A 173,303-nucleotide genomic window follows, 5' to 3' on the forward strand; every position below is an offset into this window, starting at 1 on the left:
TCGGATCGCCGAAGATGTCCTGCGCCAGCTCGGAGGCGCTGCGGCCCTCCCGGTGCACCGCCAGCGCGTACAGCAGCTCCGCGTGGCGCGGCGAGAGCCGCTGCGTCGAGGTGCCCAGCGGCCCCACCAGATGCACGGCGAGCGCCCGCGGCCGGCTCAGGTCCAGCACCGCCCGGCGCGGCGTCCCGTCCGCCGTACCGTCCGACACCTGCACCAGCCACCCGCCCGGCAGCGGCTCCACCCGGCACATCCCGAGCGAGGGCAGCCACACGCGGCCGGCCACCAGCGACTTCGGCAGCGGCAGCCGGTCCACCGGCGGCATCCCGGTCACCGCCGCCAGCCAGCCGTGGTGGTCCACCACCAGTGCCCGGCCGCCGAGCCGGCACAGGATCGGCGCCGCCACCGCGCGCAGCCGTTCGATCGCCACCAGGTGCCGGGTGCGGATCTCGGCCTCCGCGAGCCGGGCCACCGAGTCCACCAGGGCCAGCGTCGCCGGATGGAAGGTGGCGGCAGGACCGCTGATGTCGACGATCCCCACCAGCCGCCCGTCGCGCGGGTCGCGGACCGGGGCCGCCGCGCAGGTCCAGTTGTGCAGGGCCCGGATGAAGTGCTCGGCCGAGTGGACCTGGATCGGCGCGCGGGCGGCCAGCGCCGTACCGATCGCGTTCGTCCCCGTCGCCGCCTCCGCCCAGGCCGCGCCCTCCTCCAGACAGATGTCATGGGCCCGGTGCATGACCCCGGAATGGCCCTGGCGCCACAGCACCCGGCCCTCCGCGTCGGTGACCACCATGATCTGCTGCGCGGCGTCCGCGATGGAGGCGAGACCGGCCCGCAGCACCGGCATCACCTCGCCGAGCGCCGTGCTGTGCCGCCGGTGCTCGATCTCCTCCGCCCGCAGCAGCTCGCTCTCCGGCGACTGCTCGGGGTCGATGCCGCTGCGTACGACACGCTCCCACGAGGCGTCGATCTCCGCCCGTGGCGCGGCGGCGGACCGCTCACCCGCCAGCCGCGCCTCCCGGGCCCGGTGGAGCAGCCGGGTCGCCCGCTCCGCCTCCTGGCCGATCACGCGCACCGCTCCGGCAGAACTCGTCCGACTCATGGTCCCCACCCGTTCCCCCCGAACACTGCGAGCTCTCCGGCTCCATCCTGCCGCTGCCCGGACGCACCCGCCGCGCAGTCCACACAATGGTTGCAACCCTTTGCAACTCTGGCGATGCGGCACCGAACCGTACGAGAGTGGGAGCGTGCCGTACGCCGGGCCCGTGCCCGGCGAGCGGCACGGTTCAAGCATGGAGGGTGGTGCCGTGTCGGCGCAGCACCACCCTCCGTCGCTTACCTCTGCTCCGCGACCGGCCGGGCCCGCGTCACCACCGAGGCCAGATCCAGGCTGTGCGGCAGCGTCCCGAACGCCGTGCCCCAGTCCCCGCCGAGCCGCGAGGCGCAGAACGCGTCGGAGACCTCCGGCGGCGCCCACCGCACCAGCAGCGAACCCTGGAGCACCAGCGCCATCCGCTCCACCAGCCTCCGCGCCCGCGCCTCGATCCCCTCCAGGTCCGCCAGCTCGGTCAGCAGGTCCTTGATCGCCGCGTCCAGCCGGTGATCGGCCCCGCGCGCCTTCCCGACCTCCCGCAGGAACGCGTCCAGCGCCTGCGGCTCCCGCTGGAGCGCCCGCAGCACATCCAGCGCCTGCACGTTGCCCGACCCCTCCCAGATCGAGTTCAGCGGCGCCTCGCGCAGCAGCCGCGGCATCCCGGACTCCTCCACGTATCCGTTGCCGCCGAGGCACTCCAGCGCCTCGCCGACGACCGGCGTGCACCGCTTGGTGACCCAGTACTTGGCGGCCGGCACCGCGATCCGCAGGAACGCCCGCTCCTCCTCGGTGTCCGTGTCGTACGCCGAGGCCAGCCGCATCGCCAGGACGGTCGCCGCCTCCGACTCCAGCGCCAGATCGGCCAGCACGTTGCGCATCAGCGGCTTGTCGATCAGCAGCCCGCCGAACGCGGAGCGGTAGGTGGCGTGGTGGATCGCCTGCGCCACCGCCTGCCGCATCAGCGCCGCCGAACCCACCACGCAGTCCAGCCGGGTGGCCGCCACCATCTCGATGATCGTGCGCACCCCGCGTCCCTCCTCGCCGACCCGACGGGCCCAGGTCCCGTCGAACTCGACCTCGCTGGAGGCGTTGGACTTGTTGCCGAGCTTGTCCTTGAGCCGCTGGATCGCGAACACGTTGCGCGAACCGTCCGGCAGGACGCGCGGTACCAGGAAGCAGGTCAGCCCGCCCGGCGCCTGCGCCAGCACCAGGAACCCGTCCGACATCGGCGCCGAACAGAACCACTTGTGCCCGGTGAGCAGGTACTCGCCCTCACCGGACACCGGCTCGGCCCGGGTCGTGTTGGACCGTACGTCGGTGCCGCCCTGCTTCTCCGTCATGCCCATCCCGAAGAGCACTCCGGCCTTCCCCGTCGGCGTGCGCAGCCCTTCCTCGTACACGTACGAGGTCAGCAGCGGCTCCCACTCGGCGGCCAGCACCGGATCGGTCCGCAGCGCGGGCACGGCGGCGTGCGTCATCGAGAGCGGGCAGCCGTGGCCCGCCTCGGCCTGCGTCCAGACCAGGAACCCGGCCGCACGCCGCACATGGCCGGCCGGACGGCCCCAGGCATCGGTCAGCCCGGCGGCGACCGCGTGGCCCAGGAGCCGGTGCCAGGCCGGATGGAACTGCACTTCATCGATCCGATTTCCATACCGGTCATGCGTACGCAGAACGGGCGGGTGTTCGTTGGCCTGTGCTCCCCACTCCTGGGCCTGAGCCGAACCCGCCGACTGCCCGAGCGTGCCGAGTTCCTCCCGTGCCACGGGCAGGACGCCCGGCTCGATGTGCCGCTCGACGGCCTCGGACAGGGCCCGGTCGGCGGCGAAGACGTCATAGCCGACCAGCGGCGGAACCTGATTGGTCACTGTGTGGGTGGTGGCTGCCATGCCGATACGGTAAGGAGGTGCAGGCAGCAAATGAAACACCCGAGCGGCCACCGGGCCGGCTCCACCGGGCCCGAGTGCTCTACCGCAACGTCTCCAAGCGGCGGATGGCGTGGCAGTTGCTCAAGGACACCGTCAACTCGTGCATCGAGTACCGGATCCTCGGGCTGGCGGCCGAGGCGGCCTTCTTCACCCTGCTGTCCCTGCCGCCGCTGCTGCTCGGCATGATCGGGCTGCTCGGTTACGTCGACGAGTGGACGACCACCGAGACGGTCGCCTCCATCGAACGCAACATCCTCTCGGCCTCGCAGACCGTGCTCTCCGAGCGCGGGGTCAACGACTTCGCCAAACCGCTGCTGGCCGACGTCACCACCGGCGCCCGGCCCGACGTGATCTCCATCGGCTTCGCCATCGCCCTGTGGTCCGGCTCCCGCGCGGTGAACGTCTTCATCGACACCATCACCGTCATGTACGGCCTCGACGGCCACCGCGGCATCGTCAAGACCCGCCTGCTCGCCTTCCTGCTGTACGTCGTCGCCCTGCTGCTGGGCGCGGTGGTGCTGCCGCTGCTCGTCGTCGGACCCGACCGGGTGGTCGAGTTCGTGCCGTGGGGCACGGAGGTCATCGCCGTCCTGTACTGGCCGCTGGTGATACTGCTGACCATCGCGTTCCTCACGACGCTCTACCACGTCTCCGTCCCGGTCCGTTCACCGTGGATCGAGGACGTCCCCGGCGCGCTCGTGGCGCTCGGGATGTGGGTGCTCGGCAGCTTCCTGCTCCGGATCTACCTCACGAACACGGTCGAAGGCCCCACGATCTACGGCTCCTTGGCGGCACCGATCGCCGTGCTGCTCTGGATCGGCATCTCCGCCTTCGCCGTCCTGGTCGGCGCCGCGGTCAACGCCGCCATCGACCACGTCTGGCCCTCGCTCGCCACCGCCGCCGCCCGCGAGGCCACCGAACGCGTCCGCGCCGCCCAGGCCGCCGAGTTCGTCGCCCGCACCCGCCCGGCCGCCTACGACGGCGCCGATGACGACGAGGACGAGGACGACGGCCCGGCGTACATGCCCTCGGAGTTCCCCGAGCGCTGGTCCCGCTTCCTGCCGCCCGACGACGTCAGGTCACGGCTCCAGTCGACCTGGGAGAAGGAGCCGAAGGAAGGCAAGGCCAAGGAGACCGGCCAGCACCGCGACAACTCCGGACCCCCGTCGGCCTGACCTCGCGCGCTAGCGTGGAAACATGCCCCAGGAGCAGCAGCATCGGTACCGGGAACGGCCCTCCCGCCTGCCCGGTGCCGTCATCTGGACCTGGGACGCTCCGGACCGTCCGCTGCGGAAGGCCCGCTCGGTCCTGCCCGACGGCTGCATGGACCTGATCTGGACCGGCGGCCGCATCGTCGTCGCCGGCCCGGACACCCGCGCCTTCACGGTGGACCCACGCGACCGCGCCTCCTGCGCCGCGATCCGGTTCGGCCCCGGCACCGCGCCCGTACTCCTCGGCGTACCGGCGTACGAGCTGCGCGACCACCGGGTCGCGCTGGCCGACCTCTGGCCCTCCGCGAGCGCGCGCCGCCTCACCGAGCGGATCGACGAGGCCCAGGACTCCGCCGGGACCCTGGAGCGGTTCGCGCTGGACCGGATCGCCGAGACCGGGCCGCCGGATCCGCGTACGGTCGCCGTCGCCGAAGGCCTGCGCCGAGGCAGGTCCGTCGCGGCGACGGCGGCGGAGGCCGGACTCGGCGCCCGCCAGCTCCACCGCCGCTCCCTGGCCGCCTTCGGCTACGGCCCCAAAATGCTGGCCCGGATCCTCCGCCTCCAGCGTGCTCTGGAGCTCATCCGCACCGGCCTCCCGTACGCCGAAGCTGCCTGCGCGGCCGGCTGCACCGACCAGGCGCACCTCGCCCGCGAGATGCGCGACCTGGCCGGCACGACGCTAGGGACCTACTTCTCCTCGTGAGACGCGAACAGCGAGACACCCGACCCGTCCGGATCCAGCACCACCGCGTAGCGCTGTCCCCACTCCGCGTCCCACGGCGCCAGATGCCCGGCGTACCCGGCACCGGTCAGCTCCGCGTACAGAGCGTCCACCTCCGCCGGGCTGTCGCACACGAACGCCAGCCCCAGCCGCTCCCCGCCCGCCGGCCGCTCCCAGCTCGGGTCGAACGAGAGGATCACGTCCTCCGTGTCCCAGAGCAGCCGCTGCCCGCCCGGCAGGACCACCTCCACATGCGGAGCGGCCTCCGCTCCGGCCGGGATGTCGAGGCCGAGCCTGCGGTAGAAGGCGAGCGAGGCCGCCAGGTCGGCCGTGATGATGCTGATCGCGTCGAATCGTGGAGTCATGGAACGACGGTAGGCGCAGGACGTCCGCACCGTCTTGTACGAATCGGACGCCGGACGGCTTCGCTAGCCCCAGCAGTCACCCACCGAAGTCCCCGCATCCGTCAGCGCCAGCCCCAGATCCGCCCGCTCGGTCACCCACCGCGTGGGCCGGTGCCGCGGGTCGCCCGTACTCGCGTGCAGCGACCGCTGGAGCTCCAGCAGCCGCGCGGCCCCGATCCGCTCGCCCCAGGCCAGCGGTCCGGCCGGATAGCCGAGGCCGGTCGTCACCGCCAGGTCGATGTCGGCCGGAGTGGCGAGCGAGCGCTCCGCGATCGAGGCGCCGACCGCGACGATCGAGGAGAGCAGCCGCTGCGCGACCGAGCCCGCCGTGTCCCGTACCACCGTCACGGCGTGCGGCTCGTCCGCCGCCGCCCGCGCCAGCACAGCCCGCGCGTCCCGGGCCGCCGCCGGACCGGTGGCGGCCGTCACCGCCAGGACCCGCCGCCGCCCGGCCGCCGGCAGCACCTCCACTCCGACCGTCCGCTCGGCCGGCAGTCCGCCCGCCCGGATCGCACCGGACACCGTCGTGCCCCACACCGGCACCAGCACCAACGCCTCGGCGGACGGCCCTGCGCCTCGCTCGACCCGGACCCCGGCCGCCTCCAGCGCACCGGCGAGCGCGTCCACGTACGCCGTCGTCTCCACGGACCCGGTCGCGGCCAGGAACACCGGCCGGTGGCCGTCACCGTTCACCGCCGGCTCCGGAGCCGGTCCCTTCGCGCCTTCGCCGTACGCGTACCAGCCCTGCCCGGTCTTGCGGCCGTGCAGCCCCGCCACCACCCGGTTCGGCGTGAGGTACGAGGGCCGGAGCCGGTCCTCGTACCGGAAGCCCTGCCAGATCGAGTCGATCACCGCGGCCGTCACGTCCAGGCCGGTCAGGTCCATCAGCTCGAACGGGCCCATCCGCAGGCCCAGCACGTCCCGCGCGATCCGGTCGATGTCGGCAGGACCCGCGACCGACTCCTCCAGCAACGCCAGCGCCTCCGTCACCAGACCGCGACCCGCGTGGTTGACCAGGAATCCGGGGGTGTCGGCCACGGTCACCGCCCGGTGCCCGCACCCCTCCACCAGCTCGGTCAGCGCGGCCGGGATCTCCGGGCGGGTCGCCGCGCCCGGCACCACCTCCACGATCCGCATCAGCGGCACCGGGTTGAAGAAGTGCAGCCCGGCCAGGCGCGACGGGTCCTGGAGGGTCGCCGCGATCCGGGTCACCGACAGGGACGAGGTGTTGGTCGCGAAGACGGCGGAGGACGGCAGCGCCCGCTCCAGCTTCCCGAACACCTCGGCCTTGGTCTCCAGATCCTCCCGTACGGCCTCGATGACCAGCTCCACGTCCGGCCCGAAGGCCCACGGATCGGCCAGCGGCACCAGCCGCGCCACGGACGCGTCCCGGTCGGCGGCGGACATCCGGCCCTTGGCCACCGCCCGGTCCAGCATCGAGACGACGAACTCCACGGCGTCCTTCACCGCCGCCGCCCGTACGTCGCCCAGCTCCACGGTGTGGCCCGCGCTCGCGGCCCACTGGGCGATGCCGCGGCCCATGGCCCCGGCTCCGACGATCCTGATACGCATGGCAGTTGAAGCCTTTCCGACGGAGATGGTCAGGAGGAGGAGGTCAGCGGAGGTAGTCGCGGTGCGGGTCGACATCGTCGCGCAGCACGACGTAGGTCTGCTCGGCGGTCCCGTCGGCGGCCGGATACGGCGAAGTGATCTTACGGATACCGGGGTTGACCGACGGCAGATCGCTGCCCGCGTATGAGCGCAGCGGATAGAACGGCAGCCGCTGCGCACCGGCGAGGTAGCGGCAGACCATCCCGTAGTGGCTGTACTCCTCGTACGCCGGCGGCTCGGGATCGGCGTGCTCGACGCGCCGCCGCAGCTCACCGAGCGAACCGGCCGAGGAGTTGCCCACGAACGAGGAGGCCGGCCGCGTCACGCACCCGGCGGCCGGCATCTGGTCCACCACGATGTCCGCCGTCATCCGGACGACCGTGAGATCGCGGCGTCCCTGCCGGATGATCTCGTGCCCGGCGGCGGTCGGGATGAGGTGCGTGAACCCTTCGAGACTCACGGTGTCCCCGTCGTGGACGAAGGCGGCGACGGCCTCCCTCATCGACATGACCTTGCCGGCCGTCCGGTCCACGGTGCTCCTCGTCGTCCGCCTACGCGGCCCCACGGTGTCAGCGCCATTGATGGCTGTCCAATACCGAATTAAGGTCGGATCGAGACGCCGGGAGTATCACCGACAGGAGGGAGGCGTCGCCATGGAGCTACGCCACCTCGACGCCTTCCTCGCCGTGGCCGAGGAACTGCACTTCGGCCGGGCCGCCAAGCGGCTCCAGATGGCCCAGCCACCGCTGAGCCAGCGGATCCGCCAGCTGGAGAAGGAGCTCGGCGTCCAGCTCTTCCACCGCAACACCCGCTCGGTCCGGCTCACCAGCGCGGGCGAGTCCTTCCTCGAACCCGTACGGACCGTCCTGGACGACCTGGACACCGCCGTACGGGCCGCCAGATCGGCGGGAAAGGGCGAGTTCGGGCGGGTCACCATCGGCTTCGCCGGCGCCTCCAGCCACGAGACGCTGCCGCAGCTCACCCGGGCCGTCCGCGCCGCGCACCCGGGACTCGAACTCGTCATGACCGGCCAGACGTACGCCAACACCGCCCTCGCCCGGGTCGCGGACGGCTCGCTCGACCTCGGCTTCGTCCGGCTGCCGGTGACCCGGCCCGGCGTCGCCCACCGGGTGATCGACGAGGAGGAGCTGGCCTGTGCCCTGCCCTCCGACCACCCGCTCGCCCGACGCGAGGCCGTACCTCTCGCCGTACTCGCCGGTGAACCGTTCGTCTCCTTTCCCGCCAACTCCGGCTCCACCGTCCGCGACGCCATGACCGAGGCATGCGAGAGCGCCGGGTTCACTCCGCGCGTCGTCCAGGAGGCGCCGGACTCGTACACGATCCACGCCTTGGTCGCGGCCGGCGTCGGCGTCACCCTCACGGTCACCTCCGTGCAGCACATCCAGCAGAACGGCCTGGTCTACCGCCCGCTCGCCGGACCGCCGATCCGCCTGAGCGCCGCGCTGGCCTGGCGCTCCGACAACCCCTCCGCCGCGCTGCGCGCGGTGCTCGCCGTGGCGGAGGAAGCGCTGCCGACACCCGTACGCACTCTCGATTGAGACGTACGGCCTCTCAACGCGGCGCGCATTCGATATTGGACCGACTCAGTGGAGCGATGCGAAGGTCACTGGACCCGCGTGTACCGCCACCGCCCTCAGGAAAGGCCCCTCCGTGCCGCTCGAAGTCGTCATCTGCGAACCGCTGCGCACCCCCATCGGCCGCTTCGGCGGAGCGTTCGCGCAGCAGACACCGGCCGGGCTGGCCGCACGCGTCATCGCGGAGATCGTCGACCGTACGGGCATCGACCCCGACCGGGTCGACGAGGTGATCCTCGGCCACGCCTACCCGACCAGCGAGGCTCCCGCCATCGGCCGGATCGCCGCCATGGACGCCGGCCTGCCCACCACCGTCACCGGCACCCAGATCGACCGCCGCTGCGGCTCGGGGCTCCAGGCGGTCCTGGACGCGGCGATGCAGATCAGGACCGGGTTCAGCGAGGTGGTGATCGCCGGCGGCGTCGACGTCATGAGCGCCGCGCCGTACTACACACACGACGGCCGCTGGGGCATCAAGGGCCCCGGCCTTCAGCTCCACGACTCCCTGGCCCGGGGCCGGGTCACCGCCGGAGGCATCCACCACCCGGTGCCCGGCGGCATGATCGAGACGGCCGAGAACCTGCGCCGGGAGTACGCCATCAGCCGCGCCGACCAGGACGCCCTGGCCCTGCGCTCACAGCAGCGGGCGGCCACCGCCGTCGCCGAGGGCCGGTACGCGGCGGAGACCGTCCCCGTCACCGTACGCACCCGCAAGGGCGAGACGACCGTCACCGCCGACGAGCACCCGCGCCCCGACACCACCGCCGAGCAACTCGCCGCGCTCCGCCCGGTGATGGCCACAACCGACCCGGAGGCCACCGTCACGGCCGGCAACGCCAGCGGCCAGAACGACGCGGCCGCCGCCTGCCTGGTCACCAGCGCCGAGACGGCGGAGCGCCTCGGCCTGATCCCGCTCGTCCGCCTCGTCTCCTGCGCCCGCGCCGGCGTCCCCGCCGCCACGATGGGCATCGCCCCGGTCGCCGCCACCCGTACGGCACTGGACCGCGCCGGCCTCAGCCTCGCCGAGCTCGACCTGATCGAGCTGAACGAGGCGTTCGCCGCTCAGGTTCTCGCCTGCACCCGGGAGTTGGGCCTCGGCGAGACCGACCATGAACAGCGGATCAACGTCAACGGATCGGGCATCTCGCTCGGCCACCCGGTCGGCGCCACCGGAGCCCGCATCCTCGCCACGCTCACCCGCGAACTCCACCGCCGCGAGGGCCGCTACGGCCTGGAGACGATGTGCATCGGCGGCGGCCAGGCACTCGCGGCGGTCTTCGAGCGCGTCACGCCCTGACACCGGCCCTCTCCCGGAGTTCCCAGGCATGCAGAAGGTCCGGCCGGACAGTCCCCGCTGTCCGGCCGGACCTCGTTCCTGCGGCGGGTGGCTGTCAGTCCCGCGCGTTACGGGTGCGGCGCATCAGCACCGTCCCGCCCAGCAGCATCGCGGCGCTGGCGCCTGCCGCCAGGCCGAGACCGGCCGCACCGGTGTCGGCCAGACCCGGCGTGTCGGAGCCGGGGGTGTGCGTGCCGGGGGTGTTGGGGCCGGGGTTGTTGGATCCGGGGGTGTCGGTGGGCGGCTGCTCGGCCGGCGGCTCGTCGACCGGCGGCTCGTCGACGGGGGGCTGCTCGGTCGGGGGCTCGTCGACCGGCGGCTCGTCGACCGGCGGCTCCTCCGTGGGCGGCTCGTCCACCGGAGGCTCCTCGGTCGGGGGCTCCTCCGTGGGCGGCTCTTCGGTGGGCGGCTCCTCCGTGGGGGGCTCCTCGGTCGGCGGCTCTTCGGTGGGCGGCTCCTCGACCGGCGGCTCCTCGGTGGGCGGCTCGGTCGGCGGGTAGTCGTCCTTCGGGCCGCTCACGTTCGCGCAGGAGTTGCCGAACGCGGGGTTCAACAGGGCGATCACATTGACGGTGTTGCCGCACACGTTGACCGGGACGTGCACCGGCACCTGCACGGCGTTGCCCGAACCGACCCCCGGCGAACCGACGGCGGCGCCTTCGGCCGACGCGTCGGCGTATGCGGCGCCGCCGGCCGAGGCCAGGAGGCCCGACGCGGCCGCCATGACGATCATGCTTTTGTTCAAGGCCTGTCGCATTACTTGCCCTTCCTTAGGACATTCGCGAGGACATTCGCGTGGGTGCTTCGCGCGCGGAACCGTCGGGTGGTGCCCTTGTCGTGACGGACCCCCCGGGCCACCCCCGCGCGAAGTCATGGTGAAAGTCGTTACACATGCGCGCTGGACGACTGCCCTAACGAGCGGCGGGCGCGCGGGAAACTCGGGGGCGGGTGGAAATTGTGTAATCACCCGAACGGATGGATGAGATGAACCGTGTCCTGGCCCGGCTACCGTTGAAGGGAAACGATTCAGCCTCAACTTTGCCGTTGAGCAACGGTGTTGACCGTCATGCGGGCCGGGTGGCGACAGATGCGCGACGGGAGAGCGGTCCGCGCAGGTCGACCCGTTCGGACGAACACGCCGGTCTCCGCTTCCGCAATTCCCTCACGAACAGATGGTCGTGCGAACAGAGGCGGTGTCAGAGGCGCGGACCGGTCGCACTCCCGCGCAGTGCGCCCCCGTGCCCGGCATTCGGGTGAATGCACGGAACCAAACGCCGGGCCCCGAGTTGATCAGGGGGCCCCGCTACGGGGTGACCGGTACGAGAAGGGTTAATCGTGATCAAGAAGGTTCTTGCTACGGGCGCTGTCGCCGCCTCCATCCTCGGGCTCGGCTCGACGCAGGCCATGGCGATCGCCAACGACGGCGGTACCACGACGGTCAACGGCAACGGCGCTTCGCAGTCGTACGGCAACTCCGAGACCCACGGTGACTGGAGCCCGCAGTTCGCGCTGATCCAGGGCTCGCTCAACAAGCCCTGCATCGCGCTGCCGGCCAAGGCCAACCTCGGCTCGCTCGTCGGCCTGGTGCCGATCACGGTCCAGGACATCAACGTCCTGTCCTCGCCGCAGAACCAGCAGTGCACCGAGAACTCCACCCAGGCGAAGGGCGACGAGGCTCTGTCGCACATCCTGGAGGACATCCCGATCCTCTCGGGCAACGGTGCCGGCAACGGCTGATCCACAGCCGCTCGACTCGGGTCCGGGCCATCGGAGTTCCTCCACCGAGCGGCCCGGACCCGTCTTTTCACCGGGAATGCGGTACGGGCTCTCCGACCGTGTTCCCGCCGCACGGTCCGACGGCCGTTGCGGCATTCGGGCGGATATCCGGGAATCCGCCCGTGGAACAGTTTCGAACCCGGATGTTCATCGTTACGTAGGACAGCGCCGGAGTCGCGAGCGATGCAGGACCGGCTCGGGCGGACACGACAGTCGTGACCGCACCGGACTCCGCCGAGGAAAGGGATAAATAAAGTGAAGTACACCAAGGTTGCCGCAGTCGCCGCCGGTACGCTCATGGCGATGGGTGCCGCCGCGCCGGCCATGGCCGACTCGGGCGCCGAGGCCATCGCCGCGGGCTCGCCGGGCGTGCTGTCCGGCAACATCGTGCAGGTGCCGGTGCACATCCCGGTCAACATCTGCGGTAACACCGTCAACGTGATCGGCCTGCTGAACCCGGCCTTCGGTAACACCTGCGTCAACGCGTGAGCCACTGACCGGCCGGGCCTATTGTCCGGAACCGGTCGGCCCCGGGACGGCATCGGCCGCCCGGGGCCTTTGCTCTGCCCGCCGCGATTCCTCGCACTCTCGGCCGGAGAAAGTCGGACGGGCACAGTTTCTCCCACCCCACCTGATCGTTATCCCTGAGGAAAGCGGCAGAAGTCACAGGTAAAGAAAGCTTGTGTGCGGCACGGAGACGTGACCGAAGCAGACGCCGCGCAGAAGGGAACCAGAAAAGTGAAGTACGCGAAGACCGCCGCGCTCGTTGTCGGTTCCGTGGCTGCCCTCGGAACGGCCGCTCCCGCGTTCGCCGCTACTGTCCCCACGGCCCCCAGCTTCAGCCTCGACAGCGGTCTCAACCAGGTGATGGCCAGCGCGCCGCAGGTCGTGGACCCGCTGGTGGACACCGTCGCCGAGACCACCGAAACGGTCTCGAAGGACGGCACGGTCGGCAAGCTGGCGGGTCAGGCAACCGGTGCGGCCGAGAGTGCCGCTCCGCTGCTCGGAGGCATTCCTCTCGGCGGCTGACCGCCGCGGAACGACCGTTCCTCCTGGTTCCTTCACCGATCCGCATCACCGCATCACTCCCCGGAAGGGCTCTCTCATGTTCAAGAAGATCATGGCCTCGGCAGCGGTTGCCGTCTCCGTCGTCGGCGTCTCCGCCGCGGCCGCCCCGTCCGCCATGGCGATCGCCAACGACGGCGGCACCACCACCGTCAACGGCAACGGCGCTTCGCAGGCCTACGGCAACTCCGAGACCCACGGCGACTGGAGCCCGCAGTTCGCGCTGATCCAGGGCTCGCTGAACAAGCCCTGCATCGCGCTGCCGGCCAAGGCGAACCTCGGTTCCCTCGTCGGCCTGGTGCCGATCTCGGTCCAGGACATCAACGTCCTGTCCTCGCCGCAGAACCAGCAGTGCACCGAGAACTCCACCCAGGCCAAGGGTGACGAGGCTCTGTCGCACCTGCTGAACGACATCCCGATCCTGTCGGGCAACGGTGCCGGCAACAACTGAGACCGGGTAGCTCCGGTCCGCATCGCGTGACCCGCGTGGGGCCAGCCCCGTCCGTACGGCGACCGTTCTTCGCCCGACCGGACCCGGCTGGCCCTTCGTCGTGTGCCGGGGCCTCCGGACGGGGCACACGCTTGGGCCGGATGCCGTAGCCCCGGCTGACGATCCGCGCCGGGCCGGGTAGGGCCCCTCCATGGATCCGTACGACAGTCAGACCTCGCAGAGCAGAGAGCCGTGGCCCGCACCGGACGGCACGCCGATCTACGACCGGCTCGTCGCCGAGTGGCAGGCCGCCGGACGCGACCACCCGCTCTCCGAACCGCGGCCGGAACCCGTCCACCGCCACGGCGCCGGTTTCGTACCGGCGGCCCGCACGTCCGGCGAGGCCTCCGGCGGCTGAGGCCCGGGATTGCTGGGCTGTGGCGTCGACCTTGCGCCGGAACGAACCCATTTGAGTGGTACTGCGCAACCGATCCGGCCCTCCGGCAGTTGATCAGTACGTTCCACAACGGGACGCTCCGAAAGGTGAAGTTGATGAAGAAGATGATGGCCGGCGCTGCAGTGGCCGTGTCCCTGCTCGGTCTGTCCGCAGTCGCGGCTCCCACGGCCATGGCGATCGGCAACGACGGTGGCACCACCACCGTCAACGGCAACGGTGCCGAGTCGGAGATCGGCAACGCCGAGACCGAGGGCGACTGGAGCCCGCAGAACCAGCTTGTTCAGGGCACCCTGAACAAGCTCTGCGTCGGCCTGCCCGCCAAGGTCAACGTCGGTTCGCTCGTCGGCCTCGTGCCGATCACGGTCCAGGACATCAACGTCCTGTCCAACCCGCAGAACCAGCAGTGCACCGACAACTCGACCCAGGCGAAGGGCGACGAGCCCCTGTCGCACATCCTGGACGACATCCCGGTTCTCTCGGGCAACGGCGTCGGCAACAACTGACGCACCACAGCCTGACGTTTCGAGCGCGGGCGGTCCGGGGTTCACTCTCCGGGCCGCCCGCCCTCGTTGTCATGGCACCGCGCCTTCTCGCGGCGCCACCGTGACACGACGGTGCCCACCACTCCACGGGGGGTGGTGGGCACCGTCATGCCTGGACAGGGAGGTCAGCCGATCGAACGGACCGGGAGCAGGCAGTGGGCGGCGGTGCGGACGACCTCCTCGTTCGCCGCGAAGGCCCGCAGCTGGTCCTCGCTCACCGGCTGCCCCGGAACGGCCTCCGGCCACGGGGTCGTGGCGAACATCCCGTACACCTGGCCCTGTCCCAGCGCGGCCGCGAGCCACTCCGCGGGGGCCGGGTACTGCGACTTGAGGTGAGGCATCGTCAGGACGGCCTGGCCCGCCTGGACGAGGAGCTTCGCCTGGATGCCCGGTGCCTCGGCCGCGTCCTGGATCGGGCCGCCGACCTGGAGACCGGCCCGCTCCAGCGCGATGCGCAGCGCGTTCCGGCCGGCCTCCGGCCCGTCCTGGCCGTCGCCGAGCGAGTAGGCGAGGAGGTAGGCGGTGTCCTGGTCGGCGCCGGGCTGCCGGCTGCTCCAGCCGATCAGGATCTGGGTACCCAACTGGGCCGGTGTGAACGTGCCGGTGGAGGTCTGAGGTGTCGTCATGACCGGCACCTTAATGGCCTCGGACCGGTCGCTATGCATGCGTATCACCCGATCGGGGGAGATCGGTGAAGATCCGGGAGATCACGGGGTAACTCCGGCGTGGGCACCGGAAAACCTGTTGACGCCGTCGGGAGCGGCGCGGCTATGGTGAGTCGCGTCAGACACCGAGGAACCAGGACCCGAGGAATCAGGAGGTGAGGACATTGATGACTGTCGTTGCGATGGGCACTGCCCACAACCAGAAGAGCATCGTTCTCACCCCCGTGGCCACCGGCTGACCCGCTTCACCGATCTTCCGCGCCGAGCGCGCGGTGCCGGGGCCACCCTGTGAAGGGTTTCCCTTGTCTTTCTCGTTTCTTCCGGTTCCGTCCTCCTCGCACCCGCTGACTCCGTACGGCTGGGACGACGACTGGTCGGCAGCCTTCTCTCCTTACGCCGAGCAGGGCCTCGTGCCGGGGCGCGTCGTGCGCGTGGACCGTGGCCGGTGCGACGTGATCACCCATGACGGCCCGGTCCGGGCCGACACCGCGTTCGTGGTGCCGCGCGACCCGATGCGGATCGTCTGCACCGGTGACTGGGTGGCGCTCGACGCCGACGGTGACCCGCGGTTCGTCCGTACGCTGCTGCCGCGCCGGACCGCCTTCGTTCGCTCCACCTCATCGGAGCGGTCCGAAGGGCAGGTGCTCGCCACCAACATCGACCACATCGTCATCTGCGTCTCGCTCGCCGTCGAGCTGGACCTCGGACGGATCGAGCGCTTCCTCGCGCTCGCGCTGTCCAGCTCCGACGGCGCCGCGCTGCTGAGCGATGGCCACGGTCCCGGCGAGCACCGGCCCGAGCCGATCGTGCTGCTCACCAAGGCCGACCTGGTGCCCGACCCGGTCACCCTGTCCCACCTCGTCCAGGACATCGAGGCCATCGCGCCCGGCGTCCAGGTCTTCCCCGTCAGCTCCACCACCGGCGAAGGGCTCGACGTCTTCGGTGCCGTCGTCTCCGGCGGTACGAGCGTGCTGCTCGGTATCTCCGGCGCCGGCAAGTCCACCCTCGCCAACACCCTGCTCGGCCGGGACGAGATGGAGGTGCAGGCCGCGCGGGAGGCCGACGGCAAGGGCCGGCACACCACCACGACCCGTAACCTCCTCGTCCTGCCGCAAGGCGGTGTCCTCATCGACACTCCCGGGCTGCGCGGGGTCGGCCTCTTCGACGCCGGGACCGGGGTCGGCGAGCTGTTCGCGGAGATCGAGGAGCTGGCGGCCCGCTGCCGGTTCCACGACTGCGCCCACGCGAGCGAGCCCGGATGCGCGGTCCTCGGCGCGGTGGCGGACGGCACTCTGCCGGACCGGCGGCTGGAGAGCTACCGCAAGCTGCTGCGCGAGAACCAGCGGATCGTCGCCAAGACCGATGCCCGGGTCCGTTCGGAGATGCTGAAGGACTGGAAGCGCAAGGGTGCCGAGGGACGTGCGGCCATGCAGGCCAAGCGCGGCGGCCGGGTGCGGTAGCCGTCGTCGTACTCGGCGTCCGAAAACCGCGAGTGCGGCAGCGGCGGCTGCCGCACACTGGACGGTGTGATGGACGACAGGAGCAGGTACGAGGCGGTGAGCAGCCGCGACGCACGGTTCGACGGCGCGTTCTTCTTCGCCGTCGTGACCACCGGCATCTACTGCCGGCCGAGCTGCCCCGCCGTCACGCCACGGCGCGCCAACGTGCGCTTCTACCCGACCGCGGCCGCCGCTCAGGCCGGCGGCTTCCGGGCCTGTCGGCGCTGCCGTCCTGACGCCGTGCCCGGCTCGGCCGAGTGGAACGTCCGCGCCGATGTCGTCGGCCGCGCCATGCGGCTGATCGGCGACGGAGTAGTGGACCGCGAAGGCGTTCCCGGACTCGCCGGACGGCTCGGCTACAGCGCCCGGCAGGTCCAGCGCCAGCTCAACGCCGAGCTCGGCGCCGGACCCGTCGCGCTGGCCCGCGCCCAGCGCTCCCACACCGCCCGGGTGCTGCTGCAGACCACCGGCCTGCCGGTCACCGAGATCGCGTTCGCGGCCGGATTCGCCAGCGTGCGCCAGTTCAACGACACCATCCGCCGGATCTACGCCCGCACTCCGAGCGCTCTGCGCGCGGAGGCCGGGACCGGGCTCGGCGGCGGCCGGGGCGAGGGGCTGCGGGCCGGGATCCCGCTGCGGCTCGCGCATCGGGGCCCGTACGCCACCAGCGCGATGTTCGACCTGCTGGCCGAGCAGGCCGTGGCCCGGGTCGAGGAGATGGGCGGACCGCCGGGCCGCCGCACCTACCGGCGTACGCTGCGACTGCCGTACGGGACCGGGATCGCCGCCGTCGACGAGGCCACGCCCGGACCGTGGCTGGAGGCCCGGATCCACCTCACCGATCTGCGCGACCTGACCACCGCCGTACAGCGGCTGCGGCGCCTGTTCGACCTGGATGCCGATCCCTACGCCGTCGACGAGGCCCTCGCCGCCGACCCCCGGCTCGCCCCGCTGGTCGCCGCCCGGCCCGGAGTGCGCTCGCCGGGAGCGGCGGACCCGGAGGAGGAGGCCGTACGGGCGCTGGTGGGGCGGGAGCGCGCGGAGGAGCTGGTCGAGCGGTACGGGAAGGTGCTGGACCTGCCGTGCGGCGCGCTCAGCCATGTCTTTCCCGAGGTGGGCGTCCTGGCCGGTGCCGTCCCGGAACCGGCTCTGCGGACCCTGGCCACCGCGCTCGCCGACGGTGAGCTGCGGCTGGACGCCGGGGCCGACCGCGAGGAGGCGGAACGGACGCTCGCCACGTTGCCCGGAGTGGACCGGCGGACCGCCGCGCTGATCCGGATGCGGGCGCTCGGTGATCCGGATGTGGATCCGTACGGAACACCGGGTGGCGAACGGTGGCGGCCGTGGCGTTCGTACGCCGTACGCCATCTGGAGACGGCCGTCCGTCAGCCCCAGATCAGCGCGCCCAGCCAGGCGCCCGCCACCAGCAGGCACGCGAACAGCTCCACCAGCACCGCGTAGCCCGTCGCCCGCATCACCGAGCGCACCGACGTCCAACCCGCGCCACGGCTGCCCAGCCGCAGCCGCTCCGCGCCGTAGATCGCTCCCACGAACCCGGCGATGCCGCCGACCACGGGCACCACGAAGAAGCCCACGATCCCCGCGACCCCACCGATCATCACCGTCCGCCGAGGCGCGCCCGACTCGCCCGGGCGGCGCGGTGGCAGCAGCGGCTTGAGGGCCTGGTTCAACAGCATCAGGGCCGTTGCGCCGATCAGGACGCCCCAGGCCGTCGGGCTCATGTCCGTCAGCGCCCACCACAGCACCGCCGCCCAGACGATGGCCTGGCCCGGCACGCCCGGAACCAGGACCCCGATCAGGCCCAGCAGCATGACCAGGCCCACGCCGACGAGCTGCCACACACTCATCCGACCAGCCTGCCGGAGAGTGCACCGCCCCGCGCGGTCAGCGCACCCCCGCGACCTGCACCGATGACGGCCCGGGCGGCGCGGAACGGGCGACCCAGCCCCGCTCGTACGCATGCCAGCCCAGCTGGAGCCGGGTGGAGACCCCGGTCAGTTCCATCAGCCCCTTGACCCGGCGCTGCACGGTCCGCAGCCCCAGCTCCAGCTGCTTGGCCACGCTGGCGTCGGTCAGCCCGGCCAGCAGCAGCGACAGGATCTCCAGATCGGTGGGGTCGGGGCCGACGCCGTCCTCCCGCACCTCGCCTCCGCCTTCGCCCAGCCGCAGCGGCAGCGCCTCGCGCCACACCGCCTCGAAGAGGCCCATGAGCGACTCCAGCAGCCCGCTGGCGTGCACGACCAGCGCGGCGGGCTCGGCGCCGCGTCCGGTCAACGGCACCATCGCCGTCGTTCCGTCGGCGATCACCAGCTTCGTCGGCACCCGGTCGACCACCCGGCACTGCTCGTCCCGGCTCAGCGCGGCCGACAGCTCCAGGATCCCGGACGGCAGTGACAGCACCTCACGCTCGACGACCACCCGGTAGGCGACCCCGCGCGAGGCCGCCCGCTCCTCGGACTCGTTCTCCATGCCGGACACCGCGATCGGCTTGCCGGTGACCAGAGCGCACACCTCGGACGCGGCTCCCAGCTGCAACTGGTGGAAGCGCTGGGCGACCGCCGCCGAGCCGGTCACCACCTCCACCAGATCGTGCACCTCGGGCTCGCTCGCCTCGGCCCGGTACTCGGCGGCCAGCAGCGCGGACGCCAGCTCCGCCTGCTCCAGCTCATGGCGCTGCTGGATGAGCAGAGCCCCCAGCGCCACGCCCGGCGGGGCCGCCACCCAGCGGCCCGGGCGGGCCGAGGACTGCGCGGCCAGACCTTGCTGCTCCAGCCGCCGCAGCACCCGCTCTGCATCCGCCTCCGGGAGGGACAGCCGGTGCGCGAGATCGGAGAGTTCCGCCGCTCCCGCCGCCACCAGTGCGCGATACGCGGCTTCCTGCCTCTCGTCGAGACCCAGTGCCCCCAGCATCTCCCGACCCTCCCCGGATGTGGTGATCGCGCCTCGCGGCGCCCGTTCCGGCCGGTTCGCCGTGGCGGAAAGGGGCCACGGCGTGAACCCGCCGCTCACATCATCCCCTGTACCTCTGGTCCCTTGGCCAGTCTTGCGCCACTCCAGTACCGACGACCTGCACATCCGATGATCACACTGACCGGTCCGCCGGGCGTCCTTCCTGTGGGGGGTGGGGTCGCCCGGCGGACCTCATGCAAGAGCCACTTTTTCGTGATGTCCCGTTTTCGGGCGGGCTCCGCGGTGGACAATAAGGGCATGAGTCAGCAGGGGGAGAAGCCCGCCGCCCATGAGGACGACTGGTGGCGGAAGCTGTACGACGAGACCGCGCCGGACACCGGTCCGAGCAGCGCGCCCGACAGCCTGGACGACCGCTTCGACTCCGTGTCGGACACGGTGAGCGAGGCGGTGGAACCCAAGCCGGAGCAGGAGCCTGAGCCGGTGTGGGACACGAGGCCGGAGCCGGAGGTGAGACCGGAGGCCGGGTCCGAGTCACCGGCGCGGGTGCGGCCCGAGCCGCGGCGGACGGTGGTGAAACCGGACCCGCGCGCAGCCTGGGACCCCTACCGCGGGCAGGCGCCGCCGTCCGAGGAGCCGAAGCCGGAGCCGGCCGCCCCTCAGGCCGCCGCCGTCCCCGGTCCCCGTAACACCGCCTTTCCCGCTCCCTGGGAAGCGCCCGCCGGTCCGCCCGGACCCCGCACCTTCGCCGCGCCGAAGCCGCCCGAGCCTGAGCCGCCGCCCGAGCCGGTGGCCGCCGAACCCGACACCGCGCGCGACCCCGGCGTCCTGGACACGCTCCCGCCGGACTGGGCCGCTAGCGACGCGCCGGCCGATGGCGGCGGTGGGACCCGGCCGCTCGTCGACCACCTGGGCGACCGGCCGCCCACCTACGACGCCGAACCCGCCGCGCTGCCCGCCGCCACCTCGGAGAACCTGGACGAGCTGGTCCCCGACACCGTGCTGGACGGTGCGCGGTACGGGACGTACACGCTGCGGGCCGCCTCCGTACGGGGCGACTCGGCGCGGTTCCGCGGTGAGCCCCGGCGGGACGCGCTGCTCACCGCTCGGTTCGGTGCGGCGGAGAGCGCGCTGGTGCTCGTCGCCGTGGCCGGAGGCGTACGGGCCGGCGAAGGGGCCCATCTGGCGGCGGCCGACGCGTGCCGGTGGATCGGCGGTGCGGTGGCCCGCAGCCACGCCCGGCTCTCCGAGGACATAAGGGCCGGCCGCCGGGCCGACCTGAAGTCGGGTCTGCACCGGCTCACCGACCGTAGTTACGGAAAGCTCCGCGCCCGCGCCGCCGAACTCGGCCTGGAACCGGCGGAGTACACCACCAGCCTGCGGTGCCTGCTGCTCTCCGCCGATCCCGACTGCCGCACCCGGGTCTTCTTCGGCGTCGGCAGCGGCGGCCTCTTCCGGCTCCGCGACGGACTCTGGCAGGACCTGGAGCCGGTGATTCCGGAGGACCACTCCTCGTCCGGCGGCGGCGTGAGCGAGGAGGGGCCGGACGGTGACCGGCTGACCATGGACCTCCAGATCACCACGCCTCCGTCCCCGTACAGCGACGGCCCCGCACCGCCGCCCGCCGAACTCTTCCGCTTCCGGGCCTCCGTGGCCCGTCCGGGCGACGCGCTGCTGCTCTGCAGCAACGGACTGGCCGAGCCGATGCGCGACGAACCCGAGCTCCCGGCCGAGCTCGCCGAGCGCTGGGGCCCGCCAGGCCCGCCCGGGCTGCCGGCCTTCCTCGCCGACACCCAGCTCCGGATCAAGGGGTACGCCGACGACCGGACCTGCGCGGCGGTCTGGGAGGCGTAACCGCGCACGCCATGGGTTGATGGACTCCGGAGGCCGTACGTCCGGCCGATGTTTCGGTCTCCGGAGTCCGGACAGCCGACAGTGCACGGAGCACGGGGCAAGGGAAGGGTGCGCACCCATGGCCAAGCAGAACGTGGCGGAGCAGTTCGTCGACATCCTCGCCAGGGCGGGCGTCAAGCGCCTGTACGGCGTCGTCGGCGACAGCCTGAACCCCGTCGTGGACGCCATTCGGCGTAACTCCGCCATCGACTGGATCCATGTCCGGCACGAGGAGACCGCCGCGTTCGCGGCCGGAGCCGAGGCCCAGATCACCGGGAACCTGGCGGCCTGCGCCGGATCCTGCGGGCCCGGCAACCTGCATCTCATCAACGGCCTGTACGACGCGCACCGCTCGATGGCCCCGGTCCTCGCCCTCGCCTCGCACATCCCCTCCAGCGAGATCGGGCTCGGCTACTTCCAGGAGACCCATCCGGAGCTGCTCTTCCAGGAGTGCAGCCACTACAACGAGATGATCTCCAACCCGGAACAGATGCCGCGCCTCCTCCAGAGCGCCATCCAGCACGCCATCGGCCAGGGCGGCGTCAGCGTCGTGACCATGCCGGGCGACATCGCCTCGAAGGCCGCGCCGGAGAAGACCGCCGGGCACGCTCTCGTCACCTCACGGCCGACCGTCCGGCCCGGCGACGAGGAGATCGACAAGCTCTGCCGGATGGTGGACGAGGCCAAGCGGGTGACGCTGTTCTGCGGCAGCGGCACCGCCGGCGCGCACGCCGAGGTGATGGAGTTCGCCGAGAAGGTCAAGTCCCCGGTCGGCCACGCGCTGCGCGGCAAGGAGTTCATCCAGTACGACAACCCGTACGACGTCGGCATGAGCGGGCTGCTCGGTTACGGCGCCGCCTACGAGGCGACCCACGAGTGCGATCTGCTGATCCTGCTCGGCACGGACTTCCCGTACAACGCGTTCCTCCCGGACGACGTGAAGATCGTCCAGGTCGACGTGCGGCCCGAACGCCTCGGACGGCGCTCCAAGTTGGACCTCGCGGTGTGGGGTGACGTGCGCGAGACGCTGCGCTGTCTGACGCCTCGGATCAAGCCCAAGAGCGACCGCAAGTTCCTCGACCGGATGCTGAAGAAGCACGCCGACGCGCTGGAGGGTGTCGTCAAGGCGTACACCCGCAAGGTCGAGAAGCACACCCCGATCCACCCCGAGTACGTCGCCTCCGTACTGGACGAAATGGCGGACGAGGACGCGGTGTTCACCGTCGACACCGGAATGAACAACGTCTGGGCCGCCCGCTATCTGACGCCCAACGGCCGTCGGCGCGTAATCGGTTCGTTCAGTCATGGCTCGATGGCCAACGCGCTGCCGCAGGCGATCGGCGCGCAGTTCGTCGACCGCGAACGGCAGGTCGTGGCGATGTCGGGTGACGGCGGATTCTCCATGCTGATGGGCGACTTCCTCACCCTCGTCCAGTACGACCTGCCGGTGAAGGTGGTCCTCTTCAACAACTCCTCGCTCGGCATGGTGGAGTTGGAGATGATGGTCGGCGGACTGCCGGCCTACGGCACCACCAACAAGAATCCGGACTTCGCCGCCGTGGCCCGCGCCTGCGGTGCGTACGGAGTGCGGGTCGAGAAGCCCAAGCAGCTGCAGAGCGCGCTGAAGGACGCCTTCAAGCACAAGGGCCCGGCGCTCGTCGATGTGGTGACCGACCCCAACGCGCTCTCCATCCCGCCGAAGATCAAGGCCGACATGGTCACCGGCTTCGCGCTCTCCGCGAGCAAGGTCGTCCTGGACGGCGGTGTGGGCCGGATGCTCCAGATGGCCCGCTCCAACCTCCGCAATGTGCCCCGTCCTTGAGCCGGTGCGCCCCCGGGCGCTGCCCTGAGCTCCGCTGAAGCCGTGCATGGAACGGAGTCTCCCCGTGCGCCCCCCGCTGCCTCCGCCCGCGCTCTTGTCGCTGCCACCGGCAAGCGTGACCGTGTGCGTACAGGGGCATGCATCCCGTGAGGCTGTTCGACGGACGGCCGGGACAGAGGAGGCCGGATCGCTGTGCGGGCGGGGGAAACGGTGAAGCGTCAGAAGAGGGCCCAGGCCGGCGAGGGGCGCGGACCTCGGGGGCGGAGGCCGGGCATGGCGCAGCAGCAGCCGGCTCGGATGCATAGAAGAGTGGGCCATACGGAACGGTCGGCGGTCGGCGAAGTCCGGCGCGAGCTGCGGGAGTTCCTGCGCCACCGCTCCGGACCCGAACAGATCGCGGCGGCGGAGCTGCTGCTGAGCGAGCTGGTGACCAACGCGCTGATCCACACCCGGCACGGTGCCGTGGTCACCGCGACGACGACGCCCGCCGCCCTGCGCGTGGAGGTCCAGGACTTCGAGGCGGATCTGCCCGCGCCGTACGTACCGAACGCCGACGACGGTACGCACGGCCGGGGGCTGATCCTGGTGCGGAGCCTGGCCGACGCCTGGGGGGTCGAGGCGCGGGCGCTGGGGAAGGTGGTCTGGTTCGAGCTGCGTGGCGAAGGGCTCTGAACGTCCCTCCGTCGTACCGCGTGCGGGTCATGAGCCCGTGTACTGCTGCTCCAGATCCTTCAGTTTCTGCTCCAGCGAGTCGAGCCGGGGGAGTGCCTGGGTGTCGTCCTCGGCGGTGAGGTCGACCGCCCGCGCGTCACCTCCCGGGGTCGAAGGGCCAAGGCTCTTCGAGTTCGAACCGTCCGCCGACTGCTTCTGGCCGACGGCTTGCAGGGATGGCCGGGGTCGCAGAGGCAGCTGACCCGGCTCTGCTATGGCAGGCTCCGCGACGGGCGGCGCGGTGCCGCCCGTGCCCGATGCCGCCGGAGCGAGGGCCTGGACGTCCACCTGGTGGCCGAGGCGGCCGCGGCCCCAGGCCCGGTTCTGCCGGTTCAGGGCCTTGATGCGGGCCCGGTCCAGCTTCGCCTGTTCCCTGCGGCGGATCCGGTTCTGCTCCTGCTCCTTGCGGTCCTCCCGGACCTCGTCGACCGCCTCGTCCAGCGTGCGTACGCCTTCGAGGAGCATCAACGACCAGGCGCCGAAGGTCTCCCGGGGTGCCCGCAGCCAGCGGACGATCCGGATCTGCGGCAACGGACGGGGCACCAGGCCCTGTTCGCGCAGCGCGGCCCGGCGGGTCTGCTTCAGCGCGCGGTCGAAGAGCACCGCGGCCGAGAGGGACATCCCCGCGAAGAAGTGCGGCGCGCCCGCGTGGTCCATGCCCCTCGGGGCGTGCACCCAGTTGAACCAGGCGGCGGCCCCGGCGAATGTCCACACCAGCAGCCGGGAGCCGAGCGCCGCGTCTCCGTGGCTCGCCTCCCGTACGGCCAGCACGGAACAGAACATCGCGGCGCCGTCCAGTCCGAACGGGACCAGGTACTCCCAGCCGCCGGTGAGGTTCAGGTTCTGCCGGCCGAAGCCGACGAGCCCGTGGAAGGAGAGCGCGGCGGCGACGGCCGCGCAGCAGAACAGCAGGACGTAACTGGCGGTGGCGTAGAGCGCTTCCTTGCGCCGCCGGCGCTCCTCGCTGCGTTCCCAGGAGTCGTCGGCCGCGGCCTTGCCGGCGGCACGCTTGCCGCGTGCGACCACCGTCACCGCCGCCATGACCCCCACGAGCAGTACGGCGCCCGGAAGCAGCCAGTCAAGCGATATGTCGGTCAGTCTCATGCGCGGTCCCTTGCGTCACGTAGGGCGTTTCGTGCGCCATCGTGACGGAATTCCCGTCCCGCTCCGCGGGTTTCGGGACAAGAGCACGCCATGGGGGTGGGAGAGGCTATCGATGGGTGGAATCTTCTCGAACGACTGCTCGGAGAAACCGGGTTGCGTTCGATTCCACGTCATCCGGACGGGCGGTGTGGACGCGGTGCGGATCAGGAAACGGTGGCGAGCTTCCGCACCCGGTCCGCGTCACAGGTGCGCGGGCAGGTCACGCAGGTGTCCTCGGGACGCAGGGTGTAGAAGAGGCAGCAGCTCGCCCGGTCCCGGGTCGGCAGCGACTGGCCGTCGGGTCCGGTCAGCTCACGGAAGCCGGCGGTGCCGACGTACGGCTTCGTGGTGCCGGGAAGCAGCAGCTCCAGCTCGGCCATCGCTCGGCGCTCCTCGCCGAGCAGGTGCGCGATGTACCAGAGGCCCTCGACGATCTCGTCGGTCGCCATCCCCCACAACGCCCGCTTCCCTCGCCGCATGCGCGGTCCGAACCCCGTCAGCACCGGCTCCAGGTGCTCGGTGAGAGCGGCCAGGACCTCGGCCCGCAGCGCGGTCTCGTCCGGGACCACCCGGGCGCCGGGCAGCTCCGCCGCCGGGTCGTCCGGCAGGCAGGCGAACTCGCGGACCCGGACGGTGAGGTGTCCCAGCGCCCGCTGGAAGGCCACGTCCGCGACCGGGATGCGCGGCACCCGGCGGTGCAGGAACCAGGGCACGGTCACCAGCAGGCAGGCGGGCCAGGCGTACCGGTGGAGGCCGAAACTGGCCACCACGTCCGGGCGGGCCTGCTGCCCGTAGTCCCGGAGCACCTGCGCGTTGTCCCAGGCCAGGAAGGTGTCCACGGCCGGTCCTCCGGCGGCCAGCTCGGCCGCGCCGACCCAGCCGGCGCCCGTCGGAGTGCTCGCGCTCTCGTCGAGCACCTCGGCGCGCAGGCCGGGGAAGACCTCGGTCAGGCGGGCGTACGCGGCGGTCACCGGGGACGTCGCGGCGCCGGCGAGCAGCGGAGTGAGGGTCATCCAGGGACCACCGAATCGGGATCGTTTACAGGTAAGGCTTACCTTACCCGACGCGATCGATGTTTGAACTGCGGCCACCTCCCTCTATCGTGCACGGGGGGCCGGGCGCACGCGACCCGGCCCGCAAGACACTCCCTGGGAGGCCTGGGTGGAGCAGGGCAGCGCGCACGAGGGCGTACGGCCGCCGTACGCGCCCGGCGCGTACGCGGGCACCCCGGTGACCGGGCGGGTGCCCGAACAGGTGGGCGTGGGCCGTTCGCAGGACGCGGGCCGGGCCGGCGGCGTGGACCGCACCCGTGGTGAGCACACCCACAGTGAGCCGTCCGCCCCACGTGTCGTCCGTCACTCCGTCCGGGGCCAGATCCTGGAGGCCCTGCGCGCCGCGCTCGTCGACGGCGAGCTGATCCCCGGCCAGGTCTACTCCGCTCCCGCGCTCGGCGCTCGCTTCGGCGTCTCCGCGACCCCGGTGCGCGAGGCGATGCAGCAGCTGGCGGTGGAGGGCGCCGTCGAGGTGGTGCCGAACCGCGGCTTCCGGGTCAGCGAGCGCGGGCCCCGTGAGCTGGCGGAGCTGGCCGAGGTACGTGCCCTGATCGAGGTACCGGTGATGCTCCGGCTGGCCCGCACCGTCCCGGCCGGCCGGTGGAGCGCGCTGCGTCCGCTGGCCGACGCGACGGTCACGGCGGCGGCGGTGGGCGACCGGGCGAGCTACGCGGAGTGCGACCGGGCCTTCCACCGCGCGGTCCTCGCACTGGCCGGCAACGAGCAGCTGGTGGCCGTCGCCGACGAGCTGCACCGCCGCTCGCAGTGGCCGCCGGTCGCGGGCCCCGCCACCCGCCGCGCCGACCTGCTGGCGGACGCCGCCGAACACACCGCACTGCTCGACGCCCTGATCGCCCAGGACCTGGCGGTCGTCCAGGCCCTCGTACGGGAGCACTTCACGGGAGCGGAGGGCTGAGCCGACCGCGCCTCGGTGCGTCCCGTCCGCCCGCGCGGCCTCCTCAGCTCGCCGCCGCCGGTCGTGGTCCCGGCACTCCTAGGTGCGGCGCCAGCCATGTCGGCACTCCGCCCAGCAGCCGGAACAGCCGCCCCGCCTCCGCACGCAGCCGGGCCGCCACCTCCGGCTCGGGCTCCGCCTCCGCGAGGGAGATCAGCGCCGGGGCCGTACCGACCAGGTAGCCCAGCTCCTCCCGGATCCGCAGCGACTCCGCGAACCCGTGCCGCGCCTCGGCCAGCTCACCCTCCTGGAGCGCGAGCGCGGCGAGGTGGCGCCAGGTGAAGGAGAGCAGCAGCTCGTCGCCGCGCGCGGCCGCTCCGGCGTGCGCCCGGCGGTACGCGGCGCGCGCGGACTGCGGGGAGTCCGCGATGTTCTCGGCGATCAGCCCACGCCGGAAGTCCAGCAGCGGCCGTCCGGGTGCGGCGGGCGCCAGCAGCGCCGCCGCCCGGCTCAGCGCGACGCTCGCCTCGTCGGCCCGGTCCCGTACACCCAGCAGGGTGGAGGCGTAGGCGAGATGGCCCCGTTCGCAGGCGGCCCCGCCGCGCTCGTCGTCGCTGCGGGCCAGCGCCTCGGCGGCGCGCAGAGCGTCCTCGGCGTCGGTCCAGCCCTCGCCGGTGTGGAGACAGCGCTCGGTCAGCAGGGCGGTGCGCTGGATCGCGGCCGCCGGGTCGCTCAGCGCGTGCGGCTCCAGCAGGGCGGCGGCATCCGTCCAGCAGGCGCGGGACCGCAGCCGCCATACCGCTGTCTGGAGCGGCGGATCGCCATCTGCTGTCGTTCCGGAACCAGACATGGCGGTATCCGCCACATTGCCCTCCCCGAGCGCGCCATTGTGCTGTTGAGTACCGCCGAATCTCAGCACGGATCGGCCCGCCGGGCCAAGAGGTCCGACCGATGTCAGGTGAAGGAATTCACAAACGGGGGGAGCTCACCGGCGCCTGATGGGGCGCACGGGTCAGCTCATGCGCAGGGCGAGGAAGAAGTCGAGCTTGTCCTCCAGCCGTGAGAGGTCACGGCCCGTCAACTGCTCGATGCGGCCGACGCGGTAGCGCAGCGTGTTGACGTGGAGGTGCAGCCGGGCCGCGCAGCGCGTCCAGGAGCCGTCGCAGTCCAGGAACGCCTCCAGCGTCTCGATCAGCTCCGCGCGGTGGCGCCGGTCGTAGTCGCGCAGCGGGTCCAGCAGCCGGGCGGTGAAGGCACGGCGGACGTCGTCGGGGACGAACGGCAGCAGCAGGACGTGCGAGGCCAGCTCGTGGTGGCCGGCCGCGCAGACCCGTCCCGGCCGGGCCGCCGCCACCCGGCGGGCGTGCCGGGCCTCCTCCAGCGCGCCGCGCAGCCCTTCGGCCGAGTGCACGGCCGCGCTGACCCCGAGGGTCAGCCGTCCGTCGTCGGCGAGGCCCGCGGAGAGCGGTTCGCGTACGGAGGCGAGCAGCGCGTCGGCGTGCAGCGCGGGGTCCTGGGGCGCGCCGGCTGTGTCGTCGGCGTTGTCGGTGGCGTCGCCTACCGTCTCGGGGAGGGGGGCGGGCACGGCCGGGAGCGGTACGAGGGCGATGGCCTCCTCGCCCGTGTGCGCGACGGCGATGCGGTCGGCGGAGTCCGGGCCGCTGACCGCCGGGTCGACGAGGATCTCCTCCAGCAGGGCCTGAGCGACCGGGCCGCCCGCGATGTCGCCCGGGACGCCGGCAGGGCCCGCCGTGTCACCGGCGGTCCAGTCGACCCGGGCCACCACGACCTGCCACTGCGGTGCCACGCCGAGGCCCGGCAGGAGGACCGGCGCGGCGACGCGGAGCCTGGCGGCGATCTCGGCGGGGGCCGCGCCCGCCTGGACCAGCTCCAGGACCTCCTGGGCGAGCCGGCGGCGTACCGTACGGGCCGCGTCCCGGCGGTCGCGCTCGACCGCGATCAGCTGCGTGACGCCCTGGAGCAGGTCGAGCCGGGCGGCGGGCCAGTCCGAGGCGTCCGCCTCCACCGCGAGCAGCCAGTCGGAGAGCACCGACTCCCGGACGTCCCGGGCGGCCGGCACCGCGCCGCGGCCGGTGTTGCGGATCGGGAAGAGCGAATACGTCGTACCGGCGACGGCCGCCCGGTACGGGCCACGGCGACCGGTGCGGGTCGCGGCCAGGTGGTGGCCGGCCAACGCCGCGCCGAGCGGACCGGCCAGCGGCGCGCCGGCCCCGGCGATCTGGCGGCCGGTGGGGGAGAGGACCCAGGCGCGCAGGTCCAGGTCGGAGGTGAGGAGGTCCAACACCACCTCCGGGCCGCCACCCGCCGGGCCGGAGGTCATCAGCCGGCGGTGCCGGTCCACCACGGCCGCCAGGTCGCCCGCCCGCTCCCCGGAGACCTGGCGTACCACATGCTCGGTGATCGTCGCGAAGGCAACGGTCTCGTTCACGGCGAAGAGCGGGAGGCGGTGTTGGACGCACGCCTCCACCAGGTCGGCCGGGATGTCGCCGAGCTCCGCCTCGCCCGCCGCGAGCCCGGCCACCCCGGCGCCCGCCAGGATCCGGACGAACGGCTCGGAGTCGCTCGCGTCCCGACGCCAGGCCAGGCCGGTCAGCACCAGCTCGCCGCCGGAGAGGTAGCGGCTGGGGTCGCGCAGGTCGGTGGTCATGACGCCCCGGACCGTGCGGTCCAGCTCGTCCTCGCCGCCGAGCAGCCGCAGGCCCAGCGCATCGGTCTCCAGCAGTGCGCGCAGCCGCATCTCGTCGCCGCCGATCTCTGTAGGGGTGGGAGCAGGTGGGTGAAGCCGGGAAGGAGTGGGGGACCACAGGGGTGAAGGGGTATCTGTGAATTGCGGCGAGGTTACTGATCCCCGCCATTCGTTCGAATCTACAAGACGAGGACGGAGACCAGCCAACTCCTTCAGTGTTTCGGTGACTGCACCCGCCGGGTCCTGGCTTGTGTACTGGGCCACACACCACATGAACACCACATGAACGAGCCACACGAGGCAGACGAGGGCCGGCCGTCCCCAGCCCCGGTGTACGACCCGATTGAGAAGAAGAGAGCCACTCATGGACTTCCTTCGCCCCGCCAGCTGGGAGGAGGCGCTCGCCGCCAAGGCCGAGCACCCCACGGCTGTGCCCATCGCGGGCGGCACGGATGTGATGGTCGAGATCAACTTCGACCACCGGCGGCCCGAGTACCTCCTGGACCTGAACCGCGTCGATGAGCTGACCGAGTGGGAGGTGGGCCAGGAGAGCGTACGGCTCGGCGCCTCCGTCCCGTACAGCGCCATCATGGAGCACCTGCGCACCGAGCTGCCGGGCCTGGCGCTCGCCTCGCACACCGTCGCATCGCCGCAGATCCGCAACCGCGGCGGCGTCGGCGGCAACCTGGGCACCGCGTCGCCCGCCGGTGACGCCCACCCGGCGCTGCTCGCGGCCGGGGCCGAGGTGGAGGCCGAATCCGTACGCGGAACGCGGCTGATTCCTATCGACGATTTCTACACAGGCGTCAAGCGCAACGCCCTCGCGCCGGACGAGCTGATCCGCGCCGTGCACATCAAGAAGGCCGACGGGCCCCAGCAGTACTCCAAGGTCGGCACCCGCAACGCGATGGTCATCGCCGTCTGCGCCTTCGGCCTCGCCCTGCACCCCGAGACCCGCACCGTGCGCACCGGCATCGGCTCCGCCGCCCCGACGCCCGTCCGGGCCAAGGAGGCCGAGGCCTTCCTGAACGCCGCGCTGGAAGAGGGCGGGTTCTGGGAGAGCGGCAAGATCATCACCCCCGCCATCGCCAAGCAGTTCGCCGCGCTCGCCTCGGGCGCCTGCAACCCGATCGACGACGTACGAGGCACGGCGAAGTACCGCAGGCACGCGGTCGGCATCATGGCCCGCCGCACGCTCGGCTGGACCTGGGAGCAGTACCGCGGCGCGGGCCGCGCGCTGGAAGGAGCTGCGTAACCATGCGAGTCAATTTCACGGTCAACGGCCGTCCGCAGGAAGCCGACGACGTGTGGGAGGGCGAGTCCCTTCTTTACGTGCTGCGTGAGCGCATGGGGCTGCCCGGTTCCAAGAACGCCTGCGAGCAGGGGGAGTGCGGGTCCTGCACCGTCCGCCTGGACGGCGTCCCCGTCTGTTCCTGCCTCGTCGCCGCCGGCCAGGTCGAAGGCCGCGAGGTCGTCACCGTCGAGGGCCTGGCCGACTACGCCAAGCACCGCGAGGACGCCCACCCCGGCGGCGGCTGCGCCTCCGGCGCCTGCGGCACCACGCTGGACTCCGCCAAGCGCTGGCAGTCCAAGCCGGCCGACGGCCGGGCCGGCGAGGCCGCCGAGCTCTCGCCGATCCAGCAGGCGTTCATCGACGCCGGAGCCGTCCAGTGCGGTTTCTGCACCCCCGGCCTGCTGGTCGCCGCCGACGAACTGCTGGAGAACACGCCCTCGCCGTCCGACCAGGACATCCGCGAGGCGCTCTCCGGCAACCTGTGCCGCTGCACGGGTTACGAGAAGATCCTCGACGCGGTGCGCCTCGCGGCCGCCCGCCAGGAAGAGGCGGTCCAGTCATGACGACGCACCCCGAAGCCACGACGCCCGTCAAGGCCCGGACCGTACCGGCCGGAACCCCCACCAAGATCACTCAGGGTTCCCCCACCAAGGGCGGCATCGGCGAGTCCACGCTCCGCCCTGACGGCACCCTCAAGGTCACCGGCGAGTTCGCGTACTCCTCCGACATGTGGCACGAGGACATGCTGTGGGGCCAGACGCTGCGCTCCACCGTCGCGCACGCCGAGATCGTCTCCATCGACACCTCCGAGGCGCTGGCGACCTCCGGCGTCTACGCGGTGATGACCTACGACGACCTCCCGGCCGAGATGAAGAACTACGGCCTGGAGTTCCAGGACACGCCGGTCCTCGCGAACGGCAAGGTCCGCCACCACGGTGAGCCGGTCGCCATCGTCGCCGCCGATCACCCGGAGACCGCGCGCCGCGCCGCCGCCAAGATCAAGATCGAGTACCGCGAGCTGCCGCTCATCACCGACGAGGCATCCGCGACCGCTCCCGACGCCGTGCTCGTGCACGAGGGCCGCGACGACCACCACAGCGGTCACGTCCCGCACCCCAACATCGTGCACCGTCAGCCGATCATCCGCGGCGACGCCGACGAGGCCGCCAAGCGCGCCGACGTCATCGTCACCGGCGAGTACGTCTTCGGCATGCAGGACCAGGCCTTCCTCGGCCCCGAGTCCGGTCTCGCGGTGCCGTCCGAGGACGGCGGCGTCGAGCTGTACGTCGCCACCCAGTGGCTGCACTCGGACCTCGGCCAGATCGCACCCGTCCTCGGCCTGCCCGAGGACAAGGTCCGGATGACGCTCTCCGGCGTCGGCGGCGCCTTCGGCGGCCGCGAGGACATCTCGATGCAGATCCACGCCTGCCTGCTGGCGCTCCGCACCGGCAAGCCGGTCAAGATCGTCTACAACCGGTTCGAGTCCTTCTTCGGCCACGTCCACCGGCACCCGGCCAAGCTCCACTACGAGCACGGCGCCACCAAGGACGGCAAGCTCACGCACATGAAGTGCCGGATCGTCCTGGACGGCGGCGCCTACGCCTCCGCCTCCCCGGCGGTCGTCGGCAACGCCTCCTCGCTCTCGGTCGGCCCGTACGTCATCGAGGACGTCGACATCGAGGCGGTCGCGCTCTACACCAACAACCCGCCCTGCGGCGCGATGCGCGGCTTCGGCGCGGTCCAGGCCTGCTTCGCCTACGAGGCGCAGATGGACAAGCTCGCCGCGAAGCTGGACATGGACCCGGTGGAGTTCCGCCAGCTCAACGCCATGGAACAAGGCACGCTGCTGCCCACCGGACAGCCCTGCGACTCGCCGGCGCCGGTCGCCGAGCTGCTGCGCCGGGTCAAGTCCCGGCCGCTGCCGCCGGAGCAGCAGTGGCTGGCGGCCGGCAGCGAAGGCACCTCCATCGACGTACGCGCGCTGCCCGGCGGACTCTCCAACACCACCCACGGCGAAGGCGTCGTCCGCGGCGTCGGCTACGCCGTCGGCCTGAAGAACGTCGGTTTCTCCGAGGGCTTCGACGACTACTCCACCGCCCGCGTGCGGATGGAGGTCATCAACGGTGAGGCGGTCGCCACCGTCCACACCGCGATGGCCGAGGTCGGCCAGGGCGGCGTCACGGTCCACGCCCAGATCGCCCGTACCGAACTCGGTGTCAACCAGGTCACCATCCACCCCGCCGACACCCGCGTCGGCTCCGCCGGATCCACCTCCGCCTCCCGCCAGACGTACGTCACCGGCGGCGCGGTCAAGAACTCCTGCGAAGCCGTACGGGAGAAGGTCCTGGAGCTCGGCCGCACCAAGTTCGGCACCTACCACCCGGCCTGGGCCACCGCCGAACTCCTCCTGGAGGGCGGCAAGGTCGTCACCGACGGCGGTGAGGTGCTGGCCGACGTGGCCGACGTCCTGGAGGACGAGGCGGTCGACATCGAGCTGGAGTGGCGCCACCGGCCCACCGAGGCGTTCGACCTCCGTACCGGACAGGGCAACGGCCACGTCCAGTACTCCTTCGCCGCGCACCGCGCCGTCGTCGAGGTCGACACCGAGCTCGGCCTGGTCAAGGTCATCGAACTGGCCTGCGCGCAGGACGTCGGCAAGGCGCTCAACCCGCTCTCCGTGCTCGGCCAGATCCAGGGCGGCACGCTCCAGGGCATGGGCGTCGCGGTGATGGAGGAGATCATCGTCGACCCGAAGACCGCGAAGGTGCGCAACCCCTCCTTCACGGACTACCTCCTCCCCACCATCCTCGACACGCCGACCATCCCCGTCGACGTGCTCGAACTCGCCGACGAGCACGCCCCGTACGGGCTGCGCGGCATCGGTGAGGCCCCCACCCTGTCGTCCACCCCGGCCGTCCTCGCGGCGATCCGGAACGCGACGGGCCTTGAGCTCAACAGGACCCCGGTACGCCCCGAGCACCTCACCGGTACCTGAGAGACCGGGGCCGGGTGATCCCCGGCCCCGCCCCGCCTCCGAGCGGTCCCCCAGGACTCTCCGGGCGGTGTGCTGAGCCGAGAACGTCACACTTCTCCGCATCCCGCACCGCCCGGAGACACCAAGTACCGCACCGCTCGCGGTTCTTCGCCGTGCACGACCAGCACGGCAGCGCCTCACGGATCATCCGTGCCGCCGGCACATCCGTATCTGCTTCAACAGTTCGTCCCGGCCGTCCCCGGGTCGTGCAGCCGACGCAGTCATCCCAAATCCCGCATTCAGGAATCTCCAAGCGGGTGCCCCTGTGAACCTTGGGAGTCAGGCATCATGACCCAGCAGTCAGTGGAACCGAAGACCAGTCCGGAGGCCGCGGGCCCCGGCTCGCGCGTCCCCGCCGGAAGATCATGGCTCGACCGGTACTTCCACATATCCGAACGAGGCTCCACGGTCGCGCGCGAGGTGCGCGGCGGCGTCACGACCTTCATGGCCATGGCGTACATCCTTCTGCTCAACCCGCTGATCCTCGGCGGCGAGGACGTCAACGGGAACCTCCTCGGCCAGAGCGGCCTGATCACCGCGACCGCCTTCGCGGCGGCGGCGACGACCCTGCTCATGGGCTTCGTCGGCAAGGTGCCTCTGGCGCTCGCCGCCGGGCTCAGCGTCTCCGGTGTGCTCGCCTCGCAGGTCGCGCCGAACATGACCTGGCCGCAGGCCATGGGCATGTGTGTGATCTACGGTGTGGTGATCTGCCTCCTGGTGGTCACCGGCCTCCGCGAGATGATCATGAACGCGATCCCGCTCGCGCTCAAACACGGCATCACCATGGGCATCGGCCTCTTCATCGCCCTCATCGGCCTCTACAAGGCCGGCTTCGTCCACCAGGGTGCGGCGACCCCCGTCTCCCTCGGCCCGGCCGGTGAACTGGCCGGCTGGCCCGTCCTGATCTTCTGCGTGACCCTGCTCCTGATCTTCATGCTCCAGGCGCGCAACATCCCCGGCGCGATCCTGATCGGCATCGTCGTCGGCACGCTGGTCGCCATCGTCCTCAACGCGATCGCCGACATCCCCGCGAAGTCCTGGAGCAGCGGCCCGCCGGCCCTGGAAGGCAGCGCGGTCTCGGCACCCGACTTCTCGCTCTTCGGCAACGTCGAGTTCGGCGGCTGGGGCGATGTCGGTGTGATCACCGTCGGCATGATCGTCTTCACCCTGGTGCTGGCCGGCTTCTTCGACGCGATGGCCACCATCATCGGCGTCGGCACCGAAGCCAAGCTCGCCGACGAGAAGGGCCGTATGCCGGGCCTGTCCAAGGCGCTCTTCGTCGACGGCGCCGGCGGTGTCATCGGCGGTGTCGCCTCGGGCTCCGGCCAGACGGTCTTCGTCGAATCGGCCACCGGAGTCGGCGAAGGGGCCCGGACCGGGCTGGCCTCCGCCGTCACCGGCCTCTTCTTCGCCGCCTGCCTCTTCTTCACCCCGCTCACCGCGATCGTCCCGACCGAGGTGGCCTCCGCCGCCCTCGTCGTCATCGGCGCGATGATGATGCAGAACGCCCGGCACGTGGACTGGAGCGACCGTTCCGTCGCCATCCCGGTCTTCCTGACCGTGGTCCTGATGCCCTTCACGTACACCATCACCACCGGTGTCGCCGCGGGTGTCATCGCGTACTCCGCCATCAAGCTCGCGCAGGGCCGGGCCCGCGAGGTCGGAGCCTTCATGTGGGGGCTGACGGTGATCTTCATCGTCTTCTTCGCCCTCAACCCGATCGAGAGCTGGCTCGGCGTCCACTGACGCCGGCCGGCCATCCCCTCCCTCACCTAAGGAGAGACGCCATGCTGGACATCGCCGAAGAGCTTCACCGGTGGGTCTCGCAGGGACGCGAGTTCGCCGTCGCCACCGTGGTGGCGGTCGGCGGCAGCGCGCCCCGGCAGCCCGGTGCCGCGCTCGCCGTCGACCGCGACGGCACGGCGATCGGCTCGGTCTCCGGCGGATGTGTGGAGGGGGCGGTGTACGAGCTGTGCCAACAGGCCCTGGAGGACGGCCATTCCGTCCGCGAGCGCTTCGGCTACAGCGACGAGGACGCCTTCGCGGTCGGCCTGACCTGCGGCGGCGTCATCGACATCCTGGTCACACCGGTCCGGGCGGACGACCCCGCCCGCCCGGTGTTCGCCGCGGCGCTCGCGGCCGCCGCCGAAGGCACGGCGGCCGCGCTGGCCCGCGTCACGGAGGGCCCCGAGGAACTGCTCGGCCTCCCGCTCCTGGTCCGTCCCGACGGGAGTCACGAAGGCGGGCTCGGCGGCCACCCGGCGCTCGACCGGACCGCCGCGGCCGAGACCCGCGCCCTCCTGGACGCCGGCCGCACCGGCCCGCTCGCCATCGGCGCGGAAGGCTCCCGCTGCGGCCGGCCGATCCAGCTCCTGGTCGAGTCCAGCGTCCCGCCGCCGCGCATGATCGTCTTCGGCGCCATCGACTTCGCCGCCGCGCTGGTGAGGGCCGGGAAGTTCCTCGGCTACCGGGTCACCGTCTGCGACGCCCGACCGGTCTTCGCCACCGCCGCCCGCTTCCCCGAGGCCGACGAGATCGTCGTCGACTGGCCCCACCGCTACCTCGCGGACACGGACACCGACGCCCGTACGGTGCTCTGCGTCCTGACCCACGACGCCAAGTTCGACGTACCGCTGCTGGAGGCCGCACTGCGCCTCCCGGTGGCCTACGTCGGCGCGATGGGCTCGCGCCGCACCCACCTGGAGCGCAACGACCGGTTGCGCGAGGTCGGCCTCACCGACCGCGAACTGGCCCGCCTCCGCTCACCGATCGGCCTCGACCTCGGAGCCCGTACGCCGGAGGAGACGGCCCTCTCCATCGCCGCCGAGATCGTCGCGGTCCGGCGCGGCGGCAGCGGCGTACCGCTCACCGGTGCGCATACCCCCATCCACCACGACAGCAGCGGACAGCCACTGGCGTCGGTGGCCTGAAACACCTGGTCCACGCCGGGCGGTTAGCCGCCACGGCGGTTTCCCGCCCACGCCGAACGCAGCGGACACCCCGGATCAACCGGTAGATCAACTGCATGACTTCTTCCCCCTCCTCCGTTCCCGGCCGCGCGAGAACCGCACGCCCAGGACGCCGGGCCCTCCTCCTGGCCACCTCGGCGGCGCTCATGGGCGGCCTGCTGGTCCCGTTCGCGGGCCCGGCCGCCGCCGCTCCCGCACCTGAGGCGCCCGGCCCCGAGGCCCCGCGCTCCGAGATACGTACGGTCACTCTCATCACCGGGGACGTCGTCCGGTACGTGGACGGGCCCGGCGGCCAGGACACCGTCACCGTGGACCGTCCCGACGGCGCGAGCGGCGGGGTCCGGGTCCAGCAGGCGGGCGGCGACCTCCACGTCCTGCCCGACGAGGCCACCGCGCTGCTCGCGGCGGGCACGCTGGACCGGCGGCTCTTCAACGTGTCGGCCCTGGTGCGGATGGGGTACGACGACGAGGGCACCGGCACCGTGCCGCTGATCGCGACCTATCCGACGGCGAAGGGCCGGGCGCTGCCCGCCGTTCCGCGCGGCGCGAAGAAGACCCGTACGCTCGCCTCCATCCAGGGAGCCGCGCTCCAGGCGGACAAGGCCGCCGGCGCGCGGACGTTCTGGGACGCCATCACCCGTACACCTGGAGCCCGTTCACTCGACGGCGGGATCGCGAAGCTCTGGCTGGACGGCCGCTCCGAGGCCCTGCTGGCCGACTCCGTGCCGCAGGTGAACGCGCCGCAGGCGTGGGCCGCCGGGTTCGACGGGAAGGGCACCAAGGTCGCCGTCCTGGACACGGGTATCGACGCCGGCCACCCGGACGTCAAGGACCGGATCGTCGCCTCCTGCAGCTTCATCCCCGGCGAGGAGGTGGAGGACCGGAACGGCCACGGTACGCATGTGGCCTCCACCATCGCCGGTTCGGGCGCCGCGTCCGACGGTGCCGACAAGGGTGTCGCTCCGGCGGCGGACCTCCTCGTCGGCAAGGTGCTCAGCGACGAAGGGTCCGGCGCGGACTCCGGGATCATCGCGGCCATGGAGTGGGCGAAGGCCGAAGGCGCCGACGTCGTCTCCATGAGCCTGGGATCGCCGGTACCGGACGACGGCGGCGACCCGATGTCCCAGGCGGTCGACTCCCTCTCGGCGGACGGTGGTCCGCTCTTCGTGATCGCCGCCGGCAACGCGTACGGCGCGGGCACCATCGGCTCGCCCGGATCGGCGGAGAAGGCGCTCACCATCGCCGCCGTCGACAAGCGGGACGGCCGCGCCGACTTCTCCTCCATGGGCCCGCTGGTCCGCTCGCACGGCCTGAAGCCGGACCTGTCGGCGCCCGGCGTCGACATCAACGCGGCCGCCTCGCAGTCGGTCCCGGGCGCCGAAGGCCCGTACCGGTCGATGTCCGGTACGTCGATGGCCACGCCTCATGTCGCGGGCGCGGCAGCCGTTCTGAAACAGCGTCATCCGGACTGGACCGGTCAGCGCATCAAGGACGCGCTGATGGCCTCCTCCAAGAAGCTCGACGCCTACACCCCGTACGAGCAAGGCGTGGGCCGGCTCGATGTGAAGGCGGCGATCGACACGACGGTCGAGGCCACGGGCTCGGTCCAGGTGGCCTCGTACGACTGGCCGCACAGCCCGTCCGACCCGGTCGCCGAACGCACCATCACCTACCGCAACACCGGCGAGAAGGACATCACCCTCCACCTGGCCACGGACACCGACGAGACGGCCTACACGCTGTCCCCGTCCACGCTGACGGTCCCGGCGGGCTCCACGGCCGAGGCGGTCCTGTCGCTGGACCCGGCGCAGGTCGCGAACGACACCACGTTCTCCGGCCAGGTCACCGCCACCGACGCGTCGGGCACCACCGTCGCGCACACCGGCTTCGCACTCACCAAGGAGAAGGAGCTGCACGACCTGACGCTGAGGCTCCGCGACCGCGCCGGCAAGCCGATGGACGGCCTGGTCGTCCTCGCCGAACTCGGCGATCCGCAGCTGGGCCTCGTCCAGGTCAGCGGCGGTGAGACCACGCTGCGCCTACCGCCCGGCAACTACACCGCCTGGGCCTCGGTCGACATCGACGGCGACCGCCCGGACTCCAAGGCCGTCGCCTTCCTCGCGGCACCTGAGACGATCCTCACCAAGTCCGCCACCGTCACTCTCGACGCGTCCAAGGCCCGCAAGGTGAGCGTGCGCACGCCGAAGGAGACCGAGACCCGCCAGCTCCGCTACGACATGGCCCGCACGGCTCCGGACGGCACGGTCCAGCGTGACGCGTACCAAATACCGTTGACGTACGACCAGTTGTGGGCGAGCCCGACCAAGAAGGTCACGCACGGCGACTTCAGCTTCCTGACCCGCCGGCGCCAGGGCGAGGAGCTGATCGACCTCACCGCCGACGGCCACGACGTGCCGGTCACCGTTCAGAGCGGCTCGGTCGTCGCCGAGGACAGCGAGCAGAAGCTGACGGCGGTGTACGCGGGCCAGGGCGCGGCCGCCGACTACCGGGGCCTGAACGCGCGCGGCAAGGCCGTCGTGGTGAACCGCAGCGACACCGTCGCTCCCGCCGACCGGCTGGCCGCCGCCGTGGCCGCCGGAGCCAAGGCGCTCTTCGTCGTCCACGACGGCCGGGGCCGCGCCATGGAGTCCTACGCTCCGTACGGCGAGGAGTCCACGATCCCGGTCGCCTCCGTGCAGCGACTCGCCGGCGACACGCTGATCCGAGCGGCTCAGCGCGGCAAGAAGGTGAGCGTCGACCAGAAGAAGTTCGCGTCCTACGTCTACGACCTGGTCGACCGCCACCACGGCACGATCCCGGACCGCTCGCTCGCCTTCACGCCGTCCACCCGCGACCTGGCGAAGGTGACGAACACCTTCTACGGCCACCGCGCCACACTCGGCGCGGGCTACCGCTACGACATCCCGGACTACGGCCCCGGCCTCGGCTTCGAGGAGTACGAGAAGTTCCCCGGCACCCGCACCGAGTGGGTCAATCCGCTGCCCGGTGACTCCTTCTGGTACGAGAACCACTCGGTGCTCAACGCCGAACAGTCCGACCGGGGCCACGAGATGCGCAGCGCCGAGCTGGACTACCGACCGGGCAAGGAGTACCGGGCCGAGTGGTTCGCTCCGGTCACCCGGCCGCGCCTCGGCACCGGCTACTGGGGCCCGTTCCGCACGGCCGCCAACGACGTGCAGTTCAACATCACGCCGTGGACGGACGCGGGCGCGGGCCACTCCGGCTCGATGCCCGAGGACGAGTACGACACCACCTCGTACGCCTTCCACCAAGGTGACACGTTGATCAAGAAGGGTGCGGGCCGGGCGGGCCACGCCTGGGACCTGTCGCCGCAGAAGCTCCCGTACCGCCTGGTCATCGACTCTTCCCGGGACGCGAAGACCTGGAAGAGTTCCACGCGTACGCACACCGAATGGGGTTTCGTCTCGGGCGCGCTCGACCCGGACGGCCCGTCCCAGATGGACATCCCGCTGCTCCAGCTGGACTACGCCATCGCCACCGACCTGGCCGGCGACGTCCGGTCCGGCCGCTGGACCGAGATCGGCCTCTCCTCCGCCACGCAGGAGTGGCTGCCGGGCACGGTGAAGGCGAACAAGTCCTCGCTGTCGGTGAGTTACGACGACGGCAAGCACTGGACGAAGGTGGACCTGCGCAAGAAGAGGACCGGCGAGTGGACCGCCGCGTTCCGCACGCCCGCCAAGGGCGCCACCTCGGTCTCGCTCAAGGCCCACGCGGAGGGCCCCGGCGGCCTCGTCGTGGACCAGGAGATCATCAGGGCCTTCGGCCTGAAGTGACGACCGGCTGACACGTGGTCCCGCACCTCCGCGTTCCGGAGGTGCGGGACCACGCGCGTAGAGCTGTACGCGATCTGGCTCAGCGTCCCGCCTGCAGCGCCCCCCACGTCGCCGGGCCGACCTTGCCGTCGACGCTCAGGCCGCGGCTCGACTGGTAGGTGCGCACCTTGCTCTCCGTCGTCGGGCCGAAGCTGCCGTCGGCGTTCACCGTGGTGCCGAGCGCCGCCGTCAGCGAGCGCTGGAGGCGCTTCACCGCGTCGCCGGAGCTGCCCGGGGCCAGAGCGGGAGTCGTGCCGGCGGAGAGGAGGGCCGTCCAGGTCTTCGGACCGACCGCGCCGTCGGCGGTGAGGGAGCGGGCGCGCTGGAACGCCTGGGTGGCGCTCTTGGTGGCGGAGCCGAACAGGCCGTCCACCGAGCCCGCCGCGTACCCCTGTGCGTTGAGCAGCTGCTGGACCGCCTTCACCTGCGGGCCCGACGAGCCCGACTGCTGGAGCGCGTACGAAGGGAAGGTCAGGCTGTCACCGGGGGTGCCGGAGCTGCCGCCGACCAGCTGCATGTAGTAGTTCCAGTCCCAGTTGGGGCCCGGGTCGGTGTGGGTGGCGCCGGGCGCCTCGCTGTGGCCGATGATGTGCGACCGGTTCTTCGGGATGCTGTACCGCGCGGCGAGGTGCTTGGTGAGCGCGGCGGAGGAACGATACATCGCCTCCGTGTACCAGGCCGGGTTGTCGACGTAGCCCTCGTGCTCGATCCCCACGGACGAGGAGTTGACGCTGCCGGCGTGCCAGGCGGTGTCCTTCTCCAGCACCGACTGGGTGACCTCGCCGTCGGAGGAGCGGATCGTGTAGTGCGCGCTGACCTTCGAGGCCGGGTTCTGGTACCAGCTGATGGAGCCGGCGTACGAGCCCTGGGTGGTGTGGATGATCACCTTGTCGACGGTCGCCTTGCGGCCGACGACGAAGTTGCCCGAGTACGCGGGCACCCAGAGGCCCGACGGGTAGTCGGGGCTCTGCGCGTAGACCCCGGCGGCGGCGACCTCGTCCTTGTCCGGTGCGACCGGGCGGGAGGGGACGCGGACCGTCTCGCCGCCGGGGGCCGTCGCGGTCAGGCCCTGGGCGAGGAAGGTGAAGACGGTGTCCGCGTAGAGCGCGGCCGCCGGGCCCTCGGCCTCGCTGTACCGGGCGACCGCCGGGTACCAGGTGTTCACGTCGCGCCGCTCCGCGCGGTCCAGGCCGAGGCGGTCGGCGTGGTCGCGCAGGACGGCGGCGCCGCCGAGGATGTTGGCCGCGGTGTCCCGGCGCAGCCGGTCGGCCGGCTCACCGGTGAGCGCGGCGGCCTTCTCCAGGGACCGGTTCTCGGGGTTGCTGGCCAGGTGCATCACGCCGTAGCCGTTCGCCTGGCTGGGCTTGCCCGCGTGGCCGTCGAGGCGGCTCTCGCCGTAGCCGACGGCGGCCAGCAGATCGCGCGGTACGCCGTACTCCTGCGCGGCTCGCTCGAAGGCGCGGTTCAGCGGGTCGGCGGCGGCCGGAGCGGGGGCGGCGGTCGCGGGCTGGCCGGTGGCGACCAGGGCCGTGACGGTGAGGGCCGCCAGGACGGACGCGCGGGCCCGGGTGCGGGCCACGACGGGACTTCTGGGCATGGGTGCTCCTGCTCTGTGGGGAACCTGTGGGGAAATCCGCGGGAGGAGGGAGAGGCCCCCGGCCCGGGGTGCTGGAACGGGCGAACAGGACCGAGGGGCTGCGAGCGCACCCAGGCTAGCGAGGTGAGAAGGGCATGACAACGGTGGCCAGGCTGCGGTGTGTCACGCAACTGGGCTGCAGAGTAATGAAGTTGACGGGCAATTAGGGCCTGTCGGGTGACGGGCGGAATCACCCGACAGGGGAGGCGATGGGCCGATCGGCCCCGCCTGCGCTACCAGCGGTTCCGGTGGATGACGTCCGCCACCGGGCGGCGCCGGACCGGTCCGAAGTTGCCCTGCGGCCACCCGACCGGAATGGCGGCGAACGTCGCCATGTCCTCCGGGATGCCCAGCTCCTGCTTCCACTCCTGCTCCAGGAACAGGTGCCAGATGGTGATGTTCGCCGCGAGGCCGAGGCCCCGGGCGGCGAGCAGCAGGTTCTGGACGCCCGGGTAGACGCAGGAACCTTCCGCCAGCGCCTGGAACCGCGTCCGAGAGGCCATCATCCGCTCGCTCGCCTCCGGGCCGAGCGCCTGCGCCGAAGCGATCAGGCCCTCCTCGTCGAGCCGCGGCTCCGGGAAGCGGTAGCACGGCACGATCAGCGCGGGCGTGGCGGCGAAGTGGTCGCGCTGGTACTCGATCGCCGCCACCATCCGCCCGTACGCCGCGTCGTCCATGCCCTTCGGCGCGTACTTCCCGGTCGTCGCCAGGTACGAGTCCACGCACCGCTTCCACAGCGGGGCGAGCCGGACCATCACCGCGCGGTCGGTCACCACGACGTACTCGTAACACTGCATGTTGCCGCCGCTGGGACCCCAGACGGCGGCCTGGATGAGCTGCTCGATCGTCTCGTCCGGAACGGCGTCCGGCTTGAGGCGGCGCATGGCGCGCATGGTGGACATGGTGTCGAAGAGAGCAGGGCCGCCGAGGGCGGACGGGTCGGCCTGAACCGTTTCGATGGTCATGATCGCGGAGTCTAGGCAGAACTCCCCGTTGACGGCAGGGGAGTGTCCGCCCGTCAGGGGCCGCGCCAGATGTTGGCGAACGCCGTGTTCTCGATCGTCCGCCGCTGTCGTACCGCCTCCAGCTCCATCACCGCGTCGTGCACCGCCGTGACCACCGCAGTCACCGCCTCGTCGTCGAAGCCGGGTTCGCCGGCGCCGGCCTCGTCCTCGGACCGTCCGGTCCGGTGCTCGGACCCTCCGGCCTCGTCGTCCGGCCGTCCGCTCCCGACGCCCACCGCCGAGGCGAGTGCCGTCAGCACGGGCTCTCCCCGCTCCCGGCGCTCGGCCGCCGCGCGGCGGGCCGGGGTGTCGACCGGCTCCACGCGCTCAGGGCCGAAGGAGAGCCGGCCGCTCCGCCTGCGGGTCAGCTCACCGTCCTCCTCCAGCGCGGCCTGATAGGCGGCCGCGAGGTCCCGGCCCCGGCGCCACAGCCAGTCCTCGATCCGCTCGTGAGGCGGCTGCCGGGTGAGGAGCGCCGAGGCTTCGCCGAGGAGCCGGTCCTCGTACGTGGAAGGCTCGCCCGGCACGATGGCGTCGTCGTCCACGGTGATGGCACCCGCGTCGACCAGATCGATCAGCTCGGCTCCCGCGAGTGCGAGCGAGAGGTCGCCCTGCCCCACGGAATGCTCCGGCCTCGGATCCATGGCGATGATGAACAGGTCTTTCGCCGTGGTCATGAACGGCTCCTCTCGGAACGTCGTGCAGGAAACGTCGTACGGCAAATGTCGTACGGATAACGTCGTACAGGGAATCGCAACGTCGTGCACGGAATCGGCGGGATCGGGTCGACCGGCATCACGCCGCCCGCGCGGCGGCCGGGCCCCGGTCAGCGCCTGGTCAGCCGGACCACCGGGATGTCCCGCGCGGTGCCCGCCTGGTACTGCGCATAGCGCGGGAACAGCTCCACCAGGTCCGGCCAGACCCGGGCCTTCTCCTCGGCCGGGAGCGTCGCCGCGACAGCCGTGAAGCGCTCGGTCCCGACCCGGAGCCCGACCTCGGGGTTGGCCTGAAGGTTCAGGTACCAGAGCGGCGGGCGGTCCGAGCCGCCGTTGGAGGCCACGATCAGGTAGTCCTCGCCGTCCCGTCCGTACATCAGCACCGTCCGCCGCACGACCCCGCTGCGCCGCCCCACGTAGTCCAGCAGCAGGCAGGGGACGCCGAGCTGTGTCGTGCCCTTCGTGCCGCCGGACGACTCGTACAGCTCGGCCTGCCGGGCCACCCAGCCGGTGGGGCTGACCTCGGCCTCCGCTTCCTCCGCCATGGGCCTTTCCTTCCGCTCGTACGGTCCGTCCGTCCATCCTGCACCCCCGCCCGGCCGTACCGGCGGATTCGTACACCTGGACAGGGCTCCCTCCGTACGGGGGAACGCGGGCCGGGAACTCGTCGGTGAAGGCGTATAAAGGGTCCTTCCGGAGCAGCCGGCGTCCCCCGATGGCCCCTCCCCACCTCATCCCCAACCGCGCGGCCGGCGTCACCGCGTCACTGAGCCCAGGAGCGCCAATGACCACCTCGGAAGAGATCAGCGCCCTGCTGGTGGCGAAGTTCGGAACCGACCCCGAGGCCCTCCGGCCCGATGTTCCGCTCCACCGGCTGCGGCTGGACTCCCTTGCCCTGGAGGAGCTGCGCCTACTCATCGAGGACCGGCTGGACGTCGACCTGGAGGACGTGGCGCTCACCTCGCGCGACACCCTCGGCCGGCTGATCGAGGTCGTCCATGTGAAGGCCACCGCATGAGCGCCCAGGCGGCCTCCGCGACCGGGCCCTACCGCCGTACGCCGCTCGCGCCGTTCACCGCCGCCGTCACCGGGGTCGGCCTGGTCACCGCGGCCGGTACGGGCGTGGACGCCACCTGGCGCGGTGTCACCGAGAGCCTCACGCCGTCCGTCGGCCCGCGTCCCGAACTCGACGGCCTGCCCTGCGACTTCTTCTACTCCGTCACCGACTGCGACCCGCGCGGGCTGCTCGGAGTGGCGGCCCAGCGGCTGATGGACCGCTTCGCCCAGCTCGCCGTCATCGCCGCCCGCGAGGCGATCGCGGACGCCGGGCTCGACCCGGCCCTCTGGGACAGCGGACGTGTCGGCATCGTCATCGGCTCGGCCCACGGCGGGCTCGCCTTCTACGACGAGCAGCACGCCGTCCTCGCCGAGCGCGGCGCCCGCCGGGTCTCGCCGAAGCTCGCGCCCCTCAGCGTCGTCAACGGCGCGGCCAGCAGCGTCAGTCTGGACCTCGGCGTGCAGGGCCCGAGCCAGGCCGTCTCCACCGCCTGCTCCTCCGGCACCGTCGCCATCGGCACCGCCCACCAGATGCTCCGCTCCGGCGCCTGCGACATCGTCATCGCGGGCGGCGCCGAATCCACCTGCACCCGGCTCCTGATCGCCAGCGCCTGCAGCCTGAAGGCCGTCTCCACCCGCCGCGAGGATCCCACGGCCGCCTGCCGCCCGTTCGACACCCACCGCGACGGCTTCGTCGTCGGCGAGGGCGCGGGCCTCCTCGTCCTGGAACACCCCGACCACGCCCGCGCCCGCGGCGCCACCGTCCGCGCCAACGTCAGCGGTTACGGAGCCTCCAGCGACGCCCACTCCGCCGTCGCCCCGGACCCCGAAGGCCTCGGCATCGAGCGCGCCCTGCGCACCGCCCTCGCCGACGCCGGCCTCTCCCCGGCCGACGTCGGACACGTCAACGCGCACGGCACCTCCACGCTCTCCAACGACCTCATCGAGGCGACCATGCTCCGCCGCGTCCTCGGCGAGAGCCCGCTGGTCACCTCCACCAAGGCGATGACCGGCCACACCCTCGGCGCGGCCGGCGGCATCGAGGCCGCGCTGACCGTGCTGGCGCTCCAGCACCAACTGGTCCCGCCCACCGTCAACTTGGACGTGCCCGACCCGCAGATCCCGATGGAGGTCGTCGCCAAGGAGGCCCGCGCCGCCTTCTTCGACTGCGCGGTCAAGACCTCGCTCGGCTTCGGCGGCCACAACGCGGCGCTCGTCCTCACCAGAGCCTGACCGGAAGGGAGTTGGGCGACCACCATGCCCGAGGAGATCATCCGTACGCTGTCGGTGGACGGAGTGCGTTACGGCTACCGCGTCCTGCGTCACGACCGCAGCGGTGGCGCCGCACCCGTCACCGAACCGGCGCTCGTCCTCGGCGGCGCCCTCCAAGGCATGTACGGCTGGCCGCAGATGGACGACCACCTCGGCCCGGCCACCGACGTGGTCACCGCCGATCTGCCCGGCATGGGCTCCGCCGACCCGCTGCCGCCCGGCCCCAGCGCCGACATCCTGCGCCGCGCGGTCCTGGCGATCGCCGACGACCTCGGCGCGCCTCGTCTGAACCTCTTCGGCTTCTCCTACGGCACCGCCATCGCCTTCGGCTTCGCGCAGAGGCACCCCGAGCGGGTCGCCCGGCTCGCTCTCGGCGGCGTACCGGTCCATATCGACGAGGCCCAGGTGGACTGCTGGGAGCGGGCGCGCGAGCTGCTGACGGACGGCGACCTGGACGGGTTCGCCGCGCTGGCCGCCGACGCGTTGATGTGCCTGGATCCCGAACAGGTCGTACACCGACGGGAGTTGGCTCGGCGCTATGTGCGCCGCTCGTTCCTGCACGCGCTGACCCACTCGCCGCACGCGGCGGACTCGCTCTACCGTGCGCTGGCGGACCGGCCGGACTTCTCCGGTGGGCTGAGCGGTGTACCGGCGCTGGTCTTCGCCGGTGAGCACGACACGGTCACCTCGCCCGCGCGGCAGCGGGCGTTCGCGGCGACGATCGAAGGCAGCCGGTTCCTGACGGTGCCGGAGTCCGACCACTGGGTCGTTCTGGAACGGGCCTTCGAGGTGGCGGAGTTGGTGGCGCGGTTCTTCACGGAGCGGGAGCCGGAAGCCGGTCCGGTCGTGCTGCCCCGGCAGGCGGGTGCGCCGGTGGGACGGAGCTGAGCGTCCGTCCCACCGGCGCCCGGCCTCAGAACCAGAAGCCGTCGACCTTCACCCGCACCACCTGCGGGTCGTGGTCGCTCGCCTGGTCGGCGAACTCCGCGTTGATGTGCACCACGTCGTAGTCGAAGCGCCGGACGGCCGGGCTCGTCAGGATGTGGTCCAGCGTCTGCGAGTTGCCGTCGAAGACATAGCTGTACCGCTCGGACGCGGGCAGCGTCGTGATCAGCGGCTTGAGCACCTTGCCCTTGGTCAGCGCCGTGAACGTCGGCGAGAACTCAAAGTCGTTGAAGTCCCCGAGCGCCACCACCCGCGCCGACCTGTCCGCCTTCAGCAGCGAGGTGACGAAGGCGTTCACCTCGGCGGCCTGCTGGATCCGCTTCGTCTCCGACGATCGGTTCGGCTCCTGGTAGCGGCCGTGCAGCGGCTGGTCGCCGCCCTTGGAGCCGAAGTGGTTGCCGATGACGAAGACCGGCTTGCCGCGGAAGGTGAACTCACCCACCAGCGGCTTGCGGCTGGCCTCCCACGCCGGGCTCGCCGGGTTGATCCGGCCGGGCGATGCGGAGAGCTTCACGCCCTTCCAGGTCTTCACCGCCGTCACCGGTGTGGAGGCGTCGCCGCCGGGCCGGTCGGCGAAGGAGACCCGCTGGGCGTTGTAGAGGAAGACGTTGCGGATGTTGCCGCCGGGCTCACCGCCGTCCCTGTTGTTCTCGGGGGCGATGTAGCGCCAGGCGTAGCGCGGGCCGCCCTTGGCGACGATCGCGTCCGTGAACCGCTTGAGCGTCGTCTCGGAGCCCACCGTGCCGTCGTTGACCGGCCCGTTGTCGTCCTGGATCTCCTCCAGCGACACGATGTCGGGGGAGGAGAGGTTGACCGCGACGCCCTCGGCCAGCGTGTCGAACTTGGCCTGCGGGTCGGCCGCGTCCAGGTTCTCCACGTTGTACGTGGCGACCGCCAGCTCGTCCTTCTTCTGCTTGCGGGTCACCTCGCGCCGCAGCTTCTTGTCGACGAGCGTGCCCAGCTCGGTGGCCTGCACGTTGTAGCCGCCGAACGAGGCGTAGTCGAGCACGCCGGTGGTGCGGCCCTTCAGCACGTCACCCACGTTCGCCGTCGGGATCGGCTGCGCCGGGTCGAGCGACATCACCTTGAGGCGGCCGGTGTTCTGGTCCGTGTACGAGGCGTAGAGCGTGCCGCCGCGCCGGGTCGGGTTCTCCTTCGGCTTGACCGTCACCCAGATCTCGTCGTACGCCGTCGTCGCACCGGTCACCCGGGTGTCGGCGATCTGGACCCGGACGCCCTCCAGGGCCTCGTACAGGTCCAGGGCGTACCGCTTCGGCTCCAGCGGCAGCGCGTCGATCGCGCCGCCGCCCGCCGAAGGCACGTAACGGCCGGGCACCGAGCGGGCGTCGAGGACGACCGGCGCGGGCAGCGCGTTGCCAAAGGAGAGCACGGTGGTGCGTGGCGCGGTGATCTGCGTGATCGACTGGGTGCCGGTGCCCGGGTAGTACTCGGCCACCTTGCCGCTGACCAGGACCGCGTCGCCGACCTTGACGGCCGGTGCGGCGGATCCGGTGTAGACGAACAGGCCCTCGCTGGTCCGGGCGTCGCCGTCGGGCGCGGTCTCCTGGATCCAGAAGCCACGCGAACCCGTGGCCCGTACGCCGGTGACGGTGCCCGGCACGCCGGTGACCGCCGTGCCGTCCAGCGGCGAGACACGGGTGGTGCCCTGGATGTCGTGGATCCGTACGGGGCCGGGCTCGGTCGGGCCGGGCTCCTCCGGCTCCTGGCCGCCGCCGGACGTCTCGCCCGCCGCGTTGACGGGGGTCGGGACACCGGCGGAGAGGTCGGCGGCGTTGTCGTCGGTGTCGGCGAGCGAGGCGGCCCGGTGGACGGAGGCGGTGGCCGATGCGGTGGGCGCCGGGCCGCTGCCTTCCCGGACGACGGCGGAGCCGTAGCCGACCAGGTCCACGATCCGGGACTCGGCCGCGCACTCCGCCGCCGTCCTGCAGGTGAGCGGCGTGGTGCCGGAGACCAGCGCCACGGTGCCGCTTCCGGCGGCCATGGCGATGGTGCCGGTGGCGTCCGGGGCCGGCAGGGCGACGGTGCCGCCGGTGCCCGCGGCCTGCGCGACCAGGTAGCGGCCGCCGGGCGCGATGGCGCCGGTGAGCGCGGAGACCTGCCACTGCGAACCGGCCGACGGCGCGCCCGGCAGGTACTGGACGCTGAGGCCGCCGACCTCGAACGGTGTGGTGCCGGCGTTGGCCAGCTCGACGAAGTCCCGGGTCAGCGTCGCGCCGGAGTTGCCTCCGCCGCCGTACACCTCGGAGATCACCGCGGTGGTGGACGGGGCCGCCTGGGCGGCGGGCAGGGCGGTCACCGCGAGCGCGACGGCGACGGCGCCGGTCAGCAGGACGGAACCGGATCTGGATATCTGCACGGAGGTGCCCCCAACGTAGGTCTGAGGGCCAAAAGCTATGCGCGTAGATAGGACATGACAAGGCGTTGGAGGTTAATTCCCCGCATCGTGCGAATGAGCGCCCGGTGCGGCGCGGTGGGGGAGTGCACCGCACCGGACGCGCTACAGAGGGCCGCCCCGCCCTAGCGGCGGCGGACGGGGCGGGCCCGGGTCACTGGCGGATGCGCTCGCGGATCCAGGCCCCGGCCTCCTTCAGGACCCCGGTCCCGGTCCAGTTGGAGCCGTTGCAGGTGCCGGTCTTGAAGACGGCACCGGAGCGGTGGTCGTCGGAGTAGTTCCAGTTGGTCCAGGAGATCTTCTTGCGCTTCATCAGGTCGAGGTAGCGCTGCGACATCGCGAAGTCGTCGGCGCCCTCGCCCGCGTAGTTCTGCGTCCCGAACTCCGTGACGAAGACGGGCAGTTTGTCGGAGGCCCGGTCCAGGGCGCTGAGGTACGCCTCGCGGTGCGACGCCGCGTAGAAGTGGAAGGTGTACATGATGTTCGAGGCGCGGACCGGGTTGTTGACGACCTCCGACTCGTTCGAGCCCTCCGACACCCCGAACGAGGACCAGGCGCGCGTCCCGACCAGCACCACCGCGTCCGGGTCCTGCGCCCGGATCACCGGGATGATCTGCTCGGAGTAGGACTTGATGGCCGACCAGCTCACCCCGGAGGGCTCGTTGGCGATCTCGTAGAGCACGCCCGGGTGGTCCTTGTACTTCTTCGCCATCGCGGTGAAGAAGGTCTTGGCCCGCGCGAGGTTGGCGTTCGGGTCGCCCGGCGTGAGCATGTGCCAGTCGATGACCGCGTACATGCCGCGCGCGTGCGCCGCGTCGATGAACTTCTGCGCCCGCGCGGTGAATCCCGCCGGGTCGGTCTCGTACCCGCCCTCCTGTACGTAGGTGGAGACGCGCAGCACGTCGGCGCGCCAGTCGGTGGCCAGCGCGTTGAGCGACCCGTCGGTCACGCACTGGGCGTACCACTGGGTGCCGTGGGTGCTCATGCCGTTGAGGGCGATGGCCTGGCCCGAGGCGTTGCAGAGCTGGCGGCCGCAGACGGAGAGCTGGCCGTTGGCCGCGAGCGGAGTGGCGGCGGTGGGAGCGGCGGGAGCGGGTGCGGCCCCGGCCCGGACGGGGGCCAGGAGTGCGGTGACCACGCCGAGCGCGGAGGCGGCGAGCAGAGCCTTCCGGGCGAATCTGCGCCGGCCGGCCGTGGAGGCGGGCTCGGTGGGGGGAGTGGTGCGCTGGTACATGGTTGTGCTCCCTTCGGACGGGGGGTGGGAGACGCCATGGCGGCAGAACTGAAAGTAAAGCTTCCTTCCAATTGCCGTCAACAGTGTTGGGAAACTTTCCTGTCTATTGCCGCACGCGAGTGAAGGGGCCCCGAAGAGCCCCTGTGCCTCCCGCCGTTGCTCAGCCTTGCGGCAGCGGATACACCGCCAGCGAGAACGAGTGGCCCGCCGGATCCCCGTACACCCGGACATCGCGCGGACCGCTGTTGCTGTCACCGGTGTCGACGGGCCTGGCCCCGAGCGAGATCGCCTCGCGCTCGGCCTCGTCGATGTCGTCGCGGCCCACCAGGATCCGCAGGTGGGCCTGTTGCGAGTCCTCCGGACGGGGCCAGCTCGGCGGTGCGTAGCCGTGGTCCCGGCGGATCGCCAGCCGGACGCCGTCGTTGCCGACGATCTCCACGAAGTCGGGGTCGGAGCCGATCCGTACCTCCGCGTCGAGCAGACCGGCGTAGAACTCGGCCAGCTCCATCGGTTCGGCACAGTCAAGGACGAGGACGCTCGTTTTCTCCACAGTCATGCGGGAACAGGTACCCCCGGCCGTCCCAGACACGCCGTGCCCCGGACGTCCGGATGAGGAAACACCCGGTCCGACCTAAGGTGCGAACCATGGCACAGAGCGCGGCGCGACCCGGCCCGGAGGGACGCGACGCCGCCTCCGACGGTCCCGACCCCCGGCGCTGGAAGGCGCTGGCGGTCTGTCTGGTGGCGGGCTTCATGACCCTGCTGGACGTCTCCATCGTCAACGTGGCCCTCCCGTCCATCCGCGAGGGCCTGAACACGCCCGAGTCCGACCTCCAGTGGGTGGTCTCCGGCTACGCGCTCGCCTTCGGCCTCTTCCTTATCCCGTCCGGCCGCCTCGGCGACGCGCGCGGCCGCCGGGCCGTCTTCATGGCGGGCCTCGCCCTCTTCACCCTGGCCTCCGCCGCCTGCGGAGCCGCCCAGTCCAGCACGTGGCTGGTCATCGCCCGACTGGTCCAGGGCATCGCGGGCGGTCTGATCTCGCCGCAGATCTCCGCGCTGATCCAGCAGATGTTCTCCGGTCGCGAGCGCGGCCGGGCCTTCGGCATGTTCGGCACGGTCGTCGGCATCTCCACCGCCGTCGGCCCGCTGCTCGGCGGTCTGCTCATCCAGGCGGCGGGCGCCGACCACGGCTGGCGCTGGGTCTTCTACGTCAACCTCCCGCTCGGTGCCGTCTGCCTCCTGCTGGCCCACCGCCTCCTCCCGGACACGCCCTCCGCCGGCCGGGTCCGGCCGCGCGACCTGGACCCGTTCGGCGTCCTGCTCCTGGGCACCGGTGTGCTGGCCCTGCTGCTGCCGTTCGTCCAGGCCCAGCAGTGGCCCGGCAACGGCAAGTGGCTGCTGGTCGTGCTCGCCGCAGCCCTGCTCGGCGCCTTCGTCGCCTGGGAGGCGCGGTGCACCGGCGGTCCGACCCATCCGGTCCTGGACCTCTCGCTGTTCCGGCTGCGCTCCTACTGGCTGGGATGCCTGCTGATCCTGCTCTACTTCGCCGGGTTCACCTCGATCTTCTTCGTCACCACCCTCTACCTCCAGTCGGGCCTGAACTACTCCGCGCTCCAGGCCGGACTCGCCATCACCCCCTTCGCCCTCGGTTCCGGGGCCGCCGCTTCGATCGGCGGCCGGCTCGTCGGACGGTTCGGCCGCCCGCTGGTGGTGGCCGGACTCACGATGGTCGCCGTCGGCCTCGCGGGCACCGCGCTCGCCGTCCACTGGGTCCCGGGCAGCGGCGCGGGCTGGGCGATGGCCGGGCCGCTGCTCCTGGCCGGCCTCGGCAGCGGTCTGGTGATCGCGCCGAACCAGACGCTGACCCTCGCCGAAATCCCCGTACACCGGGCCGGAAGCGCCGGCGGCACGCTCCAGACCGGGCAGCGGGTCGGCTCGGCGGTCGGGATCGCGGCCGTCGGCGCGGTGTTCTTCGCGCAGGCCGGGACGGAGGGCTGGGCGGACGCGTACGACCACGGGCTGATCGTCTCCGTCGCCTTCGTGCTGGCCGCACTGATCGTGGCGCTGGCCGATGTCGGAGCCGACCGGCGGGGCAGACGACGAGAACGCAAGGAATCCACCGACCCATCGAGGAGCACGGCATGAGCGACACCGGAACGGACAGCGACACCGGCACGGACAGCGCCGGGAACGACGGCAACACCTCCTACGGCCACAAGCCGTTCAAGCGGTCCCGCAGCCACTTCGCCGACCGCATCACCGCCGACGGCCGCGACGGCTGGCCCGTCGAGCCGGGCCGCTACCGGCTCGTCGTCAGCCGCGCCTGCCCCTGGGCCAGCCGCGCCCTGGTCTCCCGCCGCCTCCTCGGCCTGGAGGACGCGCTCTCCCTCGCCGTCACCGACCCCCTCCAGGACGACCGCAGCTGGCGCTTCACGCTCGACCCGGACGGCAAGGACCCGGTGCTCTCCATCCGCTACCTGAGCGAGGCGTACGACGCCCGGGAGCAGGGCTACCCGGGCGGGGTCAGTGTGCCGGCGATCGTCGACGTACCGAGCGGGCAGCTGGTCACCAACGACTACCAGCAGATCACGCTGGACCTGGCCACCGAGTGGACCGACCTGCACCGTCCCGGCGCCCCCGACCTCTATCCCGAGCCGCTGCGCGCGGAGATCGACGAGGTGATGGAGGGCATCTACCAGGACATCAACAACGGCGTCTACAAGGCCGGTTTCGCCAGCACCCAAGAGGATTACGGGAAAGCCTACAAGGCACTCTTCGCCCGCCTCGACCAGGTCTCCGCCCGCCTCGCGGACCGCCGTTACCTGGTCGGCGACACCATCACCGAGGCCGACATCCGCCTCTTCACCACGCTGGTCCGCTTCGACGCGGTCTACCACGGCCACTTCAAGTGCAACCGTACGAAGATCACCGAGGACCCCGTCCTGTGGGCGTACATCCGCGACCTCTACCAGACCCCCGGGTTCGGCGACACGGTCGACTTCGACCACATCAAGCGCCACTACTACCAGGTGCATACGGGCATCAACCCGACCGGCATCGTCCCGCTCGGCCCGGACCTCTCCGGCTGGACCACTCCGCACCACCGCGAACAACTCGGCGGCCGCCCGTTCGGTGACGGCACTCCGCCGGGGCCCGTACGGCAGGACGAGCGGGTCACGCCGGTCGACCAGGTCTGACCTGCGGCTCTCTCAGCTGACCCGAGGTGGCGACGGCTTGGGTGCGAGCGTGTCGGTGGCCAGGGACGAGCGGGCCAGCGCCACGCATCCCACCGCGATCAGCCCCAGCCCGGCCAGCTCGGGCAGCAGCCACCAGCCGGTGCGCAGCTCCTCCTCGAAGAGCGTCACGCCGTACAGGATGCTGATCAGCGCGTCCCCGAGCGTCAGCATCGGCTGCACGGCCACCAAGGTTCCCGCGTGCAGCGCGTTCTGGAGCAGGAAGAGGGCCCCGACTCCGGCGGCCGCCGTCGCGTACAGCTGCCAGGACGTCAGCAGCGCGACGGCGCCGCCGTCCGGGCCGAGATGCGCCATCGCGTCCTTCATCAGCGCCGCCGTCAGCGCATAGCCGCAGGCGGCGGCCAGCCCGAGCAGAGCGGCCCGCGCGTTGCCGCGCACCCGCAGCGCGGCGACGATCAGCACCGCCTCGAACGCCCCGGTCAGCAGCAGCGCCGGCACCCAGTCCGCACCTCGTACGGAGTCGGTGCCGTCGACCGGCGCGGCCGCTCCGAGCCCGATCGCCAGGCCGACGGTCACCGCGGCGACGCCGTACCAGACCGTACGCGGAGCCCGGACCCGCATCATCCAGCCGGCCAGCAGCAGCGTCGCGGGCAGTTCGATGACGAAGATCGGCTGCACCACCGAGATAGGCCCGGTCGCCAGCGCCACCGCCTGACAGACGGCGGCCACGATCACCAGGACGATCCCGGCCAGCCACACGCGCTGGCGCACCAGATGGCCGATCAGGGAGAGGCGCATCGCCTCGCTGTCGGGCACCCTCATCGCCGCCCGGCGCTGGAGCACCGAGGCGGAACCGTTGCTCAGGGCGGTCAGGACGGCGAAGAGGACACTGATCACCGGTTCATCATGGGACGGCCGGGCCGGTCGCGCGCGGGGCGTGCGGCCGGTGGGCGTAACGCTGGTCCGACGCCGTCGCGGACCGTACCTGTCCGCAAGCACCGTTACCGTGCGGACCATGGCAGCGAAGACGCACCGCACCGCCGCTCACCCCGCCGTCCTCTCCGCCCGGGCGCTGAACCGGGCGACCCTGGACCGCCAGCTCCTGTTGCGCCGGTCCGCGATGTCCGCGAAGGAGGCGGTGGCCCATCTCGTCGGGCTCCAGGCGCAGAACACCAAGCCGCCGTACTTCCAGCTCTACGCACGGCTGGCGGAGTTCGACCCGCGCGAGCTCTCCGCGCTCATGGAGTCCCGTGAGGTGGTCCGGATCGTCACCCTCCGCTCCACGCTCCACACCCATACGGCGGACGACGCGCTGACCCTGCGTCCGCTGGTGCAGGCGGCGCGCGACCGTGAGCTGAAGGCGTTCCGGCACGGTCTGGCCGGCGTGGACCTGGACCGGCTCGCCGCCGTGAGCCGGGAGCTGGTGGAGGAGCGGCCGCGGCCGGTCAAGGAGCTGCGCGCGGAGCTGCTGGACCGCTGGCCGGAGGCCGATCCGCTCGCGCTCACGGTGGCCGCCCGGTGTCTGCTGCCGCTGGTCCAGGTCACCCCGCGCGGGCTGTGGGAGCGCGGCGGACAGGTGGCGCTGACCACGGCGGAACACTGGCTCGGCCGGACCTCTGAGCCCGTACCGGCGCCGGACGCGACGGTTCTGCGCTACCTGAACGCGTTCGGGCCCGCCTCGGTCAAGGACATGCAGCGCTGGGCCGGACTGACCCGGCTGCGCGAGGTCTTCGACCGGCTGCGGCCCCGGCTCCGCACCTTCCGCGACGCGAACGGCACCGAACTCTTCGACCTCCCCGACGCCCCGCGCCCCGACCCGGACACTCCGGCCCCGCCGCGCTTCCTGCCCGAGTTCGACAACGTGCTCCTCGGCCACGACGACCGCTCCCGCGTGATCGCGGAGGTGAACAAGGGCCGCAACGGCGTGGGCAACCAGTCGTACGGGACCGTCCTGGTCGACGGGTTCTTCGAGGCGATCTGGCGGGTCGAGCGGGACGGAGAGGCGGCGGTGCTGACCGTGCAGCCGCTGCGGACCGTGCGGCAGGGCGAGCGGGAGGCGATCGCCGAGGAGGCGGTGCGGATGCTGACGGTGATGACGGACGCGGTCTCGTACGACGTACGGTTCGGGACGTTCCTGGACTTCGGGAAGTGAGGCTCTTGGGCTTACGGCAGGAGCCCGGCCCGGCGCGCCGCCACCACCGCCTCCAGCCGCGTGTGCGCTCCCAGCTTGCGCATCGCCGAGCGCAGATAGCCCTTCACCGTCTCGGGCCGCAGACCGAGTTGACGGGCGGCCGCCGCGTTCGTCGCGCCCGCCGCCACGCAGGCCACGACGTCCACCTCGCGCGGCGCGAGCCGCACCTCCGCCGGGACCCGCGCGGCGGACGCGGAGGCGAGGCGGCCGCAGACGGTCAGCAGCTCGTCGCGGAGCGCCGGGTCGGCCACTCTCGGCGCCAGCGCGCGCAGCTCCCGATGGGCCTCGCGTACGTCCTCCCACGCGCCCGGAGCCGTACCGGGACCGTCCACCTGCTCCCGGGTCAGGGCCAGCAGGCTGCGCACCTCGTCGCGGACCGCGAGCGCCTGCTCCACGTCACGGGCCGCCGCGACCGCCGCGTCGAACGTCCGGTCGCCGAGGCTCACCGGCGTACGCAGCGCCCCGTACAGCACGCCGCGCACCGCCCACCGTACGACGACGGGCACCGCGACCACCGAGCGCAGCCCCTCCGCCGCCACCGCCGTGTCGTACTCGTGGCTGATGTGGCGCGAAGCGGGATAGTCCGTCACCGCATAGGGCCGGGCCAGTGCGATGGCCTTGCCGCCGAGGCCGCTCCCGGCCGAGATGACCAGACCGCGCAACGCGCTGGTCTGCGCCCCGTTCAGCTCGGCGATCCGCGCGTGGCGGGCGTCCGACAGCAGACCGCCGAAGACCACCGGCAGCCCGCTCGTCCGGCGCAGCCCGGCCAGCGCCGTCCGCATCTCGACCGCATCGACCGGTTCCGGCACTCCGACGCCTTCCCGCCCGGTCCGCGCCACCCCCGTCCGGGGGTGGTGAGACCTGAGTCACTGTTTGCATGATGTTAATCGACCGGTCCGGTCCGCAATGAGGAGGGCACATGCCGGCAACGAGTGCGACGGAGACGTTCCGGGCCGCCCGGGACTTCCTGCTGGCCCACCGCGAGGAGTACGAGCGGGCCTACGCCGGATTCCGCTGGCCCCGGGCCGACCACTTCAACTGGGCGCTCGACTGGTTCGACGTCATCGCCGAGGACAACGACCGCACCGCTCTGCACATCGTGGAGGAGGACGGCCGGCGTACCGAGGTCTCCTTCGCGGCCATGTCCGAGCGCTCCGACCGGGCCGCCAACTGGCTGAAAGCGCAAGGCGTCCGCGAAGGTGACCGGATCCTTGTGATGCTCGGCAACCAGGTGGAGCTGTGGGAGACCGCGCTCGCCGCGATGAAGCTGCGCGCCGTCGTCATCCCCGCCACACCGCTGCTCGGCTCAGCCGATCTGCGCGACCGGGTGGAGCGCGGGCGGGTGCGCCATGTGCTGGTGCGGGACGCGGACACCGCCAAGTTCGCCGAGGTGCCAGGAGAGTTCAGCCGGATCGCGGTCGGCGAGGAGGTGGCGGGCTGGCTGTCGTACGCCGAAGTGGCCGACGCTCCGGCCGACTTCACGCCGGACCGGCCGACGGAGGCCGACGAGCCGCTGATGCTGTACTTCACCTCTGGCACGACCGCCCGGCCCAAACTGGTCGAGCACACCCATGTGTCCTACCCCGTCGGCCACTTGGCGACGATGTACTGGATCGGGCTGCGGCCCGGCGATGTCCACCTCAACATCTCCTCGCCCGGATGGGCCAAGCACGCCTGGTCCAACCTCTTCGCGCCGTGGACCGCCGAGGCCACCGTCTTCATCTTCAACTACACCCGCTTCGACGCCTCCCGCCTGATGGCCGAGATGGACCGCTCGGCCATCACCAGCTTCTGCGCTCCGCCCACGGTCTGGCGGATGCTCATCCAGGCGGACCTCTCGCAGCTGAAGGTCCCGCCGCGTGAGGTCGTCGCGGCGGGCGAGCCGCTGAACCCGGAGGTCATCGAGACGGTCCGGCGCGAATGGGGTGTCACCATCCGGGACGGGTTCGGCCAGACGGAGACCGCCGTCCAGGTCGCCAACACGCCCGGCCAGCTCCTCAAGACCGGCTCGATGGGCCGCCCGAGCCCCGGCTTCACCGTGGAGCTCCTCGACCCGGTCACCGGCCGGCCCGGCGTGAGCGAGGGCGAGATCGCGCTCGACCTCTCCGACCACCCCGTCGGCCTGATGACCGGCTACCACGGCGACCCGGAGCGTACGGCCGAGGCGATGGCCGACGGCTACTACCGCACGGGCGACATCGGGTCGCGTGACGAGGACGGTTACCTGACGTACGTGGGCCGGAGCGACGACGTGTTCAAGTCCTCGGACTACAAGATCTCGCCCTTCGAGCTGGAGAGCGCCCTCCTGGAGCACGAGGCCGTCGCCGAGGCCGCCGTCGTGCCCGCTCCCGATCCGCTGCGGCTCTCCGTCCCGAAGGCGTACGTCGTGCTGGCGGAGGGCTGGGAGCCGGGGCCGGAGACCGCGAAGGTCCTCTTCGCACACTCGCGGGCGGTCCTCGCTCCGTACAAACGGCTCCGCAGGCTGGAGTTCGCGGAGCTGCCCAAGACCGTCTCCGGCAAGATCCGCCGCATCGAGCTGCGCGAGCGCACGGCCCGAGGCACCGGCACCGAGTTCGACGAGGGAGATGTCACGTGAGCGGCAGCCTGTCCTACGCACACGGCACCGGCACCACCGCCCTGCTCGGCGACACCATCGGCCGCGACCTGGACCGGACCGTCGCCGCCCACGGAGAGCGTGAGGCGCTGGTCGACGTGGTCTCCGGACGCCGCTGGACGTACTCGGAGTTCGGCGCCGACATCGAGGAGCTGGCCCGTGCGCTGATGGCGTCCGGCGTGGAGAAGGGCGACCGGGTCGGCATCTGGGCGGTCAACTGTCCCGAGTGGGTGCTGCTCCAGTACGCCACCGCCCGCATCGGTGCCGTCATGGTCACCATCAACCCGGCCTACCGAGCCCACGAGTTGGAGTTCGTCCTGAACCAGGCGGGCATCTCGCTGCTCGTCGCCTCCCTCGCCCACCGCACCAGCGACTACCGCGCGCTGGTAGACCAGATCCGCGCCAACTGCCCTTCCCTGCGAGCCGTCCACTACATCGGTGACCCGTCCTGGACCGAGCTGACCGCCACCGCGCCGGCCATCACCTCCGCCCAACTGGCCGCGCGAGAAGCCGAGCTGTCCTGCGACGACCCGATCAACATCCAGTACACCTCAGGCACCACCGGCTTCCCCAAGGGCGCCACCCTCTCCCACCACAACATCCTCAACAACGGTTATTTCGTCGGGGAGATGATCGCCTACACAGAAGCGGACCGGATCTGTCTTCCGGTGCCCTTCTACCACTGCTTCGGCATGGTGATGGGCAACCTCGCCGCCACCTCGCACGGCGCCTGCATGGTGATCCCGGGCCCGTCCTTCGAGCCCGCCGCCGCGCTGGCCGCCGTCCAGCAGGAGCGCTGCACCTCGCTCTACGGCGTCCCGACCATGTTCATCGCCGAGCTGAATCTGCCGGACTTCGCCTCGTACGACCTCTCCTCGCTTCGCACCGGCATCATGGCCGGATCGCCGTGCCCGGTCGAGGTGATGAAACGTGTGGTCGCCGAGATGCACATGGACGAGGTGTCCATCTGTTACGGCATGACGGAGACTTCGCCCGTCTCCACCCAGACCCGCCGCGACGACGACCTGGAGCGCCGCAGCGGCACGGTGGGCCGGGTGCTGCCGCACATCGAGGTCAAGATCGTCGACCCGGCGACCGGTGTGACCGTGGAGCGCGGCGGCGCGGGCGAACTCCGCACCCGTGGGTACAGCGTGATGCTCGGCTACTGGGACCAGCCCGACCGCACCGCCGAGGTGATCGACGCGGGCCGCTGGATGCACACCGGCGACCTCGCGGTGATGCGCGAGGACGGATACGTCCAGGTCGTCGGCCGGATCAAGGACATGATCATCCGCGGCGGCGAGAACGTGTATCCGAGGGAGATCGAGGAGTTCCTGCACGGCCACCCGAAGATCGCCGACGTCCAGGTGGTCGGTGTGCCGGACGAGCGGTACGGAGAGGAGATCCTGGCCTGCGTCATCCCTCGCGACCCGGCCGATCCGCCGGTCCTGGAGGAGATCAACGCGTACTGCCGCGAGCGGCTGGCCCACTACAAGATCCCGCGCAGGCTGCGGGTGCTCGACTCCTTCCCGATGACGGTGAGCGGGAAGGTCCGCAAGATCGAGCTACGGGAGACGTACGCCGACTGAGGCCGGACCGGGCGGCCGGTCAGGCGGCTTCGATGATGTCGGAGCCGCCCGACCGGGTCGCCGTCGCCCACTCGATGAGCAGCACCTCGTACGTCGCGGACGCGTGGGCGGACCATTCCTGGCCCGCACGGGAGTCGACGAGCGCACGGATGGCTTCGTTCGCCTGGGCGGCGGACGCGACGGCGGGCTGCACGGTATGACGTGGAGTTAAATCCATGCCCTCAGCTTACGGGGCGCCACTGACAGCGACCGACGGCGAGGCCGACGGTGGCGCTGCCGGCGCGGGCAGCTGAGGCCGTGCGAGCAGCAGGTCGCGGCGCATGCAGACCCGTGGCCAGCGGTCCAGACCGTGCTGCGCCTCCTCACCGCGGATCGTGCGCAGCCCGCCGGTGAGTTCGCTCTCGTGCAGCACCCGGAAGCCGATGCGCGTGTAGTACGGAGCGTTCCACGGGACATCGCTGAAGGTGGTCAAGGTGAGCGCGGTGAGGCCCTGCCCGGGAGCGAGTGCGGCGAGGCGGTCGATCAGGGTGCGGCCGATGCCCCGGCGGGCGGAGGCGGGGTCCACCGAGATCTGCTCGATGTGCAGGGCCCCGTCGACGGGGTCGGCAATCACATAGCCGAGCGGCCGGTCGCCGGTGGCGGAGAGGGGATCGGTGGCCACCCAGCACCGTCCGGCCCGCCGGTAGCTCTCCAGCAGGTCGAGCGGGGGCGGATCGTCGTCGGCCACGGAGTGCATGCCGAGGGTGCGGAAGGGTTCCCCTGCGGCGCGCTCGATGTCCTGGAGAAGGCGGAGATCGGAGCGTCTGGCGGAGCGGATACGCATGTACTCAGTGTGCCGCGCCGGGCCGTGCGCCGGTACGAGGTGGCCCGAAAACACCCCTCGGAAGCGTCCCCTGAAACGGGCCCCGGCACCCCTAGGCTCCCGTGCTCACCAGCTCGTCCGCCGGGCTGTTCACCGGCTGGGGCGCACCCGTGAGGTCCATGACGAAGAGCGGCAGGCCGACACCGTCCGCCCGGGCCCGCGCCTCGGCCGTATATCCCGCCAGCGAGAAGAAGACCCCGGCCGCCGACGCGCCCAAGGCGTTCAGCCAGAGGCACTCCACCGCACGCAGCTCCACCGGCCGGGTCGTGGCGTCGACCTGGGCGACCAGTCCGGTGGCCCGCAGATCGATGCCGCCCGCGGTGCGCGCCCGCTCCCGGGCCACCTCGCGGTAGCCGAGCCAGGCGAGATACAAGGCGGCCGCGCTGACCGCGTCGTGGCCGGTACGGATCGTCCGCGGCCGGAACGAGGGGCGCGGGTGCGCGGCGGTGCGCGGCAGCGGGATGTGCGCCGGAACGACGGGCTCGGCCGGTGGCTCCGGCTCGTCCACCGGCCGTACCGGTATCCGCAGCAGCACTCCGCACGGGCAGCAGAGCTCCGGCTGCGGCCACTGGTCGCGGCGGTCGCAGGCGGTGCAGCGGACGGTGACCCAGTCCTCGTCCCAGGTGCGCCGCGTGACCTGCACGGCCGGGGCGCCGGAGAGCAGCGGCGGGGCGGTGGGCGCTCCGCACGGGCACGGGTAGGCCGGTGCGACATAGGCGTGGTCCCGGCCGCAGACCGGACACCGTACCGGCACGGATCTCACGATCGTCTCCCTCCGGCACGCCGCGCGGACCACGACCGCGCTCCGTGCCTCCCTCGTCACCCCATCGTCCACCAGGAGCGAGGTTCTGGGGAGGGAATCGGCGTACCCATCGCCGGTGGACCGCCGCGTCCGCTCTTGACGGCGACCGCGCCGCGTTTTAGATTGCTTCCGTATAGCAGAACTGAATTTCCGCAATACGGAATTGGTGCTCTCAGGTGGCGCGACAGAGCCCGACTCCACCAATCCCGAGCAGGAGCACTCAATGCCTCGTATGACCGCTGCCCGTGCGGCAGTTGAGATCCTCAAGCGCGAAGGCGTCAGCAACGCGTTCGGTGTGCCGGGTGCGGCGATCAACCCCTTCTACGCGGCCCTCAAGGCCTCCGGCGGGGTGCAGCACACGCTGGCCCGGCACGTCGAGGGCGCCTCCCACATGGCGGAGGGCTACACCCGGGCCAAGGCCGGCAACATCGGCGTCTGCATCGGTACGTCGGGCCCGGCGGGCACCGACATGATCACCGGTCTGTACTCCGCCATCGCCGACTCCATCCCGATCCTCTGCATCACCGGCCAGGCGCCGACGGCCGTCCTGCACAAGGAGGACTTCCAGGCCGTCGACATCGCCTCGATCGCCAAGCCGGTCACCAAGGCGGCGACCACCGTCCTGGAAGCCGCGCAGGTCCCCGGCGTCTTCCAGCAGGCCTTCCACCTGATGCGCACCGGCCGTCCCGGCCCGGTCCTCATCGACCTGCCGATCGACGTCCAGCTGACGGAGATCGAGTTCGATCCCGAGCTGTACGAGCCCCTCCCGGTGCACAAGCCCGCCGCCTCCCGCAAGCAGATCGAGCGGGCCGTGGAGCTGCTGAACGCCTCGGAGCGTCCGCTGCTCGTCGCGGGCGGCGGCATCATCAACGCCGACGCCTCCGAACTGCTGGTGGAGTTCGCCGAGCTGACCGGCGTCCCGGTCATCCCGACCCTGATGGGCTGGGGCATCCTGCCCGACGACCACGAGCTGAACGCCGGCATGGTCGGCCTGCAGACCTCGCACCGCTACGGCAACGCGACCTTCCTGGAGTCCGACTTCGTCCTCGGCATCGGCAACCGCTGGGCCAACCGTCACACCGGCAAGCTCGACGTCTACACCCAGGGCCGCACCTTCGTCCACGTCGACATCGAGCCGACCCAGCTCGGCAAGATCTTCGCGCCGGACCTCGGCATCGCCTCCGACGCCAAGGCCGCGTTGGAACTCTTCGTCGAGGTGGCGCGCGAGCTGAAGGCCGCCGGCAAGCTCACGGACCGCTCGGCCTGGGCCGCCTCCACACAGGAGCGCAAGGCGACCCTCCAGCGCAAGACCCACTTCGACAACGTGCCGCTCAAGCCGCAGCGGGTGTACGAGGAGATGAACCGGGCGTTCGGTCCCGAGACCCGTTACGTCACCACCATCGGGCTCTCGCAGATCGCCGGCGCGCAGATGCTCCACGTCTACAAGCCGCGCCACTGGATCAACTGCGGCCAGGCGGGCCCGCTCGGCTGGACCATCCCGGCCGCGCTCGGCGTCGCCACCGCCGACCCGGAGGGCACGGTCGTGGCGCTCTCCGGCGACTACGACTTCCAGTTCATGCTGGAGGAGCTGGCCGTCGGCGCGCAGCACCGCATCCCGTACGTCCACGTCCTGGTGAACAACTCCTACCTGGGCCTCATCCGCCAGGCGCAGCGCAACTTCGACATCGACTTCCAGGTCAACCTGGAGTTCGAGAACCTCAACTCCCCGGAGCTGGGCGTCTACGGCGTCGACCACGTCAAGGTCGTCGAGGGCCTCGGCTGCAAGGCCATCCGGGTCACCGAGCCGGACCAGCTGCTGCCCGCCTTCGAGGAGGCGAAGAAGCTCGCCGCCGAGTTCCGGGTCCCGGTCGTCGTCGAAGCGATCCTGGAACGGGTCACCAACATCGCGATGAGCGGCACCGACATCGCCTCGGTCAACGAGTTCGAGGACATCGCCACGGACCCGTCCCACGCCCCGACCGCGATCCGCCCGCTGACGGTGTCCTGACCATCCGTCACCCCGAAACGAGGCCCCCGCGCCGGATTCCTCTCCGGCGCGGGGGCCTCGGTCTCTCCGAAGGCACTGCCGATCGGCGGCTGGGTCAGCGCGCGTTCCGGCGCAGGCCCGCGTCCCGGGCCAGGAGCGCCGCCTGGACGCGGTTCTCGCAGGCCAGCTTGGACAGGATGCGGCTGACGTACGTCTTGATCGTGCCCTCGCTCATGTGCAGACGGCGGCCCGCGTCGGCGTTGGACAGGCCCTCGCCGAGCAGCGCGAGGACGTCCGCCGTCCGTGGGTGCCGCGTGCACCATGCCGCCGACCAGGCGCAGCCGCTCCGTCAGCCCGGTCAGCCCGCGTCCTCCGCTCACCACCGTCCGGTGGCCGCGAGCCGCCGGGTGCGCCGACGACGGGCCGTTGGCCACCTCCACCACCAAGGAGTCCGGTTCGTACCGAAGTTCCACGGTGACCGCCGCGCCGGGCGCGTGCTTGAGCACGTTGGTCAACCCCTCCTGCACCGCCCGGTACGCCGCGTGGTCGGCGGCCGGAGGAAGCGGCCGGGGCTCGCCCGTGCGCAGGAGCCGGACCGCGGTTCCGGCCGCGCGTGAGGCGTCCGTCAAGCGCTCGACGCCCTCCACTCCCCGGCCGCCCTCCGCGTCGGGCAGCCGTGGCGCGCCGTCCCGGGCCTCCTCCGCACCGGCCGTCCCCGAGTCCGGTTCCACCCCGTCCCGGAGCAGGCCGACCACCTCCCGCAGTTCCCGCATCGCCGCGACCGACGCCTCGCGCAGGACGCCCACGGACTCCCGGTGCCGCTCGGTCAGCTCGGCGTCCACCTCCAGGGCGTCGGCCCGCACCGAGATCAGAGCGAGCTGATGGCCGAGACTGTCGTGCATATCGCGCGCGATGCGCTGCCGCTCCCGCAACCGCGCCTCATTGGCGATCATGTGGTTCTCGCGGACGATCTGGGCGCGGTACTCGTGCAGCGTGTCGGCGAGGGTGCGGCGCTGCGCCCAGTAGCGGCCGGCGAAGGCCGGGCCGGCGATGACGATGAACAGGGTCAGGAAGGCGAAGACCGCGTACGAGCCGGAGAAGTGCGGCAGCGAGTCCGCCACCGCCTCGCCGAGCTGGACCGCGAGGGCCAGGGCGACGGTGGCGGCGGCCCGCGCCGGCGAGTCGACACGGCGTCCCACCGACCAGGCGGCGATCGGCAGGAGCACGTCGAATCCGTCCAGCGGCAGCGCGGCGACGGCGGTGATCAGGAGCACCGAGGCGGGCAGCACGCGGCGGAGCAGGCCGAGCGCCGCGACGCCGATCCCGCAGGCCACGGCGGTGACGGCGCCGTGGTGGAACACGGTGAAGGCCCAGCCCGCAAGCGCCAGCGCCAAGGCGAGAAGCGCCTCGCCCGCGATCCGCCGACGGCTCCACAGCGCCGGGTCGCGCAGGGCCCGGCCCACCGGGAGCAGGCGCCGTGGTGCGGCCCTGAGCCGCGCCGTGACGCTCTTGTCGGCCGCCTTCATGGGGTCCCTATGTCGCACACGAGTCACGCCGCCACGCTAGAGGGCGGCCTGGTGGTGTGCTGCACCCGTTCGTCGCCGCCGCGTACGACGAAAGTCAACTCGGCCGCCTCAGCCAACCGAACGCTCAAGGCCGGACCCGTCGCGACGGTGAGGCCGCACATGTCAGCCCGTCCGGCGTTTGAGGACGGAACCATTGCGACGGTGGGGCCGCACCCTGCGTGAAGGGACACCTGGATTCCCTGTCCTGAGGGACGCCGGCCCACCCTCTCCAGGGTTCCGTCCTCAAACGCCGGACGGGCTGAGGTTGGCGCGGCCTCACCACGGCAACGGTTCCGTCCTCAAACGCCGGACGGGCTGAGGCTGGCGGGGTCGCCCGGCCTGGATGGAGGCATGCCAGAGAGGGCGCGCAGTGCGGGACCGTATCCGCACTGCGCGCCCTCGTTCGTGGGTGACAGGGACCGCGGCGGCGGCGATCGGCCCCGGGAGAGGGCGTCTCCTTCAGGTCAGAAGACGGTTCCCGGAACCTTCACCACCGCACTGGCATCGCACAGCCGCCGCGGCCTCGTCGTCCTGCCCGCGCCGCGCGGCACCCCTCATCCGGGTGCGCGGTACGGGCAGGGGCCTGTAATAGGAGGCTCAGTCCTCGCGCAGGGCGCGGACGGCCTCCTCCACGCGCTTGCCGTAATCGGCGTCGGCGGCGTGGAAGTGGGCGAGGTTCCTCTCGATCACATCGTCGCGGGTGACCTGCGAGAGGCCTCCGGCGATGTTGGCGACCAGGCGGCCCTTCTCGTCCTCCGACATCAGCCGGTACAGCTCGCCGGCCTGGAAGAAGTCGTCGTCCTTGACATGGGCCGCCGTCTCGTAGGTGCCCGTCCAGCCGTGGATGGCGAGCGGAGCGCCGAGCGCGGCGCCGGTCTGCGCCGGACCGGCGTACGAGTTGGGCTCGTAGTTCTTGTCGTGGCGCGAGCCGTAGCGCGTGGCGTGCACGCCGTCGCGGCCGTAGTTGTCGGCCTGCGTCGCCTTCGGGGCGTTGACCGGCAGCTGGGTGTGGTTGACGCCCAGGCGGTAGCGGTGCGCGTCCGCGTAGGCGAACAGCCGGCCCTGGAGCATCTTGTCCGGGGACGGACCGATGCCGGGCACGAAGTTGTTCGGCGAGAACGCGGCCTGCTCGACCTCGGCGAAGACGTTGTCCGGGTTCCGGTCCAGGACCAGGCGGCCGACCCGCTGGAGCGGGTAGTCGGCGTGCGGCCACACCTTGGTGAGGTCGAACGGGTTGAACCGGTAGTCGGCGGCGTCGGCGGCCGGCATCACCTGGACGTGCAGCGTCCAGGACGGGTTGACGCCGCGCTCGATGGCCTGGAGCAGGTCCGTCTGGTGCGAGTTGGCGTCCTTGCCGACGAGCTCGGCGGCCTGCTCGCTGGAGAGGGAGCGCACGCCCTGGTTGGTCTTGAAGTGGTACTTGACGAAGAAGGCCTCGCCCTCGGCGTTCGTCCACTGGTAGGTGTGCGAACCGAAGCCGTTCATGTGGCGGTACGAGGCCGGGATGCCGCGGTCGCCCATCAGCCAGGTGACCTGGTGCGTCGCCTCGGGGGAGTGGCCCCAGAAGTCCCAGACGTTGTCCGGCTCCTGCTTGCCCGTGAACGGGTCGCGCTTCTGCGAGTGGATGAAGTCGGGGAACTTGATCGGGTCCTTGATGAAGAACACCGGCGTGTTGTTGCCGACCAGGTCGTAATTGCCCTCGTTCGTATAGAACTTGAGGGCGAAGCCGCGCGGGTCGCGGACCGCGTCCGCGCCGCCGAGCGAGTCGGCCACGGTGGAGAAGCGGATGAACGTCTCGGTGCGCTTGCCGACCTCGGAGAGGAAGTCGGCGCGGGTGAAGCCGGTGACGTCGTCGGTCACCTCGAAGTAGCCGTACGCGCCGGAGCCACGGGCGTGCACCACGCGCTCCGGGATGCGCTCACGGTTGAAGCGGGCGAGCTTCTCCAGGAGGTGCTGGTCCTGGAGGAGGATCGGTCCACCGACACCGGCGGTGGCGGAGTTCTGGTTGTCGGCGACCGGGGCGCCTGACTCGGTCGTGAGCACACGCTTAGCCATGTGGCGGGATGACCTTTCGTACGAGCTGCTGACGGCTTGAGGAGCGTAGGTTCGCCGCAGAGAGAACGTCAACAGTTTGTTGAAAACGAAGTGTGTGGTTCCGGGCCGCGGCAGCGCCTGGGCGCGACAGGACAGGTGTCAGCGCCACCGCGGCCCGGAGATCAGGGGCTCCTTACGGAGCGGAGGAGGTCAGACCTGGGAGCCGGAGAGCCGCTCGACCGAGCGCAGCAGCGCCGAGTGGTCGAGGCCGCCGTCGCCCTGGGCGCGCAGCGAGGCGACCAGCTGGGCGACCACGCCGCCGACGGGCAGAGCCGCGCCGACGTTGCGGGCGGCGTCGGTCACGATGCCCATGTCCTTGTGGTGCAGGTCGATCCGGAAGCCGGGAGCGAAGTCCCGCTTCAGGAAGTTGTCCTTCTTGCGGGTCAGCACGGTCGAGCCGGCCAGACCGCCGTTGAGGACGTCCAGCGCGGCGGCGAGGTCAACCCCGGACTTCTCCAGGAAGACCACGGCTTCGGCGCAGGCCTGGATGTTGACGGCGACGATCAGCTGGTTGGCCGCCTTCACCGTCTGGCCGGAGCCGTGCGGACCGCAGAGCACGATGGTCTTGCCGAGCGCCTCCAGGAGCGGCTTCGCGGCGTCGAAGTCCGCCTGCTCGCCGCCGACCATGATGGAGAGCACCGCCTCGATGGCGCCGGCCTCGCCGCCGGAGACCGGCGCGTCCAGGACCCGGATGCCCTTCTCGGCCGCGTTTTTGGCGAGGTCGACCGAGGTCTGCGGGGTGATGGAGGACATGTCCACCAGCAGCGCGCCGCGCTTCGCGTTCGCCAGGATGCCTTCGGAGCCGTAGGCGATGGCCTCGACCTGCGGCGATGCGGGCACCATCGTGATGACGACATCCGCGTCCCTGACCGCGTCCGCGATCGAGGAGGCGCCGGTGCCGCCGGCCGCGACCAGCCGGTCGATCTTGTCCTGCTCCAGGGTGTATCCGGTGACGGCGTAACCGGCCTTGATCAGGTTCTCCGACATGGGGGAGCCCATGATGCCGAGACCGATCCAGGCGACCTTGGGGAGGTTGTTGCTCATGAGGGTGCCTTCCTGAAAAACGTGTGTACGTAAGGGGGTTGGGCGCGACCGAGGGTCCGCCCGGCCCGTCCGCGGCCGGTCAGCCGGCCGCTCGGGCCGACGCCGGGAGCCAGTCGAAGGACTCGGCGCTCGGCCGGTCGCCCGGCTTGTACTCCAGGCCGACCCAGCCCGCGTAACCGGCGTCCTTCAGCTCGTCCAGGAGCCGCTCCAGCGGGAGCGTGCCGGTGCCCGGCGCGCCGCGGCCCGGGTTGTCGGCGATCTGCACGTGGCCGGTCTTGGCGGCGTGCGCCTTGATGACCTGGCTCAGGTCCTCGCCGTTCATCGACAGGTGGTACAGGTCCAGCAGGAACTTCGCGTTCCCGAGGCCCGTCGCCGCGTTGACCTTGTCGACGACCTCGATCGCGGCCGGTGCGCCGACCAGCGGATAGAGCGGCGACTCCGGCTTGTTGAGGGTCTCGACCAGGAGGATCGCACCGATCCGGTCCGCCGCACGGGCGGCCAGCACCAGGTTCTCCAGCGCGAGCGCGTCCTGCACCTGCGGGTCCGCGCCCTCGACGCGGTTGCCGTACAGCGCGTTGAGCGCCGTGCAGCCGACCGAGGCGGCGAAGTCGGCCGCCACCTCGATGTTGGCGCGGAAGCGGTCCGACTCCGCACCGGGCACGGAGAGCGCGCCGCGGTCGGGGCCGGGCAGCTGTCCGGCGTAGAAGTTCAGCCCCACCAGCTGGGTGCCGGCGTCGTCGAGCGCCTTCTTGAGGGCGTCGAGCTCGGCCTGCGGCGGGGTCGGGGTCTCGATCCAGGGCCACCACAGCTCGACCGCCGTGAAGCCCGCCGCGGCGGCTGCCGCGGGACGCTCCAGGAGCGGGAGTTCCGTGAAGAGGATCGAAAGGTTCACATCGAAGCGCTGGTCCGGGTATCCCATGAGGATTTCGGCGCTCCTTCCGTATTGCGGAAGTTAGTTTCTGCTTAACGGAAGATTGCCCGGAGGGTGGCAGGGCTGTCAAGAGGGTGCGGCGAAATTCGCGCCGGTCGGCGGCGTACGGAATCGGTGGCAGGAGTGCCTTCGCACTCCTCCCGACAGCCCCTCCGGGCATACGAAAGCGGGGCGAGGGCCGCCATCGACCCCCGCCCCGCTCTCACGCCGTACGCATTGCCCCTAGCTACCCGGCACCGTGTCCTCGAAGGTCTTCCCCGCACTGCGGTACGACCCGACCATCGTGTTCACCTGCGCCGGCGTGAGCACCTGGTCCTTCACATGCAGGACGTAGTCCACCTGCTGGTCGTAGGCGCGCGGCGTGGTGCTCGGCTGGCCCTGCAGGTCGATCAGCCACTGGTTGAAGTTGATCGACATCGGCCGCTCCGGCAGGAAGGCCGCGCCGTGCGTCCCGAAGTGCCGGCCGTCGACGTAGTACGTGATCTGGTTGTTGTCGATGGTCACCACCAGGTCGTGCCAGCCCGCGTACGACTGCCGGACCTCGCTGTGCGCGTTGACCGCCTCCCACGGGTCGGGCCGGTAGGTCTCCCACGAGGTGGCGTAGAGGATGTTGGCCGGCTCGCCCCAGCCGCCGTTCGGCAGATACTCGAAGTCGTACTCCGCGTAGTCGTCCGCCATCGGCGCCTTGAGGTCGTTGATCGTGAAGAACGTCTGCACGATCCGGTCGCCGTCCGGACCCGAGCGCGGCGCGTCGCTGAACTTCACCCGCGACGCGTACGTCCCGTTCTTGAACTTCATCGACTTCGTCAGGATCTCGGTGTGCTTGGTCGAGGCGCCGGTACCGGCCGTCGAGGTCTCCAGGTTCATCACCGAGTTCCCGCTCTGCGAGGCGAAGGTGACGTTCTCGGCCGCCCAGGTCGCGCCCGGCACGCCCGGACCGCCGGAGTTGGACCGTACGGACCAGCCGTTGGCGTTGATCTTCGGGTCGGTGTGCGAGCTGTAGTTGAAGTCGTCGAACAGCCGCGCCCCGTCACCCGGCGGGTCGGTGGGCGGGTCGGTGGGGTCCGGCGGGTCGGTCGGCCCGTTGCCGGCGGGAGCCTGGCCCCAGACGAGCGAGCCGTTCACCTGGGCCGTGACCTTGGACCAGTCGCCGTACGTGGTCCGGTCCGGGCCGAAGGAGTAGTCGTCGGACTGGATCAGCCGCGCCCAGGACGCCTGGTGGAAGCGGAGCTGCATGTCCCCGGTGTCCGCGCCCGGCGCCAGCGAGCCCGCGCCCGGGGTGAAGCCGATCTCCAGGTAACGGTCGGCGGTGGCCGTCGGGTTGGCGAGCGTCCCGAAGGTGCCGGTGATGTTCGCGCACCCCTTCACCGCCCAGGAACAGGCGAACCGGTAGGCGGCGGACGCCGAGTCGGCCTTGAAGTAGTAGCGCACCTTGACACCGCTCAGCGGTACGGAGGTGGCGCCGGCGTTCCGCACCTTCAGCCACGGCTCGCTCTGGTCGGCGCTCGCGCCGGACGCGCTCGTACGGTACTGGACGACGATCCCGTCCGCCGCGGCGCTCGCCGAGGACGGCAGCGCGGCGAGCCCGGTGGCGGCCAGGGCCACGGCGGCGGCCGAGGCGGCGGCGGTGCGCAGCCTGGACCTGCTCCTGCGTGGATTGCTGCGTGATGTGTTCACGGGTTGAGTTCCTCTCCGGAACGGTGGTGGGGGAGGGGTTACGAGTGGGGTCGCGCTGTTCCTGAGGACGGGGACGCGCTGGTGGCCGCGAGCGACCGTGCGTCCAGCGGACGGTAGGGGACGCCGAGGGCGTCCAGCCGGGCGGTGTGGTGGCGCAGCCGCTCGACGAACCCCGGCCAGTCGCCGCGCCCGCCGGACCAGGAGCGGTCGGCCAGCGCGCAGAGCCGCGGGTAGCTGAGGTATTCGATCTCCTCGGGCGTGCGGACGTACTCGGTCCACAGCTGGGCCTGGGTCCCGAGCACCCGGGCCCGCTCGGCCTCCGGCCACTCCTCGGGAGCCGGTTCGTAGCCGTGGACCGTCCGCAGGGTGACCGGCGCGCCGGGCTGGGCGACCGGTTCGGACGGGTCGCCGGACTGCGCGTAGTCCAGGTAGGTGGCCCGGTGGTGCGCGGCGACCACCTGGTGGCCGCGGCGGGCGGCGGCCCGCGCGTGGGACGGGTCGCGCCAGGTCATCACCGTGAAGTCCAGCGGCAGTTCGGTGCCGGTCTCGGCCCAGCCGAGCGGAATCCGCCCGCGCTCCACGAGGAACGCGCCGATCCGGCCCATGAACCAGCCGTGCAGCGCCGCCGGATCCGCGAGCCCTTCGGCCGCCGCGCGCTCCCGCGCCGCCGGGCTGTTCTCCCACTCGGTGGTCGGGCACTCCTCACCGCCGATGTGGATGTACGGTGACGGGAAGACGTCCATGACCTCCTCCAGCACCGTCCGGCAGAAGGCGAAGACCTCCTCGTGCACACCGAGCACCGTGTCGCAGACGCCCCACCGGTCCCACACCTCCAGCCGGCGCTCCGGATGGTTGCCCAGCTCCGGATAGGCGGCGAGCGCGGGCCGCACATGGCCGGGCATCTCGATCTCCGGCACGACGGTGACCCCGCGCTCCGCCGCGTACCGCACCAGCCCGCGCAACTCCGCCTTGGTGTAGGCCCCTTCATGCGGAACGGAGTCGAAGTGCACCCCGTCCGGCCCGCTCGGCCCCTGCTGCGACCGGGCCCGCCGCGACCCGACCGAGGTGAGCCGCGGATAGGCGTCGACCGGCATCCGCCAGCCCTGGTCGTCGGTGAGGTGGAGGTGCAGGACGTTCAGCTTGTGCAGTGCCAACAGGTCGACGTACCGCCTGAGATAACCGACCGGACGGAAGTGCCGCGCCACGTCCAGCATCGCTCCGCGCCAGGGCCGGTCCGGTACGTCGGTGAGCTCGACGCACGGCACCTCCCAGGACCCGGTCGCCGTCGAACCGCCCGACAGCGCCTCGGCAGGCAGGAGTTGACGGACCGTCTGGACGCCTCGGAGCAGCCCGGTCGGGTGCGCGGCGCGCAGAAGGAGCGCCTGCGGGCCGACGGTCAGCCCGTACCCCTCCTCACCGAGGCCGCCGAGCTGACCGTCCAGCGCGAGCACGATCCGGCCCTCCGGCGACGGCGCCAGCGGCAGCCCGGCGGCCGGGCCGACCAGCGAACGCAGCAGCTCGGCCGCCGGTTCGGCGCCCGGCAGCGCGCGGACGGTGGTGTCGCGGTCGAGCGTGAGCCGGCCGCCCAGCGAGGAGACCTTGGTGGGCCGGGGGAGGAGGGCGAGGTCGGGGCGCGATGCGGGCACGGGGTCTCCGGATTCGGTTCGCGGGCGTACGGAGGCGGGCGCGGGTGGTCCCGGTCTCTCAGCCCTTGACGGCACCGGCGGCGAAGCCGGAGGTGACATGGCGCTGGAGCAGCAGGAAGATCACCAGAGCGGGCAGCGCGAAGAGGGTGGAGGCGGCCATCGTGGCGCCCCAGTCGGTGCCGAAGGTGTTCTGGAAGGACGACAGCCAGACCGGCAGCGTCCGGTTGTCCTGCTGCTTGATGATCAGGAAGTTGGCGTAGGCGAACTCGTTCCAGGCGGTGATGAAACCGAAGAGCGAGGTGGCCATCAGTCCCGGCGCCAGCAGCGGCATCGCCACCCGCCAGAACGCGCCGGACCGCGTACAGCCGTCGACCTGGGCGGCCTCCTCCAGCTCCGGCGGGATGGTGGCGATGAAACCGCGCAGCACCACGATGGTGAACGGCAGCGTGATCATGAAGTAGATCAACGTCAGCGTCGGCAGCCGGTCGAGCATGTTCGTGTCCCGGGAGATGATGTAGACCGGGATGATCAGTGACTCCCAGGGCGCCATCTGCGCGATGAAGACCATCAGCATGAACTGCCGCCGGCCCTTCCACCGCATCCGCGCCACGGCGAACGCCGCGCCCAGCGCCACCAGCAGCGCGAGGAGCACCGCACCCAGCGTGACGAGGATGCTGTTGCGCCAGAAGAGCGCGAACCCGTCGGCGTCCACGGCCCGTTGGAAGTGGTCCAGCGTCCAGGTGTGCGGGAAGAGCTGCGGGTCGGCCGACTGGATGTCGGCGGACGGCTTGAAGGCCGTCGAGATCATCCAGTACACCGGGAAGAGGCAGACCACGACGGTCACGGCGGCGGCGAGGTTGAGCGGCAGGCGCCGGAGCCGGGCGCGTACGGGCACTTCGGGACGTGCGGTATCGGTGCTCATCGGCTCTCGTCCTCCTGGCGGAACATCTGGCGGAAGTAGAGGACGAGCACCCCGGACATCAGGACCACGGTGATCATCGAGGCGGCCGAACCGAGGTCGTACCGCTGGCTGGAGAGCGCCGTCTGCACCGCGTAGACCGGCAGGATCGTCGTGGCGTCGCCCGGCCCGCCGCGGGTCATCACCCAGATCTGGACGAACGCCTTGAACGTCCAGATCACCTCCAGCGAGAAGACCAGCAGGAAGATCGGCCGGAGCATCGGGAAGGTCACCGACCGGAAGATCCGGCCCGCGCCGGCCCCGTCCAGCCGCGCCGACTCGTACAGTTCCAGCGGCACGGTGGTGAGCGCGGAGTACAGCGTGATCGCGGCGAACGGCACCGACTGCCAGACGATCAGCGTCACCAGGATGGCGAAGGCCGCCGTCCCGTCGGCGAACCACGGATAGCGCTCGAAGGATTCGAGACCGAGCGAGGTGAGCGCCCAGTTGACGATGCCGAACTCCGAGTGGAACAGCCACTGGAACACCGTGGTCGCCGCCACCACCGGCATGGCCCAGGCCAGCACCAGCGAGCAGAGCACCACCGTCCGGCCGGCCCTCCGCAGCCGCTCCACCATCAGCGCGACCAGCGTGGCAATCACCATGATCAGAACGACGTTGATCGCCATGAAGAGGAAGGTGCGGCGGACCACCTCCCAGAACCGCGGATCCGCCAGCAGCGTGCGGTAGTTCCGCAGCCCGACGAACTCCGCGTTCCCGCTGATCAGTTGGCGGAGCCGGAAGTCCTGGAAGGAGATCAGGACGGCCCGCACCAGCGGATAGACCAGCAGATAGAGCATGCCGCCGATGGCGGGAGCGATCAGTGCGTACGGCCAGAGGCCGTGCGCGCGGCCGATCGGCTTTCGGCCTGTGGCGCGGCGCGGGGCCGGTCGCCGCCGGGGTGTGCGGGGTGCTGAGGTCGGTTCGACGGCGACCGGCACGGCACGCCTCCTTCCTGTGGCTGGTGACCGGCTGGGGCCGGGTCAGGAACCGGCGTTCATGGCCCGGGTGATGTCCTGCGAGGCCTTCGCCGCCTCCTTGGCCGGATCGCCTCCGGTGAGGACGGCCGTCATGTAGTCCTTGATCGGGTTCTCCGCCTCGACCGCCGCCCAGCCGGGCGTGTTCGGCGTGGCGTGGCCGTTGGCGGCGCCGACCGCCATCGCGGCGGCTCCCGGGTCGTCGGCCACGGCGGAGGCGAGCGAGGTGCGGTTCGGTACGTAGCTCATGGCGACGGCGAGTTTCTTCTGCCAGGCGTCGCCGGTCAGCTCCTTGATGAAGGTGACGGCCTCCTCGGGATGGGCCGCGGCGGCCGGGACGACGAGGTCGGAGCCGCCGGTGAAGACCGAGCCCGGCGTGTCCGCGGTCTTGCCCGGGATCGGGAAGAAGGCCAGCTTGCCCTTGAGCTCAGGGTTCTTCTCCATGATCACGTTGGCGCCGCCCGGAGTGGAGATGAGCTGAGCCGTCTTTCCCGCCGCCATCACGTCGGCCTGCGGCGGGTCGTCCTCGTCGGAGTCCTTGGGCCCCTTGCCGAGCGCCTGGAGCTCCTCGTAGAACGCCATGCCGCGCAGCGCCTCGGGCGTGTCCAGCGCACCGGACCACGTGCCGCCGGACTCGGTGGCGAGGTCGCCGCCCTCGTCCCAGATGAAGCCGGCGAGCGCGTACCACATCTGGCCGGGCAGGTAGATGCCTTGCGTACCGCCCTGGTTGAGCTCGGTCGTGGCGTCGATCCAGTGCTCGCGGGTCGTGATCTCCTTCGCGTCGATGCCGGCCTTCTCGAAGAGGTCGGTGCGGTAGATGACCACCCGGTTGGCCGCGTAGTACGGGATGCCGTACTGCTTTCCCTCGTACGCCCCCGGCTCCGCCAGACCGCTCAGCCAGTCCGCGCCGTTCAGCTCGTCCTTGCGGTCGCTGAGGTCGAGCAGCCCGCCGCTCTCGGCGAACTGCGCCACCTGCGTGTTGCCCGCCTCGATGACGTCCGGGGCGTCGTTGCTGGCCAGAGCGGCGGTGATCTTCTGGCCGATGCCGTCCCACTCCTGGATCTGGATCTTCACGTCGATCTTCGGGTGGCGCTTGACGAAGTCGGCGGTGAACTCCTTCTGGAACGTGTCCGACACGCTGTCGCGCATCAGCCAGACGTCCACCGTCGTCCGCCCGTCCCCGCTCGCGGAGTCGGACGGCGAACTACAGGAACTGAGCGCGGCGGCCAGGACGAGCACGGACCCACCGGCAAGCAAGCGGTACTTCACGGTTCACCTCGGAAAGCAGAACTGAGTCCGACCTGAGTCCGACCTGACCACCTGACCAGTGATGTCCACTGGACAGCTCACCTCTCGATGGGGGTTGAAGGTGGCATAGACCAATGAGGCCGTCAACCCCCTGCGTACAAAGCCCATTTGGTGATCCGGACGTAACCTGCCTGCTCTGGTGGTCGGAGGTAAGCGCTACACTTCGCCTGACCAGCAAGCCAGTTGGTCCGGCACCTCGGTCAACTGGTAAGGAAAATGGAGCCGTCGGGAGGGGAGCGCATGGACGCGGATGTGCCGGGGACCGTGCTGAAACGGGAGCGGACGCGCGATGCGGTGCTGGAGCTGATCGAGTCACGCAGCCCCGGCGACGCGATCCCCTCGGAGCGGGCCCTGTGCTCGCTGCTCGGTGTGTCGCGGCCCACCGTGCGCGCGGCCGTCGACGAGCTGGTCGCCGCCGGGCTCCTGGTCCGCGAACACGGACGCGGCATGTTCGTCGCGCCCGCCAAGATCACCCAGGAGCTGGTGGCGGGCGACCGGTCGCTGACGGTGCCGCAGGCGGCGGGCGCCTGGTCGAGCCGGCTGCTGGAGTTCACCACGCTCCAGGCGGGGGCCAGGGTCGGCCGCAAGCTGCGGATGTCACCCGCCGCCGAGATCGTCTACGTGGCCCGGCTGCGGCTGGTCGACGGCGCGCCGATGGCCATCGAGCACCTGCACATCCGGGCCGGTCTGGTGCCGGGACTCAGCGCGCAGGAGCTGGAGAGCGGCGACCTGTACGAGCACCTGCGCACCACGCACGGCGTGCACGTCCACGAGGCGGTCCAGGCGATCGAGCCCACCGTCGTCACCCGCGCCGAGGCGAAGCTCCTCGACGTGCCCGAGCTCTCCCCGGCGCTGCTCTTCGAACGGCTGACCTCCGACACGACCGGCCGTCCGGTGGAGTACGTCCACTCGCTCTACCGCGGCGACCGCTACCGCATCGTCTCCCGCCTCGCCCTCGGCCCGGCCGCCGAGGTCGCCCCGGACCGGGAGGGCCACCACCCGGGCATCCCACCGGGCGACTTCGCCCACGGCGACGCGATCACGTCGTCGACCAGGGGGGACATCCAGGCGGGGGCCTGAGCGGTGGTCCTGCGCGTCGTTGCGCAGAATGCAACTCCGGTTGCGCCTCTTGCTGTTCGGGACTCGACGGGCCAGGGTGGCGGACACATCCGAAGCAGCCGAACTCCCCCACGAGGTGCCTCGCATGAACGCCGTACCCAGTCCTGCGCTTGGGCGTCCGAGCCGTCGGAGCCTGCTCGGCGGCCTGCTCGCGGGAGCCGCCGTCCTGGCGACCGCTCCCACCGCCACCGCCCGCCCGGCCCCGAGCACCACCCGCCGCCTCCTCCTCGGCACCTACACCTCCGCCGAAGGCGGCGGCACCGGCATCGGCACCGCCACGTACGACACCGCCACCGGAACGATCGCGCCCGGCCCCGTGATCACCGGCGTCGAGAACCCCTCCTACCTGGCTCTCCACCCCTCCGGCGCCACCGTCTACGCGGTCGCCGAGCAGGACGCGGGCGCGGTCACCGCCGTGGCGCTCGCGCCGGACGGAACGTACGACGTCCTCGGCACCCGCCCCACCGGCGGCTCCGGCCCCACGCACCTCTCCGTCCACCCGTCCGGGCGCTGGCTGCTCAGCGCGAACTACACCTCCGGCAGCGTCGCCGTGCACCCGATCGCGGACGACGGCTCGCTCGGCGAGCGCACCGACCTGGTCACGCACGGCTCGCCGCCGCCCGGACCCGGTCAGAGCGGCCCGCACGCCCACCAGATCGTCACCTCGCCCGACGGCGGCCACGTCCTCGCCGTCGACCTCGGCACCGACACCGTGTACACGTACCGCCTCGACACCTCCGCCGGAACGCTCACCGAGGTCGCCCGTGCGGCCCTGGAGCCCGGATCCGGCCCGCGCCACCTCACCTTCCATCCCGGCGGACGCTTCGCCTACCTGGCCTGCGAGCTGGACAACACCACGGTCGTCTGCGCGTACGACCCCGACTCCGGCACCCTCGCACCGGGCCCCGGCCGGTCCACCGGTTCGGAGACCGGCTATCCGGCCCAGCTGGTCGTCACCGGCGACGGTTCGTACGCGTACCTCGCCAACCGTGGCCCCAACAGCCTCACCCGTTACGCGGTGGAGGACGGCGGAGCGGCCCTGGCCCTCCTCGACACCGTGCCCGCCGGCGGTGACTGGCCGCGCCAGCTGGCCCTCTCGCCGGACAGCTCGCTGCTCTTCGCCGCCAACCAGCGCTCCTCCACCGTCACCGCCTTCCGGATCGGCTCCGACGGCTCGCTGACACCGGCCGGCGAACCGTTCCCGGCGCCGGTCGCGGTCTGTGTCCTGCCGCTGCCGTGACGCCCGGAGCGCGGCCCGTTCCAGCGGTTACAGTCGTGGCCGAGCCGCGCGCCCGCACCCGCGGCGAGGACATCAGGGAGGCACAGTGCGCTTGAGGGTGGAATTCACCACCGAGCCCTTCGATCTCGACGAGGCGCCCGCCCACGCGGTGGTGGCCCGCGAGGTCATCCAGAGCGCCGAACTCGACGCCGTGGACGTCGGACCGTTCGGCAACACGGCGGAAGGAGGCGCGGACGAGGTGCTCACCGCCGTGGACTCCCTGCTGCGCCGGGCCCTGGCCTCGGGCGCCACCCGGGTCTCGCTCCAGGTCAACGTGATCGGGGAGGAGGGCCGGTGACCGAATCCGCCGATCACGTTCCGGTCACCGTCGACCATCCCTTCGTATCGGCCGTCAAGCCGCTGGTCGACGCGATGGGCGCCGAGCTGCTCGGGCCCGAGCAGGCCCAGCCGGACGATGTGGTGCTCGCGTGGGAGGGCCAGGACGTCATAGCCGTACGGCTGCCGCAGCTCTCCGACTCGCTGGACCACATCCTCGCCGCGATGGAGCGACGGCACGGGATGCCGCTCGCCGACCTGGACCGTAAGGCCAAGCAGTCCGTCGTCCGGACGCTGGAGGCACGCGGTGCCTTCTCCGTACGGCACGGAGTGGAGACCGTGGCCGGCGCTCTGGGCGTCTCCCGGTTCACCGTGTACAACTACCTGAACCGGGAACATTCGGCCAAGGGTGAGTAGTTGGCCGAACGCGCCGAACGCACAGGAAAGCCGCTGTCCGCATGCCGGGACGGCGGCTTTCTCCGTTCGCGAGATTTCAACAAAGTGTTGACGTCGTGTTGCGGAGGGCGTTAGCTATCCGCAGCCCGAACAACGCACAGCGAAAAACAGCCACGGAGGCTCCCGTGACTTCGAGCTCCACACCGGGCCTCACCCGGTTCAACACCCTGGCGGACGGCGAGGCCACCCCCGCACTGCACGAGGTCTGTGCCAGTACGGCCTGGGGAGAGACCGTCCTCGCCGGTCGTCCGTACGCCACCGAGGAAGCCCTGCTCTCCGCGAGCGACGCCGCCATGGCCGAGCTCACCGCGGAGGACCTGGCCGAGGCGATGGCGGGCCACCCGCCGATCGGGCGTCCGATCCCCGGCGATCCGACCTCCTCCCGCGAGCAGCGGGGGATGGCCGGCGTCTCCGAGGAGCTCAAGACCGAGATGCTCGAACTGAACCTGGCCTACCAGGAGCGGTTCGGACATGTCTTCCTGATCTGCGCCACCGGCGCCACCGGTGAGCAGATGCGCGACGCGGTGAAGTCCCGGATCGGGAACTCGCCCGAGCAGGAGCAGGAGATCGTGCGCACCGAACTGGGCAAGATCAACCGCATCCGGCTGACCCGTCTCGTACGGGAGACCCTCGCAGAGGAAGCTCCCGCACAGGACTCTTGAGATCTAGGAGAGTGACGGTCTTGAGTACCGACACGACCGCATCGGTGTCCACGCACATCCTGGACACCAGCATCGGCCGCCCGGCCGCGTCCGTCGCCGTCTCGCTCGCCGCCCGCAGCGGCAGCGGCTCGCCGTACGTGACGCTCGGAGCCTCCGCGACCGATGCGGACGGGCGCTGCAAGGACCTGCCGGCGCTGCCGGAGGGAACGACCCATGTGCGTCTCGAATTCGACACCGAGGCGTATTTTTCCAAGAAGCAAGCCGAGGCGCAGCAGGACGCCCCCCGCGTAAGGGACAGCGGCGCGTTCTTCCCGGAAGTGACGATCGCCTTCGCGGTCGTGCCGGGCGAGCACTATCACGTACCGCTGCTGCTCAACCCGTTCGGCTACTCCGTTTACCGAGGGAGCTAGCACCGACATGCCCACGATTCTCGGCCAGAACCAGTACGGCAAAGCAGAGAACCGCGTCGTCAAGATCGTGCGGGACGGCGACACCCACCACATCAAGGACCTGAACGTCTCGGTCGCGCTCTCCGGCGACATGGACGACGTCCACTACTCCGGCTCCAACGCCAACGTCCTGCCGACCGACACCACCAAGAACACGGTGTTCGCGTTCGCCAAGGAGCACGGGATCGAGTCCGCCGAGCAGTTCGGCATCCACCTCGCCCGGCACTTCGTCTCCTCGCAGGAGCCGATCCACCGCGCCCGGATCCGGATCGAGGAGTACGCCTGGGAGCGCATCGCGACCTCGGAGGGCAACTCCAAGTTCATCGGCGCCGACGAGGTCAAGCACTCCTTCGCCCGCAAGGGCATGGAGACCCGCGTCTCCCAGATCACCTACGACGGTGAGAACTGGGAGGTCATCTCGGGCCTCAAGGACCTCACGGTGATGAACTCGACCAACTCCGAGTTCTGGGGCTACGTCAAGGACAAGTACACGACGCTGAAGGAGGCGTACGACCGCATCCTGGCGACCGACGTCTCCGCGCGCTGGCGGTACAACTGGACCAGCGACGAGCAGCGCATGCCGAACTGGGAGAAGTCCTACGAGCAGGCGCGCAAGCACATGCTCCAGGCCTTCGCCGAGACGTACTCGCTCTCTCTCCAGCAGACCCTGTACCAGATGGGTTCGCGGATCATCAACAGCCGCAGCGAGATCGACGAGATCCGCTTCTCGCTGCCGAACAACCACCACTTCCTGGTGGATCTCGAACCGTTCGGCCTCAAGAACGACAATGAGGTCTACTTCGCGGCGGACCGTCCCTACGGTCTGATCGAGGCCACCGTGCTCCGGGACGGCGTCGAGCCGAAGATCCCGGTCGACATGACCAACCTCTGACGCGGCACTGAACCGGCCCCTGCCCGCCCGCAGTCGGGCGGGGCCGGTCATCCCGGAGGAAACACCCATGGCACAGCCTGCAACGGGGCCGGCCGAAGCCCCGAAACCCTTTACCAGCACGGCAGTTCACCCGTGCGACGAGAAGCTCCCTCCCGCGCGGCTCGTCCCCGCGGCTCTCCAGCACATCGCCGCCATGTACGCGGGCGTCGTCACCCCTCCGCTGATCATCGGCCAGGCCGTCGGCCTGGACACCGCCGGAATGACCCGGCTCATCGCCGCGAGCCTCCTGATCGCCGGACTCGCCACCATCGTGCAGACCATCGGCCTCGGCGCGTTCGCCGGGAACCGGCTGCCGTTCGTCAACGCGGCCTCCTCCGCCGGTATCGCGCCGATGCTCGCCATCGCCGAGACCAGCGCGCCCGGACACCAACTCCCGGCGATCTACGGTGCGGTGCTCGTCGCGGGCGTCTTCTGCCTGACGGTCGGGCCGTTCTTCGGCCGGCTGCTGCGCTTCTTCCCGCCGCTCGTCACCGGTGTCGTCATCACGCTCATCGGCGTCACGCTCATGCCCGTGCCGGTCGCCTGGGCGCAGGGCGGCGACGCCACCGCCGCCGACTTCGGCGCGATGAAGTACCTGGCGCTGGCCGCCTTCACGCTCGTCGTCATCCTGCTCATCCAGCGCTTCGGCCGCGGCTTCCTCAAGCAAGTGGCCCTGCTGGTCGGCATGTTCGTCGGTACGCTGGCAGCGATCCCGTTCGGGCTCGCCGACTTCTCCGCGCTGAAGTCCGCGCCACTCGCCGCCCTGCCGACCCCTTTCGCCTTCGGCGCACCGGAGTTCCATCCGGCCGCGATCCTCTCCCTCTGCATCGTCATGCTCGTCCTGATGACGGAGTCCTCGGCCGGCATGCTGGCCCTCGGCGAGATCTGCGACCGCCGCACCGACGGCCGTACGATCACGCGAGGTCTCCGTACGGACGGCATCGCCACCCTCCTCGGCCCCGTCTTCGGCGGTTTCCCGACCAGCGCCTTCGCGCAGAACGTCGGCGTCGTCTCGCTGACCCGGGTACGCAGCCGGTACGTCGTCGCGGCGGCCGGCGGCGCGCTGCTGGTCCTCGGCGCCTTCCCGGTGCTCGGCGCGGTCGTCTCGCTCGTCCCGATGCCCGTCCTCGGCGGCGCCGGGATCGTCCTCTTCGGCTCCATCGCGGTGAGCGGCATCCGTACGCTCTCCGAGGCCGGGCTGGACGACAGCTCCAACATCATCCTGGTCGCGGTGGCGCTCGGCGCGGGCATCATCCCGCTCGCCGCGCCCACCTTCTACGCCGGATTCCCGGCGTGGGCGCAGACCGTCCTCGGCTCCGGGATCAGCGCGGGAGCGCTGGTCGCGGTCGTGCTCAACCTGTTCTTCCACCATCTCGGCACCCACGGCCGCACCGCTGTGGCACTCAAATCCTCCTAGGGTCCTGCCGTGCCCACATCGCCACAGAGAGAAGAAGGAAGCGCCATGGCAGCTTCGGCAGACCCTCAGCGCATCGTCATCGAGAACTGTTCGATCGCCACCGTCGACGCCCACGACACGGAGTACGCCTCCGGGTACATCGTCGTGGCGGACAACCGCATCGAGTCCATCGGCGCCGGCAAGGCTCCGGAGGGCCTGACCGGTGTCGTGCGGCGGATCGACGCCACCGGGCACCTCGCCACGCCGGGCCTGGTCAACACCCACCACCACTTCTACCAGTGGATCACCCGGGGCCTGGCCACCGACCACAACCTCTTCAACTGGCTGGTCGCCCTCTACCCGACCTGGGCGCGCATCGACGAGCCGATGGCCCGCGCCGCCGCGCAGGGCTCGCTCGCCATGATGGCCCGCGGCGGCGTCACCACCGCCATGGACCACCACTACGTCTTCCCGAAGGGCTCCGGCGACCTGTCCGGTGCCATCATCGGGGCCGCGCGTGAGATGGGCGTACGGTTCACTCTCGCCCGTGGCTCCATGGACCGCAGCGAGAAGGACGGCGGACTGCCGCCGGACTTCGCCGTCGAGACCCTGGAAGGCGCGCTAGCCGCCACCGAGGCCACCATCGACGCCCACCACGACGCCTCCTTCGGCTCCATGACACAGGTCGCCGTCGCCCCGTGCTCGCCGTTCTCGGTCTCCACCCAACTGATGCGCCAGGGCGCCGAGTTGGCTCGCCGCAAGAACGTGCGCCTGCACACGCACGGCTCGGAGACCGTCGAGGAGGAGCAGTTCTGCAAGGAGCTGTTCGGGATGGGCCCGACCGACTACTTCGAGTCCACCGGCTGGCTCGGCGACGACGTGTGGATGGCGCACTGCGTCCACATGAACGACTCCGACATCGCCGCCTTCGCCCGTACGGGAACCGGCGTCGCCCACTGCCCGTCCTCCAACGCCCGCCTCGCCGCCGGCATCGCCAGGGTCCCCGACATGCTCGCCGCCGGCGTCCCCGTAGGCCTCGGCGTGGACGGCACCGCCTCCAACGAGTCCGGCGAACTCCACACCGAGCTGCGCAACGCGCTCCTCATCAACCGCCTCGGCGCCCACCGCGAGGCCGCCCTCAACGCCCGCCAGGCCCTGCGCCTCGGGACCTTCGGCGGAGCCCAGGTACTGGGCCGCGCCGACCAGATCGGCTCCCTGGAGGCCGGCAAGCTCGCCGACCTCGTCCTGTGGAAGCTGGACACCCTGGCCCACTCCTCGATCGCCGACCCGGTGACCGCGCTCATCTTCGGCGCGGCCGCCCCGGTGACCCTCTCCCTCGTCGACGGCAAGCCGGTCGTCGAGGGCAGCCACCTCACCACGGTGGACGAGGACGCCATCGCCCGCACCACCCGCGACGAGGCCCGCCGCCTCGCGCAGATCGCCGCCGGGGCCTGACCCCGCGGTATCCCCGAACCGCCGGACAGCCACTGATCCGGCGGTATCCCCGACCGGCCGGTCGAGGGGGACGGCCCGAGACCGGCCGCCGTGGGCCCGAGCGGGGTCCACGGCAGCCGGTCCGGCGGACGCGCACCCCATGGTGGGCGCCGCCGGACCGGTGATGAACGCTGCCCGCACGCACGCCTCCGCACCCCCCCGCTGCACGACCTGCACCACCTGAGAGAGCCGCAAGCACCACCGCACCACTCGACGCTCCACCTCCCTGAACCCCACGTCGCCGACGACGTGTAACCGACCGGAGGAACCGCCGTGGCCGCTGAGCCCAGGTTTCGCAAAGACGCAGATGCAGCCGCCCCCGACGTGACGGACCATGCCGTCACAGAAGCAGAAGCAGGTGACGGCCGGAAACATCCGGTCGACGAGACCCTCCCTCCACTGAAGATGTTCACCAGCGGCCTCCAGCATGTGGCCGCCATGTACGCGGGCGTGGTGGCCCCGCCGCTGATCGTGGGGCCGGCCGTCGGCCTCACCGCCAAGGAGACCGCCTTCCTGATGGGGGCGAGCCTCTTCACCGCGGGCATCGCCACCCTGCTCCAGACCATCGGCTTCTGGAAGGTCGGCGCCCGGCTGCCCTTCGTCAACGGCGTCTCGTTCGCCGGTGTGGCCCCGATGATCGCGATAGGCAAGGACCGGGGACACGACGGCATAGCCGTGATCTTCGGCGCGATCATCGTCGCGAGCGTGCTCGGCTTCCTGCTGGCCCCGTACTTCTGCAAACTGGTCCGCTTCTTCCCACCGGTCGTCACCGGCACGGTCATCACCCTGATCGGTGTCTCGCTCCTGCCGGTCGCTTTCAACTGGTCGCAGGGCGGCAACGCGACGGCGGACGACTACGGTTCGATGACCAACATCACCATGGCCGCCGTGACCCTGGTGATCGTGCTGGCGCTGCGCAAGCTGCTGCGCGGCTTCCTCCAGCAGATCGCGATCCTGCTCGGCCTGGTCATCGGCACGCTGATCGCCATCCCGGCCGGCATCACCGACTTCAGCGCCATCAAGAACGCCGATGTGGTCGGCTTCCCGACACCGTTCGCCTTCGGCGGCCCGCAGTTCGAGATCGCCGCCATCATCTCCATGTGCATCGTGATGCTGGTCTGCATGACCGAGTCCACCGCCGACATGCTGGCCCTCGGCAAGATCGTCGGCCGGCCGGCGGACGAGAAGATCATCGAAGGCGGTCTGCGCGCCGACACCCTCGGCAGCGCCATCAGCCCGATCTTCAACGGCTTCATGTGCAGCGCCTTCGCCCAGAACGTCGGCCTGGTCGCCATGACGAAGATCCGCAGCCGCTTCGTCGTCGCGGCGGGCGGCGGCATCCTCATCGTGCTCGGCCTGGTCCCGGTCGCCGCCTCCGTCATCGCGCTCGTACCGCTGCCGGTGCTCGGCGGCGCGGGCATCGTCCTCTTCGGTACGGTCGCGGCCAGCGGCATCCAGACCCTGGCCACCGCCGCCATGGAGAAGGGCGAGAACGCGCTGATCGTGGCGGCGGCCCTCGGTATCGGCCTGATCCCGATCGCGGCGCCGCAGTTCTACCACGCCTTCCCGGAGAGCCTGCTGGTCGTCCTGGACTCCGGCATCTCGACCGGCTGTGTGGTGGCCATCGTGCTGAACCTCGCCTTCAACCACTTCGGCCGCAAGCCCGATGGGGTGGACGAGGAGGCGGCCAACGGCGAACACGTGGTCCCGGCGGCGGCCGGAGTGGGCGTCCACTGACGTATCCGCTGTACGCAGCCCGGTGAAGCCCCGTGCGCCCGCACGGGGCTTGGGGCGTGTCCGGCGGAGCGGAACCGAGGACGCCGGGGCCCGGGGCCGGGGCCGTGGAGCGGACGGCCGTCCGGCGGCTGTAGCGTCAGGGGTATGGAAGATCAGTCAGTGGTGGATGTCGGCGATGTGCGCCTCGCGTACCGGACCTGGGGCGATTCGTTCGGCTCGCCTGTCGTGCTGCTGCACGGACTCGGCGGTTCCGCCGCGGACTGGGAGGCGGCCGGTGCGCTGCTCGGCCAGGAGTGGCGGGTCTTCGCACTGGACCTGCGCGGCCACGGCGAGAGCGACTGGCCCGACGAGTACGACCTGGAGCTGATGGCCGAGGACGTCGTCGGCTTCCTCGACGAGCTGGAGCTGGACCGGGTGGGCCTGGTCGGCCACGGCATGGGCGGCGCGGTCGCCCGGCTGCTGGCGCACGAGCACGCGGACCGGGTGGAGCGGCTGGTGCTGGTGGAGACCCCGGCGCCGTTCCCGGGCGACCCGGGCCCGGCAGGACGGCCCGAGGGCCCGGTGGACTACGACGAGAACGCGGTGCCCGCCGTACGCGACCAGCTCGCAGACCCCGGTCCGGACGCGGCCGAGGACCTCGGCGAGATCGTCGCACCCACGATGATCATCAGCGGCGGCCCGGAGAGCCGCATGCCGCAGGAGCGCCAGGCCGACATGGCCTCGCTGATCCCGGACTGCCGGCTGATCACCGTCCCCGGCGGCCACCGCATGCACGAGACCCACGCCGACCAGGTGGCCGCGCACATCACGGAGTTCTTCACCAGCTGACCGGCCCTGGCGGCAACGGGAACCGGGGCGTTGTCGGTGGTGGCTGCCATGATCGGTTCCATGGACTTCGACCGTGCCCGGTTCCTCGCCGAGCTGGACGCCCAGCCCTGGGCCTCCCGCACCCACGCCTACGGCAGCGCCGAGGACGTCCCCGACTGCCTGCGCGCTCTCGCCGGGGACGACGACGCGGTGGCCGAGGAGGCGCTGAGCGAGCTGTACGGCTCCATCCTGCACCAGGGTTCGGTGTACGAGGCGTCGGCGAAGGCCGTGCCGTTCCTGGCCCGGATCGCCGCGGCGGGCATCCGCGCGCCGGATGTGCTCCTGCTGATCGGCGGGATTGCGGAGGGCGGGGCGGAGCCGGGCGCGCGTGCGCCTGAGGAGAGCGACGAGGTGGCCTGCCGCCGGGCCGTCGTCGCTCAACTTCCGCTGCTCCTGGCCTCGGTGGTCGACGAGGACCGTGCCGTACGTCAGTCCGCGGCCTGGGCGGTGGGCGCGGCGGGGAGGGCCGCGGCAGACTCCGCCGTGCCCGTGCTGCGCGACCGGTTCGCCGTCGAGAGCGATCCGCTGGTCCGTGCCGAACTCCTCTCCGCCATGGCGCGGTTGGATCCTGAAGGCACCGCCGCGGCGGCGACGGAGGCCGTCGGCCCGGACAGTCCGCCGGAGGTGCGGATGGCGGCCGTGCTGGCCTGCGTGGACATCGGACTGCCGTGGACCCGGGCCCACCAGGAGGCGGCGCTGGCCCTGCTTCCGCTGGACCGCCTGGTCGCCGACCGGTTCGGCCTCGCCCGTAACGAAGCCCTGCACCACATCACCCTGACCCTGCTGACGCGGGACACCGAGGCGGACCGGGAGGCGGTGTTCGCGCTGCTGGACGGAGCGTTGCGCAGCGATGATCCCGAGGCCCGTGCCGAGGCGGTGTGGGCGGCGACGGCGGCGTGCGAGCTCTCGCGGAGTGCGCCCGCGCGGCTGGCTCCCGCGCTGATGGCGGTGGCCGTGGACGGCGGGGCGGGTGCGGGAGAGGTGCCGGGCTCCTTGTCGGCGGTGGCGAAGCTCGGCCCGTACGGGGCTCCCGCCGCCGATGCGCTGGCGGTCCGCGCGGCGGACGAGGGCGATGCGGGGGACCGGGCACTGGAAGCGCTGGTGGCCGTCGACCCGGTACGGGCCGCGCTCCTGCTCGCCCGCGATCCGAAAGGCCGGCCCCGCGCGCTCGGAGCGGCGTGCGGCGGGCCCGTCGGCTCCTCTCCGGTCGTGCCGTACGACTCCGAGCTGCTGGTGGCGGTCCGGCGGCTCCTCGCCACGGCGGACCCCGACGGCCGGACCCTGCTCCGGCTCGCGGCGCTGCTCACGGCCTGGGGCCCGGACGCGGCCGCCGCCCTGCCCGACCTGCTCGCCGCACTGCCGGCGTACCCGCGACTGCTGCCGAAGGTGCTGGTCGCCGTCTGCCCGCCCGAGCACCGGACCGAGGTCGCGGACGCGCTGCGGAAACGTGCCTCGGCCGGCCCCGCCGACGACCGGTTCGAGGCGGCCCGGGCGCTCCACCACCTGACGGGCGACCACGGCCTGTTGCTGCCTCTGCTCGCCGAGCGGCTCGCCCAGGCCGGCGGCGGGACCGGAAACGGGGCCGTTGAAGCGGTACGTGAGGTGGCGGCGGCCGCCGCTGCCGTCGGGCCCGCCGCAGCATCCCTCCTCCCCGCTCTGCGGGCCGCGCTCCAGGCACCTGGCACCGACCGGAACATCCCGCAGATGGACGCCGACACGGCGGTCGCCGCCGCTCTGCACCGGATCACCGGCGAAGCGGCGGAGGCGGCGCCGGTGCTGGCCGGGATCCTGAGCGACAGCGAGCCGCTCTGGCGTCGCTGGACGGTGATACGCGCCACCCGGGCCGCCGCAGCCCTCGGCCCGGTCGCGGCGGCCCGGCCGCTCGTCCCCGTACTCACGGCGCTGCTCACCGACCCTGAGCAGGTGCCGTCGGCGGTCCTCGCGCTGCACGCCATCGCGCCCGGCGAACCGGACATCCGGCAGGCGGCCGGGCTCCTGCTGGACGCGGCGGAAGCGGGCGTCGCACCGGCGGAGGCCGTGGACGCACTGGTGGCGCTCGGCGCGGACGCGCTCTCCGACGAGCACCGGGCGCGGCTCACGGCGCTGGGAGAGCGGGACCGGAGAGTGGTGAGCTCCGGGCTGGACGGCACGATCGCGGCCTCCGACGAGCGGCTGCGTGCCCGGATACGCGCGGCGGTCAGCCGGGGATGATCCCGCGGACCAGGTCGGGCGTCCACTCGACGTACTCGACCTCCGCGCCGTCGGCGTGGCGGGCGTAGAGGAACCGTCCCGTCGGTCCGCCGGTCGCCGGCGTGGTGATGGTGGCGCCGGCTGCGGTCAGCGTGGCCTGGAGAGCGCCGAGGTCGTCGACGACGACGGTGGCGGAGGCGTGGGCGTACCGCGCGCGTTCCTCGGCCGGGCCCGCGATGACCAGGAAGTTGCCGATGGCGGCGAGCGCGATCTCGTGGAACGCCAGCCGCAGGTGCGGCGGTTCGCCGGTCAGCTCCTCCAGCAGCGGCAGCGCCTGGTCGAGGTCGTCGGTCCAGAGGCGTGCGTACGTCTTGAGGATGGTCATGGCGGCGCTCCCGTGGTCTCTTCCGGTGATACGGAGACCGTAGGCGCGTGGGTCCTGACGTGGAAGAACGCACTTTTCGGTGCGGGAGGCAACGGAAAGGAACCGCGCGTGCTCAGTCCTTTGGCCGCCAGTCCGGTCGGCGGCCGCTGAGGCCGATCACCCGGTCCAGCAGCGGCGCGTCGTCCGGCACCGGGACGGGCCGGCCGAAGATGCCGCCGCGGTCCGGGTCGTCGTCCGCCGGGGCGAGCAGGGCCGCGCAGGTACGGAGTTCGGCCTCTCCCGCCTCGTACGGCTGTCCGGTCGACCGGGCCAGGTCCCAGCCGTGGATGACCAGTTCGTCGAGTGCGACGGCCCCGGCCACCTCGCCGGGCAGCTCCACGCCGCCGGCCCGGGTCATGCCCGTCCAGGCGTCGGCGGAGCGCCAGGCCGTCGCCACCTCCGCCAGCCGTCGGGGCAGCACCTCGCGCCAGTCCTCCTCGAGTACGGGCAGCGCGGAGTCCGGCGGGAGGGCCGTGCTCGCTCCGAGATCCTTGCGGGCCGCGTCGCGGAAGGCGGTGGCCAGCCCGGTCAGGTGGCCGAGCAGATGCCGTACGGCGTAGTCCGGACAGGGCGTGGGGCCGTCCAGCCGGCTGTCGTCGATCGCGTCGAGCAGACCGGCGACGCGCCGGGCGGCCGGCCCCAGGTCGAGGACGGGGGCAGCGGTGTCGGTGCTGGTGTCGTCGTTCATACAGGGCAGACCGTCCGACGGCCGAGAACTCATCGGCCGGACGCGACACCAGCTCCGCCCGGCCCGGGAGCGGCGCACACCGTCACATAGCGGAAGGTTCCTCGCCGTCCTCTTGTCGGCAACCCCCACGCCATGGCATACAGGTCTGGACCATTGCTGTCCGGATGGAAGGCACCACCGTGCAACGCCCCCACATATCTGCCACGTTGGCCTGTTCCGCCCTGCTTCTCACCCCCCTCCTCTCCGCCTGTGGCGGCAGCGCCGAAGCCGACACGCAGCCGCCCGCCGTCCCCGCCGGGGTGACCGCACAGGCCAGCAGCTCCACCTCGGTGCACGTCATGTGGGAGCCCGCCTCCGACAACAAGACGGTCGCGGGCTACGAGGTCTACCGCGGCAAGGCCAAGGTCAAGAGCGTCCCGGCGACCAAGACCATGATCGACGTCGACGGACTGACGGCCTCGACGGACTACACCTTCTCCGTCCGGACCAAGGACGCGGCCGGCAACCTCTCCGCGCCCAGCAAGGCCGTCCCCGTCACCACCCAGGCCACCCCGCCCAAGGACGACACGCCTCCCACGGCCCCGACCAGGCTGACGGGCACCGCCGACGGAGGCCGTGCCGCCACGCTCACCTGGGGCGCGGCCAAGGACGACGTCGGCGTCACCTCGTACGACATCTACCAGGAGGACTCCCGGATCCACAGCGTCCCGGCCGCCGAGACGACGGCCAAGCTCACGGGGCTGCGCCCGGGCACCGTCTACACCTTCACCGTCCGGGCCCGGGACGCCTCCGACAAGTCCTCGCCGGACAGCAACGCGCTCGACCTCACCACCGCCTCCGCCCCCGGCGCCCCCGCGAGCACCGCTCCCACCGGGCTGCGCACCGAGATCGGCAAGGAGGGCGCGGAGTTCACGGTCGACCTCTCCTGGGACCAGCCCGACACCGGCGGAGTGATCCCCGCCTACCAGCTCTACCTGAACGGCAAGCTGACCACCACCATCGTCTGGGGCGGTACGCCGCCGAAGGGCCGGGCCACCTACCGGCTGAACCTCGCCGACCCGGCGGGCACCCGCTACTCGGTCAAGCTCAGGGCCAAGCTTCCGGACGGCAAGTGGGGCGACTTCTCGGCCCAGCCCACGATCGTCCTGGCGGACTGACGCGTCCTGCTCCATCCGCCTCCCAGGCGTGCGGCCCCTTGCCCCTCGTGATCCATTGATCCCGGAACGGACCGGAGGGACCGAAGGGGCTGCACCATGGGACCGGGAAACGACCTGAGCGCACGGGCCGACGTGGACGCGGAGCCCCCGCGCGGAAAGAAATTCACCTTCCCCAGCGCCCTCACCATCCTCGCCGTCGTCACCCTCGCGGTCTGGGCCCTGGCCTTCCTGGTCCCGCCCGGCGCCTACGACCGCGACGAGGAAGGCGCCCCGCTCCAGGGCACGTACCACCGCGTCGACTCCGACCAGAGCTTCGTCGACCGCCTGAACGACCTCTTCCTCTCGCCGGTCAACGGCCTCTACGGCGTCCAGGACGCGGAGACGGGCGAGGTCGGGCCGGATCTGGCCGGCGAACTGTACGGCAGCGCGGGCGTGTTCCTCTTCGTGCTCGCCATCGGCGCGTTCATCACGGTGGTGTTCGCCACCGGCGCCCTGGACCGCGGCATCGGCCGCCTGGCCCACCGTCTGCGCGACCGGGGCGCGCTGCTCATCGCCGGGGTGATGCTGGTCTTCGCCCTGCTCGGTACGGTCGAGGGCTTCGCCGAGGAGACGCTCGGCTTCTACGGCCTGATCATCCCGCTGATGCTGGCGCTCGGCTACGACCGGATGGTGGCGACCGGCACGATCATCCTCGGTGCCGGCATCGGCGTGCTCTGCTCCACCGTCAACCCCTTCGCCACCGGAGTGGCCTCCTCCGCGGCCGACATCTCGCTCGGCGACGGCATCGTGCTGCGCGCGATCATGTGGGTGGTGCTGACGGCGGTGACGATCGCCTACGTCGTCCGGTACGCGGGCCGCGTCCGCAGGAACCCCGAGCGCTCGCTCTCCGGCTTCCTCCCCGGCGACCGCGACCACAACGCGGCGGACGCGGAGGAGCCACCGCGGCTGACCGGGCTCCACCAGGTCATCCTCGTCCTGGTCACCCTGGTCTTCGCCTTCATGATCTTCTCGGTCGTCCCGTGGTCCAGCGCCCTCACAGGCGACGCCGACGCCACTCCGTACGACTTCGAACTCGGCTGGTCCTTCCCGCAGCTGGCCGCGCTGTTCCTGGTCGCGGCGGTCCTGGTCGGCGTCTTCGCCCGGTTCGGCGAGCAACGGCTGAGCGCGACGATCATCCAGGGCGCGGCCGACTTCATCCCGCCCGCGCTCGTCATCGTGCTCGCGCGAGGCGTCACCGTCATCATGAACAACGCGCAGATCACGGACACCGTGCTGCACTCCATCGAGGGCGTGGTCTCGGGAACGTCGTCGGCGCTCTTCGCGGTCTTCGTCTTCCTCGTCAATCTGCCGCTCGCCTTCCTCATCCCCTCCACCTCCGGCCACGCCACCCTCGCGATGCCGATCCTGGCCCCCTTGGCCGACTTCGCGGGCGTCTCCCGAGCGGTGGTCGTCACGGCCTGGCAGGCGGCGAGCGGCTGGATGAACCTCTGGGTCCCGACGACCGCCGTCACCATCGGCGGCGTGGCACTGGCGAAGATCGGCTACGACAAGTACCTGCGCTTCGTCTGGCCGCTGCTGGCGATCCTGGCCGTGCTGATCTGCGGATTCGTGGCGCTGGGTGCGGTGTGGACGTGAGCTGCGAGCAGCCTCGATCCGGTGTCGCATGTTTGAACGACGCGTCGCCGGTCAGGCGAAGGGTGACCACAACGTCGAACACAGCAAGGTGTGAGTGACATGGCTGCCGATGAGAAGACCCAGGCCAAGACCGAGCAGGCCAAGGGCAAGGTCAAGGAAGCCGCCGGCCGGGCCGTCGGCAACGAGCGGCTCACCGCCGAAGGCCGGACCGACCAGGCCAAGGGCGACGCCCGCCAGGCCAAGGAGAAGGTCAAGGACGCCCTCACCGACTGACGTTCGATCAGTCTTCCGCACCCGGCCCCGCTGGAGTCCTGCTCCAGCGGGGCCGACTGCGTCCGCCCGTCGCCCCTGCGAACCACCGCCCCCGGCGCTGTGCGGTGCCGGGGGCGGAGGTTCCGTAGGGATCGACGGGTCAGCGCAGCTGCTCGTACGCCGGCAGCGTCAAGAAGTCCGCGTAGTCCTGGTCCAGGGAGACCTGGAGCAGGAGGTCGTGGGCCTGCTGCCACTTGCCGGCGGTGAAGGCCGCCTCGCCGATCTCCTCGCGGATCGCGGCCAGTTCCTCGGCGGCGACCTTGCGGGCCAGGTCCGCCGTGGCGTGCTCGCCGTTCTCGAAGACCACGTCCGCGTTGATCCACTGCCAGATCTGCGAGCGGGAGATCTCGGCGGTGGCCGCGTCCTCCATCAGGTTGAAGATGGCGACCGCCCCCAGGCCGCGCAGCCAGGCCTCGATGTAGCGGATGCCGACCGCGACGGCGTTGCGCAGGCCCTCGTACGTGGGCTTGGCGTCGAGCGTGTCGATGGCGATCAGGTCGCCCGCCGCCACCGAGACGTCCTCGCGCAGCCGGTCCTTCTGGTTCGGCTTCTCGCCGAGGACCGCGTCGAAGGAGGCCAGCGCGATCGGGACCAGGTCCGGGTGGGCGACCCAGGAGCCGTCGAAGCCGTCGTTCGCCTCGCGGTCCTTGTCGGCCTTGACCTTCTCGAAGGCCACCTTGTTGACCTCGGCGTCGCGGCGCGAGGGGATGAAGGCCGCCATGCCGCCGATCGCGTGCGCACCGCGCTTGTGGCAGGTGCGGACCAGGAGTTCGGTGTAGGCGCGCATGAACGGGGCGGTCATCGTCACCGCGTTGCGGTCCGGCAGGACGAACTTGGCGCCGCCGTCACGGAAGTTCTTGACGATGGAGAAGAGGTAGTCCCAGCGGCCCGCGTTCAGTCCGGAGGCGTGGTCGCGCAGCTCGTAGAGGATCTCCTCCATCTCGTACGCGGCGGTGATCGTCTCGATCAGGACCGTCGCGCGGACGGTGCCCTGCGGGATGCCCACGTAGTCCTGGGCGAAGACGAAGATGTCGTTCCAGAGTCGCGCCTCCAGGTGCGACTCCGTCTTCGGCAGGTAGAAGTACGGGCCCTTGCCGAGGTCGATCAGGCGCTGGGCGTTGTGGAAGAAGTAGAGGCCGAAGTCGACCAGCGCGCCGGGCACGGAGACGCCGTCCAGCTGGAGGTGGCGCTCGTCCAGGTGCCAGCCGCGCGGGCGGGTGACGACGGTGGCGAGCTCGTCGGCGGGCTTCAGCGCGTACGACTTGCCGGACTTCGGGTCGGTGAAGTCGATGCGGCGCTCGTAGGCGTCGGTCAGGTTGAGCTGGCCGAGGATCACGTTCTCCCAGGTGGGAGCGGAGGCGTCCTCGAAGTCGGCGAGCCAGACCTTCGCGCCCGAGTTGAGCGCGTTGATCGTCATCTTGCGGTCGGTCGGACCGGTGATCTCCACCCGGCGGTCGTTCAAAGCGGCCGGGGCCGGCGCGACCTTCCAGGAGTCGTCCGCGCGGACCGCCGCCGTCTCGGGCAGGAAGTCCAGCGTGGAGGTACGGGCGATCTCGGCGCGGCGCTCACCGCGCCGGGCGAGCAGCTCATTGCGGCGCGGCGTGAACTGCCGGTGCAGCTCGGCCACGAACGCGAGGGCCGCGTCGGTCAGGACCTCATCCTGCCGGGGCAGGGGCTCGGCATCGACGATGGCCAGCGTGGACGGCGCTGGTGCGGACATGAGCTGTCACTCCTTCAGCGGGCGGCGGCGTCTCATGGCCGCCGGGTCGCCTGAGACGGCACGGCGTGCCATCGGCTCCGAGATACGGCCGTGGGTGCCGTCTGAGGTTCAGAGGGCTTCTGACCAGTGGATAGTAGTTTCCTCATGGTGGAAGTTCAATGGTTTGTTGATGTCGAGATTCTCCGGGTCGACAGAAAAGGGCCGCCGGCGGCGCAGCGTGCCAGGACGGGTACGGAGGGTTCACGCGGGTTTCGTGAGGGGCCGCCGAAGTCACTCCAGATGGCCCAGGTCCTCCGCCGTGTCGATGTCGTACGCCTGTGCCACATCCGAACACTCCACCAGCGTGATCGCATCGCGGTGCTCCCGCAGATACGCCCGCGCCCCCTGGTCACCCACCGCCCCGGCCGAGATGTCCGCCCACCGATCCGCGCCGAACAGCACCGGATGGCCGCGCTCACCGTCGTACGCGGCCGCCACCAGGCTCGTCCGCGACCGGTACGCCACCCGCACCCGTGCCACCGCCTCCGCGCCGATCCCCGGCTGGTCCACCAGCATGACGACCGCCGCGTCCGCGCCCGTACCGGTCAGGGCGGCCAGGCCCAGCCGGAGCGAGGAGCCCATGCCCTCCTCCCATCCCGGGTTCACGGTCACCGCCGAGCCCGTCAGATCGGCGCGGGCCCGCACCTCTTCGGCCGCCGCGCCCAGCACCACGTGGAGCGGCCCGCAGCCGCCGTTGCGCAGCGCGCGCAAGGCGTGCTCGACCAGGGGGCGGCCGCGGTGTCCGAGGAGCGCCTTGGGCCGGCCGCCGAGCCGCCGCCCGCCGCCCGCGGCGAGCAGCACCCCTGCCACCTTGGGATTCTTCGCATGAGAAGCCATAGGCCCTGGATACCACCGAGCCGTTCGCACACGCGACACGCATGTCACTCTCAGGGGTCACCCTGATTTCTTTCCGTGGGCTGGCGCGTACTGCCTGTCATGGCGTTAACTTGCGGACGAACCCGGGTACTTGGCCACCGCCCCGGGTTCGGGGGTCACACCGGCACAAGGACGTGCGAGGGGGAGTGCTGTGTTGCGAAGCGTGGGGCAGAAGCGGGTCACCGGCAGCGGCGAGGACCCGAGGGTGGTGGAGCTGCGCATAGCCGTCTCCCGGCTCCGTCGTGAACTGGCCTCACTCTCCTTCGAATTCCCGGACCGGCCCATCGCCGAGGAAGAGCTCGCGGCACTCGATGCCATGGCGGTCGGCGGCGTCCCGGAGATCCCACGCATGCGCAGCTCGCTGCTCCTGATCGCGGGTTCCATCGGCTCGGTCAGCGCAGTCGCCGCCGCTCTGCGCGACGTACGCAACGCGGTCGACCTCTTCGGAGAGCCGCCGCGCGGGTGAGGCGGGGCTCCTCGTCGGCTCAGCGGCGGATCAGCCTGCGGGCCGTCGCCGCCGCGACCGCCGCCGTACGGGAGTCGACGCCCAGCTTCGCGTAGATGTGCACCAGGTGGGACTTGACCGTGGCCTGGCTCAGGAACAGCTCCTTGCTGATCCGGAGGTTCGACAGGCCCTCTCCGACCAGTCGCAGCACCTCCAGCTCCCGCCGCGTCAGCGCCTGCGCCGGTGTGCGCATCCGGTCCATCAGCCGGTGCGCCACCGACGGCGCGAGCGCCGAGCGGCCGGCGGCGGCCGTCCGTACCGCCGCCGCCAGCTCCTGCGGCGGCGCGTCCTTCAGTAGATAGCCGCTCGCGCCCGCCTCCACCGCCGCCAGGATGTCCGCGTCGGAGTCGTACGTGGTGAGGATCAGGACCCGCGGGCCGTCGGGGACGGCGGTGATCGCCGCCGTGGCCTCGGAGCCGTGCATTCTGGAGCCCGGGCCGAACTGGAGGTCCATCAGGACGACGTCGAATCCGCCCGCCGCCGCCAGCGCCACGGCCTCCTCGGCGGTGGCCGCCTCGCCCGCTACCCGGAAGTCCGGCTCGGTGTCCAGGACCGCGCGCAGCCCGGCCCGTACGACGGGATGGTCGTCGGCGAGCAGCAGCCGGATGGCGCTCACGCGGCACGCTCCTCGGCCGGGGCCGCGACCGGCAGCGTGACCGCCAGCGCCGTGCCCTGGCCCGGTGCCGACTCCACGCTCAGCGTCCCGCCCAGCGTGGCGGCCCGCGACCGCATCGCGGGCAGCCCGAAACCGCCGTCGCCGCGCTCGGCCACCGGCGCGCCCGACGGGTGGAAGCCACGGCCGTCGTCCACCACGTCCAGCGCCACGGAGGTGTCCATGAAGCTCAGCGTGATCTCCGCCCGGCCCGCCCGCGCGTGCCGCACCGTGTTGGCCAGCGCCGACTGGGCGGTCCGCAGCAGCGGCACCTCGTACGGCGTCGGCAGCTCCACCGGCGTACCACTGACCGCGAACCGTACGGTGAGGTCCGGCCCGGTCGTCCGGGCGCAGAGCCGCTCCAGCGCGGCCGCCAGCGATCCGTGCTCCAGATCCGGCGGCGTCAGCGCCCGTACGAAGGAACGCGCCTCGGCCAGGTTGGCCTGCGCGGCCTCCCGGGCGGCGCGGACATGCGCGGCGGCCGGAACGCCCTCGGGAAGCGAGCGCTCGGCGGCGCGCAGCAGCAGCTGGATGCTGGACAGGCCCTGGGCGAGCGTGTCGTGGATCTCCCGGGCGAGGCGTTCGCGCTCGGCGAGGGTGCCGGCCGTACGCTCCGCCTCGGCCAGCTCCGCCCGGGTGGCGACCAGCTCCACGATCAGCTCCCGGCGCCGCTCGCTCTCGCGGAACAGCGCGTCGTACCCGAGGACCGTGGCGATCGCGACGGCCGCACCGATCAGCGGGCCGATGAACGCGCCCGGAGCGATCTCCGGCCGGTGCACGACAAAGCTGGTGATCGCGGCGGCTGCCGTGACGACGACTGCGGGAACGCCCCAGCGGGTCGGCAGCAGGTGCAGCTGGAGGAAGTAGAGCGGAAAGGCGACCCAGAGAGCGTCGGGCGAGACGACGAGCAGCGCGAGCCAGAGAGCGCAGAGAGCGGCGAGCCAGGTGGCGGCGGCCTTGGTGCCGGGACGCAGGGACGAGGCCGGCGCCGGGTGCCGAGGCCGCACGGGCTCCGCTTCCGGCCCGGTCCGGCCTTCCGGCCGTACGGAGGTGGTGCGCGTCCCCGCCACCGCTCCCATCCCGTACACCACCGCCATCACCACCACCAGCGCCACCACCGCTCCCGCGTGCGGCGCGCCCTCGCTCACCGAGCGCACCGCCACCAGCGCCAGCAGGCCCAGCAGCAGCGCGTGCAGGCAGAGCCGCAGGGCAGCGGTGACGGAGGTGTGCGAACGCGAATCCATGGTTCGTCCAGCGTAGCCGCGGGCCTCGCGCGGCCGGTCAATCGAAAGGTTGATCTGCGGACCGCCCCCCGCGCGATGTTTCCGCACCCCGGACAGTCGACGATGGACCCATGTTCGTCGCATGGAGAGACCTCCGGTTCGCCAAGGGCCGGTTCGCGCTCATGGGGTCGGTCGTGGTCCTGATCACGCTGCTCGTGGGCCTGCTGTCCGGCCTGACCGCCGGTCTGGCGCGGGAGAACGTCTCGGCCGTCACCGGTCTGGACGCCGACCACCTCGCGTTCGCCGCGCCGCGCGGGGACCAGTCGGTCTCCTTCACCAACTCGACCGTCCGCGAGGACGACTGGCGGGCCTGGGCCGACCGGCCCGGCATCGAGGCCGCGCAGCCGCTCGGCATCCGGACGCTGAACGCCACCGCGCCCGGCGACCGTACGGCCCCGGTATCGGCCTTCGGCGTTGAGCCCGACGGCACGCTGGCGCCCGGAGGGCCGGAAGGCATCGGCCCCGGTCGTGTCGTGCTCTCCGTGAAGGCCGCCGAGGAGCTCGGCGCCGCGCCCGGCGACAGGACCGCGCTCGGCCGGGCGGAGCGCGAGGTGGCCGCCGTGGCAGGAGACGCCTCGTACAGCCACACGCCCGTCGTCTGGACCACGCTCGACGACTGGCAGCAGATCGGCCACGACGGCGCCGGGCCCGCCGAACAGGCCACCGTCATCGCCCTGACCACCGCGTCCGGCGCCGATCTGGCGGCCGGCGACGAGGCGGCCGAGACCCGTACGCTCTCGCTCGACGACTCGCTCACCGCGATCGGCTCCTACCAGGCCGAGAACGGTTCGCTGCAACTCATGCGCGGCTTCCTCTTCGCCATCTCCGCCCTCGTCATCGGCGCCTTCTTCACCGTCTGGACCATCCAGCGCAGCGGCGACATCGCCGTACTGAAGGCGCTCGGCGCCTCGACTCCGTACCTCCTGCGCGACGCGCTCGGGCAGGCCGTGGTGATGCTCGTGCTCGGTACGGGACTCGGCACCGCGCTCGCGGCAGGCGCCGGGGTCCTGATCGGCGGTAGCCCGGTGCCGTTCGTGCTGGACGCGGCGACCGTCCTGGTCCCGGCCGTGGTCATGATCACCCTGGGTGCTCTCGGAGCCGCGCTGTCCATCCGGCGGATCACCGCCGTCGACCCTCTCACCGCACTCGGGAGTGCCCGATGACGCTCACCCTCACCGACGTGACCCTCACCTATCCGGACGGCGACGGGCGGCTCACCGCTCTGGACCGGGTCTCGCTGGAGGTTCCGGCGGGCACGCTCACCGCGGTCGTCGGACCGTCCGGTTCCGGTAAGTCCAGCCTGCTGGCCGCCGCCGCGACCCTGGTCACTCCGGACTCCGGTGAGGTCGTCGTGGCCGGTACGCGGACGGGCCCGCTCACTCCGGCGGCGCGAGCGGCCCTGCGCCGGGAGCACATAGGCATCGTGTTCCAGCAGCCCAACCTGCTGCCCTCGCTCACCGCCGCCGAGCAGCTCCAAAGTGATGGCCCATCTGTCGGGCGGGCGGAGCCGCGAAGCCCGGCGCCGGGCGCTGGAGCTGCTGGACGCGGTGGGCCTGGCGGAGAAGGCGGACCGGCGGCCGCACCAGCTCTCGGGCGGTCAGCGCCAGCGGATCAACATCGCCCGCGCCCTGATGAACGAGCCCGAGGTGCTCCTCGTCGACGAGCCGACCTCCGCACTCGACCACGAGCGCGGAGCCGCCGTCCTGGACCTGCTGGTCACCCTCACCCGGGAGCGCGCCACCGCCACGGTGCTGGTCACGCACGACCTGGCGCACCTGGACCGGATGGACCGGACCGTGACGATGGACGACGGGCGGCTGACCGTACCGGCGCAGATCTGAACCGCCGAGATCAGCTCGTCCCGTTGCTCGCCAGCGCGTCCGACAGCTCTCCAGCCACCTGCTGAAGGATCGGCACGATCCGCTCGGTCGCGATCTCCGTCACCCGGCCCGCCGGGCCCGAGATGGAGATCGCGGCCGAGGTGGGGGAGTTCGGGACGGAGACCGCCAGGCAGCGGACCCCGATCTCCTGCTCGTTGTCGTCCACCGCGTAACCCGCCCGCCGCACCTGCTCCAGCGCGTCCAGAAAGCCTTCCGGCGTGGTGATCGTCTTCTCGGTCGCGGCCGGCATGCCGGTACGGGCGAGCAGCGCGCGGACCTCGTCGGCCGGGGTGTCGGCCAGGAGCGCCTTGCCGACGCCGGTGGAGTGCGGGAGGACCCGGCGGCCGACCTCGGTGAACATGCGCATGGAGTGCTTGGACGGAACCTGGGCGACGTACACGATCTCGTCGCCGTCCAGCAGCGCCATGTTCGCCGTCTCGCCGGTCTCCTCCACCAGCCGCTGGAGGTACGGGCGGGCCCAGGTCCCGAGCAGCCGGGAGGCGGACTCGCCCAGGCGGATCAGGCGCGGGCCCAGCGCGTAGCGGCGGTTGGGCTGCTGGCGTACGTAACCGCAGACGACCAGCGTGCGCATCAGCCGGTGGATGGTCGGCAGCGGCAGGCCGCTGCTCGCGGACAGCTCGCTCAGCCCGACCTCGCCTCCGGCGTCGGCCATCCGCTCCAGCAGGTCGAAGGCGCGCTCGAGCGACTGCACCCCACCGCTGGCACCGGAGGGCTTGGAGTCGGCTGTGCTGGCGTGGGACGGCGGCACGTCAACGGTCCTTTCGAAGCGGAAGGCAAGGCAGCAGCCTACCGGGCGCTTCCCGATCGGCCCACAGCTGTCCGGGCGGCGTCCGTGCCGGTCAGGGGCGGTTTTGTCCGGGTGCCGACGGTGTGTGGACGGCCCGGGCGGTGGTGGGGCGCTGTCTCTCCTGGCCCATGCTACGTTCCGCACTCCGAAATTCGACTTTTACTTTGTGGAAACCTCCAGTCGGGTCGGCCGGGCTGGCCTGTCGCCCCCGCCTACCGGAAAGTGGGTCTTGACGAGGGCGATTCCCGAGTGAAGACTCCATCGAAGCTTCAACAGTTCGTTGAATTCCTGGAGTGAAGGAGCAACGGGTGTCCGGTCCGGACGTGAACCTGGTACTGCGCTCGTCGCGCGTCGTCACCCCCGAGGGCACCCGCCCGGCGGCGGTCGCCGTCGCGGGCGGCACCATCGACGCGGTCCTGCCGTACGACACCGAGGTGCCGGCGGGCGCCCGCCTGGAGGACTTCGGCGACGACGTCCTGCTGCCCGGCCTGGTCGACACGCATGTTCACGTGAACGACCCCGGCCGCACCGAGTGGGAGGGCTTCTGGACCGCCACCCGCGCGGCGGCGGCCGGCGGCATCACCACGCTCCTGGACATGCCGCTCAACTCCCTTCCGCCGACCACCACCGTCGAGAACCTGCGGATCAAGCAGCAGGTCGCGGCCCCCAAGGCGCACGTCGACACGGGCTTCTGGGGCGGTGCGCTCCCCTCCAACGTGAAGGACCTGCGCCCGCTGTACGAGGCCGGAGTCTTCGGCTTCAAGTGCTTCCTGTCGCCCTCCGGGGTGGAGGAGTTCCCGGAGCTGCACCAGGAGCAGCTGGCCCGCTCCCTGGCGGAGATCGCCGGATTCGGCGGCCTGCTCATCGTCCACGCCGAGGACCCGCACCACCTCGCCCACGCCCCGCAGCGCTCCGGCCCCGCCTACGCCGACTTCCTCGCCTCCCGCCCGCGCGACGCCGAGAACACCGCGATCGAAGGGCTCATCGCCCACGCCAAGCGGCTGAACGCCCGCGTCCACGTACTGCACCTCTCCTCCAGCGACGCCCTGCCGCTGATCGCCGCGGCGAAGCGGGAGGGCGTCCGTGTCACCGTCGAGTCCTGCCCGCACTTCCTCACCCTGACCGCCGAGGAAGTCCCGGACGGCGCCACCGAGTTCAAGTGCTGCCCACCGATCCGCGAGGCCGCCAACCAGGACGCGCTGTGGGCCGGGCTCGCCGACGGCACGATCGACTGCATCGTCTCCGACCACTCGCCGTGCACCACCGACCTCAAGACGCCGGACTTCGCCTCCGCCTGGGGCGGCATCTCCTCGCTCCAGCTCGGCCTGCCCGCCATCTGGACCGAGGCCCGCCGGCGCGGCCACTCGCTCGACGACGTGGTCCGCTGGATGTCCGCCGCCCCCGCCGAGCTGGCCGGGCTGAGCCGCAAGGGCGCGATCGAGGCGGGCCGCGACGCCGACTTCGCGGTCCTCGCTCCCGAGGCGACCTTCACCGTCGACCCGGCCGAGCTCTTCCACCGCAACCAGGTCACGGCGTACGCCGGAAAGACCCTGCACGGCGTGGTCCGCTCCAGCTGGCTGCGCGGCGTCCGCATCGCCGCCGACGGCGTCCTCGTGGAGCCGACCGGCCGCCTCCTGGAACGCGAGCAGTGACCGTGACGGTGAGCAGTGCTCTCGTACGCGGACGCTGGTCGGTCCCACGAGCAGCGCTCTGGTACGCGACCGCTGACCTACCTCGTGAGCAGTGCTCTGGTACGCGACTGCCGACCGGCCCCGTGAGCAGTGCTCCGGCACGCGGCCGCTGGCCGATCCCGTGAGCAGTGCTCTCGTACGTGACCGCTGGCCGGCCCCGTGAGCAGCGCTCTCGTACGTGACCACCGACCGCGCCCCGTGCCCCGTGCCCCGTGCCCGAAAGGAACCCCCGACCATGACGGACGCCGCCATACCCCGCTTCACCGGTGACGCCAGCCCGTACGCGGGCGGCGACCCGTACGCCGACCACCGCACCGCCGACTTCCCCTTCACCCACCTCGTCGACCTGGCCGACCGCCGCCTCGGCGCCGGGGTCATCGCCGCCAACGACGAGTTCTTCGCCGAGCGCGAGAACCTGCTCAAGCCCGGGCCCGCCGTCTTCGACCCGGAGCACTTCGGCCACAAGGGCAAGATCATGGACGGCTGGGAGACCCGCCGCCGACGCGGAGTCAGCGCCGCCGAGCCGCACCCCACCCCCGACGACCACGACTGGGCCCTCGTCCGCCTCGGTGCTCCCGGGGTCATCCGCGGCATCGTCCTGGACACCGCCCACTTCCGCGGCAACTACCCGCAGGCCGTCTCCGTCGAGGCGACGACCCTGCCCGGCTCGCCGTCTCCGGACGACCTCCTCGCCGCGGACGTGAAGTGGACGACCCTCGTCCCACGCACACCGGTCGGCGGCCACGCGGCCAACGGCTTCGCCGTCGACGCCGAACAGCGCTTCACCCACCTGCGGATCAACCAGCACCCGGACGGCGGGATCGCCCGGCTGCGCGTGTACGGAGAGGTCGCACCGGACCCGGCCTGGCTCACCGCGCTCGGTACGTTCGACCTCGCCGCGCTGGAGAACGGCGGCCAGGTCGAGGACGCCTCCGACCGCTTCTACTCACCGGCGACCAACACCATCCAGCCCGGCCGCTCGCGCAAGATGGACGACGGCTGGGAGACCCGCCGCCGGCGCGACCGGGGCAACGACTGGATCCGCTACCGCCTCGCAGCGCGGTCCGAGATCCGGGCCGTCGAGATCGACACCGCCTACCTCAAGGGCAACTCGGCGGGCTGGGCGAGCCTCTCCGTACGCGACGGTGAGGACGGCGACTGGTCGGAGGTCCTGCCCCGGACCCGGCTCCAGCCCGACACCAACCACCGCTTCGTCCTGGACGGGCCGGTCCGCGCCACCCACGTACGCGTCGACATCTTCCCGGACGGCGGGATCTCCCGGCTCCGGCTGTTCGGATCCCTCACGGACGAGGGCGCGACGGTCCTGGCCGCTCGCCACCGTGAGCTGGGCGGCTGACACAAGAGCTGACACAAGACCTGAGACACGACCGGTGCGCCCCCGCGATCGCAGGGGGATCGCGGGGGCGCACCGGTCGTACGGCTCTCTCAGAACTCCTCGTGCGTGTCCGGGTCGCCGCCGAACCGCCGCTGCCGGCCCGACGCGATCGTGGTCAGCTCCTGCGGTGTGAGCTCGAACCCGAACAGGTCCAGGTTCTCCCGCTGCCGCCCCGGATCCGCCGACTTCGGGATCGGCACCGCACCGACCTGCGTATGCCACCGCAGCACCACCTGACCCGGCGTCACTCCGTGGTCCTCGGCGATCGCCACCGTCGACGGGTCCTCCAGCACCTCGCGGCCCCGGGCCAGCGGGCTCCAGGCCTCCGTGACGATGCCCTTCGCCGCGTGCACCGCCCGCAACTCCTCCTGCGGGAGCAGCGGATGCATCTCGATCTGGTTCACCGACGGCAGCACGCCGGTCTCCCGCTCCAGCCGCTCCAGATGCGCGGCGGTGAAGTTGGAGACGCCGATGGAGCGGACGAGACCGTCCTCGCGGAGCCGGATCATCGCCTTCCAGGTGTCGACGTACTTGTCGACATGAGGAAGCGGCCAGTGGATCAGGTACAGGTCGACGTACTCGACGCCGAGGCGGGCCCGCGACTCCTCGAACGAGGCCAGCGTCTCCGCGTACCCCTGATGCCGTCCCGGCACCTTGGTGGTCAGGCGGATCTCCTCGCGCGGGAGGCCGCTGCGGGCGATGCCCCGGCCGGTGCCGGTCTCGTTGCCGTAGTTCAGGGCCGTGTCGACGAGCCGGTAACCGAGCTCCAGGGCTCCCGCGACGGCCTCCTCCGCCTCCGCGTCGTCCAGCGGATAGGTGCCGAGGCCCACCGCCGGCAGGGTGGTGGAGTCGTTGAGCGTATGAACGGGTATGTCGCCCATGGTCCGTGCTGTCCTTCCGCTAGCCCCCCGGATAGCCCCTTGTCGCGTCCTGCCCCGTCCCGGCCAGCCTAGGCGCGCGGCCGGGACGGGGCAGCTCGGAGTGATCGCGGCGACAGCAGGACTCAGGCCGCGTGGCCGCCGTCCACGACGACCTCCGTACCGGTGATGAAGCCCGCCTCCGCGCTCGCCAGATACGCCACCAGGGACGCCACCTCCTCCGCCGTACCGAACCGGCCCAGTGCCGTGGCCGCCCGCTGGCCCTCGGCGAACGGCCCGTCGGCCGGGTTGAGGTCGGTGTCCACCGGGCCGGGCTGGACCAGGTTCACCGTGATGCCGCGCGGCCCCAGCTCCCGGGCCAGCGGCTTGGTCAGCCCGGCGAGGGAGCTCTTGCTCATCGCGTACAGCGTCGATCCGGGCCCGCCCGCGTACCGGCTCAGCGCGGTGCCGACCGAGATGATGCGGCCGCCGTCGGCCAGCCGGTCCGCCGCCGCCCGGCAGGCGAGGAAGACCGCCCGTACGTTCACCGCCAGGACCCGCTCGACCTCGGCGTCCGGCAGCTCCGCGATCGGGCCGAGGACGCCGATGCCCGCGTTGTTGACCAGTACGTCGAGTTGGCCGAGCGCGTCCGCCGCCTCGTGCACCGCCCGGCCCGCCGCACCGGCGTCCGCCGCGTCGCTGCGCAGGGCCACCGCGCGCCGGCCCGTCCCCTCGATCTTCGCGACGACCGTACGGGCCGCCTCCTCGTCCCGTACGTAGGTGATGGCGACGTCCGCGCCCGCCTCGGCGAGCCGCAGCGCGACGGCCGCGCCGATGCCACGGCTGCCTCCGGTGACCAGAGCGGTCCGGGGCGCGGTGGAGGTGATGGTGGTGGTGGACATGGCTGGGTTCCTTGCCTTCGGGAGCGCCGCCGATCCGGCGACAGGAACCAGCAAAGTCGCCCGCGGGCCCGGACACCGGCGGGAATCGGACGGGCAGCCTTCAGAGCACCGGCAGCCGCCCGCTCTCCGTCGCCGCCGCCCGCAGCCGTCCCAGGATCGCCCGCGCCGCCTTCTCGTAGCCGAGGCGGTTGTTCTGCAGCACCGACTCCGCGTTGGCCAGCTCCAGGAAGGCGATCACCTCGAAGGCCAGCTGCCGCACGTCGGTGTCCCCGGCCAGCTCGCCCGCCGCACGCGCCTCCTCGATCGTCTCCTCCACGAAGGTGACCCAGCCGGTCTGCGCGGCGGCCAGCGCGTCGTGCACCTTGCCCCCGCGGGCGTCGAACTCGGCGGTGGCCGCGTAGAAGAAGCAGCCGCCCCGGAAGACCCGGTCCCGGGAGTACGCGATCCACGCCTCGCACATCCGCCAGACTCGGCCGATCCCCGGCGGGACCGAGCGGGCCGGGCGCAGCACATGGTCGACGTAGACGGCGACCGCCGCGCGCACGGTGGAGAGCTGCAGCTCCTCCTTCGACCCGAAGAGCGCGAACACGCCGCTCTTGCTCAGCTTCAGCTCGGTCGCCAGCCGCCCCAGCGAGAGGCCTTCCAGCCCCTCCACCGAGGCGATCTGCACCGCGCGCCCCAGGATCAGCTGCCGCGTCTGGTTGCCCCGCTCGACCCGCCCGTCCAGCCGTACTGTCGCCATGTGACCACTCCGTACCTCAGAGTTACGAGGCGTCATTCTAGGGACGGCCACGGGCGCCGCCGGACCACCGGCCGCCCGGCCCGCCACCGCGTCCACCGGCGCGCCGCGCCTCTGACCACGGGCGATACCGGTACAGGGGCCGGGCGGGATCCGGTCCGTGAGACAGGTGTTCCTTTCCGCCGCGCCCGGCGAGTAGCGTGATCGTTCCGCGTGTGAGCCGGTGAGGTCTCCACCATCTGTCCCGCTGTGGAGAACCAAGGAGCACCAGGTGACCGCCACCGTCGCGCCCGCGCCCGCCCTCGTACCGTCCCGCAGAGCCTGGCTCACCGACCTGCCCGTGCTGGCGGTCGCCGTCGTCTGGGGCGCCAGCTATCTCGCGGCCAAGGGCATCACCACCACCCACACCGTCATCGCCGTCCTCGTCCTGCGCTTCGCGATCGTGCTGCCGGTGCTGGTGGTCACCGGCTGGCGCAAGCTGCGGGCGCTGACCGGCGCGCAGTGGCGGGGCGCCGGGGTGCTGGGGCTGATCCTGAGCGGGATCTTCCTGCTGGAGACGTACGGCGTGGTCCACACCTCGGCCACCAACGCCGGGCTGATCATCAGCCTCACCATGATCTTCACGCCGCTAGCCGAAGCCGCCGTGACCCGCGTCCGGCCTCCGGCCTCCTTCGTCGCGGCCGCCGGACTCTCCGTCGCCGGAGTGATCCTGCTGACCCAGGGCGGCGGCTTCACCAGCCCGTCGGCCGGTGACCTGCTGATGCTGCTCGCCGCCCTCGCCCGTACGGTCCACGTCCTGGCCATGGCCCGGATCAAGGCCGTGCGGTCGGCGGACTCGCTCTCGCTGACCACCGTTCAGCTCGGCAGCGCGGTCGCCGTCTTCGCCGTCCTGGCCGCGCTCCCGGGAACCGGCGCCTCACCGTGGAGCGTGGCTGTCGGCTTCGGGCCGCGGGAGTGGGCGGGGCTGGTCTTCCTCTCCGTGTTCTGCACGCTCTTCGCCTTCTTCGTGCAGATGTGGTCCGTACGCCGCACCTCGCCGTCCCGGGTCAGCCTGCTGCTCGGTACGGAACCGCTCTGGGCCGCCGCCGTCGGTATCAGCCTCGGCGGCGAACGGCTCGGTGCGCTCGGAGTGGTCGGGGCCGTTCTCGTGCTCGCGGGCACGGCGTGGGGGCGGCGCAGCGTGGAGCGGGAGGACCGGCCTGCCGCTGTCAGGACTTCTTCCGGACCGCGTCCGGCGCGATCATGATCGCGAAGCCCGCCACGATCAGCACGATGCTGACGAACAGCGCGCGGTCACCGAAGAAGTCCGTGTGCCGCGCCAGCGTCCACAGCCGCAGCCATCCCGTCCACTCGTAGACCAGCCCTCCGATGCCCTGCAGCATGATGATGAACCCGACCGCCTCGATGAGTTTCTTCATACGCCGAGCCTCGCGGCCGCCGCGCCGCCGCCGCATCGGCCACCGGGCCCGACCGCCGCGACGAAAGTAGCCGGCCGGACGACTTTGGTCGCTCCCTCGCCCAGCAGCCCCCGTCCCGGGCCTCCGGCTGCGTAACTTTGTCGATATGACGCGCACCGAGCACCCCTGGCTGCTCCCCTCGGCGATGGCCGATGCCGAGCTGCCCGGCGACCGGCCCCGGGCGCGGCGGACCGTACGCGACTGGGTCGTCGACATCACGGCCTTCCTCTGCGCGGCGTTCATCGGCATGCTCGCCGTCGCCGCGGTCGACGCCGACGACACCACGTCGGACGTCGTGGTGTTCATCGACTCGGTGGCGGGCGCGGCGGCGTGCTGCGCGCTCTGGCTCCGGAGGCGCTGGCCGGTCGGACTGGCCGTGGCCCTGACCGCCGTGGCCATCGTCGAACCCGTCGCCGTCGGTGCGCTGCTGGTCGCTCTGTTCAGCCTGGCCGTCCACCGCCCCTTCAAGCCCGCGGCGATCGTCGGCGCGGCCGCGCTGATCACGGTGCCTCTCCAGCCGTGGCTGCGTCCCGATCCCGAGACCGGCTTCCTCGCCTCGGTCGTCTTCGGGGCGCTGCTGATCCTGCTCGTGCTCAGTTGGGGCATGGGCGTACGGTCCCGGCGTCAGCTGGTCCTCACGCTCCGCGAACGGGCCCGCCGCGCCGAGGCCGAGGCGGAACTCCGCGCCGAACAGGCCCAGCGGCTGGCCCGGGAGGCCATCGCCCGCGAGATGCACGACGTCCTCGCCCACCGGCTGACCCTGCTCAGCGTCCACGCCGGCGCCCTCGAATTCCGGCCCGACGCCCCCACCGCCGAGATTGCCCGGGCCGCCGGCGTCATCCGGGACAGCGCCCACGAGGCGTTGCAGGATCTACGGGAGATCATCGGCGTGCTGCGCGGCCCCGGCGACACCGGCGACGGCGAGCGGCCCCAGCCCACCCTGACGACCCTGGACGCGCTGATCGACGAGTCCCGCCAGGCGGGCATGAAGGTCACCCTCGACCGGCGCGTCGCCGTCCCGCAGGACGCGCCCGCCGCCACCGGCCGCACGGTGTACCGCATCGCCCAGGAGTGCCTGACCAACGCCCGCAAACACGCTCCCGGCACCGAGGTCACCGTCACGGTCACCGGCGGTCCCGGCGACGGTCTCACCATCGCGGTGGCGAACCGGGCCCCCACCGAACCCTTCGAACGGGTGCCCGGCTCCGGCCAGGGCCTCATCGGCCTCACCGAACGCGCCACGCTCGCCGGCGGCTGCCTGGAGCACGGCCCCACGCCGGACGGCGGCTTCATGGTCCGAGCCCGGCTGCCGTGGCCGGCGTGAGGCTCGCTGAGGTCGCCGTGGCCGGTGGCGTGAGGCTCGCCGGGGTCGATGCGCCCGGTGGCGTGAGGCTTGCTGCGGTCGCCGTGGCCTGGCGTACGAGGGCGGGGCGCCGGTGGCGTACGGGCGGCTGGTTACGGTGACTGTCATGAACACCCCGGTGCCTCCGCCTCCTCCGACCTCCTCACCCGTCCGGCTGCTCATCGTCGACGACGATCCGCTCGTGCGGGCCGGGCTCACGCTGATGCTCGGTGGCGCCGAGGGCATCGACATCGTCGGCGAGGGCGCGGACGGCGGCGAGGTCGCCGCACTGGTCGAACGGCTGGGCCCCGACGTCGTCCTGATGGACATCCGGATGCCCGGCATGGACGGGCTCACCGCGACCGAGCAGCTGCGCCGCCGCCCCGACGCGCCTGAAGTCGTCGTCCTCACCACCTTCCACGCCGACGAACAGGTCCTGCGGGCCATCCGCGCCGGAGCCGCGGGATTCGTCCTGAAAGACACCCCGCCCGCCGAGATCGTGGACTCCGTCCGCCGGGTCGCCGCCGGAGACCCGGTGCTCTCGCCGGCCGTCACCCGGCAGCTCATGGCCCGGGCGGCAGGCGGGGCGCAGGACGACCGCACCAGCCGCACCGAGCGGGCGCGCAGGCGGTTCGCGGAGCTGGCGGACCGCGAGCGAGAGGTCGCGGTCGCCGTCGGACGCGGGCACTCCAACGCGGAGATCGCGAATCATCTGTACCTCAGCGTCGCCACCGTCAAGACCCAGGTCTCGCGCATTCTCGCCAAACTGGACCTGAACAACCGTGTCCAGATCGCCCTGTTGGTCCACGATGCCGGGCTGCTCGACACGGACGGCGAGAAAGGACTGCGGCCTACGCTGACCGGACCGGACCGGCCTACGCTGGGTGGACGGACCGACCTACGCTGAGCGGACCGGCCTATGCCGGGTGGTCCGACCGGCCCACGACAAGTGGTCCGGACCGGAACGAGGGGGCTGACCACGATGGCTGTGCTCGATCTGCGGGATCTGCCGGATTTCACGGCGAACCCCTACCCGTACTACGCGAAGCTGCGCGCCGAGGGGCCGGTGCACACGGTGCGCACCGAGCAGATGGAGCGGATCTGGCTGATCGTCGGATACGAGGAGGCCCGCTGGGCCCTCGCCGACCAGCGGTTCGGCAAGGACTGGCGTACCACCGGACGCTGGGCCGCCGAGGTCAACCCGATCAGCTCCAACATGCTGGAGCTGGACGCCCCGCACCACACCCGGCTGCGCAGGCTCGTCGCGCGCGAGTTCACACCCCGCCGTATCGAGGCGCTCCGCCCCCGGGTCACCGAGATCACCACCGAACTGCTCGACGCGATGGTCCCGGCCGGCTCCGCCGATCTCGTCGACGCGCTCGCCTTCCCACTGCCGATGACCGTCATCTGCGAACTGCTCGGCGTTCCCGACATCGACCGGGACGCCTTCCGGGCGCTGTCCAGCGCCGTCGTCACGCCGACCGCGGCCCAGCGGGAGGCGGGTGACCCGGTCGGCGCGATGAGCGCCTACCTCGTCCAACTCATCGAGGACAAACGGAGTTCGCCCGGCGACGACCTGTTGAGCGCGCTGATCAGGACCCGCGACGAAGGCGGCGACGGGTTGTCGGGCGAGGAACTGGTCGGCATGGCCTTCGTGTTGCTCGTCGCCGGCCATGAGACCACCGTCAACCTGATCTCCAACGGCGTACGGGCCCTGCTCGACCACCCGGACCAACTCGCGCTGCTGCGCGCCGATCCCGGACTGCTGGACGGCGCGGTGGAGGAGATGCTGCGGTACGACGGCCCGGTGGAGACCGCCACCTACCGCTTCAGCCGGGAGGAGATCACGGTCGGCTCCACCGTGATCCCGCACGACGAACCGGTGCTCGTCGCCCTCGCCTCGGGCGGCCGGGACCCGGAGAAGTTCACGGACCCGGACACCTTCGACATCCGCCGCGCGCCTCAGGGCCACCTGGCCTTCGGCCACGGAGCGCACTTCTGCCTCGGCGCCCCGCTCGCCCGCATGGAGGCCCGGATCGCGATCGGGGCACTGCTGGAGCGCTGTCCGGACCTGGCCCGCGATCCGGCGGGCGGTGAGCCGGAGTGGCTGCCCGGACTGCTGATGCGCGGCGTGCGGCGGCTGCCGGTGCGCTGGTAGGGCCGCTCGCCTGGACAACTTCTACGGAAGCTCACCTCGACAACTCCTACGGAAGGGGCACCCGTTGACCGCCGAAGCAACCACCGAGGCCGAGGGCCTGGTCGATCTGGCCGTGCTCGGCGACGACTTCACCCGCGACCCGTATCCGGTCTATGCCGCGTTACGGGCCAAGGGCCCGGTCCACCGGGTCCGCATTCCCGAGGGCACCCACGCCTGGCTCGTCGTCGGGTACGAGGCCGGGCGGACGCTCCTCGCCGACCAGCGGCTCTCCAAACAGTGGGCCAAGGCCTCACCCGCGCTCGGTGTCACCAAGGTCTCGGCGGGCACGTCGATGCTCAGCAGCGACATCCCCGACCACACGCGGCTGCGCAAGCTGGTGGCCCGCGAGTTCACTCCACGCCGGATGGAGCAACTCGCGCCGCGCGTCCAGGAGATGACCGACGAGCTGCTCGACCGGATGCTCGCCGCGCCCGACCGGCGGGCCGACCTCGTCGAATCGCTCTCCTATCCGCTGCCGATGAACGTCATCTGCGAGCTGCTCGGCGTGCCGTTCCTGGACCGGGCGGCCTTCCGCGAGTGGTCGAACCAGGCGGTCTCCTCGGTCGACGCCTCGAAACGCGACTCCTCCACCAAGGCGATGGCCGCCTATCTGACCCAGCTCCTCCAGGACAAGCGGACGCAACCGGGCGACGACCTGATGAGCGCGCTGATCCACACCGCCGACGAGGAAGGCGACCGGCTCTCCGCCGACGAACTGATGGGCATGGCCTGGCTGTTGCTGGTGGCCGGTCATGAGACCACGGTCAACCTCATCACCAACGGCGTGCACAATCTGCTCGCGCATCCGGAGCAACTGGCGCTCCTCCGCGCGGACTTCGGACTGATCGACAACGCGGTGGAGGAGATCCTGCGCTTCGAGGGGCCGGTCGAGACACCGACGTACCGCTTCACGACCGAACCGATCGACATCGACGGCACGGTGATTCCCGGCGGCGGTGAACTGGTCCTCGTCGCGATGTCGGACGCCAACCGTGACCCGGCCCGCTATCCCGACGGCTCCCGCTTCGACATCACCCGGGACGCCCGGGGCCATATCGCCTTCGGGCACGGCATCCACTACTGCCTGGGCGCGCCGTTGGCCCGGATCGAGGCCCGGGTCGCCATCCGGTCGCTGCTGGAGCGCTGCCCGGAGCTACGGCTGACCGCCGACCCGGCCACGCTCGACTGGCGCACCGGCCTCCTGATGCGGGGACCGCTGAGTTTGCCGGTGGCCTGGTAGAGGGCGGACGGGCTTCAACCGCCCGGGCCAGGTCTCACCCGTCCGAGCCACGGTCTCAGCCGCCCGGGATCTCCGTCATCGCCACCGGGCGGCGGTCGCGGCGGGAGATCTCGCAGGCCTCGGCGATCCGCAACGCGTGCAGGGCCTCGCGCCCGTCGCACGGGTTGGCCAGCTCGCCACGGGCGACCCGGAGGAACGCGTCCAGCTCCGCCTCGTACGCCGGAGCGAACCGCTCCAGGAAGCCGGGCCACGGCTTCGGCGGAGTTCCCGGGCCCTCCGGCTCGGCCGAGGTCAGCGGCGTACGGTCGTCCAGGCCGACGGCGAGCTGGTCCAGCTCACCGGCCAGCTCCATGCGGACGTCGTAGCCGGCGCCGTTGCAGCGGGTCGCGGTGGCGGTGGCGAGCGTGCCGTCGTCCAGGGTGAGCAGCGCGGCGGCGGTGTCCACGTCGCCCGCCTCCCGGAACATCACGGGCCCGGCGTCCGACCCGGTGGCGTACACCTCGCTCACCTCGCGGCCCGTCACCCACCGCAGGATGTCGAAGTCGTGGACCAGGCAGTCCCGGTAGAGCCCGCCGGAGAGCGGGAGGTAGTCGGCGGGCGGGGGAGCGGGGTCGGAGGTGAGCGCCCGTACGGTGTGCAGCCGGCCGAGCCTGCCGTCCCGCACCGCCGTCCTGGCCTCGCCGTACCCCGCGTCGAAGCGGCGCATGAACCCCAGCTGGAGGATGCTGCCCGCCGCCTCCACCTCCGCGAGGGCGCCGAGCGTGCCTGGCAGGTCCAAGGCGATCGGTTTCTCGCAGAACGCGGGCAGCCCGGCGCGGGCGGCGCGGGCGATGAGCGGGGCGTGGGCGGCGGTCGCGGAGCAGATCACCAGCGCGTCGAGTGCGCCGGCGCCGGTGAACATCGCGTCCACCGGGACGGCGGTGGCACCGGTCCGGGTGGCCGCCACGGCGGCGCGCTCCGGATCCGCGTCGGCCACCAGCAGGGAGTCCACGGCGGGATGACGGCTCAACACCTCCGCGTGGAAGGTGCCGATACGTCCCGTTCCGATGAGTCCGATGCGCATGGCCCCAAGGTGACGGCGGTCCGGTCATCATGTCAAGCATTTGTCCGGACAAAGGCCGGACCATGGCTTTGTCCGGACAATCGAACTAGGCTCGGCCCGTGACCGCCCAAGGAGCCGATCAGCCGCAGCCGCTGCCGCTGAGTGTGGACCGCACCAGCCCGGTGCCGCTCTACTTCCAGCTGGCGCAGCAACTGGAGGCCGCCGTCGAACAGGGCCGCCTGGCCCCCGGCACTCTGCTCGGCAACGAGATCGAGCTGGCCCACCGCCTCGGCCTCTCCCGGCCCACCGTCCGCCAGGCCATCCAGTCGCTCGTCGACAAAGGGCTGATGGTGCGCCGCCGGGGCGTCGGCACGCAGGTCGTGCACAGCCAGGTCCGCCGCCCGCTGGAGCTCAGCTCGCTCTACGACGACCTGGAGGCGGCCGGTCAGCGCCCGGCCACCAAGGTCCTGCGCACCACGACGGAACCGGCCACCGCCGAGGTCGCCGCCGCGCTCGGTGTCGCCGAGGGCACGGAGGTCCACCTCGTCGAGCGGCTGCGCTACGCCCACGACGAGCCCATGGCCCTCCTCCGTAACCACCTGCCTCCGGACCTGCTCACGCTCCGGACCCCGGAGCTGGAGTCCACCGGCCTCTACCGCCTGATGCGGGCGTCGGGCATCACGCTGCACAGCGCCCGCCAGTCGGTCGGCGCGCGGGCCGCGACGGCGGGGGAGGCGCGGGCCCTGGACGAGGAGCGGGGTGCGCCGCTGCTGACGATGGAGCGCACCACGTACGACGACACGGGCCGCGCGGTCGAGCTCGGCACCCACGTCTACCGAGCCTCGCGCTACCGGTTCGACTTTCAGCTCCTGGTGCGCTGAACCCGGCCCGTCCGGCGTTCGAGGACGGAACCCTTGCGCGCGTGCGCCCGCAGGCAGAGGATTCCTGGGGCACGGGCTCCGCATCGACGGTTCCGTCCTCGAACGCCGGACGGGCTGAAAAGAGGCGCACCGCCCCTGCCGGGCGGCCGTCCGCCCCGCTCGGGGATACTGGGCAGCCGGCCCGGGGCCTCACGCTCCCGGCCAGGTCAAGCGCACAGCGAGCAGCAGCGGAAGAAAAAGAAGAAGGGCACCGCGTCGTGGCAAGGGTTCGGACAGGGGTACGCGCGCTGGGCGCCGTCCTGGCAGTGGTGCTGGCAGCCGCAGGATGCAGCAGCACCGGCGGCAAGCGGGCGGAAGAGCGCGCGGCCGAGGCCGCCGAGGGCCGGGCCGCGGTGAACACACCCCGCTGGACCTTCGCCATGGTCACCCACTCGGGCGACGGCGACACCTTCTGGGACATCGTCCAGAAGGGCGCCGAGCAGGCGGCCGTCAAGGACAACATCAACTTCATCTACTCGCACAACGACGAGGCCAACCAGCAGGCCCAGCTCGTCCAGACCGCGATCGACAAGAAGGTCGACGGGCTGATCGTCTCGCTGGCCAAGCCGGACGCCATGAAGGCCGTGATCGCCAAGGCGGTCAAGGCGGGCATCCCGGTCGTCACGGTGAACTCCGGTTCCGCCGAGTCCAAGGAGTTCGGCGCCCTGACCCACATCGGCCAGGACGAGTCGATCGCCGGTGAGGCCGTCGGCGACGAGCTGAACGAGCGCGGCCGCAAGAAGGCGCTCTGCGTCCTGCACGAGCAGGGCAATGTGGGTCACGAGCAGCGCTGCGCCGGCGCGAAGAAGACCTTCGACGGCACGATGCAGAACCTGTACGTCGACGGCACCAACATGCCCGACGTCACCGCCTCCATCGGGGCCAAGCTCCAGTCCGACAAGAGCATCGACGCGGTCGTCACCCTCGGCGCCCCCTTCGCCGACGCGGCCGTGCAGGCCAAGCAGACGGCGGGCAGCAAGGCCGAGATCGACACCTTCGACCTCAACGCCAAGGTCGCCACCGGCCTCCAGAGCGACAAGCTCGGCTTCGCCGTCGACCAGCAGCCCTACCTCCAGGGGTACGAGGCCGTCGACCTGCTCTGGCTCTACCGCTACAACCGCAACGTCCTCGGCGGCGGCCTGCCCGTCCTCACCGGCCCGCAGATCATCACCAAGGACGACGCCGACGCCCTGGCCGACCACACCAAGCGCGGCACCCGATGAGCGGCACCACCGCCACGCCGGAGCAGGTGGACGAGCGCCTCGTCCGCACCTCACCGCTGCGCAAGCTCCTCGGCCGCCCCGAACTCGGCTCGGTCGTCGGCGCGGCAGCCGTCTTCCTCTTCTTCGCGATCGTCGCCGACAGCTTCCTCCAGGCCTCCAGCTTCGGCACCGTGCTGTACGCGGCCTCCGTCCTCGGCATCATGGCCGCGCCGGTCGCGCTGCTGATGATCGGCGGCGAGTTCGACCTCTCCGCCGGTGTCCTGGTGACCAGCTCCGCGCTGATCTCCTCGATGTTCAGCTACCAGATGACTGCCAACGTCTGGGTCGGCGTCCTCGTGTCGCTGCTGGTCACGCTCGCCATCGGCGCGTTCAACGGGTTCATGCTGACCCGGACCAAACTGCCGAGCTTCATCATCACGCTCGGTACGTTCCTGATGCTCACCGGCCTCAACCTCGGCTTCACCAAGCTGATCAGCGGCACGGTCTCCACCAAGGCCATCGGCGACATGGAGGGCTTCGAGTCCGCCCGCGCGCTGTTCGCCTCGACGCTGACCATCGGCAGCATCGACTTCAAGGTGACCATCCTCTGGTGGATCGCGCTCGTCGCACTCGCCACCTGGATCCTCCTCCGGACCCGCTTCGGCAACTGGATCTTCGCCGTCGGCGGCGAGGCGGACGCCGCACGCGCGGTCGGCGTCCCCGTCATCCGTACCAAGATCGGTCTGTACCTCGGCGTCGCCTTCGCCGCCTGGGTCTCCGGCCAGCACCTGCTCTTCAGCTACGACGTCGTCCAGTCCGGCGAGGGCGTCGGCAACGAACTGACGTACATCATCGCGGCCGTCATCGGCGGCTGCCTGATCACCGGCGGCTACGGCTCCGCGATCGGCTCGGCGGTCGGTGCCTTCATCTTCGGCATGACCAGCAAGGGCATCGTGTACGCCGAGTGGAACCCGGACTGGTTCAAATTCTTCCTGGGAGCGATGCTGCTCCTGGCCACCCTGCTCAACGCGTGGGTGCGCAAGCGCGCGGAGGCGACGACATGACGGCCACTCCCGGGAACAGCGCGGGTCCGCTGGTCGAGCTGGACGACGTATCGAAGTTCTACGGCAACATCAAAGCCCTGGAACACGTCTCGCTGGAGGTCCACGCCGGCGAGATCACCTGCGTCCTCGGCGACAACGGCGCCGGCAAGTCCACCCTTATCAAGATCATCGCGGGGCTGCACCGGCACGACGCCGGACGCTTCCTGATCGACGGCGAGGAGACCACGCTCGCCAACCCGCGCGACGCCCTGGACCGAGGCATCGCCACGGTCTACCAGGACCTCGCCGTCGTCCCGCTGATGCCGGTCTGGCGGAACTTCTTCCTCGGCTCCGAGCCCACCACCGGCGTCGGCCCGTGTCGGCGCCTGGACGTCCGGAAGATGCGCGGGACGACCCGTACGGAACTGCTGCGCATGGGCATCGACCTGCGCGACGTCGACCAGCCGATCGGCACGCTCTCCGGCGGTGAGCGCCAGTGCGTGGCCATCGCCCGCGCCGTCTACTTCGGCGCCAAGGTCCTCGTCCTGGACGAGCCGACCGCCGCGCTCGGCGTCAAGCAGTCCGGCGTGGTCCTCAAGTACGTCGCGGCCGCCCGCGACGCCGGCCTCGGCGTGGTCCTCATCACGCACAACCCGCACCACGCCCACCTCGTCGGCGACCGGTTCGTCCTCCTCAAGCGCGGCGCCATGGCCGGCAGCCACACCAAGGACGACGTCACACTCGACGAGCTGACCCGGCAGATGGCGGGCGGCAGCGAGCTGGAGGAGCTCAGTCACGAGCTGGAACGCACTCCGGCCCCCACCCTCCCCGGCAGCTCCGCGGCGACGGAAGAAGGATCCTGACCGGCGACCCGCCCCGGCGCGGCCGACCCCGGCCGACCGCTCCGGGGACCGGGCAGTGGCAGAATCGGGCGCGGCGGGCGCCGTCCGCCGCCGACCGTGACAGCGGCCCGGCCCCTCAGACCCCGCAGGGACGATGAGCACGTACCGCGACTTCGCCGACCGCGGCTCCGCCCGCGCCACCGTCCTCAAGACCGTCGGCACCAAGGAACGCCGCTCGCACCTCACCGCGCCGCGCGTTCCCACGGTCGGGATCGACATCGGCGGTACGAAGGTGATGGCCGGCGTCGTCGACGCCGACGGCAACATCCTGGAACAGCTGCGCACCGAGACCCCGGACAAGTCCAAGAGCCCGAAGGTCGTCGAGGACACGATCGTCGAGCTGGTCCTGGACCTCTCCGACCGCCACGACGTCCACGCGGTCGGCATCGGCGCGGCGGGCTGGGTCGACGCGGACCGCTCCAAGGTCCTCTTCGCCCCGCACCTCGCCTGGCGCGACGAACCCCTGCGCGACGCCATCGCCTCCCGCCTCGTCGTCCCGGTCATGGTCGACAACGACGCCAACACCGCCGCCTGGGCGGAGTGGCGCTTCGGCGCGGGCCGCGGCGAGGACCACCTCGTCATGATCACGCTCGGTACGGGGATCGGCGGCGCGATCCTGGAGGACGGCCAGGTCAAGCGCGGCAAGTACGGTGTGGCCGGTGAGTTCGGCCACATGCAGGTCGTGCCGTCGGGCCACCGCTGCCCGTGCGGCAACCGGGGCTGCTGGGAGCAGTACAGCTCCGGCAACGCCTTGGTCCGCGAGGCCAGGGAGCTGGCCGCCGCCGACTCACCGGTCGCGCACTTCCTGCTGGACCGGGTCAAGGGCAACATCCCCGACATCACCGGCCCGCTCATCACCGAACTGGCCCGCGAGGGCGATGCGATGTGCATCGAACTCCTCCAGGACATCGGCCAGTGGCTCGGCGTCGGCATCGCCAACCTGGCCGCCGCGCTCGACCCGTCCTGCTTCGTCATCGGAGGCGGTGTCAGCGCCGCCGACGACCTCCTGATCAACCCGGCCCGGGACGCCTTCAAGCGCCACCTCACCGGCCGCGGCTACCGCCCCGAGGCGAGGATCGCCAAGGCCCAGCTGGGCCCCGAGGCCGGTATGGTCGGCGCCGCGGACCTCGCCCGGCTGGTGGCCCGCCGCTTCCGCCGGGCCAACCGGCGCCGCGTCGAGCGGTACGAGCGGTACGCGCAGATCTACGACCAGGCGGCGAGCACCATCCGCAACACGCGCTCGACCCGCACGGTCGACTGAACCGCACGGGCCCGAGCGGCGTCTCAGCTCCGAACCCGACGCCGTTTTCGCCCCCGAACCCCGACCGGCCTCCATGCCTCCGTACTCCGCTCCGCAGCACGAGGGACCACCTGATCATGATCGCAGCCGACCACCCCGTGGTGCCGTCCCAGTCCGAGTCGCCGGGCGACGGCGAGGGCAAGCCGCCCGAGAGCCCCCGGCGGGTCTTCAGGCGGCGGTTCATCACCGCCACGATCATCGTGCTGCTGATCGGCATCCCGGCGGGCTACCTCCTCGTCTCCGCCGGCCAGAGCCGCCGCTCGGGCATGGACAAGGAGGCCGAGGCGGCCGCCGTGGGCCTCCGCGAAGGCTGGCCCTCCAAGATGCAGCGCCGGATCTTCGAGATCCCGATCCCCGGCAACGGCGTCGGGGTCCAGTACTACGAGACGAACAACTGGAAAGCCAGCCGGATGTACGTGAAGTTCCGGACGACCTCCGCCGGCCTGGACCGCTTCCTGAGCGGCGTCGGCACCGGCCGTGCGGCCCTGGAGCCCGGAAAGGTCGACATCAGCGCCCGGGACATCAACATCACCGGCTGGTACTTCGGGGCGAGCGAGGACTGGGCGAGCATCACGCACACCAACAAGAAGCCGCGCCCCACCCGGACCATCACGGTCAACATGACCGACCCGGCCAGCCCTGTCGTCTACGTCGTCTCGGCGGCGACCCCCTGAACCACTCCAGGGCAGTAGCGTGACGGGCATGGACGAGACGGCGGATCCGGCACCGGCGGCCGACGACCCGGGGTTCCCGTCCCTTCACGCGGCCTCGTGCACCGGACTCGGCGAGCTCGACGCCCTCGTCACGCACTGCCGGGCCTGCTCGCGGCTCGTGGCCTGGCGGGAGGAGGTCGGCGAGGTCAAGCGCGCCGCCTTCCGGGACCAGGAGTACTGGGCGCGACCGGTGCCCGGCTTCGGTCCGGCGGACGCGAAGGTGGCCGTGGTGGGTCTGGCACCCGCCGCCCACGGCGGCAACCGGACCGGGCGGATGTTCACCGGGGACGCGACCGGCGACTTCCTCTTCGCCGCCCTGCACACGCTGGGCCTGGCCTCTCAGCCGTCCTCCGTCCACGCCGGGGACGGGCTCCGTCTGCGCGGCGTGCGGCTGACCTCGCCCGTGCACTGCGCGCCCCCGGACAACCGGCCGACGCCCGGAGAACGCGACACCTGCCGGCCCTGGCTCGCGGCCGAGCTGGATCTGCTGAGCCCGGGGCTGCGCTCGGTCGTCGTCCTCGGCGGCTTCGGCTGGCAGGCGCTGCTGCCGGTCCTCGGGCAGGCCGGATGGGAGATTCCGCGTCCGCGTCCCGCCTTCGGCCACGGCACCCGGGTCGTCCTGCCCGCCACCGGGAGCCGGCAGGAACTGCACCTGCTCGGCAGCTACCACCCCAGCCAGCGCAACACGTTCACCGGGCGGCTGACCATGCCCATGCTGGTCGACGTGTTCCGGGAAGCCGCCGCCGTCGCCCAGATCGCCACCTGAGCCCGGCGACGACGTACCTCCTTCAGGACGGGCGGACCGCCGGGAACGGGTTCCCGGCGGTTCCTCACACGTCGGTCACGCGGTCCGGATCGTCCAGGGCGGTGTTCACCCGCAGCCAGCGGTAGCCGTACGGCTCCAGCTCCGTGCGGACGAGACCACCGGCCGCCGACTTCACCGTGTCGCCGGTGAAGACATCGGTCAGCAGGCGGCCGCCTCGCAGCCCGGGGACCGTCGTGGTCGCGGCGACCGCCCGGTCGGAGAAGTTGTGCAACGCCAGCACCGCGCCTTCCGGCAGCGAGCTGATGTGCGCCAGTACGCCCGGGTCGTCGGCGTCGAGGACCTCGTACGAGCCCCAGGCCAGTTCCGGTGCCTCGCGATACCGCTCGATCAGGGTCCGCATCCGTACGAGGAGTGAATCCGCGTCGTGCGTCTGGTCGCGCACATTGACCCGTTTCGGTCCGTACGCGCCCTCGACGACCGGGTTGGGCAGAGCATCGGCGTCCGCGCTGGAGAAGCCACCGGCCTTGTCGGGGGTCCACTGCATCGGGGTCCGTACGGCCTGCCGGCCCTCGGCGGCGAGGTTCTCACCCATCCCTATCTCCTCGCCGTAGAAGAGCACGGGAGTGCCCGGGAGGGTGAAGAGCAGGCTGTAGGCCAGTTCGACCCTGCGCCGGTCGCCCTCCACCATCGGCGGCAGCCTGCGGCGCAGACCACGGCCGTAGAGCTGCATGTCCTCGTCCGGGCCGAAGGCCGCGAACACCTCGGCGCGCTCGTCGTCGTCGAGCTTGTCGAGTGTCAGCTCGTCGTGGTTGCGCACGAAGGTCGCCCAGTGCGCGTCGCGGGGAGCGCCGGGGCGCTCCCGCAGGGCGGAGGCCAGCGGCCCCGCCTCGCCCCGGGCCATCGACAGGTACATCCGCTGCATGCCGATGAAGTCGAAGCACATGGTGAGTTCGTCGCCCCGGCCGGACTCCGGCTCGCCGAAGAACGTGGCGGTGTCGGCGTAGGGCAGATTGACCTCGCCGAGCAGCACCGCCTCACCGTTGCGGCGCCCGAGGAAGGCCCGCAGGTCGGCGAGGTACTCGTGCGGGTCGGGCAGTTTGTCCGCGTCCTCCTGGCCGTCGGTCTCCAGCAGGAACGGAACCGCGTCCACGCGGAAGCCGGACAGCCCCAGCTGCGTCCAGAAACCCATGATGCGGGCTATCTCGTCCCGTACCGCGGGGTTGGCGACATTGAGGTCGGGCTGTTGCTTGAAGAAGCGGTGCAGGTAGTACTGGCCGGTGGTCTCGTCCAGCTCCCACACACTGCGCTCCGCGTCGGGGAAGACCACGCCCTCCGGGCCGTCCTCCGGCGGCGAGTCGACCCAGACGTACCAGTCACGGTGGGCGGACGTGCGGCTGGACCGGGCGTCCTGGAACCACGGGTGGTGGTCGGAGGTGTGGTTGACCACCAGGTCGGCGATGACCCGGATACCCCGGTCGCGGGCGGTCCGTACGAACTCGGTGAAGTCGCCGAGCGTGCCGAGGCGCGGATCGACGCCGTAGAAGTCGGTGATGTCGTAGCCGTCGTCGCGCTCCCGGGTCGGATAGAAGGGCATCAGCCACACACAGGTGACGCCCAGGCGCACCAGGTGGTCGATCCGCTGGGTCAGGCCGGCGAAATCGCCGGTCCCGTCGCCGTTCCCGTCCTGGTACGTCTCCACGTCCAGGCAGTACACGACGGCGTTCTTCCACCACAGGTCGGAGGTCCGGGTCAGCCTCATCGGGCACTCTCCGCGAGGTAGGGCTCGGGGCGGGTCACATCGAGTCGCGGCAGCACATCGGCGCCGAACGCGTCGATGAAGGCGCTCTGTTCCCGGCCGACGTGGTGCAGCATCACCGCGTCGAAGCCGAGGTCGGCGTACTCCTGGAGCCAGGCCGCGTGTTGGCCGAGGTCCGCCGAGATGTTGACGGAGCCGGCGACCTGCTCGGGCGTGACGTGCTCGCTCACGCCGTCGAACAGCTCGGCCGAGTCCAGGTCCCAGCTCACCGGCGGACCGTGGACGTTGGTGCGCCACTGGTCGTGGGCGACGGCGCGGGCGGTCTCCAGGTCGGGGTCCCAGCTGAGGTGGACTTGGAGGTGCAGCCGCCCGGCGCCGCCGGCGGAGCGGTACGCGTCCACGATCCGGCGCAGCTTCTCGTGCGGCGCGTTGACGGTGATCAGACCGTCGGCCCATTCGGCGCACCAGCGGGCGGTGGCCTCACTGCAGGCGGCGCCCACCAGCGGTGGCACGGTCTCGGGGCGGGTCCACAGCCGGGCCCGGTCCACGGTCACCAGCCCGTCGTGACTCACCTCCTCGCCGTTCAGCAGCGCCCGGATGATGTCGACGCACTCGCGCAGCCGTGCGTTGCGGACGTCCTTGCGCGGCCAGCGTGCGCCGGTGATGTGCTCGTTGGAGGCCTCCCCGCTGCCCAGCGCCGCCCAGAAGCGGCCCGGGTACATGGCGGCGAGGCTGCCGATGGCCTGAGCGATGATCGCCGGGTGGTACCGCTGGCCCGGCGCGTTGACGACTCCGAACGGGATGTGGTCGGTGGCCTGGAGCGCGGCGCCGAGCCAGGACCACGCGAAACCGGACTCGCCCTGCCGGACGCTCCAGGGCGAGAAGTGGTCCGAGCACATGGCGGCGGTGAAGCCGGCGCTCTCCGCGCGGACGGCCGCGGCCAACAGGTCGGCGGGAGGCACCTGTTCGTGCGAGGCGTGGAATCCGTAGACGGTCATGGGGTGCGGGTACCCGGTGCCACCGCGAACACCGGTGTGGGATCAGAGCATCTGCCGGTGCACCCTCGCCTCCCACGGCGCGAGCACCAGCCGGCCGGGTGGAGCGGGGACGGACGGGCCGTTGCCCAGGACGAGTTCGGCGCCCTCCCAGCCGTCGGGCAGAGCCACGTCGACCGTCTCACCGGTGAAGTTCCCGGCGACGAGCAGCGTCGTGGAACCGTGGCGGCGGGTGAAGGCGTAGATCCGCTCGTCGTCCGGCAGCAGCATGGTGAAGTCGCCGTGGACGACAGCCGGTTCACTGTGCCGCAGCGCGATCAGCCGCCGGTAGTGGTGGTAGACGGAGTCGGGATCCGTCCGGGCGGCGGCGGCGTTGATCTCGGTGTGGTCGGGGTTGACCGGCAGCCAGGGGGTGCCCGTGGTGAAGCCGGCCTGCGGCGAGGCGTCCCACTGCATGGGGGTACGGGCGTTGTCCCGGCCCATCGCCCGAAGGCCGGGCAGGATGTCCTCGGGCTTCCTTCCGGCACGCAGCTCCTGCGCGTAGTGGTTCAGGGACTCGATGTCCCGGAAGTCCTCGATGGTGCGCAGGGGCGCGTTGGCCATGCCCAGCTCTTCGCCCTGGTAGATGTACGGCGTGCCCCGGTGCAGGTGGAGGACGGTGGCCAGCAGCTTCGCGGACCGTATCCGGTGGCGGGGCCCGTCGTCGCCGAACCGGGAGACCACGCGGGGCTGATCGTGGTTGTTCCAGTACAGACTGTTCCAGCCGACGTCGGAGAGGCCCGTCTGCCAGCGGCCCAGGGACGCCTTCAGATCGGTCAGCCGCAGCGGCCGTGGATCGAACTTGCCGCTGCCGTGGTCGAGTCCGACGTGCTCGAACTGGAACACCATGTCGAGTTCGGCCCGCCGCGGATCCGTGAACAGCCGTGCCTGCTCGACGGTCACCCCGGGCATCTCGCCGACGGTGAGCAGCCGGCCGGGATACCGGGCGAACACCTCTCGGTGCATCTCCTGGAGGTAGTCGTGGATGCGCGGGCCGCAGACGTAGTGGGGCGAGCCGTCACCGTAGGGACCGTCGCCGCGCAGTTCGCCGTCGGGCAGCTCCGGATCCTTGGAGATGAGATTGATGACGTCCATCCGGAAGCCGTCCACGCCGCGCTCCAGCCACCAGCGCATCATGGCGTGGACAGCCTGCCGCAGGTCGGGGTTCTCCCAGTTGAGATCCGGCTGTTTCGGCGAGAAGAGGTGGAGGTAGTACGCGTCGCTCGCGGCGTCGTGCTCCCAGGCCGAGCCGGAGAAGAACGAGCCCCAGTTGTTGGGTTCACCGCCCTCACGCGGCGGACGCCACCAGTACCAGTCACGTTTCGGGCTGTCCGGATCGCGTGACTCCTGGAACCAGGGATGCTCGTCGGACGTGTGGTTGACGACCAGGTCCATGACCAGTTTCATCCCGCGCTCGTGCACGGCGGCCAGCAGCCGGTCGAAGGCCGCCAGGTCACCGAAGACGGGGTCGATGTCCTGGTAGTCGCTGATGTCGTAGCCGTTGTCGTCCTGCGGCGAGGGGTAGACGGGGGACAGCCACAGCACATCGACGCCCAGATCCGCGAGGTGGTCCAGCCGGCTGGTGAGGCCCGCGAGGTCGCCGATGCCGTCACCGTCGGAGTCGGCGAAACTACGGGGGTAGACCTGGTAGACGACCGAGGACTGCCACCACGTGCCGCTGCCCTGCGCTTCGCTGTCGCCCGCCATAGGAGGTCCTTCTTCCGCCTCGGGAATCACACGTCGTGCATCCCCTTCCCCGGACAGGGCCGTTGTAGCGGACAGCCGCTCGTGTCCCGTGCCTGGCGGGCCGTGGCGGCCGTGCTGTCAGTCGTCCGGGTCCAGCGGTCGCATGAAGGTGCGTTCGTAGCGGAGTACGCAGCCGCTCTTGTCCCGGATGCGGTCGGCCACGATGAAATCGGGATGCCGGCCGAACAGGCCCCGGTACTTCTCGTACGCGGCGAGACTGGGGAAGCTGAACAGTGCCAGGGCTTCGTCACTCGCTCCTTCGGCGGGAAGGTAATAGCCGTGATGCGTGCCGCCGTGTGCGTCGACCAGGGTCATCCAGCGTCGGCCGAAGCGCTCGAATGCCTCGGTCTTCGCCGGATCGATGACGTACTTCACTACGCAGGTGATCACGGACTGAGATTAAACGTGCCGGGAGAGGCGTGGGAAGCCGCCCGGTTCGACCCGGCGCAACGGGGACCGATGAGGGATGAGAGGGTCGGGCGGGTGAGTGAGACACCGACGAACACCATGCAATACCGCTTCGACGGCCCCGAGGACGCGCCGGTCCTGGTGATCGGGCCCTCGCTCGGGACGACCTGGCACATGTGGGATCGCCAGGTGCCCGAGCTGACCCAGCACTGGCGGGTCTTCCGATACGACCTGCCGGGCCACGGCGGCGCTCCCGCTCATGCCGCGCCGTCCGTCGCCGAGCTCGCGGACCGGCTGATCGCCACGCTCGACGGGCTCGGGGTCCAGCGGTTCGGTTACGCGGGATGCTCGATCGGCGGCGCCGTCGGCGCGGACCTGGCGCTGCGCCATCCGCACCGGGTGGCCTCGCTGGCGCTGGTCGCCTCCTCGCCGCGGTTCGGCACGGCCGACGAGTTCCGGCAGCGCGGAGTGATCGTGCGCACCAACGGCCTGGAGCCGATGGCCCGTACCGCGCCGGAACGCTGGTTCACCCCCGGCTTCGCCGCCGCGCAGCCCGCCATCGTGGAGTGGGCCGTACAGATGGTCCGCACCACCGACCCCGGCTGCTACATCGCGGCCTGCGAGGCGCTGGCGGCCTTCGACATCCGCGACCACCTGGCCCGGATCGGCGTCCCGACCCTGGTCCTCGTCGGCGCGGAGGACCAGGTCACCGGGCCCGCCGAGGCGCGCACGCTGGTCGCCGGGATACCGGACGCCCGCCTCGCGCTCGTCCCCGGCGCCTCGCACCTGGCCCCGGTCGAGCAGCCCGCCGCCGTCTGCGACCTGCTGCTGACGCACTTCTCCACCGCCTGGCAGGAAGCGCCCGCCGCACCTCCCGCACCGCCGCCCGTCCCCGGCCCGGCCACGCCCGCCGCCTCCTTCGCGCCCATCGCCGAGATCGCCCCGGCGCACGGCCTGCCCGAGGCCACGGGCCCGCGGCGGGAGAGCGGTCACGAGCGCGGTACGAAGGTGCGCCGGGAGGTGCTCGGGGACGCGCACGTGGACGCCGTCAACGCCTCCACCGACCCGTTCACCGAGGATTTCCAGGAGCTGGTCACCCGGTACGCCTGGGGCGAGGTCTGGAGCCGGGAGGGGCTGGACCGCCGCACCCGCAGCTGCATCACGCTCACCGCGCTCGTCGCCTCCGGCCACCTGGAAGGCCTGGCCGCGCACACCCGGGCCGCGCTGCGCAACGGCCTGACGCCCGCCGAGATCAAGGAGGTCCTCCTCCAGAGCGCCGTCTACTGCGGTATCCCGGCGGCAGGCGCGGCCTTCACGATCGCACAATCGGTGATCCAGGAGGAAACGACCCCGCCCGCGTAGCAGGATGGACCCATGAACGCATCGCCTCAGCCACTGACGCTCACCAAGAAGACCCACTCCTGCGTGCGGATCGAGAAGGAGGGGCGCGTCCTGGTCATCGACCCGGGCGGTTTCTCCGAGGACGACGCGGCCCTGGACGCCGACGTCCTCCTGGTCACACACGAGCACCCGGACCACTTCGACGAGGCACGGCTGCGGGCCGGCCTGGAGGCCAACCCGGCAGCGGAGATCTGGACGCTGCGCAGCGTGGCGGACCAGCTGTCGGCCGCGTTCCCCGGGCGCGTGCACACCGTGGGCCACGGTGACGCGTTCTCGGCCGCCGGGTTCGACGTCACCGTGCACGGGGAGCTGCACGCGGTGATCCACCCGGACATCCCGAGGATCACCAACGTCGGCTTCCTGGTGGACGGTTCGGTCTTCCACCCCGGAGACGCGCTGACCGTTCCCGAGCGTCCCGTGGACACGCTGCTGCTGCCGGTGATGGCCCCGTGGAGCAAGATCTCCGAGGTCATCGACTACGTACGCGAGGTGAAGCCGCGCCGCGCGATCGACGTCCACGACGCCCTGCTGACCGACCTCGCGCGGCCGATCTACGACAACCAGATCGGCGCCCTCGGCGGCGCGGACCACGGCCGGCTGGCGCCCGGAGGCGTCACGGAGCTGTGAGGCGGACGGCGGCTGTCAGTGGGAGCGGTTAGGTTGGTGGGCATGCGCATCGCCACCTGGAACGTCAATTCGATCACCGCCCGGCTGCCGAGGCTGCTGGCCTGGCTGGAGAGCAGCGGCACCGACGTGCTGTGCATCCAGGAGACCAAGTGCACGGCCGAGCAGTTCCCCGCCGAGGCCCTGCGCGAGCTGGGTTACGAGTCCGCCGTCAACGCCACCGGCCGGTGGAACGGAGTCGCGCTGCTCTCCCGGGTCGGCCTCACCGACGTCGTCACCGGCCTGCCCGGCGGCCCGGACTACGACGGCGTCCAGGAGCCCCGCGCGATCTCCGCGACCTGCGGCCCGCTGCGCCTCTGGTCGGTCTACGTCCCCAACGGGCGCGAGATCGAGCACGACCACTACACGTACAAGCTGGCCTGGCTGGAGGCCCTCCGCAAGGCCGTCGCGGCGGACGCGGCCGGACCGCTGCCCTTCGCCGTCCTCGGCGACTTCAACGTGGCCCCGACCGACGAGGACGTCTGGGACCCGGCGCTCTTCGAAGGCGCCACGCATGTGACGCCCGCCGAGCGCGCGGCCCTCTCGGCCCTGGAAGGTGAGGGGCTGGGCGAGGTGGTGCCGCGCCCGCTCAAGTACGACCGGGCGTACACCTTCTGGGACTACCGGGAGCTGCGCTTCCCGAAGAACAAGGGCATGCGGATCGACCTGACCTACGGAAACCCCTTGTTCACCGCCGCCGTCAAGGACAGTTACGTGGACCGCGAGGAGCGCAAGGGCAAGGGCGCGTCCGACCACGCGCCGGTGGTGGTCGACCTCGACCTCTGAGGGGCCACCCGAGGCGGAGGCGGCGGGCCGGACACGGTCATGCCCGCAGTCCCGCCGTGTTCGCCCCTGAGCCGCCCCGCCACTCAGTGCGCCGAGAACCCGCCGTCCACGAAGAGCGCCTGCCCGGTGACGTACGCGGACGAAGGCCCGGCCAGGAACACCGCGGCCCCCGCGAAGTCCTCCGCCAGCCCGTTGCGTCCGACGAAGGTCCGGGCGGCGAGCGCGGCGACCTTCTCCGTGTCCGAGGTCAGCCGCTCGTTGAGCGGTGTCAGCACGAAACCCGGGACCAGCGTGTTCGCGGTGACGCCGTACGGAGACCACGCCTCCGCCTGCGACCGCGCCAGCGACTCAAGACCGCCCTTCGACACCCCGTACGCACCGCTGTTCACAAAGGCACGGTGGGCCTGCTGCGAGCTGACATGGATGATCCGCCCGTACCCGCGCTCAGCCATCCCGGGCCCGAACCGCTGCCCCAGCAGGAACGGCGCCTTGAGGTTCACGGCCATGGTGGTGTCCCAGACGTCCTCGCCGAGCTCGCCCAGAGGCGGCCGCAGGTTGATCCCGGCACAGTTGACGAGGATGTCCGGCTCACCGAAGGCAGCAACAACACCCTCGGCCGCCGCACGCACCCCGTCGGCGGTCCCCAGATCAGCACTCACCCACGCGGCCCGGCACCCATCGGCCTCCAACGCGTCGACGGTCGCCTTCAACTCGGCCTCCCGCCGAGCCACCACGGCGACCTCCGCCCCCGCCCGGGCCAGCGCCCCGGCAATGGCCCGGCCGATCCCGGAACTGCCTCCGGTCACCAGGGCGACCCGACCGGCCAGCGAGAACAGGTTCCACACATACGTCTGATCATTCATGTCCGAACCCTAGGACAGTGCGTTTGTGCGTGCCGTCGGCGAACAGTTGACCACCGCGCGCCCTGTGGTGCGGAACCCGGCGAGGATGGGACCCTAGTGGTATGAACATCCCTTTCTTGGACAACTGGCGTAAGCGTCAGGGTGGTACGCAGGGGCACGCGCTCGCGGCCGCCGTCGAAGCTGATCCCGACGGTGTGGCCGAGTTGCTCGCCGAATGCGAACTGCTGCGTGCCCGGGCGGGGCAGCAAGGGCTCGAACTCGATGACTCACCGGCCTCGTTGGCCGCGCTCGACCAGTTGCCGCCGCGCTGGCGCGACGACCCCGAGGAGCTGCCCTGGCTGGGCAACGACGCCGGTCTTTATCTGGGCACCGTCATCGTGCGCAACGTCCCGGGGGCCGCGTGGGACATCTGGCCGAGCGGGCAGCCCGTGGTGCGGCTGGAGTCCGGGCGGGAGATCGATGTGGTGGCCGCCGGGCTGGACTGGGCGATGGCGGGCAGTCCCGAGCTCTCGCAGATGTACGCGGAGTCAGCCGAGAACTGATCTCCCGTAGCGATAAGCAGCCTTATGTTCCATATGGGCGTGTCGGGTGCGAAGTCCCTTTTCGGGATGGATAGTTTGCGCTGACCTCGACACAGCGACAAGTGGGTAGGGCAGCGCATGGCCGTCGATCCGTTGATCGAACTGAGGGACGTCAACAAACACTTCGGAGAGTTGCACGTACTTCAGGACATCAATCTCACCGTCGGCCGCGGGGAGGTGGTGGTGGTCATCGGCCCCTCCGGCTCCGGGAAATCCACGCTCTGCCGGGCGGTCAACCGGCTGGAGACGATCGAGTCCGGCTCCATCCTGATCGACGGCCGACCCCTCCCCGAGGAGGGCAAGGGCCTGGCCCAGCTCCGCGCCGAAGTCGGCATGGTCTTCCAGTCGTTCAACCTCTTCGCCCACAAGACCGTGCTGGCCAACGTGTCCCTGGCCCAGCTCAAGGTCCGCAAGCGGAAGAAGGAGGAGGCCGACCGGCGCTCGCGGGAACTGCTGGACCGGGTCGGCCTCGCCTCCCAGGCCGACAAGTTTCCCGCCCAGCTCTCCGGCGGCCAGCAGCAGCGCGTGGCGATCGCCCGCGCCCTGGCCATGGACCCCAAGGCGCTGCTCTTCGACGAGCCCACCTCGGCGCTCGACCCGGAGATGATCAACGAGGTGCTGGAGGTGATGCAGCAGCTCGCCCGGGACGGCATGACCATGGTCGTGGTCACCCACGAGATGGGCTTCGCCCGGTCCGCCGCCAACCGCGTCGTCTTCATGGCCGACGGCCGCGTCGTCGAGGACCGCACTCCGGAGGACTTCTTCACCGCTCCGGAGAGCGACCGCGCCAAGGACTTCCTGTCCAAGATCCTCAAGCACTGACGGAGGGCTGCTCGTGTCGCGTACCAACAGTGACCGTAGGGGCCACCGCCGTGCGGTCCTCGCGCTCTGTCTCCTGCTCTCCGTCCTCGCAGCGGCCTGCGGCAAGGACGGCAGCCCGCCGGTGAAGGGCCCGAAGCCCGAGGCGCTGCCCGTCTACCGGGTGGACCAGAGCTTCGACCTGCCCGCGTCGCCGACCTGGCGGAAGGCGGAGCGGCGCGGTCATCTGATCGTCGGCGCCAAGGAGGACCAGCCCTACCTCGGCGAGAAGGACCCGGCCAGCGGCGTCTTCTCCGGCTTCGACATCGAGATCGCCCGGATGATGTCGGCCTCGCTCGGCTTCGAACCGAAGACCATCCGCTTCCGGACGATCGCCTCCGCCAACCGTGAGACCGCCCTCCAGAACGGCCAGATCGACTACTACGTCGGCACCTACACCATCAACGACATGCGCAAGAAACTCGTCGGCTTCGCCGGCCCCTACTACATGGCGGGCCAGGGACTGCTCGTGCGCACCGACGAGAACGACATCGACGGGCCGCAGGACCTGGACGGCAAGACGGTCTGTTCGGCCGCCGGCTCCACGCCGTACCAGCGCATCGCCGAGGACTATCCCAAAGCGGTCCTCGTCGCCTACGACACGTACTCGATCTGTGTCGACAACCTGCTGACCTTCCAGGTCGACGCCGTCACCACCGACGACGCCATCCTGCTCGGCTTCGCGGCCAAGGCGCCCGACGAGATGAAGGTCGTCGGCAAACCCTTCTCGGAGGAGCCGTACGGCATCGGCGTACCGCGCGCCGACAGCGCGCTGCGGGTCGCGCTCGACGACGCGCTGGAGGCCAACGAGAAGAACGGCAACTGGAAGAAGGCGTTCGAAGCGACGCTGGGCCTCTCCGGAGTGCCCGCGCCGACCCCGCCGCCGATCGACCGCTACCCGGCGAACTGAGGGGACGGCGCCACCCATGGACGTACTGACAGACAACTTCTCCCTCTACGGCAAGGGATTCCTCGGCACGGTCGAGCTGACCGTCTACTCCTCGGCCCTCGCTCTCGCGCTCGGCTTCGTCATGGCCTCCTTCCGCGTCGCGCCCGTCGGCTCGCTGCGGGTGCTGGGCACGGTCTGGGTGACGGTGCTGCGCAACACGCCGCTGACGCTGCTGTTCTTCGCGGTCCTCCTCGGCCTGCCGCGCTTCGGCCTCGTGCTGCCCTTCCAGCTCTTCGCCGTCCTGGCGCTCGGCTGCTACACCTCAGCCTTCATCTGCGAGGTGCTGCGTTCCGGCATCAACACCGTGCCCACCGGCCAGGGCGAGGCGGCGCGCAGTCTCGGCATGACCTTCGGCCAGACGCTGAGCGAGGTCGTCCTGCCGCAGGCCTTCCGCTCGGTGATCCCGCCCGTCGGCTCGACCCTGATCGCGCTGGCCAAGAACTCCGCGATCGCCGGCGCGTTCAGCGTCACCGAACTCCTCGGCACCTACCGGACGCTCAACGAGCTGGGCTACAGCATCATCTGGACGTTCATCTGGATCGCCGTCGGCTACCTGATCATCACCCTCACCATCAGTGCGCTCTTCAACGTGATGGAGAAGCGCTGGGGAGTCGCACGATGACCCATGTCCCTTCGGCCACCGCGCTCTACGACGTCCCGGGACCGCAGACCCGCAAACGGCATCTGCTTTACGGGATCGCCTCGACGGCCGTGATCCTCGCCCTCGTCGGCTGGATCATCTATCTCCTCTTCGACACCGACCAGTTCACCGCCGAGAAGTGGCGGCCCTTCGCGTACAAGGGCATCCAGGAACTGCTGCTGCGCGGACTCGGCAACACGCTCAAGGCGTTCGCGTACGCCGCCGTCCTCTCCCTCGCCCTCGGCGCGGTCCTGGCGGTCGGCCGGCTCTCCGTGCACCGCCCGGTGCGCTGGATCTCCACCCTGCTGGTCGAGTTCTTCCGGGCCATGCCGGTGCTCGTGATGATCTTCTTCATCTTCGTGGCGCTGAAGGTCCACGCGCTGCCCGCGCTGGTCGCCGGACTGACCCTCTACAACGGCTCGGTCCTCGCGGAGGTCTTCCGGACCGGGATCAACTCCGTGGACCGCGGCCAGCGCGAGGCCGCGTACGCGCTCGGGATGCGCAAGACGCAGGTCACGACGTTCGTCCTGGCTCCGCAGGCGGTACGCGCGATGCTGCCGACCATCATCAGTCAGCTGGTGGTCGCGCTCAAGGACACCTCACTGGGTTACCTGATCACCTACGAGGAATTCCTCCACGCCGGGAAGCTGATCGCGTCGAATCTCGACTACGATCTTCCCTTCATCCCCGTCGTGATGGTGATCTCTCCGATCTACATCGGCCTGTGCATGCTGCTCTCGTGGTTCGCCACCTGGGTGGCGCGGCGGCAGCGGCGCAATCCGAAGACGGAGGCGGTGGGGGTGGCTCCGGCCGAGCCGGGGAAGCTGCTGCCGGGAGGTCAGTAGCCGAGCATGTCCCGCCCGGCAGCAGTCGGTGATCACTTCTCGCGCAGCGGGACCGAGAGATGACTCGGGTCCGAGGCGGGCGAGGAGAAGGTCAGCTGCGCGCCGGTCGGGTTGTGCTCGATGTACAGCGGATCGACGGTGTCGATCACCAGGGCGAGCCGGTGACCGGCCGGGACGTCGTAGGCCGTGGAGAACAGCTCCAGGTCGACGGCGAACGGCCGGCCCGCCGTCCGGTCGTGGAAGGTGTACGGGGCGTTGCTGACCAGCTTGCCCACGCCGAGCGGGCCGACGTCGTAGAGGTACGCGACGAAGGTGCCGCTCGACTTCGTGCTGGTGACCGTGGTGTGCAGCTTCGCCGTACCCCGGACGCGCTGCTCGGAGCCGTACCTCTCCGACTGCCAGACGCTCGCGAAGGTGCGCGGCAGAAGCGGTACGGAGACGGCCGGCGGCAGCTTCAGGAACTGGTCCAGCGCGTTGGAGAGCAGCGTGATGCCCCCGTTGGCGCCCGAATCGACGTTCGTCCACACCTTCTTCGTACCGTTGAGCTGTATCCGGTTCTTCGCCGCGCCGACCGACTTCCAGTCCGCGTAGCCCTCGTACCCCTTGTCGGTACGGGACTTGAGCTGGACCGGCTGCTCGGTGTCGATGCCGTTGCGCTCGCCCTTGAGGTAGCGGTCGAACCAGCGGCGGGTGCTCGTCCAGGTGTCGTTGGGCAGCCCGAACAGGCCGGTCAGCTCGGCGGTCGCGTGGTCGCCGGGACGGAACTCCAGGCGCTTGGGGCCGGTGAGCTTCTCGTAGAACGAGGCGTACTGGTTGGGCGGGAAGATCGTGTCGCCCCAGGCGTTGCCCATCATGATGGCGGCGCCGTTGGCGTTGATCTGGTCCAGGTGCGTCGCGGGTGAGCGCTTGGCGCCCCAGGCGATCATCTCCGGTTCCTTGGCCAGGTTGGAGCCGAGGAAGTCCTCAAGCGTCTGCGAGAGTTCGTCGCTGGGTCGGCCGGTGATCAGACCGGCGCCGCCGAGCAGGGCGGCGGCCTGGAGGTGCTGGGTCCGGCCGCTGTAGATCGAGTCGATCAGGTCGGCCCAGCCGCTGAGCGCGGCCACCGCCTTGATCCGCGGATCGTGTCCGGCGGCCAGCAGGCTGATGCCCGCGCCGTAACTGACGCCGCCCATGCCGATCCGGTCCGGGTCGGCCGAGGTGTTCGCCAGTGCCCAGTCGATGACGGCGGAGGCGTCCGCGATGTCCGGCGGACCGGCCACCTCGATCTTCCCGCCGGAGAGCCAGAAGCCGCGCGAGGTGTAACTCACCACCACGTAACCGGAGTCGGCGAGTTTCTGGGCCTGCGCCAGATACTCGATCTGCGGCATGGCCCAGCTGGTCGGGAAGATGATCAGCGGGTGTTTCGTCCCGGCCGGTGCTCCGGCCGGCTTGAACACATTGCCCTTGAGCGTGATGCCGCCGGAGCCGGGGATGTCGTGGAACGTCAGGCTCGGCGAACTCGCGCTCGCACTCGCCGGGACGGGTGCGGCGCCTGCCGCCGGAGCCGCACCGAGGGCGGCTCCGGTCAGCAGGAAGGCGGCGGTGGTGATCGAAGCGGTGGTGCGCAGTGCCGGTTTCGGACGTACCACGGGTCACTCCTCACGCGTGTCAGTGCAAAGTGACCCGACGGTAACCCCGGTTGTTTACCGCTGGTAACTACCGGGCGTGTTGCGTGAAGGTAACGATTGTTGGACGTCGCGTCAGTAGGGGCCCGAGTGCCGGGGCGTCACTTCAGCGCGCTCTTCGCCTGCCAGTCGGTCCAGGACACGTTCCAGGCGCCGTACCCGTTGCCCTCGGCGACCGTGCCCTTGGCGTCGGCGCCGGTGATCTCGAACGGGTCGCCGACCCGCACCTGCTCGTAGAGCGCGGAGGCATTGGCGTCGCTCATGCCGAGACAGCCCGAGCTGCGGTTGGCGTTGCCGAAGTAGCCGGAGTTCCACGGCGCGGCGTGCGCGTACATCCCGGACCAGGTCAGTCGCATCGAGTAGTCGACCATCTTGTCGTAGGCGTCGCCGAGGCCCACCGTCTCCGAGCGCATGTTGATCGTCCCCTCCTTCGACATCAGGACGGCCGTGCCGCGCCAGGACGCCTTGTCGCCGCCCGGCGTGCCGGCCGACATCGGAGCCTGGAAGACCTGCTCGCCGTCTCGGTGCAGCGAGAGCTGGTGTCCGTCGAGGTCGACCTTGACGACCTGGGCGGCGCCGATGGTGAAGGTGGTGGCGTAGTCGCGGACGAACCAGCCGCCGTCCGCGCCCGTGTCGGTGCCGTTCAGCTCGGCTGCCAGAGTGACCTTCGTACCGGGCTTCCAGTACTCCTCGGGCCGCCAGTCGACGCGGTCCTTGCCCGAGTAGTCCTGCAGCCAGCCCCAGGAGCCCTCGGTACCGTTCGAGGTGGACACCTTCAGGCCCTTCTCCACCGCCGCCTTGTTCTTCACCGGGTGGTCGAAGACGATCGACAGCGGCTGAGCGACGCCGACCGTGGTGTTCTTGCCCGGCGCGAGCGACAGCTTGTTGACCTTCTCCGCCTCGGTGGTCGTGAAGGCGGCCTGGTCGCTGCCGCCGTCCGCGTCCTTCGCCGCGACCGTGTACGCGGTGCCCGGCGCGGCGACCCGCTCGGATGTCCAGGTCCGGCCGTCGGCGGATATCCTCCCGGCCAGCGTGCCGCCCTTGTCCGCCGTCACCGACACCGACTTCAGCTTCCCGTGCGCCAGCGTGACCTTCACCGGCTTGCCCGGAGCCGCCGCCTCACCCTGGTGGTTCACCGAGATCTCGGTCTCCGGTGCCTTGTCGTCGCCGCCGTCCTGGGCGGCGGAACCGGCCGCTCCACCGCCGGAACAGGCCGTGAGCGCGGCAGCGAGCAGCGCCGCCGGAACGGCCAGGACGAGGCGGGCGGTCCGGTCGGACGAGGCGGTACGACGGATGCGGCGCGGGCGTGCGGAACTCAACGGAAAAACCTCCAGGGCTGCAGGGCTCAACAGGGGAGAGGCGATTTCCCCCTTGCCGGGTTCCGTTTCCCCCATGTCGGATTCGGCCCATGCCCCCGCCGGACCGGCGCCCGACCCTGCGGAGTACCCTCCACCGTCGGCCAGTACCTCGGAGCGCGGGAGAGACCAGTGGGCAGAATCGTCGAGCCCGAGGAGGCGGAGGGACCTGGCGGGTCGGCGGAAGCCGGTCGGTCGGAGGAAGCCGGCAAGTCCGAGCGGTCCGGAGGGAAGCCGGATCGGCCCGTCGTGCCCGGCCAGTCCGGCTGGCCCGACCATCCCGAGGAGGCCGGCGGAAAGCCCGCCGGCTCCGTCGTGCCCGAAGAAGCCGGTACGGAGCCCGCGATACCGCCGGCCCGGTCCGCCTCCGTGCTGCGGAGCGGCGCCGTCATGGCGGCCGGTTCCGTCGTCTCCCGTGCCACCGGCTTCGTCCGCTCGGCGGTCGTCGTCGCCGCGCTCGGCACCGGACTGACCGCCGACGGCTACACGGTCGCCAACACCGTCCCCAACATCCTCTACATCCTCCTCATCGGCGGCGCGCTCAACGCCGTCTTCGTCCCCGAACTGGTCCGCGCCGCCAAGGAGCACGCGGACGGAGGCGCCGCTTACACCGACCGGCTGCTCACCGTCTGCACCGTCGGCCTCCTCGCCCTCACCGCGCTCGCCGTGGCGGCGGCGCCGCTGATCGTCGGCCTCTACACCGACTACGACGGCCGTCAGGCCGAGTTGACCGTCGCGCTGGCCCGCTACTGCCTGCCGCAGATCCTCTTCTACGGGCTCTTCACGCTGCTCGGCCAAGTCCTCAACGCCCGTGGCCGGTTCGGCGCGATGATGTGGACGCCGGTCCTCAACAACATCGTGATCATCGGCGTGTTCGGCCTCTACATCGCCGTCGCCGCCACCTCCGACGGCACTCTCTCCGACGCGCACGCGCACCTCCTCGGCTGGGGCACCACCGCCGGGATCGCCGTGCAGACGCTCGCGCTGATCCCCGCGCTGCGGGCCGCGAAGTTCCGCTGGCGGCCCCGGTTCGACTGGCGCGGCAGCGGACTGACCCGGCCGATGCGCTCGGCCGGCTGGCTCGTGCTGCTGGTGCTCACCAACCAGCTCGCGTACTGGGTCGTCACGCGGCTCTCCACCACCGCCGGCCAGCAGGCCTTCGAGCAGGACGTGGCGGGCGGCGCGGGCTACACCGCGTACAGCTACGCCTACCAGCTCTGGGTCGTCCCGCAGGGCATCATCACCGTCTCCCTCGTCACCGCGCTGATGCCGCGCATGAGCCGGGCGGCGGCCGACGGGGACCTCGCCGGAGTGCGGCGCGATGTCGCGTACGCGCTGCGGACCAGCGCCGCCGTCATCGTGCCCGCCGCCACCGCGCTGCTCGTCCTGGCGCCGTGGGTGATGGGCTCGGTCTTCGGGTACGGGCGCACCACCGACGCCGACATCACGGTGATGGCCGGAATCATGATGGCTTTCGCGCCCGGGCTCATCGCCTTCTCCGGGCAGTACGTCCTCTCGCGCGGCTTCTACGCGATGAGCGACACCCGTACGCCCTTCCTGCTCAACCTCGTCGTCGCCGGTGTCAACGCCGCTCTCTCGGCCGCCGCCTTCTGGCTGCTGCCCGTCCGCTGGGCCGTGACCGGGATGGCCGCAGCGAGCACGGTGGCCTTCGCCGTCGGCTTCGCGGTCACCGGGTACGTCCTCTCCCGGCGGGTTTCGGCCACCGGAACCGGCTCCCCGCTGCGTTCGCCCACGCTCGGCGCCCACCTCCGGCTGATCGTCGCCTGCCTGCCCGCCGGGGCGCTCGCCTACGGGGCCGCGCGCATGGCCGAGGGCGCGGGCGACGTGGCGGCCGCCGGGGCCGGGACGCTGGCGCTGCTGCTCACGGTGGTGCTGCTGGCCCGGCCGCTGAGGATCGGCGAGATCACCGCGATGGTGGACAGCGGCCGGGCCCGGCTGCGGCGCTGAGGCCGGACGCGTTCAGCCGCTCGCCCGGTGCGAGGGCGGAGCGGTCGGTACGGGCGCCTGTGCCGTGCGGGTCACATCGCCGACGACCTCCACCACATCGGGGCCGTACGCCTGGGAGTTGACCACCTTCAGCAGCAGCGCGAACGACTTGGTGCCGTGCTTGCGCAGCAGCTTGTCGTAGTGGCGGGAGACATAACGGGTCGCCGCCTGGTTGGTGATGGCCCGCTGTCCGCAGAACAGGAAGACCGGACGCGCCTCCTGGCCACCCGTCAGCCGCGCCAGCAGCACGTACTCCGAGACCCCCGGCTCCAGCCGGTAGCGCTCCGAACCGATCTGGAAGGCGACGCGGTCCGGTCCGGGCTCCGGCTCGGTGTTGATCCGTACACCGGGGAGCAGGGTCCGCAGATGGGCCGCCATCCGCTGGTTGGAGGTCGGACCGCCGACGCAGAACTCCGTACGCTCACCGAAACCCTGCTGCGCCACGTCGTGCGTCACGATCTGCGCGTTCGCCGCACAGTCCTTGATCAGCGCGGAGAGCTCCAGCAGCGCGAACACGTCGTACCGGTGCACGGAGCCTTCGGCGCCCGCGTACCGGTTGACGACCAGCAGGCACTCGGAGTGGGCCGGCAGCCCGAAGAACGCCTGCTTACGGTGCAGCTTCCGCCGCAGGAGGTAGGTACGGGCCAGCCAGCCCAGCGAACCGCTGACTCCGGCGGCTATCACGCCCAGCACGATGTTGCGCACGTCGTCCGTCATGGCCGGGCATGTTATCGGTCATTCGGGTAACCGTTCGAGGCGGTCCTGACGATCCGGGTGCCCGCGGGCTAGCCTGCGCGGAGATCCGTTGACTGGAGGTTCGTATGCACCGTTCCGTCGGCCGGAACATGTCGATAGTGGCCGCTCTCGCCGTGGTCGCCTCCCTCGGGGCCGCCGCCCCGGCAGGCTCCGCGCAGCCCGCCCACAAGCCACCGGCTCCGCCCAAGTCCCCGGTGGCGGTGGGGTACGGGGGAGCGGTGGCCAGTGTCGACCGGGACGCGTCGGCGGCCGGGATCGAGGTGCTGCGCAAGGGCGGGAACGCGGTGGACGCGGCCGTGGCGACCGCCGCCGCGCTCGGTGTGACCGAGCCGTACTCGGCGGGTATCGGCGGCGGGGGCTACTTCGTCCACTACGACGCCAAGAAGCGCACCGTCCGCACGATCGACGGCCGCGAGACCGCGCCGCGCAGCGCCGGCGCCTCGCTCTTCCTGGAGAACGGCAAGCCCATCCCGTTCGAGGAGGGCGTCACCAGCGGCCTCGGCGTCGGCACCCCCGGCACGCCCGCCACCTGGGAGCGCGCGCTCGACGCGTGGGGCTCCAAGTCCCTTCGTACGCTGCTGAAACCGGCCGAACGCCTGGCCCGGGACGGCTTCGTGGTGGACGGCACGTTCCGCTCGCAGACGGCCTCCAACCAGGCCCGGTTCGCCGACTTCCCGGCCTCCGCGAAGCTGTTCCTGCCCGGCGGTGAACTGCCCGTCGTCGGCTCGGTGTTCAAGAACCCCGACCTGGCCCGTACGTACGAGAAGATCGGCCGCAAGGGCGTCGGGGAGCTGTACCGGGGCGAGTTGGCGGACGACATCGTCCGTACGGTCCGCAAGCCGCCGGTCGACCCGAAGGCCACCCGCACCGTCCGGCCCGGCGACCTCACCCGCAAGGACCTCTCCTCCTACCGCACGCTTCAGCAGAACCCGACGAAGGTCGGCTACCGCGGCCTGGACGTGTACGGCATGGCGCCTTCCTCGTCCGGCGGTACGACCGTGGGCCAGGCCCTCAACATGCTGGAGCGCACCGACCTCTCGCGGGCGAGCCAGACCCGCTATCTCCACCGGCTCATCGAGGCGAGCCGCATCGCCTTCGCCGACCGGGGCCGCTGGGTCGGCGACCCGGCCTTCGAGGACGTGCCGACGAAGGAACTGCTGAGCCAGCGGTTCGCCGACGCGCGCTCCTGCCTGATCAGGGACGACGCGGTGCTGACCAGTCCGGTGGCGCCCGGTGACCCGCGGAACCCGGCCCGTTGCGGGAGCGGTGGTACGGCGGCGCCGACGACGTTCGAGGGCGAGAACACCACGCACCTCACGACGGCCGACAAGTGGGGCAACGTCGTCTCCTACACGTTGACGATCGAGTCGACCGGCGGCAGCGGCATCACGGTCCCCGGCCGAGGCTTCCTCCTCAACAACGAGCTGACCGACTTCTCCTTCGCCCCGGCCAACCCGGCCGTCCACGACCCGAACCTGCCGGGCCCGGCCAAGCGGCCCCGCTCGTCCATGTCCCCGACCATCGTGCTGAAGGACGGCAAGCCGCTCCTCGCGCTCGGCTCACCGGGCGGCGCCACGATCATCACCACCGTGCTCCAGTCCCTGACCGGCCACCTGGACCGCGGGCTGCCGCTCGTCGAGGCCATCGCCGCACCGCGCGCCAGCCAGCGCAACGCGGCCACCACCGAGATCGAGCCGGACCTCTGGAACAGCCCGGTCCGCGGCGAGCTCGAAGCGCTCGGCCACGCCTTCCGGCAGAACCCGGAGATCGGCGCCGCCACCGGCGTACAGCGGCTCCCCGACGGCCGCTGGCTGGCAGCCGCGGAGAAGGTGCGGCGCGGCGGTGGCTCGGCCATGGTGGTGCAGCCGGGCGGCAGGAGCTGACCCGGCCTCATGCAGCAGGGACGGCGGGTCCGGTCGCGCGCGGTGTGTCCGCGTTCGACCGGGCCCGCCGCCGGGGGAGGGGAGCGCCGGTGATCTCGTTGCCGGCGCGCAGGGAGGGGCCCGGACGGGTCCCTCCGGTCGACTGGAAGGGCCGTCCCTCACGATGCGCACCCGAACGTTCGCTCTGACCGCCGCCGGCGTCTGTGGCGCGGCTCTGCTCGGCCCGGCGGCCCTGCCTGCCACCGCCGACGTTCCCGTACCTGACACACCGCCGGATATCCGGGTGGGTCCCGCACCGGGAGGTCTCGCGGACGCGCCGGTGAGCGCGGATCTTCAGGCGAGCGCGGATCTTCCGGTGAGCGCGGAGGAACTGCTCGCCGAGGTCCGCTCCTGCCGGCAGATCTCGCGCGGCACGTACCGTACGGACGCCCACCGCGCCAAGGCCACCGTCCCGGTCTGCGCCACCAAGGACGCCGTCTTCTGGAAGGCGGACCTGGACATCGACTGCGACGGCCGCAAGACCAAGGCCTGCAACACGAAGACCGACCCGTACTTCCAGCCGCAGACGGCGTTCCAGACCTCGCGCGGCAAACCGCTGGACTCGGCCCGGCTGCCCTTCGTGGTCGTGCCGGCGCCGGGCCGGATCTGGGACTACCGGAAGTCCGGGCTGACCGGCGGCAGCGTCGTCGCCGTGATCCACCAGGGCCAGGTGCGGTACGCCGTCATCGGTGACACCGGGCCCGCCGGAATCATCGGCGAAGGCTCGTACGCGCTGGCGAAGGAGCTGTCCATCGACCCGCACCCGAGCACCGGAGGCGCCGCTTCCGGTGTCACGTACATCGCGTTCAAGGACTCGCGCATCTCACCGATCGAGAGCCGCGCCACGGCGGAGAGCCGGGGCGAGGAGCTGGCGAGGACGTTCGTCGGACGCTGAGGCCTTTGAGCGCTGCCGGAGAGCCGTCAGAGAGCGGTGAGGACGCGCGGACCGTCCTTCGTGATGGCCACCGTGTGCTCGGCGTGCGCGGCCCGGCTGCCGTCGGTCGTCCGGAGCGTCCAGCCGTCCGGGTCGTGGCGGAACTCGTCGAGGCCGCCGGCGAGCAGCATGGGCTCGATCGCGAGGACCATCCCGTGGCGCAGCGGCATGCCGCGTCCCGGCCGTCCCTCGTTCGGCACGGACGGGTCCTCGTGCATCGAACGGCCGATGCCGTGGCCGCCGTACCCGTCGAGGATGCCGTAGCCCGCCTTGCGGCAGACGGTGCCGATGGCGTGGGCGATGTCGCCGATCCGGTTGCCGACGACCGCCGCCGCGATGCCCGCCTCCAGCGCGGTGGTGGCCGCGTCGATCAGCTCGGTGTCGGCCGGGCGGGCCGTGCCGACGGTGAAGCTGACCGCCGCGTCGCCGGCCCAGCCGCCGAGGAGCGCGCCAGCGTCCACGCTGACCAGGTCGCCGTCGCGCAGCGGTTCGGCGGAAGGGATGCCGTGGACGACCGCGTCGTTGACGGAGACGCAGATGGCGGCCGGGAACGGGGTCGGCGCGAAGTGCGGCTTGTAGTTCAGGAACGGCGAGGAGGCCTCTGCCTCGCGCAGCACCTCGCGCGCCGCATCGTCCAGCTCCCGAGGCGTCACGCCGATGGCCGCGACCTCCTGGGCGCGGGCCAGGATCCGAGCGACGACGCGTCCGGACTCACGCATGGCTTCGATGGATGTGTCTGTCTTGATGTGCACCATGCCCATTACTATACCGGTCGAAGCGGTATAGTAATGACGGTATAAAAATGGTGGACCGTAGTAGAGTGGCCTCATGGTCCGCACCCCTCTCACTCCCGAAGAGCGCCTCCGCGGCGAACGGCTCGGCCGCCTGCTCCGCGAGGCGCGCGGGGAGCGCAGCATGGTCGCCGTCGCGGCGAGTGCCGGAATCTCCGCCGAGACCCTCCGCAAGATCGAGACCGGCCGCGCTCCGACGCCCGCCTTCTTCACCGTCGCCGCGCTCGCCGGAGCACTCGGCCTCTCCATGGACGAGCTGCTCGGCCGCTGTGCCGCTGAACCCGCCGTCGTACCTCTGATCGCGTAGCGGGCGTGCGGTGCGTAGGGTCGCGTCCGTGACTCTCCAGGACTTCGCGCGCAGCGAATACGTCAGCCTGACCACCTACCGCAGGAACGGCACGCCCGTCGCCACGCCCGTGTGGGCCGCGGCCGAGGGTGAGGTGCTGTACGTGTGGACCCGCTCGGACTCGTGGAAGGTCAAGCGGCTCCGGAACGACACCCGGGTCGCCGTCACCGTCTGCGACGTACGCGGCCGGATCGCCGAGGACGCTCCGAGCGCCGAAGGCACCGGACGCCTCCTCGACGCGGACGAGACCCGCACGGTGCGCAAGCTGCTGGCCCGCAAGTACACCTGGAAGTTCTGGCTCGTCGACTGGCCCGCCACCGTCGCCCGCCTCGGCAAGCGCCCGCACACCGGGATCGCCGTCACCTTCTGACGGCAGCTCTGGGGGGCGCACGCCGGCGGGTGCCGTGCATCCGCCGCAGCGCGGACGAAAGCTGCGCGTAGCCGCCCCGTAACACACCTGCGGTCGAATGCCTGCGGACCGGAAGGCTCCGGTCGACGGTAGGCGAGGGCGGCGATGGTGGTGACGGTGCGTCAGCAAGCGGTGGATGTAGGCACGTTCGCGCACTACCTGCGGGAACTGACCGCACGGCTCGACCCCGGACGCGGGTGGTACGGGGTCTTCACCCGGCGTGATCCGCAAGGGATGCAGTCCTGTCTGGAGGGTGTGGAGATACCGCCCTGGGACGTGGTGGAGTCGCTGCTCGCCGACCTGGCCGCGCTCCACGGCGCGTACTTCGCCGAGCAGGCGTCGGTACGGGCCGCAGCGCTGTACTCCGCCGCCGCGGCCGCCCACGACCGCCGGCCCGGCGGACGTCAGGAGCTGGTGCACCGGCTGGAGTTGATGATCCGCGAGCAGGGCCGGGCGGCGGAACGGCTGCGTGCGGCGGAGGCGGGGGAGGCGGGCGTCGGTCCGGCCTATCCGGAGGCGCCGGCCTGGGCCCAGGACGACCATCGGCGCGCTGCGGCCAGGTGCGCGGAGCTGAGGGGGCGGCTGGCGGCGGTGACGGTTCCGCATCCGCGAGTGGAGATGTATGCGGAGCGGGAGGCGGCGCCGGGGGTCGTGGTGGCGGCGCCGGAGGCCGTACGGAACTCTGTGCCGGAGTCCGCGCCCGCGCCGGCGGGCGCTGAAGCGCTTGGGCGGTTCCGGTCCCGCAGACTCGCCGCCGGTTCCGCTCCCGCGCCTCTGCGGAAGAAGCCGCGTGGCGCCCGTTTCGCCGGTCTCGATGTGGACGACGAGGAGGAGACCGGCTACGCGCCCTCGGTCGTTCCCGTCCTGCCCGTGCCCGCGCCGGAAGGCGGCTCCACTCCGCGTGGTGCGCGCTTCGGTGGCGGGCCGGCGGAGGACGAGCGGCAGGCGCCCGCGCCGGCCGAGCTGCCGGATCCGGAGGCGGGACAGGCCGTGGCCGCCGCCGTCGCGCGGCTGGTCCGGCTCCGTACGGAGGGGCGGAGCGGCGAGGCCCATGTCGTGCTCTGCGAGGTGGCGGCCTGGCCCGCGCCCCGGCTGCCGGTGCTGGCGGTCGCCCTGTACCGCGCCGGCCTCGCCGCCGACTGGACGACCCTGCTCTGGGAGGCGTCCTCGCTGCCGCCCGCCGCCTTCGCCGCGGCGGCGGGAGCGCTGGCTGCGGCAGGCCGGGAGGAGGACTGCGGGCTGCTGCTGCGGCAGGGGGTGGCCCGGCCCGCCGCCGAGGTCGCCGATGCCGTCCTGGCCCTGGACGGCGCGGGCCGCGAGGGCGAGGCGCGGGCGCTGCTCGGCGCCTTCGTCCGCGTACGTACGCCGCAGGAGGCGGCCGAACTCGCGGGCGGCGGCGGAGACCGTGTCCTGCCGCACCTGCTGGCGGCGGCCCGCGAGGTGTCGGCGGAGCGGGAGTGGGACCTGATCCACGCGCTACGGGTGGCGGGTGTGCCGGGGGTGTGAGGCGGCGGGAACGTACGGGGCGCGTGCCGGCGACGCCCAGGAGCGCCGTAAGCCGCACGCCGCGCCAGGAACCAACGCGCCCCGGCCGCACGGAGGCCCCCGCGCAACCCGGGACCGCACGCCGCACGGAGGCTCACCGCAACCGCCGGCCGCCCCGCCCGGCCAACCGCTCAGAGCACCCCGGCCGTCGTCCGCCGATACGTCGAGCGCCGTTCCTCGATGTCCGTCCAGCGGTCCCCGTACACCGTCTCGCGTACCGCCTCGTCCCGCAGGAAGTCGTGCGGGAAGCCCAGCGACACCCTGCTCACCGTGTCCAGCCGGTCCACGGCGTCCACGTCCAGCTCCACCTCCAGGCAGCCGAGGGCGTCGGTGAGCTGGTCCGGCGTGGAGGGGCCGAGGATCGGGACGATGTTGCCCGGGCGGCCGCGCAGCCAGGCCAGGGCCACGGCGGCCGGGCTCCAGCCACCGTCCCGGGCGATCTCGACGACGGACCGCACGGTCTCCCGGGCACGCAGCTCCGCCTCGTCGCCCGCGCCCGGCGCGGCCTCCTCCTGGCGGCCGGTGAGGCGGCCCCGCGCGAGCGGGCTCCAGGCGAAGACGGCCTGGTCGAAGGCACGGGCCTGCGGGAGCAGTTCACGCTCCGGGGTCCGCTCCAGCAGGCTGTACCGCAGCTGCGAACCGGTGAACGGCGTCCAGCCGCGGAGCTCGGCGACCGTACTGGCCTGGGCGATCTCCCAGGCGGGCCAGTCGGATACGCCCACGTACAGCACCTTTCCGCTCCGGACCAGGTCGTCGAGCGCGCGCATGACCTCCTCGACCGGCGTGAAGTTGTCCCGAGCGTGCACCCAGAGGACGTCCAGCCGGTCCGTCCGCAGCCGTCGCAGGCTCGCCTCCACGGACTGCACCAGGTTCTTGCGGTGGTTGCCGCCGGAGTTGACGTCGCCCGGCCGGGTCGCACAGGTGTACTTGCTGGCGAGGACGAGCCCGTCGCGGCGGTCGCCCAGCAGCTCGCCCAGGACCGCCTCGGAGGTGCCGCCCGCGTAGATGTCCGCCGTGTCCAGGAAATTGCCACCCGCCTCCAGATAGGCGTCGAGGATCCGGCCGGAGGTCTCCCGTACCGCCGCGTGGCCGGATTCGTGCCGCCCCAGGGTCATGGCTCCGAGCGCGAGCTCGCTGACGCGCAGGCCGGTCCTGCCGAAGAGTGTGCAGCGCATGTAAGGATTCCTTTTCGCTCGACGATCGACGCCAGGTGATGCCCGGAGACGCCAGCAGGCTATGAGCTGGAGCGCACTTCACGGCAACTCCCTCACGGTTCCGTGTGACGCGCCGCGTCTGCGCGGAATGATGCGTACCGTGGCCGGTGTGGACCGCTCGGGTGCGAAACATGATCGACTCAGCCGGTTCACGGCGATGGTCTTGCCCCGCCGGACGGAGGGGCTTACGTTCTCCATCCATGCACCGATCTACGTGCGTAGAAATCGCGTAGAGGCTCTCTGACGCCGCGTCGAAGGAGCAGCTCATGTCCCACGTCGTACGCGCCGCACTCGTCCAGGCGACCTGGACCGGCGACACCGAATCCATGATCGCCAAGCATGAGGACCATGCGCGCGAGGCCGCCCGGCAGGGCGCGAAGATCATCGGGTTCCAGGAGGTGTTCAACGCCCCCTACTTCTGCCAGGTCCAGGAGCCCGAGCACTACCGCTGGGCCGAGCCGGTCCCCGACGGGCCGACCGTCCGCCGGATGCGGGATCTGGCCCGCGAGACCGGCATGGTCGTCGTCGTCCCGGTCTTCGAGGTCGAGCAGTCCGGCTTCTACTACAACACCGCCGCCGTGATCGACGCCGACGGCTCCTACCTCGGCAAGTACCGCAAGCACCACATCCCGCAGGTCAAGGGGTTCTGGGAGAAGTACTACTTCAAGCCCGGGAACGTCGGCTGGCCGGTCTTCGACACTGCCGTCGGCAAGGTCGGCGTCTACATCTGCTACGACCGGCACTTCCCTGAAGGCTGGCGCCAACTGGGACTCAACGGAGCCCAGTTGGTCTACAACCCGTCCGCCACCTCGCGCGGCCTCTCCGGCCACCTCTGGCAACTGGAACAGCCCGCCTCCGCCGTCGCCAACGAGTACTTCGTCGCCGCGATCAACCGCGTCGGCCAGGAGGAGTACGGCGACAACGACTTCTACGGCACCAGCTACTTCGTCGACCCGCGCGGCCAGTTCGTCGGAGACGTCGCCAGCGACAAGGAGGAGGAACTCGTCGTCCGGGACCTGGACTTCGGCCTGATCGAGGAGGTCCGCCAGCAGTGGGCCTTCTACCGCGACCGACGGCCCGACGCCTACGACGGGCTGGTGGAGCCGTGACCGGACTGTACGAACGCCACCTCGCCGTCAGCCCCGAGTGGCTGGCCCTCTACTACCGCCGGCCCATCGAACTCACCCACGGCGAGGGCCGGTACGTCTGGGACGCGGACGGCAACCGCTACCTCGACTTCTTCGGCGGCATCCTCACCACCATGACCGCCCACGCCCTGCCCGAGGTCACCAAGGCCGTCTCCGAACAGGCCGGCCGGATCATCCACTCCTCCACGCTCTACCTCAACCGCCCGATGGTGGAGCTGGCCGAGCGGATCGCCCACCTCTCCGGCATCCCGGACGCCCGGGTCTTCTTCACCACCTCGGGCACCGAGGCGAACGACACCGCGCTCCTGCTCGCCACCGCGTACCGCAGGTCCAACCAGATCCTCGCGATGCGCAACAGCTACCACGGCCGCTCCTTCTCCGCCGTCTCCATCACCGGCAACCACGCCTGGTCGCCCACGACGCTCTCGCCGCTCCAGACGCTCTACGTCCACGGAGGCGTCCGATCCCGTGGCCCGTACGCGGAGTTGAGCGACGAGCGGTTCATCCGGGCGTGCGTCGCCGATCTGGAGGACCTCCTCGGCCACACCCGGGAGGCCGCGGCGCTCATCGCCGAACCGATCCAGGGCGTCGGCGGTTTCACCTCGCCGCCCGACGGGCTGTTCGCCGCGTTCCGCGAAGTCCTGCACCGGCACGGTGTGTTGTGGATCTCGGACGAGGTGCAGACCGGCTGGGGACGGACCGGCGAGCACTTCTGGGGCTGGCAGGCGCACGCCGAGCACGGTCCGCCGGACATCCTCACCTTCGCCAAGGGCATCGGCAACGGCATGTCCATCGGCGGAGTCGTCGCCCGCGCGGAGGTGATGAACTGCCTGGACGCCAACTCCATCTCCACGTTCGGCGGTTCACCCGTCACCATGGCGGCCGGCCTCGCCAACCTCTCGTACCACCTGGAGCACGACCTCCAGGGCAACGCGCGGCGCGTCGGCGGGCTCCTCATCGAGCGGCTGCGAGGGATCGCGGCCGGATCCGACGCCGTACGCGAAGTGCGCGGCCGGGGCCTGATGATCGGTATCGAGCTGGTCAAGCCCGGTACGGACGAGGCCGATCCGGAGGCGGCCACGGCCGTCCTGGAGGCGGCACGCGCGGGCGGTCTGCTCATCGGCAAGGGCGGCGGCCACAACACCAGCGTGCTGCGGATCGCGCCGCCCCTGACCCTGACCGTCGCCGAGGCGGAGGAGGGCGCGTCGGTCCTGGCCGAAGCCCTGCGCGCCGCCGGCTGACCACCGTACGAGCGCCGACCGGCACACCGTGCGCGCCGCCGGCCGACCGCCGTACGACCGCAGTCCGCGCCGAGCACCGCAAGGGCGCCGGCCAGGCACCGTACGAGCGTCAACTGACCGGCGTACGGGGGTCCATGTGCGTGGGCCCCCGTACCGCCCCAGCGAGGAGGTACCCATGAGCCGCACCGTCATCCACGGTGGTCTGGTCATCACCGCGTCCGACGAGATCCACGCCGACGTCCTCGTCGAGGGCGGGCGCATCGCCGCACTCGCGGCCCACGGCACCGACGCCGCGGAGTCCTGGAGCGCCGACCGCAGGATCGACGCCACCGGCAAGTACGTCATTCCGGGCGGCGTCGACGGCCACACCCACATGGAGATGCCGTTCGGCGGGACGTACGCCGCCGACACCTTCGAGACCGGCACCCGCGCCGCCGCCTGGGGCGGGACCACCACCATCGTGGACTTCGCGATCCAGAGCGTGGGCAAGTCGCTGCGCGAAGGGCTCGACGCCTGGTACGCGAAGGCCGACGGCAACTGTGCCATCGACTACGCCTTCCACATGATCCTCGCCGACGTGAACCCGTCCTCGCTCAAGGAGATGGACCGGCTCGTCGCCGAAGGTGTCACGTCCTTCAAGCTGTTCATGGCGTATCCGGGTGTCTTCTACTCCGACGACGGCCAGATCCTGCGGGCCATGCAACAGGCCTCCGGTAACGGCGGGTTGATTATGATGCACGCCGAGAACGGCATCGCCATCGACGTTCTGGTCGAACAGGCCCTCGCCGCCGGCCACACCGACCCGCGCTACCACGGAGACGTCCGCAAGGTCGCCCTGGAGGCCGAGGCCACCCACCGCGCGATCCAGCTCGCCCGCGTTGCCGGATCGCCGCTCTACGTCGTCCACGTCTCCGCCGACGAGGCGGTGGAGGAGATCGCCGCCGCCCGCCACAAGGGCCTCCCGGTCTTCGGCGAGACCTGTCCACAGTACCTGTTCCTCTCCACGGACAACCTCGCCGAGCCGGACTTCGAAGGCGCCAAGTACGTCTGTTCCACGCCGCTGCGCCCCAAAAAGCACCAGGAGACGCTCTGGCGCGGCCTGCGCAACAACGAGCTCCAGGTCGTCTCCACCGACCACTGCCCTTTCTGCTTCTCCGGCCAGAAGGAGATGGGCCGCGGCGACTTCTCCAAGATCCCCAACGGCATGCCCGGCGTCGAGCACCGGATGGACCTGCTGCACCAGGCCGTCGTGGACGGGCACATCACCCGCCGCCGCTGGATCGAGATCGCCTGCGCCTCGCCGGCCCGGATGTTCGGCCTCTACCCGAAGAAGGGCACCATCGCGCCGGGCACCGACGCGGACATCGTCATCTACGACCCGCACGCCGAGCAGACGCTCTCCGCCGAGACGCACCACATGGACGTCGACTACTCGGCGTACGAGGGCAAGCGGATCACCGGCCAGGTCGAGACCGTGCTCTCGCGCGGCGAACTCGTTCTGGAGGGACGGAAGTTCACCGGGCGCGCCGGACACGGCATGTACACCCCGCGTGCCACCTCCCAGTACCTGGACTGACGAGACGTCAGTATCCAGGCCAGCCACCTGTCACCACCTGGACCAGGAGACCCCGCATGGACTTCGGACTCGTCCTCCAGACCGACCCGCCCGCCTCCGCCGTCGTCGGCCTGATGCGCCGCGCGGAACGCAACGGGTTCCGCTACGGCTGGACCTTCGACTCGGCGGTGCTCTGGCAGGAGCCGTTCGTCATCTACAGCCGCATCCTGGAGCACACCGACCGGATGACCGTCGGCCCGATGGTCACCAACCCGGGCACCCGCACCTGGGAGGTCACCGCCTCCACCTTCGCCACCCTCAACGACATGTACGGCAACCGCACGGTGTGCGGGATCGGGCGCGGCGACTCCGCGATGCGCGTCGCGGGCCGCCGGCCCAACACGCTGGCCCGGCTCGGCGAGGCCATCGACGTCATCCGGGACCTGGCGGAGGGCCGGGAGGCGACGGTCGACGGGCAGCCGGTGCAGATCCCGTGGGTGAAGGACGGACGGCTGCCGGTGTGGATGGCGGCGTACGGGCCCAAGGCCCTCGCGCTGGCCGGACAGAAGGCGGACGGCTTCATCCTCCAGCTCGCGGACCCGTTCCTCACCGAGTGGATGATCAAGGCGGTACGGGAGGCCGCGTCCGACGCCGGCCGGGACCCGGACTCCGTCACCATCTGCGTCGCCGCGCCGGCCTACGTCGGCGACGACCTCGATCACGCCCGTGAGCAGTGCCGCTGGTTCGGGGGGATGGTCGGCAACCACGTGGCCGACCTCGTCGCCCGCTACGGCGAGCACTCCGGCCTGGTGCCCGAGGCGCTCACCGCGTACATCGCGGGCCGCTCCGGCTACGACTACAGCCATCACGGCCGCACCGGCAACCCGGACACCGCCTTCGTCCCGGACGAGATCGTCGACCGGTTCTGTCTGCTGGGTCCGGCCGAGGCGCATATCGAGAAGCTCCGGGCGCTGCGGGACATGGGCGTCGACCAGTTCGCGGTCTACAACATGCACGACGCGCGCGAGGCGACCATCGACGCGTACGGCTCCACGATCATCCCCGCACTCACCGCCTGACACCCCTGCGCGCCCCACGGTTCCGTCCCGTCCGCACCGCACCCGCCCGCACCGCCCCGCACGGCACCGCTCCCGAGCGAAGGGGTCGACCACCATGACCGCCACCGTCCCACCCACCCCACCGCCGTCCCCGCAGGACGCGATAGCCGGGGCCACCGCCGCGTCCGGCCGCGTCGAGTTCGCCCACGGATACGTCCCCGACGACACCCGTTTCACCAACGACGACCTGCTGCCCGTCCCCGTGGAGCGGCGCACCTGGACGACGTACAACTTCGCGGCCCTGTGGATCGGGATGGCCCACAACATCCCGTCCTGGCTGCTCGCCTCCGGCCTGGTGGCGCTCGGCATGGACTGGAAACAGGCCGTGTTCACCATCGCGCTCGCCAATGTGATCGTGCTCGCGCCGATGCTGCTCACCGGACACGCCGGACCCAAGTACGGCATCCCCTTCCCGGTCCTGGCCCGCGCCTCGTTCGGGCTGCGCGGCGCCAACCTGCCCGCGCTGATCCGGGCCGCCGTCGCCTGTGCCTGGTTCGGCATCCAGACCTGGATCGGCGGCGTCGGGATCTTCACGCTGCTCGGCAAGGTGTTCGGCGGCTGGGCCGGTGCCGGCGAGATCGGCGGGCAGCCGTGGACGCTCTGGCTCTGCTTCACGCTCTTCTGGGCGCTCGAACTGGCCATCATCTACCGGGGGATGGACGCGCTGCGCCGGTTCGAGAACTGGGCGGCGCCGTTCGTCCTGGTCGGAGCCGTCGCGCTGCTCGTCTGGGTCGCGGTCAAGGCGGGCGGCTTCGGTCCGCTGCTGGACCAGCCGTCCGCGCTCGGCTGGGGCGCCGACTTCTGGCCGGTCTTCTTCCCGTCGCTGATGGGCATGATCGCGTTCTGGGCCACGCTCTCGCTCAACATCCCCGACTTCACCCGCTTCGGCGCGGGCCAACGCGCGCAGATCCGGGGCCAGTCGCTCGGCCTGCCGACCACGATGACGTTCTTCGCGCTGCTCTCGGTCTTCGTCACCTCCGGCTCGCAGGCGGTGTACGCGGTCGCCATCTGGGACCCGGTCGAGCTCGTGGCCCGTACCGACAACGTCTTCGGACTCCTCTTCGGCCTGGTCACCGTGTTGATCGCCACGATCTCCGTGAACATCGCGGCCAACGTGGTCTCACCGGCGTACGACCTGGCGAACCTCGCGCCGAAGTTCATCAGCTTCAAGGGCGGTGCGCTGATCACGGGTGTGGCCGGGGTCGTGATCATGCCGTGGAAGCTGACGGAGACGCCCGAGCTGTACATCTTCACCTGGCTGGGACTGGTCGGCGGGCTGCTCGGTACGGTGGCGGGCATCCTGATCGCGGACTACTGGATCGTCCGCCGTACGGTCCTCGACCTCGCCGACCTCTACCGGCCCGGCGGCCGTTACTGGTACCGGGCCGGCTGGAACTGGCGGGCGGTGGCGGCCTTTGCCGTGGGCGGCGTCCTGGCGGTCGGCGGTTCGCACTCGGCTCCCGGCAAGGGGCCGTTCCCGGCCGACGGGCTGATCCCGTTCCTCGAGCCGCTCGCCGACTACGGCTGGGCGGTCGGGCTGGCCTCGTCGCTGCTGCTGTACGTGGTGTTGACCGGGCGGGAGCGTCGGGAGCGGGTTTGATGCGGCGGGGCCGGTCCTGTGCGGTGTGTGCGGGGCCGGCCTCGTAACCGAGACGTGTGCTCAGACGGGCTTGACGCTGCGGCCCAGCAGAGCCGTCACATCCACCGTCTCGGAGGCGGCCGGGGTCTCGGCGGGCACCGGCCGGTCGAAGCCGGAGAAGTTCACGGTCCCCTCCTCCTCCGCACCCTGCACGGCGATCCGCACCGGATACGGCTCGCCCTCGGTGGCCACGTACACCGTCAGCCGCTCATCGCCCTGGGCGCGGGTCACCGGAATGACGGGCGCGCCGTCCACCTCGGTCTCGCGGCCCTTGGTGAGCGTGCCGCGTTCGGCGGCGTCGCGGTTGTCCGTGATCAGCTCGCGGAAGGTGTCAAGGTCACAGACCTCGGTGACCGTCAGCAGCCGGGCGTCATCGGCCTTCGCCTGCAGGTAACGGCCGTCGAGGATCGCGTCGAACGTGGCGCCGCCGATCGGCACATGGGTCTCCCAGAACGCCCTGTCCGGTTTCAGCCAGACATCGCCGGCGCGCTTCACGATCTCCACGGAACCGTCCTCGCCCATGTCGACGCCGCCCGCGCAGTTGCCGGCCCGGTCCAGCGTCAGATCGACGCTCATCCGGTCGCCGCTCCCGTCGAGACTGCCGCGCGCGCTCAGGTGCAGGGAGGAGACCTGGAGCAGCGCGTCCCGCGAGCGGTCCGCTATCTGCTCGGCGCTGAGCGAGGCGATGTCGTCGTCAGCCCGCGCGACCGCGCCACCCGTCACGGTGAGCGCGACGGCCGCCGCGCCTGCCGCGGTCCGTGCGGCCCAACGGTGTCCGCTCACGTCGCCTCCTCGGAAAGGGCCCGGTCAGGGGCGTACGAACCAGGGTGACCGGCACATTCGAGCGTACGCCGGGAGCGAGGCCGCCGCCCGGCGTGCGCACGGAGAGTGAAGCGCGGCGGTGTTTTCGGCCACGGAGCGTGGGCAGAGCCGCGTACGTGATCCCGCCTGGGTTTCACGTACGCACACACACCACGGAGGAGAACCATGAACCTGTTCACGGGGAAGCGGACCCGGTCCGTCCTGCGGGCGCTGGTCGTCGCGGCGGCGGCCACCGCGTTGGCGAGCCCGGCCACCTCGGCGACCGCCGCGCCGGCGGCGATCCCGCCCGGCCTCTCCTGCCACACCGGCAAGCACGCCGTCGACGAGTACACGGGCTACGCGCTCTGCCGCAACGACGGGAGCCAGACGCAGACGTTCTGGGTCCACCTGGTCTGCGGCTGGGCCCCGGACGTCGACGGCAACCGGGTCACGCTGCGGCCCGGCGAGTCGGGCCAGTCCACCGCCCACTGCGGGAAGATCGGCACCGGTATCGGCGAGATCCATGTCCGGCCGTAACGCCGAACGCGTGCGGCGGCCGTAACGGTTGAGCGTGCCGCCTCCTCTCGTTACCCTCCAGTAAGTACGTGTGGGAAGCGGCCGGGACGACCGGTCGACCCCGCGGCCACGAGGGAGGCGGCACGCCCATGTCCTCAGCGGAGTCCACCGAGCAGACAGACCCGGCCGTACGAGCGCACCTCCAGCACACCCCGCGTCCCGCACCGATGCCCGGCCTCGCCGAGAGCGCACGCCTGCTCACCGACTCCGCCACCACCTCCACCGCGCTCGTCGCCGACGCGCTCGCCCGGATCGAGGCGAGCCAACCCGTCCTCAACGCCTTCCGCCACCTCCGGTCCGAGGCCGCTCTCGCGGAGGCGGCCGAGGCGGACCGCAGGCTGGCTGCGGGGGAGTGGCTACCGCTGCTCGGTGTGCCGGTCGCGGTCAAGGACGACACCGATGTGGCGGGCCTGCCGACACACTTCGGCTGCGACGGCGAGCGGCCGCCGGTCACCACCGACAGCGAGGCGGTCCGGAGGCTGCGCGCCGCCGGAGCCGTGATCGTCGGCAAGACCAACTCCTGCGAGCTGGGCCAGTGGCCGTTCACCGAGGGCCCCGCCTTCGGCGCCACCCGCAACCCCTGGAACACCGCGCACACACCCGGCGGCTCCTCCGGCGGATCGGCCGCCGCCGTCGCGGCGGGCCTGGTCCCCGCCGCCCTCGGCTCGGACGGCGCCGGGTCCGTCCGCATCCCCGCCGCCTGGACCCACCTCGTCGGCATCAAGCCCCAGCGCGGCCGCGTCTCGGTCCACCCGCACCACGACGCCTTCCAGGGCCTCACCGTCAACGGCCCTCTCGCCCGTACGGTGGCGGACGCCGCGCTCCTGCTGGACGCGGCCGCCGGCGCGCACCCCGACGACCTCCACCGCCCGCCCGCCGTCCGCGCCTCCGACGCCGCCCGACGCGATCCGGGCCGCCTCCGCATCGCTCTCGCCTGGCGGCCCCCGCTCACCCTCACCGGCGCCGGACCCGACCCCGAGGTGCGCCGGGCCGTCACCGCGCTCGCCGAGACCCTGGCCCGGCTCGGCCACCACGTCGAGGAGGCCCGCCCCCGCTACGGCCTGATCGGCCTCGCCTTCGTGCCCCGCGCCACCGCCGGCATCGCCGAATTCGCCGCCCGCCACCCCGAACCGGCCCTCCTGGACCCGCGCACCCGCAGCGCCCTGCGGACCGGGACGCGGCTCGGCGGCCGGGTGGTGCGGGCGGCCCGGGCCCGCGAGGTACGCCAGCACCGCCGGATCGGCGCACTCTTCGACACGTACGACGTCCTCCTCACCCCGACGACCGCCGCGCCTCCACCCCTTATCGGCACCTTCGACCGCCTCAGCGCCTGGCGCACCGACGTCACGATGGCGGCCGCCTGCCCCTACGCCTGGCCGTGGAACGTCCTCGGCTGGCCCGGCATCAGCGTCCCGGCCGGCCTCACCCGCTCCGGCCTCCCCGTCGGCGCCCAGCTCCTCGGCCCGTCCCGCAGCGAGGAGCGGCTGATCGCGCTCGCCGCCCAGCTGGAGGACGACCTGCGCTGGTACGAGCACCGGCCGCCGATCGTGTAACGCGGAGTGATCGAGGAATCACCGGACCCCGTACCCGGACTGTGAAGCCGTACGGGGGCCTTGTGGAGCCACGGGCGGTGACGAGATATCTTGATGTCAAGCAATGTTGCAGACGTGGAGCGGAGCACCCGGTGACTGACTCGACCATCATCTATACGCACACCGACGAGGCCCCTGCCCTGGCGACCTATTCCTTCCTGCCCGTGATCGAGGCCTACGCCTCGACCGCAGGCGTCACGGTCGAGCGCCGTGACATCTCCCTCGCGGGCCGGATCATCGCCAGTTTCCCGGAGCGGCTGAAGGCCGAGCAGCGTATCGATGACGCACTCGCCGAGCTCGGCGAGCTGGCCAGGACGCCCGGCGCGAACATCATCAAGCTGCCGAACATCTCGGCGTCGATCCCGCAGCTCAAGGCGGCCATCGCCGAGCTCCAGGAGCAGGGCTACGCGCTCCCGGACTACCCGGACGACCCGAAGAGCGATGAGGACAAGGACGTCCGCGCCCGGTACGACAAGGTCAAGGGCAGCGCCGTGAACCCGGTGCTGCGCGAGGGCAACTCCGACCGCCGCGCCCCCGCGTCCGTCAAGAACTACGCCAAGGCCCACCCGCACCGCATGGGCGCCTGGAGCGCCGACTCGAAGACGAACGTCGCCACCATGGGCGTCGACGACTTCCGCTCCACCGAGAAGTCCGCCGTCATCGCCGAGGACGGCTCGCTCCGCATCGAGCTGCACGGCGACGACGGCGCCACCACCGTGCTGCGCGAGTCCGTACCCGTACTCAAGGGCGAGGTCGTGGACGCGGCCGTCATGCGCGTCGCCGCGCTGCGCGAGTTCTTCACCGCGCAGGTCGCCCGCGCCAAGGCCGAGGGGGTGCTCTTCTCCGTGCACCTCAAGGCCACCATGATGAAGGTCTCCGACCCGATCATCTTCGGCCACGCGGTCCGCGCCTTCTTCCCGAACACCTTCGCCCAGTACGGCGACCAGCTCGCCGCCGCCGGCCTCACCCCCAACGACGGCCTCGGCGGCATCCTCAAGGGCCTCGGCTCGCTGCCCGGCGTCGGTGCCGAGATCCAGGCGTCCTTCGAGGCCGAGCTCGCCGAGGGCCCGGCCCTCGCGATGGTCGACTCCGACAAGGGCATCACCAACCTGCACGTCCCCAGCGACGTCATCGTCGACGCCTCCATGCCGGCCATGATCCGCACCTCCGGCCACATGTGGGGCCCGGACGGCGACGAGGCCGACACCATCGCCGTCCTCCCGGACAGCAGCTACGCCGGTGTCTACCAGGTCGTCATCGACGACTGCCGCGCCAACGGCGCTTTCGATCCGGCGACCATGGGCTCCGTGCCCAACGTCGGTCTGATGGCGCAGAAGGCCGAGGAGTACGGCAGCCACGACAAGACCTTCGAGATCTCCGCCACCGGCACCGTGCGCGTCATCGGCGCGGACGGCACCGTGGTGCTGGAGCAGGCCGTCGGCGCCGGTGACATCTTCCGGATGTGCCAGACCAAGGACGCGCCGATCCAGGACTGGGTCAAGCTCGCCGTCACCCGCGCCCGCGCGACCGGCAACCCGGCGGTGTTCTGGCTGGACGAGACCCGCGCGCACGACGCCAACCTGATCGCCAAGGTGACGACGTACCTCGCCGACCACGACACCGACGGCCTGGACATCTCCGTGAAGTCGCCGGAGGAGGCCACCGCCTTCTCCCTGGAGCGCATCCGCCGCGGTGAGGACACCATCTCCGTCACCGGCAACGTGCTCCGTGACTACCTGACCGACCTCTTCCCGATCCTGGAGCTCGGCACCAGCGCGAAGATGCTCTCCGTCGTCCCGCTGATGAACGGTGGCGGCCTCTTCGAGACCGGTGCCGGCGGCTCGGCGCCCAAGCACGTCCAGCAGCTCGTCAAGGAGAACTACCTCCGCTGGGACAGCCTGGGCGAGTTCCTGGCCCTCGCGGTCAGCTTCGAGCACCTGGCCACCACCACGGACAACGCGCGGGCGCAGGTCCTCGCCGACACCCTGGACCGGGCGACCGGCACGTTCCTCAACGAGGACAAGTCCCCGAGCCGTCGCCTCGGCGGTATCGACAACCGCGGCAGCCACTTCTACCTGGCTCTGTACTGGGCCCAGGAGCTGGCGCAGCAGACCGACGACGCCAAGCTCGCCGAGGCGTTCGCGGCGCTCGCCAAGACACTGGCCGAGCAGGAGGAGACCATCGTCGCCGAGCTGATCGCGGTGCAGGGCTCCCCGGCCGAGATCGGCGGCTACTACCAGCCCGACCCGGCCAAGGCCGAGGCGATCATGCGCCCGTCCGCCACGTTCAACCAGGCGATCGCGTCCCTCGCCTGAGGTTTCGTCCGATGTGAAGGCATCACATCCGCCCCGGCCGGCCTTGTGCCCGGCCGGGGCGGTTCGCTTTGTGCCCTTACGTCGTACGGGCGCCCACCGCAGGCGAACCGGCGAGTTTCACGTGATCGGGTGATCGACCAATCCGGCTGTCCTTCGGCTCCGAATGACGACCGTGAGGATCACCCGGACAGCCCTGACCCGAGGAACGCTGGCAGCCCTGAGCGGACTGCTGGCGGGATTCGCCGCCCTGACCGTCGCCGAACTCGTCTCGGCCGCCGTCAGGCCCGAGGCGAGTCCCGTGACAGCGGTCGGCGGAGCGGCCATCGACCGGACGCCCGCCGGGGTCAAGGACTTCGCCATCCGGAACTTCGGCGAGAACGACAAACTCGTCCTGCAACTCGGCATCGTCCTCACCCTCGCCCTCTTCGCCGTCGCCGTCGGCCTGTTGGCGCTGCGCCACCGCCGTACGGGCTCCGCCGCCGTCCTGGCGTTCGGTGTGGTCGGCGCTGCCTCGGCCGTGAGCCGCCCGGACTCCACCGGCATCACCGACGGACTGCCGTCGCTGGTCGGCGCGGCGGCCGGAGCGGTCCTTCTGTACGTCCTCGCCGACAGGCTCACCAGCCCGCGCCGGATCGCGGGGGAGGAGCAGGAGGAGAACGAGAGCGGCTGGGACCGGCGCGGCTTCCTGATCGCCGCCACCGCCGCGGCCGCCGCCTCCACTGTGGCGGGAGCGGTCGGCCGGACGCTCAACGGCCGCAGCGCCCAGGACGCCGTCGCCTCCCGTGAGGCCGTGACCCTGCCGGCCCCGGCCTCACCCGCCAAGCCGATCCCGGCCGGCGCACAGCTGCGAGTCCCCGGCCTGCCTCCGTTCACCACCCCCAACAACAAGTTCTACCGCGTGGACACCGCCCTGGTCGTCCCCAAGGTCGACGCGAACACCTGGCGGCTGCGCATCCACGGCCAAGGCGTCCGCCGGGACCTGGAGTTCACCTACCAGGACCTCCTCAACCGGCCCCTGATCGAACGCGAGATCACGCTCTGCTGCGTCTCCAACGAGGTCGGCGGCCCATACATCGGCCACGCCAAGTGGATCGGCGTACGCCTCGCCGACCTGCTCAAGGAGGCGGGCGTCAAGCCGCCGTCGCGAGGTGGAAAGGCGGACCAGATCATCGCCCGCTCGGTCGACGGCATGACGCTCGGCACGCCTGTCGAGGACGTCATGGACGGCCGGGACGCCATGCTCGCCGTCGGCATGAACGGCGAACCGCTCCCCTTCGTCCACGGCTTCCCCGTCCGCATGCTCGTGCCCGGACTGTACGGATACGTCTCGGCCTGCAAGTGGATCGAGGACATCGAGCTCACCACCTTCGCCGACTACGACGCGTACTGGGTGAAGCGCAAGTGGGCCCGCAAGGCCCCGATCAAGACCCAGTCCCGGATCGACACCCCCAAGCCCTTCGGGCGCCCCGAGGCCGGCACGGTCATGGTGGCCGGAGTGGCCTGGGCCCAGCACCGCGGGATCGAGAAGGTCGAGATCCGCGTCGACGACGGCCCGTGGCGCCCGGCCCAACTGGCCGAGCAGGACACCGTCGACACCTGGCGCCAGTGGTCCTACCCCTGGAAGGCCACTCCCGGCGGACACACCCTCACCGTCCGCGCCACGGACGGCACGGGCGAGGTCCAGACCGAGAAGCGCACCAAGACCGTCCCGGACGGCGCCAGCGGCTGGCACTCGGTGGTGGTCACCGTGGACTGACCCCTCCCCAACAGGCTTCTTCACAGCACCACTTGATCCGTTTCCGTTTGTGAACGCACCAACCCGTCGACGAACCAGGAGAACTCCATGAACGCCCTTCGCCACCGCCGTGCAGCTGTCGCCGTCGCCGCTGCCGTGATGCTGCCCCTCACGCTCTCCGCGTGCTCCGACTCCGGCTCGGACAGTGCCTCCGACAGCTCCTCCGCCGCAGGCTCCACCCCCGAGGAGTCGAAGCCGGCCGCCGGTGACGACGCCATGATGGACAAGCCGTTCGGCCCGGCCTGTGCCGGCGTTCCGAAGGACGGCGCGGGCAGCTTCGACGGCATGGCCAAGGACCCGGTCGCCACCGCCGCGTCCAACAACCCGGCGCTCTCCACGCTCGTCGCCGCCGTGCAGAAGGCCGGCCTGGTCGACACCCTCAACAGCGCCGAGAACATCACCGTGTTCGCGCCGACCAACGACGCCTTCGCCAAGATCCCGAAGGCCGACCTGGACGCGGTCCTCAACGACAAGGCCAAGCTCACCGAGATCCTGACCTACCACGTCGTGGGTCAGAAGCTCACCCCGCAGCAGTTGGAGAGCGGCACGTTCGACACGCTGCAGAAGAGCTCGCTGACCACGGCCGGCTCCGGTGAGTCGTACAAGGTCAACGACAGCGCCAACGTGGTCTGCGGCAACGTGCCGACCGCCAACGCCACGGTCTACATCATCGACACGGTGCTGATGCCGAAGTAATCGGCAGCCCCGCTGCGGGAGGACGGCCATCACTCCGGCAGCGGGGCTTTTGGCCTCACCGGCCGAAGACCCTTCCCAGCGCCTCCTTCAACTGCCCGACCGTCGGCGGCCGGAGGCAGGCGCTGAGGTAGCCGTCCGGCCGTACGACGAACGCCGCGCCCTCGCCGACCCCGTACTGCCGCGCGAACTCGCCCCGGCTGTCGTGGTGATGAGGAGCCCCCGTCGCCTCGTCCGGCGGCGCGTCGGCAGGCAGGATCCGGCACGTCTCCATCCGGCCGCCGGTCAACTCACCGGCCGCCGCGGCGAGATCGGCGGGTGTGTCACCGGCCGGATGGCTCCCGTACACCACCATGACATGGTCCCGCCCGCGCAACAGGTCGTACAGGCGCACCGGATACGCGGCGATGTCTCCGGTGAGGCCGCCGCAGTCCGGGGCCCGATCGCCCGGCCGGAGCGTCGCCTCGTCGCCCGGAGGCAGCGGTGTCACGATCGGGCTCTCCCGGTAGCCGACCAGGAGTTGGGCCTGTCGGAGCAGGAGCGTCTCCAGGTCCGTCGGGTCCGCCTGCACACCCTCGGCGGCCTGGCGGACCGTCCGGCCCACCACTTCCTCGCCGACCGGGTGCCGTTCGGCGTCGTAGCTCGACGGCAGACGCTGATCCGCCGCGCCCTCGACGGCCAGCGCGAGTTTCCACGCCAGGTTGCAGGCGTCCTGGACACCGGTGTTCATGCCTTGCGCGCCGGTCGGCGGATGGATGTGCGCCGCGTCCCCTGCGACGAACACCCGCCCGTCGCCGTACCGGTCCACCAGCCGGTGGCTGATCCGGAACACCGAGGACCAGCGCAGCGCGGACGCGGTGACCGGCTCCGGCGCCAGCCGGTCCAGCACCTTCTGGATGTCGGCGAGAGCAGGAGCCGTACCGCCTTCCAGGCCGTGCGCGACCCCGTCGCCGGAGTCCGGCCGCTCCGCCGACAGCTCCGGCGGCACCAGCATCGACATCCGGTAGCGGCCCTCGCCCGGCAGCGGGACGCAGACCAGCAGGTCATCGATGGCGCCGTCCTCACCCCGGTGCATCGACCGCACCCCGTACCCCGGCGGCAGCCCCCAGCCCACCTCCACATCCGCGAGCATGTACTCCTCCGGGAACGCTCCGCCCTCGAAGGAGAGCCCGAGCACCTTGCGGACCACGCTGTGCGCGCCGTCGCACCCGACCAGGAAGCGGGACCGCACCTCCTCCTCGGCCCCGGAAGCGGTGGCCAGCCGGCTCGTCACTCCGGCCGGGTCCTGCGCGAACGCCACCAGCTCCGTCGAACGCTCGATCCCGGTGCCGAACCGTCCGAGGTGCTCCTCCAGGAGGCGCTCCGTCTCGTACTGCGGCAGCGCGGCGAAGCCGTACGGCACCTCCGGCGGAAGGGCCAGCTCGATGCGGCCCTGCGCGGCCCCGTTCACGTACGTCAGTTGTCCGCGCATCGGGACCGCCGCGTCCAGCACCGCCCGCACCAGCCCCATCCGGTCGAAGAGCTCCAGCGTGCGCGGCTGGATTCCGACCGCCTTGGCGTACGGCAGCCGGGCCGGAAGGCGGTCCACGATCCGGCAGGAGACACCCGCGCGCCGCAGCTCGGCGGCGAGCATCAGCCCGACCGGGCCCGCGCCCACCACGAGTACGTCGGTCGATTCGCTGCGTGCCACCGGGGCCTCCCGCCGTGGGCCCCCTGCCGTACGGTCGTACGGTCCTCTCCATCGTCCTGCCGCCGGCCGACCTCGGCACCCGGAGGGTCAGGCGGGCGAGGGCGGCGGGGTCATCGCCCACCGGATGGTCCTGGTCAGAGCCTTCCCGGCAGGCCGTACGCAGACCTCCTCGACCCCCGGCACCCGAGGCAGCCGCAGCGGCTCACGGGCCCAGCGCGGGAGGCCGGACACGGCGTTGGCGGCGAGTACGGCGTACGGAGGACGGGCCGGCCACGGCAGCGGCGGGTGGAGGAGGATGAAGCGGGCCGCGTCCAGGGCCTCCTGCGTGGCACGCAGTTCCGGGCGGTAGGCGGCGATCCGGGCGGCCAGCTCCGCCCGGTCGTGCGGCGGGTCGGTGACTCCGAGCGCGTGCGCCACCGTCGCCATGTCGTGGATGTAGCCGTCGCATCCGGCACCGTCCAACGGCCGTTCTCCGTAACGCTGGTGGGCCCGGAGGAAGCTGTCCACCTCGGCCACGTGCACCCAGCACAGCAGATGCGGATCGGCCGCGTGGTACGGCTCGCCGGACGGCGCGATGCCGCGCACCCGCTCGTGCACGGAACGTACGCGCTCGACCGCCTCCTGAGCGTGCTCGGCCGTGCCGAACGTGGTCACCGCGAGGAACGTGCTGGTCCGCTGCAGCCGCCCCCACGGATCGCCCTTGAACCCCGAGTGGCCCGCCACGGCGGCCATGGCGAGCGGGTGCAGCGACTGGAGGAGGAGCGCGCGCAGCCCGCCGATGAACATGGACGCGTCTCCGTGCACCCGGCGCACCGGCCGGTCCGGGCCGAACCAGCGCGGGCCGGGCGTGTCGTGGATCCGGGCCCGGTTCTCCGGCCCGGAGGGCCCCGCCACCCGGGAGAACAGGGCCCGGCCGAGCCGTTCCCGTACCCCGGAGTCTGGCTGCGCTCTGTCCATGCCTCCCAGTATGCGGGGCGGCGGGACACCCCCTACGGCACCCGGGCCGTCCACTCCTCCGTCGCGAACTTCGTCCGTACGAGCTCCTCGGCGCGCGCCAGCTCCGCGTCCGTCACGCGGCCGTCCGTGAGGCCGTGGCGCTTGCGGAAGGAGTCGATCATCCGCTCGATCACGACCTGGCGGGGCAGTCCGGTCTGCCGGCGCAGCGGGTCGACGCGCTTCTTCGCCGACCGGGTGCCCTTGTCCGACATCTTCTCCTTGCCGATGCGTAGCACCTCCAGCATCTTGTCGGCGTCGATGTCGTACGCCATGGTCACGTGGTGCAGCACGGCCCCGGGCCCGCCGTCCGGCCCCACCACCCGCTTCTGCGCCGCGCCGGCGATCTTGCCGACCTCGGTGGCGATGTCGTTGAGCGGCTGGTACCAGGCCTTGATGCCCATGTCCGCGAGCGCTTCGAGGACCCAGTCGTCCAGATAGGCGTAGCTGTCGGCGAAGGAGAGCCCGGAGACCAGCGCCTGCGGGACGGCCAGCGAGTACGTGATGGTGGAGCTCGGCTCGGCGAACATCGCGCCGCCGCCGGAGATGCGCCGTACGACGTCCACACCGTGCCGCTCCACGCCTGCCGGATCGACCTCGTTGCGCAGCGACTGGAAGCTGCCGATGATCACGGCGGGCGAGTCCCACTCCCAGACCCGCAGCGTCGGCGGCCGGACCCCCGCCGCGACCTCGGCGGTGATCACCTCGTCCAGCGCCATGTGCAGCGCCGGCGACTGAGGCGCGTCATGGATCAGCTGCCAGTCGTAGTCGCTCCACTCCGTGGCCTGCGCCAGCGCCCGGCGTACGGCGATGGCGACACCCTCCGCGCTCAGCCCGAGCATCACCGTGGAGTCGGGCAGCGCCGCCTCGATCCGGGCCGCGAGACCCGCCGTGTCCGTGTTGGCCGGAGCGCCCTCCAGCGCAGCGTCGATCGCGCGGATCGCCTCGTCGGGTTCGAGGAAGAAGTCCCCGGCGACGCGGACGTTCCGCAGCGCCCCGCCCTCCACGTCCAGGTCCACCACGACCAGCTTGCCGCCGGGAACCTTGTACTCACCGTGCACAGCGCCGCCTCCAGCTCGGAATTGTTCGGCCCGGCTCGGTGATGAGCCGGACACATCCGGCTATAACGGGCGCGGGCTCGTCGATCATCCCTCGCTCCGCGGAGGCACCGCTCGCCGGCCGATCAGCCCGTAGCGCTCGGCTGCGAGCTGCGCCACGCCCACCGCCTGGTCTACGCCGAGGGCCTGGTGCTGGACGATCCGCGCTCCGCGACACCCATCGGGCTCGGCTGTCGGGGGGACGCGGAGGGCGGAGGCCGTCGGGGGGCGGGGAGAACCGCTCGCCGGGACGGGCCTGCGGGGCCGTGGGTGCGGACCGGTGCCATGCGTGTCTGCTCCATCCTCGTGGAAACACGGAACAATCCCGTGGCCGGTATCCTGACTCCCGGATCAGCGCGCGTCCTCATGCCTTCCCGACGGCTTCTGCACCGTCAGTGGCGTGTCCTGCGAGGACGAACTCCCCGGTCACAGTGGCGGGACCGCGCCGGAATCGCACCGGCTTCCCTGACGCCACGAGCCTAGGGCGTGTCCGGCGGATCTTGGCCGGGTCCACGACGTCTGGCACTTCCCCAAGCTCTCGGCTGCGCTCGAGCAGGGGGCCCATCCCTCGCCGCGTTGCCGAAACGCCCGAATCGCTCCGCGATGAGGACGTTCCAGCGCCTTGCGATGCACCGCACCGGACGCCGCGGCCCATTCGGCCCTGATCCGCCGGACACCCCCTTGAGGGTGCCCGGCTGCACGCCGGCCACCCCGCTGCTCACGAACATGTAGTTGGACGTCCTAGTAAGTCCACCCCGCCTCACCCCGGCCTGCCCTCGGGCCCGGCGCGATCGCGCGCCCCGCTCCTGGCATGATCGGCCGACATGAGCGACGCACCACGCCACATCCTCGTCATCGGCATGGGAGCCGGCGACCCCGACCACCTGACCCTCGCCGCCATCAAGGCCATGCGCCGGGCGCAGGTCTTCTTCGTGCTCGGCAAGGGCCGGGAGAAGGAGTCCCTCACCCGGCTGCGGCGGGACATCCTGGCCGAGCACCTGGACGGCCCCTACCGGGTCGTGGAGGCCGAGGACCCCTGGCGGGACCGCACGCAGGACGACCGGGGCCGCTACACCACGGCGGTCCACGACTGGCGCCACCGCCGCGCCGACATCTGCGAGCGCCTGATCGTCGAGGAGCTGGCACCGGGGGAGTGCGGAGCGTTCCTGGTGTGGGGCGACCCGTCCCTGTACGACAGTACGCTCGCGATCCTGGAGGACATCCTGGCCCGTGGCACGGTGGAATTCGGCCATGAGGTGGTCCCCGGGATCAGCAGCGTCTCCGCGCTCGCCGCCCGCCACCACACCTCGCTGAACCAGGTCGGCCGCCCCATCCACATCACGCCCGGCCGACGGCTCGCCGAGGGGTTCCCGGACGACGACGGCGACATCGTGGTGATGCTCGACGGCCACGAGAGCTTCACCCATCTGACGGGCCGCGGCCTGTGGATCTACTGGGGCGCCTACATCGGCACCCCGGACGAACTCCTGGTCTCCGGACCGCTCGACGAGGTCGCCGAACGGATCAGCCGCGTGCGCGCCGAGGCCCGCGAACGGCACGGCTGGATCATGGACACGTACCTGCTCCGCCGGCGGCCGGAAAGCGCGGAACCCACGGAAAGCGCGGAAGGCACGGAGTCGCCGTAGGCCCCGGGTGGCGTGGATCAGTCGAGGTAATGGGCGCGTCCCTGGTCGTCCATGCCGACCGGCCCCTCAGGGATGACGCAGAACTCATTGCCCTCGGGGTCCGCCATGACCAGGAACCCGCTGTCGGCGTACTCCTCCAGCCGGCGTCCGCCGAGCGCCTCGATGCGCTGCTGTTCGGCGGCCGGATCGGGTGAGCTGATGTCGACGTGCACGCGGTTCTTGCCCGTCTTGAACTCACCCGTCCGCTGGACTCCCAGGGCCTGGCCGTTCTCGCGGCGCAGCCAGACGTACGGGCCGGTGCGGTCCACCACCGGCCTGCCGAGCAGCTCGGACCAGAACGCGGCCAGCAGCTCCGGGTCGGCGGCGTCGATGACGAGGGCGTTGATCTGTACGCGTACATCAGCCATGCCCCGATTCTCCCTCCGGCGGCGGACGGCCGACAACCGCCGACCGGCCCTCAGCTGTCGGGCCCCGGCCCGCGAGCGGGGGCCCGGACCGGTGAGCGGGTCACGTGACACAGGGCCGCGGGTCGCGTCGAGGCGCGGCGGCCGCCCGCGCCTCGTCGTCGGACCCGGTCGGAGGTCAGCTGCGGGACTCGTGCGCCCGGATCACGCCGAGCCCATGACCGAGGCTCGGGCACTCGGCGGTCAGGTCGTTGCCCCGCACCAGATAGTTGTGCACGCGCCCGTCGGTGGGCCGTTCGACGGCCCGGTACAGGGTGCCGTTCACCGTGATCGTCCAGTCGTCGCCGTCCTGGGCCCACCCGACTGTCTTCTTCATATGGCGCTTCCCTCACTCGTCGCCGCCGCGGGTCGGCGGCTGGGTATTGGCAAGAAGAACGGCCTGTGACGCTCTGTGGTTCCGGTTCGCCTACGCCATTCGGTTACATCTGCGTCACCATGCCCGCACGATCTGACCAGAAGTCAGCGAACCGGCGAAGAGGAGCCGAACCCGCCACCACTCGTTCGGAGTCCGTGTCTCATATCGCCGTCCGAAGAGTGAACAACGGTGTGCGCCCGGCGGCCATCCGCTTAGGGTGGCCGGTGCAGCTGGTTCGCCCTGTCCGCCAGACAGGGTGTCGTAAGAGGGAACCCGGTGGGAATCCGGGACTGCCCCGCAGCGGTGAGTGGGAACGACCGCCGTCATACGCACTGGGCCCGGCCGGGTCTGGGAAGCGACGGCCAGTAGGTGTCTGCCTCCGGCAGACGTGCCCGCGAGTCCGAAGACCTGCCCGTTGCCCGCACGCGACCGTTCGCGTGCGGAGTTCCCGGTGACCTCGTGGGCGGGTCGGCGTAACCGTCAGGCGGACGGACACGGGCAACGTGTCGTGCTTCCGCCCGATTTCGTCACCCCTTCGCGTCCGCGTTCCGTCCCGGGAACAGCTGGAGACATGCTCGCGAAGGAGAGTCACGTGACAGCGAAGCCCGCAGCCGCGGCAGCACGGGCCACCGTGTACGGCTACCCCCGCCAGGGTCGGAACCGTGAACTGAAGAAGGCCATCGAGGGCTACTGGAAGGGCCGCGTCGACGCGGACACTCTCCGGCGGACCGCCGCCGAACTGCGCAGGGGAACCTGGCAGCGGCTCGCCGAGGCCGGAGTCCACGAGGTGCCGACCGGTGATTTCTCGCACTACGACCACGTCCTGGACACCAGCGTCATGGTCGGCGCTGTCCCCGCGCGGCACCGCGAGGCGGTCCAGGCGGACGCCCTCGACGGCTACTTCGCCATGGCCCGCGGCACGCAGGACGTGGCGCCGCTGGAGATGACCAAGTGGTTCGACACCAACTACCACTACCTGGTACCCGAGTTGCGCCCGGACACGGTGTTCACCGCCGACTCCGCCAAGCAGGTCGCCGAGTTCAAGGAGGCCCTCGCGCTCGGCCACACCCCGCGCCCGGTCCTCGTCGGACCCGTCACCTACCTCCTGCTCGCCAAGGCGGCCCCCGGTGTCGCCGCCGACTTCGAGCCGCTGACCCTCCTGGACCGGCTGCTTCCCGTGTACGCCGAAGTCCTCGCCGACCTCCGGGCCGCCGGCGCCGAGTGGGTCCAGCTGGACGAGCCCGCGCTCGTCCAGGACCGCACCCCGGCCGAGCTGAACGCCGCCGCCCGCACCTACCGCGAGCTCGGTGGTCTCACCGACCGTTCCAAGCTGCTGGTCGCCTCCTACTTCGGACGGCTCGGCGAAGCGCTGCCGGTGCTCGCCAAGTCGCCGGTGGAGGGGCTCGCGCTGGACTTCACCGAGTCCGGCGCCGCGAACCTCGCCGACCTCGCGGCGGCCGGCGGACTGCCCGGCAAGCGCCTGGTCGCGGGCGTCGTCAACGGCCGCAACATCTGGATCAACGACTACGAGAAGTCGCTCGCCACCCTCGGCACGCTCCTCGGCCTCGCGGACCACGTCGACGTCTCCGCCTCCTCCTCCCTCCTCCACGTCCCGCTGGACGCCCGGGCCGAGCAGGACATCGACCCGGAGATCGCCCGCTGGCTCGCTTTCGCCCGGCAGAAGACCCAGGAGATCGCCGTCCTGGCGCGCGGTCTGTCCGCCGGCACCGAGGCCATCGCCGCCGAACTCGCCGCCAACCGGGCCGACCTGGCCTCCCGCACCGCCGCCGTCATCACCCGCGACCCGGCCGTCCGGGCCCGTACGGCGGCCATCACCGACGCCGACGGCCGCCGCTCCCAGCCGTACGCCGAGCGGACCCTCGCTCAGCGCGCGCACCTCGGTCTTCCGCTGCTGCCGACCACCACGATCGGATCGTTCCCGCAGACCACCGAACTGCGCACCGCCCGCGCCGACTTGCGAGCGGGCCGGATCGACGAGGCCGGCTACGAGGAGCGCATCAAGGACGAGATCCGCGAGGTCCTCTCCTTCCAGGAGAAGGCCGGGATCGATGTCCTGGTCCACGGTGAGCCCGAACGCAACGACATGGTGCAGTACTTCGCCGAGCAGCTCACCGGCTACCTCGCCACGCAGCACGGATGGGTCCAGTCGTACGGCACCCGCTACGTCCGGCCGCCGGTCCTCGCCGGGGACATCACGCGTCCCGAGCCGATGACGGTGCGCTGGACGGCGTACGCGCAGTCGCTGACCCAGCGGCCGGTCAAGGGCATGCTCACCGGGCCGGTCACCATGCTCGCCTGGTCCTTCGTCCGCGACGACCAGCCGCTCGGCGAGACCGCCCGCCAGATGGCGCTCGCACTGCGCGACGAGGTCGACGACCTGGAGGCGAACGGCACTTCGGTGATCCAGGTCGACGAGCCCGCGCTGCGTGAGACGCTGCCGCTGCGGGCCGCCGAGCACGCCGCGTACCTTCGGTGGGCGACGGAGTCCTTCCGGCTCGCCACCTCCGGCGTGCGGCCGGACACGCAGATCCACACGCACATGTGCTACGCGGAGTTCGGCGACATCGTCCAGGCCATCGACGACCTCGACGCCGACGTCATCAGCCTGGAGGCCGCCCGCTCGCACATGCAGGTCGCCCGCGAACTGGCCACCCACGGCTACCCGCGCGAGGCCGGACCCGGCGTCTACGACATCCACTCCCCGCGCATCCCGAGCACCGAAGAGGCAGCGGCCCTGCTGCGCAAGGGACTTGAGGCCATCCCGGCGACACGCCTCTGGGTGAACCCCGACTGCGGCCTGAAGACCCGCGGCTGGCCCGAGACCCGGGCCTCCCTGGAGAACCTGGTCGCCGCCGCGCGGGAGATCCGCGCGGAGCTGCCCACCGAAGCGGCATGATCCGACCCGGTACGGGAGCGGTCACCGCCGCTCCCGTACCGGGTGTGCGACCCCGACTCGGTTCAGGCGCAAGCCGGTTCGGAGGTCCGGCCGGCCGGAGTGCGTTCTTCCTCAACGGGAGAGTTAGGTTAACCTAACCGGCGAATCCCGGTTGTGGATCTTGCACTCCGATCGAAGGGCTTCGCCATGGAGCGTGCTCAGGGCCTGCTGTCCGCCGAACTCCCCGTCGAGCGTGCGGTGTGAGTGCCGGTACGGGAGGCCTCCTCGCGGGCGGAGTCGACGGACCCGGCCACCTGCGTGCCCTGACCTCGGTCGTGCTGGACACGTTGGAGAGCGCCGCCCGCGCCCGAGGCGGGCCGCTGCCCGCCGGAGGCCCGGACGCCGTGGCCCGGCGGACCACCGCTCTGGCCGCTCCGGTGCTGCCCGAGGAAGGCGTCGGTGGAGAGGCCGCGCTCGCAGACCTCGTACGGGCGGTGGCCGAGGGAGCAGCCGACCCGGCCGATCCCGCGTGCGTCGCTCATCTGCACTGCCCGCCGCTGGCCGTGGCGGTCGCGGCGGAGCTGGCCGGGGCGGCGCTCAACCCGTCGATGGACTCCTGGGACCAGGCGCCCGCCGCCGGAGTGATCGAGGAGCTGACCACGGCCGCACTGGCCCGGCTCGTCCACCCGGACGCTCCCGCACCCGACGCGCTCATCACCAGCGGCGGCACCGAGTCCAACCTGGTCGCGCTGCTCCTGGCTCGCGAACGCGCGGCGTCCGGCCTTCTCCGGGTGGTGACCGGCGCCAACGCCCACCACAGCGTCCACCGCGCCGCCTGGATGCTCGGCCTGCCCGCCCCGACCCAGGTCGCCTGCCACGACGGCCGGATCGACCCCGCCGGCCTCGACCGCACCCTGGCCGAGCTCGGCGGCGGCCCGGTCCTGGTCGTCGCCACCGCCGGGACCACGGACGAGGGACGCATCGACCCGCTCCCCGAGATCGCCGACATCGTGGAACGGCACGGCGCCGAACTCCACGTCGACGCCGCGTACGGCGGGCCTCTGCTCTTCAGTGAGCGCCTGGCGCCTCGGCTCGCCGGGCTCGATCGGGCGGTCTCCGTAACGTTCGACCTGCACAAACTCGGCTGGCAGCCGGTCGCCGCCGGAGTGCTGGCCGTCGCGGACACCGCGCTGCTCGCGCCACTCTCACTGCGCACCGACTACCTCAACGCCGACGACGACACCGAGGCCGGCCTCCCGGACCTGCTCGGCCGCTCGATCCGTACGACCCGGCGACCCGACGCACTGAAGATCGCGGTCACCTTCCGCGCGCTCGGACGGCGTGGACTGAGCGAACTGGTCGAGCACTGCGTACGTACGGCGGAGGAGTTCGGCCGGGCCGTCGACGCCCGGCCCGCACTGCGCCGCCGGCCCGGCGCGATCGGGATCAGCACCGTGCTGTTCCGGCCGGCGGTGGCCGACGCTTTGGAGGTGGAGGCCGGGGACGCCGTGGTCGCCGAGGTCCGCCGCACGCTGCTCATGGACGGCCGGGCCGTCCTCGGGCGGGCGGTGGCCGAGGACGGCGACGGCAGGCGCCGGCTCTGGCTGAAGGCCACGCTGCTGCACCCGGCCGCAGCCACAGCCGACCTGCTGCCGCTGCTCGACCTGGTGGAGGCGGCGGCTCAGCGGGCGGCGGCCGAAGAGCGCGGCAGCTGCGGTACCGACGACCCGGCGGCGGAAAGGCTGTCGCCATGACGTTGCCGACGCGCACGAACCACGTGGGAGGAACCCGATGACGCCCGGACCGCGAACCCCGCCTCTCGATCTGCTGGGAGTGGGCGCAGGGCCGTTCAACCTCTCGCTCGCCGCCCTCGCCGACGGCGTACCCGGCCTGCGCACCGCCTTCCACGAACAGCGCACCGCCTTCCACTGGCACCCGGGACTGCTCATCGAAGGAGCGACGCTCCAAGTCCCCTTCCTGGCCGACCTGGTGAGCCTGGTGGAGCCGACAAGCCCTTGGTGCTACCTCAATTACCTCAAGACGCGGCGCAGGCTCTTCCCGTTCTACTTCGCCGAGCGCTTCCACATCCACCGCTCCGACTTCGACAACTACCTGCGCTGGGTGAGCACCGAGCTGCCCTCCACCCACTTCGGCCACCGCGTCGACGCGATCGCCTGGGACGCGGGCGAGAGCGCGTTCGCCGTCGACTTCACCCGGCTCGGCCCGGACGGCGAGAGCCTCGGGAGCGGCCTCACCCACGCCCGTAACCTCGCTCTCGGCGTCGGCACCGCGCCGTACGTCCCGGAGCCGCTACAGGCCCTGGCCGCCGACCCCGTACCGCTCGTCCTGCACTCCGCCGACTACCTGGCCCAGCGGGACCGGCTGCTCGCCGCGCGGCATGTCACGGTCGTCGGCTCGGGCCAGTCGGGCGCCGAAATCCTTCTGGATCTCCTGCGGTTGAGGCCGGAAGGCGCGGAAGGGCTGACCTGGCTCGCCCGTACGCCGGCCTTCGCGCCGATGGAGTACAGCAAGATCGGGCTGGAGCAGTTCACGCCGGACTACACGCGCTACTTCCACGGGCTCCCGCAGGCCACCCGGGACCGGCTGCTGCCCAGCCAGTGGCAGCTGTACAAGGGCGTCAGCGGGGACACGCTCGGGGACATCCACGACGAGCTGTACCGGCGCAGCCTCGGCGGCGACTGGCCCGATGTGACCCTTACTCCCGGCATCGAGGTCACCGGCGCCACCGTCACGGGCGGCGGCCGCATCGAACTGGCCGTGGAGCACGGACAGCAGGAGACCCGGGGTCGGCTCACCACGGACGCGGTGGTCCTCGCCACCGGCTACCGGGAGCGCCCGGTCGACACGCTGCTCGCCGCTCTGGACCCGTACGTCGTCCGCGACGGTGCCGGACGGCCGCAGGTCGACGAGGCCCAACGGCTCGTCCTCGCACCGGAGATCGACGGCTCGGTCTTCGTACAGAACGCGGAGCGGCACACGCACGGCGTCGGAGCGCCGGACCTCGGCCTGGCCGCCTGGCGTTCCGCCGTCATCATCAACGCGCTGACGGACAAGGAGACGTATCCGCTGCCGGACCGGACCGCCTTCACCACGTTCGGACTTGGCGCGGCGGAGGACCGGAGCGGAGTGCCCGGGCGCATAGCGCAGGAGCGGATCTGATACGGCTCCGGGCCGCGCGGTGGGTTCACCGTGCGGCCCGGAGCGGGGGTGTCGCGTCGGGGTGTCAGCCCTTGCGGGTGATGATCTCGTCGGTGAGCTGGGGCACGACGGTGAAGAGGTCGCCGACGACGCCGTAGTCGACGAGGTC

The 173,303-nt window shown here is 71.5% G+C and carries 151 protein-coding genes, 5 pseudogenes and 2 riboswitches (1 of these 158 only partly in view); of the genes and pseudogenes, 92 read left to right on the forward strand and 64 right to left on the reverse strand.

Annotation, left to right across the window (positions count from 1 at the left end):
* Nucleotides 1-1,099, reverse strand: the 5' portion of a protein-coding gene (locus ABZ267_RS20095) for a GAF domain-containing protein (protein ID WP_356749527.1). 194 nt of this gene lie to the left of the window's left edge; 1,099 of the gene's 1,293 nt are visible here — the first part of the coding sequence; it begins with the start codon at nucleotides 1,097-1,099; the stop codon falls past the left edge of the window.
* 233 nt (nucleotides 1,100-1,332) lie between these two features.
* Entirely contained in the window at nucleotides 1,333-2,976 is a 1,644-nt protein-coding gene (locus ABZ267_RS20100) for an acyl-CoA dehydrogenase family protein (protein WP_356749525.1), read from the reverse strand.
* A gap of 74 nt (nucleotides 2,977-3,050) precedes the next feature.
* Between ABZ267_RS20100 and ABZ267_RS20105 the strand changes: the two genes are divergently transcribed.
* Both ABZ267_RS20105 and ABZ267_RS20110 read left to right on the forward strand, forming a co-directional pair.
* Nucleotides 3,051-4,190: a YihY/virulence factor BrkB family protein gene (locus tag ABZ267_RS20105; RefSeq protein WP_356749675.1), complete on the forward strand. Its 1,140-nt coding sequence runs from the start codon at nucleotides 3,051-3,053 to the stop codon at nucleotides 4,188-4,190.
* Nucleotides 4,191-4,212: 22 nt separating this feature from the next.
* Nucleotides 4,213-4,929: a helix-turn-helix domain-containing protein gene (locus ABZ267_RS20110; RefSeq protein WP_356749523.1), complete on the forward strand. Its 717-nt coding sequence runs from the start codon at nucleotides 4,213-4,215 to the stop codon at nucleotides 4,927-4,929.
* On the opposite strand, the gene ABZ267_RS20115 is transcribed toward ABZ267_RS20110, so the two are convergent.
* From ABZ267_RS20115 to ABZ267_RS20125, 3 genes and pseudogenes are all read right to left on the reverse strand, one after another.
* Nucleotides 4,914-5,312, reverse strand: coding sequence for a VOC family protein (locus tag ABZ267_RS20115; protein WP_356749521.1), 399 nt, complete (start codon nucleotides 5,310-5,312; stop codon nucleotides 4,914-4,916). The two genes, ABZ267_RS20110 and ABZ267_RS20115, sit on opposite strands and share 16 nt — an antisense overlap.
* Nucleotides 5,313-5,375: 63 nt before the next feature.
* Nucleotides 5,376-6,923 carry a 3-hydroxyacyl-CoA dehydrogenase gene (locus ABZ267_RS20120; protein ID WP_356749519.1) on the reverse strand — a complete coding sequence of 516 codons (1,548 nt, stop codon included), beginning with the start codon at nucleotides 6,921-6,923 and terminating at the stop codon, nucleotides 5,376-5,378.
* A gap of 85 nt (nucleotides 6,924-7,008) precedes the next feature.
* Nucleotides 7,009-7,494: pseudogene (locus ABZ267_RS20125) on the reverse strand (CoA-transferase); the annotation flags it as partial.
* 121 nt (nucleotides 7,495-7,615) lie between these two features.
* On the opposite strand from ABZ267_RS20125, the gene ABZ267_RS20130 reads away from it, so the two are divergent.
* On the forward strand, nucleotides 7,616-8,521 hold the full coding sequence (locus ABZ267_RS20130; RefSeq protein ID WP_356749517.1) for a LysR family transcriptional regulator: 906 nt from the start codon (nucleotides 7,616-7,618) through the stop codon (nucleotides 8,519-8,521).
* Between the two features lie 112 nt (nucleotides 8,522-8,633).
* Nucleotides 8,634-9,854 (forward strand): acetyl-CoA C-acetyltransferase, encoded by a 1,221-nt coding sequence (locus ABZ267_RS20135; protein ID WP_356749515.1) that lies wholly within the window; start codon nucleotides 8,634-8,636, stop codon nucleotides 9,852-9,854.
* 94 nt (nucleotides 9,855-9,948) lie between these two features.
* On the opposite strand, the gene ABZ267_RS20140 is transcribed toward ABZ267_RS20135, so the two are convergent.
* Nucleotides 9,949-10,650 carry a chaplin family protein gene (locus tag ABZ267_RS20140; RefSeq protein ID WP_356749513.1) on the reverse strand — a complete coding sequence of 234 codons (702 nt, stop codon included), beginning with the start codon at nucleotides 10,648-10,650 and terminating at the stop codon, nucleotides 9,949-9,951.
* A gap of 578 nt (nucleotides 10,651-11,228) precedes the next feature.
* On the opposite strand from ABZ267_RS20140, the gene ABZ267_RS20145 reads away from it, so the two are divergent.
* The 6 genes from ABZ267_RS20145 to ABZ267_RS20170 all read left to right on the forward strand — a co-directional run bounded on the left by ABZ267_RS20145 (nucleotide 11,229) and on the right by ABZ267_RS20170 (nucleotide 14,124).
* Entirely contained in the window at nucleotides 11,229-11,630 is a 402-nt protein-coding gene (locus ABZ267_RS20145) for a rodlin (RefSeq protein WP_073881655.1), read from the forward strand.
* Nucleotides 11,631-11,924: 294 nt separating this feature from the next.
* Nucleotides 11,925-12,158 (forward strand): chaplin, encoded by a 234-nt coding sequence (locus ABZ267_RS20150; RefSeq protein ID WP_109162968.1) that lies wholly within the window; start codon nucleotides 11,925-11,927, stop codon nucleotides 12,156-12,158.
* 249 nt (nucleotides 12,159-12,407) lie between these two features.
* Nucleotides 12,408-12,698 (forward strand): hypothetical protein, encoded by a 291-nt coding sequence (locus tag ABZ267_RS20155; RefSeq protein ID WP_356749673.1) that lies wholly within the window; start codon nucleotides 12,408-12,410, stop codon nucleotides 12,696-12,698.
* 76 nt (nucleotides 12,699-12,774) lie between these two features.
* A complete protein-coding gene (locus ABZ267_RS20160; RefSeq protein WP_015612269.1) occupies nucleotides 12,775-13,185 on the forward strand; it encodes a rodlin in 411 nt (136 codons plus the stop codon).
* A 190-nt stretch (nucleotides 13,186-13,375) separates the two neighbouring features.
* The gene (locus ABZ267_RS20165; protein WP_356749512.1) at nucleotides 13,376-13,582 is read left to right on the forward strand and encodes a hypothetical protein; all 207 of its coding nucleotides are present in this window, start codon (nucleotides 13,376-13,378) and stop codon (nucleotides 13,580-13,582) included.
* Between the two features lie 134 nt (nucleotides 13,583-13,716).
* On the forward strand, nucleotides 13,717-14,124 hold the full coding sequence (locus ABZ267_RS20170) for a rodlin (protein WP_356749510.1): 408 nt from the start codon (nucleotides 13,717-13,719) through the stop codon (nucleotides 14,122-14,124).
* A gap of 164 nt (nucleotides 14,125-14,288) precedes the next feature.
* Here the strand turns inward: ABZ267_RS20170 and ABZ267_RS20175 are convergent, their stop codons facing one another.
* Complete coding sequence (locus ABZ267_RS20175; protein ID WP_356749508.1) at nucleotides 14,289-14,789, reverse strand: DUF5949 family protein; 501 nt, start codon at nucleotides 14,787-14,789, stop codon at nucleotides 14,289-14,291.
* Nucleotides 14,790-15,130: 341 nt separating this feature from the next.
* Between ABZ267_RS20175 and rsgA the strand changes: the two genes are divergently transcribed.
* Together rsgA and ABZ267_RS20185 are read left to right on the forward strand one after the other, a co-directional pair.
* The gene (rsgA, locus tag ABZ267_RS20180) at nucleotides 15,131-16,288 is read left to right on the forward strand and encodes a ribosome small subunit-dependent GTPase A (RefSeq protein WP_356749506.1); all 1,158 of its coding nucleotides are present in this window, start codon (nucleotides 15,131-15,133) and stop codon (nucleotides 16,286-16,288) included.
* Between the two features lie 69 nt (nucleotides 16,289-16,357).
* Nucleotides 16,358-17,788 carry an AlkA N-terminal domain-containing protein gene (locus tag ABZ267_RS20185; protein ID WP_356749671.1) on the forward strand — a complete coding sequence of 477 codons (1,431 nt, stop codon included), beginning with the start codon at nucleotides 16,358-16,360 and terminating at the stop codon, nucleotides 17,786-17,788.
* Here the strand turns inward: ABZ267_RS20185 and ABZ267_RS20190 are convergent.
* Together ABZ267_RS20190 and ABZ267_RS20195 are read right to left on the reverse strand one after the other, a co-directional pair.
* Complete coding sequence (locus tag ABZ267_RS20190) at nucleotides 17,713-18,195, reverse strand: DUF456 domain-containing protein (RefSeq protein ID WP_356749504.1); 483 nt, start codon at nucleotides 18,193-18,195, stop codon at nucleotides 17,713-17,715. The genes ABZ267_RS20185 and ABZ267_RS20190 overlap by 76 nt on opposite strands.
* 37 nt (nucleotides 18,196-18,232) lie before the next feature.
* Nucleotides 18,233-19,258 carry a helix-turn-helix domain-containing protein gene (locus tag ABZ267_RS20195; RefSeq protein WP_356749502.1) on the reverse strand — a complete coding sequence of 342 codons (1,026 nt, stop codon included), beginning with the start codon at nucleotides 19,256-19,258 and terminating at the stop codon, nucleotides 18,233-18,235.
* Nucleotides 19,259-19,555: 297 nt separating this feature from the next.
* Here ABZ267_RS20195 and ABZ267_RS20200 point away from each other — a divergent pair, with 297 nt between their 5' ends.
* The 3 genes from ABZ267_RS20200 (at nucleotide 19,556) to ABZ267_RS20210 (ending at nucleotide 23,642) form a co-directional block, all read left to right on the forward strand.
* Complete coding sequence (locus ABZ267_RS20200; protein WP_356749500.1) at nucleotides 19,556-21,109, forward strand: protein phosphatase 2C domain-containing protein; 1,554 nt, start codon at nucleotides 19,556-19,558, stop codon at nucleotides 21,107-21,109.
* A 118-nt stretch (nucleotides 21,110-21,227) separates the two neighbouring features.
* Nucleotides 21,228-22,970: a pyruvate dehydrogenase gene (locus ABZ267_RS20205; protein WP_356749498.1), complete on the forward strand. Its 1,743-nt coding sequence runs from the start codon at nucleotides 21,228-21,230 to the stop codon at nucleotides 22,968-22,970.
* Nucleotides 22,971-23,279: 309 nt separating this feature from the next.
* Nucleotides 23,280-23,642: an ATP-binding protein gene (locus ABZ267_RS20210; protein ID WP_356749669.1), complete on the forward strand. Its 363-nt coding sequence runs from the start codon at nucleotides 23,280-23,282 to the stop codon at nucleotides 23,640-23,642.
* A 27-nt stretch (nucleotides 23,643-23,669) separates the two neighbouring features.
* On the opposite strand, the gene ABZ267_RS20215 is transcribed toward ABZ267_RS20210, so the two are convergent.
* Both ABZ267_RS20215 and ABZ267_RS20220 read right to left on the reverse strand, forming a co-directional pair.
* A complete protein-coding gene (locus tag ABZ267_RS20215; protein WP_356749496.1) occupies nucleotides 23,670-24,785 on the reverse strand; it encodes a DUF2637 domain-containing protein in 1,116 nt (371 codons plus the stop codon).
* Between the two features lie 203 nt (nucleotides 24,786-24,988).
* On the reverse strand, nucleotides 24,989-25,837 hold the full coding sequence (locus ABZ267_RS20220; protein ID WP_356749495.1) for a (2Fe-2S)-binding protein: 849 nt from the start codon (nucleotides 25,835-25,837) through the stop codon (nucleotides 24,989-24,991).
* A gap of 148 nt (nucleotides 25,838-25,985) precedes the next feature.
* Here ABZ267_RS20220 and ABZ267_RS20225 point away from each other — a divergent pair, with 148 nt between their 5' ends.
* Nucleotides 25,986-26,792, forward strand: a complete 807-nt coding sequence (locus tag ABZ267_RS20225) for a GntR family transcriptional regulator (protein ID WP_356749493.1) — start codon at nucleotides 25,986-25,988, stop codon at nucleotides 26,790-26,792.
* Between the two features lie 43 nt (nucleotides 26,793-26,835).
* Here the strand turns inward: ABZ267_RS20225 and ABZ267_RS20230 are convergent, their stop codons facing one another.
* Together ABZ267_RS20230 and ABZ267_RS20235 are read right to left on the reverse strand one after the other, a co-directional pair.
* Nucleotides 26,836-27,621 (reverse strand): hypothetical protein, encoded by a 786-nt coding sequence (locus tag ABZ267_RS20230; protein WP_356749491.1) that lies wholly within the window; start codon nucleotides 27,619-27,621, stop codon nucleotides 26,836-26,838.
* Nucleotides 27,622-27,783: 162 nt separating this feature from the next.
* Nucleotides 27,784-29,529 (reverse strand): PucR family transcriptional regulator ligand-binding domain-containing protein, encoded by a 1,746-nt coding sequence (locus ABZ267_RS20235; RefSeq protein WP_356749489.1) that lies wholly within the window; start codon nucleotides 29,527-29,529, stop codon nucleotides 27,784-27,786.
* A gap of 313 nt (nucleotides 29,530-29,842) precedes the next feature.
* Between ABZ267_RS20235 and ABZ267_RS20240 the strand changes: the two genes are divergently transcribed.
* From ABZ267_RS20240 to ABZ267_RS20265, 6 genes are all read left to right on the forward strand, one after another.
* The gene (locus ABZ267_RS20240; RefSeq protein WP_356749487.1) at nucleotides 29,843-30,733 is read left to right on the forward strand and encodes a xanthine dehydrogenase family protein subunit M; all 891 of its coding nucleotides are present in this window, start codon (nucleotides 29,843-29,845) and stop codon (nucleotides 30,731-30,733) included.
* Between the two features lie 2 nt (nucleotides 30,734-30,735).
* The gene (locus ABZ267_RS20245; RefSeq protein WP_356749485.1) at nucleotides 30,736-31,335 is read left to right on the forward strand and encodes a (2Fe-2S)-binding protein; all 600 of its coding nucleotides are present in this window, start codon (nucleotides 30,736-30,738) and stop codon (nucleotides 31,333-31,335) included.
* Nucleotides 31,332-33,767: a molybdopterin cofactor-binding domain-containing protein gene (locus ABZ267_RS20250; protein WP_356749483.1), complete on the forward strand. Its 2,436-nt coding sequence runs from the start codon at nucleotides 31,332-31,334 to the stop codon at nucleotides 33,765-33,767. The genes ABZ267_RS20245 and ABZ267_RS20250 overlap by 4 nt, the downstream gene beginning before the upstream one ends.
* A 327-nt stretch (nucleotides 33,768-34,094) precedes the next feature.
* Nucleotides 34,095-35,552, forward strand: coding sequence for an NCS2 family permease (locus ABZ267_RS20255; protein WP_356749481.1), 1,458 nt, complete (start codon nucleotides 34,095-34,097; stop codon nucleotides 35,550-35,552).
* Between the two features lie 41 nt (nucleotides 35,553-35,593).
* Nucleotides 35,594-36,736 carry an XdhC/CoxI family protein gene (locus ABZ267_RS20260; RefSeq protein WP_356749479.1) on the forward strand — a complete coding sequence of 381 codons (1,143 nt, stop codon included), beginning with the start codon at nucleotides 35,594-35,596 and terminating at the stop codon, nucleotides 36,734-36,736.
* Between the two features lie 95 nt (nucleotides 36,737-36,831).
* Nucleotides 36,832-40,590, forward strand: coding sequence for a S8 family serine peptidase (locus ABZ267_RS20265; RefSeq protein WP_356749477.1), 3,759 nt, complete (start codon nucleotides 36,832-36,834; stop codon nucleotides 40,588-40,590).
* Between the two features lie 79 nt (nucleotides 40,591-40,669).
* Here ABZ267_RS20265 and ABZ267_RS20270 read toward each other — a convergent pair whose 3' ends face one another.
* The 4 genes from ABZ267_RS20270 to ABZ267_RS20285 all read right to left on the reverse strand — a co-directional run bounded on the left by ABZ267_RS20270 (nucleotide 40,670) and on the right by ABZ267_RS20285 (nucleotide 44,530).
* Nucleotides 40,670-42,226, reverse strand: a complete 1,557-nt coding sequence (locus ABZ267_RS20270; RefSeq protein WP_356749475.1) for a peptidoglycan-binding protein — start codon at nucleotides 42,224-42,226, stop codon at nucleotides 40,670-40,672.
* A 272-nt stretch (nucleotides 42,227-42,498) separates the two neighbouring features.
* On the reverse strand, nucleotides 42,499-43,230 hold the full coding sequence (locus tag ABZ267_RS20275; RefSeq protein WP_356749473.1) for a nitroreductase family protein: 732 nt from the start codon (nucleotides 43,228-43,230) through the stop codon (nucleotides 42,499-42,501).
* A 53-nt stretch (nucleotides 43,231-43,283) separates the two neighbouring features.
* A complete protein-coding gene (locus tag ABZ267_RS20280) occupies nucleotides 43,284-43,946 on the reverse strand; it encodes a GPP34 family phosphoprotein (protein ID WP_356749471.1) in 663 nt (220 codons plus the stop codon).
* Between the two features lie 149 nt (nucleotides 43,947-44,095).
* Nucleotides 44,096-44,530, reverse strand: a complete 435-nt coding sequence (locus ABZ267_RS20285; protein WP_356749469.1) for a nitroreductase family deazaflavin-dependent oxidoreductase — start codon at nucleotides 44,528-44,530, stop codon at nucleotides 44,096-44,098.
* 239 nt (nucleotides 44,531-44,769) lie between these two features.
* Between ABZ267_RS20285 and ABZ267_RS20290 the strand changes: the two genes are divergently transcribed.
* Genes ABZ267_RS20290 through ABZ267_RS20300 form a run of 3 tightly spaced genes read left to right on the forward strand, consistent with a single transcriptional unit; the run spans nucleotide 44,770 to nucleotide 47,201 of the window.
* Nucleotides 44,770-45,003, forward strand: coding sequence for an acyl carrier protein (locus ABZ267_RS20290; RefSeq protein ID WP_093686543.1), 234 nt, complete (start codon nucleotides 44,770-44,772; stop codon nucleotides 45,001-45,003).
* Nucleotides 45,000-46,274, forward strand: a complete 1,275-nt coding sequence (locus ABZ267_RS20295) for a beta-ketoacyl-[acyl-carrier-protein] synthase family protein (RefSeq protein WP_356749467.1) — start codon at nucleotides 45,000-45,002, stop codon at nucleotides 46,272-46,274. Before ABZ267_RS20290 ends, ABZ267_RS20295 begins: the two co-directional genes overlap by 4 nt.
* A gap of 24 nt (nucleotides 46,275-46,298) precedes the next feature.
* Nucleotides 46,299-47,201, forward strand: a complete 903-nt coding sequence (locus ABZ267_RS20300) for an alpha/beta fold hydrolase (protein ID WP_356749465.1) — start codon at nucleotides 46,299-46,301, stop codon at nucleotides 47,199-47,201.
* A gap of 25 nt (nucleotides 47,202-47,226) precedes the next feature.
* Here ABZ267_RS20300 and ABZ267_RS20305 read toward each other — a convergent pair whose 3' ends face one another.
* From ABZ267_RS20305 to ABZ267_RS20315, 3 genes are all read right to left on the reverse strand, one after another.
* On the reverse strand, nucleotides 47,227-49,635 hold the full coding sequence (locus ABZ267_RS20305) for an endonuclease/exonuclease/phosphatase family protein (protein WP_356749463.1): 2,409 nt from the start codon (nucleotides 49,633-49,635) through the stop codon (nucleotides 47,227-47,229).
* 190 nt (nucleotides 49,636-49,825) lie between these two features.
* Complete coding sequence (locus ABZ267_RS20310) at nucleotides 49,826-50,905, reverse strand: glycoside hydrolase family 5 protein (protein WP_356749461.1); 1,080 nt, start codon at nucleotides 50,903-50,905, stop codon at nucleotides 49,826-49,828.
* Nucleotides 50,906-51,065: 160 nt separating this feature from the next.
* Entirely contained in the window at nucleotides 51,066-51,461 is a 396-nt protein-coding gene (locus ABZ267_RS20315; RefSeq protein ID WP_356749459.1) for a VOC family protein, read from the reverse strand.
* Between the two features lie 89 nt (nucleotides 51,462-51,550).
* Between ABZ267_RS20315 and ABZ267_RS20320 the strand changes: the two genes are divergently transcribed.
* Both ABZ267_RS20320 and ABZ267_RS20325 read left to right on the forward strand, forming a co-directional pair.
* Nucleotides 51,551-53,050, forward strand: coding sequence for an MFS transporter (locus ABZ267_RS20320; protein WP_356749457.1), 1,500 nt, complete (start codon nucleotides 51,551-51,553; stop codon nucleotides 53,048-53,050).
* Nucleotides 53,047-54,102, forward strand: coding sequence for a glutathione S-transferase C-terminal domain-containing protein (locus tag ABZ267_RS20325; protein WP_356749455.1), 1,056 nt, complete (start codon nucleotides 53,047-53,049; stop codon nucleotides 54,100-54,102). The genes ABZ267_RS20320 and ABZ267_RS20325 overlap by 4 nt, the downstream gene beginning before the upstream one ends.
* A 12-nt stretch (nucleotides 54,103-54,114) precedes the next feature.
* On the opposite strand, the gene ABZ267_RS20330 is transcribed toward ABZ267_RS20325, so the two are convergent.
* Nucleotides 54,115-54,996 (reverse strand): DMT family transporter, encoded by an 882-nt coding sequence (locus tag ABZ267_RS20330; protein WP_356749453.1) that lies wholly within the window; start codon nucleotides 54,994-54,996, stop codon nucleotides 54,115-54,117.
* A 118-nt stretch (nucleotides 54,997-55,114) separates the two neighbouring features.
* On the opposite strand from ABZ267_RS20330, the gene ABZ267_RS20335 reads away from it, so the two are divergent.
* Complete coding sequence (locus tag ABZ267_RS20335) at nucleotides 55,115-56,251, forward strand: winged helix DNA-binding domain-containing protein (protein ID WP_356749451.1); 1,137 nt, start codon at nucleotides 55,115-55,117, stop codon at nucleotides 56,249-56,251.
* An 11-nt stretch (nucleotides 56,252-56,262) separates the two neighbouring features.
* Here the strand turns inward: ABZ267_RS20335 and ABZ267_RS20340 are convergent, their stop codons facing one another.
* Complete coding sequence (locus ABZ267_RS20340) at nucleotides 56,263-57,099, reverse strand: helix-turn-helix transcriptional regulator (RefSeq protein ID WP_356749449.1); 837 nt, start codon at nucleotides 57,097-57,099, stop codon at nucleotides 56,263-56,265.
* A 110-nt stretch (nucleotides 57,100-57,209) separates the two neighbouring features.
* Between ABZ267_RS20340 and ABZ267_RS20345 the strand changes: the two genes are divergently transcribed.
* Both ABZ267_RS20345 and ABZ267_RS20350 read left to right on the forward strand, forming a co-directional pair.
* Entirely contained in the window at nucleotides 57,210-58,886 is a 1,677-nt protein-coding gene (locus ABZ267_RS20345; RefSeq protein WP_356749447.1) for an AMP-binding protein, read from the forward strand.
* On the forward strand, nucleotides 58,883-60,493 hold the full coding sequence (locus ABZ267_RS20350; protein ID WP_356749445.1) for an AMP-binding protein: 1,611 nt from the start codon (nucleotides 58,883-58,885) through the stop codon (nucleotides 60,491-60,493). Before ABZ267_RS20345 ends, ABZ267_RS20350 begins: the two co-directional genes overlap by 4 nt.
* Nucleotides 60,494-60,512: 19 nt before the next feature.
* Here the strand turns inward: ABZ267_RS20350 and ABZ267_RS20355 are convergent, their stop codons facing one another.
* From ABZ267_RS20355 to ABZ267_RS20365, 3 genes are all read right to left on the reverse strand, one after another.
* Complete coding sequence (locus ABZ267_RS20355; protein ID WP_356749443.1) at nucleotides 60,513-60,710, reverse strand: hypothetical protein; 198 nt, start codon at nucleotides 60,708-60,710, stop codon at nucleotides 60,513-60,515.
* 9 nt (nucleotides 60,711-60,719) lie between these two features.
* Nucleotides 60,720-61,316, reverse strand: coding sequence for a GNAT family N-acetyltransferase (locus ABZ267_RS20360; RefSeq protein WP_356749441.1), 597 nt, complete (start codon nucleotides 61,314-61,316; stop codon nucleotides 60,720-60,722).
* 91 nt (nucleotides 61,317-61,407) lie between these two features.
* Entirely contained in the window at nucleotides 61,408-62,118 is a 711-nt protein-coding gene (locus tag ABZ267_RS20365; RefSeq protein ID WP_356749439.1) for a hypothetical protein, read from the reverse strand.
* A gap of 262 nt (nucleotides 62,119-62,380) precedes the next feature.
* On the opposite strand from ABZ267_RS20365, the gene gcl reads away from it, so the two are divergent.
* Entirely contained in the window at nucleotides 62,381-64,165 is a 1,785-nt protein-coding gene (gene gcl, locus ABZ267_RS20370) for a glyoxylate carboligase (protein WP_356749438.1), read from the forward strand.
* Nucleotides 64,166-64,259: 94 nt separating this feature from the next.
* On the opposite strand, the pseudogene ABZ267_RS20375 reads toward gcl, so the two are convergent.
* The 10 genes and pseudogenes from ABZ267_RS20375 to ABZ267_RS20420 all read right to left on the reverse strand — a co-directional run.
* Nucleotides 64,260-64,439: pseudogene (locus ABZ267_RS20375) on the reverse strand (LuxR C-terminal-related transcriptional regulator); the annotation flags it as partial.
* Nucleotides 64,440-64,887: 448 nt separating this feature from the next.
* Nucleotides 64,888-65,670: pseudogene (locus ABZ267_RS20380) on the reverse strand (histidine kinase dimerization/phosphoacceptor domain-containing protein); the annotation flags it as partial.
* A 636-nt stretch (nucleotides 65,671-66,306) separates the two neighbouring features.
* A complete protein-coding gene (locus ABZ267_RS20385) occupies nucleotides 66,307-67,764 on the reverse strand; it encodes a catalase (protein ID WP_356749436.1) in 1,458 nt (485 codons plus the stop codon).
* Nucleotides 67,765-67,953: 189 nt separating this feature from the next.
* Nucleotides 67,954-68,847, reverse strand: a complete 894-nt coding sequence (locus tag ABZ267_RS20390; RefSeq protein WP_356749434.1) for a 2-hydroxy-3-oxopropionate reductase — start codon at nucleotides 68,845-68,847, stop codon at nucleotides 67,954-67,956.
* A gap of 79 nt (nucleotides 68,848-68,926) precedes the next feature.
* The gene (locus ABZ267_RS20395; protein WP_356749432.1) at nucleotides 68,927-69,766 is read right to left on the reverse strand and encodes a TIM barrel protein; all 840 of its coding nucleotides are present in this window, start codon (nucleotides 69,764-69,766) and stop codon (nucleotides 68,927-68,929) included.
* 234 nt (nucleotides 69,767-70,000) lie between these two features.
* Complete coding sequence (locus ABZ267_RS20400) at nucleotides 70,001-71,455, reverse strand: cellulose binding domain-containing protein (protein ID WP_356749430.1); 1,455 nt, start codon at nucleotides 71,453-71,455, stop codon at nucleotides 70,001-70,003.
* Between the two features lie 38 nt (nucleotides 71,456-71,493).
* Nucleotides 71,494-73,101, reverse strand: coding sequence for a beta-N-acetylhexosaminidase (locus tag ABZ267_RS20405; RefSeq protein ID WP_356749428.1), 1,608 nt, complete (start codon nucleotides 73,099-73,101; stop codon nucleotides 71,494-71,496).
* Nucleotides 73,102-73,159: 58 nt separating this feature from the next.
* On the reverse strand, nucleotides 73,160-74,023 hold the full coding sequence (locus tag ABZ267_RS20410) for a carbohydrate ABC transporter permease (RefSeq protein WP_356749426.1): 864 nt from the start codon (nucleotides 74,021-74,023) through the stop codon (nucleotides 73,160-73,162).
* Nucleotides 74,020-75,000, reverse strand: a complete 981-nt coding sequence (locus ABZ267_RS20415; protein WP_356749424.1) for a sugar ABC transporter permease — start codon at nucleotides 74,998-75,000, stop codon at nucleotides 74,020-74,022. The genes ABZ267_RS20410 and ABZ267_RS20415 overlap by 4 nt, the downstream gene beginning before the upstream one ends.
* A gap of 42 nt (nucleotides 75,001-75,042) precedes the next feature.
* The gene (locus tag ABZ267_RS20420; protein WP_356749422.1) at nucleotides 75,043-76,305 is read right to left on the reverse strand and encodes an extracellular solute-binding protein; all 1,263 of its coding nucleotides are present in this window, start codon (nucleotides 76,303-76,305) and stop codon (nucleotides 75,043-75,045) included.
* Between the two features lie 279 nt (nucleotides 76,306-76,584).
* On the opposite strand from ABZ267_RS20420, the gene ABZ267_RS20425 reads away from it, so the two are divergent.
* The 12 genes from ABZ267_RS20425 (at nucleotide 76,585) to ABZ267_RS20480 (ending at nucleotide 89,221) form a co-directional block, all read left to right on the forward strand.
* Nucleotides 76,585-77,424 carry a GntR family transcriptional regulator gene (locus tag ABZ267_RS20425; protein WP_356749420.1) on the forward strand — a complete coding sequence of 280 codons (840 nt, stop codon included), beginning with the start codon at nucleotides 76,585-76,587 and terminating at the stop codon, nucleotides 77,422-77,424.
* Between the two features lie 124 nt (nucleotides 77,425-77,548).
* Complete coding sequence (locus tag ABZ267_RS20430; protein ID WP_356749418.1) at nucleotides 77,549-78,703, forward strand: lactonase family protein; 1,155 nt, start codon at nucleotides 77,549-77,551, stop codon at nucleotides 78,701-78,703.
* A gap of 85 nt (nucleotides 78,704-78,788) precedes the next feature.
* A complete protein-coding gene (locus ABZ267_RS20435; RefSeq protein ID WP_078533243.1) occupies nucleotides 78,789-79,040 on the forward strand; it encodes a hypothetical protein in 252 nt (83 codons plus the stop codon).
* Nucleotides 79,037-79,435, forward strand: coding sequence for a helix-turn-helix domain-containing protein (locus tag ABZ267_RS20440; RefSeq protein ID WP_356749416.1), 399 nt, complete (start codon nucleotides 79,037-79,039; stop codon nucleotides 79,433-79,435). The genes ABZ267_RS20435 and ABZ267_RS20440 overlap by 4 nt, the downstream gene beginning before the upstream one ends.
* Before the next feature lie 164 nt (nucleotides 79,436-79,599).
* Complete coding sequence (uraD, locus tag ABZ267_RS20445; RefSeq protein WP_356749414.1) at nucleotides 79,600-80,136, forward strand: 2-oxo-4-hydroxy-4-carboxy-5-ureidoimidazoline decarboxylase; 537 nt, start codon at nucleotides 79,600-79,602, stop codon at nucleotides 80,134-80,136.
* A 20-nt stretch (nucleotides 80,137-80,156) separates the two neighbouring features.
* Nucleotides 80,157-80,546, forward strand: coding sequence for a hydroxyisourate hydrolase (gene uraH, locus ABZ267_RS20450; RefSeq protein WP_356749412.1), 390 nt, complete (start codon nucleotides 80,157-80,159; stop codon nucleotides 80,544-80,546).
* Between the two features lie 7 nt (nucleotides 80,547-80,553).
* On the forward strand, nucleotides 80,554-81,477 hold the full coding sequence (pucL, locus tag ABZ267_RS20455) for a factor-independent urate hydroxylase (RefSeq protein WP_356749410.1): 924 nt from the start codon (nucleotides 80,554-80,556) through the stop codon (nucleotides 81,475-81,477).
* 67 nt (nucleotides 81,478-81,544) lie between these two features.
* A complete protein-coding gene (locus ABZ267_RS20460; RefSeq protein ID WP_356749408.1) occupies nucleotides 81,545-82,933 on the forward strand; it encodes a nucleobase:cation symporter-2 family protein in 1,389 nt (462 codons plus the stop codon).
* Nucleotides 82,934-82,978: 45 nt separating this feature from the next.
* A complete protein-coding gene (locus tag ABZ267_RS20465) occupies nucleotides 82,979-84,367 on the forward strand; it encodes an 8-oxoguanine deaminase (RefSeq protein WP_356749406.1) in 1,389 nt (462 codons plus the stop codon).
* 363 nt (nucleotides 84,368-84,730) lie between these two features.
* Nucleotides 84,731-86,143, forward strand: a complete 1,413-nt coding sequence (locus tag ABZ267_RS20470) for a nucleobase:cation symporter-2 family protein (RefSeq protein ID WP_356749404.1) — start codon at nucleotides 84,731-84,733, stop codon at nucleotides 86,141-86,143.
* A 144-nt stretch (nucleotides 86,144-86,287) separates the two neighbouring features.
* On the forward strand, nucleotides 86,288-86,971 hold the full coding sequence (locus ABZ267_RS20475) for an alpha/beta hydrolase (protein ID WP_356749402.1): 684 nt from the start codon (nucleotides 86,288-86,290) through the stop codon (nucleotides 86,969-86,971).
* Nucleotides 86,972-87,031: 60 nt separating this feature from the next.
* Nucleotides 87,032-89,221: a hypothetical protein gene (locus ABZ267_RS20480; RefSeq protein WP_356749400.1), complete on the forward strand. Its 2,190-nt coding sequence runs from the start codon at nucleotides 87,032-87,034 to the stop codon at nucleotides 89,219-89,221.
* Here ABZ267_RS20480 and ABZ267_RS20485 read toward each other — a convergent pair.
* Together ABZ267_RS20485 and ABZ267_RS20490 are read right to left on the reverse strand one after the other, a co-directional pair.
* Nucleotides 89,208-89,585 carry a VOC family protein gene (locus tag ABZ267_RS20485; protein ID WP_356749398.1) on the reverse strand — a complete coding sequence of 126 codons (378 nt, stop codon included), beginning with the start codon at nucleotides 89,583-89,585 and terminating at the stop codon, nucleotides 89,208-89,210. The genes ABZ267_RS20480 and ABZ267_RS20485 overlap by 14 nt on opposite strands.
* A 112-nt stretch (nucleotides 89,586-89,697) precedes the next feature.
* A complete protein-coding gene (locus tag ABZ267_RS20490; protein WP_356749396.1) occupies nucleotides 89,698-90,312 on the reverse strand; it encodes a TIGR03086 family metal-binding protein in 615 nt (204 codons plus the stop codon).
* 164 nt (nucleotides 90,313-90,476) lie between these two features.
* Between ABZ267_RS20490 and ABZ267_RS20495 the strand changes: the two genes are divergently transcribed.
* The 3 genes from ABZ267_RS20495 to ABZ267_RS20505 all read left to right on the forward strand — a co-directional run bounded on the left by ABZ267_RS20495 (nucleotide 90,477) and on the right by ABZ267_RS20505 (nucleotide 93,377).
* Nucleotides 90,477-91,469 (forward strand): fibronectin type III domain-containing protein, encoded by a 993-nt coding sequence (locus ABZ267_RS20495; protein ID WP_356749394.1) that lies wholly within the window; start codon nucleotides 90,477-90,479, stop codon nucleotides 91,467-91,469.
* Nucleotides 91,470-91,565: 96 nt separating this feature from the next.
* The gene (locus ABZ267_RS20500; RefSeq protein WP_356749392.1) at nucleotides 91,566-93,104 is read left to right on the forward strand and encodes a YfcC family protein; all 1,539 of its coding nucleotides are present in this window, start codon (nucleotides 91,566-91,568) and stop codon (nucleotides 93,102-93,104) included.
* A 99-nt stretch (nucleotides 93,105-93,203) separates the two neighbouring features.
* Nucleotides 93,204-93,377, forward strand: coding sequence for a CsbD family protein (locus ABZ267_RS20505; RefSeq protein WP_356749390.1), 174 nt, complete (start codon nucleotides 93,204-93,206; stop codon nucleotides 93,375-93,377).
* Nucleotides 93,378-93,516: 139 nt separating this feature from the next.
* Here the strand turns inward: ABZ267_RS20505 and aceB are convergent, their stop codons facing one another.
* Together aceB and ABZ267_RS20515 are read right to left on the reverse strand one after the other, a co-directional pair.
* Nucleotides 93,517-95,136 carry a malate synthase A gene (gene aceB / locus ABZ267_RS20510; RefSeq protein WP_356749388.1) on the reverse strand — a complete coding sequence of 540 codons (1,620 nt, stop codon included), beginning with the start codon at nucleotides 95,134-95,136 and terminating at the stop codon, nucleotides 93,517-93,519.
* A 270-nt stretch (nucleotides 95,137-95,406) separates the two neighbouring features.
* Entirely contained in the window at nucleotides 95,407-96,012 is a 606-nt protein-coding gene (locus ABZ267_RS20515) for a nucleotidyltransferase family protein (protein WP_356749386.1), read from the reverse strand.
* Nucleotides 96,013-96,214: 202 nt separating this feature from the next.
* Between ABZ267_RS20515 and ABZ267_RS20520 the strand changes: the two genes are divergently transcribed.
* Nucleotides 96,215-96,517 carry a DUF5955 family protein gene (locus ABZ267_RS20520; RefSeq protein WP_356363945.1) on the forward strand — a complete coding sequence of 101 codons (303 nt, stop codon included), beginning with the start codon at nucleotides 96,215-96,217 and terminating at the stop codon, nucleotides 96,515-96,517.
* A 19-nt stretch (nucleotides 96,518-96,536) separates the two neighbouring features.
* Here ABZ267_RS20520 and ABZ267_RS20525 read toward each other — a convergent pair whose 3' ends face one another.
* A complete protein-coding gene (locus tag ABZ267_RS20525) occupies nucleotides 96,537-97,172 on the reverse strand; it encodes a response regulator transcription factor (RefSeq protein ID WP_356749384.1) in 636 nt (211 codons plus the stop codon).
* A complete protein-coding gene (locus tag ABZ267_RS20530) occupies nucleotides 97,169-98,452 on the reverse strand; it encodes a sensor histidine kinase (protein WP_356749382.1) in 1,284 nt (427 codons plus the stop codon). Before ABZ267_RS20530 ends, ABZ267_RS20525 begins: the two co-directional genes overlap by 4 nt.
* Before the next feature lie 110 nt (nucleotides 98,453-98,562).
* Here ABZ267_RS20530 and ABZ267_RS20535 point away from each other — a divergent pair, with 110 nt between their 5' ends.
* Nucleotides 98,563-99,654, forward strand: a complete 1,092-nt coding sequence (locus tag ABZ267_RS20535) for an ABC transporter permease (RefSeq protein ID WP_356749380.1) — start codon at nucleotides 98,563-98,565, stop codon at nucleotides 99,652-99,654.
* Nucleotides 99,651-100,332, forward strand: a pseudogene (locus ABZ267_RS20540) (ABC transporter ATP-binding protein). Before ABZ267_RS20535 ends, ABZ267_RS20540 begins: the two are co-directional and overlap by 4 nt.
* Before the next feature lie 10 nt (nucleotides 100,333-100,342).
* Here the strand turns inward: ABZ267_RS20540 and ABZ267_RS20545 are convergent.
* Entirely contained in the window at nucleotides 100,343-101,140 is a 798-nt protein-coding gene (locus ABZ267_RS20545) for an IclR family transcriptional regulator (protein ID WP_356749378.1), read from the reverse strand.
* Nucleotides 101,141-101,487: 347 nt separating this feature from the next.
* Here ABZ267_RS20545 and allB point away from each other — a divergent pair, with 347 nt between their 5' ends.
* Nucleotides 101,488-102,831, forward strand: a complete 1,344-nt coding sequence (allB, locus tag ABZ267_RS20550) for an allantoinase AllB (protein ID WP_356749376.1) — start codon at nucleotides 101,488-101,490, stop codon at nucleotides 102,829-102,831.
* Nucleotides 102,832-103,105: 274 nt separating this feature from the next.
* Nucleotides 103,106-104,227: an allantoicase gene (gene alc, locus ABZ267_RS20555; RefSeq protein WP_356749374.1), complete on the forward strand. Its 1,122-nt coding sequence runs from the start codon at nucleotides 103,106-103,108 to the stop codon at nucleotides 104,225-104,227.
* Nucleotides 104,228-104,316: 89 nt separating this feature from the next.
* On the opposite strand, the gene ABZ267_RS20560 is transcribed toward alc, so the two are convergent.
* The 3 genes from ABZ267_RS20560 to ABZ267_RS20570 all read right to left on the reverse strand — a co-directional run bounded on the left by ABZ267_RS20560 (nucleotide 104,317) and on the right by ABZ267_RS20570 (nucleotide 106,767).
* Complete coding sequence (locus ABZ267_RS20560) at nucleotides 104,317-105,147, reverse strand: aldo/keto reductase (RefSeq protein ID WP_356749372.1); 831 nt, start codon at nucleotides 105,145-105,147, stop codon at nucleotides 104,317-104,319.
* A gap of 122 nt (nucleotides 105,148-105,269) precedes the next feature.
* Entirely contained in the window at nucleotides 105,270-106,025 is a 756-nt protein-coding gene (locus tag ABZ267_RS20565; protein WP_356749370.1) for an SDR family oxidoreductase, read from the reverse strand.
* A 100-nt stretch (nucleotides 106,026-106,125) separates the two neighbouring features.
* Entirely contained in the window at nucleotides 106,126-106,767 is a 642-nt protein-coding gene (locus tag ABZ267_RS20570) for a TetR/AcrR family transcriptional regulator (protein ID WP_356749368.1), read from the reverse strand.
* A gap of 268 nt (nucleotides 106,768-107,035) precedes the next feature.
* On the opposite strand from ABZ267_RS20570, the gene ABZ267_RS20575 reads away from it, so the two are divergent.
* Nucleotides 107,036-108,010, forward strand: a complete 975-nt coding sequence (locus ABZ267_RS20575; RefSeq protein WP_356749366.1) for a DMT family transporter — start codon at nucleotides 107,036-107,038, stop codon at nucleotides 108,008-108,010.
* Here the strand turns inward: ABZ267_RS20575 and ABZ267_RS20580 are convergent.
* Nucleotides 107,973-108,182, reverse strand: a complete 210-nt coding sequence (locus tag ABZ267_RS20580; protein ID WP_356749364.1) for a hypothetical protein — start codon at nucleotides 108,180-108,182, stop codon at nucleotides 107,973-107,975. The two genes, ABZ267_RS20575 and ABZ267_RS20580, sit on opposite strands and share 38 nt — an antisense overlap.
* A gap of 145 nt (nucleotides 108,183-108,327) precedes the next feature.
* On the opposite strand from ABZ267_RS20580, the gene ABZ267_RS20585 reads away from it, so the two are divergent.
* The 4 genes from ABZ267_RS20585 (at nucleotide 108,328) to ABZ267_RS20600 (ending at nucleotide 113,000) form a co-directional block, all read left to right on the forward strand.
* Complete coding sequence (locus tag ABZ267_RS20585) at nucleotides 108,328-109,545, forward strand: histidine kinase (RefSeq protein ID WP_356749362.1); 1,218 nt, start codon at nucleotides 108,328-108,330, stop codon at nucleotides 109,543-109,545.
* A 145-nt stretch (nucleotides 109,546-109,690) separates the two neighbouring features.
* Nucleotides 109,691-110,470, forward strand: coding sequence for a response regulator transcription factor (locus ABZ267_RS20590; RefSeq protein ID WP_356749360.1), 780 nt, complete (start codon nucleotides 109,691-109,693; stop codon nucleotides 110,468-110,470).
* A 75-nt stretch (nucleotides 110,471-110,545) separates the two neighbouring features.
* Complete coding sequence (locus ABZ267_RS20595; RefSeq protein WP_356749358.1) at nucleotides 110,546-111,721, forward strand: cytochrome P450; 1,176 nt, start codon at nucleotides 110,546-110,548, stop codon at nucleotides 111,719-111,721.
* Between the two features lie 64 nt (nucleotides 111,722-111,785).
* Nucleotides 111,786-113,000, forward strand: coding sequence for a cytochrome P450 (locus ABZ267_RS20600; protein ID WP_356749356.1), 1,215 nt, complete (start codon nucleotides 111,786-111,788; stop codon nucleotides 112,998-113,000).
* A gap of 55 nt (nucleotides 113,001-113,055) precedes the next feature.
* On the opposite strand, the gene ABZ267_RS20605 is transcribed toward ABZ267_RS20600, so the two are convergent.
* Nucleotides 113,056-114,063 (reverse strand): Gfo/Idh/MocA family oxidoreductase, encoded by a 1,008-nt coding sequence (locus ABZ267_RS20605; RefSeq protein ID WP_356749354.1) that lies wholly within the window; start codon nucleotides 114,061-114,063, stop codon nucleotides 113,056-113,058.
* Between the two features lie 98 nt (nucleotides 114,064-114,161).
* Between ABZ267_RS20605 and ABZ267_RS20610 the strand changes: the two genes are divergently transcribed.
* The 7 genes from ABZ267_RS20610 to ABZ267_RS20640 all read left to right on the forward strand — a co-directional run bounded on the left by ABZ267_RS20610 (nucleotide 114,162) and on the right by ABZ267_RS20640 (nucleotide 120,888).
* A complete protein-coding gene (locus ABZ267_RS20610) occupies nucleotides 114,162-114,923 on the forward strand; it encodes a GntR family transcriptional regulator (protein ID WP_356749352.1) in 762 nt (253 codons plus the stop codon).
* A 287-nt stretch (nucleotides 114,924-115,210) separates the two neighbouring features.
* Nucleotides 115,211-116,185, forward strand: coding sequence for a sugar ABC transporter substrate-binding protein (locus tag ABZ267_RS20615; protein WP_356749667.1), 975 nt, complete (start codon nucleotides 115,211-115,213; stop codon nucleotides 116,183-116,185).
* Nucleotides 116,182-117,228, forward strand: a complete 1,047-nt coding sequence (locus tag ABZ267_RS20620; RefSeq protein ID WP_356749350.1) for an ABC transporter permease — start codon at nucleotides 116,182-116,184, stop codon at nucleotides 117,226-117,228. Before ABZ267_RS20615 ends, ABZ267_RS20620 begins: the two co-directional genes overlap by 4 nt.
* A complete protein-coding gene (locus ABZ267_RS20625; RefSeq protein WP_356749348.1) occupies nucleotides 117,225-118,070 on the forward strand; it encodes an ATP-binding cassette domain-containing protein in 846 nt (281 codons plus the stop codon). The genes ABZ267_RS20620 and ABZ267_RS20625 overlap by 4 nt, the downstream gene beginning before the upstream one ends.
* Nucleotides 118,071-118,203: 133 nt before the next feature.
* Nucleotides 118,204-119,370, forward strand: coding sequence for an ROK family glucokinase (locus ABZ267_RS20630; protein WP_356749346.1), 1,167 nt, complete (start codon nucleotides 118,204-118,206; stop codon nucleotides 119,368-119,370).
* Nucleotides 119,371-119,486: 116 nt separating this feature from the next.
* Nucleotides 119,487-120,083, forward strand: a complete 597-nt coding sequence (locus ABZ267_RS20635) for a hypothetical protein (RefSeq protein ID WP_356749344.1) — start codon at nucleotides 119,487-119,489, stop codon at nucleotides 120,081-120,083.
* A 28-nt stretch (nucleotides 120,084-120,111) separates the two neighbouring features.
* Nucleotides 120,112-120,888, forward strand: a complete 777-nt coding sequence (locus ABZ267_RS20640; RefSeq protein WP_356749342.1) for a uracil-DNA glycosylase — start codon at nucleotides 120,112-120,114, stop codon at nucleotides 120,886-120,888.
* 64 nt (nucleotides 120,889-120,952) lie between these two features.
* Here the strand turns inward: ABZ267_RS20640 and ABZ267_RS20645 are convergent, their stop codons facing one another.
* The 4 genes from ABZ267_RS20645 to ABZ267_RS20660 all read right to left on the reverse strand — a co-directional run bounded on the left by ABZ267_RS20645 (nucleotide 120,953) and on the right by ABZ267_RS20660 (nucleotide 125,814).
* The gene (locus ABZ267_RS20645) at nucleotides 120,953-122,647 is read right to left on the reverse strand and encodes an alpha-amylase family protein (RefSeq protein ID WP_356749340.1); all 1,695 of its coding nucleotides are present in this window, start codon (nucleotides 122,645-122,647) and stop codon (nucleotides 120,953-120,955) included.
* Nucleotides 122,644-123,642, reverse strand: a complete 999-nt coding sequence (locus tag ABZ267_RS20650; RefSeq protein ID WP_356749338.1) for a TIGR03885 family FMN-dependent LLM class oxidoreductase — start codon at nucleotides 123,640-123,642, stop codon at nucleotides 122,644-122,646. Before ABZ267_RS20650 ends, ABZ267_RS20645 begins: the two co-directional genes overlap by 4 nt.
* Before the next feature lie 42 nt (nucleotides 123,643-123,684).
* Nucleotides 123,685-125,385 (reverse strand): alpha-glucosidase, encoded by a 1,701-nt coding sequence (locus tag ABZ267_RS20655; RefSeq protein WP_356749336.1) that lies wholly within the window; start codon nucleotides 125,383-125,385, stop codon nucleotides 123,685-123,687.
* A 117-nt stretch (nucleotides 125,386-125,502) separates the two neighbouring features.
* On the reverse strand, nucleotides 125,503-125,814 hold the full coding sequence (locus ABZ267_RS20660; protein WP_356749335.1) for an NIPSNAP family protein: 312 nt from the start codon (nucleotides 125,812-125,814) through the stop codon (nucleotides 125,503-125,505).
* A 69-nt stretch (nucleotides 125,815-125,883) separates the two neighbouring features.
* Here ABZ267_RS20660 and ABZ267_RS20665 point away from each other — a divergent pair, with 69 nt between their 5' ends.
* The 3 genes from ABZ267_RS20665 to ABZ267_RS20675 are packed head-to-tail and all read left to right on the forward strand — an operon-like array spanning nucleotide 125,884 to nucleotide 128,682.
* Nucleotides 125,884-127,194 carry an alpha/beta fold hydrolase gene (locus tag ABZ267_RS20665; protein WP_356749333.1) on the forward strand — a complete coding sequence of 437 codons (1,311 nt, stop codon included), beginning with the start codon at nucleotides 125,884-125,886 and terminating at the stop codon, nucleotides 127,192-127,194.
* Between the two features lie 12 nt (nucleotides 127,195-127,206).
* Entirely contained in the window at nucleotides 127,207-127,860 is a 654-nt protein-coding gene (locus tag ABZ267_RS20670) for an MBL fold metallo-hydrolase (protein WP_356749332.1), read from the forward strand.
* A 42-nt stretch (nucleotides 127,861-127,902) separates the two neighbouring features.
* Nucleotides 127,903-128,682 (forward strand): exodeoxyribonuclease III, encoded by a 780-nt coding sequence (locus tag ABZ267_RS20675; protein WP_356749330.1) that lies wholly within the window; start codon nucleotides 127,903-127,905, stop codon nucleotides 128,680-128,682.
* Nucleotides 128,683-128,765: 83 nt separating this feature from the next.
* Here the strand turns inward: ABZ267_RS20675 and ABZ267_RS20680 are convergent, their stop codons facing one another.
* Nucleotides 128,766-129,545, reverse strand: coding sequence for an SDR family oxidoreductase (locus ABZ267_RS20680; RefSeq protein ID WP_356749328.1), 780 nt, complete (start codon nucleotides 129,543-129,545; stop codon nucleotides 128,766-128,768).
* Between the two features lie 101 nt (nucleotides 129,546-129,646).
* Between ABZ267_RS20680 and ABZ267_RS20685 the strand changes: the two genes are divergently transcribed.
* From ABZ267_RS20685 to ABZ267_RS20705, 5 genes are all read left to right on the forward strand, one after another.
* Complete coding sequence (locus ABZ267_RS20685) at nucleotides 129,647-130,087, forward strand: DUF6278 family protein (protein ID WP_356749326.1); 441 nt, start codon at nucleotides 129,647-129,649, stop codon at nucleotides 130,085-130,087.
* A gap of 117 nt (nucleotides 130,088-130,204) precedes the next feature.
* Nucleotides 130,205-130,948, forward strand: a complete 744-nt coding sequence (locus ABZ267_RS20690) for an amino acid ABC transporter ATP-binding protein (RefSeq protein WP_356749324.1) — start codon at nucleotides 130,205-130,207, stop codon at nucleotides 130,946-130,948.
* A gap of 13 nt (nucleotides 130,949-130,961) precedes the next feature.
* Entirely contained in the window at nucleotides 130,962-131,894 is a 933-nt protein-coding gene (locus ABZ267_RS20695) for a glutamate ABC transporter substrate-binding protein (RefSeq protein ID WP_356749322.1), read from the forward strand.
* 16 nt (nucleotides 131,895-131,910) lie between these two features.
* Complete coding sequence (locus ABZ267_RS20700) at nucleotides 131,911-132,555, forward strand: amino acid ABC transporter permease (protein ID WP_093686622.1); 645 nt, start codon at nucleotides 131,911-131,913, stop codon at nucleotides 132,553-132,555.
* The gene (locus ABZ267_RS20705) at nucleotides 132,552-133,418 is read left to right on the forward strand and encodes an amino acid ABC transporter permease (protein WP_356749320.1); all 867 of its coding nucleotides are present in this window, start codon (nucleotides 132,552-132,554) and stop codon (nucleotides 133,416-133,418) included. The genes ABZ267_RS20700 and ABZ267_RS20705 overlap by 4 nt, the downstream gene beginning before the upstream one ends.
* 32 nt (nucleotides 133,419-133,450) lie before the next feature.
* Here ABZ267_RS20705 and ABZ267_RS20710 read toward each other — a convergent pair whose 3' ends face one another.
* Entirely contained in the window at nucleotides 133,451-135,046 is a 1,596-nt protein-coding gene (locus ABZ267_RS20710; RefSeq protein ID WP_356749318.1) for a CocE/NonD family hydrolase, read from the reverse strand.
* A gap of 137 nt (nucleotides 135,047-135,183) precedes the next feature.
* Nucleotides 135,184-136,401, reverse strand: a complete 1,218-nt coding sequence (locus ABZ267_RS20715; protein WP_356749316.1) for an Ig-like domain-containing protein — start codon at nucleotides 136,399-136,401, stop codon at nucleotides 135,184-135,186.
* A 351-nt stretch (nucleotides 136,402-136,752) separates the two neighbouring features.
* Here ABZ267_RS20715 and murJ point away from each other — a divergent pair, with 351 nt between their 5' ends.
* On the forward strand, nucleotides 136,753-138,405 hold the full coding sequence (murJ, locus tag ABZ267_RS20720; RefSeq protein WP_356749665.1) for a murein biosynthesis integral membrane protein MurJ: 1,653 nt from the start codon (nucleotides 136,753-136,755) through the stop codon (nucleotides 138,403-138,405).
* 12 nt (nucleotides 138,406-138,417) lie between these two features.
* On the opposite strand, the gene ABZ267_RS20725 is transcribed toward murJ, so the two are convergent.
* Nucleotides 138,418-139,161 (reverse strand): hypothetical protein, encoded by a 744-nt coding sequence (locus tag ABZ267_RS20725; protein WP_356749314.1) that lies wholly within the window; start codon nucleotides 139,159-139,161, stop codon nucleotides 138,418-138,420.
* 104 nt (nucleotides 139,162-139,265) lie between these two features.
* On the opposite strand from ABZ267_RS20725, the gene ggt reads away from it, so the two are divergent.
* Entirely contained in the window at nucleotides 139,266-141,083 is a 1,818-nt protein-coding gene (ggt, locus tag ABZ267_RS20730; RefSeq protein ID WP_356749312.1) for a gamma-glutamyltransferase, read from the forward strand.
* Between the two features lie 163 nt (nucleotides 141,084-141,246).
* The gene (locus ABZ267_RS20735) at nucleotides 141,247-142,017 is read left to right on the forward strand and encodes a glycoside hydrolase family 75 protein (protein WP_356749310.1); all 771 of its coding nucleotides are present in this window, start codon (nucleotides 141,247-141,249) and stop codon (nucleotides 142,015-142,017) included.
* A 26-nt stretch (nucleotides 142,018-142,043) separates the two neighbouring features.
* On the opposite strand, the gene map is transcribed toward ABZ267_RS20735, so the two are convergent.
* Nucleotides 142,044-142,811 carry a type I methionyl aminopeptidase gene (gene map, locus ABZ267_RS20740; RefSeq protein WP_356749308.1) on the reverse strand — a complete coding sequence of 256 codons (768 nt, stop codon included), beginning with the start codon at nucleotides 142,809-142,811 and terminating at the stop codon, nucleotides 142,044-142,046.
* Nucleotides 142,812-142,884: 73 nt separating this feature from the next.
* Here map and ABZ267_RS20745 point away from each other — a divergent pair, with 73 nt between their 5' ends.
* From ABZ267_RS20745 to ABZ267_RS20755, 3 genes are all read left to right on the forward strand, one after another.
* On the forward strand, nucleotides 142,885-143,154 hold the full coding sequence (locus ABZ267_RS20745) for a helix-turn-helix transcriptional regulator (RefSeq protein ID WP_356749306.1): 270 nt from the start codon (nucleotides 142,885-142,887) through the stop codon (nucleotides 143,152-143,154).
* Nucleotides 143,155-143,182: 28 nt separating this feature from the next.
* Entirely contained in the window at nucleotides 143,183-143,563 is a 381-nt protein-coding gene (locus ABZ267_RS20750) for a PPOX class F420-dependent oxidoreductase (protein ID WP_356749304.1), read from the forward strand.
* Between the two features lie 150 nt (nucleotides 143,564-143,713).
* The gene (locus ABZ267_RS20755; protein ID WP_356749663.1) at nucleotides 143,714-145,108 is read left to right on the forward strand and encodes a hypothetical protein; all 1,395 of its coding nucleotides are present in this window, start codon (nucleotides 143,714-143,716) and stop codon (nucleotides 145,106-145,108) included.
* Nucleotides 145,109-145,278: 170 nt separating this feature from the next.
* Here the strand turns inward: ABZ267_RS20755 and ABZ267_RS20760 are convergent, their stop codons facing one another.
* Nucleotides 145,279-146,322, reverse strand: a complete 1,044-nt coding sequence (locus ABZ267_RS20760) for an aldo/keto reductase (protein WP_356749302.1) — start codon at nucleotides 146,320-146,322, stop codon at nucleotides 145,279-145,281.
* Nucleotides 146,323-146,627: 305 nt separating this feature from the next.
* On the opposite strand from ABZ267_RS20760, the gene ABZ267_RS20765 reads away from it, so the two are divergent.
* From ABZ267_RS20765 to ABZ267_RS20785, 5 genes are all read left to right on the forward strand, one after another.
* Nucleotides 146,628-147,470, forward strand: a complete 843-nt coding sequence (locus ABZ267_RS20765; protein WP_356749300.1) for a nitrilase-related carbon-nitrogen hydrolase — start codon at nucleotides 146,628-146,630, stop codon at nucleotides 147,468-147,470.
* The gene (locus tag ABZ267_RS20770; protein WP_356749298.1) at nucleotides 147,467-148,750 is read left to right on the forward strand and encodes an aspartate aminotransferase family protein; all 1,284 of its coding nucleotides are present in this window, start codon (nucleotides 147,467-147,469) and stop codon (nucleotides 148,748-148,750) included. Before ABZ267_RS20765 ends, ABZ267_RS20770 begins: the two co-directional genes overlap by 4 nt.
* A gap of 175 nt (nucleotides 148,751-148,925) precedes the next feature.
* Nucleotides 148,926-150,326, forward strand: a complete 1,401-nt coding sequence (gene hydA, locus ABZ267_RS20775; protein ID WP_356749296.1) for a dihydropyrimidinase — start codon at nucleotides 148,926-148,928, stop codon at nucleotides 150,324-150,326.
* 56 nt (nucleotides 150,327-150,382) lie between these two features.
* On the forward strand, nucleotides 150,383-151,384 hold the full coding sequence (locus tag ABZ267_RS20780; protein WP_356749294.1) for a TIGR03842 family LLM class F420-dependent oxidoreductase: 1,002 nt from the start codon (nucleotides 150,383-150,385) through the stop codon (nucleotides 151,382-151,384).
* 94 nt (nucleotides 151,385-151,478) lie between these two features.
* On the forward strand, nucleotides 151,479-153,023 hold the full coding sequence (locus ABZ267_RS20785; protein WP_356749292.1) for an NCS1 family nucleobase:cation symporter-1: 1,545 nt from the start codon (nucleotides 151,479-151,481) through the stop codon (nucleotides 153,021-153,023).
* A gap of 60 nt (nucleotides 153,024-153,083) precedes the next feature.
* On the opposite strand, the gene ABZ267_RS20790 is transcribed toward ABZ267_RS20785, so the two are convergent.
* Complete coding sequence (locus tag ABZ267_RS20790; RefSeq protein WP_356749290.1) at nucleotides 153,084-153,845, reverse strand: hypothetical protein; 762 nt, start codon at nucleotides 153,843-153,845, stop codon at nucleotides 153,084-153,086.
* A 204-nt stretch (nucleotides 153,846-154,049) separates the two neighbouring features.
* On the opposite strand from ABZ267_RS20790, the gene ABZ267_RS20795 reads away from it, so the two are divergent.
* The 5 genes from ABZ267_RS20795 to ABZ267_RS20815 all read left to right on the forward strand — a co-directional run bounded on the left by ABZ267_RS20795 (nucleotide 154,050) and on the right by ABZ267_RS20815 (nucleotide 160,837).
* A complete protein-coding gene (locus ABZ267_RS20795; RefSeq protein ID WP_356749288.1) occupies nucleotides 154,050-154,400 on the forward strand; it encodes a hypothetical protein in 351 nt (116 codons plus the stop codon).
* Nucleotides 154,401-154,528: 128 nt separating this feature from the next.
* On the forward strand, nucleotides 154,529-155,992 hold the full coding sequence (locus ABZ267_RS20800; protein ID WP_356749286.1) for an amidase: 1,464 nt from the start codon (nucleotides 154,529-154,531) through the stop codon (nucleotides 155,990-155,992).
* 131 nt (nucleotides 155,993-156,123) lie between these two features.
* Nucleotides 156,124-158,346: an NADP-dependent isocitrate dehydrogenase gene (locus ABZ267_RS20805; protein WP_356749284.1), complete on the forward strand. Its 2,223-nt coding sequence runs from the start codon at nucleotides 156,124-156,126 to the stop codon at nucleotides 158,344-158,346.
* Nucleotides 158,347-158,509: 163 nt separating this feature from the next.
* Nucleotides 158,510-160,102: a molybdopterin-dependent oxidoreductase gene (locus ABZ267_RS20810; RefSeq protein ID WP_356749282.1), complete on the forward strand. Its 1,593-nt coding sequence runs from the start codon at nucleotides 158,510-158,512 to the stop codon at nucleotides 160,100-160,102.
* 87 nt (nucleotides 160,103-160,189) lie between these two features.
* Nucleotides 160,190-160,837 carry a fasciclin domain-containing protein gene (locus tag ABZ267_RS20815; protein WP_356749280.1) on the forward strand — a complete coding sequence of 216 codons (648 nt, stop codon included), beginning with the start codon at nucleotides 160,190-160,192 and terminating at the stop codon, nucleotides 160,835-160,837.
* Nucleotides 160,838-160,892: 55 nt separating this feature from the next.
* Here ABZ267_RS20815 and ABZ267_RS20820 read toward each other — a convergent pair whose 3' ends face one another.
* The 3 genes from ABZ267_RS20820 to ABZ267_RS20830 all read right to left on the reverse strand — a co-directional run bounded on the left by ABZ267_RS20820 (nucleotide 160,893) and on the right by ABZ267_RS20830 (nucleotide 164,578).
* Nucleotides 160,893-162,524 (reverse strand): FAD-dependent monooxygenase, encoded by a 1,632-nt coding sequence (locus ABZ267_RS20820; RefSeq protein WP_356749278.1) that lies wholly within the window; start codon nucleotides 162,522-162,524, stop codon nucleotides 160,893-160,895.
* A gap of 87 nt (nucleotides 162,525-162,611) precedes the next feature.
* On the reverse strand, nucleotides 162,612-163,481 hold the full coding sequence (locus ABZ267_RS20825) for an oxygenase MpaB family protein (RefSeq protein ID WP_356749276.1): 870 nt from the start codon (nucleotides 163,479-163,481) through the stop codon (nucleotides 162,612-162,614).
* Nucleotides 163,482-163,513: 32 nt separating this feature from the next.
* On the reverse strand, nucleotides 163,514-164,578 hold the full coding sequence (locus tag ABZ267_RS20830; RefSeq protein ID WP_356749274.1) for a biotin/lipoate A/B protein ligase family protein: 1,065 nt from the start codon (nucleotides 164,576-164,578) through the stop codon (nucleotides 163,514-163,516).
* Between the two features lie 105 nt (nucleotides 164,579-164,683).
* Here ABZ267_RS20830 and ABZ267_RS20835 point away from each other — a divergent pair.
* Nucleotides 164,684-164,812, forward strand: a pseudogene (locus tag ABZ267_RS20835) (short-chain fatty acyl-CoA regulator family protein); the annotation flags it as partial.
* Between the two features lie 113 nt (nucleotides 164,813-164,925).
* A riboswitch (cobalamin riboswitch) is annotated at nucleotides 164,926-165,105 on the reverse strand.
* Between the two features lie 333 nt (nucleotides 165,106-165,438).
* The gene (cobF, locus tag ABZ267_RS20840) at nucleotides 165,439-166,260 is read left to right on the forward strand and encodes a precorrin-6A synthase (deacetylating) (RefSeq protein ID WP_356749272.1); all 822 of its coding nucleotides are present in this window, start codon (nucleotides 165,439-165,441) and stop codon (nucleotides 166,258-166,260) included.
* 17 nt (nucleotides 166,261-166,277) lie between these two features.
* Here cobF and ABZ267_RS20845 read toward each other — a convergent pair whose 3' ends face one another.
* Nucleotides 166,278-166,667: a VOC family protein gene (locus ABZ267_RS20845; protein WP_356749270.1), complete on the reverse strand. Its 390-nt coding sequence runs from the start codon at nucleotides 166,665-166,667 to the stop codon at nucleotides 166,278-166,280.
* A gap of 175 nt (nucleotides 166,668-166,842) precedes the next feature.
* On the reverse strand, nucleotides 166,843-167,040 hold the full coding sequence (locus tag ABZ267_RS20850) for a hypothetical protein (protein WP_018514785.1): 198 nt from the start codon (nucleotides 167,038-167,040) through the stop codon (nucleotides 166,843-166,845).
* 253 nt (nucleotides 167,041-167,293) lie between these two features.
* Nucleotides 167,294-167,510, forward strand: a riboswitch (cobalamin riboswitch).
* A 161-nt stretch (nucleotides 167,511-167,671) separates the two neighbouring features.
* Between ABZ267_RS20850 and metE the strand changes: the two genes are divergently transcribed.
* From metE to ABZ267_RS20865, 3 genes are all read left to right on the forward strand, one after another.
* The gene (gene metE / locus ABZ267_RS20855) at nucleotides 167,672-169,996 is read left to right on the forward strand and encodes a 5-methyltetrahydropteroyltriglutamate--homocysteine S-methyltransferase (RefSeq protein ID WP_356749268.1); all 2,325 of its coding nucleotides are present in this window, start codon (nucleotides 167,672-167,674) and stop codon (nucleotides 169,994-169,996) included.
* Between the two features lie 239 nt (nucleotides 169,997-170,235).
* Nucleotides 170,236-171,729, forward strand: a complete 1,494-nt coding sequence (locus ABZ267_RS20860) for an aminotransferase class V-fold PLP-dependent enzyme (protein WP_356749266.1) — start codon at nucleotides 170,236-170,238, stop codon at nucleotides 171,727-171,729.
* 37 nt (nucleotides 171,730-171,766) lie between these two features.
* Complete coding sequence (locus ABZ267_RS20865) at nucleotides 171,767-173,155, forward strand: SidA/IucD/PvdA family monooxygenase (RefSeq protein WP_356749264.1); 1,389 nt, start codon at nucleotides 171,767-171,769, stop codon at nucleotides 173,153-173,155.
* 64 nt (nucleotides 173,156-173,219) lie between these two features.
* Here ABZ267_RS20865 and ABZ267_RS20870 read toward each other — a convergent pair.
* A partial coding sequence (locus ABZ267_RS20870) for an electron transfer flavoprotein subunit alpha (protein WP_356756254.1) occupies nucleotides 173,220-173,303 on the reverse strand: 84 nt, incomplete at its 5' end.

The sequence above is a fragment of the Streptomyces sp. NPDC006174 genome, from assembly GCF_040614075.1.
Taxonomy (GTDB): Bacteria; Actinomycetota; Actinomycetes; order Streptomycetales; family Streptomycetaceae; genus Streptomyces.

Coding starts and splice junctions, on each gene's coding strand:
- ABZ267_RS20530 (WP_356749382.1), bottom strand. CDS start 98,452: ATGGATTCGCGTTCGCACACCTCCGTCACCGCTGCCCTGCGGCTCTGC.
- ABZ267_RS20275 (WP_356749473.1), bottom strand. CDS start 43,230: ATGACCATCGAAACGGTTCAGGCCGACCCGTCCGCCCTCGGCGGCCCT.
- ABZ267_RS20280 (WP_356749471.1), bottom strand. CDS start 43,946: ATGACCACGGCGAAAGACCTGTTCATCATCGCCATGGATCCGAGGCCG.
- ABZ267_RS20765 (WP_356749300.1), top strand. CDS start 146,628: ATGTCCCACGTCGTACGCGCCGCACTCGTCCAGGCGACCTGGACCGGC.
- ABZ267_RS20110 (WP_356749523.1), top strand. CDS start 4,213: ATGCCCCAGGAGCAGCAGCATCGGTACCGGGAACGGCCCTCCCGCCTG.
- ABZ267_RS20320 (WP_356749457.1), top strand. CDS start 51,551: ATGGCACAGAGCGCGGCGCGACCCGGCCCGGAGGGACGCGACGCCGCC.
- ABZ267_RS20705 (WP_356749320.1), top strand. CDS start 132,552: ATGACCCATGTCCCTTCGGCCACCGCGCTCTACGACGTCCCGGGACCG.
- ABZ267_RS20160 (WP_015612269.1), top strand. CDS start 12,775: ATGTTCAAGAAGATCATGGCCTCGGCAGCGGTTGCCGTCTCCGTCGTC.
- ABZ267_RS20115 (WP_356749521.1), bottom strand. CDS start 5,312: ATGACTCCACGATTCGACGCGATCAGCATCATCACGGCCGACCTGGCG.
- ABZ267_RS20345 (WP_356749447.1), top strand. CDS start 57,210: ATGCCGGCAACGAGTGCGACGGAGACGTTCCGGGCCGCCCGGGACTTC.
- ABZ267_RS20395 (WP_356749432.1), bottom strand. CDS start 69,766: ATGGGATACCCGGACCAGCGCTTCGATGTGAACCTTTCGATCCTCTTC.
- ABZ267_RS20585 (WP_356749362.1), top strand. CDS start 108,328: ATGACGCGCACCGAGCACCCCTGGCTGCTCCCCTCGGCGATGGCCGAT.
- ABZ267_RS20685 (WP_356749326.1), top strand. CDS start 129,647: ATGAACATCCCTTTCTTGGACAACTGGCGTAAGCGTCAGGGTGGTACG.
- ABZ267_RS20230 (WP_356749491.1), bottom strand. CDS start 27,621: ATGTCTGGTTCCGGAACGACAGCAGATGGCGATCCGCCGCTCCAGACA.
- map (WP_356749308.1), bottom strand. CDS start 142,811: ATGGTGCACATCAAGACAGACACATCCATCGAAGCCATGCGTGAGTCC.
- ABZ267_RS20745 (WP_356749306.1), top strand. CDS start 142,885: ATGGTCCGCACCCCTCTCACTCCCGAAGAGCGCCTCCGCGGCGAACGG.
- ABZ267_RS20175 (WP_356749508.1), bottom strand. CDS start 14,789: ATGACGACACCTCAGACCTCCACCGGCACGTTCACACCGGCCCAGTTG.
- ABZ267_RS20620 (WP_356749350.1), top strand. CDS start 116,182: ATGAGCGGCACCACCGCCACGCCGGAGCAGGTGGACGAGCGCCTCGTC.
- ABZ267_RS20505 (WP_356749390.1), top strand. CDS start 93,204: ATGGCTGCCGATGAGAAGACCCAGGCCAAGACCGAGCAGGCCAAGGGC.
- ABZ267_RS20560 (WP_356749372.1), bottom strand. CDS start 105,147: ATGGGCGACATACCCGTTCATACGCTCAACGACTCCACCACCCTGCCG.
- ABZ267_RS20200 (WP_356749500.1), top strand. CDS start 19,556: ATGAGTCAGCAGGGGGAGAAGCCCGCCGCCCATGAGGACGACTGGTGG.
- ABZ267_RS20475 (WP_356749402.1), top strand. CDS start 86,288: ATGGAAGATCAGTCAGTGGTGGATGTCGGCGATGTGCGCCTCGCGTAC.
- ABZ267_RS20500 (WP_356749392.1), top strand. CDS start 91,566: ATGGGACCGGGAAACGACCTGAGCGCACGGGCCGACGTGGACGCGGAG.
- ABZ267_RS20270 (WP_356749475.1), bottom strand. CDS start 42,226: ATGCCCAGAAGTCCCGTCGTGGCCCGCACCCGGGCCCGCGCGTCCGTC.
- ABZ267_RS20360 (WP_356749441.1), bottom strand. CDS start 61,316: ATGCGTATCCGCTCCGCCAGACGCTCCGATCTCCGCCTTCTCCAGGAC.
- ABZ267_RS20355 (WP_356749443.1), bottom strand. CDS start 60,710: ATGGATTTAACTCCACGTCATACCGTGCAGCCCGCCGTCGCGTCCGCC.
- ABZ267_RS20605 (WP_356749354.1), bottom strand. CDS start 114,063: ATGCGCATCGGACTCATCGGAACGGGACGTATCGGCACCTTCCACGCG.
- ABZ267_RS20185 (WP_356749671.1), top strand. CDS start 16,358: ATGGACGACAGGAGCAGGTACGAGGCGGTGAGCAGCCGCGACGCACGG.
- cobF (WP_356749272.1), top strand. CDS start 165,439: ATGAGCGACGCACCACGCCACATCCTCGTCATCGGCATGGGAGCCGGC.
- ABZ267_RS20410 (WP_356749426.1), bottom strand. CDS start 74,023: ATGAGCACCGATACCGCACGTCCCGAAGTGCCCGTACGCGCCCGGCTC.
- ABZ267_RS20625 (WP_356749348.1), top strand. CDS start 117,225: ATGACGGCCACTCCCGGGAACAGCGCGGGTCCGCTGGTCGAGCTGGAC.
- ABZ267_RS20850 (WP_018514785.1), bottom strand. CDS start 167,040: ATGAAGAAGACAGTCGGGTGGGCCCAGGACGGCGACGACTGGACGATC.
- ABZ267_RS20655 (WP_356749336.1), bottom strand. CDS start 125,385: ATGGCGGGCGACAGCGAAGCGCAGGGCAGCGGCACGTGGTGGCAGTCC.
- ABZ267_RS20800 (WP_356749286.1), top strand. CDS start 154,529: ATGTCCTCAGCGGAGTCCACCGAGCAGACAGACCCGGCCGTACGAGCG.
- ABZ267_RS20645 (WP_356749340.1), bottom strand. CDS start 122,647: ATGAGGCTGACCCGGACCTCCGACCTGTGGTGGAAGAACGCCGTCGTG.
- hydA (WP_356749296.1), top strand. CDS start 148,926: ATGAGCCGCACCGTCATCCACGGTGGTCTGGTCATCACCGCGTCCGAC.
- ABZ267_RS20570 (WP_356749368.1), bottom strand. CDS start 106,767: ATGGCGACAGTACGGCTGGACGGGCGGGTCGAGCGGGGCAACCAGACG.
- ABZ267_RS20810 (WP_356749282.1), top strand. CDS start 158,510: ATGACGACCGTGAGGATCACCCGGACAGCCCTGACCCGAGGAACGCTG.
- ABZ267_RS20215 (WP_356749496.1), bottom strand. CDS start 24,785: ATGAGACTGACCGACATATCGCTTGACTGGCTGCTTCCGGGCGCCGTA.
- ABZ267_RS20700 (WP_093686622.1), top strand. CDS start 131,911: ATGGACGTACTGACAGACAACTTCTCCCTCTACGGCAAGGGATTCCTC.
- aceB (WP_356749388.1), bottom strand. CDS start 95,136: ATGTCCGCACCAGCGCCGTCCACGCTGGCCATCGTCGATGCCGAGCCC.
- ABZ267_RS20535 (WP_356749380.1), top strand. CDS start 98,563: ATGTTCGTCGCATGGAGAGACCTCCGGTTCGCCAAGGGCCGGTTCGCG.
- ABZ267_RS20120 (WP_356749519.1), bottom strand. CDS start 6,923: ATGCGTATCAGGATCGTCGGAGCCGGGGCCATGGGCCGCGGCATCGCC.
- ABZ267_RS20670 (WP_356749332.1), top strand. CDS start 127,207: ATGAACGCATCGCCTCAGCCACTGACGCTCACCAAGAAGACCCACTCC.
- ABZ267_RS20235 (WP_356749489.1), bottom strand. CDS start 29,529: ATGCGGCTGCGCGCACTGCTGGAGACCGATGCGCTGGGCCTGCGGCTG.
- ABZ267_RS20170 (WP_356749510.1), top strand. CDS start 13,717: ATGAAGAAGATGATGGCCGGCGCTGCAGTGGCCGTGTCCCTGCTCGGT.
- ABZ267_RS20825 (WP_356749276.1), bottom strand. CDS start 163,481: ATGGACAGAGCGCAGCCAGACTCCGGGGTACGGGAACGGCTCGGCCGG.
- ABZ267_RS20140 (WP_356749513.1), bottom strand. CDS start 10,650: ATGCGACAGGCCTTGAACAAAAGCATGATCGTCATGGCGGCCGCGTCG.
- ABZ267_RS20290 (WP_093686543.1), top strand. CDS start 44,770: ATGACCACCTCGGAAGAGATCAGCGCCCTGCTGGTGGCGAAGTTCGGA.
- ABZ267_RS20485 (WP_356749398.1), bottom strand. CDS start 89,585: ATGACCATCCTCAAGACGTACGCACGCCTCTGGACCGACGACCTCGAC.
- ABZ267_RS20735 (WP_356749310.1), top strand. CDS start 141,247: ATGCGCACCCGAACGTTCGCTCTGACCGCCGCCGGCGTCTGTGGCGCG.
- ABZ267_RS20565 (WP_356749370.1), bottom strand. CDS start 106,025: ATGTCCACCACCACCATCACCTCCACCGCGCCCCGGACCGCTCTGGTC.
- ABZ267_RS20310 (WP_356749461.1), bottom strand. CDS start 50,905: ATGTACCAGCGCACCACTCCCCCCACCGAGCCCGCCTCCACGGCCGGC.
- gcl (WP_356749438.1), top strand. CDS start 62,381: ATGCCTCGTATGACCGCTGCCCGTGCGGCAGTTGAGATCCTCAAGCGC.
- ABZ267_RS20195 (WP_356749502.1), bottom strand. CDS start 19,258: ATGCTGGGGGCACTGGGTCTCGACGAGAGGCAGGAAGCCGCGTATCGC.
- ABZ267_RS20680 (WP_356749328.1), bottom strand. CDS start 129,545: ATGAATGATCAGACGTATGTGTGGAACCTGTTCTCGCTGGCCGGTCGG.
- ABZ267_RS20690 (WP_356749324.1), top strand. CDS start 130,205: ATGGCCGTCGATCCGTTGATCGAACTGAGGGACGTCAACAAACACTTC.
- ABZ267_RS20220 (WP_356749495.1), bottom strand. CDS start 25,837: ATGACCCTCACTCCGCTGCTCGCCGGCGCCGCGACGTCCCCGGTGACC.
- ABZ267_RS20425 (WP_356749420.1), top strand. CDS start 76,585: ATGGACGCGGATGTGCCGGGGACCGTGCTGAAACGGGAGCGGACGCGC.
- pucL (WP_356749410.1), top strand. CDS start 80,554: ATGCCCACGATTCTCGGCCAGAACCAGTACGGCAAAGCAGAGAACCGC.
- ABZ267_RS20325 (WP_356749455.1), top strand. CDS start 53,047: ATGAGCGACACCGGAACGGACAGCGACACCGGCACGGACAGCGCCGGG.
- ABZ267_RS20130 (WP_356749517.1), top strand. CDS start 7,616: ATGGAGCTACGCCACCTCGACGCCTTCCTCGCCGTGGCCGAGGAACTG.
- ABZ267_RS20580 (WP_356749364.1), bottom strand. CDS start 108,182: ATGAAGAAACTCATCGAGGCGGTCGGGTTCATCATCATGCTGCAGGGC.
- ABZ267_RS20165 (WP_356749512.1), top strand. CDS start 13,376: ATGGATCCGTACGACAGTCAGACCTCGCAGAGCAGAGAGCCGTGGCCC.
- ABZ267_RS20315 (WP_356749459.1), bottom strand. CDS start 51,461: ATGACTGTGGAGAAAACGAGCGTCCTCGTCCTTGACTGTGCCGAACCG.
- ABZ267_RS20480 (WP_356749400.1), top strand. CDS start 87,032: ATGGACTTCGACCGTGCCCGGTTCCTCGCCGAGCTGGACGCCCAGCCC.
- ABZ267_RS20640 (WP_356749342.1), top strand. CDS start 120,112: ATGGACGAGACGGCGGATCCGGCACCGGCGGCCGACGACCCGGGGTTC.
- ABZ267_RS20100 (WP_356749525.1), bottom strand. CDS start 2,976: ATGGCAGCCACCACCCACACAGTGACCAATCAGGTTCCGCCGCTGGTC.
- ABZ267_RS20240 (WP_356749487.1), top strand. CDS start 29,843: ATGGACTTCCTTCGCCCCGCCAGCTGGGAGGAGGCGCTCGCCGCCAAG.
- ABZ267_RS20490 (WP_356749396.1), bottom strand. CDS start 90,312: ATGAACGACGACACCAGCACCGACACCGCTGCCCCCGTCCTCGACCTG.
- ABZ267_RS20760 (WP_356749302.1), bottom strand. CDS start 146,322: ATGCGCTGCACACTCTTCGGCAGGACCGGCCTGCGCGTCAGCGAGCTC.
- ABZ267_RS20495 (WP_356749394.1), top strand. CDS start 90,477: ATGGAAGGCACCACCGTGCAACGCCCCCACATATCTGCCACGTTGGCC.
- ABZ267_RS20300 (WP_356749465.1), top strand. CDS start 46,299: ATGCCCGAGGAGATCATCCGTACGCTGTCGGTGGACGGAGTGCGTTAC.
- ABZ267_RS20780 (WP_356749294.1), top strand. CDS start 150,383: ATGGACTTCGGACTCGTCCTCCAGACCGACCCGCCCGCCTCCGCCGTC.
- ABZ267_RS20515 (WP_356749386.1), bottom strand. CDS start 96,012: ATGGCTTCTCATGCGAAGAATCCCAAGGTGGCAGGGGTGCTGCTCGCC.
- ABZ267_RS20430 (WP_356749418.1), top strand. CDS start 77,549: ATGAACGCCGTACCCAGTCCTGCGCTTGGGCGTCCGAGCCGTCGGAGC.
- ABZ267_RS20590 (WP_356749360.1), top strand. CDS start 109,691: ATGAACACCCCGGTGCCTCCGCCTCCTCCGACCTCCTCACCCGTCCGG.
- ABZ267_RS20385 (WP_356749436.1), bottom strand. CDS start 67,764: ATGGCTAAGCGTGTGCTCACGACCGAGTCAGGCGCCCCGGTCGCCGAC.
- ABZ267_RS20595 (WP_356749358.1), top strand. CDS start 110,546: ATGGCTGTGCTCGATCTGCGGGATCTGCCGGATTTCACGGCGAACCCC.
- ABZ267_RS20190 (WP_356749504.1), bottom strand. CDS start 18,195: ATGAGTGTGTGGCAGCTCGTCGGCGTGGGCCTGGTCATGCTGCTGGGC.
- alc (WP_356749374.1), top strand. CDS start 103,106: ATGACGGACGCCGCCATACCCCGCTTCACCGGTGACGCCAGCCCGTAC.
- ABZ267_RS20865 (WP_356749264.1), top strand. CDS start 171,767: ATGACGCCCGGACCGCGAACCCCGCCTCTCGATCTGCTGGGAGTGGGC.
- ABZ267_RS20390 (WP_356749434.1), bottom strand. CDS start 68,847: ATGAGCAACAACCTCCCCAAGGTCGCCTGGATCGGTCTCGGCATCATG.
- ABZ267_RS20265 (WP_356749477.1), top strand. CDS start 36,832: ATGACTTCTTCCCCCTCCTCCGTTCCCGGCCGCGCGAGAACCGCACGC.
- ABZ267_RS20635 (WP_356749344.1), top strand. CDS start 119,487: ATGATCGCAGCCGACCACCCCGTGGTGCCGTCCCAGTCCGAGTCGCCG.
- ABZ267_RS20815 (WP_356749280.1), top strand. CDS start 160,190: ATGAACGCCCTTCGCCACCGCCGTGCAGCTGTCGCCGTCGCCGCTGCC.
- ABZ267_RS20285 (WP_356749469.1), bottom strand. CDS start 44,530: ATGGCGGAGGAAGCGGAGGCCGAGGTCAGCCCCACCGGCTGGGTGGCC.
- ABZ267_RS20250 (WP_356749483.1), top strand. CDS start 31,332: ATGACGACGCACCCCGAAGCCACGACGCCCGTCAAGGCCCGGACCGTA.
- ABZ267_RS20650 (WP_356749338.1), bottom strand. CDS start 123,642: ATGACCGTCTACGGATTCCACGCCTCGCACGAACAGGTGCCTCCCGCC.
- ABZ267_RS20725 (WP_356749314.1), bottom strand. CDS start 139,161: ATGACGGACGACGTGCGCAACATCGTGCTGGGCGTGATAGCCGCCGGA.
- ABZ267_RS20260 (WP_356749479.1), top strand. CDS start 35,594: ATGCTGGACATCGCCGAAGAGCTTCACCGGTGGGTCTCGCAGGGACGC.
- ABZ267_RS20675 (WP_356749330.1), top strand. CDS start 127,903: ATGCGCATCGCCACCTGGAACGTCAATTCGATCACCGCCCGGCTGCCG.
- ABZ267_RS20845 (WP_356749270.1), bottom strand. CDS start 166,667: ATGGCTGATGTACGCGTACAGATCAACGCCCTCGTCATCGACGCCGCC.
- ABZ267_RS20335 (WP_356749451.1), top strand. CDS start 55,115: ATGGCAGCGAAGACGCACCGCACCGCCGCTCACCCCGCCGTCCTCTCC.
- ABZ267_RS20245 (WP_356749485.1), top strand. CDS start 30,736: ATGCGAGTCAATTTCACGGTCAACGGCCGTCCGCAGGAAGCCGACGAC.
- ABZ267_RS20295 (WP_356749467.1), top strand. CDS start 45,000: ATGAGCGCCCAGGCGGCCTCCGCGACCGGGCCCTACCGCCGTACGCCG.
- ABZ267_RS20665 (WP_356749333.1), top strand. CDS start 125,884: ATGAGGGATGAGAGGGTCGGGCGGGTGAGTGAGACACCGACGAACACC.
- ABZ267_RS20785 (WP_356749292.1), top strand. CDS start 151,479: ATGACCGCCACCGTCCCACCCACCCCACCGCCGTCCCCGCAGGACGCG.
- ABZ267_RS20460 (WP_356749408.1), top strand. CDS start 81,545: ATGGCACAGCCTGCAACGGGGCCGGCCGAAGCCCCGAAACCCTTTACC.
- ABZ267_RS20465 (WP_356749406.1), top strand. CDS start 82,979: ATGGCAGCTTCGGCAGACCCTCAGCGCATCGTCATCGAGAACTGTTCG.
- ABZ267_RS20630 (WP_356749346.1), top strand. CDS start 118,204: ATGAGCACGTACCGCGACTTCGCCGACCGCGGCTCCGCCCGCGCCACC.
- ABZ267_RS20795 (WP_356749288.1), top strand. CDS start 154,050: ATGAACCTGTTCACGGGGAAGCGGACCCGGTCCGTCCTGCGGGCGCTG.
- ABZ267_RS20255 (WP_356749481.1), top strand. CDS start 34,095: ATGACCCAGCAGTCAGTGGAACCGAAGACCAGTCCGGAGGCCGCGGGC.
- ggt (WP_356749312.1), top strand. CDS start 139,266: ATGCACCGTTCCGTCGGCCGGAACATGTCGATAGTGGCCGCTCTCGCC.
- ABZ267_RS20205 (WP_356749498.1), top strand. CDS start 21,228: ATGGCCAAGCAGAACGTGGCGGAGCAGTTCGTCGACATCCTCGCCAGG.